This window comes from Enterobacter cloacae complex sp. 2024EL-00214 (assembly GCF_043945575.1).
Classification (GTDB): Bacteria; Pseudomonadota; Gammaproteobacteria; order Enterobacterales; family Enterobacteriaceae; genus Enterobacter; species Enterobacter cloacae_P.
On record NZ_JBIMRC010000006.1, the window covers coordinates 1 to 230,686 of the forward strand.

The window sequence follows — 230,686 nt, forward strand, 5'->3', positions numbered from 1 at the left end:
GGTCTGACGGCGCTTAGTGCTGAATTCACTATCGGCGAAGGTGAGTTGATGGCTCATGATGTCCCTCTGGGATGCGCTCCGGATGAATATGATGATCTCATATCAGGAACTTGTTCGCACCTTCCTTCGGAGACGCTGAGTTTTATAAATCATCTTGGCTCACGAACTGGAGCAGCGGTTGATATGCCATTGTCAAATCGCGAGGTCACCGTCCTGCGTTATCTGGCCAATGGATTATCAAATAAGGAGATTGCGGAGCAACTATTATTGAGCAACAAAACAATCAGCGCACATAAATCGAATATCTATTCCAAGCTCGGGGTACAGAGCATTGTTGAATTAATTGATTATGCCAAAGCGCACGAATTGCTGTAATCTGAATTCACTCCCTGCAACTTATATGAGTTGCAGGGAGTGCGGTCAGTTCTAATTATAATTAATCATAAAAGTAGCATCCGCATCGGCTCTACCTGGCTGCGGGTTATCTGCCGTGGCAATATAATTAGCATAAAATGACAACTCTGCATTTCCCCCGGCATCAACGGCAACCGCCTGACTGGCCTGCTGCAATGCCAGGCGAGTTTTATCTCTGTCGCGGATCTCCACGGCAACATTGCGGGCTGCACTGGCATCATTCAGCGCCAGCAGACTATTATCGCTTCCTTCAGCTTTACCCGAAAAGGTGATGGATGCTGAACCCGGCGGGCATCCGGTCAGTTTCAGCGTAAACGGAACGGGCTGCGTCCGGCTTCCCGCCGTACTGAGTTGTTTTGTCGGCCAGGTACCCAGCGTGACGGTTTTATCGCTGTCACTGCCTTCTGCCACGCAGGTGAAATCGACGATGTTGCCATACAACTCGATATTGATTTCCCCCAGCGCGGTGACAGCCTGCGCGTGTGTGTTAAGCACTAACAGCACCAGCGCCGCAAGGGATCGACTCCAGATGTTCATCTCGCCTCCTTAATCGTAATCCACGCGCAGATAACCGCGAGAGGAGAAACGTCCTTCCTTAGGCTTGTTACCCGTGATGCTGACCGGCCAGGCGCGGATCGCCACCTGTGCCTGGGCGCTATCATCCAGACGGAACGGTATTTTGCTGGTCAGGTTGTTGGGGATGAGCGGTGTACCACTTTCGTTAGCAACCACAAACCCCAGATCGGCGTTATCCGATACCAGCGCATTACCAGAGACTTTTTCGGCTTCGATTCGCATCGTCAGGTAAGCATTAGCCTCTACGTTGGTGCATTTGATGGCGATGGTTTTAGTTTGTGGCGAAACCTTCTGAGGGCGGTTTCCAGCTCCGGCCTGGCTGAACAGTGAGGCTCCAATGTCGCCAAAATCAAACTCGACGACCCTGCCGGCATTAACCTCACAGCTTTGCGGAACCTGAATCGTCCCGCTGTAGCTGATGGTATACACCGGCGTGTTAAGCGGATCGGACGACGTGGTGGTGACATACACCCGGAACATGGTCTGCTGTGGGATCACCACCATGTTGATAAACCGCCGCGTCACCCTCAGGCGAAAGACCAGCTTTGAATCTGTGACCGGAAATGCCTTGTTGTTCGGCACGTTGGGGTGCTGCCCCATCTGGATATAACTTGCTGGCGGGTAGAACGTGCCTGCGAAGTCATCGTGGATCTGCATTGCACCGTCAAGGTAGTCGTTGAGCTGCACATACTTATAGCTGTCGATCTCCGTCGTAACAGGTAGATCGGTGACATAACTACGCATAGTCGATTTTCCGGTGGTTCCCTTCGGGCAAATCGCGCTGACCCCCACCATCCCGGATTTTTGCGCCAGGGTGATAATTTGGCCCGGTTTGTTGTTGGAGCTGTTAAAAACGTTTGAGAGGTCATACGAGATGTCCTTCGCGACGCCATTCGAATTCTGGCACACCGTCGCCCACGCGGGCAGCGCGCCACACAGCAGGGCAACACCGGCTACGTTGCGGAAAATGTTCATCATTGGGTTCCTGTTAGCGATCACAGCTTGCCCCCGCCAGGGTAATGGCCTGGCTCTGGCTTTCAGGCGGTAAGCGATAGTGCGCACGACACTGGGACTGCATCCCGTTGCCCCACTGGATCAACAGTTCACCTTCCAGCGGTAGTCCGCTTAAATAAATTTGTCCGTCATCTCCCACCATGCTGGTCACGCCGCTTTGGGTTTCGCGCACTACGGCACCAAACGGTACCGGCTGGTTACCGCGCTTCACCGTCAGCAAAGCGCGCACGCCAATGCGGGTATCGAAGCTGGCACGCACCAGCGCGCCTTTGGTCGGTACCACGCTGCTCACGTTGTTTTCGATGTCGGTGTTGTTACTCATGGTGTTGGTATCCAGCGCTACGCGGTTGTAACGGTAGACCGTGGCATACGGCATCACCGCATAACCCCGCCAGTCCGTTTTCACCCCGGTCTGGTTTTCCACGCTGACGCCTGTTGCCCCCGGAGCTTTGATCAACACGTTGGTATCACCCAGTGGCTGGCTGAAGGTTATGCCATCGGCATGGCCCACCACGCCACCAGAAAGCTGCCAGTTGAGATCGTGCTGATCGCGCGAGTAGTTATACCCCGCGCCCAGCGTACCGTAGGTCGCCTGCCAGTTGGCACTGGCACTGCCGCTTGCACCGTTATTACTGGTGTGCCCCTGCGTGACGCTGTAGTTCAGGTTACGATCGTCAAGCAGCGTCCCGCTGACCCCGGTCTGCCAGCTGGTGTCACCGTCACTATTACGGCTTGCCGACGCCGTGGCGTAGGCTCTGTCGATCGCGTTATCGCGGCGATAACCGTGGCGGGTAAACAGACTGAACGGCACAGAGACGTTAAACGACGCGATCCTGTCCGTACCGTCGATCCCCACGGACTTGTTCCACGACCAGGACACGGAGTAGTTGATCCCCTGCACGCCGCCCGCGTAACCCAGCTGATACCAGACGTTCGACTCGCTGGTTCCCCAGTAGCTCTGCTGGCTGCCAGAGAGATACACCGAACCGTAATCCCCCAGCGACTGGGAAATATTGAGCTGGAAACGCCCTTTCTTATTCCACGTCAGGTTGTGATAACTCTGTACATCCGGCACGCCGTCATCATCCTGGATATCGCCATACTGATAACCTTCCATTGAGCGCCAGGCCACATCGTCCAGGGTATAGAACCCTTTCGTGGAGTAGCGATAACCCAGCAGCTGGAAGTTGGTTCCGAATCCGTTAAGTGACTTCGCGTAGAGGAAACGCAGCGACTGGCCTTCATGGCGGCTGTCGTCCGCGAGCTGGCTGCGGGCGTGGGTGAGATCGAGGGAAACCGCGCCCCAGTCACCGAGGTTTTTCCCGGCACCGATGGCCAGCGCGGTATAGCGCGACGCCAGCTGTGTACCACCGTAAAGCGTGTAGCCATCGGCTATGCCGGCAATCAACGTGCCCTGAGTGAAGAACGGCGTATCCTGCTCGCTATTACCGCTGCGGTAGTCCCCCGCCACCAGGTCATATTTCCAGCGTCCCTCACGTTGTAGCAATGGCACGGTGGAGTACGGCACGGTATAGCGTTGCTGGCTACCATCCTTCTCTTCGACCGTCACCTCCAGGTCACCGCTTGAGGAGGTCGGGTTCAGATCGGTAATAGCAAACGCACCGGGCTGAACATAGCTCTGATAAATGACATAACCGTTCTGACGAACGACCACTTTTGCTGGCGTGCGGGCGATACCGCGCACGGTTGGCGCGTAGCCTTGCAGACTGTCCGGGTACATATTGTCGGAGGAGTAGAGTCGCCCGCCGCGAAAACCAACGCTGTCGAAAACATCATTCCCGGTATTGCTGTCGCCCAGTACCAGCTCGCTTTTGAGTGGGATCACGGTGCGCTGCGCCCAGGTACCAATATTCTGCCAGCTGCTGTTCCGCTGTCCGTTGTTTTGCGTGTAACGCCATGCGCCATTATTGCGTAACCGCCAGGCACCATAGTTCAGCCCGCTTTGCAGGTTCAGGTAATAGCTGTCGTCCTCGCTCCCCCGGTTGCCGGTGAAGCTGTAATTCAACAGTGCGGCAGGGATGCCTTCATCCCACTGTTCGGGGGGAATGTAACCGCGGGCGCTGTTCTGCATTGCCACCTGCGGCAGGCTGATATTAAGGCGCTGCGAGGCAAAATTGAACGCCACCACGCTGCCGGGAATAGCCGTCTTCAGTGGGATACAGGTGTCGCCCCTGGTGTTTGCCAGCTCAGGAAACGCCGCAATATTGACGCCAAAGCGGTCCAGCATCGCGCGCGTGATGCACGGCGTTAGCCCACCCGCAACCGGTGACGTATCATCAGTCGCCTGCTCAAAGCGCACATCCTGAGTGGCAATAAACTCATCATTACGCCAGAGATCCACGCGATAGATGCCTGGAGCCTGCTGGTGCCCTTGTTCAAAACGCGATAAATCCGCCACGTTAGCGGTGTCGTCGGAGAGAAATGCGGGGTTGAAGTAGCTTTCGCTCCAGCCAGTTTGCGGCCAGAGCGCTGCCATCAGCGCCAGTGCTACCGGGCAGTAACGCCCGTGGTGATTGTTCATCGCCCTGTCTCTGATCACAGATTGACGCTGCGCGCCGGCGTAATCGCGCCGTAGTCATTCACGCTCTGCCAGGAAAGAGTGCCGCTTGCCGCATCCGGCAGCACCTGCTGCGCCGAGTTTTTAGGTGCAATCATCAGGTTGTCCAGAGCCTTACCGCCCAGCTTCAGGTTGACCAGCGTGATGTAATATGGCGAGGCATTACTCACCTTAAGGTGGTTGCCGACACGCTCAAAGCGCAGTTGAGACAGCGCTTCTTCCGGCTGCATCGCCAGTTTATTCGGGCGTACGAACAGCTTGATGCGCGACAAAATCGCCAGCTGCAGGACGTTGTTGTCCTCCATTTTCGTTTTACTCACTGACGGGATCGCCTTCACGTTCATAAAGAAGAGCGATTCACGGTCAGTGGGCAACGCCGGACCGGCATAAATAATGCGCAATGTGTTCTCGCTGTCCGGCTCGCTGACAAACAAGGGTGGCGTGACGGCAAAGGTTTTTTCCTTTTGCCCATTGGCATTCTCAATCCACGCATTAATTAAATAGCGCTCTTGCTTATTGCTGTTGGTGATCGCCAGCGAAGTTTGTTTCGCGTCTGCCGGATAAATCACGCGCGTGGCCCCCAGTGCAATACCACCGGAGGCACTGGCGGAAGCAGAAACCATCAGCAAAATAAAAGATAAAATCAGTCCTGGCTTAATTAGGGAGTTCATCACAACAATACCTTTAATAATATGTTCGCAGGCGTAGAAGGCGTTATGGATAAATCAACGTGAACCAGACATCTGACTGAATATTGCCTGGCACGAGGTGTTCGGAAATAGCCCGATAGCGGGCGCTAAAATGAAACGCGAGCTCCTGGGTATTGATGGGCAACCAGCTGACCGCCGTCGCGTTCGGGATAATCTGGCGTTGCTGTTCGTCAAAAAGTGCCAACCCAACACCGCTGCTCACGGGCGTTTCACCAGGCCGTGATGTCGCCAGAAAAACCTGTGGATCTTCCGCCGGCGTGACGCCCTGGAACTGGATCCCTACGGTGCGCGAGACATCCACGCTGCAGTCCAGCAGTCGTACGGTAAAAGGCACGTTGACCGTTGAAAAGCTGCCCACGCCGGAAAAGGAATTGGTCCGGTACTGCCCCATATCGATACGCATACTCTGGCTGTCAGGAGCCACGGCGCACCCACCGTTGACCAGCTCACCTCTGATGTGAACCTTGCCGCCGTCGATCACTACGGTATGTGCAAATACTGGTTGAGCCATCGTAAGGGCTAGCAGCAGTTTCCCGATCCTTGTCATCCTTCGTTCCTGGCATTAGCGTATGACGGGCCTCATCCCTGAGGCCTAAACATCCCTGTGCAGAGGAATTATTCGTATTTCATTACGAAAGTGGCGTCCGCGTTCGCCTGGCCTGGCTCGGCAGTTGCCGCCGTGGATTTATAACGCGCGGTGAAGTTCAGGGTGTTGGTGCCTTCAATCAGGTTCTGTGCGGCAGAGAAGGTCGCGCCATCCGGTGTCAGCGTGCTGGATTTGCTGTCGAGGATCTCGATACCCACGCCTTTCGCGGCGTTGTCGTTGCTGCCAGAAGATACCGCCAGCAGGGTTTTATCGGTCGCATCAATCTGACCGGTGAAAGCAACAGCGGCAGTTTTTGCTACCAGTGGATCACAATCATTCAGTTCGATAGTGAATGGAATATTGGAGGTCGTGTCGCCCACTTTGGTGAATTTCGCGGTACGGTACTGACCCAGATTAACCGTCTGTTCAGAAGATGCCGTATTAACAGAGCACGCGGCATTCACTAATTCACCTTTAAAATGCACGGTACCGCCATTAACGGAAACGGGCGTAGTAGTATCTTCTGCATGAGCGGCACCCGCGACCAGGGCCAGAGCGGCAACAACGGTAGATGCAATATTGCTGAATTTCATGTCTATTCCTTTAAAATGTAAATAACCCTTCCCGCGAAAAACCGGGAATAAGAAATACGTTCAATCGATTAATTGAAAGCTTATTTCGGAGGAGACAAAGTAGCTCAGGAACGAATATTAAAATATGTCAAAACGCTGCCATTTCACCAGGCCACATCCTAATCCCGCCTAGGAAATTGACCATGTCAAAACCAGGGGTTTTGCAGCCAGTTGTGGAAATCTCGCAAAGGGTGACTGACAGCGGCGCTCGCTTCTGACAAAATATAGGCAATCCCCCTTTCAAACGTTACAGACGGAATCTTCTCTCTGATGGCAGCAAAGATTATTGACGGTAAAACGATTGCGCAGCAGGTGCGCTCTGAGGTTGCGGAAAAAGTGAAGGCGCGCAGAGCGGCCGGAAAACGAGCCCCAGGGTTGGCTGTTGTGCTGGTTGGTAGCAACCCGGCATCGCAGATTTATGTCGGCAGCAAGCGCAAAGCGTGTGAAGAAGTGGGCTTTGTCTCCCGCTCCTACGATCTGCCCGAAACCACCAGCGAAGCAGAACTGCTTGAGCTGATTGACACCCTGAATGCCGATAAAGCAATCGACGGTATTCTGGTTCAGTTGCCGCTGCCTGCGGGCATCGACAACGTGAAGGTGCTGGAGCGTATTGCACCAGACAAAGATGTCGACGGTTTCCACCCGTATAACGTGGGTCGCCTGTGCCAGCGTGCACCGCGCCTGCGTCCGTGCACCCCTCGCGGGATCGTCACGTTGCTGGAGCGCTACAACATCGACACCTACGGCCTGAACGCCGTTGTCATTGGTGCATCCAACATCGTTGGCCGCCCGATGAGCATGGAGTTGCTGCTGGCTGGTTGCACCACCACCGTGACCCACCGCTTCACCAAAAACCTGCGTCACCACGTAGAAAACGCCGATCTGCTGATCGTCGCAGTGGGTAAACCAGGCTTTATTCCAGGTGAGTGGATTAAAGAGGGTGCGATTGTCGTGGACGTCGGAATTAACCGTCTGGAAAGCGGCAAGGTTGTCGGCGACGTGGTTTACGAAGATGCCGCAGCGCGTGCGTCTTACATCACCCCAGTACCGGGCGGTGTTGGCCCGATGACCGTAGCAACATTGATTCAGAATACCTTGCAGGCGTGCGAGGAGTATCACGACGTAGAGGACGCGTAAAAATGGCCAATTTTTCTTTAGGTAAACACCCGCACGTTGAGCTGTGCGATCTGCTCAAGCTGGAAGGCTGGAGCGAAAGTGGCGCGCAGGCGAAAATCGCGATCGCGGATGGGCTGGTCAAAGTCGACGGCGCGGTGGAAACCCGCAAGCGCTGTAAGATTGTCGCAGGTCAGACCGTGAGCTTTGAAGGTCAGAGCGTTACGGTTACAGCATAATTCCCACCCCCAACCCGGTAGTCCTCGCACTATCGGGTTACCCCCTCTCCCCCTGCTCTCTCTTATGTATTCCACTACTAAATATAATCTTCACCATCAATAATACATAACTATCATTTCACAAAAATTGATCGACAAAATCTATTAATTGCATTCCGTGTGACATCCATCACGAAACAGGGTTGCTCAACGTTTATTATTTACTGCATAGCACATGCATATAGCTTTTTACGAAAAAGTAATCTCATCATGCGGTAAAATTTTTTACTTAAAAAATCTATGGAGGTAATTGTTTTGCCATGGAAAGACCCATCATCAAATGCATTTTTTAGCTGGATCTACATAATATTATTCGGCGCATGGGGAGGTCTTGTTAGATATCTCCTTGACGTTAAGTCTGGTCAGTCGGGAAGAAATTTATTCGCGGCATTGGCACAAATTATCGTGTCAGGATTTACCGGCGTACTTGCTGGATTGATGTCACAAAGTCTCGGAACAGTATTTCATACTTCGCTTGCGGTTAGTGGTATATCAGGTGCAATGGGCGTTGTCGCCCTTAATTATTACTGGAAGAAAATCTCTGGAGAGAATAATGATAAATCATGAATTCAGTAAGACTACTGAAAGGAATCTTAAAGGTGTACATAAGGATCTTTCTGATGTAATGAGAAAAGCATTGAAATTATCACCGATTGATTTCGGTATTTCAGAAGGGTTAAGAACCCAAAAACGGCAACTTGAGCTACTGGCATCAGGAAAATCATTAACGTCGAAAAGCAGACATTTAACGGGGCATGCCGTTGATATATTCGCAGTTATCAATGGTACGGCGTCATGGGAGTTTAAACATTACCAGACAATTGCAACAGCTGTGTTTCAGGCGGCCCGTGAGTTGAATGTTGATGTTGAGTGGGGAGGTAACTGGACGGAAATAAAGGATGGCGTTCATTTTCAACTCTCACGAAAAATGTATCCTTAAGAGTATCTAAAAAACGATTACACCTATCGCTGTTTACGCAGCCAGTATAGAAAAAGGAGAATTATAAAACCAGATTATATTCATCTTATTTTTCAACAAACAACCAAAGGCAATCTATTATCTTCACGGTAAGGTTATTGCACACTGTCAAAACAGCCCGCTATTTTTTATTGGCGACATCGTGCTGCCCTGACAAAAATATTTTACGAACCAAAAAGGAATTCAATCATGACAATTACTTATGTTAAAACTGAACTTGCACCGGCCGACAATCAGCTCGCTGCATATATTTATTTTACTTCAGATACACCAGTAAGTTATTCTTACACTGTATCAAAAAGGACAACCAGCCCAACCAGCGTAGATTTTACCTATACATCGGATCTGATTTATGCCGTTTCTCAAACCATAAAAATCCCTGTTATTGGCCTTTACGCGCAATATGCCAACAACGTCCAGGTTGTGTTTAAGGACGAAACTGGAACTGAGGTTTACAACCAACCATTCTCTGTTAGCACGGTGGATCAGGTCTATGATCCATCCGTTATCTTCCACCTCGATATTGAACAAACAGATCCTACGTTATTTACATCTGTCTGGGGAAATAGTTGGTTAATGCAATCAACTGGCCGAGGTTACGATGAAAACGGTGACCTGCGTTTTAATTTTTTATCGGTTTATCATCTCCAGCCGTTGAGAATTCACAATGGCTACATTTATACCGGTAGCGATGAAGATTTTTCATGGTACGGTCGACGCTTTTTCAAAATTGACATTCTCGGTAATGTCATTTTTGAATTCGACATGCGTGATTCTAATGGCAATCACTATTCAAACACTCACGATTTAGTCTGGGACTCAGCAGGCGATATCTATATGTTTGGTAGCGATAGTCCTAATCGAATAAGCAATACGATGGCACAAGACTCCTGTATCCTGAAGTTCAACGATCAGACAGGTAAAATGATTTGGGCAAAAAACTATACCAGTGAATATAGCGGCTCTCAGATATTAAATAACAACACACCTAATGATGTTCATTTGAATTCACTCACATGGATCCAAAGCAGTCCAAACAATGAGGAAGCAATTATTACGCACTCTCGCACCACGAGTACAACTTTTGGCGTATCTATCGTTGATGGTAGTATCTTGTGGGCGATCGACACGGGTAATTTCAACCCTCAATTCCCGGCAGTTCAAGCGACTACTCATATCGATAATACCGGAATTACTAACTATGAAAATGGTGCTCACACTGTGTGCATCACTAATAACAGTGCATTTGCAGGAAATATCGACCCTACTGTAGGTAAATTTGTTTTATCTGTCTTTGATAATAGATCCTGTGTTGGTGCAGATGGAAGCCCTGTCATTCGCCCTATAAATGATGATCCAACCACCGATACCTATTCAACACCTCCGGCTCGCATTCTATTCTATGCTGTAGACTTAGCAGCAAAAACTGCAGTGGAAATTCATGCACCGATTGAACTGCCAACAACCCCCATCATCCAGTGGACCGATTTTATGGGGGGAGTGTTTGACCATGATGATTACTTCGTTATTTTTACTAACCACGCCCGTTCATTCTTTATCTCTGATGTGAACGGTAATATGATTGCCACCATCTATGATGTTATTTCTCTACCTGATGGCGCGCCTCAATTCCCTGCGGAGGGCTATCGTGCAAGATTATTTAACGAAACCGAGCTATCTGACTTAATCACTACAGCATCAATTACGGTAAATTCATAAAAAAGTAATTGTAAAAAACAGAAGCAATTGATCATCCGTTTTTATTAACTCATCGATTAAACTGCATTTGTTATCAGGGTTCATGCATTTGCATGAACCCTTGACCATATATAACACGTCACCAGGGGCCTGGCGTTATCACTCACACCGCTGTACCACTGTAACCAGGCGCAGCGCCGGGAAAAAACCCGCCTCTCCCCGAAGCGTACCCCGCAGAAAGGGGATAAAATCCCCCACATCTATCGAGGTTAATTATCGATCAACTTCAAATAATCACTATTTCATCTGTTGAAATGTGAAAATTAAGTTGCGCGGTTTTCATACTTTCCTCACGATAAGTAGAACGTTCTACTAAAACGTTCTACTTACAATAACAGCGCATAAAAAGCGCTACTCGGGGGGAAATCAGCATGAGTCTGATATCAGGGTTTGTTAAATCGCTGTCTAAGTTATCGATGATTGGTCGCGCCTTAATGCTGCCAATTTCACTGCTTCCCGCTGCGGGCCTGCTGCTGGCCTTTGGCGATAAGTTCCACCTGCCGCTGATGATGAACGCGGGCGGGGTTATTTTTGATAACCTGCCGATGCTCTTCGCGATTGGCTCCGCTGTCGGTCTGGCGTCAGAATCGGGCATTGCGGCGCTCTCTGCGGCCGTTTCAGTGTTTGTCACCAACATCACCATCAATACCGTGCTCAGCATCACGCCGGAGATGGCCTCTCAGGGCGGGAAATATGCGATGGTCGTCGGCATCCCGACGCTGCAGATGGGCGTCTTTGGCGGTCTTATCTGCGGTATTCTCGCTGCATGGTGTTACAACCGTTTTCACACCATGCAGTTGCCGGAGTTCCTCGGTTTCTTCTCCGGTAAACGCTTTGTGGCGATTGCAACGGCGTTTCTGTCGTTCCTGCTCGGCCTGCTGTTGCCGTATATCTGGCAACATATTCAGTCCGGTATCGATGCACTTTCTGTTGTCGCTAACGGGGATAATCAGGCGGCATCGACCTTTATCTTCGGTCTGGTGGAACGCGCATTGATCCCGCTTGGTCTGCACCACATCTGGTATCCCTCTTTCTGGTATTCGTTTGGGGACTACACCACCCAGGCAGGCCAGGTGATCCACGGTGACCAGACCATCTGGTTCAAAATGCTGGAAGAAGGGGCGAAGTCTTTCAGCAGCGATACGTACCAAAATGCCGGTAAGTTCATGCAGGGTGAATTCCCGCTGATGCTGTTTGCACTGCCTGCGGCCTGCCTGGCGATGTATCACGAAGCGCACACGAAGAATAAGAAAATTGCTGCCGGTATTCTGTTCTCTGCGGCACTTACCTGCTTCCTGACGGGGATCACCGAACCGGTTGAGTTCACCTTTATCTTTGTGGCTCCAGTTCTGTACGTCTTCAACGCCATTATGGCGGGTCTGGCCTACATGACCATGTACCTGCTGCATGCCCATATTGCCAAATCTTTCTCTGCAGGCTTTATTGATTATCTGTCGTTCGGGATCCTGCCATCATTTAACGGTTACCAGACCAACTTCCTGAACGCCATTATCATCGGCATTCCAATGGGGATGATTTACTACTTCACGTTCCGCTTCGTTATCCGTCGTTTCGACGTGAAAACGCCGGGCCGCACCGAAGTCACCGCCAGTGCAGACGATAAAACCGACACTGAAATCGCAACTGAGATCATCGGTCTGCTGGGCGGGGCACATAACATCGATTCCGTCGGATCCTGTATCACCCGTCTGCGCCTGGAAGTGGCGAAAAGCGATGCGGTGGATAAAGACGGCCTCAACGGCCTGGGCGCACGCGGCGTGGTCTTCGTCGGAGACAACGGCATCCAGGTGATTTTCGGTGCCAGAGCACAGTTTATCGCCCAGACCATGTCCACCATAATCGGCAAATAATAAGATGCCTGAACGACACGTCTCCTGTACGCTGGGAGACGTTGTCTTAACTGGCTGATAATGGGTAAATTTCAGGGAGCAGTTTTGAAGAAAGTCAGCATTATTGATGTGGCAAAGCACGCGGGGGTTTCGGTCTCTACCGTTTCGCTGGTCCTACGCCAGAAAGGGAAAATCTCAGAGGCAACGATCGGGAAGGTCAATGCTGCCATCAATACGCTGGGCTATGTGCATAACGTTGCCGCAGCCAACCTTCGCGCCAACACCTCCAACCTGATTGGCCTGATCCTGCGCGATTTCAGCGACAGCTTTTCCATCAAGGTGATGGCGAGCATTGTTCAGGAGCTGGAAAAACAGGGGTATATGGTTTTTCTCGGCCAGCCGCTGAACGACCACGACCATCTTGAGCGCTGTCTGCTGTCGTTTAAACAGCAAGGCGTGGCTGGCGTGATTTACCTTGCCTCTGACACTCGCACTGCCGCCCTGCCGGAACACATCCGCCAGTGTCCCTTACCGCTGGTAGCGGTCTCCCAGTCGTTGCTGGACGAAAAATGCAACCTGGTGATGCGCGATAACCGCCAGGCGGCAAACCTTGCGGCGCGTTACCTTATTGAGCGTGGACACCGCAATATTGCCTACATTGGCGGGCGTGAAGGTTGTCTTATCCGCGAGCAGCGCCTGCTCGGCTTTCGCAGCGCAATGACGCAAAACGGGCTGCTCTGGCGTGACGAGTATTCTCCTGCCTGTAGCGATGATACGCTGGCGGCAGGTTTTGCCACTCGCCAGCTACTGGAAAAGAACAACACCATCACCGCCCTGCTCTGCCACTCACCGGATGCGATGATCGGCTCTATTTCCGGCATTCATCAGGTGGGACGTACCGTGGGGAAAGATGTGTTTTTAACCCAACAGGTCGCGCTGGTCGGTTTTGAAGATATGCTGCACGTGAACCTCACCTCGCCGTCGTTTACTTACGTTTCATCCGCCAGCGAAGAAACGGGACGCCAGGCCGCCGGGTTGATGATACGCAATCTGAAAGAGCCTGGGCTGCAAACGCAACGGATCACCCTTTCCGGGCAGCTTATCACCAGAGAATCGGCATAAAAAAAGCCGGGTGGCGGCTACGCCTGACCCGGCCTACACTCATGCTCCTGTGGGCCCGGTAAGCATAAGCGCCACCGGGCATAACAGGCTTACTTACGACGCCACGTCGTGCCCTGCGGGCCATCTTCCAGGATGATACCCATTTCGGTCAGACGATTACGTGCTGCATCTGCCGCCGCCCAGTCTTTCGCCTGACGCGCTTCCAGACGTGCCTTGATCAGTGCTTCAATCTCTGCCACTTCGCCATCGTCCGCCTGCGCCCCGCTCTGCAGGAACACGTCTGGCTCCTGCTCCAGCAGGCCGAGCACGGAAGAGAGTTTGCGCAGATGTGACGCCAGCGCATTAGCGGCAGCCATATCTTCAGATTTCAGACGGTTCACTTCACGCGCCATATCGAACAGTACGGAATAGGCTTCTGGTGTGTTGAAGTCATCGTTCATCACCTCAACAAAGCGTGCTTCGAACGCTTCACCGCCTGCTGCCGCGACGGACTTGTCGGTACCACGCAGTGCGGTGTACAGACGTTCCAGCGCAGAGCGCGCCTGCTTCAGGTTCTCTTCGCTGTAATTCAGCTGGCTGCGATAGTGGCCGGACATCAGGAAGTAACGCACGGTTTCCGCGTCGTAATACTTCAGCACGTCACGCACGGTGAAGAAGTTGCCCAGTGATTTCGACATCTTCTCGCGGTCAACCATCACCATCCCGGAGTGCATCCAGTAATTAACATACTCGCCGCCGTGGGCACAGGTAGACTGCGCAATTTCGTTTTCGTGGTGCGGGAACATCAGATCCGAACCGCCACCGTGAATGTCGAAATGGTTACCCAGTTGCTTGCAGTTCATTGCCGAGCACTCAATGTGCCAGCCAGGACGCCCTTCTCCCCACGGAGACGGCCAGCTTGGCTCGCCCTCTTTGGACATCTTCCACAGCACGAAGTCCATCGGGTTACGCTTCACGTCGACCACGTCAACGCGGGCACCGGCCTGCAGCTGATCCAGATCCTGACGGGAAAGCTGGCCGTAAGTTGGATCAGTCGGTACCGAGAACATCACGTCACCATTATCCGCTACGTAAGCGTGACCGCGTTCGATCAGTTTTTCGGTGATGTCGATAATTTCGTGAATATGGTGGGTTGCACGCGGCTCGCTGTCCGGACGCTGAATATTTAACGCATCAAAATCGTTATGCATTTCCACGATCATGCGATCGACCAGCGCGACGAAGTTTTCGCCATTTTCATTAGCGCGTTTAATGATTTTGTCGTCAATGTCGGTGATGTTGCGCACGTACTTGAGGTTGTAGCCCAGGAAACGCAGGTAACGTGAAACTACGTCAAAGGCAACAAACGTACGGCCGTGGCCGATATGACAGAGATCGTAAACCGTAATACCACACACGTACATGCCGACTTCCCCGGCATGGATAGGTTTAAATTCCTCTTTTTGGCGCGTCATTGTATTAAAGATTTTTAACATCGAAGATTCCATGTAAACACGTGTGTGGACGAAAACCGGGTATTCTACCCGTAATTCAAACCCGAAGCAGCACACAATGCAAGGTGATCGCATCCTGTGGTTATGCTATAACAAGCCCCTATATGTGACCCGAACACGGGTTGACGCACCACAATAACGGAACAGGATGCAAAAATGGTTACTTTCCACACTAATCATGGCGATATCGTAATCAAGACTTTTGATGACAAAGCGCCTGAAACAGTTAAAAACTTCCTGGACTACTGCCGCGAAGGTTTCTACAACAACACCATTTTCCACCGCGTAATCAACGGTTTTATGATCCAGGGCGGCGGCTTCGAACCTGGCATGAACCAGAAAGCGACGAAAGAAGCGATTAAAAACGAAGCGAACAACGGTCTGAAAAACACCCGTGGCACGCTGGCAATGGCGCGTACTCAGGCTCCTCACTCTGCTACCGCACAGTTCTTCATTAACGTGGCTGACAACGACTTCCTGAACTTCTCTGGCGAAAGCCTGCAGGGTTGGGGCTACTGCGTATTTGCCGAAGTCGTTGAAGGCATGGACGTCGTTGACAAGATCAAAGCCGTTTCTACTGGCCGCAGCGGTATGCATCAGGACGTTCCAAAAGAAGACGTTGTGATCACAAGCGTGACCGTCAGCGAGTAATTCGTGGCGACACTCTTTATTGCAGATTTGCATCTGCAAACAGAAGAACCGGCGATCACCGCCGGTTTTCTGCGTTTTTTACGCGGTGAAGCGAAAAGCGCCGATGCGCTTTACATCCTCGGCGACCTGTTTGAAGCCTGGATTGGCGACGATGATCCCAACCCGCTCCATCACGAAATGGCGGCAGCCATTAAAGCGCTGGTTGATTCCGGCGTCCCCTGCTACTTCATTCACGGCAACCGTGATTTCCTGCTCGGTAAGCGCTACGCCCGTGAAAGCGGTATGACGTTGTTGCCTGAAGAACAGGCGCTCAACCTCTATGGTCGTAACGTTTTGATCATGCACGGCGACACGCTCTGCACCGACGATACCGGCTACCAGGCGTTTCGCGCCAAAGTCCACACCCCGTGGATCCAAAAAGTTTTCCTGGCTCTGCCGCTGTTTATCCGTAACCGCATCGCCGCCAGAATGCGCGCGGGCAGTAAGGCCGCCAACAGCAGCAAATCCATGACCATCATGGACGTTAACCCCCAGGCAGTTGTCAGCGTGATGGAAAAGCACCACGTCCAGTGGTTGATCCACGGCCATACCCATCGCCCGGACGTACACACACTGACGGCCAACGACGAACCCGCCCACCGCGTGGTACTGGGTGCCTGGCACAGTGAAGGGTCGATGGTGAAAGTCACGCCTGAAGGCGTCGAGCTGATCGCATTTCCTTTCTGAATTCCCCCCACACTGCACGTTTAATATCATTCATTTTTTTTGAATAACATTCGCAAATTGTTTCGGTTTTAACCAATCCGTGGTCGCTCTATTATTTATCACATCAGGGCAACACGTCCTATCCAAGACAAAATACTTAAGGAATACGACCATGAAATCCATCAAAACTTTCGTTTCAGTTGCTGCTCTCTCTATGATCTCTTTCGGTTCTTTCGCTCAGAGCGTCAGCGCTACCGCCTCTACCCTTGACCGCGCAGAAGCCAAAATTGCCGCTCAGGCTGCTGAACAGGGTGCGTCTTACAAAATCACCAGCGCACGGTTCAACAACCGCGTTCACATGACTGCAGAACTGACGAAATAAGACCCCTGATTGCCGTGCCGCCAGTAAACAGACAAGCGACAGCGACAATACGATGAGCAAGGAACAGAGAATGAAAACAATCAGCATCGTGAGCGCCCTGCTGCTGGCCGCTGTCCTGTCCACTGGCGCGATGGCGGCGGAGAATCGCTTCTCCATCCCAGAAGCAGGTTCGAATATCGACACCAGCATGGAAAATCATATTGATGTCGGCCATGCATTCGATAAAGAAAACCTGACAGCAGGCAATCTCCTGTAAAAATCGCCAGAGACTTTCGCTAAACAGACCGCCAAATGCGGTCTGTTTTGTTATGCGCGGAGGTCCACAACGGCTCAAGTTTTAGCCGCGCAACCGTTTTCCTTGCCCGTATTACATGCTATTCTCTGTGCCCTCGAAAGCAGTGTGTTTCGCACCACAGGAGTTTTAAGACGCATGTCTTCCCGCAATAATCCGGCGCGTGTCGCCATCGTGATGGGGTCCAAAAGCGACTGGGCTACCATGCAGTTCGCCGCCGAAATCTTCGAAATCCTGAATGTTCCGCACCACGTTGAAGTGGTTTCCGCACACCGCACACCCGACAAACTGTTCAGCTTCGCCGAAAGCGCTGAAGAGAACGGCTACGAGGTGATCATTGCCGGTGCGGGCGGCGCAGCACATCTGCCCGGCATGATTGCCGCCAAAACGCTGGTGCCGGTACTGGGCGTTCCAGTGCAAAGCGCGGCGTTAAGCGGCGTCGACAGCCTCTATTCCATCGTTCAGATGCCGCGCGGCATTCCTGTCGGTACGCTGGCGATTGGCAAAGCGGGGGCAGCAAACGCTGCTCTGCTGGCCGCGCAAATTCTGGCGACCCACGATAAAGCATTACATCAGCGTCTGGCGGAGTGGCGTAAAGCCCAGACCGACGAGGTGCTGGACAACCCGGATCCGCGGGGTGCGGCATGAAGCAGGTTTGCGTCCTCGGCAATGGTCAGTTGGGCCGCATGCTGCGTCAGGCCGGAGAGCCGCTGGGCATTAGCGTCTGGCCTGTCGGCCTGGATGACGAACCGGAAGCCGTTCCGTTTCACCAGAGCGTGATTACCGCAGAGATCGAACGCTGGCCGGAAACCGCGCTGACGCGTGAACTGGCGCGTCATAACGCCTTTGTGAACCGCGATGTGTTCCCGATTATTGCTGACCGTCTGACACAAAAGCAGCTGTTCGATAAACTCGGGCTTGCAACCGCGCCGTGGCAGTTGCTGTCTGACAAAAGCGAATGGGCTGACGTCTTCGACATGCTGGGCGAACTGGCTATTGTGAAGCGTCGCGTGGGCGGTTATGACGGCCGTGGACAGTGGCGTCTGCGTGCACACGAAACCGCTGAACTGCCGGATGACTGCTACGGTGAGTGCATCGTTGAGCAGGGCATCAACTTTAGCGGCGAAGTGTCGCTGGTGGGCGCTCGTTCGCATGACGGCCACACCGTGTTTTATCCGCTGACGCATAACCTGCATCAGGAAGGTATTCTGCGCACCAGCGTGGCGTTCCCGCAGGCTCTTGCCGCACAACAGGCGCAGGCAGAAGACATGCTCTCCGCCATCATGCACGAGCTGGGTTATGTCGGCGTAATGGCGATGGAGTGCTTCGTCACGCCGTCCGGTTTGCTGATCAACGAACTGGCTCCACGCGTACACAACAGCGGCCACTGGACGCAAAACGGCGCGTCCATCAGCCAGTTTGAACTGCACCTGCGCGCCATTACTGATTTACCCTTGCCGCAACCGGTAGTGAACAGCCCGTCAGTGATGATCAACCTGATCGGTACCGATTTGAACTACGATTGGCTGAAGCTGCCGCTGGTGCATCTGCACTGGTACGACAAAGAGGTGCGTCCGGGTCGTAAAGTGGGTCACCTGAACCTGAACGATTCCGACACGGGCCGCCTGAGCGCCACCCTGGAAGCGATGATCCCACTGTTACCGCCAGAATACGCGAGCGGTATTGTCTGGGCGCAATCGAAGCTTAAATAAGCGATAAGTGCCGGGGAGTTGATCTTCCCCTTCCCCGGCTTCATCTCACGCGCGTAAAATCGTCGTCCATTGCTGTTTTGATTTCTGGAATAACCATGAACGATGGAACGGATTATCGCGCGATCCTCGCGTCCGATACCCCTTTAATCGACGTTCGCGCGCCGATCGAATTTGCACAGGGTGCGATGCCTGCGGCACTCAACCTGCCTTTGATGAACGATGACGAACGCGCCGCCGTCGGTACCTGCTATAAACGCCAGGGGCCGGAAGCCGCCCTTGCACTCGGTCATAGCCTGGTTTCCGGTAAAACCCGTGACGACCGCATCAACGCCTGGCGCGAAGCAAGCCTGGCACATCCTCACGGCTATCTCTGCTGCGCGCGCGGCGGCCAGCGCTCGCATATTACTCAGGCATGGCTAAAAGAGGCCGGCGTTGATTACCCGCTGATCAGAGGTGGCTATAAAATGCTGCGCCAGGCGGCGATTCAGGCCACCGCAGAGCAGGTGCAAAAACCGATGGTGCTGATTGGCGGCTGTACCGGAAGCGGTAAAACGCTGCTGGTGAAACAGCATGTGCAAGGTATCGATCTGGAAGGACTGGCGCACCATCGCGGCTCGTCGTTTGGTCGCACGCTCACACCGCAACTCTCGCAGGCGAGTTTTGAAAACCAGCTGGCCGTTGAGCTGTTAAAAAAAGATGCCGCACGCTGGGTGCTCGAAGATGAAGGCCGGATGATTGGCTCTAACCACCTGCCGGAGTGTCTGCGTGACCGCATGGTGCAAGCCGCCATCGTCGTGGTAGAAGACCCGTTTGAAATCCGTCTTGAGCGTCTGCGTGAAGAGTATTTCGACCATATGTGGGCGGATTTTTCTGCCGCATTCGGTGAAGAGTTGGGCTGGAAAGAGTACAGCGACTATCTGCACCACGGCCTGTTCGCCATTCGCCGCCGTCTGGGGCTGCAGCGCTTTGCTGAATTCACAGCGCTGTTGGATGCCGCGCTCCTGGAACAGCAACGTTCAGGTGGAACCGGAGCACACGTTAGCTGGCTTGCGCCGCTGCTGAATGACTATTACGACCCGATGTACCGCTATCAGCTTGAAAAGAAAGCGGACAAGATTGTCTATCGCGGAACGTTCGAAGAGGTTGCCGGGTGGCTTGCACGCTGAAAAAAGCCGGGTGACGGCTACGCCTTACCCGGCCTGCATGTTTCCCCTCTCCCTTTCCGGGAGAGGGTCAGAACTTAGAAGTCGTAACGCAGACGGACCAGGTTCATATCGCCCAGATCGTCGGTGCTGGAGGTGAACACGTGTTCGTAATCAACACGGAAACCGTAATCCAGCTGGAAGCTGATACCCACACCGTTGTCGATGCGCTGGTAGTTACGGCCATTCACGTATTCAATACGGTCACCCATGAAGTAAGGCTGGATGGATTTAACCGCATACTGATTGATTGGGAATTTGTAGCCTGCGAAGTACTCAATACCCCATGCATCACCCGCAAAGTAGTCGTCAGTGGATACTTTTTTGGTGGTCAGGAAGTTCTGATACCAGCCGCCGCCAGCAGAGAAGGTCCAGTTGTCAGGTTTCCAGCTCAGCGCAGTCCCCAGGATGTTCTGGTTGTACGTTTCGCTATCGCCATTTTCCGGGTTACGCATATCCGCACGGGTGTAGTTCCACGCCGTACCCCAGGTCAGATCTTTGGTCAGGTGATAATCCAGACCCAGTGAACCGCCGCCTTTACGTTTGTAACGCAGGCCGTTGCCTGGCAGGTATTCGTTGTCTTCGAACAGGTAGGATGCATAGATATCAGCATCGCCCACAGTTTTCTTGTATTTCAGCATCTTACGTGAACGGTAAGAACCGTCGTAGTCGCCGTTGATACCGTTACCTGGTGCCTGACCAATCATGTCGTAGTCCCAGATATCGGTTTTCGCACCAACCACATCATAGTAAACGCTGTTCTGTTGACCGAAGGTCAGCGTACCCCAGGTGTCGCTCTTCAGACCGGTATACAGCATACGGCGAGAGGTGTCGTTAGCCCCCTCTTTGTAGTGATTATCCCAGTTGAACAGCGCAGGAATGTTGACACCCAGCTCGTAGTAGCTTACCCAGCTGATGTCATCAAACAGGTAGTAGTCCGCTGCGAAACGGAAACGGGTACCGCCGTCGAAGCCGTTACGCTTGTAGGAGCCTTTGTCGCCATCGCCCGTCATCATGTTGAACTGAGGACGGATACTGCCGCCAACGGTGAAGTTCAGACGGCTCAGCGGGTTACCCGCCTGTGGATCTTGTTTAAGAACGGTGATTTCCGCCTGAGATGCAAAAGACGTCAATGCCACTGCCGCGCCGATCGTTGCCGCCAGCGCTGATTTTTTTATAGTCATTATTTTTCCTTGATAGACACGCCACTAAATATTTAGCTGGTGAATATTAACTGGAAATACTATGACTGTGTGTGCGGTTTTTTAATGATTTGTGCTACTAAAATGACACCTGTTACCAATCTGTGCTACTAAGTGATTACGTACCAGCATATAAACCGGTACGTAATCATCACGGAGGTAAACTAACTAACAAATTGCCGGAACAGCGCTTTACCTTTGAGCAATCGCGTGCCGAGCCAGCCGCCACAGAGTGATAACAGTAGCGCGCCGCAGATCGGTAGCGTGAGCCACAGCCGCCAGTCAGGTTCCCACGGGAAGTCGAAGACTTTCGTCTGCAGCATCGCCAGTGCCGTCTCCGCACCAATGGCCGCCACCAGGCCTGCCACCAGCCCCAGCAGGGCGAACTCACTCCAGAGCGTTGCACGCAGCAGCCGCTTACTCGCCCCCAGTGTGCGGTAAACCACCAGTTCCTGATAGCGCTGACGCATCCCAACCTGCACCTGTGCCAGCAGCAACAGAACACCGCAGAGGGTAACCAGTACGACCATCACCTCGAGGGCACGGCTCACCTGCTCCAGTACTTGTCCTACTTGCTTCAGGATCGCACCAATATCCAGCAGGCTCACGGTCGGGAATTCGCGATTAAGCTGGGTCAGCATCCCGTTGCCGTTTTCCCAGCGGAAGCTGGTGAGCCAGCTCTGCGGCTGCCCGTCCAGCGCGCCTGCCGGGAAGATAAAGAAGAAGTTTGGTCGCAGACTTTCCCAGTCCACTTTGCGCAGGCTGGTCACTTTCGCACTGAAATCCTGGGTGTCACCGGTAAAGGTCACTGAATCCCCCAGCCTGATATTCAGGCGTGTGGCCAGCCCCTCTTCCATTGAAACTTCACCCACTTTTGGCGGCCAGGTTCCGGCGATAAGCGGATTGTGATCGGGACGCTTCTCCTGCCAGGTCAGGTTCAGCTCGCGGTTAAGCGCCTCGTCCTTGTTGCTCTCCGTTGGCTGGCCGTTGATCTGCGTCAGACGCGCGCGAACAACCGGATAGAACGATTCCGGCACAATCTGGTGTTGCGAGAGAAATGCCTTCAGCGGGGCGACCTGTTCAGGCGCAATGTTGATCAGAAAATAGTTCGGGCTTTCCGGCGGAAGCTGCTGTTGCCAGCGATCCAGCAGATCGCCACGCAGCACCAGCAGAAGAGCCAGCAGCATAAACGACAGCGAAAACGCTGAAAGCTGGCTCAGCGTTGACCACGGTTGATGCAGCAAACGGTTAACCGCCAGCCGTACGGGAAGCGATTTTACCGTGCCCCCCTTCAGGAGCCTGAGCAATACCCAGCCCAGCACGCCGCACAACAGCGCCAGTACGACCGCACCAGCCAGCACGGCCCACAGTAGCGTACTGCCCCCCATCAACCAGGCCAGCAGCCCAACCACCACTGCGGTAATTGCGGGAAGGTAAAATTTCAGTGGCCAGATGTTTGCCACCACATCACGGCGTAACACACGCAGCGGCAGCGTCGCAATCAGCAGCCGGTACGGGCGCAATCCCACCAGCAGTGAAATCACCGTCATTGCCCCCATCGCCCACAGCCACGGCCAGAGGCTGGCTGGTGGTAATGCAGCTGGCAGTACCGGTTTCAGCAGCACCATCAGCAGTTTTTCAAACACTAATCCCATCACCCCGCCAGTCACCGCTGACAGCATCAGTACCATCAGCCACTGGCCGATAATCAACTTACGCAGTTGCGCCCGCCCGGCCCCCAGGGTTTTCAGGATCGCCACCAGATCGTAACGGCTGCGGCAGTAGTGCCCCATCGCAACGGCGATTGCCGCTACCGCCAACAGCAGGGTTAATAGCGCCGAAAGCAGCAGAAATTGCTGAGAACGTTCAAGAGATTTGCCAAGTACCCCTTCGTCCTGCTCCAGCCCATACCAGCGGTGCTCTGGCTTTAACTGCGGCAGAAGCCATTTTTCATACTCCCCAAGCTGTACGGGCGTACCGCCAAATTTATAGCGCCAGGTCACGCGGCTTCCCGGTTGCACGGCATGGGTTTTCGCCACGTCAGCGGTGTTCATAAGTAACCGTGGCGCGAGCTGGAACGGGTTAAAACCGGAGTCAGGTTCCTGAACCACTTCTCCGGTAATCTTCAGCGTGGCGTCACCGACATCAATGCTGTCACCCGCTTTCAGGTTAAGCAGCGCCATCAGACGCGGTGCCAGCAACACCGTACCAGGTTTGGGTTTTAACCCTGACGGGCTGGTCTGCAGCTCACCGTACATCGGGTAGATGTCATCAACCGCTTTGACGCTCGCCAGCTGCGGTGTGTCACCCGCGAAGGTCATGGTCTGGAAGCTAATCTGCTCCCCAACCTTCAGCCCCCGCTTGCGCGCTTCGTCAATCCAGCCCGGCGGGACGGCACGCGAGCTTTGCAGCGTTCTGTCGCCCGCCATAAATTCCCGGCTTTGCTGGCTTAACCCTTTCTCCATGCGGTCGCTGATGCTGCCGAGTGCCAGCACGCAGGCCACCGCCAGGCTCAACGCCAGCCAGACAATCAGCAGCGAAGGTGAGCGCCATTCGCGCCAGAACCAGCGGGCAATCATGCTTCCTCCTGAAGAATACCGTTGACCAGCCGCAGGCGACGGTCACAGCGGGCGGCCAGCTGTGGATCGTGGGTGACCAGAATCAGCGTGGTGCCATGTTCACGGTTGAGCGAAAACAGCAGGTCGGCAATCTTGTCTCCGGTTTTACGGTCAAGGTTCCCGGTGGGTTCATCAGCAAACAGGACCTCCGGGCGACCATTAAAGGCGCGAGCCAGTGCAACGCGCTGTTGCTCCCCCCCGGAAAGCTGCGCCGGAAGGTGATCGAGGCGGTTACCCAATCCCAGCTGTTCCAGCAATGTTCTGGCATGTTCGCGGCTCTGGCGGATATTCTCCCCGCGCAGTAATCCCGGTAATTCAACGTTTTCCAGAGCATTCAGGGTAGGAATGAGCATAAAGGACTGAAAGACAAAGCCAATATGCCGGGCGCGCAGTGCAGCACGTGCCTCTTCATCAAGTGCGTGCAACGGCTGGCCGACCAGGTTGACCTCGCCACTGCTGCCGTCATCCAGCCCGGCTAAAATTGCCAGCAACGTGGATTTGCCAGAACCTGATTCGCCAATCAGCGCGATGGTTTCGGCACGTTTGACAACGAGTTCAACTCCGGTGAGGATGGACAGCTCGTGCTCCCCCTGACCGACGGACTTCTTAAGACGATGAACTTCAACAATGTTTTCCGCTGGCATTTGCCCTTCCTGTTTTTGATTCTGATGACCTTCCGCGCAGCCGCAGCGGACACGTTACTGGTTCTGGGTGACAGCCTGAGCGCAGGCTATCGCATGGCGGCCAGCGCAGCCTGGCCTGCTCTGCTCAATGACAAATGGCGGAACACGACGCCGGTGATTAATGCCAGCATCAGCGGCGATACCTCGCAGCAAGGCTTGTCGCGCCTGCCGGCTTTACTCAAACAACATCAACCGCGCTGGGTGCTGGTCGAACTCGGCGGTAATGATGGTTTACGCGGCTTCCAGCCCCAGCAAACAGAACAAGCGCTGCGCACCATTTTGCAGGACATTAAGGCGGCTAACGCCCAGCCGCTGCTGATGCAAATTCGCCTGCCCGCAAACTATGGTCGTCGGTATAATGAGTCCTTTAGCGCGATCTACCCTAAGCTTGCCAAAGAGTTTGATATTCCGCTGCTGCCATTTTTCATGGAAGAGGTCTATCTGAAACCCCAATGGATGCAAGACGATGGTATTCACCCCAATCGCGATGCTCAGCCGTTTATTGCCGACTGGATGGCAACGCGGCTGGCTCCTTTAGTTAAACATGACTTCTCAAACAGCTGAGATCCTGACAGGTAAAGTTATGCAAAAATCGGTCTTAATAACAGGATGTTCCAGCGGAATTGGCCTCGAGAGTGCCCTCGAATTGAAACGTCAGGGTTTTTGGGTTCTGGCTGCCTGCCGTAAACCCAACGATGTCGAACGCATGAACGGGATGGGCTTTACTGGCATATTGCTGGATCTGGATTCACCAGAGAGCGTTGAACGCGCCGCCGACGAGGTCATTACCCTGACGAACAACCGTTTGTTCGGTCTGTTCAATAATGCCGGTTACGGTGTTTACGGCCCGCTGGAGACCATCTCGCGGGAACAGCTGGAGCACCAGTTTTCCACTAACTTCTTCGGCGTACATCAGCTGACCATGCGCCTGCTCCCCGCCATGCTACCGCATGATGAAGGGCGCATCGTGATGACCTCCTCGGTCATGGGGCTGATCTCTACCCCAGGCCGTGGAGCCTATGCCGCCAGCAAATATGCGCTGGAGGCATGGTCTGATGCCCTGCGCATGGAACTGCGCCACAGCGGTATTAAGGTGAGCCTGATTGAACCCGGCCCTATCCGCACCCGTTTTACCGACAACGTCAACCAGACGCAGTCGGACAAACCGGTCGAAAACCCCGGCATCGCCGCACGTTTTACGCTGGGGCCAGAAGCCGTTGTCGCCAAAGTGCGCCATGCTTTTGAGAGTGATAACCCCAAAATGCGCTACCCGGTGACGCTGGTGACCCATGCCGTAGGCTGGTTAAAACGCCTGCTGCCAGGCCGGGTGATGGACAAAATTTTACACGGCTGAGTTGAAGCGTCGTCGCTGACCCCCATGTAAAGAACAAACCGATAAAAGAGAATGCCTCATGTCCGTACAGAATATCGTCAACATTACTGAAGCTAACCTGCAACAGGTCCTCGAACAATCGATGGCTAAGCCGGTGCTGTTCTACTTCTGGTCTGAACGCAGCCAACACTGTCTGCAGCTGACGCCGGTACTGGAAAGCCTTGCCGCGCAATACAATAGTCAGTTCATTCTCGCAAAACTTGACTGCGATGCTGAGCCAATGGTGGCATCTCAGTTTGGCCTGCGTGCGATCCCAACAGTGTATCTGTTCCAGAATGGTCAGCCTGTCGATGGCTTCCAGGGGCCGCAGCCTGAAGAAGCAATTCGCGCCCTGCTGGATAAAGTTCTGCCACGCGAAGAAGAGCTGAAAGCGCAGGAAGCCGTCGCGCTGATGCAGGAAGGCAAATATGACGAGGCGCTGCCGCTGCTGAAAGATGCGTGGCAGCTGTCGAATCAGAATAGCCAGATTGGCCTGCTGCTGGCTGAGACGCAGATTGCCCTGCACCGTTCAGAAGATGCAGAAGCTGTCCTGAAAACGATCCCTATGCAGGATCAGGATACCCGTTATCAGGGGCTGGTGGCGCAAATTGAACTGCTGAAACAGGCGGCGGATACTCCCGAGATCCAGCTGCTACAACAGCAGGTCGCGGACAACCCGGCCGATGCTGCACTGGCAAGCCAGCTGGCACTGCAACTGCACCAGGTAGGGCGTAACGAAGAGGCACTGGAATTGCTGTTCAGCCATCTGCAAAAAGATCTGGCTGCCGCCGACGGCCAGGCGCGTAAAATGTTCCAGGAAATTCTGGCCGCACTGGGTACCGGTGACGCGCTGGCATCGAAGTATCGTCGTCAGCTGTACGCGCTGTTGTACTGATGCAAAATGCCCCTCACCCTCTCTTCTGAGGGGTGAGGGGCAATTCACCGCACGTTTTTCAACTGCGCAACCACCAGTTGATGGCGCGCATTGTAAAACTTCCGGTAGGTTAAGTAGCAGGCAATAATGGTCGACAGGCTTGCCGTCGAAAGCAACATAAATGTCACCATAATCTGATACTTAATGGCTTTTACCGGGTCAATCCCGGCAAAAATCAGTCCCGACATCATTCCCGGTAAGCTCACCAGCCCAACCGTTTTAGCCGAGTCTACCGTCGGGATCAGCGACGAGCGAATACTCTCGCGAATCAGTCGTGCCGACGCGATTTTCGGCGTCGCCCCGAGGCTTAATTTCTCCTGCAGCTGCTGTTGTTCACTGCTAAAGCGTTGTCCCAGATTGTTGTAGCACAGCCCTACCGCCACCATCGCATTACCCGCAATCATCCCGGATATGGGGATAACCTGCATCGGCGTAAAGGCAATAGAGCCTGAGAACACCAGCACTGCCAGCGTTAGTGCCGTTCCGGTGGTAATGGCGATAAACGAAGAGACAAACGCCTTATCAATGTATTTACTGCGTTTTTGCGCGTTCCACGCCGCGTTGAAGCAGATAAACAGCACCATCAGTAGCGTCAGCACCGCATTATCGACATTGAAGATGTACTTGAGCACATAGCCCACGAGCACCAGCTGAACCACTGCACGGCAGATGCTCCAGATAATGTCCTTTTCCAGCCCCAGCTTCTCCCGATAGCTAACGATAATCGCCACCAGTACCAGCACCATCGAAAACGCCAGCGATTCGTTGGTAATGTTGTGTTCACCCACGATGTGTCTCCCGCTTTTGACTACCCTGCGGCTGCAGTCTCATCACTTCATCCGCGTGTTCTATTTCACTCACGTCGTGCGTCACCCACAGCACGGCAATGTTCTGCTCCTTCGCATAGCGGTGGATAATGTCATTCACATTGCGCTTGTTGACGTCATCCAGCGCACTGGTAATTTCATCCAGCAGCAGGACCTTTGGTAAAAACTGCAGGTTACGGATCAATGAGACGCGCTGTTTTTCACCGCCGGAAAGTTCGGAAACGGATTTTGTGAGCGTTTCCTGCGACAAACCAAAACGTTCCAGATCGGCAATTAACCGTGCGGTATCAGGCGTCTGATGACGGATTTGCCAGGGGAAAATCAGGTTGTCATAAACCGTTTCACCAAACAGGGCAGGCGTTTGTACCGAGTAAGAAACCTGCTGGCGATAATGCTCTGGCGAGAGCGTGGCAATGTCCTTTCCGTCGAAAAAAATCCTTCCCGAGGTTGGGCTTAGCAGCGACGCGATGATTTTCAGTAAGGTGCTTTTTCCGCAGCCCGACGGGCCGGTAATTAAACGAAACTCCCCAGGTGAGACGGTAAAACTGACGTTTTCCAGAATTGTGGTGTCGCCCACCCGGTAACCAACATCAGCAATCGTCAGGATCGCGCTGTTATCCTTCATTTTATTCTCTGTCTTCATCCCAATAATTAGCAGTAGTCTACTGGCTTTAGTGATTGCAAGGCGACTTTCCTCTTATACTTAGGGTCAATAAACTCGCAATTATTTCCCACGCAGGCATGCAAAACAGGAGGTTTTTATGCTCATTGTTGTTCCGGTTCTTATCTTCGTCGCGCTGGTTATCGTCGGCGCAGGGGTAAAAATTGTCCCGCAGGGCTTCCAGTGGACTGTTGAACGCTTTGGCCGTTATACCAATACGCTCCAGCCGGGCTTAAGCCTGATTGTCCCTTTCATGGACAGGATTGGTCGCAAGATCAACATGATGGAACAGGTGCTGGATATTCCCTCCCAGGAAATTATCTCTAAAGATAACGCCAACGTCACCATTGATGCCGTCTGTTTTATCCAGGTGATTGACGCCCCGAAAGCGGCATATGAAGTGAGCAACCTGGAGCTGGCTATCGTTAACCTGACGATGACCAATATCCGTACCGTGCTCGGTTCTATGGAGCTGGACGAAATGCTCTCTCAGCGCGACAGCATCAACACCCGTCTGCTGCATATTGTCGACGAAGCGACGAATCCGTGGGGGATTAAAGTCACCCGTATTGAGATCCGCGACGTTCGCCCACCGGCGGAGCTTATCGCCTCCATGAATGCCCAGATGAAAGCCGAACGAACCAAGCGTGCCTATATTCTTGAAGCCGAAGGGGTGCGTCAGGCCGAGATCCTGAAAGCCGAAGGGGAAAAGCAGTCGCAGATCCTGAAAGCCGAGGGCGATCGCCAGTCGGCATTTTTACAGGCCGAAGCGCGTGAACGTTCAGCCGAAGCGGAAGCCCGCGCGACCCAGATGGTCTCCGAGGCGATTGCTGCGGGTGACATCCAGGCCGTGAACTATTTCGTGGCACAAAAATATACCGACGCGCTGAAAGAGATTGGCTCTGCGAATAACAGTAAAGTGGTGATGATGCCACTGGATGCCAGCAGCCTGATGGGTTCGATTGCCGGTATCGCCGAGCTCATCAAAGACAGCGGAAACGAGCGCAGAAAATGATTGAGCTTATCGTCGCACATCCCCACGCCTTCTGGCTAAGCCTGGGTGGCTTATTGCTGGCCGCAGAGATGCTTGGCGGCAACGGATATCTGCTCTGGAGCGGTGTCGCTGCGGTCACGACCGGGCTTACTGTCTGGCTACTGCCCATCAGTTGGGAGTGGCAGGGCGCGCTGTTTGCCGTGCTTACGCTGGTGGCGGCGTGGCTGTGGTGGCGCTGGCTGAACCGGCAGGTAAAAGAGCAGGATCCCGTGGACGCCCATCTCAATCAGCGCGGACAGCAAATTGTCGGCCAGCGTTTTACGCTCGACACGGCGCTGGTGAACGGGCGCGGACACATGCGCGTGGGCGATAGCTCGTGGCCTGTGGTCGCTGACGATGACCTCAGCGCCGGTACGCGGGTTGAGGTCGTGGCCGTGGAAGGGATAACCCTGCGGGTCAAAGCCTGTTAAGCATTTGCCTTACGATGACAGCAGCCGGCAAGATTTTCGATAATCGGGCACTCGGCGCTGTCATCCCCCGGACAGGATTCCGCCAGTGCCAGAAGCTGCTTGCGCATCGCCTGTAACCCGGTGATGTGGCGTTCAATTTCAGCCACTTTTTCCAGCGTACGCTTTTTCACGTCTGCGCTGTGGCGTTTCGGATCGTTGAACAGGTTGACCAGCTCACCACACTCTTCAAGGTTAAAACCTACCTGTCTTGCCTGACGCAGTAATGTCAGTTCATCGAGATGCAGCTGCGTGTAACTACGGTAGCCATTTTCGCTACGCAGCGGCGGCGTCACCAGCCCTTTCTCTTCATAAAAACGAATCGCTTTGCTGGTCAATCCGGTTTTTTTGGCAACATCACTGATATTCACATTTCCCCCTTGACCTTCCCCTTGATGGAAGGTTTAACCTTCATAACAGTTAGCGAAAAGCGTCTTACAGGTCAACAACTGACCAGATCATTATACGGGAGTTTTGTTATGTCTCACACTATAGACCTGACACTGGACGGCCTCTCCTGCGGCCACTGTGTCAAACGCGTTAAAGAAAGCCTGGAACAGCGTCCTGATGTTGAGAGCGCTGAAGTGACTATCGATCATGCCGCCGTCACTGGCAGTGCCAGCGCAGATGCGCTGATTGATACCATCAAACAAGCGGGCTACGGGGCGGAGTTGAGCCACCCAAAGGCTAAACCGCTGGCAGAGTCATCACTCCCGTCGGAAGCACTGACAGCGGCCACTCCTGAGCTTCCGGTAGCTGATGATATTGATGACAGCCAACAGCTGCTGATCAACGGCATGAGCTGCGCCAGCTGTGTCTCCCGGGTACAAAATGCATTACAGGCCGTACCGGGCGTCGCACAAGCACGGGTCAACCTTGCGGAGCGTACTGCGCTGGTGATGGGCAGTGCCTCCGCCGCAGATTTAGTGCAGGCGGTAGAGAAAGCAGGCTACGGCGCAGAAGCCATCGAAGATGATGCTGAACGCCGCGAACGCCAGCAGGAAACGGCCATCGCCACCATGAAACGCTTCCGCTGGCAGGCGATTGTTGCACTGCTGGTCGGTATTCCGGTGATGGTGTGGGGCATGATGGGTGACAACATGATGGTCACCGATGATAACCGCACTCTGTGGCTGGTGATTGGGGTGATGACACTCGCCGTGATGGTTTTTGCGGGCGGCCATTTCTATTCCAGCGCCTGGAAGAGCCTGAAAAACCGCACCGCGACGATGGATACGCTGGTGGCACTGGGTACCGGAGCGGCATGGCTTTACTCGATGAGCGTTAACGTCTGGCCGCAGTGGTTCCCGATGGAAGCGCGTCATCTCTATTATGAAGCGAGTGCGATGATTATCGGTCTGATTAATTTAGGCCATATGCTCGAAGCTCGTGCCCGTCAGCGCTCCTCAAAAGCGCTGGAAAGATTGCTCGATTTGACTCCGCCGACAGCGCGCGTGGTGACAGACGACGGTGAGAAAAACGTCCCGCTGGCCGACGTTCAACCCGGCATGACGCTGCGCCTGACCACCGGCGACCGCGTTCCCGTTGACGGTGAAATTACCCAGGGTGAAGCCTGGTTTGACGAAGCAATGCTGACCGGGGAACCCATCCCGCAGCAAAAATCATCGGGCGATGCTGTCCATGCGGGAACGGTGGTACAGGACGGTAGCGTGCTGTTCCGCGCCAGTGCAGTCGGCAGCCACACCACGCTGTCACGTATTATTCGCATGGTGCGCCAGGCGCAGAGCAGTAAACCGGAAATTGGCCAGCTTGCCGATAAAATTTCCGCCATTTTTGTCCCGGTGGTGGTCTGTATTGCGCTGCTGAGCGCGGCTATCTGGTATTTCTTCGGCCCGGCCCCTCAGATTGTCTACACCCTGGTCATTGCCACCACGGTACTGATTATTGCCTGTCCGTGTGCGCTCGGCCTCGCGACACCGATGTCGATTATCTCAGGCGTTGGCCGCGCCGCCGAGTTTGGCGTGCTGGTACGCGATGCCGACGCCCTGCAGCGCGCCAGTACGCTCGACACGCTGGTCTTTGATAAAACCGGCACGCTGACAGAAGGTAAACCGCAGGTTGTGGCGGTGAATACCGTGGGCATTTCTGACGCTGAAGCACTGCGCCTGGCCGCTGCGCTGGAGCAAGGTTCCAGCCACCCACTGGCGCGCGCCATTATAGAAAAAGCGGAAAACGCCAGCCTGCCGCAGGTGAGCAACTTCCGCACCCTGCGCGGACTGGGCGTGAGCGGTGAAGCCGAAGGCCATACGCTGCTGCTCGGTAACCGGGCGTTACTGAATGAAAACGGCATTGATACGTCAGCCCTGGAGAGTGAACTGCACGTTCAGGCATCACAGGGAGCAACGCCGGTTCTGCTCGCCATAGACGGCAAAGCCGCCGCGCTATTGGCCGTTCGCGATCCGTTGCGACAGGACAGCGTGGACGCCCTTAAACGTCTGCACCGCGCAGGCTATCGTCTGGTGATGCTGACCGGAGATAACCCAACAACCGCCAACGCCATTGCCAAAGAGGCAGGTATTGATGAGGTGATTGCGGGCGTACTGCCGGATGGCAAAGCCGATGCAATCAAGAAACTGCAGAGCCAGGGCCGCCAGGTCGCGATGGTGGGCGACGGGATCAACGACGCCCCGGCGCTGGCGCAGGCAGAAGTGGGTATTGCGATGGGCGGTGGGAGCGATGTCGCCATTGAAACCGCGGCGATTACGCTGATGCGCCACAGCCTGATGGGCGTTGCGGATGCGCTGGCCATTTCAAAAGCGACCCTGCGCAATATGAAGCAGAACCTGTTGGGCGCGTTTATCTACAACTCGCTCGGCATCCCGATTGCCGCCGGAATTTTGTGGCCGCTGACCGGCACGCTGCTGAACCCGGTGGTGGCAGGTGCCGCAATGGCACTCTCCTCCATTACCGTGGTGAGTAACGCAAACCGGTTGTTGAGGTTTAAACCGAAAGAGTGATGCAAAACAGCCGGGTGGCGCGCTCGCGTCCCCGGCCTACGAAAATGCCCACCGGTTCAGCAGTTGCACCGCCCATCCCCACGCGCTAGCATGAGTCTTTCTATTCAGGGAGCGCGTATGAGTCTGTTTAGCCGTATAAAAGCATCGTTTCGCGCCCTCTTCCCCCGTCGCTATGCCTGGCCCGGTATGGATATCTCACTTCCCGGTGGGCAGCATCTGCATCTTGTGGGCAGCATCCATATGGGGACACAGGATATGTCTCCCCTGCCACCCGGTCTGTTAAAGCTGCTAAAACAGGCCGATGCGCTGATTGTCGAGGCCGATATTTCAGGCCACGAGTCGCCGTTTGTCGGGCTTGAGAGCGATATTCCACTGGCTGAGCGTCTTAGCGAAACACAGCTGCGCGAACTGGAACGGGTGGCAGATGAAACGGGCGTTTCGCTGACCATGCTGGAAAATCTGCCGCTATGGCAAATCGCGATGATATTGCAGGCCACCCAGGCTCAGCGTCTTGGCCTGCGTGGAGATTATGGCATCGACTATCAGTTGCTGAACGTTGCGCGGGCACGCCATCTTCCGATTATTGAGCTGGAAGGGGCCGACAGCCAGATTGCCCTGCTTCGTCAGTTACCGGATGATGGACAGATACTGCTGGATGATACCCTGACCCACTGGCACACCAATGCCCGCTTGCTGCAAACGATGATCGGCTGGTGGCTGGATGCGCCGCCAACGGACAGTAAGCTTACGCTGCCGTCCACGTTCAGTGAATCGTTGTATGATGTGCTCATGAACACGCGCAATGAAGCATGGCGAGAAACGCTGAATGCCCTGCCTGCCGGGCATTACGTTGTTGCGGTGGGTGCATTGCATTTGTACGGAGAAGGGAATTTGCCGTCACTGTTAAAATAAAAAAGTGGCCAATATTTCTATTGGCCCGTCAAAGAGGAATTTCATCGTTTTTATTATGCCGAAGGAGACCTTCGGTTGAGCCGATTGTCGCTCAAAGTGACCATCACTGCCAACACTATTGCGCAAGATGGTGCTATTTTTTAGACAAACGTCAGGCGTATACTCCAGGCATAAATTGTTTGTCGTAAGAAGGATAGCTATGACTCCCGCCGTTAAATTACTCGAAAAAAACAAAATCTCCTTCCGGATCCACACTTACGATCACGATCCGAACGAAACCAACTTTGGTGATGAAGTGGTGCGCAAACTGGGGCTGAATGCCGACCAGGTGTACAAAACGCTGCTGGTGGCGGTGAATGGCGATATGAAGCACCTCGCCGTCGCGGTGACACCTGTCGCCGGGCAGCTGGATCTGAAGAAAGTCGCCAAAGCACTGGGGGCGAAAAAGGTCGATATGGCAGACCCGATGGTTGCTCAACGCACCACTGGCTATCTGGTGGGGGGGATCAGCCCACTGGGACAGAAAAAACGGCTACCAACGCTGATTGATGCCCCTTCTCAGGAATTCGGGACTATCTATATTTCTGGCGGCAAGCGCGGGCTGGATATCGAACTGGCGGCAGGCGATCTGGCGAAAATACTGGATGCGACGTTTGCGGATATTGCGCGCAGGGATTGATTCTTTTCGCGGACAGCGCGCAGGAACCGAAACGTACACGGCGTACGTGAGGATCCCGGGCACTGCCCGCGTTCAAAATGGCGAACAAAATAGCGCTGTTACTGCCAGCTCACCTCACCTTTCGGTTCATACGCATTCACGTCAATCGGTGAATTTTGCTCGATGAACTGCTTCAGCACTTCCGCATCAATAAAACCGGTATTGACGTAACCCGGTTTGTTATCAATATGCGGATAACCATCACCGCCCGTGGCGTTAAAGCTTAAGGTCGCCATACGGTACGTTTTGGCAGGATCGACCGGCTCGCCTTTGATTTTGAGGTCATTAAGTTTGCCGTCTTTCGCCACAAAGCTGACGTTGGCAAACTGCGGATACGCACCGGAATCGGGCTTCATCTGCGCTACCGCAGTCAGGTACTCAATGACCTCTTTTCCGCTCATATCGGCATAGACCACGATGTTGCCGAACGGCTGCACCTTCAGCACATCTTTATAGGTAATATTTCCGCCCTCAATGGAATCACGAATACCGCCGCCGCTCATCACGCCAAAGTCAGCGCCGGTGCGTGCCATCTGTGCTGCCAGCACGAGGTGACCCATGTTGGTCTGCACAAAGCGTACTTTGCTGCGATCCCCTTCCAGGCGACCATTGAGCGTGCCAATCTTCACATCGAGCTGCGCCTTACCTTTATTCTGGAACGGTGTCAGCAGAGAGAGCATCTGCTGATTCTCAGCAATCTCCGGGGTGTAAAGTACGCGCTCACTTTTCCCGTCAGGGTAAGTCACTTTCTTCTTCAGGTTGACCGGGATGAGCTGGTAATGCACCAGTTTCATCTCGCCGTTACGGAATTCAAAATCCGCACGGCCTACGTATTTACCCCACTCGTGAGCCTGCACGATCCAGATACCGTTCTGGCGGTCTGGCGCGCACGGCGTACCCGGCACGTAATCCACCTGCTTTTTATTCTCTGACGCCATGCACACCGGATCTTGTGAGTGACCGCCCACAATCATCGCCAGCGAGCCCGCTGGCAGGCTGCGCGCCATCTCTACATCGCCCGGTGCATTAGAACCGTGCTCACCGTTATCGTAGTGACCCATATGGGTCGCAGCGATGATTACGTCCGGTTTTTCATTCTGCTGTAATTCCTGGATCACCAGCTTTGCTTCGTCTGCCGGTTTACGGAATTCGATATCGGTAAAGAACTCGGGGTTACCAATTTTCGCCGTATCGTCGGTGGTTAAACCAATCACTGCGATCTTCAAATCCTGACGCTTAAACAGCGCCCACGGTTTGAACAGGCGTTCACCGGTGCTTTTCTGATAAATGTTGGCGGAGAGGAGCGGGAATTTAGCCCACTTTTCCTGCTGGCGCAGAACGGTCAGCGGGTTATCAAACTCATGGTTACCGACGGCCATTGCGTCATAACCTATTAAATTCATACCGCGAAAATCTGGCTCAGCATCCTGTAAATCTGACTCCGGCACGCCGGTATTGATATCCCCACCGGACAGCAGCAGTACGCTCCCTCCCTGGGCAGCAACCTCTTTACGAATGCCATCCACCAGCGTTTTTTGCGCCGACAGACCATATTCGCCGTATTCACTGCGCCAGAAATGACCGTGGTGATCGTTGGTATGCAGAATAGTAATTTTATAGGTTTTGTCTTTTTCATACGCCTGCGCAGGTAGGCTTGCCAGTCCCCAGACGGCGATTAGCGCCAACGCGACGCCACGCTTCATTAACTTCATCTTCTCTCTCCCTGACCAATAGGCAACGCAAAAATTACAATGAGTAACAAGAATAGACAAATAAGTTTTAAAAATTGCGACTTTCTTCAAATGCCACAGACAGGTATGTTAGTTGGATAATAATTACACCCTGCATTTCTGATAACAGATGACGTGGTATTTATGGCAATCAGTGAATCAACCCAGCCTGTTTCAGGCTCTCCGGCGTCACCGCCGAAATCGCGCACTTCCTTTAAAGTTTTAGGCGCAATCAGTCTTTCTCATCTGCTCAACGACATGATCCAGTCGCTGATCCTGGCAATCTACCCGCTGCTACAGTCCGAGTTTTCGTTAACTTTTGTGCAGATCGGGATGATCACCCTGACCTTCCAGCTCACCTCCTCGCTGCTGCAGCCCGTCGTAGGTTACTGGACGGACAAATACCCGATGCCGTGGTCACTGCCGGTTGGTATGTGCTTCACCTTAAGCGGGCTGGTTCTGCTGGCGATGGCCGGTAGCTTTGAAGCGGTACTGATCGCCGCCGCGCTGGTGGGGACCGGTTCATCGGTCTTCCACCCGGAATCGTCCCGCGTGGCACGTATGGCCTCCGGCGGTCGTCACGGGCTGGCGCAGTCTCTGTTCCAGGTAGGGGGTAACTTTGGTAGCTCCCTCGGCCCCCTGCTGGCGGCAGTGATTATTGCCCCTTACGGCAAAGGCAACGTGGCGTGGTTTGTTCTGGCCGCACTGCTGGCCATTATCGTGCTTGCGCAGATCAGCCGCTGGTATGCCGCTCAGCATCGCGTGAATAAAGGTAAACCTAAAGCGAAGGTCATCAACCCTCTTCCCCGGAATAAGATTATCCTGGCGATATCGGTGCTGTTGATCCTGATTTTCTCGAAATACTTCTACATGGCAAGCATCAGCAGCTATTACACCTTTTATCTGATGCAAAAGTTCGGCTTATCTGTCCAGAATGCCCAGATCCACCTGTTTGCTTTCCTGTTTGCCGTCGCTGCAGGAACGGTGATTGGCGGGCCTGTTGGCGATAAGATTGGCCGTAAATATGTCATTTGGGGCTCTATCCTGGGTGTTACCCCATTTACCCTCGTTTTACCGTACGCCAGCCTTGAATGGACAGGGATTTTGACCGTCATCATTGGTTTTATTCTGGCCTCGGCTTTTTCGGCCATTCTGGTCTATGCACAAGAGCTTTTACCCGGGCGAATCGGCATGGTTTCCGGTCTGTTCTTCGGTTTCGCCTTCGGTATGGGCGGCCTGGGCGCAGCGGTATTAGGGATGGTTGCCGATCACACCAGTATCTTCCTGGTTTATAAAATCTGCGCTTTCCTGCCACTTTTGGGGATGTTGACCGTATTCCTGCCTGACAACCGTCATAAAGCATGATTTGATGGTCGCTAAAGTTTAACTTTAGCGACCTGATCCCCTTATCCCATAAGGGTTTCCTCTTCATCCCTCTCTTAATTTGTCACAACCTTCCTTTTTTTCACGCATGTTGCTGTTTTATTCAAACTTCAACAATTATTCATAAACATAAGCGTAAAAATTGTCATAAACTATTACCCGGTATTTGGATTTTTTTGCCCAAAATGGAACACCCACTACGAAAAGGAGACGGAATGCATCACGCCACACCGCTTATCACCACCATTGTTGGTGGACTTGTGCTCGCTTTTATCCTCGGCATGATTGCCAATAAACTGCGCATTTCTCCTCTCGTGGGCTATCTGTTAGCGGGTGTGCTGGCAGGGCCATTTACGCCAGGTTTTGTGGCGGATACAAAACTGGCTCCCGAGCTGGCGGAATTGGGCGTGATCCTGCTGATGTTCGGCGTTGGTCTGCATTTTTCACTGAAGGATTTGATGGCGGTAAAGTCTATCGCCATACCGGGAGCGATCGCCCAGATCGGGGTGGCGACGCTGCTGGGAATGGCGCTTTCGGCAGTGCTGGGCTGGTCACTGATGACCGGGATCGTTTTTGGGCTGTGTCTTTCAACCGCCAGTACCGTGGTGTTGCTGCGTGCGCTTGAAGAGAGGCAGCTGATAGACAGCCAGCGCGGACAAATCGCAATAGGCTGGCTGATTGTCGAAGACCTGGTGATGGTGCTGACGCTGGTTTTACTGCCAGCTGTCGCCGGGATGATGGAAAAAGATAACGTCGGCTTCGCTTCACTGGCGCTGGATATGAGCATCACCATCGGTAAGGTTGTTGCCTTTATCGCCATTATGATGCTGGTGGGGCGTCGCCTTGTACCGTGGATCATGTCCCGCAGCGCAGCGACCGGCTCCCGCGAACTGTTTACCCTTTCCGTGCTCGCCCTGGCGCTGGGTATCGCCTTTGGTGCCGTCGAGCTGTTTGATGTCTCCTTTGCGCTTGGCGCGTTCTTCGCCGGGATGGTGCTGAACGAATCCGAGCTGAGCCATCGTGCCGCGCACGACACCCTGCCGCTGCGTGATGCTTTCGCTGTACTGTTCTTTGTCTCCGTCGGGATGCTGTTCGACCCACTGATCCTGATTCAACAACCGCTGGCCGTGCTGGGTACGCTGGCGATCATCATCTTTGGCAAGTCGGTTGCGGCTTTCTTCCTGGTGCGCCTGTTTGGTCACTCGCCGCGTACGGCGCTGACCATCGCCGCCAGCCTGGCGCAGATTGGTGAATTCGCCTTTATTCTGGCCGGTCTGGGTATGGCGCTGAACCTGCTGCCGCAGGCGGGGCAAAATCTGGTGCTGGCGGGGGCAATCCTCTCCATTATGCTGAACCCGGTGCTGTTCGCGCTGCTGGAAAAATACCTCGATAAAACCGAAACCCTTGAAGAGCAGACGCTGGAAGAGGCGATAGAAGAAGAGAAACAGATCCCGGTGGATATCTGCAATCATGCGCTGCTGGTCGGCTTTGGCCGCGTGGGTAGTCTGCTGGGTGAGAAACTGATGGCACAGGGTATTCCGCTGGTGGTGATTGAAACCTCACGCACCCGTGTAGATGAACTGCGCGAACGCAACATCCAGGCAGTGCTGGGCAATGCCGCCAATGAAGAAACCATGCATCTGGCGCACCTGGAGTGCGCACGCTGGCTGCTGCTGACCATTCCGAACGGCTACGAAGCCGGTGAGATTGTGGCCTCAGCGCGCGCAAAGTGCCCTCATATCGAGATTATCGCCCGGGCGCATTATGACGACGAAGTGGAGTACATTACAGAGCGCGGAGCTAACCAGGTAGTGATGGGCGAGCGGGAAATTGCGAATACGATGCTGACGCTGCTGGAGAAGCCGCCAGTTGAAGAGGCGGTGATGCGGTAAGATTTCTGCGGCCTGCTGCCCTCACCCTGGCCCTCTCCCACAGGGAGAGGGAACAAATACTAAAAACGGCAACAGTGTTGCCGTTTTGCTTTTACCTACCTGTCCCAGTACGCCTCTTCCAGACTGTCTTCCCTTTCCGGCAGGCCACGCGTTAAGCGCGGAGAATGCTGGTTCAGCACCTGGTAACTCACGCGGTTAGCGTACTTACACACCTGTGCCAGTGACGAATAGGTCAGCCAGCTGAATTTGTGCTTGCTGGAATTCGGCACGTTGGTTTTGTGGTAGGCATTGGCGGTAATGTCGTGCAACAACGCCGCCAGCGCACCGTCGCCTGCACCATTGGTGTTCATGATTTTCTCTGGCCCACCCATATACGGCGCAATGTGAGAGTAAATACGCAGCGGGTTCGTACAGTCTTTGTGGCGCATGGCACGGCTAAATTCGTACTGGTTGAACTCGGCGATCGCACCAGGCAACAACGGATGCTGAGTTTTGCGTTTGCTCTCTTCTTCGGTGAAGCCCGCCATATACAGCCCAACTGGCCCGGCGGTGCAGAGCACCAGATCCACCCAGTCCAGCGCTTTATCGGACGCCAGCAGCGGATCGCTTTCACCAGTTAACGCCTCAGCCTCTTCTTCGTTCATCGCCAGAATCGAGACGTGTTCTTTCAGGAATGCTTGCCACCACTCAGGGTTATCGGCAATCACAAATTTGGTACCCAGCGTCAGTACTACCGGTACGTTGTATTTCTTCGCGTATGCCACTGCCTTCATGGTCGCTTCCGGCATCGGTTCACCCGGCTTACAGCGTACCAGGTAGGACGTCAGCACCAGTGCCGACGCACCCGCGATCACCTCTTCCGGGATGCTCTCGGCACGCAGTTTGTTCATGTGACCAGGGCTGATGGCAAAGGTACGTTCACCGGAATCGCTGATCAGCGTAAAGCAGCGGCCGATTGGCCCGTCGACGCCTTGTAAATAGTTCAGGTCGGTACGGCTGGAGGTGTTGCAGAGGTAACGGTAGGCGTAGCCACCGATTTCGATATTACGGCACATCACGCCAAGCAGGACGGAACGGTCATCTGCCAGCACGGAGTAGTTGTGCATGGTGTTGCCGATGGTACCCCCGGCAAACTGATGCGTGATCAGGTTTTCACGCACCAGCTCCTGGTACAACGCTTCAGCAACGTCATCCTCAATGACCAGAGAATGCCCGGCGCTCAGACCGTAACGCGCGACAAACGCATCATCCACTTTTGCTTCAATGTCCACCAGCGTTTGATCTATACCGACCACCCATGCGGCACTGGTTTCATTTTCCGGCTGAATTTGCTGCAGCAGCGGATCGCGGGCATTAACAGGAAAGTAGTGTTTGGATTTACGTTTGCCGGGAAATTTCATGGTCTGAACTATGCAATGATTATGGGCCGGGAATGGTAGCACAAACCCGGCCTTTAGCGCGATCAGCGGCTTTTCATCACCAGCGACACCATCATGTCGATATGCTCAGGCGAGTCGTTAAGTGCAGGAATGTATTCATACTTCGCTCCACCAGCCTCAAGGAAAATTTCCCGATTCTGCACAGCAATCTCCTCCAGCGTTTCCAGACAATCCGCCGAGAAGCCCGGGGACATCACCTGAATATGCTTCACACCCTTCTCACCCAGCATTTTGAGGGTTTCATCGGTATACGGCGTAAGCCACGGCTCGCGGCCAAAGCGCGACTGGAAGGTCATCATCACCTTCTCTGGCGGTAGCCCAAGCGCAGAAACCAGTTCGCGGGTGGTATCACGGCAACGCTGCGGGTAATCATCCCCTTCATCGGCGAAGCGCTGCGGGATACCGTGATACGAAAGTAACAGGAGATCCGGCTCGCCATGTTTTTCAAACGATGCGCGCGCGCTGCTGGCGAGCGCTTTGATATACAGCTCGTTATCGGCGTAATCGCGAATAAAGGTGACGCCTGGAATACGACGGCGGGTCGCCAGAATGCGCGCCAGTTCGTCCCAGACGGCAGCCACCGTAGAGCAGGAATACTGCGGATAAAGCGACAGTACCACCAGGTGGTCAACGCCCTGAGCGAGCAGTGAGTCTACTGCGCTTTCCAGCGAAGGGTTACCGTAGCTCATACCGAGCACCACAGGCATATCCGTCAGACGGGCGGCCAGCGCTTTTTCCTGGCGACGGCTGTAGACCATCAGCGGCGATCCCTCTTCCATCCAGACGGACTGGTAGAGCTTTGCCACACGCGGAGAACGAATTGGCAGAATGACGCCACGCAGCAACGGCCACCACAACAAACGCGGGGTATCCACGACGCGCGTGTCGCTTAAAAACTGTCGCAGGTAACGTTTTACTGCCGTTGGAGTGGGTGCCTCTGGAGTCCCCAGATTGACAAGCAGGATGCCGGTTTTCGCCTGACTCATTCACGCCTCTTAACCATTTGAATGGTTGTCAATTGTAGCGGAAATGCGTCTAAACGGAACCCATTGCTGTAATAGGTGAGATGAGAATTTTTCTCACCCGTTCCCGGGTGAGAAAGATGCAATTAGCCGAGGATTTTTTCCAGCTCTGCACGAACGTCAGCAACGGCCTGGGTACCGTCTACTTTCGCGTATTTTGTGTTGCCCACTTCAGCTTCTTTAGAGTAGTAGCCGATCAGTGGTGCCGTCATCTGATGGTATTCCACCAGACGTTTACGCACGGTCTCTTCCTGGTCATCTTTACGGGTGGTCAGCTCTTCGCCAGTCACGTCGTCTTTGCCTTCAACCTTAGGTGGGTTGAATTTGATGTGGTAAACGCGGCCAGAGGCAGCGTGTACACGGCGGCCTACGATACGGTCAACGATCAGCTCGTCTGGCACATCGAACTCCAGTACGTAGTCAACGTTGATGCCCGCTTCTTTCATGGCATCAGCCTGTGGGATAGTGCGCGGGAAGCCGTCCAACAGGAAACCGTTACGGCAATCTTCCTGAGCAATGCGCTCTTTAACCAGAGCAATAACCAGCTCGTCGGTTACCAGTTTGCCTGCGTCCATGATGTCTTTTGCTTGTTTACCCAGCTCGGAGCCAGATTTAACAGCGGCGCGCAGCATGTCACCGGTGGAGATTTGCGGAATACCGTATTTCTCCATGATGAACTGAGCCTGAGTTCCTTTACCCGCGCCCGGAGCGCCAAGCAGAATAATACGCATTGCGAAAATCCCCTCAAAAGTTGGTTCAATTTTTCAAAAAGCGCTAAACAATACCACCAGAATGGGTATCGCTCAAGGAAGGCGGGACGGCTGAAACGGTTAATGGGGGAGATAATTTGGGAGAGTACGGTCTGGTGCCCTCACCCCGGCCCTCTCCCACAGAGAAAGGGAGAAGACCAGGGGAGGTGTGGTCAGTTACGCCAACAGCAGCGCATTCACGCGCTTAATGAACTGGTTAGGATCTTCCAGCGTGCCACGCTCGGCCAGCAGGGACTGATCCAGCAGCAGCTCAACCCACTCGGCGAAGTGAGCTTCGTCCTGGGTATCTGCCGCACGCTTCACCAGCGGATGATCCGGGTTCAGCTCGAAGATGTATTTCACTTCTGGCATTGCCTGGCCCGCAGCCGCGAACAGTTTAGCCATTTGAGTGCCCATTTCGTCGGCATCAGTGGTCACAATCGCCGGGGTGTCGGTCAGACGGTGGGTGAAACGCACCTCTTTCACGCGGTCGCCCAGCAGGGTTTTCACGCGCTCAACGAACGGCTCCAGCGCCTTCTCGGCCTCTTTCGCGGTTTCATCCACGTCATCCGCCAGCTTGTCGATGGACTCGTCAGCTTTAGCAACGGACTGGAAGGTTTTACCGTCGAACTCGGTCAGGTAGTTCATCATCCACTCGTCGATGCGGTCAGAAAGCAGCAGCACTTCAATGCCTTTCTTACGCAGTAGCTCCAGGTGCGGGCTGCTCTTCGCCGCAGCGTAGCTGTCAGCGGTGATGTAGTAGATTTTCTCCTGCCCTTCTTTCATGCGGGAGATGTACGCTTCCAGCGACACATTTTGCTCGGAAGAGTCAGTGTGCGTGGAGGCAAAGCGCAGCAGCTTAGCGATAGCTTCAACGTTAGCCGAGTCTTCCGCCGGGCCTTCTTTCAGCACCAGGCCGAACTGTTTCCAGAAGGTCTGGTATTTTTCCGCGTCGTCTTTCGCCAGTTTTTCCAGCATCTGCAGCGTACGTTTGGTCAGCGCGTTACGCAGGTTGCGGGTAACGGTGCTGTCCTGCAGGATTTCACGGGAGACGTTCAGCGGCAGATCGTTAGAGTCGATGAGGCCACGGGTGAAACGCAGATAGTTCGGCATGAACTGCTCAGCGTCGTCCATAATGAACACGCGTTGCACGTACAGCTTCAGACCGTGCTTGTGATCGCGGTTCCACATATCCCACGGTGCCTGTGCCGGGATGTACAGCAGGCTGGTGTACTCTTGCTTACCTTCCACACGGTTGTGGCTCCAGGTCAGCGGGTCGGTAAAGTCGTGGGCGATGTGCTTGTAGAATTCGTTGTATTCGTCGTCTTTGATTTCAGACTTGTTGCGCGTCCACAGCGCCTGTGCCTTGTTGATCTTCTCCCAGGAGACAACCGTTTCACCGTCGTTCTCTTCCTGTTTTTCAATCTCAACCGGCAGCGCAATGTGATCGGAGTATTTGCTGATGATTGAGCGTACACGCCAGTCATTCAGGAAATCATCTTCGCCTTCGCGCAGATGGAGGGTGATTTCAGTACCGCGATCCGCTTTGGTGATGTCCGCAACGGTGTAGTCACCTTCGCCCTGAGATTCCCAGAATACGCCGTTTTCCGCACTTTCACCTGCCGCACGGGTGCGCACAGTGACTTTGTCTGCCACGATGAACGCCGAGTAGAAGCCCACGCCGAACTGACCAATCAGCTGGCTGTCTTTCGCCTGGTCAGAACCCATAGATTCGAGGAACGCTTTGGTGCCGGATTTGGCGATAGTCCCGAGGTGGTCGATCACCTCGTCGCGGTTCATACCAATGCCGTTATCGGCGATGGTCAGCGTACGGTTCTCTTTATTAAAAGAGACGCGCACGCGCAGTTCGCCGTCGCCTTCGTACAGATCCGGATTGGACAGCGCGCGGAAGCGCAGCTTGTCCGCCGCATCCGAGGCGTTGGAAATCAGCTCACGCAGGAAGATTTCTTTATTGGAATACAGGGAATGGATCATCAGGTGCAGAAGCTGTTTTACTTCTGACTGGAAACCACGGGTTTCTTGTCCTTTCATCTAAGTCGACCTCAACAATGCCATTTAATGGGGTTTTAAAACGTTGAGTGAGAGATGGGGATAAAGGAGTGAATTTTCAAGCGGAGGTCACCGGGGCAACCTCCGTTTGGTCAGAAAGTAATCTTGTGGCGTCCGGCCAGAGAGTGCGACAGCGTGGTACCGTCCACCATCTCCAGCTCACCCCCTACCGGCACGCCGTGGGCGATACGGCTGGCGTCAACGCCTGACTCCGCGCACAGCTCAGCAATGTAGTTGGCGGTTGCCTCCCCTTCCACCGTCGGGTTGGTGGCGAGGATCACCTCGTTGATCGTTTCCGATCCCAGACGCTGTTCAAGGCGGTCAAGACCAATATCGTCCGGACCGATACCGTCCAGCGGGGAGAGATGCCCCATCAGCACGAAATAGCGGCCAGAAAACTGCCCGGTCTGTTCAATGGCGTAGATGTCCGCCGGACTCTCCACCACACAAATCTGACCATTTTCCTGACGACGCGGATTCGAGCAGATGTCACACACGTCCTGCTCGGTAAAAGTACGGCAATCCGCACAGTGACCAATTTCTGACATGGCGCGGGTCAAAGCCTGCGCCAGGCGCATCCCGCCGCTGCGGTCGCGCTGCAAGAGCGTAAACGCCATGCGCTGCGCCGACTTTGGGCCAACGCCCGGCAGGCAGCGCAGTGCTTCCATTAACTGCGTGAGCAGCGGACTGGTTTGCATCAGAATGGCATCTTGAAGCCCGGCGGCAGTTGCATACCACTGGAAACAGAAGCCATTTTCTCTTTCTGGGTTTCGTCGATACGGCGCGCAGCATCGTTAAACGCGGCAGCAACCAGATCTTCCAGCATCTCTTTGTCGTCTTCGAGCAGGCTTGGGTCGATCTCAACGCGGCGGCAGTTGTGCGCACCGTTGATGGTCACTTTGACCAGACCGGCACCGGATTCACCCGTGACTTCCAGCTGAGCAATCTCTTCCTGCATCTTCTGCATTTTTTCCTGCATCTGCTGAGCCTGCTTCATCAGGCCACCCAGACCGCCTTTTCCACCAAACATAGGCTTCTCTCTTTTTTCACGTTTAATGATTACAACCGTAAGTCAGACTCACGATCAAATGGGGCGAATACTCTCTTCATCCAGATCGGCATCGAAGAACCGACGCAGAGTCTGAATGTTGTTATCCGCAATAATCGACTCACGCGCGAGCGCGAGTTTTTCTTCATAAATGGCCTGCCGCCACTCCAGTGGCGTGCGCACCGCCGGATTATCATCTTCAATGATAGTCAATTCAACCGGCGCACCCTGTAATGTGGCGAGTGCCTCAGCCAGCGCTTTTTGCGCGCCCGGGGAATTCAGATGCCGCTGGCCCGGACGCAGGTGCAGGCAAATCGTGTTGCCCTCCTGCTCTTTCCAGGCGTTCAGCGCAACCTGCTCCACCAGCTTCGGCAGATGCAATTGGCTAACCTCAGCGGCCCAGGCGTCACGCTCAATGGACTCTTCAGCGAGCTTCGCTGCAAGCTCCGGCGTTTTTTCATGCTCCAGCGCCTTTTTCAGCGCTTTCGGCGTGGCGACCTCTTCTTTCACCTCTTCGATGATGGTGGTCGCCTTCCAGCGGTAAGCCTCTTCTTTCACCGGGGCTTTTTGCTCAAGCGCGGACGGTGCCGGGCGCGACTGTACACGCTCCGTTACCGAGGCCAGTCGTTCAAGCGCGGCGTTGTTTACCGGCCGCGCTCTTCCTGGCGCTGCCGGTTCACTCTTTTTTGGTTTGGTTGCTCCCTGCGCACGTTGTAACTGGCTTCGCGCGGCAAGCACCGAACTGGTGGCATCCGACAGCGGCACATTTTGTGGCGGTGGTGGCGTCGGCTGCGGTAGCACCTGTTGAGGCGACATCACCGTAGCGGGTGCTGCAGGGGCAAAAGAGTGCCGTGGTACTTCCGGTTCGGGCAGCGGCATCCGCGGATGGAACGCCAGCGCGCGCAGCAGGGTCATTTCGACGCCCATGCGGCGGTCTGGCGCGAACGGTAACTCTTTGCGGCCAATCAGCAGCGTCTGATAGTAAAGCTGAACGTCAGCAGGCGGCACGGTGCGGGCAAGTTCACGCATCCGCTGTTCGATGGCCGCCATATCTGCGCCGATGGCTGACGGAGAAAGCTGCAGCATTGCCACGCGGTGCAGCAGGCTGAGCATCTCGACCAGCAGCGCTTCCCATTCGACACCACGGGCAGCTGCCGCGTTAACCAGCGACATCACACGCTCACCGTTGGCGGCAATCATCGCTTCGATGAGGGACAGCGCCTGATCGTCGTCCAGCGTGCCAAGCATAGCGCTGACTGCATCGGTCGAGAGTTTGCCGTCACCGCTGGCTATCGCCTGATCGGTAAGGCTTAACGCATCACGCAGGCTGCCGTCTGCCGCACGTGCCAGCAGTTGCAGAGCGCGCGGTTCGTGGGCAATTTTCTCTTCGTCGAGAATATGTTCAAGCTGAGCACGGATCTGTTCAACGTCCAGCGCCTTAAGATGGAACTGCAGGCAGCGCGACAGAATGGTGACCGGTAGCTTTTGCGGATCGGTAGTCGCCAGCAGGAATTTCACATGTGCAGGCGGCTCTTCCAGCGTTTTGAGCAGGGCGTTGAAGCTGTGGCGCGACAGCATGTGTACTTCATCGATCAGGTAGACCTTGAAGCGGCCACGCGCCGGGGCATACTGCACGTTGTCCAGCAGATCGCGGGTATCTTCAACTTTGGTGCGTGAGGCGGCGTCGATTTCGATCAGGTCGACAAAGCGGCCCTGCTCAATTTCACGGCAGTTATCACACACGCCACACGGCGTCGCGGTGATCCCGGTTTCGCAGTTCAGACCTTTTGCCAGTAAACGGGCAATAGAGGTTTTACCGACGCCGCGAGTGCCGGAGAAAAGATAGGCGTGATGAATGCGACCTAGCGACAAGCCATTCGCCAGGGCCGTCAGCACATGTTCCTGACCGACAACGTCAGCAAAGGTTTGTGGTCGCCATTTACGGGCTAACACCTGATAACTCATGGGCAGGCTCTGCAACGCTGGAAGGTGAATTTATGGAGGGGAATGCTATCACAACCTCACCCGTTGAGCGAGGTTGTGAAAACCGGGATCAATGACCCGGGAAAGGCACCAGGCTGTAGCTGGTAACACCGTGTTTCGCCAGGCGCTGTTCGCCACCCAGATCGAACAGGTTGATGATGAAGGCCGCATCGCTGACTTCACCACCCAGACGACGGATCAGCTTCACGGTCGCTTCGATGGTGCCACCGGTCGCCAGCAGATCGTCAACCACCAGCACTTTATCGCCCGGTTTGATGGCATCTACGTGGATTTCCAGCTGATCGGTACCGTATTCCAGCTCGTAAACTTCAGCGATGGTTTCACGCGGCAGCTTACGCGGTTTACGTACCGGCACAAAGCCTACGCCCAGTGCCAGCGCAACCGGTGCGCCAAACAGGAAGCCGCGGGCTTCGGTACCTACTACTTTGGTGATCCCGGCGTTTTTATAACGCGCTACCAGCAGTTCAATGCTGAGCGAGTACGCTTTCGGGTCTTCCAGCAAGCTGGTGACATCACGGAAAAGAATGCCAGGTTTTGGGTAGTCCTGGATGCTTTGGATGCTGTTTTTCAGATATTCAAGCTGCTGTGCAGTTGCGGTCATCGGTTTGTGCCTAAATAAAACAGTGTGACTCACAGTGCGCAAAAAGTCGGCCAAGGTAACAATTGTATAACCTTTAACCAGGCGCACCTGTGCTCGAAAACGGTCGAATTTACTGTCTGTGCGCAATAATTGCAACAGCCATTATAAGGCATCAGTGCTTTTGTTGCTTTTCATCAACCACGGGGATCCGCCACATGAAAATCAGCAGGCAGGCCAGGATCGCCAACAGCAGGATGCGCACCCACATCATTTTCACCAGCCATAATGAAATGGCAAAGGTGATAAGAATAACGGCAATCGCACGCGGTTTGGCTCCAGGCGGCATTGCCCGGTGTTTTTGCCAGTGGCGCAGATAACCGCCAAACCACGAACGGTACAGCAGCCAGTGGTGAAAGCGCGGCGACGAGCGGGCAAAGCACCAGGCCGCCAGCAGGATAAACGGCGTGGTCGGCAGTAAGGGCAAAACGACACCCAGCGTGCCAAGCACTACCGCGAACCAGCCAATGATGATTAAAATAGTACGCTGCATAATGCGAATCGTTATCAAACTGAACGGCTACTTTACCACTGGAGAGCGCATTGAAAACAGCCTTGCTTCTTGAGACGCTGCAAAACCAGCTGACTGCTCTGCGGGCGCAGGCTACACCGCTGATGGGGCACGCCACGCTGAAACCGCGCTTTGATCGACAGCTTTTCCGCACCCGCAGTACGTTAATCCAGGATTATCTTGCTGAAGCGCAGACCCATCTCGACGAGCTTCGCCACGCGGTAGAGAGCGAAAATCAGGAACAGGTGGCCTGGCTTGCGGAACATCTCACCGGACAGATCTCCGCCCTGCACCGCGAAATTGCCACCTGGCCGCTGCGTGCCTGGGACAGTGCATCACCGGGGCTCGGCAAATGGCAGCGCAAGCGGCTGGAGCACCAGGAGTTCGAACGTCGTCTGTTTGAGATGAAGCGTGAGCGAGAAACGCGCCTGAACACCAGCGAAACGCTGGAAGAACAGCAGTTATTAATGCGGGAAATTAGCGCACTGGAAGGTCGAATCAATCGCTGTCGGCAGGCGCTGGATGAAATCGAACGCGTGATTGAACGCCTGACCCGTTAAAAGGAGCCACACAGATGTCACTGGAAAATGCACCCGACGAGGTCAAACTGGCCGTCGATTTAATCATGCTGCTGGAGAATCATGACATCCCGGCGGAGACGGTGCTGAAGGCGCTGGAGATAGTGAAGCGGGATTTTGAGGGGAAATTGCCCTCACCCCGCCCCTCTCCCTGAGGGAGAGGGAGAAAACCATTCCCTCGCCCCCTCAGAGCAGAGGGAATATGGATTATGCAGGAGTAGGATCATCACCCTTAATCTCGCGCTTCACTTCCGTATGCTCATCACCTTTTTCATTACGCAGGTGAACCTCAAGCTGGTTGAAAGCGATATTAATGTCGTTTTCACGGCACAGACGATCGATAGCGCGGTTCAGCTCATCAACGGCAAAGCTGCGGTCGCGCAGCTCACGCACGTATAAGCGCAGCTCGTGATCCAGCGTGCTTGGGCCAAAGGTGGTGAAGAAGACCGATGGGGCCGGATCGTGCATCACCTTCGGATGTTCAGCCGCGGCCTGTAGCAGTACCTCTTTTACCTTATCCAGATCCGAACCGTAGGCTACGCCCAGGCGGATCACTACGCGGGTGACCGTATCAGAGAGTGACCAGTTGATCAGACGTTCGGTCACGAAGGCTTTGTTCGGGATGATCACCTCTTTGCGATCGAAGTCGGTGATCGTGGTGGCGCGAATACGGATCTTGCTGACGGTACCGGAGAAGGTGCCGATGGTCACGGTATCGCCAATACGTACCGGACGCTCAAACAGAATGATCAAGCCAGAAACGAAGTTACCGAAGATCTCCTGCAAACCAAAACCAAGACCAACAGAGAGCGCAGCGGCCAGCCACTGCAGTTTATCCCACGAGACGCCAAGCGAGCCGAAGACCGTCATCGCACCGACAATAATGATGACGTAGTTCAGGATGGTGGTGATGGCATACGATGCCCCCTGACGCAGGTTCAGGCGTGACAGCACCAGCACCTCCAGCAACCCAGGCAGGTTGCGGATCAGCGCCCAGGCGACCATCGACGAAACCAGCGCGAAGAGCAGACTGCCCATCGTCACGCTTTTCATCACCGTGGCACCCGCTTCCGTTCCGCTGTACTGCCAGAGCGTGACGCTGTCGAGATAAGCAAACACGGTAATTAAATCAGACCAGATAGCCCAGAACATCACCCCAAACAGCGCGACCATGACCAGCATGGTAATGCGCAACGTCTGCTGGTTAACCTGCTCCAGCGCGATGGTAGGTTCTTCCTGTGGCTCCGCGCCTTCAGCGCCCTCTTTAACCTGATGCTGACGGCGGGCAATGGCACGACGATAAGCGATACGGCGAGCCGCCACGCTCAGGCCACGCAGTACCGTCTGGTAAAGCAGGTTCCAGACGATCACCAGATAGACGGTTTCAATCCAGCGCCCGGACAGGCGCAGCGTCGTATAGAAGTAACCCGTTGCCGTAAGCACCATCAGCGCCAGCGGAATTATCGCCAGCACCGTTACGGTGGCCAGACGAATATTGTGGGACTCTTTATCACGCCAGCTATCGCGGCACATTGGCCACATCAGTATGGCGATCAGCAGCAGGTTCAGCAGAATGACCAGTTGCCCCAGCACGTCGTCCATCAGGTGCAGCGGAGAAAGCTCAGACACAACAGACCAGAAATGCAGCGGCAGGAGCGCCAGGCTGATACGCACAATCTGACGACGCCAGTGGCTGGTCAGTTTCTCTGGCATGTTGAAATGACGTACCGCAACGCCGTCTTTTTCCAGCACTTTCCAGCACAGGCCAAACACCAGCCAGAACAGCGCCAGTTTTTTACTGAAGGCCCACAGCAAATCGCTGACGTTGAGCTGCATCGTGAGCAGAATAAGACCAACGGCCAGGATGAGCAGACACACCGGCAGCGCACGGATCAGGTCAATCAGGATCGCTTTTGGCGTGTGGAGCTGGCTATCGTTTCGCAACTGCCCCACTTCAGCCGCCAGCTTCGCCTGGTATTTTTTCATCCAGGCCAGACGCCAACGAATGAGACCTGCAATCAGCAACAGCGGTAACCCCGCCAGGAAGGCAATCATCACCGCAGGCCAGGCTTTCTCCCAGTTCACGGTAATTTTCATGCTCTTGATCTGGGTTTTCAGCGTCTCAGGGAAGGATTTCACCCAGTCCCAGTCCATCGGTTTGTTGCTGTTCACCCAGAAAATTTGCTGAGTCAAAATCTCCTGCAGGCTTTTAGAGACGCTCACTAACTGTTGCTGGTTAATTTGCAGGTTAATCGCCATCATCAGCTGGTTGCCTAGCTGTTTGTTGAACTGGTCGAGCAGCTCGCGGCGCATATCCACCACCTGCAACAGCGCGTCGTGAACTTCAGGGTTCACTTCACTGGAATGGCCCTCTTCCACTTTGGCGACAAAAGCATCGCTCTGGAAAAGCGCGTCGCGCTGCTGGTTCACATCAAATTGTTCCAGACGTAAATCAGCAATGCGGTTGGTCATATCCTCCAGCTCGTCAGCAGAGGGCAGCGTCTGCTGTTGCTGGTAGAGAATACGTGACAGCAGAAGACTGCCTTTCAGGACGGCAATCTGCTCTTTAATATTGCGCTCAGCCTGGAGCGCGCGATCCAGCCAGTTTTTCACTTTGATATTTTGCTGAACCAGCGAGTTACCGTTTTCTGTCGCCTGAATCAGGCGCTGGCTCAGCTGGTGGTTAATATCCAGCTCCTGTTTCACCAGCGGATTAGCCTGAATACGGGCGGTTTCGTCCGGCGATACGGCTTCCTGCGCGGTTTTTTCCGTCAGCGTAAGACGCTTGCTGTTCACCGCCTCCTGCAACAACTGAAGCTGATGTTCCAGACGATTAATATTCGCGGTGACATAATCACGCTGTTTTTGCAGCGTATCCTGCAGCACCGTATTCCCTTCCAGGCTTTTACGCTGCTGTTCAATCTGCGCATTGATTAAGGACTGCTGAACCAGCAGTAATGTTTGCTGCGTCGGGCGTAAAGCACCTTCGCCAACCGTTGTTCCGTTCAGGCGATTGCGAATTTGCTGCAGTTGCTGAGATGCGACATACATCGAGTTCTGCACGCGTTCTGGCTGAGTTTGCAGTGAGACCAGCTGGCTATTATACGTTGCGAGATCGGCCTGTGCCGTTTGCAGGTCGTCGAGTAATTGCGCAACCCGCGACTCCAGCTGACGCAATGAAAGCGTCGCAAGCGTTTTGCGGGTTTCATCATCGTTATCGACGTCACTCAGGGCACTCAGGGCATCTGTTGCCTTACGCATGGCATCGGGGGCCTGCGCGACCTTCTGACGCAGTTGCGCGGTTTCCGCTTTGACACGCTCAGTTTTATCAATCGATTCCAGCGTTTCCATCAGATCCTGCTGGATGAGTTTTTCCTGAGGAGAGAGATCTTTTTGTTTGCTCAGGGTATCGAGTTGCGACTGAACATCAGCACGCGAAGGGATATCCGTGCTGTTATCAGCGCGGGCCCAGGAAAGCGGTGCTGTTGCGAAGAAAAACAGCGTCGCAAAAAGAAAGGCAAGAACAGGGTGTTGCGAGCGATTGATGTGCAGCATAGTCGTGAATAATGTCAGAAGATGACCAAAAATAGTCCGGCGTGCAGGATATCACGCCCGCCTGAAGCAGAATAGCGCGAACATAGACCTCTGGGATAATTCTTAAAAACAGTTCAGGTAGTTAGCTGTGTCGCGTCACCACGAAGCGTCGGGCAAAATTGGCACATTTCCAGCAGAATCGCGACATAGCTACGCGCTTCCTCTTTGAGATCGAATGTCTGCGGGGCAAAAAGCCAGTTTTCCATCAAACCAGAAATATAGCTGCGCATCAAAATAGCCGCCCGGCGAGTCAACAGGTTGGTCGGTAACATCTTTGCTTTTATACACTGGTTCAGCGTCTGTTCGATACGGTCGTAACTCTCCAGGCACAGGCTGCGTTGTGCCTGCTGGACCACCGCCATTTCCCCCACGAACTCACATTTATGAAAGATGATTTCCATCATTAACCTGCGACGTTCTTCAACTACCGTTGCTTCAAGGATATATACTAATATTTCTCTTAATACTGAGAGTGGATCGTCGGGGAATTTTGCCCGATACTCAATCTCTAGATCGCTAATACTGGCTTCTGAAAGTTGCCAGATTTCACTAAACAGGTCTGACTTGTCTTTAAAATGCCAATAAATTGCTCCCCGCGTCACACCGGCGGCCTGAGCAATCTGAGCCAGCGAGGTTGACGATACCCCTTGCTGAGAAAACAAACGCATTGCAACGTCCAGGATGTGCTGACGTGTCTCAATGCTTGTTGTTTAGTTTTTCGTGCCATATGCCAGTGAATTTACAGGAGTCAGATTTACATACATTTGTGAATGTATGTACCATAGCATGACGATAATATAAACGCAGCAATGGGTTTTGGGACCCAGGACCATTGATCAATTTGAAATCGGACACTCGAGGTTTACATATGAACAAAAACAGAGGGTTAACGCCTCTGGCGGTCGTTCTGATGCTCTCAGGCAGCTTAGCGCTTACAGGATGTGACGACAAAAAGGCTCAACAAGGAGCTCAGCAGATGCCAGAAGTTGGCGTCGTGACGCTCAAATCCGAACCTCTCCAGATCACAACAGAATTACCTGGCCGCACAAACGCTTATCGTGTTGCAGAAGTTCGTCCTCAGGTAAGTGGCATTATCCTGAAACGTAACTTCACCGAAGGGGGAGATATTGAAGGGGGTGTCTCTCTGTATCAGATTGATCCTGCTACCTACCAGGCCGCATACGAAAGTGCAAAAGGCGATCTGGCGAAAGCAGAAGCTGCAGCCAAAATCTCCCAACTGACGCTGAACCGCTATAAAAAACTGCTCGGCACGCAATACATCAGTCAACAGGATTACGATACTGCTCTGGCCGATGCCCAGCAAGCCAACGCGGCCGTCGTGGCAGCAAAAGCGGCTGTCGAAACTGCGCGTATCAACCTGGCCTATACCAAAGTGACCTCCCCTATTAGCGGACGCATTGGTAAATCTTCCGTGACGGAAGGCGCTCTGGTGCAGAACGGGCAAAGCACTGCGCTGGCCACCGTGCAGCAGCTTGATCCGATCTACGTTGACGTCACCCAATCCAGCAACGATTTCCTGCGTCTGAAACAAGAGCTGGCAAACGGCACTCTGGAACAGGAAAACGGCAAAGCGAAAGTGGAGCTGGTTACCAATGACGGTGTCAAATACCCGCAGTCAGGTACGCTGGAATTCTCTGATGTGACGGTCGACCAGACCACCGGTTCTATCACCTTACGTGCAATCTTCCCGAACCCTGACCACACGCTGTTGCCAGGTATGTTTGTTCGCGCTCGTCTGGAAGAAGGGACTAACCCAACCGCACTGCTGGTTCCACAGCAGGGTGTAACCCGTACGCCGCGTGGCGATGCGAGTGCACTGGTGGTAGGTGCTGATGACAAAGTCGAAACGCGTCAAATCACTGCCACGCAGGCGATTGGCGACAAATGGCTGGTCACTAAAGGTCTGAAAGATGGCGATCGCGTAATTGTTACCGGTTTGCAAAAAGTACGTCCTGGCGCGCAGGTCAAAGCGCAGGAAGTCAAATCTGACGAGAAACAACAAGCCGCAGCCGGTGGTCAGTCAGAACAAACCAAGTCTTAACTTAAACAGGAGCCGTTAAGACATGCCTAATTTCTTTATCGATCGCCCCATATTCGCGTGGGTGATCGCCATCATTATCATGCTAGCCGGGGGACTTGCGATCCTGAAGCTGCCTGTCGCGCAATATCCGACCATTGCGCCACCGGCTATCGCGATCACTGCCACCTACCCCGGCGCAGATGCAGAAACGGTACAAAACACCGTGACGCAGGTTATCGAACAGAACATGAACGGTATCGATCACCTGATGTATATGTCGTCTAACGGTGACTCCACCGGTACGGCGACAATCACGCTGACCTTTGAATCCGGTACGGATCCTGACATCGCCCAGGTTCAGGTGCAGAACAAACTGCAGCTGGCTATGCCGCTGCTGCCACAGGAAGTACAGCAACAGGGTGTGAGCGTTGAGAAAGCATCCAGTAGTTTCCTGATGGTTGTTGGCGTTATCAACACCGACGGGACCATGACGCAGGAGGATATTTCCGACTACGTAGGTGCCAACATGAAGGACACCATCAGCCGTACTTCCGGTGTGGGTGATGTTCAGCTGTTCGGTTCCCAGTACGCGATGCGTATCTGGATGGATCCAAACAAACTGAACAACTTCCAGCTGACGCCGGTTGACGTGATCAGCGCCATCAAAGCACAGAACGCCCAGGTTGCAGCCGGTCAGTTAGGTGGTACACCACCGGTGAAAGGCCAGCAACTTAACGCGTCGATCATTGCGCAAACCCGTCTGACCTCCGCCGATGAGTTCAGCAAAATTCTGCTGAAAGTGAATCAGGATGGTTCCCAGGTTCGTCTGCGTGACGTAGCAAAAGTAGAACTGGGTGGCGAAAACTACGACGTTATTGCGAAGTTTAACGGCAAACCAGCGTCTGGTCTGGGTATCAAACTGGCGACAGGGGCTAACGCCCTGGACACCGCGACGGCTATCCGCGCAGAACTGAAGAAGATGGAGCCGTACTTCCCGTCAGGTCTGAAGATCGTTTATCCGTATGACACCACGCCGTTCGTAAAAATTTCGATTCACGAAGTGGTTAAAACGCTGGCAGAAGCGATCATCCTGGTATTCCTGGTCATGTATCTGTTCCTGCAAAACTTCCGTGCAACGCTGATTCCAACCATCGCGGTGCCGGTTGTACTGTTGGGGACGTTTGCTATCCTCGCGGCCTTTGGGTTCTCGATAAACACCCTGACGATGTTCGGGATGGTACTGGCCATCGGCTTGCTGGTGGATGATGCCATCGTCGTTGTCGAGAACGTTGAACGTGTGATGGCCGAAGAAGGGCTACCGCCGAAAGAAGCAACCCGTAAATCAATGGGCCAGATCCAGGGCGCACTGGTCGGTATCGCGATGGTACTGTCAGCGGTATTTATCCCGATGGCCTTCTTCGGTGGTTCAACCGGGGCAATTTACCGTCAGTTCTCTATCACCATCGTGTCGGCAATGGCTCTTTCCGTGCTCGTGGCGTTGATCCTGACGCCAGCGCTGTGTGCCACCATGTTGAAGCCAATTGCAAAAGGCGATCATGGGGAGCACAAAAAAGGGTTCTTCGGCTGGTTTAACCGCGTATTTGATAAGAGCACGCACCACTACACCGACAGCGTAGGGAATATCCTGCGCAGCACCGGTCGTTACCTGCTGCTCTATATCATCATCGTGGTCGGCATGGCCTATTTGTTTGTTCGTCTGCCAAGTTCGTTCCTGCCAGATGAAGACCAGGGCGTGTTCCTGACGATGGCGCAGCTTCCGGCCGGTGCATCACAAGAACGTACCCAGAAAGTGCTGGATGAAGTGACGGACTACTACCTCACCAAAGAGAAAGCGAACGTTGAATCCGTGTTTGCGGTTAACGGCTTTGGCTTTGCGGGTCGTGGTCAGAACACCGGTATTGCCTTCGTCTCCCTGAAAGACTGGTCAGAACGTCCAGGCTCAGAGAACAAAGTTGAGGCGATTACCGGCCGTGCAATGGGCACCTTCTCGAAGATTAAAGATGCGATGGTGTTCGCCTTTAACCTGCCAGCGATTGTTGAACTGGGTACCGCAACCGGCTTTGACTTCCAGCTGATTGACCAGGCCGGTCTGGGACATGAAAAACTGACTCAGGCACGTAACCAGTTGTTCGGTGAAGTGGCGAAACATCCTGACCTGCTGGTCGGCGTTCGTCCTAACGGTCTGGAAGATACGCCACAGTTCAAGGTTGATATCGATCAGGAAAAAGCACAGGCATTGGGCGTTTCCATCAGTGACATCAATACCACACTGGGTGCCGCCTGGGGCGGTAGCTACGTGAACGACTTCATCGACCGTGGTCGTGTGAAGAAAGTGTATCTGATGTCAGAAGCGAAATACCGTATGTTGCCAGGTGATATCAATAACTGGTACGTACGTGGCAGTAATGGCCAGATGGTTCCGTTTGCCGCCTTCTCGACCTCGCGTTGGGAATATGGTTCTCCACGTCTGGAACGCTACAACGGTCTACCGTCGATGGAAATTCTCGGCCAGGCTGCGCCGGGTAAAAGTACTGGTGAAGCGATGCTGATGATGGAGCAACTGGCCAGCAAGCTGCCTTCAGGTATCGGCTATGACTGGACCGGTATGTCCTATCAGGAACGTCTGTCCGGTAACCAGGCCCCTGCCCTGTATGCGATCTCGCTAATCGTGGTCTTCCTGTGTCTGGCAGCGTTGTACGAGAGCTGGTCAATTCCGTTCTCCGTTATGCTGGTGGTACCGCTCGGGGTTATCGGTGCGCTGCTTGCCGCAACGTTCCGTGGTTTGACCAACGACGTGTACTTCCAGGTAGGTCTGCTGACAACCATTGGCTTGTCGGCGAAGAACGCGATACTTATCGTTGAATTCGCCAAAGACCTGATGGAGAAAGAAGGTAAAGGCCTGATTGAGGCGACGCTTGAAGCGGTACGTATGCGTCTTCGTCCAATCCTGATGACCTCTCTGGCGTTTATCCTCGGTGTTATGCCGCTGGTTATCAGTTCAGGTGCGGGCTCCGGTGCGCAGAACGCCGTAGGTACAGGTGTAATGGGGGGTATGGTCACCGCGACCGTTCTCGCTATCTTCTTCGTACCGGTGTTCTTTGTGGTGGTTCGCCGCCGCTTTAGCCGCAAGAGTGACGATATCGAGCATAATCACTCGGTAGAACATCACTGATACCGGTTTCATCCTATAAAAAGGCCGCATTAGCGGCCTTTTTCATTTTGGTGTAAAAATCATAAATTACGCTTATTGCTGATCTATTTATTTTCTGTCATCGTAATAAGACATATCATAATTAACCGATAACTGACCCGACGAGTTTGTGATTTTTTTAATTTCATTTCGTCGCATAGCTTATTAGGAATAATCCTAATCCATGTGTCTGGATAGCGAATGTCTGAATCAGGACTTCATTTGGTGACAAATGTTAACTCAATGAAACATAAGGAAGCCGTAAAAAAGTCACTCCTGTTTTAGATTACGCAACCAGCCCCAGGGCAAACAATTGCGTACAAGTTCGCAGCGTTGCGTTTTAATTGTAATTTTTCGTAATAGCGCGATGAAATCTTGAAAGGAGTGGCTTATAGTTAGAGTTATCAGGAACACAGCACCCGTGCGGCTAAGTATGTTGTATCCATCCCGACGTTGATGTTCGGTGAGTAAGAAATCACTCAAAAGGGGATGCGCTATGGACGAGTACTCGCCAAAAAGGCATGATATCGCGCAGTTGAAATTTCTCTGCGAATCCTTGTACCATGACTGCCTTGCCAATCTTGATGAAAGTAACCACGGCTGGGTGAACGATCCTACGTCTGCTATCAATTTACAGCTGAATGAGCTGATAGAGCATATCGCAACCTTCGCACTTAATTATAAAATTAAGTACAATGAAGATAATAAGCTGATTGAGCAAATTGACGAATACCTGGACGACACCTTTATGTTGTTCAGCAGCTACGGCATTAACGCACAGGATTTGCAAAAATGGCGTAAATCTGGGAATCGTCTATTTCGCTGTTTCGTCAACGTGAGCAGAGCTAACCCTGTTAGCCTTTCCTGTTAAAATTATTACAACTACTAAGGTAAATTTATGTCTGATAAACCATTAACCAAGATCGATTATTTGATGCGCTTACGACGTTGTCAGTCAATAGACACGCTGGAACGTGTAATTGAAAAGAATAAATACGAGCTTTCTGATAATGAACTGGCTGTATTTTATTCAGCGGCTGACCATCGTCTTGCTGAGCTAACAATGAATAAACTGTATGACAAAATCCCCTCTTCTGTGTGGAAATTTGTCCGTTAATCTTTGACGTGTATCTGCAGAGGTTTTGCCATTTTCTAAACTGAAGTCACCTTTCGAATTACACTCCCTGAGTGAAAACCAGGTTCCCGAGTAAAAAGTGTTCAGCAGCAACTATGTTGTGACTGTGGTCACAACGATTTTTTGGGAACGTTCCCTTTCTGGTTAATCCTCTTTACCCTGAGGTAATTCACGATCCCAGAGAGGTTTCCCATGAGCACAGAAAAACAGAAGATGATCGCAGGTGAACATTACCTCCCCGGTGATGAGACGTTACGGGCCGATCGACTGCATGCCCGTCATCTTGTTCACCGCTATAACCACACGACTCCTGATGCAAAACCAGAACGCCAGCAGATACTCGCAGAACTCCTGGGGAAAAGTGAAGGCGCTTATATTGAGCCAGGCTTCCGCTGCGATTACGGCTATAACATTTATCTGGGTAACGCGTTTTACGCTAACTTCGATTGTGTGATGCTTGATGTCTGCCCTATTCATATTGGCGACAACTGCATGCTCGCTCCGGGTGTTCATATCTATACGGCGACACACCCGCTGGATGCTGACGAACGTAACAGCGGTGTCGAGTTTGGCAAACCTGTCAGCATTGGCAATAATGTCTGGATTGGTGGACGAGCCGTTATTAACCCTGGCGTCACCATTGGTGATAATGTGGTGGTTGCTTCCGGTGCCGTTGTCACCAAAGATGTTCCGGCCAACGTCGTCGTCGGCGGAAATCCAGCTAAAATAATAAAAACGCTGTAATCCGGTGGGGAGCAAACTGTTATGGTCTTTCTGTACATAACTGTTACTTTTTTCAACCAAATGGCTCCCCTAAAATAGGCAGATCCCCTGTATTTTCATAATTCATGAAGGCAAAAAATGACCGAGATACAGCGCCTGCTTACCGCCACCATCGACGATCTTAACATCCGTGAAAAGCGCGACAATCGCCCGCGCTTTAGCATTAGTTTTATCCGCAAACATCCAGGGCTGTTTGTCGCCATGTATGCTGCCTGGCTGGCGACGCTTATTGTAATGCTGAAGTCCGACACGCTGGTGGATTCCGTCTGGCTGCTGGTTGTACTGTTTGTGGTGTTTAACGCCTTTTTCTTTTTCGACGTGCATCCTCGTTATCGCTACGAAGATATCGACGTGCTCGATTTCCGGGTCTGCTATAACGGCGAGTGGTATAACACACGCTTTGTCCCGTCAGAACTGATCGACAGCATTTTGCATTCCCCAGCGGTAGAGACCGTGCAAAAAGAGAAGCTGCAGAAAATGGTATCAACCAAAGGCCAGCTCTCCTTCTATGATGTCTTTACGCTTTCCCGCCCCGCTGCTGCGTAACGAGAATCTGTGTGCGTCAGCCTCCCAACGCATACAACAACCTGAACACACCCTCCTGCAAGGTGGGTGTGTTTGAAAACACGCTTGCCACCGACCCGATGGCAAGCAGAGAAGATCCCTGGAAAGTTGGCGTGCTACGTGCGCTTAACGTCTTTTTTTACGTCCCTGAACAGCCTTAAAACGCGGGTTAGATTTGCAAATAACGTACAGTCGTCCTTTGCGTTTGACTATCTGGCAATCCGGATGGCGCTGTTTCGCACTGCGCAGAGAATTAAGTACCTGCATGATTAACCCCGCTTCGCATTAAGAAAACCGCCAAAACGCTGACGGAAGCGTGCCGTACTGCCTTCTGCCGAAAACGTTTTTTGCTTACCGGTGTAGAACGGATGTGACTTCGAAGAAACCTCAATAGAAACGTATGGATACGTTCTACCGTCGAGTTCAATTTCGCGATCGGTTCTGATGGTTGAGCCGACTTTAAAGTACTCATTGGCACTGGTGTCGTGAAACACGACGGTGCGATAGGCTGGGTGGATATCAGATTTCATCATAGACTCCATATGTTTTGTTATAACATAACAAAACAGTATCTGAGTCACCGTACAAAAGCAAGCCCCGATCATGCACCGTATCCCCGGAATTATTTTCTGATTTGCCTGGGAACGAAGTGAAATCAATAAATGGCACGTGCTATAACTATATCATTTCGCGATAAAATCTTTTTCCTCTGGCGAGCACACTCAGTGTCCCGGGATTGGGCATATGAGGAAGGAAACAGCTGCATGAAAACCCGACATCTGGTCAGCCTGGTGACAGGCATACTGATCGTTTCTGTGCTGGTGCCGATTTGCCTCAGTATCTGGCTGGCCCATCGCCAGGCGGAAGAGCAGTTTGTCAATGTACTGGATAACTATGCTTCACGCGTATTGATGCGTACAGACGGGGTTGTCGCTCAGGCGAAAGATGCACTCACCCAACTGCAAAATTATGAAGCCCCTCCCTGCAGTCGTCAGCATCTGAGAGAGATGCGCCTGGTCGCTTTCTCCCGGCGGTATGTGCAAGAGGTGATTTATGTTGATAACCTGAAACCCGTCTGTTCATCTCTCGAACAAATCAGCAACGCACCTGCCTATCCCCCTCCGATGCGCATTACCCGGGACGGCTACAGCACATGGCTGTCACCACAAAACGATCTTGGGTTTAACCACTATATGGCCATTGTCGGTCGGGGACATTACCTGGTGATGATCGACCCCGACTCTCTGGTGGATGTGCTCCCGTTCAGTACGACCCACATTGATGCTGCTTTGATTGGCGACGCGCGCAATCTGATTTTTGCCAGCAGTAATACGCTTGATCACCATATTCACGCGCTTCTGGGTAACCAGAAAATAACGCGCCTGCAGTACAACGGTTCGATGTATATCACTAAACCCGTTCCGGAACTGGGCTTTACGGTGGTGGCGTGGGCAGCGCTGAAACCGCTGGATGAAAACTGGCATCAACAGTTGCTCATCTGGCTTCCTGCAGGGATATTGATCAGCCTGCTTGCCGCGTTCTTTATGCTGCGACTTCTGCGCCACATACAGTCTCCGCGTAACCGCCTGCAGGATGCCATTAACAGCCGTGATTTTGTGGTCCACTATCAGCCCATTGTGGCGTTAGGCAGTGGAAAGATGGTCGGCGCGGAGGCGCTGGCACGCTGGCCGCAGCCTGACGGGAGCCACCTGTCACCCGATATTTTTGTGTCGCTCGCGGAACAAACGGGCCTTATTTCGCAGCTGACTCAATTAATCATCGAAAAAGTATTCGAAGATATGGGGCACTGGTTACACCTTCATCCGGATCAGCATATTTCCATTAACCTTGCGCCCGACGATCTGACCTCCGGTAAGCTACCGCCCCTGCTTCATCATCTGCTGAACAAATGGCAAGTCCACCCCGGACAAATAGCCCTTGAACTCACCGAGCGCGGTTTTGCCGATCCAAAGGTCAGCGCCCCGGCCATTGCTGCATTCCGCCGTTCAGGCCACGCTATTTATATTGATGATTTTGGAACCGGCTATTCCAGTCTCAGTTACCTGCAGGATCTGGACGTCGATACGCTAAAAATTGATAAATCTTTCGTGAATGCGCTGGAGTACAAAAATGTGACGCCACACATTATTGAAATGGCGAAATCGCTGAAGCTGGCGATGGTTGCGGAGGGTATTGAAACGGCAGGGCAGCTCGCCTGGCTGCACCGCCACGGGGTACAGTACGGACAAGGGTGGTACTACAGCAAAGCAATGCCAAAAGTGGAATTTATTCTGTGGGCTGAATACAACCTCGAAAATCATCCTGCTTAAGCAGGATTAAAAGTACGGCCACCGTATGTGGCCGTATCTGTCAGGTCAGCTAATGTTCTGATGCCAGCTAAAGGTATAGCGTAGCTGGCGTTTTTGCAGGATAAACTCTGGTGAAACGCTGGGGCTCCAGGAGTCATCGCCGCCCACGCCCATATGGAACGCGTCAAGATTAAGCCAACACCCCGGTTCCTCGCGTAGCAGATGATGATGGGTTGTCTCGCGCAGCTGTTGCTGGCTATAGCGGCTCACGGAGAAATGGAACTGTCCCTGCAGCTGGTGTGCCCCTAACACCAGTTCACGGGTATCACAGCGCAGGCCATTTTCTGTCGGGAAGATATACGGCGTGTGCATTGCTTCCAGCGGCAATGTCCAGCGCCCCTGCTGTGCCGCCAGTTTTCTGTCAGGATAGTTCTCATGCGGCCCCAATCCCAGCCAGCACGCGCTCTGCGGTACCTGTGCGAGCTGACAGCTCAGGCCGACACGTGCCGGTTCAGGGATGTCAGAGGCGACCTGTATCTGCACATCTGCATGCAGCACACCACGACTGTCAACCCGCCAGACCTTACGGCTCAGGAACAGTGCTTTGCCGCCATATTCCCAGACATGCAGTGTTGTCACCACCGCCTCGCCTGAGTGTTGCTCTCCTTCACACGCCAACACCCGGGGATGTAAATCGTACATCCCCGCCGCTTTCCAGCGCTCAACCCACGCATTCGGGTCAATTTGCGTGGCCTCGCTCACGCCGATATCATTATCCAGCGGTGCGCGGGTAAAGTTATCCGTCAACGGCGAAAGCAGCGTTTCAACGCCATTACGCCACCATTGCGTCAGATTTCCTGAGACACGATCGAACTGCCAGCGTTGTTGCTGATGTGTCAGCTCCAGCACGTCATCTTTTTGTGTTAAGACCGGAGGCTCACCCGCCTTCACCGGCGGTGCAATATACAGCGGAGCCGGAAGCGGCCATTGCTCCCACGCACAGCGATGGTTTGCCGGTGACCACGGCGTTGCCCGAGGCTGCAACACGGCCAGATTAAGCCAGACCTCACCCGGCTCAGCCGTGAACTGCGGCAGAGAGATTTCGAGGCGCTGCACACCCTGTGGTGCAACAGAAAGCGTGATATCCCCAGCGGCCAGTACCTTCCCGTCGCGAAGCACCGACCATTCCAGCAACTCGTTATCCGTATGGCGGAACAGGTAATCGCTCTGCACCTCAACCACCAGCGGAGACGTACTCACCAGCGTGAAGATGAAGAACTGCTGGGCGCGCTGCGCCTCATACAGTGCCGGATGCGGCGTGCGGTCAGGGAACACCAGTCCGTTCAGGCAGAACTGACGATCGTTCGGTTTATCGCCGAAGTCCCCGCCGTAGGCCCAGAAAGGATTACCATTTTCGTCTTTCCTGGTCAGAGCCTGATCGACCCAGTCCCAGACAAACCCGCCCTGCAGACGCGGGTGGCGACGAAATGCCTGCCAGTATTTAGCAAACCCACCAAAGCTGTTCCCCATTGCATGGGCGTACTCACAGAGGATCAGCGGGCGCGTCTCATCCGGCATGCCGATCCACTTTTTGATTGACCACTTTGGTACTGCCGGGAAAGGTTGATCCTGATCGACACGGGCATACATCGGGCAAACAATATCGGTTGCCGCCGTATTCGCCCCGCCGCCTTCGTACTGCACAGGGCGCGTCGGATCGGTGGCTTTTAGCCAGCCATATAAGGCATCGTGGTTTGCGCCGTGACCAGACTCATTTCCCAGCGACCAGATAATCACCGAGGGATGGTTGCGATCGCGCTGTACCATGCGGGTCACACGCTCGCTCATGGCTGGCAGCCAGCGGGGATCGTCAGCAAGGCGGCTCATGGGCACCATGCCGTGCGTTTCGATATTGGCTTCGTCAACAACGTACAATCCATAACGATCGCAAAGCGTGTACCACAGCGGATGGTCAGGATAGTGCGAGCAGCGAACCGCGTTAAAGTTGTGTTGTTTCATGAGTTCGATGTCGCGCCGCATCGTCGCGTCGTCCATCACCTGCCCGTTTTCCGGGTGATGCTCATGACGGTTTACCCCGCGGATCAGCAGCGGTTTTCCGTTGAGTTTCAGCAGGCCATTGCTGATTTCAACGCGGCGGAAACCGACATCGCAGGCTTCCGTCTCCAGCATGTTGCCTTGCGCATCCAAAAGCGCAATCGTCAGGCGATAGAGTTCCGGCGTTTCAGCACTCCATAACGCGGGTCTCTCTACCGGGATCGCCACCGTTAGCCGCTCGGCCCAATTCCCCCGCTCATCCACAATGACAGAGCCAGGGTGTTGAGTGGTGCTGGCGCATTTTTCGCCGTTGCGCCACAGGGTACATGCCACTTCACACTCTGCATAGCGGGAGCCAGCCAGCGCAACGTCAACCTTCAGCACCGCCCGGTCAAACTCCGCATTCAGATCCGTAACGACGTGATAATCCGCAATCTGCGTCCCGGGCTTATGCAGCAGGGAGACATCGCGGAAAATCCCGCTCATGCGCCACATGTCCTGATCTTCCAGATAACTGCCGTCGCACCAGCGCAGGACCATCACCGCCAGCCGGTTCTGGCCGGGGCGCAGTACCGCTGAAAGATCAAATTCGGCGGGTAGCCGACTGTCCTGCGAATAGCCTATCCACTGACCGTTACACCACAGATGGAATGCCGAGTTCACACCATCGAAGACAATTCGGGTTTGTCCGCCTTGCAGCCAGCCGTCATCCATCTCAAATGTGAGCGAGTAACAACCAGTAGGGTTTTCTGCCGGTACAAAGGGAGGGTTAACGGCAATCGGATAGGTGACGTTCGTGTAGACAGGCGTATCGAAACCCTGCATCTGCCAGTTCGAAGGTACCGGCATTACGACTGCATCGATACAATCTTCTTCCACCCATGCTTGCGGAACCTGCTCTGGTGCGGGATAAAAGCTAAAACGCCACTCCCCGTTGAGAGAGCGTATGCTGGCGGATCTCACGTCATCCCTGGCAGATTGTTCATGACGCCAGCTATGAAACGGCGCATGCGCCGCCAGACGGTTCCACTGCGTCACCCCGGGGTTTTCCCAGTCCCGACGAGCCAGAAGTGCGCTGAGGGTCAGCGATGAAGTATTGGGCATAATAACCTCGTTGCGAAGCGCTCACAATTTTAGTCAACATGCCCTGGTAAATGACACCGGTAAAGTGTCCGTACGCGATGAAGCGAGTCAGATCACAAAAGTCTTATTCACGGGCGAGTTGTTCCGCCAGCAGCGCCAGGTTTCTCAGCTGTTGCGCCAGATCCTCACGATCGGCCTGCCGTGACGTACGACGAGCGCTGGAATGGCGGGTAATTAGCGTAACAGGGAGCTGAATTTGTCGGAATTTTTCAGCACTGCCGGGGGCCAGCAGCCATTCCACACTTCGCTCGCCAGCCTCGCGAAACGCCTGCCGAATGGTAGTGAGCGGAGGGGAAAACCAGGCGCTATCTGCCGTATCATCAAACCCAACAATCGATATCTGACCAGGGACCGCAATCCCCTTTTCTGCGCAGGCACGCATCACACCCAGCGCCATTTGATCGTTCGCGACCAGAATGGCATCCGGTAACACTGCACCGGACAACAGCACATGCCCCTTCTCATATCCGCACACTGCACTCCAGTCGCCATGTGCTACTGCGGTCGCCTCAAGCCCGGCCTGCGCCAGTGCGGTTTTCCACCCCGCCAGACGCGCACGCGCAGCGACCGAACTTTCCGGCCCGCTCAGAAGTGCAATATGCTGATGCCCCAATGAGAGCAAATGCTCAACCCCCAGGTGGGCTCCCAGCGCGGCATTAAACACCAGGCTGTTCACCTGTGCCGAAGGTGCAACATCCAGAAACAGAACCGGAACAGGTGATGCCAGCGCCTGAAGCTGCTCTGCGTGAGCATCATCCAGTGGAACGTTCACCAGCAAAGCTTCCACACGCTGGGCCAGCAGTTCCTGAAGGGCAGGCAAGCACTGCTGCGGGTGTTCCACCATTGAGATCAACACGCTTGCCCCCTGAGCTGCGGCACGGGATTTTACCGCCGAGGCAATTTGTGAAGGTGCGTGCAGCGCCAGATCGGTGGTGATCAACCCCAACGTGCGGGTGCGTTTACCTGCCAGCTGCTGTGCGCCACGGTTAGGAACGTAGTTCAGCTCCGCCATCGCCTGCAGCACCTTTTCCCGCGTCCGGGCGGAGACATGTTCCGCGTCGTTGATCACACGGGAAACGGTCTGATAAGAAACCCCCGCAAGGAGGGCTACGTCATAAAGAGTGATCGCTTTCATGCATTCTGACACCGCATCAATAGATGACTTCTATTCTGGCACAGCGATATCATTAAAGCATGTGAGCGCTTCGCAAAATTAAACAACCTGCTCCGGCTGAGGAATTTTATCAGCGCGTGGTTTCTGGCGGAACCAGGGCAAACAGATCTGGATAAGCGGGCCAATGGTCAGGGCATAAAGTACCGTTCCCACACCGAATGAACCGCCAAGCAGACAACCAATCAGCAGAACGGACACTTCAATCGAGGTACGCACGCTACGGATTGACCACCCCATTCTGGCATGAATGCCAGTCATCAGACCATCACGCGGGCCTGCGCCAAAACCGGCTCCAATATACATACCCGTTGCTATCGCGTTCATCACAATAGCCGAAACCAGCAGAGCAATTCGGATGGGCAGCGAGGTTAGCTCGGGGATCAACGCCATCGAGGCATCCGCCGCCAGACCGATGACAATCACGTTACTGAGGGTGCCAAGCCCGGGGAGCTGGCGCAGGGGGATCCACAGCAGCAGCACCGCCGCACCGGTCAAAATGATCACCGTGCCAATGCTCATTCCCAGCTGTATCGCCACCCCCAGGTGAAAGACGTCCCACGGATCGACACCCAGATCCGAACGAATAAACATTGCGGTTGACAGGCCATAAAGCCCTAAGCCGACGTAAAGTTGCAGCAGACGACGTACCATTTTTATCTTCTCCGAAAAACCAGACTTTCATATTGTGCGAAAATGGCATTATGATTAATGTCCAGTTTTCAAATAGTGGACTGCATATGTCATCACGTCGTTTCGGTAGCCAGTCTTTGGTACGCCTGCTTGGCCACTGGCAACAAACCTCTACCCGGATCCCGCTCTGGCGTCAGCTGGCTGACGCGTTACGTCTGTTAATTCTTGATGGCAGGCTGGCGCTTAACACGCGTCTGCCGGGCGAGCGGGAGCTGGCCTCTGCGCTGGACGTTAGCCGCACCACCATCAGCAGTGCGCTGGCTCATCTGCGGGAAGAAGGGTATCTGGAAAGCCGTCACGGCAGCGGTTCACGCGTGATCCTGCCGGATACCCGTGCCGTACCTACCCTTTCAGCGGCAAGTGCGGCACTGGATCTCTCTACTGCCGCGCTCAATGCCGGGCCAGAAATCCACCAGGCTTACACCCATGCACTCACGGCGATCGCCCAGCACCTTTCGCTGACGGGTTATGACCAGCTCGGGTTACCGGCACTCCGCGACGCCATTGCCGCACGCTATACCGCACGTGGGCTTCCGACCCGGGCTGACGAAGTGATGGTGGTGAATGGCGCGCTCAGCGGTTTTGCGCTGATACTGCGGATGATGACTGGCCCCGGCGATCGCGTCGTGGTCGATCACCCCACCTACCCGCTGGCGATTGCCGCTATTCAGGGGGCGCAGTGTCGTCCTGTCGGCGTTTCGCTACCGGAATCGGGTTGGGATACGGATGGCTTCGCGGCAACGCTTGCCCAGACAGCGCCGCGTCTGGCATACCTGATGCCGGATTTCCACAATCCGACGGGGCGCTGTATGGATATCGCCACCCGTCAGGCGATAACCGACATCGCTGCTCAGACTCGTACCACGCTGGTTGTCGATGAAACGATGGTGGATTTATGGTTTAGCTCACCGCCGCCGCCGCCACTGGCAGCGTTTAACCCGCAGGCCACCGTGATCACACTGGGTTCCGCCGGAAAAAGTTTCTGGGGTGGACTTCGCCTCGGCTGGATCCGCGCCTCCTCACGAACCATCGCAACGCTTGCCCAGACGCGTGACACGCTGGATTTGGGATCGCCGCTGCTGGAACAACTGGCAACGCTGTGGCTTATCGAAAATAGCGACACTTTTCTCCCGGCTCGCCGGAAAATGCTGGCTGAGCGCCGTGACCGTTGCGGTGAACTGTTGCGCGAACACTTCCCGGAATGGACGTTCCATGAGCCAGAAGGGGGGCTTTCATACTGGATAGCACTGCCGGGCATGCTGGCAACACAGCTTGCCGCACGGGCTGAAACGCTGGGGATCAATCTGGGAGCCGGAACACGGTTCGGTTTGTCGGGTGCGTTTGATCGTTATTTACGCATCCCCTTCTCGCTCGCCCCGGCAGAACTGGAACAGGCGCTGCTCAGAATCAAGCCGCTGTGGCTCGCTCTGAATAAAAACATGCCATCCGTCAAACGGAGTTTAGTCTAATGTGAGCAAGATAGAAGCAGCCAATGAAATACGAACTGGTTACATTTCAACCCGTGATTAAAATCACATATTATTTCGTTGCGTAACAAATAATAAAAACTGCTGACTGTAACGTATGCAGTCAGCAGTTTTCACCCGTCAGGATTTAGTGCTGAGGAGGAATAGGAAAGCCCTTCAGTGAAATAACGAAATTTTCACCCTCTTTCTTTATTTTTGCGCCAGTATCACACCAGTCCGACGCAATACGAAAGAACTCATCACTACCAACATTCCAGCCAAGACGGACATGCTTCACGTAACCTGAACGCAACAGATCGCAGGCCTCTTTGTAGTCGTTGGCGGTAGACAGTTGTTGTTTCATTTTCTCTTCTTCAGAAGTTTGCGTAGTGCTTTGATTTCTTTAGGAGTAAATGGAGTTACACTCTCTTCTTCCGTATGCTGATTATCAATATCCTCTTCCGATACTCCCGCCTCTTCCACTGCTTCAAACGCCAGCAGCAGCAGTTTCTCCGTTGTTACGCTTAAATTTTCGTTATTCACTTCCGCATAATGGCGAAGTCTTTCTTTTAGCGCACCATCAATCTTAACGTTTAATACCGCAGTAACCATGATTGTCACTTCCCTTCGGAATAAGTCCTTTATTTAATACACGAAGTTAACATTGTAATCCAGATATATATTTTTTGCTTATGACAGAAAAAAGACACCCAATAATAAAATGGCAGTCTATTATTACAGGTTTATGACAGTAATATTTCAGCAAGATGAAATATATATTATATAAGATATTAAATACCTTTAATTTCTGTGGGTAACGAGCTGAAGTTGGGGGGAGAGAACGCAGGAGAGTCTACAGAGAGCAGAAATGGGTGGGGGCCCTGCCAGCTACATCCCGGCACACACGTCGTCTGCCCTGGCTGCTTCCTTCCGGACCTGACCTGGTGAACAGAGTAGCGTTGCGGGAGAACCAACAGAGCCCCCATTGAGAGCGTTGTTAACCAACGCGCTGGCGCATTATCCCTGTGCAGCCCACCAATTGCAAGCTGCTGGCATCCGGATGGTGGTTTATTGCGCAAACCGGAGCAAATAGGTCCCTCATCACCTTTGCAGTCAGTACAGATGCACAGATTGCGAACCCCTTCGCAGTAAATTTGCTCACTCATGCCACACTCTTTGAATGTGGCTGACCAGGCGCTTTATCTCTTTCCAGGATGCACCCATGATTAACACGCTCCCCAAAACATTGACCCTCGCCATGCCAGCCATTGACGGCGTGACTCTCCATCATAAAGGGCTGAACTTTCTGCGCCCCGACCTGATGCTGGATTTTGTCAGCATTAGCGAACGCCCCATGCTTTTCGTCACGCCGATCGCGGTACTTTATTCCACCATTGGCGTAGTACGTCACATCAACCTGAGAAGAATACCGGTTGCTGTATCCGGGCGCGTTATCTATCCCATCTGCTCACAGGCCTTACCCGATCTTCGGGCCAAACTCATCATCAATACCCCGGCGAGAAAGCTGAAATTTCTCGAAAGTCTGGTCGCGATGCGCGATCAACCTGCCGCCAGCGGCACAAAAGTGATCGGCCTCGCACTGGAGTTCACCGTTCAACAGGCTGACTGAGCAAGATACCCGTGCCGCTTCACAATCATTTCAGGGTCACTTATCCTGTGTTTTTTTACGTCTGGTAAGCAATATGGACTCTTACGATCCACTCCCTGAACCGTTACCTGACACCTTTCCTGTCCGGGTCTGGCAGATTGTTGCCTCTATTCCTGAAGGTTATGTCGCCACCTATGGCGACGTTGCTCGTCTTGCGGGTTCTCCCCGCGCGGCACGTCAGGTCGGTGGCGTACTGAAACGGTTACCGGAAGGAAGCACATTGCCCTGGCATCGGGTGGTGAATCGCCACGGAACTATTTCGCTCACCGGGCCAGACTTGCAGCGCCAGCGCCAGGCATTACTTTCGGAAGGGGTGCAGGTGTCGGGATCAGGACAGATAGATTTGCAGAAGTACCGCTGGGTGTACTGATACCCTCCCCCGAAGGAGAGGGCAAAAGCCATTAAGGCTGAGCTGACGGCGCAACAGGAACTTCCGTTTGCTGCACAGGTGTCAGATTGAGGTCAACTTTTGTCCCGCCGTTGTTGATCGCTTCCTGTACTGTATCGGTGATAAAGACCAACTTACCGTTGATCGTTACCGCCGCACTCAGAAGAATACGCGCATTCGGCTGCACGTCTGCTGGGTTATACGGTAGCACAAAGCTAAACGGAGCCTGTTTGCCTTCTGTACGAACGACGCGTTGCGACAGCACTTTCGACGGCGCATCAGCCAGCGAAGCGTCAGACAACGTCACCGTTAATACCGCATCTGGCGGCAAAGCAACTTTCTGACGGATCCAGATCGTACCAGAAACATTTGGCTGCTGAATGGACTGCTGTGAAAGTGTATTAATCCCATACGGATCTGCGGCTGGTACCTGGGCGCTCTTACCTGCGCAGGCAGACAATGCCACCGCAATAGCTATACCACTTAGCATGGGTACGAGTTTCATTGAAGTCTCCTTATCATCAATGCACCAGCGGGATCGATCCCACCCGATGTCGTTAGCATTCACATAACGTAAACAAGTGTGGCACAAATCACTTATTAATGCCTGATTTCGACTCATTATTCAGATTATTCCACCCATCTGACCACTTTCATTTCTGCGTTATACTCTGCGTATCTTTCGCTACGGCGTTTATTGAGGACGACTATGAGTCAGGCACTAAACAATCTGCTGACATTACTGAATCTGGAAAAAATTGAGGAAGGACTCTTTCGCGGACAGAGCGAAGATTTAGGCTTACGCCAGGTCTTCGGAGGGCAAGTCGTAGGACAGGCGCTGTACGCAGCTAAGGAGACCGTCCCTGCAGACCGTCTGGTGCACTCATTTCACAGCTACTTTTTACGCCCTGGAGATAGCACGAAACCGATTGTGTACGACGTTGAAGTGCTGAGAGACGGTAACAGTTTCAGCGCACGCCGCGTGGCGGCCATTCAGAATGGCAAGCCTATCTTTTACATGACGGCTTCATTCCAGGCTCCGGAACCGGGTTATGAGCATCAAAAAGTGATGCCTCCAGCCCCTTCTCCGGATGAGCTCAAATCAGAGACGGATATTGCCCGCGCGCTGGCGCATCTGTTGCCGACACAGATGAAAGAGAAGTTTATCTGTGACAAGCCGCTTGAGATCCGCCCTGTCGAATTCCATAACCCGATGAGAGGCCACACCGCCGAGCCAAAACGCCAGGTGTGGATCCGCGCCAACGGTATCGTGCCGGATGATTTTCACGTCCATCAATACCTGCTGGGCTATGCTTCCGACTTCAACTTCCTGCCGGTTGCGCTACAGCCGCACGGCGTTGGGTTCCTGGAGAAAGGGATGCAGGTCGCAACGATCGACCACTCCATGTGGTTCCACCGTCCGTTCGATATAAACGACTGGCTGCTCTACAGTGTGGAGAGCACTTCGGCATCCAGCGCGCGCGGATTTGTTCGCGGAGAGTTTTACACCAAAGCGGGCATTCTGGTGGCCTCGACGGTGCAGGAAGGGGTCATGCGAAACCGGGGATGATTTTGTGCGGCCTGATGTCCTCACCCTGGCCCTCTCCCACGGGGAGAGGGAATAAACACTAAAAAAGGCAACCGAGGTTGCCTTTTTGCAATTTATCAGGCGTTGTACGCATTCTCGCCGTGGCTGTTCACGTCCAGACCTTCGCGTTCCTGCTCTTCCGGTACACGCAGACCCACAGTCATATCCGCCAGTTTATAGCCGATGAAGGCCACAACGGCAGACCACACAACGGTGATGGCGATACTTTCCAGCTGCACCAGCAACTGATGAACCATTGTGACGCCTTCTGCGTAACCAACACCACCCAGTGATTTTGCGGCGAAGATACCGGTCATGATACAACCAATGATGCCGCAAACACCGTGTACGCCGAACACATCGCAAGGGTCATCAACGCGCAGAACGCGTTTCAGTGCGGTAACACCCCACAGACCTGCCAGCCCCGCCGCCAGACCGATGAGCAGCCCCCCGCCGACACCGACATAACCACACGCAGGGGTGATACCAACCAGACCGGCAATCGCACCAGAACATGCTCCCAGCAGGGAGGGTTTACCGCGAATAGCCCACTCACCAAATACCCAGGAGAGGATGGCACCCGCCGTTGCCACAACGGTGTTCACAAAGGCCAGCGCGGCGATTTCGTTAGCTGCACTTGCAGAACCTGCGTTGAAGCCGAACCAGCCAAAATAGAGAATTGCGGTACCGGTAAACACCATTGGCAGGTTATGCGGCTTGAACGCTTCTTTACCAAAGCCCACACGTTTACCAATCAGGTACGCCCCCACCAGACCCGCCACCGCGGCGTTGATGTGTACAACAGTACCGCCCGCAAAGTCCAGCGCGCCATGCGTCGCCAGCAGACCACCGCCCCAGACCATATGGGCAATTGGCACGTAGGAGAGCGTCAGCCAGACGACCACGAAGATCAGCACCGCAGAGAAACGGATACGCTCAGCCAGCGCACCCACAATCAGACCCACAGTGATACAGGCAAATGAGCCCTGGAAAGCGACGTGGATATACTGATAGAAGCTGCCCATCAGGGCGGTCAGTTCAATATTTTTCAGCATCGCCCAGTTAAAGTTGCCGAAGAAGGCGTTGCCTTCCCCGAATGCCAGCGAGTAACCGTAGACAACCCACAGTACGCACACCAGCGCGAACGTTACGGCAACCTGCGTCAGCATGGAGAGCACGTTTTTACCGCGGATCAGACCGCCGTAGAACAGCGCAATACCAGGAATAGACATGAACAGCACCAGCGCGGTACTGATCATCATAAAAGCGTTATCGGCTTTGTCTACCACCGCAGGGGCTGCAGCCATTGCCAGGCCCGGCAGCAGTGCCAGAGAACCCAGAGCCGTTTTGATTGTTGCTATCTTCATTTTCTCGATCCCTATCACTGTGTGCCAGGAGTTACTTACAATGCCGCTTCGTCGGATTCGCCGGTGCGAATGCGAATGACGCGCTGCAATTCGGCAACGAAAATTTTGCCGTCGCCAATTTTGCCGGTGTAGGCCGCTTTGCTAATGACATCAATGACTTCATCAAGCTGGTCATCGGCAATTGCGACATCAATTTTTACTTTTGGCAGGAAGTTAACGCTGTATTCCGCCCCGCGATAAAGCTCGGCATGACCTTTCTGACGACCAAAGCCTTTCACTTCGGTGACAGTCAGTCCCTGAATACCCATAGAAGACAACGCTTCACGCACGTCTTCGAGTTTGAATGGTTTGATTACAACCGTAACCAGCTTCATAAATCCCCTCCAGTCAGAATTCGGTAATGGCCGCAGCTAACACGTATGAGATATTGCAAGCGGTGTGCCAGAATTAAAAACAGAGGAGAAAAGCGGTGTAATGCGTGCGGAAAGGCATTGCCCGACTTACAGAGGAAAAAAAACGCACCATGACAGTGCATGGTGCGTTTCCGTTTTGCACCAACAGTAATGACTGTTAGCGCGTTGCCTGATTTTGGTGCATCAGGCGCTAAGCGACTCTTCTTCGCGCGCGCTGGCGGCCAGCTCTTCTCCGGCCAGTTGCAGCTGGTACATCTGCCAGTAGCGCCCTTTTGCCTCTAACAGCTCCCGGTGCGTACCGCGTTCGACGGCCTGCCCGCGATGCAGCACCAGAATGGTATCGGCTTCAACAATGGTTGACAGGCGATGTGCGATGACCACCAGCGTCGTATGGTCACGCACGGCGGCCAGCGCCTGCTGGATAGCCTGTTCGGTACCGGAGTCGATACTGGCCGTCGCTTCATCCAGAATCAGCACCTGCGGCGTTTCAATCAGTACACGCGCCAGCGCCAGAAGCTGCTTTTGCCCGACGGAGAGATTATTCCCCTGCTCACCCAGCCGGGTGTTGATACCGTCGCTAAATTCGCGTGCCAGGTCAGCCAGCTGTACTTTTTCCAGCACCTCCCAGACCTGCTCATGGGTATATGGCCGCCCCAGCGTCACGTTAGCGTAGAACGTATCCGCCATCACGACCGGATCTTGCTGCACCATCGCAACGCCTTTACGTAACACGTTGTGGCTGAGCGACACGAGCGGACGCCCGTCCAGACGAATTTCGCCCTGCGTTAAAGGGTAATACCCCATCAGCAAACTCGCCAGGGTGCTCTTGCCGCTGCCGGTATGCCCCACCAGCGCCACAAAACCACGCGACGGCACATCAAGGCTAATGCCCTGCAACACCAGCCGGTCGTCACGGTAGGCAAACGAAACATTATCAAAAGCAATCGCCCCGCTTTTCAGGGGGTGTTCATCATTGCCATAGGTCTGACGCGGCCTGTCCATCAGCTCGAAGACGCGCTCCCCTGCCACCACGGCCTGTTGCAGCATGGATTGCTGGGTAGTGAGCTCTATAAGCGGCTCGTTAAGGCGTCCGAGGTAGCTAATAAACGCGTACAGAACACCCACTTCAATCGTACCGTTTGAACTCAGCCCAAAGAGCATCAACAGGCCGCAGAGCACCAGCGCCGAGAAGAGGCTTAACAGTGGGCGCAGCAAGAAACCGTCCAGTCGCAGCGTCTGCATACGCGCCATATAGTGCGAACGGCTGGCTTCACCCATTCGCTCACCAAAGCGCGCCTGCTGGCGGAACTGCTGAATGACGCTCATCCCGTTGATCACTTCGTTGAAACCATCATTAATATCGGCCAGATAGGCTCGCACGCGACGCACAATTGGCGTGCTGTAGCGTTGATAGATGACCATCACGATTAACACTGCCGGGAAGATGGTGATCGCCACCAGTGCCATGCGCCAGTCGAGGCTGAACATGGCCACCAGCATGGCACCAATCAGCGCAGCACTGCGCAGCACGGTCGCCACGACGGTGACGTACAGATCGCGGATCACCTCGGTATCGTTGGTAACGCGTGAAATAACCTGCCCAACCGGCTGGATATCAAACTCGCTCAACGGCTGGCGCAGTGCCGCATCCATAACATCTGTACGCAGCTGCTGTACCACGCCAACGGCTGCCCGGTTAAAGAGCAGCGATTGCGCATAGTGCAGCCCGGCCGCCGTCAGCTGTAATCCAACGTAGGCCACACCTAAGCCTGCCACCAGTCCCAGCGGCAGATAGCTTTTCGCCACCATGTTGTCGATGAAATAGCTGATGAGCAGAGGGCCACTCACCTCAGCAATGGCCGCAATCCACAGCAAAAGCACGGCAAGGGACAGTGGTTTCCGCCACGGCGAACCATAGGCGAGCAGGCGTTTGAGCGTTGGCCACTGCGTTCCAGGCTTACGCATTTGCGGCCTCCTCATCCTGTTCAGGAGCATCGTCCAGCGCCGCTTCAAGCTGCTGGTAACGATACATATCACGATACCAGCCAGGCTGCCCGGCCAGTTGGTCATGCTGCCCGCGCTGGGCAATATGCCCGTGCTGCAACACCAGAATCTCGCTGGCTTCCGTCAGCGCCGACAAACGGTGCGCGCTGATGATCACCGTGCGTCCTTCTCCCCACTGGCGAAGGTTATGCAGGATCTGGTGCTCAGTACGCCCATCGACGGCGGAAAGCGCATCGTCCAGGATCAGGATTTCGGCATTCAGCAACAGCGCACGCGCAATCGAAATACGCTGCTTTTGCCCGCCGGAAAGCATGACACCGCGCTCACCAACTTCCGTTTCATAGCCCTGTGGCAGGCGTAAAATATCGTCGTGCACGCTGGCTAAACGCGCCACATGTTCAATTTCTTCCTGTGTCGCTGCGGGGTGACCGAGCGCAATATTGTTCGCCACAGTGTCAGAAAACAGGAACGGCGTCTGGCTGACTACCGCCAGACGGCTGCGCCAGTCGTCCAGCAGTAGCTGCGTCAGAGGGCGATCGTGGAAACGAATGTCGCCCTGTGTCACATCAAAGTGACGCTGGAGCAGCGACAGAACGGTACTTTTCCCGGAACCCGTCGGGCCACAGATACCCAGCATCTGGCCGGGGGATAGCGTGAAATTCACATTTTCGATCACCGGATGTTCCGCGTGTGGATAGGTAAATTCACGAATATCCGCTTTCATCACGCCACGCCCTTCCGGCACCGGTTCGCTACCATCATTGACGACTGGCGCTTCGGCCAGCATGGTGCGAATGCGGCTGTAGGCAGCGCTGCCGCGCTCAACAATGTTGAACATCCAGGCCAGCGCCAGCATCGGCCATATCATCAGCCCCAGATACATCGCAAAACTGGTCAACTGGCCGAGGGTCATCGACCCCTGTACCACCATCCAGCTCCCACCGCCAATGGCCAGCAGGTTCGCCATACCGATCGCGATATATATCGTCGGGTCAAAACGCGCATCAATGCGCGCGACACGCATGTTTTTCGCCCCCGTATCCGCCGCATCGGCCGCAAACAGCGCAGATTGTCTGTCCTCCAGACCGAACGCTTTGATCATGCGAATACTGGTCATACTCTCCTGAGTACGATCGTTAAGCGATGAAAATGCCGCCTGCGCCAGCTTGAAACGTTCATGAAGCTTTTCACCGTAGCGGTTGATCGCCAACGCCATCAACGGCATCGGCAGTAACGCCAGCAGGGTCAGCTGCCAGCTGATCTGGGTAGACATCACGATCAACACCGCGCAGCCCATCACCAGAGAATCCACCAGCGTTAACACCCCTTCCCCGGCGGCAAACACCACGCGATCCACGTCGTTGGTGGCGCGGGCAATGAGATCCCCGGTGCGATGACGCAGGTAAAACTCAGGATGCTGACGACTCAGCTGGCGATAAAAATCTTCGCGCAGCTCTACAGCCAGCTGATAGGACGCGCCAAATAAAAGCACACGCCAGACGTAGCGCAGCAGGTAAACAATTACCGCGGTCAGCACCAGCGTACCAACCCACATCAACACCCGTGCGGTGGTGTAATGCTGTTTCGTGACGCCATCCACGACAAACCCCACCACTTTCGGCGGGATCAGCTGCAAAATGGCAATGATAATAAGCAGGCATACTGCGCCGAGGTAGCGTTGCCACTCCCGACGAAAGTACCAGCTTAATTGGGCAAATAATCGCACGCGGTTTGTTCCTGAAGGTATTATTCCGGCAACGCCGGGAAGTTATTTAATTAATCAATGGGTAATGCGGTGGTGTATTTAATCTGTTCCATCGCAAAGCTTGAGGTGACGTCCGACAAGCCCGGTACGCTGTTGACCAGCCGCTTGTAAAAATCATCATAACGCTTCATATCGGCGACCTGGACGCGCATCAGATAATCGTATTCCCCTGCCATACGCCAGAAGCCGAGTACTTCCGGCATGTCAGAAACCTGGGTCACGAAGCGGCAATACCACTCGCTGCTGTGGTGCTGCGTTTTTATCAGCACAAATGCCGTCAGCCCAAGCCCCAGCTTTTCAGGGTCCAGCAACGCAACGCGCCCCAACAGAATGCCGTCATCTTCCAGCTTCTTGAGTCGCTTCCAGCAGGGTGTGGTGGTCAGATTAACGGCATCTGCCAACGCCTGCAAAGAGAGGGTGCAGTCGCTTTGCAGCAATGAAAGCAGCTTGCGGTCAATTTTATCTAGCATACCCACCTCACAGAGAAAATTTTTCTCCCTTCATTCTATTTTAAAGGCCAGATAGCAACAATTTTTTCTGTGCTTTTCGCTATGCTGGGCACAAAATGACAAACGGATAACTACGATGAATAGCACCTGGGTTAAACATGCCATCAGCGAAATCAATGCCGACTACCAGCGCTCGGCAGATACCCATTTAATCCGCCTCGCCCTGCCGGGAGTGGCTGGCATTCAGCTCTACCTGAAGGATGAAAGCACCCATCCAACCGGTAGCCTGAAGCATCGCCTGGCGCGTTCGCTATTCTTATACGGTTTATGTAACGGCTGGATCAAAGAAGGCACCACCATCATTGAATCCTCATCGGGTTCAACCGCCGTATCCGAAGCCTACTTTGCCCGTCTGCTGGGTCTGCCGTTTATCGCCGTGATGCCCTCCTGTACGGCGAAACGCAAAATAGAGCAGATCGAATTTTACGGCGGACGCTGCCACTTTGTGGAAAGCGCCTGCGAAATCTATGCCGCCTCTGAAATGCTGGCACGCGAACTGAACGGTCACTATATGGATCAGTTCACCTTCGCCGAACGCGCCACCGACTGGCGCGGCAATAACAACATTGCCGACAGTATTTTCCGTCAGATGACCCACGAGCCGCACCCTGTACCCTCGTACATTGTGATGAGCGCCGGTACCGGTGGTACATCCGCCACCATCGGGCGTTACATCCGCTGTCAGGGCTACGATACCCAACTGATGGTGGTTGACCCGCAGAACTCCGTGTTCCTCGACTACTGGCAAAACCGCAATGCAGAACTGCGCAGCCCGGTAGGCAGTAAAATTGAAGGAATTGGCCGCCCGCGCGTGGAGCCTTCGTTCATTCCTGATGTCGTGGATGAGATGCTCCGCGTGCCGGACGCCGCCAGCGTTGCAACGGCGCACTGGCTGGAAACACAGCTTGGTCGTAAAGTCGGTGCCTCAACCGGTACCAATATGTGGGGCGCGCTGCAGCTTGCCGTCCGGATGCGCGAAGAAGGCCGTACCGGTTCTGTCGTCACGTTACTGTGCGACAGCGGCGAACGTTACCTCGACACCTATTACAACGCAGAATGGGTGCAGGCCAATATTGGCGATATTGAGCCGTGGAAAACGCAGATTATGCAGTGGGTGAAATAAAAAAAAGCCAGACCGAAGTCTGGCTTGCTGGAAGGGTCTCACTATTCGGGGGAATACGGGAGGTTGTTTTTGTCCAGCCAATGCGTCAAAAAATGGGACACCGCTTCGTTACGGCAGTGTCCGATAACCGGCAGATGAGGAAGCTCTGCAATTAACTGCGGCATCGCATTCCCCATTATCAGACCGCGACCGACGCTACCCAGCATCTCGCGGTCATTCATGGCGTCGCCAAACGCCATACAATCCTGCATCGTAAAGCCCAGGTGGTTACTCAGTACCGCCAGGGCTGAGCCTTTATTACAGCCCACTGGCAGCACTTCCAGACAATCCACTGCTGAGAAGGTCAGGTGCGCCCGGTCGCCTAAAACCTCATTCAGCTGAATACGTAAACGGCAGAGATCGTCGTGATCGCCACAGAAACAGATCTTCGTCACCGCATGGGCAGGAATACGACGCAGATCGGTAAGCTGGTACTTAAAACCGCTGTAAACATGTGCATGCAGCAGCTCAGGAATTTCACTTCCGGTAAACCAGCCGTCATCGTTAAAGACATGCACGCTGGCCTGCGTATCCCAGGTGCTGTGTAGCACGATATCCGCCACTTCCGGGTTGAGATCTCGACGGTGCAACACATCGCCTTCAACGGAGTGAATGCGTGTTCCGTTACCGGTTATCAGGAACGCATCAAGGGAAAATGCCCCCAGCAGATGGCGCATCTCCAGCACATGACGGCCAGTGGCGAACGTCAGGGTGACATCACGTTCATGCAGGCGCTTCAGGGTGCTCAGGGTTTTCTCCCCTAAACGGTGATCCGGCATTAACAGAGTACCGTCCATATCAAATGCAGCGAGCCTGGCCATGATTACTCCCGAAATGTGATGCGATTAACTTGTGCATCAGTATTACGTGAGATATACGGAAGTAATAGTGAATAGATGATAATTATTGTTCCGGGTTTATCATGCGCCAGCTTAACCGTCTTAAGCAGTATCAACGTTTGTGGCAACCTTCTGAGGGTGCGCCACAGCAGGCCACCGTCACCGAACTTGCCAGCCGCTGTTTTTGCAGCGAGCGGCATGTACGTACGCTTTTACGTCAGGCGCAGGAGGCAGGCTGGCTAAGCTGGCATGCTCAGTCTGGCCGTGGCAAACGCGGTGAGCTGACATTCCACGTGACGCCGGAATCGCTGCGCAATACGATGATGGAAGAGGCGCTGAAGAGTGGGCAGCAGCATAACGCCCTTGAACTGGCGCAGCTTGCCCCCGAAGAGTTACGTGCGTTGCTGCATCCGTTTCTGGGTGGGCTTTGGCAAAACGATACCCCGACGCTGCGTATTCCCTATTACCGCTCGCTTGATCCGCTTCATCCAGGTTTTTTACCAGGTCGGGCAGAGCAACATCTGGCAGGGCAAGTCTTCTCCGGTCTGACGCGCTTTAATGGCAACAGCAGTGAACCCACAGGCGATCTGGCGCATCACTGGGAGGTATCGCCTGACGGCCTGCGCTGGCATTTTTACATCCGTTCCACGCTGCACTGGCACAACGGCGATAAAATCGAGACGCAACAGCTACAGCGAAGCCTGACGGCGCTGCTGGCGTTACCTGCCCTGCGTAAGCTGTTTCAGAGCGTATTACGCATTGAAGTGACGCATCCGCAGTGTCTGACGTTTATTCTGCATCAGCCAGATTTCTGGCTGGCCCACCGTCTGGCAACCTACTGCAGTCGCCTTGCCCACCCCGACCAGCCCATCACGGGAAGCGGTCCCTTCAGACTGAGCGTGTACGATCCCGATTTGGTTCGCCTGGAAAGCCACGAGCAGTACCATCTTAGCCACCCGTTACTGAAAGCGATTGAATACTGGATCACACCACAGCTTTTTGACTATGGGCTGGGGACAAGCTGCCGTCATCCAGTGCAAATCGCCATTGGTGAGCCTGAAGAGCTGGAGAGCCTGCGGCTGGTAAGTAGCAGCACCAGTCTGGGTTTCTGTTATCTCACCCTGAAACAGACCCCACACCTCAGCGAGATGCAGGCAAGGCGGCTCATTAATATCATCCACCTCTCCAGACTCCTGCATACACTTCCGCTGAATGAAGGGTTGATCACCCCAACCCAGGAACTGCTTCCGGGGTGGTGTATTCCCCACTGGGCGGATTTAACGCACGTTCCTCTGCCTGAAAAACTGACGCTGGTTTACCATTTGCCCGTTGAGTTACACACCATGACAAGTCAGCTAAAGCAGTATCTCGCCCGGCATGGCTGCGAACTGACGATTATCTTTCACGATGCCAAAACGTGGGACAGGTGCCAGTACCTTGCAGATGCAGACATCATGATGGGAGACCGGCTTATTGGCGAAGCGCCGGAATATACGCTTGAGCAGTGGCTCCGTTGCGATACGCTCTGGCCCCACCTGCTGAGTGCACCGCAATTTGCTCATCTTCAGGCCACGCTGGATGCAGTCCAGACCCAGGCCGATGAACAGGCCCGGCATATCGGCCTGAAAGCCATTTTTAGCCAGTTGATGGAAAACGCGGTGCTGACACCGCTGTTTAACTACCAGTATCAAATCAGCGCTCCACCGGGGGTCAATGGCATACGGCTCAACACCCGCGGCTGGTTTGATTTCACAGAAGCCTGGCTTCCGGCCTCCAAATCATGAAGAAGCTGGTCGCCACTGCAGTCAGACGGTAACATGATGTTTTTACCGTAACTGTCGAGATGATTTATGAAACGTGCCGTCGTCGTGTTCAGCGGAGGACAAGATTCCACTACCTGCCTGGTTCAGGCTCTTCATCAGTACGATGAAGTTCACTGCGTCACCTTCGATTATGGTCAGCGTCACCGCGCTGAAATCGACGTTGCCCGTGAACTGGCGCTGAAACTGGGTGCACGCGCGCACAAGGTGCTGGACGTTACGCTGCTAAATGAACTGGCCGTAAGCAGCCTCACCCGCGACAGTATCCCCGTTCCTGATTACGAACCTGATGCCAGCGGTATTCCAAATACCTTTGTACCTGGCCGCAATATCCTCTTTCTGACCCTGACGGCGATTTATGCTTACCAGGTCAAAGCCGAAGCAGTGATCACCGGCGTGTGCGAGACTGATTTTTCCGGCTACCCGGACTGCCGTGACGAATTCGTCAGAGCGCTCAACCATGCCGTCAATCTGGGTATGGCGAAGGAAACCCGCTTTGAAACGCCGCTGATGTGGCTCGATAAAGCAGAAACCTGGGCGCTGGCAGACTACTGGGGCAAGCTGGATTTGGTTCGCAACGAAACCCTGACCTGCTACAACGGCATTAAAGGTGACGGTTGTGGTCAGTGCGCCGCCTGTAATCTGCGTGCTAATGGGCTGAATCACTACCTTGCTGACAAGGCTGGCGTGATGGCGTCAATGCAGAAAAAGACCGGGCTGAAATAAGGCAACGTCGCCGTGCTGTCGAAACGTTTTACACCGACAGCACGGGTACTCCGGAACAAATCCTACACGATCATCGACTCCAGCTTTTCACGCAACTCCCCTTCCAGCGGCAGCGCTTTCTGGGTTTTAAGAGCGATACAGACAAAGGTGATCAGTGCGTCGGCAACCACCTGCCCTTCAGGATCCAGCGTCACCACCTGGCTGAGTACACCGCTCTTCCCGTTAAGCTGTTGTACCTTGCTGGTGACGGTAAGCACATCCCCCAGCACGGCGGGACGACGGTAGTTAATATTGATATTGACGACCACAAACGCGATGTTGTGCGCAGTCAGCCACTGAAAGCTTTCGCTGTTTTCCAGCCCGTCCCAGCGTGCTTCTTCAAGAAACTCGAGATAACGGGCGTTGTTCACATGCTGGTAAACATCGAGGTGATAACCGCGTACTTTGATTTTTGTCTGCATAGCGCAATAGCCTTTACTGTTATTGTAGGATTTGAGGTCACAACTGGTATGACCTCTTTATCCTGGCAAATTTTTGCCGCAGTGCAAGAAATTGCGTAATTACAACGTCAGGTGTGAGAGGTTGCGCTCAACCAGTGAACTGCCCATCCCCGGAACCTGCTTCAGATCGTCGACGGTTTTAAAGGGACCGTACTCTTCGCGGTAGCTGACGATGGCCTGCGCCTTCTTCAGCCCGACACCATTCATCACGCGAGCGAGATCTTCTGCAGATGCCGAATTGATACTGACTCGCGAACCATCGTCGTCAGTTGCTTTGCTACTCCCGGAGGTTTTGGCTGGTGCATTCGTTTGCACTGGCGTCTCGGCCTGACTTTGGGCGACCGGCGTTTTCGCAGCCGGGGATGCCGCCAGTGCGCCAGCGTTCATCCCGGTGGTGGCAATAGTCAGCGTAATTAACAGTGCTTTGATTCCACGTTTCATGCTGTTTTCTCCTTGTTTGTTGACAGCCACGCCACGATAGCCGCCCGCCACAACAGGTACAAACAGCAGATTGCAGAAATGGAAAAGGCCGCGAAAGCGGCCTTTAGTTTTTGCAGAGCGTTACGAAAATCTGCGAGCAGATACGTAATTATTGCTGCTGAGTGATTATATCGCCCAGCTTAATTTTAGCGTCTTTACGCAGGTTGCTCATCATCGCCTCGAAAGCAATCTGGGCGTTGTTCTGGGTAATGCCCTGAACCATCGCTTTCTTTTGCTCTTCTGGCATGGTGCCCGCTTTGACTTCATCAAGTGCCAGCAGAACCACGTTACCCTGCATATCGGTTGTCGTACCGAAGCTTGGCTTGTCCTTCGCCGGCAGGCTCAGGCCAAATACCACCTGGCTAACAGGATCCTGACCGGTACGGCTCAGCGTTTTCGCCTCGCCGAAGCTCAGACCCGCCGCTTTCAGTGCGTCATCGCCTTTACCTGCTTTCAGCGCGACCAGAAGCTTCTCAGCATCCAATTTTGCCTGCTGTTCAGCTTTGTTGTGCTTAACCTGTGCAACAACCTGATCTTTGACCTCTGCCAGCGGTTTTACCGCTTCAGCTTTGTGCTCGCTGACACGCAGAACGAAGGCACGGTCACCGTCAACAGTAATGATGTCTGAGTTGCTGCCCGGAGTACCGTTCTCACCGACCAGACCGCCATTGAAGATAGCATCAGAAACCGGTTTGAAGTTCAGCTCTTCCGGCAGGTTGTTACGACCAAACCAGCCCGTCTCAACCGCTTTCACACCTGCCGCCTGCTCTGCACCTGCCAGAGATTCGTTATCGTTGCTCGCCGCATCGCTCACTTTCTGCTGCAGGGCGTAGTAGGCATCCAGCGCTTTTTCCTGCTTCACTTTTGCCGCGATGTCGTCACGCACGTCAGCCAGCGCCTTGGTTTTCGCGGCTTCGATATCATCCAGACGAGCGACCAGGAAACCAACGGAAGACTTAATAACGCCAGACATCTGGCCTTTGTCTTTCAGACCCGCATTTTTCAGTTCGTCAGGCGTTGTGCCCTCTTCCAGCCAGCCCATATCACCACCATTTTTGGCAGAGATAATGTCGGTGGATTTTGCTTTCGCCACGGTTGCGAAATCTGCGCCTTTGCTCAGCTCATCCAGTACCGCTTTGGCATCTGCCTCAGTTTTGGTCTGGATCACGCTGTAACGGTTACGCTGAGGCTGAGTGAACTGATCCTGATGCTGGTCATAGTAAGACTGAATTTCCGCATCAGATGCAGTTTCCTGCAGTGCAGCCGCATCCAGCTTGATATAGCTTACGCGGAACTGCTCAGGGGCAACAAAGTTGTTCTTGTTCTGCTCGTAGTAAGCGTTAACGTCTGCGTCGCTGACCTGCTGTTTAGCCGCCAGGGCATTCACATCAATGGTTGCTTCACGCACAACACGCTGCTGAGACACCAGTGCAGCCAGCTCATCAGTTTCACCTTTGAGCATGAAATCTGTGCCAACAACGGCATTGATGAGTTGCTGAGTGGTCAGCTGATTACGCAGAGCCTGCGCGTATTGATCGGCCGTCATACCCATCTGGTTGACGATACTGTTGTAACGGGTATTGTCGAATTTGCCGTTAGACTGGAATGCTGACGTCGCGAAGATAGCCTTTTTGACCTGCTGGTCGCTGATGCCCAGCCCCAGGCTTTTCGCATACTGATCCAGCAGTGCTTCGTCAATGAGTCGGTTCAGCGTCTGCTGACGCAGGGTTTTCATATAACCTTCGTTCGCTGCCAGCTCAGAGAATTGGTCGCCCAGCTGTTGCTGCATACGGTTACGTTCACCAGCAAAAGCGTTCTCGAACTGCCCACGGCTAATTTCCTGGCCATTCACTTTTGCGGCATAGTTCGCGCTACCGCCAATAAGGTAGCTGCTCACGCCGGTCAATATGAACGACACGATAATGATACCGAAAATAATCTTGAGCACGAGACTGTTAGCAGCCGTGCGTAAGCTGTCCATCATGGTGTAACAACACTCCGCTGTAGGTGACTGGTTATCTGACGCTGACGGAAAATCCTGACCGTCGCGCGTAAAGGCGTATTGTGACAAGAAAACAGGGCGATTGTCAGCCCACAACTCGCGTAAACTCGCACAAATCAGGTCTGGACAAACAAAAAAGGCACATCAAATGATGCGCCCTTGTACTTTTCAGCTTCCCGGAAACGGGAAAGCAATCAGTTTACTGCGTCTTTCAGCGCTTTACCTGCACGGAAACCCGGCACTTTAGCGGCAGCAATGGTGATCTCTTTACCGGTTTGAGGGTTGCGGCCAGTACGGGCAGCACGCTCTTTAACAGCAAAAGTACCGAAGCCTACCAGTGCAACGTCGTCCCCAGACTGCAGAGATTCAGTAACAGAAGCAATTAATGCATCTAACGCACGTCCAGCTGCAGCTTTAGAAATATCAGCACCAGCAGCAATTTTGTCAATCAGTTGAGATTTATTCACTGTTCTCTTCCTCTCTTTATAATTTATATCGCGCCTGAATCCTTCACAGCGCGACCGCGCAGCATTTATATCAGGCCAGCCATGACCTTACAACACTCGTTGTTGATGGCTAACCCAATCAGCAATCTAAATTAGCTATACAAAAAAAGGCTGGCAAGTCCGAAATGACTTTCCAGCCTTGTTTTTCTTGGCGCTATTTGCGCAAGGTCACTATTTTGCGGTTACAACCTGCATTCCGGAAGGCTCATTCTGCAGTGCGAGAGTCAGAACTTCCTCAATGCGTTTCACCGGATGGATCTGCAGATCGGCAATAACGTTGTCCGGAATCTCTTCCAGATCACGTTTGTTTTCGTCAGGGATCAATACGATTTTGATCCCACCACGGTGTGCCGCCAGCAGTTTTTCTTTTAAGCCACCGATTGGCAGAACCTGACCACGCAGGGTGATTTCACCCGTCATCGCCACATCAGCACGCACCGGGTTCCCTGTCAGACAGGAGACCAGAGCGGTACACATGGCAATACCTGCGCTTGGGCCATCTTTCGGCGTTGCCCCTTCAGGAACGTGAACGTGGATGTCGCGTTTTTCGTAGAAATCCGGGTTGATACCCAGTTTTTCTGCACGCGCACGTACCACGGTCAGAGCAGCCTGAATGGACTCTTGCATGACTTCACCCAGAGAACCGGTATAGGTCAGTTTGCCTTTACCCGGCACACTGGCCGTTTCAATGGTCAGCAGATCGCCGCCCACTTCCGTCCATGCCAGACCGGTGACCTGGCCTACGCGGTTTTCGTTGTCCGCACGCCCATAGTCGAAGCGCTGAACGCCCAGATACGCATGCAGATTGTCGCCGTTAATCACAATGTGTTTCAGGCTCTTATCCAGCAGCAGCTGTTTAACCGCCTTACGACACAGTTTGGAGATTTCACGCTCAAGGCTACGCACGCCGGCTTCACGGGTGTAGTAGCGAATAATACCGACAATTGCACTGTCTTCTACCGTCAACTCGTTAGCTTTCAGCGCATTACGCTCAATCTGCTTCGGCAGCAGGTGCTGCTTCGCAATGTTCAGCTTCTCATCTTCGGTATAACCGGACAAACGGATCACTTCCATACGGTCCAGCAGCGGTGCCGGGATGTTCATGGAGTTGGAGGTCGCCACGAACATCACATCGCTCAGGTCGTAGTCCACTTCCAGGTAGTGATCGCTGAATGCCACGTTCTGTTCTGGATCAAGCACTTCCAGCAGAGCTGACGCCGGATCGCCACGCATGTCCGAAGACATTTTGTCGATCTCATCAAGCAGGAACAGCGGGTTTTTAACGCCCACTTTCGCCATCTTCTGGATCAGTTTACCCGGCATAGAACCGATGTAGGTACGACGGTGACCGCGGATTTCCGCTTCATCACGTACGCCACCCAGCGCCATACGGATATACTTACGTCCGGTCGCTTTGGCGATGGACTGGCCCAGAGAGGTTTTACCCACCCCTGGAGGCCCTACCAGGCACAGGATTGGCCCTTTAATTTTGTTCACACGACTTTGTACCGCGAGGTACTCAAGAATGCGATCTTTCACGCGCTCCAGGCCGTAGTGGTCGGTGTCCAGGATCTCCTGAGCCTGACGCAGGTCTTTTTTGACCTTGCTGCGGGCATTCCACGGAACCTGTACCATCCATTCAATGTAGCCGCGCACAACGGTCGCTTCAGCCGACATCGGAGACATCATTTTCAGCTTCTGCAGTTCTGCTTCCGCTTTCTCTTTTGCCTCTTTCGGCATTTTTGCCGCGTCGATCTTACGCTTCAGCGCTTCGTTTTCATCCGGTGCATCTTCCATCTCGCCGAGTTCTTTCTGAATGGCTTTCATTTGCTCGTTCAGATAGTACTCGCGCTGAGATTTTTCCATCTGCTTTTTCACGCGGTTGCGAATACGCTTCTCAACCTGGAGCAGATCGATTTCAGATTCCATCATCGCCATCAGGTATTCCAGACGTTCGTTAACGTCGGACATTTCCAGCACGGACTGTTTGTCAGCCAGCTTCAGCGGCATATGTGCAGCGATGGTATCCGCCAGACGTGCAGGGTCGTCAATGCTGTTCAGCGACGTCAGCACTTCTGGTGGGATTTTCTTGTTCAGCTTGATATAGCCTTCAAACTGGCTAATCGCAGTGCGTACCAGCACTTCCTGCTCGCGTTCATCAAGCTGAGGCGAATCAAGATACTCTGCCTTTGCAGAGAAGTGTTCGCCATTGTCAGACAGAGTGGTAATACGCGCACGCTGCAAGCCTTCTACCAGCACCTTTACGGTGCCATCAGGCAACTTCAGCATCTGCAAAATAGAGGCCACGGTCCCGACGGTGAAAAGATCGTTTACACCCGGCTCATCCGTTGATGCTTCCTTCTGCGCAACCAACATGATTTTTTTATCATGATCCATGGCAGCTTCGAGGCAACGGATAGATTTTTCCCGCCCTACAAATAAGGGTATGACCATGTGCGGATAAACCACCACATCGCGCAACGGCAATACGGGGATTTCAATGCGTTCAGAACGCTCAGGATTCATAGAGCTCTCTCTTAGTTTAGTGTCCGCCAGGTAAACTGGTTATGTGACTGTGCTTCACACAACCATTAACATGTAAGCAGTATATGGGGATGTATTCCACACATTCAACGCCATGGAGTCGGAAAAATAAAAGGGGAGATAAAATCCCCCCTTTTTGATTAACTGCTTGTATGATTTGGTGAATTATTCGCCAGATGCCTGCTGCGCTTCAGGCTTACCATAAATCAGCAGCGGCTTGCTCTGACCGCCAATAACAGACTCGTCAATCACCACTTTCTCGACATCTTCCATAGACGGCAGATCGTACATGGTATCGAGCAGTGCCGCTTCTACGATAGAACGCAGACCACGCGCGCCGGTTTTACGGACCATCGCTTTCTTCGCAATCGCATCCAGCGCTTCATCGCGGAATTCCAGCTCAACGCCTTCCAGATTGAACAGCGCCTGATACTGCTTGGTCAGGGCGTTTTTCGGTTCTTTCAGGATCTGAATCAGCGCTTCTTCACTCAGTTCGTTCAGCGTTGCCACAACCGGCAGACGGCCAATAAACTCAGGGATCAGACCGAATTTGATCAGATCTTCTGGTTCTACCTGAGAGAGCAGTTCGCCCTCGTTCGGTTTTTCAGACGTCGATTTCACCGTCGCGCCGAAACCAATGCCGGAGCCGGTTTCAACACGGTGGGAGATCACTTTATCCAGGCCCGCGAACGCACCACCGCAGATGAACAGGATCTTGGAGGTATCAACCTGCAGGAACTCCTGTTGCGGATGTTTACGGCCACCCTGAGGTGGAACCGCAGCAACGGTACCTTCAATCAGCTTCAGCAGTGCCTGCTGTACACCTTCGCCCGACACGTCACGGGTGATAGACGGGTTGTCTGATTTACGGGAAATCTTATCGATTTCATCGATATAGACGATCCCGCGCTGTGCTTTCTGTACGTCGTAATCACACTTCTGCAGCAATTTCTGGATGATGTTTTCCACGTCTTCACCCACATAACCGGCTTCGGTCAGGGTGGTGGCATCTGCCATCGTGAACGGAACATCCAGCAGACGTGCCAGCGTTTCTGCCAGCAGCGTTTTACCGGAACCGGTTGGGCCAATCAGCAGAATGTTACTTTTACCCAGCTCTACACCATTGCTGGTATCGCCGTTACGCAGACGTTTGTAGTGGTTATATACCGCCACCGCCAGCACTTTCTTAGCCTGCTCCTGACCGATGACATAGTCGTCAAGATGATGACGAATTTCATGCGGTGTTGGCAACGCGCTACGCTCACGGTGCGGGGCGACTTCTTTAATCTCTTCGCGGATGATGTCGTTACATAAGTCGACACATTCGTCGCAGATATACACGGACGGCCCGGCAATCAGTTTACGCACTTCATGCTGGCTTTTGCCGCAAAAAGAGCAGTACAGCAGTTTGCCCGAACCATCTTTGCGTTTATCTGTCATGAGTCCAAACCTCTTTTTAAGTTCTTTGTGCCGCACATGACGACGCAAATACCATTCTCAGACGCAAGCTGCTCTCAGGCAGCGTGCCGCCTTACTTTAGTATAGCGGCACACTCGCGTCGTAGGCATCAATTACGATGGGTCAAAACGGAGTCGACTAAGCCGTACTCAACTGCCTCAGGTGCAGAGAGGAAGCGATCGCGCTCGGTATCGCGCTCGATCTGCTCGAGGGATTGACCCGTATGCTGCGCCATAAGTTCATTCATGCGCGCTTTTACTTTCAGGATTTCGCGGGCGTGGATTTCAATATCCGTCGCCTGACCCTGGTAACCACCCAGCGGCTGGTGAATCATCACGCGGGAGTTTGGCAGGCAGAAACGCTTGCCCTTGGCCCCAGCGGTTAACAGGAAGGCCCCCATAGATGCAGCCTGTCCCATACAAATAGTACTCACGTCCGGCTTGATGAATTGCATGGTATCGTAAATAGACATACCCGCCGTAATCACACCGCCCGGTGAGTTAATATACAGGTAAATGTCTTTTTCCGGGTTTTCCGCTTCCAGAAACAGCATCTGCGCCACGATCAGGTTAGCCATGTGGTCTTCCACCTGGCCGGTCAGAAAGATAACGCGTTCCTTGAGCAGACGGGAATAGATATCAAAAGAACGCTCACCACGTGAGGTCTGTTCAATAACCATTGGCACCAGAGCCATATGGGGTGCAAAGTTATCTCGTTCGCCACTGTATGACATTTCCGTCTCCTGGATCAAAATTGAAAACACCTGCTGTCTGATTGTAACCTTACGGACGGATTATCAGCCAGTCTCATTCATCGTGATTACATACTTATGGGGTTCGCATCGCCCTATTTCAAGCATAACAACCTTTTGTTGTTACGCTAACACTGAAAGGGCGTTTTAGCACTCTTCCTGGGCTATTGGCGCGATAAAAAAAACCCGTCGCCGGAAGGCAACGGGTTTTCTGTTCAAACTTTAAACCGTTGGGGCGAAATTACGCCTGCTGGTTCATCAGTTCGTTGAAAGAGGTCGCTTTTTCGGACACTTTAGCTTTCGCCAGTACCGCTTCAACAGCCTGCTCTTCCAGCGCAACGTTGCGCATGTTGTCCATCAGCTCTTTGTTCTTACCGTAGAACTCGATAACTTCTGATGGATCTTCGTATGCAGAAGCCATCTCTTCGATCAGACCTTTCACACGTTCTTCGTCAGCTTTCAGCTCGTGGGTACGAATGACTTCGCCCAGCAGCAGGCCAACAACAACACGGCGTTTCGCTTGCTCTTCGAACAGCTCACGTGGCAGTTCCATCGCTTGCTGCTGGTTGCCACCGAAGCGCTGTGCAGCCTGACGGCGCAGAACGTCGATTTCGCTGTCGATCAGGGCAGCAGGAACGTCGATGTCGTTCGCTTTCACCAGACCTTCGATCGCCTGAGATTTAACACGGTTACGCACAGCACCGTTCAGCTCGCGTTCCATGTTTTTACGCACTTCGGTACGCAGACCCGCGACAGAACCATCTTCCACGCCGAAACGTTTGATGAATTCTTCGGTCAGTTCTGGCAGTTCGCGCTCTTCAACTTTCTTCAGGTTGATAACGAACTTCGCTGCTTTCCCTTTCAGGTTTTCAGCGTGGTATTCTTCCGGGAAGGTCACGTCGATGGTGAACTCTTCGCCAGCCTTGCGGCCTTTGATACCGTCTTCGAAGCCTGGGATCATACGACCCTGGCCCATTGCCAGTACGAAGTCAGACGCTTTGCCGCCTTCGAACTCTTCGCCGTCTACAGAGCCGGTGAAGTCGATGGTGACACGGTCTTCAGCGTCAACAGCGCCTTCTTTTTCTTTCCAGTTCGCCTGCTGCTTGCGCAGGGTGTCCAGCATGCCGTCAACGTCTTCGTCAGTCACGGAAACAATCGGTTTTTCAACTTCGATAGATTCCAGACCTGTCAGCTCAACTTCCGGGTACACTTCGAACTCTACAGAGTAGGTGAAGTCTTCGCCCAGTTTGTATTCGCCTGGAACGTAGTTTGGCGCGCCAGCCGGATTGATTTTTTCTTTGATGATCGCATCGATAAAGTTGCGGCTCATCAGTTCACCCAGCACATCCTGACGCACGGAAGCGCCATAACGCTGAGCAACAACATTCATTGGTACTTTGCCCTTACGGAAGCCGTCAATACGTACTTTCTTTGATACGTTGACCAGCTCGCTTTTCACAGCAGTTTCGATGCTGTCAGCAGCGATAGTAATCGTTACACGGCGGCCAAGGCCTTGAGTGGTTTCAACTGAAACTTGCATCTTGTTACCTCAAAAAAATCACAGTGCTCGGTCAACTCTGAATCTGTCTGTTTTACCGGGATGCTCTCTTAGTGCAGATTCACATTCCCTGTCGCCAGAATCATCCCGAAGACATTCATTAAGACGCGGCATTATAGCGGCATCACTTAGGTGAGTCGAGAACGGTTGGGACATGTTGCTGCGGCTTTTTTCACACTTTAAGGCTATTTTTAGCCTTAAAAACGCGCCATACGCTCAAAACTCAGACAAAACAAAACGGCCCGAAGGCCGTTTTGACGAAATCTCTATGCAACATACTGGAAAAACTCCAGCGGTTGCAAATCCGATTTTTCAGGCTATGGTGCCTGCACCACGGCAGGGAGGTGATGCGAATACCGTATCCTGCAGACCTTCCCACTCCTTAATGGTATAGGTATGCAACGCCAGCGCATGTACGGTCGTGGAGAGTTCTTCCGTCAGGGTGCTGTAGATCAGGCGATGTCGGTTCAGGAAACGTTCTCCCGTGAAGCGATCGCTGACCAGAACCACTTTGAAGTGGCTTTCAGAACCTGCCGGAACGTTATGACGATAGCTTTCGTCGACGACTTCGAGGAACACAGGGTTGAACGCTGCCCTTAATTTTTCTTCTATCTGCTCACGTATCATCATGAAATTACTCCTCCGACAACGCCAGGATGTCACCCATCCCTTTAAATGTTAGCCGCTTTTACCGTTTCCATTACAACAAGACAACAAATATTTAGCTTTCGTCTTATTTTCTCATTCAAACGGATGAAGTCCACTGTGAGGCTCATACGTTTTGTCATTCATGGGTGGAGAAAAACGGTAAGCAGGTCAGTTTTCAGACAAGACGATGAATTTACATGCACTGACCACTTCCCCTCGCCGTTAGCGATGTTATGATGGCGGCAATTTTTCTCTCTAACTGCTTACGATTCGTTGAGAACCTGAAATGTTAAAAAAACTCTTCTTTCCGTTGGTAGCACTTTTTATGCTGGCTGGTTGCGCTACCCCGCCAACAACAATTGATGTTTCACCAAAAATTACCCTACCTCAGCAGGATCCAAGCCTGATGGGCGTGACCGTAAGTATTAACGGTGCCGACCAGCGTCAGGACCAGGCTCTGGCAAAAGTCACCCGCGATAACCAGCAAGTGACGCTGACCGCCTCCCGCGACCTGCGCTTCCTGCTGCAGGAAGTGCTGGAGAAACAGATGACCGCGCGCGGTTATATGGTTGGCCCAAGCGGCGCGGTTGATCTGCAGATCATCGTGAACAACCTGTACGCTGACGTTTCCCAGGGTAACGTTCGCTACAACATCTCGACCAAAGCGGATATCGCCATCATTGCCACCGCGAAGAACGGCAATAAGATGACCAAAAACTACCGCGCAAGTTACTCTGTTGAAGGTGCTTTCCAGGCATCCAACCAGAACATTGCGAACGCAGTAAACAGCGTGCTGACCGACACCATTTCCGATATGGCACAGGACACCAGCATCCACGACTTCATCAAGCAGAACGCTCGTTAATCCTGCTTTCTGACCCGGTGACTCACCGGGTCAGACTTATAAAAACATGTCCAGCAATTACTTACGCATTTTCCAGCAACCCAAATCAGCCATTCTGCTGATCCTCGGTTTCGCCTCTGGTTTACCACTCGCACTCACCTCCGGCACATTGCAGGCCTGGATGACCGTCGAGAATATCGATCTCAAAACTATTGGTTTCTTCTCACTCGTCGGTCAGGCCTACGTCTTTAAGTTTCTGTGGTCACCGGTGATGGATCGCTATACCCCACCGTTCCTGGGACGTCGTCGCGGTTGGTTAGTGATGACCCAGATCCTGCTGCTGCTGTCGATTGCCGCGATGGGTTTCCTCGAACCTTCCACGCAGCTACGCTGGATGGCGGCCCTTGCCGTGGTGATCGCCTTCTGTTCCGCCTCGCAGGATATCGTTTTTGATGCCTGGAAAACGGACGTGTTACCCGCAGAAGAGCGAGGTGCCGGGGCGGCAATCAGCGTGCTGGGCTATCGCCTCGGGATGCTTGTCTCTGGCGGGCTGGCGCTGTGGCTGGCCGACCGCTATCTCGGCTGGCAGGGTATGTACTGGCTGATGGCCGTCCTGCTGATACCCTGTATTATTGCCACCCTGCTCGCCCCCGAACCGAGCGATGTCATTCCAGTTCCACGCTCGCTGGAGCAGGCCGTCGCCGAACCGCTGCGCGATTTCTTTGGCCGCAACAATGCCTGGCTGATCCTGCTGCTGATCGTCCTTTATAAGTTGGGTGATGCGTTTGCAATGAGCCTGACCACTACCTTCCTGATCCGCGGCGTCGGGTTTGATGCCGGGGAAGTCGGTGTGGTGAACAAAACCCTCGGGTTGTTTGCGACCATCGTCGGTGCGCTGTACGGCGGTGTGTTGATGCAGCGTCTGACGCTGTTCCGGGCACTCCTGATTTTCGGCATTCTGCAGGGGGCGTCTAACGCGGGTTACTGGCTGCTTTCCATTACCGACAAAAATATGATCAGCATGGCAGCGGCGGTGTTCTTTGAAAACCTCTGTGGTGGCATGGGCACTGCGGCGTTTGTCGCCCTGCTGATGACGCTGTGCAACAAATCATTCTCTGCGACGCAGTTCGCCCTGCTTTCGGCGCTGTCCGCCGTGGGCCGCGTCTATGTCGGCCCGATTGCTGGCTGGTTTGTGGAAGCCCACGGCTGGCCAACATTCTATCTCTTCTCCGTGATTGCGGCAGTGCCTGGGCTCTTATTGTTGCTGGTCTGTCGCCAGACGCTGGAATATACCCAACAAACAGAACACTTTATGCCGCGCACCGAATATCATCGCGCCTACCGTTTTGCCTTACGTTTGTTGATGGTGGGTTGCCTGGCGCTGGTACTCTGGCTGGCGGTATTAATGATTAACGCTACAACCTCGTTATCGCTTCCTCCTGAATCCCTGCTGCTGAATGCCGGAGCCCTGCTTGTCGTCGCCGGGATCCTCACTGGCGGGACGCTCGATTTTCTGGCTTTACGTAAAACTCAGGTGCCCTGAAGCCAAAAAATTAAAGGTTATTTCCCGTTGTAATCACCATGCGAAATTATAACGGTGAAATAACCGCCAGCTGCAAAAAAAAATATTTGCTGTTTTGTGCGGGATAGCATTTGGAAATTATTGGAGCCTACTCCAGAACGCTATTTTTCATTAACCGATTCAGCTTTTGAAAGATTGAATTTTCGTTTTTTAATTGTCTTTTTATTGATAATTAATTGTTAATTTTTTGTGTATTTTTCACAATGGTTATACCAATTGCCCCTTTTAGGGTATGCTTGGGGGTCCTTTCGTTATAACGCCCACGCCATGCGGGTTTCGTCTTAAAAACCGACATAATTTGCAACACTTGTGACATGTGCGGCAGAACCCGGTAACACCTTCCTGACACAGACCTAATGATGTTTACAGTAATGTAACCTTCCCGTAAAATGCCCCCACACTTTAAACGCCACCAGACTCCCGTGGAATTGAGGTCGTTAAATGAGACTCAGGAAATACAATAAAAGTTTGGGATGGTTGTCATTATTTGCGGGCACTGTATTACTCAGTGGCTGTGATTCTGCACTACTTGACCCCAAAGGACAGATTGGACTGGAACAACGTTCATTGATTCTGACGGCTTTTGGCCTGATGATGATTGTGGTTATTCCTGCCGTTTTGATGGCTGTTGGTTTCGCCTGGAAGTATCGTGCGAGCAATAAAGATGCGAAGTATAGCCCTAACTGGTCACACTCCAATAAAGTGGAAGCTGTGGTCTGGACAGTGCCTATTCTGATCATCCTGTTCCTTGCCGTGCTGACCTGGAAAACCACTCACTCCCTCGAACCTAGCAAACCGCTGGTTCATGATGAAAAACCGATTACCATCGAAGTGGTCTCCATGGACTGGAAATGGTTCTTCATCTATCCGGAACAGGGCATTGCTACCGTGAATGAAATCGCCTTCCCGGCGAACACTCCGGTTCAGTTCAAAGTGACCTCCAACTCCGTAATGAACTCCTTCTTCATCCCGCGTCTGGGTAGCCAGATCTACGCGATGGCCGGTATGCAGACTAACCTGCACCTGATCGCGAATGAAGCAGGCACCTACGATGGTATCTCCGCCAGCTATAGCGGCCCGGGCTTCTCAGGTATGAAGTTCAAAGCTATCGCGACGCCAGACCGTGCCGCTTTCGACCAGTGGGTTGAAAAAGCGAAACAGTCTCAGAACACCATGTCTGACATGGCGGCGTTCGACAAAGTGGCTGCACCTAGCGAATACAACAAGGTGGAGTACTTCTCTAACGTGAAACCTGATTTGTTCAAAGACGTTATTGGCAAATTTATGGATCACGGCAAGAGCATGGACATGACCCAGACTGAAGGTGAGCATAGCGCACACGAAGGTATGGAAGGCATGGACATGAGCCACGCGGAAACCGCTCACTAAGGGGCCGAGGAAGAAAATGTTCGGAAAATTGACACTGGATGCAGTGCCATACCATGAACCCATTATCGTGGTTACGGTGGCTGCAATTATCATTGGTGGTGCGGCTTTACTGGCCTTAATCACTTACTTCGGTAAGTGGAGCTACCTGTGGAATGAGTGGCTGACTTCGGTTGACCACAAAAAACTCGGTATCATGTACTGCATCGTCGGTATCGTCATGTTAATTCGTGGCTTTGCGGATGCCATCATGATGCGTAGCCAGCAGGTGCTTGCCTCTGCGGGTGAAGCGGGCTTCCTGCCGCCTCACCACTACGATCAGATCTTTACCGCTCACGGCGTTATCATGATCTTCTTCGTGGCGATGCCGCTGGTTATCGGTCTGATGAACGTTGTTGTTCCGCTGCAAATCGGCGCGCGCGACGTTGCATTCCCGTTCCTGAACAACCTGAGCTTCTGGTTTACGGTTGTCGGCGTTATCCTGGTTAACCTGTCACTGGGTGTGGGCGAATTCGCGCAGACCGGCTGGCTGGCTTACCCACCGCTTTCGGGAATTGAATACAGTCCTGGCGTAGGTGTCGACTACTGGATTTGGGCGATTCAGCTCTCCGGTATCGGTACAACCCTGACCGGTATTAACTTCTTCGTGACCATTATCAAGATGCGTGCCCCTGGCATGACTATGTTCAAGATGCCGGTATTTACCTGGGCATCTCTGTGCGCCAACATCCTGATCATTGCGTCCTTCCCAATTCTGACTGTCACCGTCGCGCTGCTGACCCTGGACCGCTACCTGGGCACCCATTTCTTTACCAACGATATGGGTGGCAACATGATGATGTACATCAACCTGATTTGGGCCTGGGGTCACCCGGAAGTGTACATCCTGGTTCTGCCGGTCTTCGGGGTGTTCTCCGAAATCGCTGCAACCTTCTCGCGTAAGCGCCTGTTTGGTTACACCTCACTGGTGTGGGCAACCGTGTGTATTACCGTTCTGTCGTTCATCGTTTGGCTGCACCACTTCTTCACTATGGGTGCGGGCGCGAACGTAAACGCCTTCTTCGGTATCACCACCATGATTATCGCAATCCCGACCGGGGTTAAGATCTTCAACTGGTTGTTCACCATGTACCAGGGTCGTATCGTGTTCCACTCAGCCATGCTGTGGACCATCGGCTTCATCGTCACCTTCTCTGTAGGTGGGATGACCGGCGTACTGCTGGCAGTACCAGGTGCTGACTTCGTTCTGCACAACAGCCTGTTCCTGATTGCGCACTTCCATAACGTTATCATCGGTGGTGTGGTCTTCGGCTGCTTCGCTGGCGTAACCTACTGGTGGCCAAAAGCGTTCGGCTTCACGCTGAACGAAACCTGGGGTAAACGCGCGTTCTGGTTCTGGATCATCGGCTTCTTCGTGGCATTTATGCCGCTGTACGTGCTGGGCTTCATGGGTATGACCCGTCGCCTGAGCCAGCAGATCGATCCACAGTTCCACCCAATGCTGGTTGTTGCAGCATGCGGTGCGGTGCTGATTGCCTGCGGTATCGCGTGCCAGCTGATTCAGTACTACGTGTCTATTCGCGACCGCGAACAGAACCGTGACCTGACCGGTGACCCGTGGGGTGGCCGTACGCTGGAGTGGGCGACCTCTTCTCCACCTCCGTTCTATAACTTCGCCATTGTGCCGCAGATCCATGAGCGCGACGCATTCTGGGAAATGAAAGAAAAAGGTGAAGCGTATAAGCAACCTGCTCATTACGAAGAGATCCACATGCCGAAAAACAGCGGCGCGGGCATTATCATTGCCGCTTTCGCAACGGTATTTGGCTTCGCAATGATCTGGCACATCTGGTGGATGGCGATTGCGAGCTTCGCAGGCATCATCATTAGCTGGATCGTGAAGAGCTTTGACGAGGACGTGGACTACTACGTACCAGTCCGTGAAGTCGAAAAACTGGAAAACCAGCATTTCGATGAGATTTCTAAAGCGGGGCTGAAAAATGGCAACTGATACTCTGGCGCACTCTACTGCCCACGCGCATGACCATGCGCACCACGATACAGGGCCGACGAAAGTCTTCGGTTTCTGGATCTACCTGATGAGCGACTGCATTCTGTTCTGCTGTCTGTTCGCGACCTATGCCGTTCTGGTGAACGGCACTGCGGGCGGCCCGACTGGTAAGGACATTTTTGAACTGCCGTTCGTTCTGGTAGAAACCGCACTGCTGCTGTTCAGCTCCATCACCTACGGCATGGCGGCTATCGCCATGTACAAAAACAACAAGAGCCAGGTTGTCTCCTGGCTGGCGTTGACCTGGTTGTTTGGTGCTGGATTCATCGGGATGGAAATCTATGAATTCCATCACCTGATTATGGAAGGTATGGGCCCGGATCGCAGTGGCTTCCTGTCTGCGTTCTTCGCGCTGGTAGGAACTCACGGTCTGCACGTAACCTCCGGGCTTATCTGGATGGCGGTACTGATGTTCCAGGTTTCCCGTCGCGGTCTGACCAGCACTAACCGTACACGTATCATGTGCCTGAGCCTGTTCTGGCACTTCCTGGACGTTGTATGGATCTGTGTGTTCTCTGTAGTCTATCTGATGGGGGCGATGTAATGAGTCATTCAAACGATCATGGCGCTTCCCACGGTAGCGTAAAAACCTACATTACAGGTTTTATCCTGTCGATCATCCTGACGGTGATCCCGTTCTGGATGGTGATGAACGGTTCTGCATCTCACGCGGCGATTCTGGGCACAGTCCTGGCCACCGCGGTAGTTCAGATTCTGGTGCATCTGGTTTGCTTCCTGCACATGAACACCAAGTCCGATGAAGGCTGGAACATGACGGCCTTTATCTTTACCGTGATTATCATCGCTATCCTGGTAGTCGGTTCCATCTGGATTATGTGGAACCTTAACTACAACATGATGGTTCACTAAGAGCGGCGAGTATGTTTAAGCAATACCTGCAAGTAACGAAACCAGGCATCATCTTTGGCAACCTGATCTCCGTGATCGGAGGGTTCTTGCTGGCCTCTAAGGGCAGCATTGATTACACCCTCTTTATCTACACGCTGATTGGTGTGTCACTGGTTGTTGCGTCCGGTTGTGTATTTAACAACTACATCGACATGGATATCGACAAGAAGATGGAAAGGACCAAAAATCGGGTGCTGGTTAAAGGCCTGATCGCCCCTTCCGTCTCGCTGGTGTACGCCACCTTGCTGGGTATTGCTGGCTTTATGCTGCTGTGGTTTGGTGCTAACCCGCTGGCCTGCTGGCTGGGGGTGATGGGGTTCGTGGTCTATGTGGGCGTTTACAGCCTGTATATGAAGCGTCACTCCGTCTACGGTACGCTGATTGGTTCTCTCTCCGGCGCTGCGCCGCCGGTGATTGGCTACTGTGCCGTCACAAATGAGTTCGACAGTGGTGCGTTGATCCTGCTGGCTATCTTTAGCCTGTGGCAGATGCCGCACTCCTATGCCATTGCGATTTTCCGCTTCAAGGATTATCAGGCAGCGAACATCCCGGTTCTGCCGGTTGTGAAAGGCATCTCCGTTGCCAAGAACCACATCACGCTGTACATCATCGCCTTTGCCGTGGCAACGCTGATGCTCTCTCTGGGCGGTTACGCCGGATATAAATATCTGGTGGTGGCGGCTGCGGTGAGCGTCTGGTGGCTCGGCATGGCCCTGCGCGGCTACAAAGTGGAAGATGACAAAGTCTGGGCACGTAAGCTGTTCGTGTTCTCGATTGTGGCCATCACCTCTCTGTCCGTGATGATGTCCGTGGATTTCATGGTACCCGAATCGCATAACCTGCTGACTTACGTCTGGTAAGCCATGGCAAGTGAATAAAGGGGTGCTTCGGCACCCTTTTTTTATTCACTGAATCTATTAATAATGCATGTAATATTTGTTAAATAACCCTGTATTTACCCCGCCCCTTCCCCGCACTACACTATGGCCTGCTCTTGAACTGAGGTGGTAATGAACGATTATAAAATGACGCCAGGCGAGCTACGCGCGACCTGGGGCTTAGGGACTGTTTTCTCGCTACGGATGCTTGGCATGTTTATGGTCCTGCCTGTTCTGACCACGTACGGTATGGCGCTACAGGGAGCCAGTGAAGCGCTGATTGGCCTGGCCATAGGTATCTACGGTTTAGCCCAGGCGGTATTCCAGATCCCTTTCGGCCTGCTCTCCGATCGCGTTGGCCGCAAACCGCTGATTGTCGGCGGGCTACTCGTCTTTGTGCTCGGCAGCATCATTGCCGCCCTCTCCCACTCCATCTGGGGCATTATTCTTGGCCGCGCCCTGCAGGGTTCCGGCGCAATTGCAGCCGCCGTGATGGCACTGCTGTCAGATTTAACTCGTGAACAGAACCGTACCAAAGCGATGGCGTTTATCGGCGTCAGCTTTGGCGTCACCTTTGCCATTGCGATGGTGCTTGGCCCTGTCATCACCCATAAGCTGGGTCTGCATGCCCTGTTCTGGATGATTGCTGTGCTGGCGACCATCGGTATTGCGCTCACGCTGTGGGTAGTGCCAGACAGCAAAAACCACGTCCTCAACCGTGAGTCCGGGATGGTGAAAGGCTGCTTTAGCAAAGTGCTCGTTGAGCCGCGCTTGCTGAAGCTGAACTTTGGCATCATGTGCCTGCATATCCTGCTGATGTCGACCTTTGTCGCCCTGCCCGGCCAGCTGGCGTCTGCAGGTTTCCCTGCCGCTGAGCACTGGAAAATTTATCTGGTGACGATGCTGATTTCGTTCGTCTCGGTGGTGCCGTTTATTATTTACGCCGAAGTGAAGCGCAAGATGAAACGCGTCTTCGTTGGCTGCGTGGCGGTGTTACTGATTGCCGAGATCGTGCTGTGGGGTTCCGGCCCGCATTTCTGGGAGCTGGTCGCGGGGGTGCAACTCTTCTTCCTGGCATTTAACCTGATGGAAGCCCTGCTACCGTCGCTGATCAGCAAAGAATCGCCTGCCGGTTACAAAGGCACCGCGATGGGCATCTACTCCACCAGCCAGTTTATCGGCGTGGCCATCGGTGGTGCGTTCGGCGGCTGGGTGGATGGCCTGTTTGATTCGCAAACCGTATTCCTGGCGGGTGCCCTGCTGGCGATGGTCTGGCTGCTGGTCGCCAGCACCATGAAAGAACCACGCTACGTGAGCAGCCTGCGCGTAGAAATTCCAGGGGACATCGACATCAACGATGCGCTGAAACAGCGTCTTGAGGCCACTGAGGGCGTGAGTGAAGTGCTGATCGCCCCGGAAGAACGCAGTGCCTATATCAAAATAGACAGCAAAGTGACCAACCGCTTCGAAGTGGAGCAGGTGCTGAAAGCCTGAAAAAAAGCCCGGTTAAACCGGGCTTTTTCGTCTTAATCGCGGAAGTTTTTGAACTGGAACGGCTGCCCCAGATCGCCGCCACGGATCAGCGCCATTACGCCCTGCAGGTCATCACGAGATTTACCGGTGACACGGATCTCTTCGCCCTGGATCTGCGCCTGAACTTTCAGCTTGCTGTCTTTGATGAGCTTAACGATTTTCTTCTGCACCGCGCTCTCAATGCCCTGCTTCAGTTTAGCTTCAACAAACCAGGTTTTACCGCTGTGCACGAACTCTTCCGGCACATCCAGTGAGGTACCTTCAATGCCGCGCTTCAGCAGCTTGGCGCGCAAAATATCCAGCAGCTGGTTAACCTGGAAATCAGACTCACTCAGCACCTTGATGGTCTTATTTGCCTCATTCAGGTCAAATGTTGCCTCAACGCCACGAAAATCGAAACGTGACTCAACTTCACGGCTGGCGTTTTCTACGCCGTTGCGGACTTCCTGGATATCAACTTCGGAAACAATATCGAAAGATGGCATCTTTTCTTCTCCCTTCATTTTTGTTGCGTTGCATAATACCCGCTACGAGGCATAACTCAACAGAAGCTTAGCTGACGGCGCTATACTTAGGCCGTAACACCTGGCGCAGTTGCAGGTGAGGAGGAACAATGAAAATTACAGTGCTCGGATGCGGAGCGCTTGGTCAGCTATGGCTGACTGCGCTATGCAAGCACGGACACGAGGTGCAGGGCTGGTTACGCGTCCCTCAGCCCTACTGCAGTGTAAACCTGATTGGTGAAGACGGAAGTATCTTTAACGAATCCCTCACCGCGAACGATCCTGATTTCCTGGCGCAAAGCGATCTGCTACTGGTCACGCTGAAGGCGTGGCAGGTTTCAGATGCGGTAAAAGCGCTGGCCGCCCAGCTCCCCCCCACCTCGCCCATTTTGCTACTGCATAACGGCATGGGGACGATTGATGAACTGAAAAATATCCCTCAGCCGCTGCTGATGGCCACGACAACCCATGCGGCGCGCCGGGATGGCAACATCATCGTACATGTCGCCAGCGGGATAACACATATTGGCCCGGCTCGTGAGCAGGATGGCGACTACAGCTATCTGGCAGACACACTGCAAAAGGTGCTGCCGGATGTCGCCTGGCACAACAACATTCTCCCTCAACTGTGGCGCAAATTAGCAGTCAACTGTGTGATCAATCCGTTGACGGCTTTATGGGACTGTCCGAACGGCGAACTGAAAAACCATCCGCAGGAAATTGCCACGCTGTGCGCCGAGGTCGCCTCAGTGGTGGAGCGCGAGGGCTTGCATACCTCAGCAGACGATTTACGCTATTATGTCGAGCAGGTAATTGATAGTACCGCAGAAAATATCTCTTCAATGTTGCAGGACGTTCGGGCGTTACGCCACACTGAGATCGACTACATCACCGGCTATCTGTTAAAACGCGCCCGCGCACACGGCATTGCGGTGCCGGAAAACGCCCGCCTGTATGACCTGGTTAAACGTAAGGAGAGTGAGTATGAGCGCGTCGGCACTGGTATGCCTCGCCCCTGGTAGCGAAGAAATGGAAGCCGTCACCACTATCGACCTGATGGTGCGAGGCGGTATTGCGGTGACGACGGCAAGCGTTGCCAGCGACGGTAATCTGGCGATCACCTGTTCACGCGGGGTGAAAATACTGGCGGATGCCCCGCTGGTACAGGTGGCTGACGGTGATTACGACATTATCGTTCTTCCCGGCGGCCTGAAAGGAGCCGAGTGTTTTCGCGACAGCCCACTGTTAGTGGAAACCGTCAGGCAGTTTCACCTGTCTGGCCGCATCGTCGCGACAATCTGTGCCGCAGCCGGAACGGTGCTGGTTCCACACGATATTTTCCCGATCGGCAATATGACCGGTTTCCCGGCGCTGAAAGACCGCATTCCGGAAGACCAGTGGGTCGATAAACGCGTTGTCTGGGATCCGCGCGTCAACCTGCTCACTAGCCAGGGGCCGGGAACCGCGATTGATTTTGCGCTAAAGATTATCGACCTGCTGGTCGGGCGCGAGAAGGCGTATGAAGTGGCGTCGTCGCTGGTCATGCCGGCGGGAATTTATAATTACTACGAATAAAAGTAAAACGGCAACCACACAGGTTGCCGTTTCCAGGTTTTTCTCCCTCTCCCGTGGGAGAGGGTCGGGGTAAGGGCAACATACCGCACTCCCCGGCAATGAACTACGGGCGATACACCTTCACGTTCGCAAAGCCCTGCTCACGCAGATACAGCGCCTGCAGACGGCTCATCACCCCACGCTCACACCACAGCAAATACGTTTTGCTCTGATCGAGATCGCCAAACTTCGTGCTCAGCTTGTAGAACGGCAGAGAAACCACTTCCACCCCTTCGACTTTCAGCGGTTTGTCATCCTGTTCGTCGATAGAACGGATATCCAGAATCGCATCGTTGGCACCAAAACCGCTCACGGTTTCAACTTCAACCACTTCCTGCCCGGTCTGCTGGGCAATATCGCGGATATCAATGTTGGACGCTTCCTCTACCACCTTCTCGAGGATCGCGAAATCGAAGTTCTCTTCTTCCGCTTCAATCTTCGCCTTCACCGCTTTTACGGTCGGACTTTTTGAGATCACACCGCAATACTCTGGCATGGTACGGGCAAAATCTTCGGTACCGATTTCACGCGCCAGATCGATGATATGTTCTTTATCGTGGGAGATCAGTGGGCGCAGGATCAGCGTATCAGAAACATTGTCGATAAGACGCAGGTTGGTCAGCGTCTGGCTGGAGACCTGGCCCAGCGCTTCCCCCGTCACCAGCGCCTGTACGCCGTAACGTTCAGCCACTTTGGACGCCGCGCGTACCATCATGCGCTTCAGCACGACGCCCATCTGGCCGTCGTCCACTTTCTCAAGGATTTCGCCAACCACCGGCTCGAAGTTGATCGCCACAAAACGCACGCGGTGGGAGCTGCCAAAGCGGTTCCACAGGTAATGTGCCACCTGACGCACACCGATTTCATGCGCTGCACCACCCAGATTGAAGAAGCAGTAGTGTACGCGGCAACCGCGACGCATCAGCATGTAGCTGGAAACGCCAGAATCGAACCCGCCGGAGATCAGCGACAGCACGTCTTCCTGAGTGCCGATCGGGAAACCGCCAATACCTTCGTAACGGCCTTTGACCAGCAGCAGGCGATCGTTTTCGATCTCCAGATTCACGGTCACGTCCGGGTTAGTCAGACGTACGCGCGCAGTTTCCACGTGTTGGTTAAGACCGCCGCCAACGTAACGTTCCACTTCAATCGAGCTGAACTCGTGCTTGCCACGACGTTTCACGCGCACGCAGAAGGTTTTACCTTCGATCTGGTTGCGGTACTGTACCAGCGCTTTCTCGAAGATGTCGTGCATATCGCTGAACGGAACATCTTCCACTTCCAGAATATGATGAATACCCGGAATACGGGTCAGCGCGTCGCGAATATCCTGACGTTTGTTTTCGTCTTTCGCGCGAACTTCAACGTGATCCCAGTGACGCACCACGGCAAGCGTTTCGTCGTAGTGCTTTAATACGTTACGAATGTTCCCGGTGAGAATTTTAATAAAGCGCAAACGCACAGATTGGCTTTTGATGGTGATTTCAGGGAACAATTTAATGATAAACTTCATGGCGGCAATGTTTCTTAGGCAAGCTTGTTAAGGCTTGTAATGGAAAATAATATTACAGCCCACACCCGTGGCTGCATCCAGGCGCGCGAGTATATCACCATTGAGCGTTATTTGCTTCTCCGCCTGAGTCCGTTACCATGACAGGGCTAAAAATAGAAAGAGTCAAATTCACTATGCCGAAGAAGAACGACGCACCGGCCAGTTTCGAAACTGCGCTGAGTGAACTGGAGCAGATCGTCACCCGCCTTGAGAGCGGTGATTTACCGCTGGAAGAGGCGCTCAACGAATTCGAGCGTGGCGTGCAGCTGGCACGTCAGGGGCAGGTCAAACTGCAGCAGGCCGAGCAGCGCGTGCAAATCCTGCTGTCCGACAGCGAAGATGCTAAAACAACGCCTTTCACACCGGACGCCGAGTAAATGGATTTCGCCAACGAGCTTCAGGCGTGTGTGAATCGCGCCAACGACGCCCTGCGCCGTTTTATCGAGCCACAGCCTTTTCAGAACACTCCTCTGGTTGAGGCCATGCACTATGGCGCACTCTTGGGCGGAAAGCGCCTGCGTCCGTTCCTGGTCTATGCCACAGGCAAGATATTTGGTATCAGCGATACTACGCTGGACGCCCCGGCAGCTGCCGTTGAGTGCATCCACGCTTACTCGCTGATCCACGATGATTTACCGGCGATGGATGACGATGACCTGCGTCGTGGTCAACCTACCTGCCATATCCGGTTTGGCGAAGCCAATGCCATTCTGGCGGGGGATGCCCTGCAAACGCTGGCGTTCTCGATTTTAAGCGATGCGCCGATGGTTGAAGTGAGTGACCGCGACCGTCTGGCGATGGTGTCCGAACTGGCGATGGCCAGTGGCGTCGCAGGAATGTGCGGTGGACAGGCACTGGATCTTGATGCAGAAGGGCGTCAGGTTAATCTGGAACAGCTGGAACGTATTCACCGCCATAAAACGGGGGCACTCATTCGTGCAGCCGTTCGCCTGGGCGCGCTGAGCGCAGGTGAACAAGGGCGAAAAGCCCTGCCGGTTCTGGACAGATACGCAGAAAGTATAGGCCTGGCATTCCAGGTTCAGGATGACATTCTGGATGTGGTGGGCGATACTGCAACATTGGGAAAACGTCAGGGTGCAGACCAGCAGCTTGGCAAAAGTACCTACCCCGCCCTTCTGGGCCTTGAGCAAGCCCAACGTAAAGCCCGGGACCTGATAGCGGATGCCCGCCAGTCGCTGAATCAGCTGGCTGCGCAATCCCTGGATACCTCGGCACTGGAAGCGCTAGCGGACTATATAATCCAGCGTGATAAATAAACTAAATATCTCGATGAGCCTTTGATGAGTTTTGATATTGCCAAATACCCGACACTGGCGTTAGTAGACTCCACCCAGGAGTTACGCCTGTTGCCGAAAGAGAGCCTGCCGAAACTGTGCGACGAGCTGCGTCGCTACCTGCTCGACAGCGTCAGCCGCTCCAGCGGTCATTTCGCCTCCGGGCTTGGCACGGTTGAGCTGACAGTGGCGCTGCATTACGTCTATAACACGCCGTTCGATCAGCTGATCTGGGACGTAGGTCACCAGGCATATCCGCACAAAATTCTGACCGGACGTCGCGATAAAATCGGCACCATTCGCCAGAAAGGTGGCCTGCACCCGTTCCCGTGGCGCGGTGAGAGCGAGTATGACGTGTTAAGCGTCGGCCACTCCTCCACGTCAATTTCTGCCGGTATCGGTATTGCCGTTGCCGCCGAAAAAGAGAACAAGCAGCGTCGCACCGTCTGCGTGATTGGTGACGGCGCAATCACCGCTGGTATGGCTTTTGAGGCCATGAACCATGCGGGAGATATCAAGCCGGACATGCTGGTTATCCTTAACGATAACGAGATGTCGATTTCCGAAAACGTCGGCGCACTGAATAACCATCTGGCGCAGTTGCTCTCCGGAAAACTTTACTCCTCGCTGCGTGAAGGCGGCAAAAAAGTCTTCTCCGGCGTACCGCCAATTAAAGAGCTGCTCAAACGTACCGAAGAACATATCAAAGGTATGGTTGTGCCGGGTACGCTGTTTGAAGAGCTGGGCTTTAACTACATTGGCCCGGTCGACGGCCACGACGTGCTGGGTCTGATCACGACGCTCAAAAACATGCGCGACCTGAAAGGCCCGCAGTTCCTGCACATCATGACCAAAAAAGGGCGTGGTTACGAACCGGCGGAAAAAGACCCGATCACCTTCCACGCGGTACCGAAATTTGACCATACCAGCGGCTGCCTGCCGAAAAGCAGCGGCGGTATGCCGAGCTATTCGAAAATCTTTGGCGACTGGCTGTGTGAAACGGCGGCGAAAGACAACAAGCTGATGGCGGTAACGCCTGCCATGCGTGAAGGCTCCGGTATGGTGGAGTTTTCCAAAAAATTCCCTGACCAGTATTTTGACGTGGCGATTGCCGAGCAGCATGCAGTGACATTCGCGGCAGGCCTGGCAATTGGCGGCTACAAGCCGGTTGTGGCTATCTACTCCACCTTCCTGCAACGCGCCTACGACCAGGTTATCCATGACGTTGCCATTCAGAAGCTGCCGGTACTGTTTGCTATCGACCGTGCGGGTATCGTGGGGGCTGACGGTCAAACGCATCAGGGCGCATTTGATCTGTCGTTCCTGCGTTGCATACCGGACATGGTCATCATGACGCCGAGCGATGAGAACGAATGCCGTCAGATGCTATTTACCGGCTACCACTATCAGGACGGCCCAAGCGCAGTTCGTTACCCACGCGGCAATGCCGTAGGCGTTGAGCTGCAACCGCTGGAGAAACTGGCAATGGGTAAAGGCCTGGTCAAACGTCGCGGTCAGACAGTGGCGATCCTGAACTTCGGTACGCTGATGCCGGAAGCGGCAAAAGTCGCTGAAACGCTGAATGCCACCCTGGTGGATATGCGTTTTGTGAAACCGCTCGATGAATCTCTGATCCTGAGCATGGCAGAAAGCCATGACGTGCTGGTGACGCTGGAAGAAAACGCCATTATTGGCGGCGCGGGCAGCGGCGTGAACGAGGTACTGATGGCGAACCGTAAAGCTGTTCCGGTACTGAACCTCGGCCTGCCTGATCACTTCATCCCACAAGGTACGCAGGACGAGGCCCGTGCGGCCATCGGCCTGGATGCCGCAGGTATCGAAGCCAAAATCCGTACCTGGCTGGCATAACACCTTCCCCACTGCTCCTGTTAGACTTATTTTGTTAGCGGGAGCAGAGCGGAATTAATCAAGCCGTTGAACACATCGCCAAAGTAGCATTCAGTACCGCTCTTTAGTTATCGAGCCATCTTTTTTATCCATAACGTACATATTATCACCAACAAAAAATCTGATCTTATTACTTTCAGGAAATCTGAAAGAAACTTCAAGAAGAATATTTTTCTCAATACAGTTCTTCTCAGATGTCATATCAGGAAAACAGAAATAATCCTCTCTCGGTGAGTCCCGCAGGTATCCGTCCCCCACATCCCAGACCGTCAAAACAAATCTCTGCCCGGCGGGAATATTGTATTTTTTCTTAAGCATTTCCCGCTGAGATAACCACCAGTTAATTCGCCCCCGGTCCGTTAACGGGAAATGGTCAACGATAATATCGTCATAGCCCATCCTGTCAGTACTGCGATGGACATCTATGATTTTCACTGGATAAATAGAATCCCACAGACTAAAAACAATCACAGCCAAGGCAATCGCCATATAAATAAACCAGGATTTTTTCATATCATTATCGCTCCGATAATTTGATACAGCCCAATCGCGGCTTTTAATACCGTGCCTTAGTCATCGAGCCATCTTTTTTATCCATGATGTACTTATTATCACCAATAATAAAATTAACTTTGTTTTCATCAGAAAATCTGGTATCGACTGCAAGGAGTTCGTTTTTTTCAATACAGTTCTTCTCTGATGTCATATCAGGAAAACAAAAATAATCTTCTCGCGGAGAGTCCCGCAGATACCCCTCCCCCACGTCCCAGACCGTCAAAACAAATTCTTGCCCGGAGGGAATGTTATATTTATTCTTAAGCATATCCCGCTGAGATAGCCACCAGTTAATTCTCCCCCGATCCGTTAACGGGAAATGGTCAACGATAATATCATCATAGCCAGGGCGATCAGTACTGCGATGGACATCAATGATTTTCACAGGATAAATATCCTCCCAAAGACTAAAAGAAATCACAACTACTGCAATTGCCATATAAATAAACCAGGATTTTTTCATATCATTATCGCTCCGATAATTTGATACAGCCCAATCGCGGCTTTTAATACCGTGCCTTAGTCATCGAGCCATCTTTTTTATCCATAATGTATTTATTATCACCGATAATAAAATTAACTTTATTTTTATCAGAATACCTGGCATCAACCTTAAGAAGTTTATTTTTCTCAATACAGTTCTTCTCTGATGTCATATCAGGAAAACAAAAATAATCTTCTCGCGGAGAGTCCCGCAGATACCCCTCCCCCACGTCCCAGACCGTCAAAACAAATTCCTGCCCGGAGGGGATGTTATATTTTTTCTTAAGCATATCCCGCTGAGATAGCCACCAGTTAATTCTCCCCCGATCCGTTAACGGGAAATGGTCAACGATAATATCATCATAGCCAGGGCGATCAGTACTGCGATGGACATCAATGATTTTCACAGGATAAATATGATCCCAGAAACTAAAAGCAATCACAACCAAAACAATCGCCATATAAACAAACCAGGATTTTTTCATATCATTATCGCTCCGATAATTTGATACAGCCCAATCGCGGCTTTTAATACCGCGCCTTAGTTATCGAGCCATCTTTTTTATCCATGATGTACTTATTACCACCGATAATAAAATTAACTTTATTTTTATCAGAAAATCTGGCATCAACCTTAAGAAGGTTATTTTTTTCAATACAATTCTTCTCTGATGCCATATCAGGAAAACAAAAATAATCCTCTCGCGGAGAGTCCCGCAAATACCCGTCCCCCACATCCCAGACCATCAAAACAAATTCCTGCCCGGAGGGGATGTTGTATTTTTTCTTAAGCATATCCCGCTGAGATAACCACCAGTCAATTCGTCCCCGATCCGTTAACGGGAAATGGTCAACGATAATATCATCATAATCAAATTTATCAGTACTGCGATGGACATCAATAATTTTTACAGGGTAAATATCATCCCAAAGACTAAAAGCAATCACAACTACTGCAATTGCCAGATAAATAAACCAGGATTTTTTCATATCATGATCGCCCCGTCAGTTTTACAGAAGCCTTGAAGTTCGTCACAAAAGGTTTAAATGAAAAGCAGTTGTATCGCTGAAGAACAAACCATATCCGAAAAAACCTGAAGCTTTGGTATAGTTTTTTAGTAATATCTTCTCGCCCCAGACCAAAATGATCCTGAGCTTCAAATAATATGTCCGCCTCCCACCCTATCTGGTATCTTCTAAAATTAAGCATAACAATTCTCTGGAAATAGATATCATGGATGGTGATCCCCATTCCGTTGAATCGGTCTTCGAAATCATTAAACTTAGGCAATGTCGCATTTAATATTCCTGTTCGTACATCCCAAATAAAATTCTGACTACCAACTTGTTTACGCCTGTCACTGACATATTTATTAATTGCATCCCTGATAACACTGGGCGTAGTATTTCCATATTGCTTTGCCCTGAGAAGATCAGAAAATGCTCTGTTGAGTAACGCGTTATAGCCAAAAGGTCTGCCATCTCCATGTTGAAAATGGTTAATCATCTCTCCAATTAAATTTTTATATTGCCCGGAAGCAAACAACCCTGATAACTCCCTCATTTCATCAAAAAGTATACTGGCGCATTCATCAGGGGTAATGCGTTGATCGTCTTTAGGGGAATGCCCGGTAATAAATGGATAGCTAATTTTATCTTTGAAGGTCATCCTATAGGGATCGACTATAGTCGAAACATCGTTTAACCCTAATGATTGTAATTCTAAAGCAGACAGATCACTATGCCGCATATCATCTGTACTTGCATCATTAAATCTATTTTTTGTCTGAAATAGTATTTCGCAAGGAAAATTCATGTGGTACATACTCATCCCTCATAGTATACGAACCAACAATCCTATAACTCACATCCTCATTCCAGGAACATCATACGCCAGACAGCAAGATAAAAAAAATAATAAATAAATTAAATGGCAAAAATTATATAAATAACATTCACGCAATAAATAACCTCTCTCCAATATATCCATTAACCTAATTAAATTTGCGTTACGTTTTTTAAAGGAGATACGTAAATAGCCAGAAAATGCACATCATTATTCTGGACGGTAGGGTTATCACCGTTCGCAGTCAATAAAAGACTGAGCAGAAGTGGAGAATACCGAACTTCATTACCTTCCACCTTACGACCCTAACCTGAATCGGATAGAGCGAATGCGGAAGTTAATGAATGAGCATGCCCGGAACAATCGTTATTTCAGTTATCCGCGAGAATTCAGAGATGAAACCTGAATCTTGAGGTTACATGGGGATGTATTAAACAGGACCGGCTCTAATTTAGGCAAAATGATCGTACCCTTTCCAGTCAAGTATCACTGGCGCGCCGTTACGAACAAACTGCAGCCCTTCGCTCTCAGGCATAATCTGCCCGATGCAGGTAAATTTCGCGCCAAGGTGGGCTAACGCCACATCCAGCGTCCCGCGGTTAAGCTCAGGGACGGTAAAGCACAGCTCGTAATCTTCCCCACCGGACAGCGCCCAGCGCAGGGCCTGCTCAGCGTCAACGTGACGGAGAAGTTGCTCTGATAGCGGGAACAGATCCAGGTCAACACGCGCCCCCACACCACTAGCCTTGAGAATATGGCCGAGGTCGGAGATAAGCCCGTCAGAGAGATCGATAGCCGAACTGGCGCGTTCACGCAGCGCCTGCCCCTGTAAAATACGTGGCGTTGGTCGCAGATGGCGTTTCAACAGATACGCCGCGTCGTCAGCATCTGCAACCGTTAAGCGATCCTGAAGAATCGCCAGCCCCGCCGCACTGTCGCCCGGCGTGCCGGTCACGTAGATCCAGTCACCCGGTTTTGCACCCGAGCGCTTCAGCGCGCGTCCAACCGGCACATAGCCGTGGATCGCCAGCGTCATCGACAGCGGCCCGCCAGTTGTATCACCACCAATCAGCTGCATATCATAGTAGTTAAGCTGCTCAAACAGCGCATCGCTGAAAGCTTCAAGCCAGGTTTCATCGACATCTGGCAGGGTTAAAGCCAGCGTTAACCACGCGGGATCGGCCCCCATCGCGGCCAGATCGCTCACGTTAACCGCCAGCGCTTTATACGCCAGATCGGCAGGGTCGATATCAGGTAAGAAATGACGACCGCACACTAAGGTGTCGGTGCTGATTGCCAGCGTCTGTTTTTCAGGAATATTGAGAAGTGCGCAGTCATCGCCAATGCCGGTTTCAACATCAAGACGAGAGGTTCTGACACGGTCAAAATAACGGGCAATCAGGGAGAATTCGCCGCAAGCCATACGTTATGCCTCAGCAAAGAAAAGAAAAAACCGGAGCCGCACTGCCGCCAGGGCAATGCGAGACTCCGGTTTGCGGATCACTTTTTGTGGGGACGGATCGCAGGTGCGGCTTTATCCAGCACGCCGTTAACAAACTTGTGGCTGTCTTCAGCACCGAAGGTTTTTGCCAGTTCGATCGCTTCGTTGATGGCCACTTTGTACGGCACATCATCACGTTTAGACAGCTCAAACAGCGCAATACGCAGCACTGCTTTTTCCACCTGGCCCAGCTCTTCGAGCAGACGGGACAGGTATGGTTTCATCAAACCATCGAGATACGCGCTATTAGTCGCCACTCCCGACAGCAGTTCACGGAAGTACAGAACGTCAACGTCTTTCACGTCCTGTTCTGACAGGAACTGGTATTCAACATCAGCGATGTCGTTCTGGGACAACTGCCAGGAGTAAAGTGCCTGGACGGCACATTCACGGGCGCGGCGACGAGCAGCAGGTTTCACGGAATTCCCCTTACAAAAAAATCAGGCCTTGATGGCTTTCAATACATTGATCATTTCAAGCGCGGTCAGTGCAGCTTCTGCACCTTTGTTACCGGCTTTGGTGCCAGCACGTTCGATGGCTTGTTCAATACTTTCGGTGGTCAGCACGCCAAACGCGACAGGAATTTCAGCGTCCTGTGCAACGTGTGCCAGACCATTGCTTGCACCGCCCGCAACGTATTCGAAGTGCGCAGTGCCGCCGCGAATAACGGTACCCAGCGCAATCACCGCGTCGTACTTACCGGTTTTTGCCAGCGCACCCGCTGCCAGAGGCAGTTCATAAGCACCTGGAACCCAAACAACAGTAATGTTGTCATCTTTAACCTGGCCGATACGTTTCAGGGCGTCAATCGCACCTTCCAGCAGGCTGTCGTTGATGAAGTTGTTGAAACGCGCAATGGTGATGGCGACGCGAGCGTCCGGGGTAGCTACAGCAGCTTCAATAATGTTCATACTCTTCCTTTACGGGTTCATTTAGCCCCGCAGGGGGGCGGATTTTATCATAATACTTTGCGCACTGCTTCCCTATTTCAGGAGCAATTACGCTGTTGTTAAATGGAGGCAAACATCCGGGCCAACAGGACGTATCTCGCTAAATTTGAGTTGTGGGGCATCAGCCAGTTTTTCAAGGCCAGGCAGCACAAACAGGCCGCGAGCATCGCTACCTAACAGTTTAGGCGCAACATAGACAACCAGTTCATCCACCAGCCCCGCCTGTAACATCGCGCCAGCCAGCGTCGGGCCCGCTTCTACCCAGATGCTGTTTACCTGTTGTTTGCCAAGTAACATCATCAGCACCACTAAATCGAGGTGCCCGTTGTGCTCCGGCACCATAATGCTGCGCACACCGTCTGGCCATGCCCGCGGATCCTCCTGCGTGCGGGCAAACCAGGTTTCACCCGGTTGCTGGACGATGCGGTGCTCAGGCGTCACACGGTTCTGGCTATCAATGACAATACGCAGCGGCTGGCGCAGGTTCTCCTGCGGATAAAGCGCCTGGGTATCGGCATTTAGCTCATTCCAGCGTACGGTCATAGCCGGATCGTCAGCCAGAACCGTTTCACTGCTGGTGAGAATAGCATGGCTTTGCGCGCGCAGACGTTGCACATCGCGCCTTGCCTGCGGGGAGGTGATCCACTGGCTTTCACCGTTCGCCATCGCCGTGCGACCATCCAGCGAGGCTCCCAGCTTAAGTTGAATATACGGGAATCCGGTGCGCATACGCTTCAGGAAGCCTTTGTTAATGGCTTCCGCGTCGCCCATCATCAGACCGTGACTGACGTCGATCCCTTCCTGCTGCAGACGGTACAGCCCGCGTCCGGCGACCTGTGGATTGGGATCCTGCATCGCCGCAACCACACGCGAGACACCCGCCGCAATCAGCGCTTCGCAGCACGGCGGCGTCCGCCCATGATGGCTGCATGGCTCAAGCGTCACGTAGGCTGTTGCACCGCGCGCTTTTTCGCCCGCCATACGCAAGGCATGCACTTCGGCATGCGGTTCGCCCGCGCGATAGTGGAACCCTTCGCCCACAATCTCGCCATCTTTCACGATAACGCAGCCGACGTTCGGGTTGGGATGAGTGGTAAAACGTCCACGTTGCGCCAGCTTCATGGCTCGCGCCATGTAAATCTCATCCTGCATGAGTTTAATCCTGTAAGCGGGCGATCTCTTCGCCGAACTCTTTGATGTCTTCGAAACTGCGGTATACGGAGGCAAAGCGGATATAGGCAACTTTATCGAGCTTTTTCAGCTGTTCCATCACCAGATTGCCAATCATTTTGCTTGGCACTTCGCGTTCGCCGGTTCCACGCAGGTGAGATTTAATATGGTTTAGCGCCATTTCAACGTCGTCAGCACTGACGGGACGTTTTTCCAGCGCCTTGAGCATCCCGCTACGCAGTTTCTCTTCGTTGAATGGCTCACGCACATCGTTACTTTTTACCACCCGTGGCATTACCAGCTCTGCGACCTCAAAGGTCGTGAAGCGCTCGTTGCACACCAGACATTGCCTACGGCGACGTACAGAAGACCCTTCGCCCACAAGACGAGAATCGATGACTTTGGTATCCACAGCGGAGCAGAATGGGCAATGCATACGGTATCCCTGTTATCCGGTTAACTGACTTTCATTTTACCCTGAACTGGCCTGACAACAAAGGAAGAGCTTTTTGAGACAAAGGATCTATGTCTGACGGGATCCAACTGGCTACCATTACGGAGATCCGTTATTTCAAGGAAATAAACGCAATGACAAGACGTTATCTAAGAATTCTCCTGGTGGGAAGCCTCTTCACCCTTAGCGCCTGCGCACAGCAAACTGAAGTCCGCCAGATGAAACAAAGCGTGAATACGCTTAATACGGCAATGGACAAACTGAACAAAGAGACGGTGAAGATCACCCAACAAAACGCACTGAATGCAAAATCCAGCCAGGGCGTTTACCTGCTGCCCGGAGCCAATACGCCCGCGCGTCTCAATAGCCAGGTTGGCACGCTGAAAATGTCGCTGGTCAACGTTGCGGCGAATGCCGATGGTACTCGCGCAACATTGCGCATTCAGGGCGAATCAAACGATCCGCTCCCGGCATTTAGCGGTACCGTAGAGTGGGGGCAGATCCAGGGCACTACAGAGAGCTATCAGGAAATTAACGTGAAAAACCAGCTATTCACTGCCCCGGCCAGCATACTGGCTCCGAGCGATGTTGATATTCCACTCCAGTTGAACGGCCTCACACCGGAACAATTAGGTTTTATTCGCATCCACGATATCCAGCCCGTCACGCAGTAACCCCCCTTTTTTAGCGGAGTGCAATGTCACTCCGCTAACATTTACATCCCGCAAATATTGGCAACATAAATGTTTGCCGTTACAATCCCGCCGTCTAAAGTACGCAAACGTGAACGCAATCGATTACGTGCGTGAGAGAACTGTGAAACAACACATATTTTTGTGAGCAGGGATTCCTATAATAGGCTCCGCAGAAACACGAAATATTTAGAAACGCAAATCGCGCATTTTTCACTCCCGGAAGGGAATTTCAATCAGTGGCATGATTATGAAAAAAACATTACTTGCAGCCGGCGCAGTGCTGGCACTTTCCTCCTCTTTCACTGTTAACGCAGCGGAAAACGACAAACCACAGTACCTCTCCGACTGGTGGCACCAGAGCGTTAACGTAGTCGGCAGCTACGACACCCGTTTCGGACCACAGATCCGCAACGATACCTACCTCGAGTACGAAGCATTTGCCAAGAAAGACTGGTTTGATTTCTATGGCTATGTGGATCTGCCGGTCTTCTTCGGTGGTAACACCGATGCGAAAGGTATCTGGAACAACGGTTCCCCACTGTTCATGGAGATCGAACCGCGCTTCTCCATCGACAAACTGACCGGTACCGATCTGAGCTTCGGTCCGTTCAAAGAGTGGTATTTCGCGAACAACTACATCTACGACATGGGTCGTAACGATTCTCAGGAACAGAGCACCTGGTACATGGGTCTGGGTACGGACATCGACACTGGTCTGCCGATGAGCCTGTCCATGAACATTTACGCGAAATACCAGTGGCAGAACTATGGTGCATCCAACGAAAACGAGTGGGATGGCTACCGCTTCAAAGTGAAATACTTTGTGCCAATTACCAAACTGTGGGGTGGAAACCTGAGCTACATCGGCTTCACCAACTTCGACTGGGGCTCCGATCTGGGTAGCGACAACTTCTACGATAATAACGGCAAGCACGCGCGCACCGGCAACTCTATCGCTTCCAGCCACATTCTGGCACTGAACTACGATCACTGGCATTACTCTGTTGTGGCGCGTTACTGGCACAACGGTGGTCAGTGGAACGACGACGCAAGCCTGAACTTCGGCAACGGCAACTTCAACGTCCGTTCTACCGGTTGGGGTGGTTACCTGGTCGTAGGTTACAACTTCTAATCAGCCCGCACAGCCCCTCTCCCACAGGGAGAGGGAACAAACACGACAAACGGCAACACACGTTGCCGTTTTGCTTTTACCTTGCCACCCGGTTTTTTACTGCTTCACCTTGCGCAAAAAATCCGCCAGCGAACGATCCGCGCTCTCGCTAAACCGTCTCTCCGTCTGCACAATATTGAGACATCTGTCGAGCCGGAAACAGCGGTAATCGTCGCGCCGCTCACACCACGCCGCCAGCAACCAGCGCTCTCCCCAGAAGAACAGCCCCAGCGGCTGAACGTCGCGCTGTGAGAGCTGCCCGGCATCATCCCGATAATGCAGCGCAAGCACCCGCTGGGCTGAAATCGCCTGATGAATCATGTCAAAACCGCTGCGGGAGTGGTTTTGCACGCAAAAATCCGGTGCATAAATACGCGTCTGCTCCGCCTTTCGACGGCTCTCTTCCGGCAGGATCGCCAGTACCTTTTCCTGCGCGGACTCCAGCTCACGCGAAAGTGACTCCCCGCCCCAGGTTTTAAGCAGGCGGATCGCCACCATCAACGCCTCAGACTCCTTGCTTGTCAGCATCAGCGGTGGAAGATCAAAACCCGACATCAACCGGTATCCGCTCCCCGCCTCACCTTCCACCGGCACACCAGAAAGCGACAGGTCACGGATATCGCGGTAAACCGTACGCTCAGAAATCCCCAGCCTGTCCGCCAGATGCGCTGCCGTTGTCAGCCGCCGGCCCCGCAGGATCTGCACAATCTGAAACAAACGGTCAGCGCGTCGGGTCATATTTTTTTCAGCTCTCAGGCGGGTTGATGAAGGCCGACACGATTACCTTCGCTGTCGGTAAACAGGGCAATGGTGCCAATACCGTGTGGCAACACCAGCGGGCCAAACACGCACTCACCACCTGCAGAAGCAATACGATCGAGCGTAGCCGCCAGATTGTCAGTATGCAGGTAAATAATAGCGCCCTGTTGAGACGGTGTAATGCCGTCAAATTTTGCCAGTGCGCCGCCGGTAACCGGATCTTCATGCGGGAAAACCGCCAGCTCAGCACAATCCATTTTTTCACGACGAAGAGTAACCTGCATTACCGGCTCATAAAATTTGATGGCGCGATCCATATCAGCGACCGGAATTTCAAACCAGTTAATAACGCTTTTCATACATCCTCCTGCCTGTTGTTTGGGTTCAGAAGGAGTCTACGACAGGGCTCCTGACAGCATACTGTCAGGAGTGTTTGTCAGGAGCAGACAAAAAAAATCCCGGCCAACAGACCGGGATTTTGATAACGCGAAAGACGTTGCCTTACGGCAGAATTGACGGCTGATCCGCCCCTTCTTTTTCGACTTTCTGCTGCAGCAGATGCTCACGCTTCATGCCGAGTTTCAGCGCCAGCGCAGATGCCACATAGATAGACGAAGCCGTACCGATAGACACACCAATCAACATGGTCAGCGAGAAACCTTCCAGCACCGGGCCACCGAAGAGATACAGCATCAGGATAACCATCAGAGTGGTACCGGATGTGATAAGCGTTCGGTGCAGCGTCTGGGTCAACGACACGTTAAAGATTTCGTACGGCGTACCGCGACGGATCTTACGGAAGTTTTCACGAATACGGTCAGATACGACGATACTGTCGTTCAGTGAGTAACCGATAACGGACATCAGGGATGCCACAATCGTCAGGTCAATCTCAATGTGGAACAGAGACAGTACGCCCATCGTGATCACCACGTCGTGCGCCAGGGCGATAACCACCCCCGCCGCCAGTCGCCACTCGAAGCGGAAACCAACGTACACAAGGATGGAGATCAGCGCCACCAGCAGCGCCATCGCACCGGTCTGCGCCAGGTCAGCACCCACGCTCGGGCCAACAAACTCAATACGCTTAACCGTCGCATTCTGGCTGGTCGTTTCGTTAATCACGCTAACGACCTTGCTGCCCAGCTCCTGGCTGCCGTTGGCATCGTGCACCGGTGGCATACGCACCATGATGTCGCGACTGCTACCAAAGTTCTGCAACAGTGGCTCTTCAAAGCCCGCTTTCTGCAGAGACTGGCGCATCTGGTCCATATCGACCGGTTTTTCCAGGGTGATTTCAATCACCGTACCACCGGTGAAATCAAGACCCCAGTTAAAGCCTTTCACGCCCATAATGACGATGGACAGAATCAGCAGTAAACCTGAAATGCCGAAGGCCCAGTAGTCCCAGCGCATAAAGTCCCAGACTTTACGGCCGTGGTTCAATTGTTCAACAGTATATTCCTGTGCCACAACGCACTCCTCAGATAGACAGCTTTTTGACGCGCTTGCCGCCGTACAGCAGGTTCACGATGGCACGGGTGCCGACAATAGCGGTAAACATAGACGTTGCAACACCGATACCGGTAGTAATTGCAAAGCCTTTGATCGCGCCAGTACCCACTGCATACAGGATAAGAACCTTAATCAGTGTTGTTACGTTCGCATCGAAGATGGAGCTGAACGCGCCTTTGTAGCCTTCGTCGATCGCCTGCTGGATAGAGCGACCGTTGCTCAGTTCTTCTTTGATACGTTCGTTTATCAGTACGTTGGCGTCGACCGCCACCGCAAGGGTGAGGACGATACCTGCGATACCAGGCATGGTTAGCGTCGCCCCCGGCAGCAGGGACATAATACCGATGATCATCACCAGGTTCGCCACCAGCGCAGAAGTCGCAATCAGGCCAAACTTCTTATAGAAGAAGATCATGAAGAGGATAGACACCACCAGACCGGCCAGACACGCTTCCAGACCCTGCTGGATGTTCTGCATACCCAGGGTTGGCCCAATGGTACGTTCTTCAACAATCTGAATTGGCGCAATCAACGCACCAGCACGCAGCAGCAGAGAGAGCTGACGCGCTTCGTTCGGGTTGTTGATACCCGTGATACGGAAGCTGTTACCCAGACGAGACTGGATGTTGGCGATGTTAATCACCTCTTCCTCTTTCACCAGCACTGCACGACCGTTGGCATCTTTCTTACCGCTGTCTTTGTACTCCACAAACAAGGTCGCCATCGGTTTGCCGATGTTGTCCTTGGTGAAGTTAGACATGATGTTACCACCCGCGCTATCCAGCGAGATGTTAACCTGCGGCTGGTTGTACTCATCCTGGCTGGAGGTGGAGTCGGTGATGTGATCACCGGTCAGGATCACGCGTTTGTACAGCACAACTGGCTGACCTTCACGCGTCTGCTTCACTTCAGAGTCACCCGGAATACGGCCTGCGGCAGCCGCTGACTGATCAACGTTAGAGTTAACCAGACGGAATTCCAGCGTCGCGGTTGCGCCCAGAATCTCTTTCGCACGCGCAGTATCCTGAATACCTGGCAGTTCAACCACAATACGGTCAGCACCCTGACGCTGTACCAGCGGTTCAGCCACGCCCAGTTGGTTTACACGGTTACGCAGAATGTTGATGTTCTGCTGAACAGCATATTCGCGCGCTTCTTTCATACGCGCGTCGGTCATTACCGCGCGCAGCTGGTTGCTGCCCTGAGAGGTAATCACCAGATCGCGGTGGCGTTGAGTCAGGTAATCTACAGCCTGATCGCGTGCCGCACTGTCGCGGAACGTGATGCTCATACCGTAGTTATCTTCTTTACGCACGGTGGTATACGCAATGCCTTTTTCACGCAGATCGCTGCGCAGGCTATCGATATTCTGTTCCTGCAGTTTGCCAAGCGCAGTGTCCATATCCACTTCCATCAGGAAGTGAACACCGCCACGCAGGTCAAGACCGAGTTTCATTGGTTCTGCATTCAAAGCAGCCAGCCAACGCGGAGTTGCAGGAGCAAGGTTCAGCGCCACGACATATTTATCACCCAGCACGCCCATCAGCGCTTCACGAGCGCGGAGCTGCGTGTCGGTGGTGTCGAAGCGAGCAAGAATCGCGCCCCCTTCCAGTGCCACAGACTTAGCGGTAATTTTTTCTTCTTGTAACGTTTTCTGGACCTGGATCAGCGTTTGCTCACTGGCGGCGACACCGCGCGCGCCAGTGATTTGAACAGCCGGATCCTCACCATACAGGTTGGGAAGCGCGTACAGCAGGCCGACGAGAATCACGACGACCAGCATGATGTACTTCCACAAAGGATAACGGTTTAACACGGCAGTTCCCTTTGGGAAAAGTTGGGATTACAGCGCCTTCATGGTGCCTTTCGGCAGAACGGCAGCTACGAAGTCACGTTTGATAACCACTTCAGTGGTGTCGTTCAGAGCGATAGCAATGTAGCCGTTGTCAGCTACTTTGGTCACGCGGCCCACCAGGCCACCATTGGTCAGCACTTCATCGCCTTTCGCAATGGAGCTCATCAGGTTTTTGTGCTCTTTGGTACGCTTCTGCTGTGGGCGCAGGATCATGAAGTAGAAGATCAGACCGAACACAACCAGCATCAGAATCAGAGACATCGGGCTGCCCTGCGCCGGAGCACCTGTTGCCGCTACCGCATCAGAAATAAAAAAGCTCATTCAAATTCCCTCATTATTAAAATTAATCAACGTTCAAAGGTGGAACATCCCGCCCCTGACGTTGGTAGAAATCGGTCACGAAGCTCTCTAATTTACCCTCTTCGATAGCCTTACGTAAACCAGCCATTAAGCGCTGATAATAACGAAGATTATGAATGGTATTGAGACGCGCGCCTAAAATCTCATTGCAACGATCGAGATGATGCAGGTACGCACGAGAATAATTGCGACAGGTATAGCAATCGCACCCGGAATCAAGCGGGCTGGTGTCACTCTTATGCTTCGCGTTACGGATTTTCACCACGCCATCGGTAACGAACAGATGACCATTCCGCGCGTTACGGGTCGGCATTACGCAGTCGAACATATCAATGCCGCGACGTACGCCTTCCACCAGATCTTCTGGTTTACCCACGCCCATCAGGTATCGTGGTTTATCCGCTGGGATTTGCGGGCAGACATGCTCCAGAATGCGATGCATATCTTCCTTCGGCTCACCCACAGCCAAACCGCCGACAGCGTAGCCATCAAAACCTATCTCTACCAGACCTTTAACGGAGATATCACGTAAATCTTCGTAAACACTGCCCTGAATAATGCCAAACAGCGCATTTTTGTTCTGCAGGGAGTCGAAACGGTCACGGCTGCGCTTCGCCCAACGCAGAGACATTTCCATAGAGCGTTTGGCGTAGTCCCAGTCCGCCGGGTATGGCGTACATTCATCGAAGATCATGACGATGTCGGAGCCGAGATCGTACTGAATCTCCATCGATTTTTCAGGATCGAGGAAAATCGGATCGCCGTTGATCGGGTTACGGAAGTGCACACCTTTTTCGGTGATCTTGCGAATATCGCCCAGGCTGAAGACCTGGAAACCGCCGGAGTCGGTCAGAATGGGGCCTTTCCACTGCATGAAGTCATGCAGATCGCCGTGCAGCTTCATGATCTCCTGACCAGGACGCAGCCACAGATGGAAGGTATTACCGAGGATAATCTGTGCGCCGGTGGCTTCAACTTCTTCCGGTGTCATCCCTTTTACGGTGCCGTAAGTGCCCACAGGCATAAACGCGGGGGTTTCCACCACGCCGCGATCAAACACCAGGCGACCGCGACGCGCGCGACCGTCGGTGGTATCGAGTTCAAATTTCATTTCTCTTCCTTTGTGCCAGAAAAACAGTCCGACACATTATTCAGTGTCGCGGACTTATTCCCCGACACGCTCATTCAAAGCCTGCGGATTGTACGTGATAAACATCGCGTCCCCGTAGCTAAAAAAGCGATATTTTTGTTCTACCGCAGACTTGTAGGCAGCCATCGTGTGCTGATAACCCGCAAATGCGGAAACCAGCATAATCAGTGTCGATTCAGGCAGATGGAAGTTGGTCACCAGTGCATCAATCACGTTGTACTGGTAGCCCGGGTAGATGAAGATCTGCGTATCGCCGAAAAACGGCTCGATAAGCTCGTTTTTGGCGGCCTGCGCGGCACTCTCAAGTGAACGGACTGACGTGGTACCGACAGCGATAACGCGGCTACCGCGAGCTTTCGCGGCCAGAACAGCGTCCACCACGTTCTGAGGTACTTCGGCATACTCAGAGTGCATGATGTGATCTTCAATGCTGTCCACGCGCACTGGCTGGAAGGTTCCTGCGCCCACGTGCAGCGTCACGAAAGCCATCTCCACACCTTTTGCACGCAGTTTTTCCAGCAGCGGCTCATCAAAATGCAGGCCTGCGGTTGGGGCTGCCACCGCGCCAGGCTTCTGGCTGTAGACGGTTTGATACAGCTCCCGGTCGGCCTCTTCGTCCGGACGCTCAATGTATGGCGGCAACGGCATGTGGCCGATGGTGTTCAGGATATCGAGCACCGTACGCTCATCATCGAACGCCACTTCAAACAGCGCATCATGGCGCGCGGTCATGGTCGCTTTGATGCTCTCATCATCGCCCAACAGCAGCTCAGCACCCGGTTTCGGAGCCTTAGACGCGCGAATATGTGCCAGAATACGTTTATCATCGAGCATACGTTCGACCAGCACTTCAATCTTACCGCCGCTGGCTTTACGGCCAAACAGACGCGCCGGGATCACGCGGGTATTGTTAAAAACCAGCAGATCGCCAGGGTTGAGCTTGTCGAGCAAATCGGTGAAAGTACCGTGCGTCAGCGCGCCCGTAGGCCCATCCAGTGACAGCAAGCGGCAGCTACTGCGCTCAGGCATTGGATAGTGAGCAATCAGGGATTCAGGTAATTCAAAGGAGAAATCGGCGACGCGCATGACGTATACTCGTGACTTAAAAACAGGCGGCATAGTCTAGTGCTCACACTCTTTTGCTGCAACAACTAGCCGCCCCCGGACAGATAAAACGCATGAATTTTCTCGCTCACCTGCATCTTGCTCACCTTGCTAACAGCTCCCTTTCCGGTAATTTGCTGGCCGATTTCGTGCGCGGTAACCCCGCAGAGTCGTATTCCCCTGAGATTGTTGACGGGATCTTTATGCACCGCCGCATTGACGTGTTAACCGATAATCTGCCGGAAGTGACGGAAGCCAAAGCGTGGTTTCGCCCCGAAACGCGCCGCGTAGCACCGATCACGCTCGACGTGATGTGGGATCATTTCCTGTCACGCCACTGGGCGCAGCTTTCGCCGGAAATGCCGCTACCCGAGTTCGTACACTATGCCCACGCGCAGGTGTCGATCATTTTGCCGGACTCGCCACCGCGATTTGTGAATCTGAACAACTATCTGTGGTCAGAGCGCTGGCTGGAACGTTATCGTGAGATGGATTTTATCCAGAACGTGTTGAACGGAATGGCGAGCCGCCGTCCGCGTCTTGATGCGCTACGTGATTCATGGCATGACCTGGATGAACACTACGACGCGCTGGAAACGCGCTTCTGGCAGTTCTACCCGCGCATGATGACGCAGGCGAAAAACAAACAGCTCTGAATACACGTCATCCTTTAAGCCGCCTCTACGTTGGCTACGCCTGCTCACCCCGGGAGCTTACTTAAGTAAGCTCCCGGGAATTCCCGCTTTGATGCAACTTGAATGATTTTGTGTATAGAAAGAGCATTGATAGGCGAAAGCTTGCTGAACGATTGTCAGTGCCTCTTTGTCTTATTGATGGACACTCTCTATACTGGCCGCGTTGCGTTCCAAATAACCTTAGTATCTACAGGAGAATCATATGGTTCTGGTAACTCGTCCGGCTCCGGATTTTACAGCTGCAGCAGTTCTGGGCAACGGTGAAATCGTTGAAAACTTCAACTTCAAACAGCACACCAACGGTAAAGCGACCGTTCTGTTCTTCTGGCCAATGGACTTCACCTTCGTTTGCCCGTCTGAACTGATCGCGTTCGACAAACGTTACGAAGAATTCCAGAAACGTGGCGTAGAAGTGGTTGGCGTCTCCTTTGACTCTGAATTTGTACACAACGCATGGCGTAACACCCCTGTCGACAAAGGCGGCATCGGTGCGGTGAAATACGCAATGGTTGCGGACATCAAACGCGAAATCCAGCAGGCTTACGGTATCGAACATCCGGACGCTGGCGTTGCGCTGCGTGGTTCATTCCTGATCGACGCGAACGGTATCGTTCGTCACCAGGTTGTGAACGATCTGCCGCTGGGTCGTAACATTGACGAAATGCTGCGCATGGTTGACGCGCTGCAGTTCCACGAAGAGCACGGCGAAGTGTGCCCGGCTCAGTGGGAAAAAGGTAAAGAAGGTATGGCTGCATCTCCGGAAGGCGTTGCTAAATACCTGACCGAGAATGTATCCAGCCTGTAATCGGCACGGTGTACGAAGAAGGCCCGCAAATGCGGGCCTTTTTGTTTAGAACGCGAAGCAAGAACAGCCTAACACGCCCCAGAACGCCTGCTCATCCGATACAGGAATATCCGACTGACGGGCAATCCCATGCGCGTGACCGTGCACCCCACAACTGCCAATGCACTGGTGCATCTGTACCACCGCACCCACTTTACTCGCCACTGGCGGTGCAGAGCGGTAATGTCCAGGCACTTTCACCACCGGTGACCACTCCGGTACAACCGGGATTGGCGGCGGTGACAGCGGGCTGAAATGTCCTGCGGCATATACCACTTTACCGTCGACCACCGTCAGCACCGATTCAATGCCCTTAATGTCCTCTTCCGGCACGCTGAAATAGTCTTTCGACAACACCACCAGATCCGCCAGCTGTCCTTCGACCAGACGGCCTTTTTTGCCCTGCTCGCTGGAGAACCAGGCGCTGCCTGCAGTCCACAGCTCCAGCGCAACATCGCGCGGCAGACGGTTATTGTCGTCGTACATCGCCAGCCCGCCCACGGTACGGCCAGACACCAGCCAGTAGAGCGCCGTCCACGGGTTATAGCTCGCCACGCGTGTGGCGTCCGTACCTAACCCTACCGGCACATCCAGCTCCAGCATTTTCGCCACCGGCGGGGTATGCTTCACCGCCTCTTTGCCGTAGCGGTCAACAAAATACTCGCCCTGGAAGGCCATACGGTGCTGCACCGCAATCCCACCGCCAAGGGCTTTAACTCGTTCGATATTGCGCTCGGTAATGGTTTCCGCGTGGTCGAAGAACCAGTGCAGGCCGTTGAACGGAATATCACGGTTCACCTTCTCAAACACATCCAGCATGCGGCTGATCGATTCGTCGTAGGTAGCATGCAGACGGAACGGCCAGCGGTTTTCCACCAGATGGCGTACCACGCGTTCCAGCTCGTCTTCCATACCTTCCGGTAAATCCGGGCGCGGCTGGAGGAAATCTTCAAAATCTGCCGCCGAGAAGACCAGCATCTCACCCGCGCCGTTGGCCCGGTAGAAGTCGGTCCCCTGACCCGGCTTAAGCATATCGGTCCAGCGTTCAAAATCTTCCAGCTCCTGCTTCGGCCGCTGGGTAAAGAGGTTATAGGCGATACGCACCGTCATCTGCTCTTTGGCGTGCAGTTCAGCGATCACTTCATAATCTTCCGGGTAGTTCTGGAAACCACCACCGGCATCAATGGCGCTGGTCAGCCCCAGACGGTTCAGCTCACGCATAAACTGACGCGTCGAGTTTACCTGCTGCTCAATGGGCAGTTTCGGCCCTTTCGCCAGCGTAGCGTAGAGGATCATCGCATTCGGTTTGGCGATCAGCATCCCGGTTGGGTTACCGTTGTTATCGCGTACAATCTCCCCACCCGGCGGGTTGGGCGTCTCTTTGGTGTAGCCGACTGCTTTCAGTGCCGCGCGGTTGAGCAGTGCACGGTCGTAAAGATGGAGTACAAACACCGGCGTGTCAGGTGCGGCCTCGTTGAGTTCTTCGATAGTCGGCATCCGGCGCTCGGCGAACTGGAACTCGCTCCAGCCGCCAACCACCCGTACCCATTGCGGTGACGGTGTACGATCGGCCTGATCTTTCAACATGCGCAGTGCATCCACCAGTGATGGCACACCTTCCCAGCGCAGCTCCAGGTTGTAATTCAACCCACCGCGGATCAAGTGCAGGTGCGAGTCGTTCAGTCCAGGGATCACCGTGCTTCCCTTTAAATCGACGACCTGCGTTCCCTGCGTCGCATAGCTCATGATGCGATCGTGGTTGCCCGTGGCAAGGATCTTGCCGTTGGCGATCGCCACCGCTTCCGTAAGCGGATTTTCGCGATCGAGTGTGTGGATCTTACCTTTGGTTAAGATCAGTGTGGCAGTGTGAGACATAACGTACTCCTTTGAGCCGAATCAGGCTTTTTTTAGCCATCCGGCAAACAGACGGGTCACGATGGGCATCCAGAGCCAGACCACCAGCGCGACCACACAGGCATCGTTAATCAAATGCAGCAGAAGTGAGCCTTTCAGGCCAGGAAGCAGCGCACCGGTCACCAGCGGCACGATGCTGGTACTGGGAAAGATGACCAGCAGCGTGATAAGAAACTGTTTCCACTGCTTTGGCTTACGCACATGCGGCTCAGGCGGTGTAAACCAGAACGCCGCTTCGGTACGTACTTCGGTTTTATCGCCTTCAGCCAGCAGCGGTTCAATCTCTTTAACCAGCGCGTTGCGGGTCTCGGACTGCGTCCACGCGTAGAGATGTTCAATGGTGTCGAAGCGGATAATCACCGTCCACAGGTTTTGCCCTTCAGACGGACGGATTACGTTCGCACCAAGATGGCCGGAAAATTCCGCCGCGACAGGCATAATCTTGCCCAGCCACTGTTCATATCGCTCAGCTTGTCCCGGAAGTAACATATGGGTGATCACCAGCGTCACATGTGATGTTTGCGCCATAAAAGTTCCCTGGTCATTGATGGGCGGGAGAACCCCGCCCTGAAAGGTTTACGCTTTGCGCTCTGGCGCACCGTGAACGAGGGTATAGGCATAATCGACGCCCATGCCGTAAGCGCCGCTGTGCTCACGTACCAGGTCCATTACCGCGTCGTAGGTCCCTTTGCGTGACCAGTCGCGCTGATACTCCAGTAGCACCTGCTGCCAGGTCACTGGCACAGCGCCCGCCTGCACCATACGGTCAATGGCACGCTCGTGGGCATCAACGGAGGTACCGCCAGAGGTATCCGTCACCACATAGACTTCGTAACCTTCATCCAGCGCCATCAGTGCCGGGAAGGTCAGGCACACTTCCGTCCACAGGGCTGAAATGATGAGTTTTTTACGGCCCGTCGCTTTGACTGCCGCAACAAACGCATCATCTTCCCAGGAGTTCATGGAGGTACGTTCAATCGGTTTTACATCCGGGTGAACCGCCAGTAATTCTGGCCAGATATAGCCACTAAAGCTTTTCGTTTCTACCGATGTGTAGATAACCGGAACATCAAAAATTTTGCCTGCTTTTGCCAGCGCAACCGTATTATTCTTCAATAATTGACGGTCAATATTGGCCACACCAAAGGACATTTGCGGTTGGTGATCGATAAAAATCAATGCGGAGTTGGATGGATCAATCAGTTCACGAATAGACATAAAAGTACCTTTTAATCAATTAGTTAAAAGCCAACGGTTTGTGTGCTATATGAGAAAGGGCCCTGACTGATAAAGCAAATTGAGTATAGCGAGATTTGATTGAGAGAATATTAAAGATATTTGTCCCCTCTGTTGAATTTAACCGAACAACTTAGGGGAAATATTCTGCAACCGGCATAAGTACCGGTTGCAGATGAGGATTAATGACCGAACCAGACTGACGCGGAAATAGCAGGCAGAGAGAGTATCCCCTCCTGAATAGCACCTTTGCCCTCTTTCAACTGCCACACCTTCACGTTCAGCAGCGGAGAGCTATCCAGCACCACTTCGCAGGCTTCACCCCGGTTAATGGCTACCAGCACACGCTGCTGGTTATAGACGCGGGCAAACACCACCACGTTATCGTGGGCGTATACCACCTGACAGCCGCCGTAGCGCAGAGCCTGGTTCTGTTTACGCAGTTTCGCCATGCGCTGATACAGACGGAGCAGCGCTTTGTCCTGTTTTGCAGGCTCCCACGGGAAGGTTTTACGGCAGAACGGGTCGTTATTGCCGTCCAGGCCTACTTCATCCCCATAGTAAATGCATGGCACACCTGGCCAGGTAAAGAGCCAGGTGACGGCCAGCGGCAGACGTGCCACATCCTTGCCGAGCAACGATTTAAAGCGTGCAGTATCGTGGCTATCCAGCTGGTTGAACATACGTAGCTGTTGCTGATGTGACAGGCTGGCACGGTAGTTATCCATCCACACCATGCAGGTTTCCGCGTCGATATGCTGCGGATCGTAGGAGATGTCAGTATTCGCAAGGAAGCCCCACAGCGGGAAGGTAAAGCCGCGATAGTTCATCGCCGCATCTTCCGCATCGGCCTGCAGCCACTGACGCGCATCACCAAAATGCTCGCCAAAGACAAACGCCTCCGGCTGTGCAACTTTCGCGGAACGGGTGATCCCGGCGACATGCTGAAGGTTGTTACGCGCCCCACCGCCTTCCCCCAGCATATGCACCACATCCAGCCGCCAGCCGTCCATGTTCCACGGCGCGTTCAGCCAGTGGCGCACGATACTGTGTTCACCGCCGTAGATTTCGTTGACCAGAGAAGGCGACTGGAAATCCAGTTTCGGCAGGCTCGGGTAACCCAACCAGTCGAGCGCACGGCCATCTTCGTTAAAGCTGTACCAGTCGCGCTGAGGTGAATCCGGGTTGTGGCATGCCCCTCCCATCAACGGGTTATGGCGGTCAAACCAGGCATGAGAATCACCGCTGTGGTTGAACACACCGTCCAGAATCAGGCGCATGCCTTCATTTTTTGTGTTCTCTCTCAGGCGCAACAGCGCCTCATCGCCGCCAAACTGCTCGTCGACGTGGCGATAATCTTCGGTATCGTATTTATGCACGCTTGGGGCTTTAAACACCGGGTTCAGGTACAGCGCCGTGATGCCGAGTTTTTTCAGGTACGGGAGTTTTTCGCTGATACCGTCGAGATCGCCGCCGTAAAACGTCGACCCTCCTGCCCGATCGGTCAGCGGTTCATCCCAGTCTTTCAGGACAATGTCGTGGCCTGCCGCGTGGTGGTAATAGATCTTATCCTGCTGTGCAGTACGCGTTGTGCTGCGCGCGAAACGATCCGGGAAGATCTGGTAAAAGACCTGATCGTTGACCCATTGCGGGCCATTATCCGGGCAATCAACGGCAAACTGCTCCAGCCGTGCGGGCGGAAAACGGCTAAACCCCTGCGGGGCAAACCACAGCTGACGGTTGTTCCACAGCAGTTTGAAACTGTAGCGACGGCGCGGCTGTCCGCTACTTAAGTCGATCCTGGCCTGCCACGCCGTCACTCCAGGCTGCGGCTGACTGCGCTGCTTGTGCATCGTCAGCGACGTTTCTTCATTATCCACTTCGGCGCGCAGCGTCACGCGTTCAGGCTGATTTTCTCCCGCCAGCCAGAGCGTAATCACAAGGTTGTCTTTGCTTTGCTTAACAAATGGGGCAACCGGAAGGTGCCAGGCGTTTAACATCACGAATCCCCTTTGATGAAATTGACGTCACCTTGCCACAGGGTGATTAAGGTTAGCTCATCATGATGTGGTTTATTGGGGGAGGAGGACGGGGGAGGAGGTAAAATAACCCTCTCCCACAGGGAGAGGGAAAAGGGAATTACTGTGCTTCAGCCAGCTGACGGTCGCGGCGACATTTAAACATCCAGCCCACCAGCAGCAGGGCAATCCACGCGAAACCGACGTACAGGGAAATACGGGTATCCGGGTGATAGCCAATCAGGGCAATGATAAAGACCAGGAAGATAAGCCCAGCTACCGTCGTTGGCACGCCGCCCGGCACTTTAAACTTCAGCGCTTTCACATCGGACGGCGACAGACGGCGACGGAACGCAATCTGCGACAGCAGGATCATGATCCACACCCACACCGTTGCGAAGGTCGCCAGCGACGCAATCACCAGGAAGACGTTCTCCGGCATGATGTAGTTCAGATACACCGAGAACAGCAGCGCAACGGTCATCACCACCACGGTCACCCACGGCGTACCACGACGTGACGTTTTGGCAAACACCTTCGGTGCACTGCCCTGCTCCGCCATCCCGTGCAGCATACGGCCCACGCCGAAAACATCACTGTTGATCGCCGAAAGCGACGCGGTCAGCACCACAAAGTTCAGAATGCTGGCAGCAAACGCGATCCCCATGTGCTGGAAGGTCAGCACAAACGGGCTGCCGTTGGTGCCCACCTGGTTCCACGGGTAGATAGACATGATGACGAACAGCGTACCCACATAGAACACCAGAATACGCATTGGCACCGAGTTGATGGCACGCGGAATGGATTTCTCCGGATCTTTCGCTTCGCCAGCGGTAATCCCGATAATCTCAATACCACCGTAGGCAAACATCACCATCTGTAGCGACATTACCATTCCGAGCCAGCCGTTACTGAAGAAGCCACCGTTGCTCCAGAGGTTATGGATACCGGTCGGTTGACCACCGTTACCGATCCCCCAGATGATGATACCGAAACCGGCGATAATCATGATGATGATGGTGGCAACCTTGAAGAAGGAGAACCAGAACTCCAGCTCACCAAACACTTTCACGCTCATCAGGTTGACGGCGCAGATGATCAGCACCACGCTCAGCACCCAAATCCAGTGCGGTACCGCCGGGAACCAGACGCCCATGTAAATGCCAAACGCCGTCACGTCGGCAATGGCCACAATCAGGATTTCAAAACAGTATGTCCAGCCGGTGATAAACCCGGCCAGCGGACCTAAGTTTTCCTGCGCATAACGCGAGAACGAGCTGGCGGAAGGGTTGTGAACCGACATCTCCCCCAGCGCGCGCATGATGATATAGGCCGCTACGCCGCCAATGATGTAGGCCAGCAGAACGCTTGGGCCAGCCATTTTAATGGCATCTGCGGAGCCATAAAAAAGGCCGGTACCAATTGCAGAGCCCAGCGCCATAAAGCGAATGTGGCGAGTGCTTAGCCCGCGTTTGAGTTTGTTAGTGCTTTCCATTTAAATCTTGCCATTCAACACGAAAAAAACAAAAAACCACGGGGCCTTAAGCCCCGTGGTTAAACAGTTTGTTGCCGTTGATTAATGAGCGTTCGATGCGACCTGACGCCCTGCAGCACGATCCCAGATAATGGCCAGAACCAGTGCAACAACGGTTGGCATCAGCCAGGCCAGCCCCTGTTCGGACAGCGGCAGACGCTGTGTCCAGGCAGGCAATATTGCACTGAATGCTGATGCTTTAATTCCGTCAAGGATACCAAAAATCAGGCTAATAAACATGGCTGGCGCAATAATTCGCGAAGCATTATTCCACCACGGGCGGGTGAAGCTCAGCACCACCAGCACGATACACGGCGGATAGATAGCCGTCAGAACCGGGATAGAGACCTGAATCAGGTGGCTCAGCCCCAGGTTTGACACCGCCATAGAGAAGATACCCAGGATAAACACCAGCGTACGGTAAGAGAGTGGCAGATACTGCGCGAAGAACTCCGCACACGCACAGGTCAAACCAACCGCCGTCACCAGGCACGCCAGGAAAATCAGTACCGCCAGCAGCAGGCTACCCGCTCCACCGAAGGTGTGCTGTACGTAAGCATGCAGGATTGCCGCACCGTTCGCGTTCTGATCCACCAGCATCGCGCTATCGGAGCCCAGACGGAACAGCGCCAGATACAGCAGCGTCAGGCCAACACCGGCCATCAGGCCCGCCCAGATAGTGTAGCGGGTCAGCAGACGTGCTTCGGTCACACCACGGGAACGCGCGGCGTTAACGATAACGATACCAAACACCATCGCGCCCAGCGTATCCATCGTCAGGTAGCCGTTCACAAAACCGTTAGAGAAGGCTGCGTTTTTGTACGCGTCCATCGCCTCGCTGATAGGGCCAACCGGCCAGATGATGGCGGCAACAGCCAGCACAATCAGCGCCACAATTTTCATTGGTGCAAGAAAGTTACCCACGGTATCCAGCAGTTTGCCCGGATAGAGGGAAACCAGAATCACGATAGCAAAGTAGATCAGGCTATAGATAAACAGCGGCATCGCGCCATCACCGGTCAGCGGGGCAATCCCCACTTCGAAGGAAACGGTCGCGGTACGTGGCGTCGCAAACAGCGGGCCAACAGCCAGGTAGCAGACGGTTGCCAGCAGGACACCCGCCACTTTGCCAATTGGCGTGCTGAGGCTGTCGACACCGCCGCCAACTTTCGCCAGCGCGATAACGGTCAGCACCGGCAGACCCACGGCAGTAATCAGGAAACCAAACGCAGCTGTCCAGACGTGTTCACCAGCCTGTAAGCCAACCATTGGAGGGAAAATGATGTTGCCTGCGCCAACGAACAGCGCAAATGTCATAAAGCCCAGCGCGATGATGTCACGCGATTTTAAGTGATGGGTCATAAAACCTTACTGCCTGTGGATGTGGTGTTGAAAACATTGAGATTTTCGCTCTCCCCTGGCGGGACAATACAGCGGAAAATTTGCTCAATTTCAGCGGGAAATGCTCCCGTCCTGGCGTGGAGAAGAATAGTTTTTCGATTTACCACGCAAATACAGTCGCTATGACAGTATCTGGGGGGCAATTTAAACGCTTATAACGTTTAAAGGCAAGGTGGGATCGCAAAACCAGAACAAAATGCCAGCATGAAAAAACCAACCAGAATAATACGCTAATTATAAGAAAAACCCACGGCTAATCATGCGAACAAAAAAGCATCAGGCGTATAAAATTCATTCGTGTTTCACCTGACTGCAAAGCAAACGGGCCAGCAATAGCTGACCCGTGGAAAGGTAAGATGACACACCTGCTGTCAGGCGATCTTTTTGGCAATTAATCGTTCCGGGATAACGAAACTGAAGCGGGTTCCCTTCCCAATCGTGCTTTGAATATCAAGACGGCTTTCATGATGATTAACCGCATGTTTCACAATCGCCAGCCCCAGACCACTTCCCCCGGTCTGCCGCGAGCGCGCCTTATCCACACGGTAGAAGCGCTCCGTCAGGCGCGGAAGATGTTCAGGTGCGATCCCCGGCCCATTGTCCTCGACGCTAAACTCAGCGCCCGTCGGAAGATGCTGCCAGCGCACCACAATATGTGTCCCCTCCGGGGTATGATTCACTGCGTTATACACCAGGTTAGAAATGGCACTACGCAGTTCATCTTCACTGCCGAGCACTTTCAGGTTGTTATCGACCTCAAACGTCAGCTGATGTTTTTTATGGCTCAGGGTCTGTGCTTCACGCTCCACCACCCGCAGCATCATCGGTACATCAATGGTGTCATTCAGCGCGAGCGTGGGTGCGGCTTCAATTTTCGATAACGTCAGAAGCTGTTTGACCAGCCCTTCCATCCGGTGCGTTTGCTCACGCATCGTGTGCAGCGCTTTCTCGCGCGGTGCGCCTTCGAGAATTTGCTCCTGCATCACTTCCAGGTAACCCTGCAGCACCGTCAGCGGCGTGCGTAACTCGTGGCTCACGTTGGCAAAAAAGTTGCGCCGAGCTCCTTCCAGCTGGTGCATCTGGGTAACGTCACGCGCCACCATCAGCCACTGTCGTTCGCTGTACGGCATCACGCGGATCTCCAGATGGCGACCGCTGTTGAGCCTCAGGTTATGCGGACGCGTAAAATCACGCTTTTTCAGATACAGCGTGAACTCCGGGTAGCGCAAAAGGTTGAGGATGTTCTGACCGTTATCATCCGGCCAGCGCAGGCCTAGCAGCTGTTGCGCCAGGCCATTACACCAGAAGATCGTCCCCTCTTCGGTGGTCAGAATGACCGCATCCGGCAGTGACTCCGCGCCACTGCGAAAACGTTTGATCAGGCTGCCCAGCTCACGGCGGCGCTTTTTATTACGCATCTGCATCTGGTGCAGACCGTAAAGCAGCGGTTCCCAGCTTCCGTGCCCCGGCGGAGGTGTCATACTTCTGTCCACCCACAGCCACCAGGAGAGGCGCAGTAAGTTCCAGAAATGCCAGACAAGCAACCCGGTGACAGATACCAGCAGAAACCACGGTAAATATCCAACGAAGGCCCCCAGAATGAAGGCCGGTATACAACATAAGATCAGTTCAAAGACGAGCCTTTTCCATGACAGACGTTCCAGCACGCGTCACACTCCTGTCATTGTTCAGAAACGGGTAGAAAAACGATAACCCGTACCACGGACCGTCTGTACCATGCGATCGTGGCCGCTCAGTTCCAGCGCTTTACGCAGGCGGCGGATATGTACGTCAACCGTCCGGTCTTCGACATACACGTTAGTTCCCCAGACGTTATTCAGCAACTGCTCGCGGCTGTAAACGCGTTCAGGGTGAGTCATAAAGAAGTGCAGGAGTTTAAATTCGGTAGGCCCCATATCGAGGGGATTTTCGCCGGTCATGACGCGGTGTGAGGTTGGGTCAAGGCTCAGGCCCTGCATCTCAATCACCTCTTCCACCGCCATCGGTGAAATTCGGCGCATCACGGCCTTGATGCGGGCGACCAGCTCTTTCGGCGAAAATGGTTTGGTAATGTAATCGTCCGCGCCGGTTTCCAGACCGCGCACGCGATCTTCTTCTTCACCGCGCGCCGTCAGCATGACCACCGGAATGTCACGGGTCATCGCTTCACGTTTAATGTGCTTGATAAACTGCAACCCGGACCCACCGGGCAACATCCAGTCAAGCAGAATCAAGTCGGGCCAGGGCTCATTCAGCTGGTTCACCGCGCTGTCATAATCTTCCGCTTCAACCGGCTGAAAGCCATTTTGTTCGAGCACGAAGCACACCATTTCACGGATCGGAGCTTCATCTTCTACGACCAGAATACGTCTCGCCATACTTTGCCCTGTCTTATCTTATTTAAGTTACAAGTTTGTAATGCGGCGTCATTATGCGTCAGATTTATGACAGATTTATGAAAAACATTACCACCAGAAATGGCAAACTGTTGTTTTATTACAGCGGTTATTTTCCGTTCCCTGAAAGTTTATAATCCTGCTTTCCATTTTTTGCCACGGATCTCTTATGCGCATACTTCACACCTCGGACTGGCATCTGGGTCAAAATTTTTACAGTAAAAGCCGCGCCGCTGAACATGAAGCATTCCTGAACTGGTTGCTGGACACAGCCCGGTCGCACGAGGTGGATGCGATTATTGTGGCAGGCGATATCTTTGATACCGGATCACCACCCAGCTATGCGCGAGAACTGTATAACCGTTTCGTGGTTAACCTGCAGCAGACGGGCTGCCATCTGGTGATTGTCGCCGGTAACCACGACTCCGTCGCGACACTGAATGAATCTCGTGACATTCTGGCCTTCCTCAATACTACCGTGGTCGCCAGCGCCGGACACGCCCCGCATATCCTGAAAAAACGCGACGGTACACCGGGGGCAGTGCTGTGCCCGGTTCCCTTCCTGCGCCCGCGCGATATCGTGCAAAGCCAGGCGGGGCTTTCCGGTGGTGAAAAACAGCAGCACCTGTTGCAGAGCATCACCGACTATTACCACCAGCAATATGCCGATGCCTGCACCCTGCGCGGTGAGCAACCGATCCCGGTGATTGTCACCGGGCATCTGACGACCGTCGGAGCCAGCAAAAGTGACGCGGTTCGTGACATTTATATTGGCACGCTGGATGCCTTCCCGGCGCAAAACTTTCCACCGGCCGATTACATTGCGCTCGGACATATTCACCGCGCGCAGGTCATCGGCGGTTGCGAGCACATTCGCTACTGCGGCTCGCCCATTTCGCTCAGCTTTGATGAAACAGGTAAAGCGAAATCTGTGCATCTGGTGAGCTTTACCGACGGCAAACTCAGCGCCGTTGAGGCGCTTGAGGTGCCCGTCACCCAGCCGCTGGCCGTGCTAAAAGGCGATCTGGCCGCCATCACCGCCCAGCTTGAACAGTGGCGCGGCATCGAACAGAATCCCCCTGTCTGGCTGGATATCGAAATCACCACTGACGACTATCTGCATGATATGCAGCGTAAAATTCAGGCGCTGACGGAAGATCTCCCCGTCGAGGTTTTACTGGTGCGCCGCAGCCGCGAACAGCGCGAGAAAATTCTGCTCGGAGCTCAGCGTGAAACACTCAGCGAACTCAGGGCTGAAGAGGTGTTTGCACGTCGGTTGTCCCAGGAAGAGATGGACGACGCAAAGCGTGCCCGACTCAACGAGTTGTTTACCCATACGCTGCATGCCCTTAATGATGAGGAAGAAAACGCATGAAAATTCTGAGCCTGCGTCTGAAGAACCTCAACTCCCTCAAGGGTGAGTGGAAAATCGACTTTACCGCTGAACCGTTTGCCAGCAACGGGTTGTTTGCCATTACGGGTGCCACGGGTGCCGGGAAAACCACGCTGCTCGACGCCATTTGCCTGGCGCTCTACCACGAGACGCCGCGCCTGCAAAAAGTGTCTCAGGCTCAGAACGACCTGATGACGCGTGATACTGCCGAGTGTCTGGCAGAGGTTGAGTTTGAAGTGAAAGGTATTGCCTACCGCGCGTTCTGGAGCCAGAACCGCGCCCGCAATCAGCCGGAGGGGAACTTACAGGCTCCGCGCGTGGAACTGGCGCGCTGCGAGGACGGCAAAATTCTGGCCGATAAAGTCACCGATAAACTGGAGCAAACCGCAGCACTCACCGGGCTGGATTACGGACGCTTTACCCGCTCGATGCTGCTTTCACAGGGGCAGTTTGCGGCATTCCTCAACGCCAAACCGAGCGATCGCGCTGAGCTGCTGGAAGAGCTGACCGGGACGGAGATCTATGGCCAGATTTCAGCGAGAGTGTTTGAGGAACACAAAGCCGCCCGCAACGCGCTTGAGATGTGTGAAGCCCAGGCGGCAGGCGTCGTGCTGTTGAGCGAAGAGCAGCAACATCAGTTGCAGCAAAGTTTGCAGGCACTTACTGACGAAGAGAAAACCCTGCTGGTGCAACAGCAAAGCCAACAGAGTGATTTTCAGTGGCTTACGCGTAATGATGAACTCATGCGTGAACAGCAGCGCTCATCAGCCGCACAGCAGCAGGCGCAACAGGCACTTACAGATGCGGCACCGGAACTGGCCAAACTCCAGCTGGCCCAGCCCGCCGCCCAGTTGCGACCGCTGTGGGAACGTCAACAGGAGCAGACCACGCGTCTTACCCAGACCAAACAGCGGATGAGTGAAGTAAATACTCGCTTACTTACAAAAACCTCGCTGCGTTCGCGTATCCGCAACAGCGCTCTGCGCACCCATGAGCAGCTTCAGACCGAACAGACAGCCCTGGCACAGTGGCTGGCTGAGCACGAGCGACTCCGTCAGTGGGGTCAGGAGATTGCTGGCTGGCGCGCGCACTTTTCCCAGCTGGATCGCGACAGAAATCAACTGGCTACACAGTCAGCACGTATTATTGAATTGCGCAAGAAGCTGGAGGCTATGCCAGAAAATGGCCTGACGCTCACGGCGGATGACGTCGCGATAGCAATAGAGCAGCAGACACAGGCGCGGACTTTCCGCCAGCGCCTGACCGCACTTCATGCCCGCTATCAGCCACTGCAAAAGCGGCTGCACCAGAACGCTGAATGCGTGCAAAAAGCCCAGGCGGAGCAGGCAAAACTTAACGAAACGCTAACGCTGCGTCGACAGCAGTATAAAGAGAAAAACCAGCATTATTCAGACCTGAAGGCGCTGTGTGAGCGTGAAGCAACGATTAAGGATCTGGAAAACTATCGTTCACAGCTTGAAGCAGGTAAACCCTGCCCATTGTGTGGTTCCAGCGAACACCCCGCCATCGAGAAATATCAATCCATTGAGCTAACGGACAATCAGCGCCGCCGGGATGCTCTGGAAAAAGAGGTCGCCTCGCTGAAAGATGAAGGTCTGTTGGTTCTGGGGCAGGTCAATGCCCTGACTCAACAGATCCAGCGTGAAACAGACGAAACACAGACGCTTTCTCAGGAAGAGCAAACACTCACTAAAGAGTGGCTGGATGTTTGCACATCCTTGAACATTTCTCTGAATATTCAGGAAGATATTGCCACCTGGATGAACGCACAGGAACACTATGAACGCCAGCTTTATCAACTCAGTCAGCGTCTGACACTGCAAAACCAATTGCGCGAACAGGAAGAGCAGGAGCATCAGTATCAACAACAGCTGACGTCTACGCGTCAGACACTGGAAAACACCCTTCTCACTCTGTCGCTTAGCGTACCCGACGAAGGTACAGAAGCAACCTGGCTGAATATCCGTGAAACGGAGTTCGCACAGTGGCAGGAGAAACAGACTCAGCATGGCATTATTCAGGAACGCATTAACGCCCTGATCCCACTACTCGACACGCTTCCGGTAGCGGATGCCACAGAGGCCGAACCGGTTATTCCTGAAAACTGGCGTGAGATCCACGACGAATGTGTATCGTTGCAAAGCCAGCTTGCCACGCTGCAGCAGCAGGAAAATCTGGAAAGTGAGCGTTTGCAGCACTCCACAACACAATTTTCCACGGCGCTGGCGGAAAGCTGCTTCGCCGATCGGGAGGCATTTCTGGCCGCTCTGCTTGATGAGGAGACGATCCACCGTCTTGAGCAACAAAAGCAGACGCTGGAAAACCTGCTCCAGCAGGCGACGGCACTGTCCGGACAAGCACACCAGCAGCTGCAGGCACATCATGCGCTGCGCCCGGAAGGACTGGACACCGATGCACAAACCCTGCAGACGCAATTACAACAGCTGGCACAACGGCTTCGCGAGAACACCACTCATCAGGGGGAGATCCGCCAGCAGCTCAAACAGGATAGCGATAACCGCCTTCACCAGCAGGTGCTCATGCAGCAAATTGAAGAGGCGGCTCGTCTGGCAGATGACTGGGGCTATCTGAATTCACTGATTGGCTCCAGTACCGGTGACCGGTTCCGTAAGTTTGCGCAGGGGCTGACGCTGGATAATCTGGTCTGGCTCGCGAACCAGCAGCTCAACCGTCTGCACGGTCGCTATCTGTTGCAACGTAAAGTCAGCGACGCGCTGGAGCTGGAAGTGGTCGATACCTGGCAGGCTGATGCGGTACGCGATACCCGCACCCTGTCCGGCGGCGAAAGTTTCCTGGTCAGCCTGGCGCTGGCGCTAGCGCTTTCCGACCTGGTGAGCCACAAAACGCGGATTGATTCGCTGTTCCTGGATGAAGGTTTTGGCACGCTCGATAGTGAAACGCTGGATACTGCACTGGATGCACTCGACGCACTGAATGCCACCGGGAAAACCATTGGCGTGATCAGTCACGTCGAGGCGATGAAAGAACGTATTCCGGTGCAGATCAAAGTGAAGAAGATCAACGGGCTGGGGTATAGCAAGCTGGATAAGGTGTTTGCGGTGGAGTGAGTGTTGGATCTGTGCGGTCTGATGCCCTCACCCTGGCCCTCTCCCACAGGGAGAGGGAACAAACACTAAAAACAGTTTTGCTTTTACCTTGCCTTACCCTGGCCCTCTCCCACAAGGAGAGGGAACAAACACTAAAAACAGTTTTGCTTTTATTCCGGCCACAGCCACGCTGCGCCGCGCACACCGCTGGAATCCCCGTGTACCGCTTTGCGGATCGGGGTTTCGCACTCGCCGCCGAATACCCACTGCTTCACCAGGTTCGGCACCGTGGTGTACAGCCGGTCAATGTTGCTCATCCCGCCTCCCAGTACAATCACGTCGGGATCGAGAATATTCACCACATGTGCCAGTGATTTCGCCAGGCGCATTTCGTAGCGGCTGAGCGCCAGCTCCGCAACCGGATCCTGCTCTTCAACCAGACGCATAATCTCATTGCCCCTGAGGGGCTGACCACTCAGACGGTGGTAATCGGTGGCAAAACCGGTGCCGGAAATAAACGTCTCAATACACCCCTGTTTACCGCAATAACACGGCACTTCGGCACGGTATTTGAGTTCATCTTCATCCATCCACGGCAGTGGATTGTGCCCCCACTCGCCCGCCGTACCGTTACCGCCGATATGGGCGCGCCCGCCGAAGGCCACACCGGCACCACACCCGGTGCCGATGATGACCGCAAAGACGGTCTGTGCGCCTGCGGCTGCACCGTCAATGGCTTCTGATACCGCCAGACAGTTAGCATCATTCGCCAGGCGCACCTCACGATTCAGGCGCGCGCTCAAATCTTTATCAAAAGGCTGACCATTGAGCCAGGTGGAGTTGGCGTTTTTAACTACGCCGGTATAAGGCGAAATCGACCCCGGAATGCCCATCCCAACGGTGCCCACCTGCCCAGTAGCCTGCTCTGCCATGTCGACAAGCCGGGCAATCGTCTCGATAGTCTGGTGATAATCATCACGCGGCGTGGGCAGGCGGTGGCGAAACAGTTGTTCCCCCTGCTCGCTCAGTGCAATGACTTCTGTTTTGGTGCCGCCCAAATCAATCCCAATACGCACAAGACTCTCCTCATTATTCTGATTATCAACAGAGTAGAAGCACGCTTCCCGATTAGCAATGCAAGCGATGCGACAATTCGTTATCATGCCCGCTGATTTAACGACAAGGCCGTGGAAATTATCATGCTGTGGTTCAAAAATTTGATGGTTTACCGTCTCAGCCGCGACGTTTCGCTGCGTGCAGAAGAGATGGAAAAACAGTTAGCCGCTTATACCTTTTCCCCTTGCGGTAGCCAGGATATGGCAAAAACCGGTTGGGTTCCTCCAATGGGTTCACAAAGCGATGCACTGACCCATGCCAGCAGCACCGGTCAAATCATCGTTTGTGCCCGTAAGGAAGAGAAAATCCTGCCGACACCGGTGGTGAAGCAAGCTCTCGAAGCGAAAATTTTCAAGCTGGAAGCCGAACAGGGCCGCAAGCTGAAAAAGACCGAAAAAGATTCACTGAAAGATGAAGTGCTGCACTCTCTGCTGCCACGCGCATTTAGCCGCTTTAGCCAGACCATGATGTGGATCGATACCGTCAACGGGCTGATCATGGTGGACTGCGCCAGCGCTAAGAAAGCGGAAGATACGCTGGCCCTGCTGCGTAAGAGCCTCGGCTCTTTACCGGTGGTTCCACTGGCAATGGAAACGCCTATCGAGCTGACGCTGACCGAGTGGGTGCGCAGCGGTACTGCCGCACAGGGCTTCCAGTTGCTGGATGAAGCCGAGCTAAAAGCCCTGCTGGAAGATGGCGGTGTGATCCGCGCGAAGAAACAGGAGCTGGTGAGCGACGAAATCGCCGTGCACATTGAAGCGGGCAAAGTGGTAACCAAACTGGCTCTCGACTGGCAGCAACGTATTCAGTTTGTGATGTGCGACGACGGCTCCGTGAAGCGCCTGAAGTTCTGCGATGAACTGCGCGATCAGAACGAAGATATCGACAGGGAAGATTACGCCCAGCGCTTTGACGCCGATTTTATCCTGATGACCGGGGAACTGGCGGCGTTGATTCAGAGTCTGGTGGAAGGCCTCGGCGGAGAAGCGCAGAGGTAATCCCCTCACTCTGACCCTCTCCCCAAAAGGGAGAGGGTATTAAACCGTTTATTTCAGGTAACGGCACAGATAAGAGGTAGGTTCAGCAACCTGCAGATGGAACTCGCTGTGGCCAGGGACGTTGAAAACGTCTCCGGCAGCGTAAACTTTCCATTCAGTTTCGCCTGGCAGTAAAACGTTCAGCGCACCGCTGACAATCGTCATTTCTTCAGCTTCGGCTGTACCAAAGGTGTATTCCCCTTCAGCCATCACACCAACGCTGGCGCGGCCAGTGCTGCTGCTGGTAAAACCAATGGATTTCACTTTGCCGGAAAAGTATTCGTTACTTTGAAGCATGAACTGGCCCTTATATTCTTAGATAAAAATCCACTATAGGGGCCATGCTCATGACCTGTCACGTAAAATCATTATGCCAGTAATTCTGACGCCAGCCGGGCCATCAGAACATTGGATAACAACACCGGTACATCAAGCGCCTTTTGCAGTAAATCACGATGATGTTGATGGAACCCGAGGCAGTCCAGGATAAGCACATCAGCCCCTCTTTCCAGCAACGTCTCCCCTGCCGCAATGAGCACGGCCTCACTATCCCAGACGGGATTCGCCAGCGCATACAGCGGCGTTTTTTCCAGCACTTGCCATTTTGCCGCCTGGTTATCCAGAAGCGCCTCAAGAGGGACAATTACCCCCACCTGATGCCCGTCAACAATGGAGGCCACCAGCGGAGGAATAATCCGTAGCGGCTCCAGTAAAATGGCATTACGCGCAATGAATCCCTTAATCGGCGCGGTACTCATCAGTAAAATGACGTCATAACCTTGGTTATCAAGCACTTCAATTACCCCCTGAAGAGAGCGCTCGATTTTCGGACGTGACACATTCGCCAGTTTACCGTCACTTAATAACGTCGGCAGGGGATCCTCCCCCTCTTCTACAGCATAGTCTTCCATGACCTCTTCCCGACTCATCTTACCCAACAGGCTAAGATGCGTGATCTGTTGTTCAGAGACATGCTCTGTTAAGAGCGGTAACACTTCGCTTACAGGGACCACACCAATGGTGAGGATCGCCAACGTCGCCTTCATTTTGATCGCCTTCCATTACCACCACAGCCATCACACAGGTACAGGCTCACCACGCTGCACAGTTCGTTTTTTCACCAAAACAGCCCCAAGCGTAGCAGCTGATCCCTACCGCGAAATGTAAAGATCAGCTGGCCTTTCCGAATCCACCTGTAATAACTAAATATTAACTCTTGCTTAACATTTCCAGTGAATGAAAAGTGTGACTCATGCACGGTAATGTGCACATTGAGATTGTGTTCAGGACTTTTCGGGATCTTCATAACGCTGTTTGGCATCCAGCGCTTCCTGTTCCGTCTCGTGTTCGCTAATTAACGAGTCCGGATGGGGATAATCGGCACGCAGCTGATACCAGGTCAAAGTATGCCCGGGATGGCCTTTTTCGACGGTAACAACGCGTGCACTGCGAGGGTAAGGAGGTCTGTTTGGCATAGTTCATCCAGCGAGTCGGGGGGTGAACTATAAGTATAGATGCCCGTTAACTGGCCCGGGCTAAACGTAGCGCGGTGACAACAGAATCAACAACCTGCTCCGGGGAGACAGAGGCATCCACAACATGATGTGCTGCCTCACGGTATAACGCATCGCGTTCAGCCAACACGTCGCTGACCTCTTCGCTTATCGGTTTTCCGGTCAACGTCGGGCGCTGCCCCTCTTCCGGAAACGCTTCCAGCCTTCCCACCAGGGTAGACACCGGCGCACAGAGGTAAATCACAATCCCTTTTTCGCGCAGAAACTGGCGATTGTACTCCGCCAGAATAATACCGCCCCCCGTTGCAATCACGGTTGCCGGTGCCGTTACTGCTTCCAGCGCAGCGGTTTCACGTGCGCGAAAGCTTTCCCAGCCCTCTTTTTCGACAATCTCTGCGATGGTTTGACCAGCATGCTCCTGCAGCCAGTGGTCGGTATCAATAAACTGGCTTTGACACGCGCGTGCCAGTGCAAGACCAACGGTGGTTTTCCCACAGCCGCGGGGGCCAACTAAAAAGATGGGTTGGTTCATAACCAGGTGTTCCCCTTGATGCCGGAAGGCTGAAGACTGTAAAGAAATGATTGCAGAAGATGTTGCGTTAACTTTACTGCAAAGCGGTACGGGATGACAACCCTGTGGAGGCCACACTGTACCACAATTTGACAATGGTTATCATTACGCGGTGCGGCGCTTCACTTCCAGTAGCCATTTATCCAGCTCAGCGGCAAACTGCTGACGGTCACGCTGGGATAAGCTGTCCGGTCCACCGGTCTGCACGCCGCTGGCACGCAGCGTATCCATAAAATCTCGCATAGTGAGTTTTTCCCGGATGGTCGCGGGTGAATAACGCTCACCACGAGGGTTTAGCGCCGCCGCGCCTTTCTCCAGCACTTCCGCTGCCAGCGGGATATCCGCGGTGATCACCAGATCTTCAGCGCTGCACAGACGCACAATTTCATTATCTGCCACATCAAACCCGGCGGGCACCCGCAGCGAGCGAATAAATTTCGACGGCGGCACGCGGATATTCTGGTTCGCCACCAGCGTAAGCGGCATCTGCACGCGCTCGGCAGCGCGGAACAAAATCTCTTTAATCACATTCGGACAGGCGTCCGCATCAACCCAAATCGCCATGTTGTCTCCCCGGTATCACAATGATGGCTATTGTCGCCTGCTTTTCATTGTTAAGCTATAAAGCTATCAATCAGAGACAACAACGCATAATAACGGAGAGACGTGATGGAGAAAAAAATCGGGTTTATCGGCTGCGGTAATATGGGTAAAGCCATCCTGGGTGGCCTGATTGCCAGCGGCCAGGTGCTGCCGGGGCAGATTTGGGTCTATACCCCATCACCGGATAAAGTCGCCGCACTGCACGATGAATACGGAATTAACGCTGCCGAAAGCGCGCAGGAAGTGGCTCAGGTGGCGGATATCGTCTTTGGAGCCGTTAAACCCAACATCATGATCAAAGTGCTGAGCGAAATCACCTCCAGCCTGAACAAAGAGACGCTGGTCGTTTCAATTGCGGCGGGCGTTACCCTCGATCAACTGGCGCGTGCGCTGGGCCATGACCGTAAAATCGTCCGTGCGATGCCCAATACCCCATCACTGGTCAACGCCGGTATGACGTCCATCACGCCGAACGCGCTGGTCACCACGGAAGATGTGGCAGATGTCCTGAACATTTTCCGCTGCTTCGGTGAAGCGGAAGTGATTGCCGAGTCAATGATCCACCCGGTTGTGGGCGTAAGCGGCTCGGCTCCCGCGTATGTCTTTATGTTTATTGAAGCCATGGCTGACGCGGCTGTGCTGGGCGGTATGCCGCGCGCGCAGGCTTATAAATTTGCCGCGCAGGCCGTCATGGGCTCGGCAAAAATGGTACTGGAAACCGGCAAACACCCGGGTGAACTGAAAGATATGGTCTGCTCCCCGGGAGGAACCACCATTGAAGCAGTGCGTGTGCTGGAAGAACGCGGGTTCCGCGCGGCCGTCATTGAGGCAATGGTCAAATGCATGGAAAAATCAGAAAAGCTGAGTAAATCCTGATCCCCCTGCCGGGCGTCAGGCGGCCACCTCGGTACGACCCCGTCCGGCGTTTTTGGCTTTATACAGCGCAATGTCTGCCGCTTTTAACCACTCGCGGTAGTGACCAAACTGTGTACTCCAGGGAGCCACACCTACGCTAATGCGCAGCCGCTCTGAGGGTGCGCCGGGTAACGACAGTTTTTTCAGCCGCTCGTGAACACGTGACATTGCGGCGATCGCATTTTCGGCAGGCGTTCCGGACATAATTATCGCGAACTCATCCCCACCGAAACGGCCAATAAAATCCCCTGAACGTAGCGTCATCTGTAGCTGGCGAGTGATGGCGATAATCGCTTCGTCACCCACATCGTGCCCCCAGGTGTCGTTAATCCCCTTAAAGTGATCGATATCGATGAGCAAAATTGTCGTCTGCCGGTGGTTGTGACGGCACTGTTCATATTCGTTACGCAGGAGCGTCTCCCAGTGGCGGCGGTTGAAGACACCTGTCATGCCATCGTGGGTGCTCATCAGTTCCAGTCGGTGTCTATTTTCTGCCAGCCGGACCGCGGTCTGGTGGCTCACCCAGGCAAAGAGCATGGGATACAGCATAAAAACGGGCAGAGTCAGCCACCACTCCAGCGGCTCGGGAGAGAACGTCACGATTCTGCCGGTCAATGATAACGTCACCACGGCCGACAGCAGGGTCATAGTCACGCCAGCAAGGAATAAGCGACAGCCACCCGATCCCATCATATTCATACCTATCATCATGACCAGTGCGGTCGTGGGCAGGGCATTTCCTCCCATCAGGCCAATCCATACCCCGGCGATGACGGCATCGACCTTCAGGTTTACGATTTCGCGGCGAAAAGGATCGGGAGCACGACAGGTAATCTGCCAGGCAAGATGAGGCCAGACAAACGCCCAGCCAACCAGCAACAACCACCAGCCGCCAGCCAGAAACTGGGTTACCAGTACTCCGGCAATGGGGAAGAACATCGCTGCCAGCCCGACCATTCGTGCCAGCCGAACCCGCCGGGCAAAGCGAATGCCCGTACGATGCGAGTCATCCTGAGAAAGGTTTTGATGCCACTCTTCCCGAATACTCTCTTTATTGTAAAAATTTTCATCATTCATCATTTTTTGGGAATATTCTGAAATATTTCCCAAATTATAGAGAGGGGGTTTTCGGGGAAAGTATGAAATTTTGGGTGAGCCAGGACAACGACTCACCCGTTAGAACTATGATTTTTTCTTCAGGCAACCGCTCATAAACTTCTTACGATCGTCACCTTTCAGTGATTGTTCAGTGGCCTGAGCGTTACATTCCCGCATTTTTTGTTGCTGTGGCGTCAGGCTTTTCTCATCCGGTTTGGATGCACCATTTTTGAGACAATCGCTCATATAGGTCTTGCGGGCATCGCCTTTCAGAGTCTTCGCTGTTGCCTGTTGGTTACAGGTAGTCATGCGCTGTTGTTGAGGGGTTAATGTTTTTTCTTCCGCGTTCGCCGAAGCCATCAGGAACATACCTGAGAGCAAGGTAACCAGTATTGTTGCTTTCATTACACCATCCTTTTGTGAACATACACGCTAAGTCTGGCTCTGTGACAGGAAAAAAACCACCCGGCAGCCATAATTTCTACCGGGTGTCTCTCTTATTTCAGCCCAAGAGCGGATTTCATGGTGTAGAACAGATCGGTCTGATCGGTCAGCCCTACCACGTTGGCCGCATGCGGGCCGTACGCCGCAATACGCAGCTGCGTGCCGGTATGTTCCATAGACTCTTCCTCAGAGTTGCCATAGCTCAACACCATTACCGCACCATCTTTGGTGTTCAGCGCCTGAGTCAGGCCTGGTGCTTTGGTATCTGACGGAATGATCTGACTGGCGTGCGCATGGTCAGCGGTGACCACCACCAGGGTGTTACCGTCTTTCTTCGCGAATTCCAGCGCCTTCTGCACCGCTTCGTCCAGGTCTACCGTTTCGCCAATCTGACCACATGGATTAGCCGCATGGTCTTGTTTATCAATTGACGCGCCTTCTACCTGCAGGAAGAAGCCTTTTTCGTTCTTGCTCAGCAGAGAGATGGCTTTATCCGTCATCGCGGCCAGCGTCGGTACGCTAGCATCGCGTTTCGGGTTTGGTGTACAGGTCACTGCAGGTTTATCAATGTTGCCGTGGTAAGAAGCTTTTGGCCCTTCCCAACGCACGGGCATATTGCCGTCAGAGAAAAGCCCCAGCAGAGGTTTGTTCTGGTTAGCTTCGGTAACTGCGGCCAGAGACGCGGCATCGTTCACCATCTGATAACCCCGCACCTGAGCCTGCTCACGCAGCGTTTTGCCCTGCCATTCACCCGCAGTGGCGGTTTCTGCAAAGGTTTTCGCCCCACCGCCCAGCGTCACGTCAGCACGCGCATTCAGCAGTTGCTCGGCAATAGAACCTTTACCGCCCTTTTCCAGCGCATTCGTTGGGCATTTTTCGCTGGTGACCGACGGGCCATAGCACTTACGCGATGTCACATGTGACACCTGGGCCGCCGGGGTAGCATCCTGAATTTCAGCGGTAGAGACGTTGCCGGTTGCCAGCCCCGCCGCCTTTGCTATCTCAAGGAGGGTTTGATGATCTTTTTCGTGGATGTCCACACCCAGCGCGCCGTTATAGGTTTTCACGCCGGTGGACCAGGCCGTTGCAGATGCAGCGGAATCCGTTACGTAATCCGGTTTGCCGGTTTTTTTATCCAGCGAGTAATGGGTATATTGTCCGGTAAGGGGTAATGCATCAATGCCTTTAAAAAAGCCACCGGCACCTTCGGCATAATTTCGCGCTGCGGTAATTTCGGAATCACCCATACCATCGCCAATCAGCAGAATGATGTTTTTCGCCGGTTTGTCATCCAGCGAAGCGCGAATAGCTGCGGTCTGATCTTCTGACAGTCGACGTGCGCCGCCAGGTTGGGTGATATCACCTTTTGCCGCACGATTATCCAGCACGTGGTTTTTCGTCGTGTCCGCATGAATAGCAGGGGTAATTAACAGGGGAAGTAATGCGATGAAAAGTGCGCTCTGTTTCAATTTATTTTCTCCATGTACAAATACATAAAAATAAAAACAGAGCGACTATAGGCATCCTGCATGACAATTCTATGACACGTCGTCATGTTCTGTGACGGTTTAGCGACGAGGGTACTTTAATAGCTTTTTCACGTACTGATGGCGCATTTGCGCCCCCTCAAGCGGCACCTGCGAATCGGGTATCAGTGCGCCTTCGATGCTATCAATCAACGCCTGTTGGTCGTTTTTAGCCATTTGCCGTAACAATGCAGTGACGACAATTTCCAGCGCGTCGACCTGGGCGGCCAGTTCTTTTGCCTCTTCTTCCTTTTGTGCAAGCCTGACCAGCAACATAGCCGTGAGATTTTTCACCGTGCTATTTCCTTATGCAATTTGTTCTGAACTTAGCACTCCAAATCAATAATGCAAAGAGGTGAAAAGTATTATCTTATGAAAAAATCGCTTTACCGCGTAAATATATCTTTTCATTTATCAGCGAAACGTTTTTCTATTATATAACCTCATCACCCGGCACGTTAGCGCTCCGTTTTGCCTCTTCTGCTTGTCTGCGACGACGCAAGGCAATAGCCAGTTGAATAATATTAAGCAAGACCACAACCGCCGTGGCAGCAAATACCCAGCGGAAACCTGCCATTGCTGAAACAGAAGCACCAATAAGCGGGCCCGCAACATTGCCCAAATACATAAATGACTGGTTATAACCAAAAATACGTCCGGTCACCTGGTCACGGGAATATTTCACCAGTAAGGTTTGCACCGCTGGCAACATTGCGCCATCGGCAAAGCCGAGCAGGAAACGTAGCACGCCAAGCTGAAGCGGAGAGGTAACAAACGACATCGCGAAAAAGAGCACCACTGCAAAAATCAGCGTGGCCATCAGGATGCGCGCCGTGCCAATCCTGTCACCCAGTTTTCCCAGACGTGGTGCAGAGATGAGTGCCGATACGCCAGGTATGGCTGCAATCATCCCACTGAGAAAGGCAATATTATGGCTTTCCGGCTCCATCGACTTAATAAACAGCGCCAGGATCGGGCCAACTGAGCCGTTACAGAGCTGGATCACCATCGTGGTGACAAAGAGGCTGATCATCAGGCCGGGATAAGGCAGCGAGGCGAAAACCTCTTTGCCGCTCAGGCGTTCAGATTTGCTGACAACAGGACGTCCCCCCTCTTTAATCAGAAAGAACGTGACCAGAAAACTGACCACGAGCAGTATGGCGGTAATGAAAAACACCGCACGCAAGCCCACATGGTCAGCCAGAAAGCCTCCCATTAACGGGCCGCCAATGACCCCGCTTATCTGCGCCGTGGACAGCGTGCTCAATGCCCAGCCACTGCGTTCACGCGGAACCTGAGAAGCGACCAGCGCCATTGCATTGGGAATATACCCGGAGGTCAGCCCCATTATCGCCCGCAGGAAAAAGAGCTGCCAGACGTTGGAGGCATAGGCCTGCAGCAGAATAGCAATCGCCATCCCCAGCGACGCACGCAACAGCATCAGCTTACGTCCTTTACGATCCGCCAGGCTGCCCCACATCGGCGATACAATGGCGGAGACCAGGAACGTGACGCTGAACGTCAGCCCTGACCACATGGAGAGTGCTTCATGCGACGAAACGCCCAGCTGCGCAACGTACAACGGCAGGAAGGGTAAAATCTGGCTGATGGCGAGTCCGGTAAAAAAGCAGCCAAACCAGACCGATATAAGGTTAACTTTCCAGGATTCCATAAACGACGCAATCTTCATTTTTAGGCGAATTCGCCTACAGATTAGCAAGTTACGTGCATTCACGTAGCACCAGAGATGCGACAGGGAAGACTTTGGTGTTTTATCTTCCCTGTCATCATATTTGTGAAACATGTCACAAAATATCCTCTGAGAGTCGGTGATTTATGCTTTAAAAACCGCGCAAAAACATTATGGCAGAAGGCCGCGAAACCCGCAGGCCATCGTGGTATGTTATAGGCTTTTCGTCATACTGGAAGAGAGTGAGATGGCAAAGCAGCGCGTAGGTATTGTCTTTGGGGGAAAATCAGCGGAGCACGAGGTTTCATTGCAATCGGCTAAAAATATTGTCGATGCCATTGATAAAAGCCGCTTCGAGGTTGTACTGCTGGGCATTGATAAACAGGGGCAGTGGCATGTTAACGATGCCAGCCAGTATCTGTTACATGCTGACGATCCGGCACATATCGCGCTTAATCCCTCTGAAATCAGCGTCGCCACCGTACCTGGCGTAGTTCAGGGGCAGCTTATCAACGCCGGCAATGCGCAGACCCTGGCACAAATCGACGTCGTCTTCCCAATCGTACACGGCACGCTGGGTGAAGACGGTTCTTTGCAGGGGATGTTACGTATGGCCAACCTGCCGTTTGTTGGCTCTGATGTACTGGGCTCCGCCGCCTGCATGGATAAAGACGTCACCAAACGTCTGCTGCGCGATGCCGGGCTGAATATTGCCCCGTTTGTCACGCTCACCCGCGCTAACCGCAACAACCATAGCTTCGGGACGATTGCCAGCCAGTTAGGGTTGCCATTGTTTGTGAAACCTGCAAACCAGGGCTCTTCCGTAGGCGTCAGCAAAGTCACAAGCGAAGCACAGTTCACGGATGCCGTCCGTCTGGCGTTTGAATTTGACCATAAAGTGGTGGTTGAACAGGGTATCAAAGGCCGTGAAATTGAGTGCGCCGTACTGGGCAACGATTTCCCACAGGCGAGCACCTGTGGTGAAGTGGTATTAAACAGCGATTTCTACTCTTACGACACCAAGTACATTGATGATAAAGGCGCGCAGGTTGTAGTGCCTGCGGATATTGATCCGGCCATTAACGATAAGATCCGGGCGATCGCCATTAATGCTTATCAGGCGCTCGGCTGCAGCGGTATGGCGCGTGTCGATGTATTCCTGACGCCAGAAAACGAAGTGGTGATCAACGAAATCAACACGTTGCCTGGCTTTACCAACATCAGCATGTACCCGAAACTGTGGCAGGCCAGCGGGCTGAGCTATCCGGCACTGATCACCCGCCTGATCGAACTGGCGCAGGAGCGTCATGCCGCCGACAGCGCTCTTAAAAGCTCCGTAAACGGTTAATCGGTTTTCTTTGCGATTTCCGTCTCATCCGCTGTCGTCTCTTCAGGACGACGGCGGATAATCAACCCCGCCAGCCAGAAGCTAATAACCCAGGTCACCAGCCCAACGGCATACGTTTGCCAGCCTTTTGCTTCAAACCCCAACAGCCCCACGACACCGTTAAGAATAAAAATCAGCCCAATAGCAAAGGCGTAGTAATGCCAGTCACGGCGTAGTTTGGAAGTGAGCTTCATGACGACTCCGGCAGAGAAAAAGACATCCTCTCACAGTTTGACGGCCAGGTCTGTGGCGGATGCGGAAATTCTGAAACGCGACGCAGTTTCACTTAAGTCATAAAATTGTGATGTGCTGCAGAAATCGACAATCCAGGAAAATTCCTTAGCGCAAATTACCACGATTCTGATATTGACAAAACCAATGACCTGTCAAACTCACTCTACGGCGAATTTCTGAACTGAGTAATATTGGGAGGTCTTTATGGCTGATTTTACCTTGTCGAAACCGATTTTTGGCGGCAAACAACCAAAAACCTCCACGGCAGGCAATATCGCCTATGCCCTGTTTGTACTGTTCTGCTTCTGGGCAGGCTCGCAGCTTCTCAACATACTGGTTCATGCACCAGGCGTTTATGAACACCTGATGCAGGTTCAGGATACCGGACGGCCGCGGGTTGAGTTCGGCTTTGGCGTCAGCACCCTGTTTGGCCTGGTTCCCTTCCTTACGGGATGTATGATCCTGGGCGTTGTCGCGTTAATTCTGCGCTGGCGTCGTCATTAAAGTGCCATACAGCGAGCCCGACGTTCATCCACGCGTTTTGCAAACCATGCAGTCGTCAGGTTACGCGTGATCTTCGGGCTTTCCAGCTGAATGCCCGGCAGTATTGCCCGCGGTAACGCTTTCCCGCTCTTCTGCTCCGCAAGCGTAAACACCTTCTGATACAAGTCCGTTTTCTCAAACGCCAGGCTGTCGCCCTTCTCCAGCTGACGGCGAATGTCACTATTGTTCATACCGAGCTTTGCCGATAATTTCCGCACCGCCAGTTCAGTGGTGCCCGCCTCGCTGCTACCGTAGACAATAAGATCGCCGTCCAGTGCCAGTTTTACACCGCTTGCACGACTCAGCGCACTCTGGAACGCCGCGTTACGGCTGGCATACCAGCCCGCATTAAAGTCTGCAAAGCGATACAGCGGTTCACTGTAGCTTACCGGGTAGTTAAGAAGATGATATGTGCCAAACCAGAGCCCGCCGCGCAGGGAGAAGACCTCCTGACGAACGGTACCGTCGATTTTCCACGGGTAGCCATCGGTATGCTTTTCCGCAAACGCAATACTGACCTGCATCGGCCCGCCGGTATGCACCGGGTTAAGCGAACCAAACAGTTTCTGTCCCATCGGAACCATGTTGATGAAATCATCAAAAATGGCGCTCAGCTGTTTCTCGGTTTTCACCGTATCCAGCCGTTCGCTGTAAGTTTTGCCATTGGGTGAGCTGATTTTAAGCGCGGTATGCACCAGAAAAACCGGGATATGCATCGATTCCGCACGGCGGTCGATCTCTTTCCAGGCAATGTTGTTCAGACCCGGTACCGCCGGGTCTGACTGGTACATCGACTCCTGCTGTGCCACCGCCAGCACCGAGCAAATATTCTCCTCGGTGGGGGCTATTTTCTGGCTTTCAAAGGTTTTTGCTAATGCCTCAGCCCATGCATTGCGATCCTTCACGGTAGAGGGCATTTTTTGCCGCACGACGCTTGCCACATCGACAGGTTTCTCGCCTTTCTTGAGCGGGGCGGCTCCTTTTTCAGCACACCCCACCAGTATGAAGGCGGCCAGTAAAGACAGCGGTAACGCGTGCGGTACGGCAAATGACATAGCAACTCCCTGTATTAGCTAAATGTATTGGTTACTTCCTGAAGGTCCCGATCGTCCAGTTCACGCTCAAAACTGCGTAAACGTTTATAGATAGACATCAGCTCCACCAGCGTCGTCCAGGAGTTGATGAGATACTGGAACGAGCTTCTCACCTGATCGAAAACATTGGTGATTTGAGTCATTAAACCCAGGGTAATTGTTCCTGCAACAATTGACGGGAACAACAGGACTATTCCAAAAACGGTATCGGCCTGAAGGTATAAAATTCGGGCGATGTTGAAATACATGTAGTGGAAGTAGAGTCTGAAATAGTTAATACGTACGTTTTTAAACAGTTCTTTGACCGTTGGCGGCACTGCCCGCGCGGGATCATCCTCACCATAAACAAGCTCTTTACGATAAGCCGCTTCAACGCGTTGATTTTTAAATTGCAGACCTGGCAACTTGATCCCCACCACCGCAAGAAGCCCGGTACCCATCAGTGACCAGACCAGCGCCGCAATGACCAGACCATAGGGTAAGTGACCAACAATTGGCAGTTCAGGCACATGAGGTGATAAGGCTATCAGGATCGGTAAGAACGCAATTAGCTTCATAATAGCATTCAGCAAACTGACCCCCATGTCCTCCAGCGTTGATGCAAAACGCATGGTGTCTTCCTGAACACGCTGTGCAGCACCTTCGATATGCCGTAACCGCTGCCAGTTAGCCATGTAGTATTCGTTCATTGCGGTACGCCAACGAAAAACATAATGGCTGACAAAGAAGTTATTCAGCACAGCCACCGTAACAGCGATCATTGCAATGCCCGTAAAGCTTAAGAGGCCTGCGTAGAGTTCACCAATTGGAACCTTATTCGGCGCACTCAGCGCTTTTTGGATAAGGTCATAAAAGGGGGCATACCAGGCGTTAATCGCAACACTCACTTCCACCATGAACCAGGTGACAAAAATGATCAGTGCAGACCCCAAAATAGACCAGTATTGCCAACGGTGCGGCGAAAACTTAAACCAGAACAACGCAAACAGCCCCACGCACACCATGTAGTAGGCGTAAAACAGCAGGTAGCTCAGCGACCAGAAACGGGTCGCGCTAATGGGCACCTCGCCCGTCGCGCCCATGATACGCGTCAGCCACGCGCCACCACCGGCCTGCCAGAAAATGACCGCGATCAGTGCCCAAATAAATGCCGACAGGAAAAATGGCCCCGGCTTTGGGAAAAAAGACTTAAACATAATACTTCCTTCTTGTAGTTATGGCTGTTGCTGCGTTCAACAAATCACCACACGAAAATCTTGCCTGAGCCAGCCTCCCGACTCAGGCAAAAAGGTCAGACCCGACGCGCTATTATTAGTTCGCTTTCCAGTTTTCGAGAATTGTTTCGGTGCGTTTCACCGCCGGGGGATTGGCGGGTGCAATGAAGTTACGCCAGACATCGTTATAGTGGTTAATCAGGATATGTGCATCAGCTGCAGTGCGATTCGCCGTCGTGTGGGCATCTTCTGCAACGGTAATGTGGTAACCCCGGCTGACACCGTTTTTAAAAGTGGCATCGACACAGTAATCGGTGGCGCAACCGCAGATCACAAACTCACGAACCCCGTGTTCGCGCAGCAGAGTCTCAAGCGGAGTGTTATAAAACGCATCGCAGGCGGTCTTGGTAACATAGAGCGCGCCTGCCGGCTGGTGTAAGTCAGGCAGCAGCGCAAACCCTTCGCTTCCCTCTTCCAGCCCTCCTGCCTCGGTATGTTGAATAAAAATAACCCGATCGGCTGCCTGCGTGAGCTGGTTGATAAGAGAGACACATTTTTCGCGCTGATGACGGGGTGTTTCAAACACCCCTTGCTGCATATCAACAACCATAACCACACGCTTCTCAGACATACCGTTCTCCGCAAAATTGAATGACACCGGTGTCTATCATAAGCCCGATGTCACAAATTGGGAGGTAGGTCGTAAGTAAATTGTTCTTATTTACTCACGGTTACGTTTTTCCGGCTATCGTTATGCAATTCGGGGCATTGCTCTGTCCCGTTTAGTAGTATAAATACCTATTACTTTCCCGATTCACTTCATGGATGCTTTTCGTTGAAACGTTGTCTGCTTTCTTTCACCGCGTTGTGTGCGGTGAGCCTGTCTACTGCCCAGGCAGCCCAACCGCTGACGGCCCCCGCGTTGGCTTCAGATATTGCCGATCGTTATGCAAACCTTATTTACTACGGCAGCGGCGCGACGGGGATGGCGATGGTGGTCATCGACGGCAACCAGCGCGTGTTCCGGAGTTTTGGTGAAACACGTCCCGGCAATAACGTTCGTCCACAGCTGGACTCTGTTATCCGCATTGCGTCATTAACCAAGCTGATGACCAGTGAAATGCTGGTGAAACTGCTCGATCAGGGGGTGGTGAAACTTAACGATCCACTCAGCAAATACGCCCCTCCTGGTGCGCGCGTTCCGACATATCAGGGTTCGCCGATTACGCTGGTAAACCTTGCAACACATACCAGTGCCCTGCCGCGTGAGCAACCTGGTGGTACAGCGCACCGGGACGTCTTCGTCTGGCCGACGCGTGAGCAGCGCTGGAACTACCTGAGCACCGCTACGCTGAAGTCTGCACCGGGTTCACAGGCATCCTATTCAAACCTGGCATTTGACCTGCTGGCCGATGCATTATCCACGGCATCCGGGAAGCCCTATCCTCAGCTGTTTGAAGAGCAGATCACGCGCCCTTTGGGCATGAAGGACACTACTTTTACCCCATCTCCGGACCAGTGTGGCCGCCTGATGGTAGCCGAGAAAGGGGCCAGCCCGTGCAATAACACCCTGGCGGCCATCGGCAGCGGCGGGGTCTATTCCACACCTGGCGATATGATGCGCTGGATGCAGCAGTTCCTGTCTTCCGATTTCTATTCACGCAGCAACCAGGCCGACCGGATGCAGACCCTGATTTATCAGCGTAGCCAGTTTCACCGCGTCATCGGCATGGATGTACCGGGTAAAGCCGATGCACTCGGCATGGGCTGGGTTTATATGGCACCCAAAAATGGTCGCCCGGGTATTATTCAGAAAACCGGTGGTGGCGGTGGATTCATTACCTATATGGCGATGATCCCGCAGTCCAATGTAGGGGCTTTTGTGGTGGTCACTCGCTCCCCGCACACGCGTTTCGTCAATATGAGTGATGGCCTCAATAACTTAGTTGCTGAACTGAGTACCAATAAAGCGCAGGTACTTACAGCATCTAACTAGACTTAATATTCCGTGGGCAAACGGTTGATACTGACCAGTTTGCCCCGGCTCATATTGATATAATTACCCTGCCGCAATGCGGCCAGAACCTCCGCAACAACGGAGCGTGAAATACGTGTGCTTCGTTGAATATGATTCATTACGCCAATTTTCGAACGCAGCGTGTCGTCCCATTCGGACATATTTATCAGCATGGATCGAATCTGACTGTAGGAACTATTCCCTACCAACTGTTTATCCCGCACGCCAAGCAGGTGGTTAATCCATGATAACCAACAAAATGCCTCCCACCAAAGAGATGTCCGCTGAATAAGTTGACGTGTCGTAACAGCAGGCAAATAAAAACCGGTACACGGTGTTTGTGCAACCATCATATATTCACGACAATTGTTGCTCATTCCTGCGGTCAGGCCAAAAATAAAAGGAGCCGTTGCAATACCAATAAGTAGCCCATTTGACTGGCGGTAGATCTCAACAATACCAGTTTGTATCATATAGGTTTGAGGCTCATCATCATTACAACCGTTTGAAATGATCTTTTGCGAAGCTGCTTTAAAGGGCGTACTGGCGTCTTTCAGACACTGTTCTAGCCGGCCTAATTCAGAAAGTGGTTTCGCATTAACGTTCATGCAGACCTCAAATCACCTGTATCTGTCAGTTCTGTATTATTTATTGCCATATAAAAAAGCGGGGGAAAATATCCCCCGCGTTGCGTTTTACCAGCTGTATTTCACACCCAGATTTGCACCCCAGTTCTGGTCAACATCACCGCCGCCGAGATAAGTGGCATCGGTGTAAGCACTGAAGTTTTTGGTGAAGCTAAACTGCGTGCCCAGACCTACACGAACGGCAGAACCTTCAACGCCGTTGTCAATGCTGTCGCCATTCACGTCCGCATTATTACCAGCATCGTCATACACATATGCCAGCTTGAAGTAAGGCGTCAGCGCCTGATCGCCACCGTAGTTGAAGGTGTAACCCGCATCCACACCGAGTTCATAACGCATGCTGTCGTAAGACTGGCCATCAATACGCATGTCGTTGCTCAGCTGGTAATCATCACCAGACTGGAACAGACCCGACACGGCCGCATAAGGCGTTACGTAGCCAGACAGGTTTGGCTTCCAGTCATAACCCAGTTTCATACCGAAACCTACGGCATCAGTGGTGGTGTTACCGTCCACATACTGACCATTGCTCATGTTTGCAGAGAGATCGCTATCAAAGCGCGTGTAGCTCAGGGAGCTGTCGATGAAGAGATCATTCGCAAACTTCGCAGATGCGTAAATCATCGCAGTCTGGCTATCCTGATCAACCTGACCGGTACGATCGCTGATATCGCCTTTCGCAAAGCCTGCTGCACCACCGACGATCCACTTAGCATTGTTGCCGTCAATCAGCGTATCCAGACCGACCATAATGCCACTCACGTCCTGATCGTAGCTGACGGTACCATTATCAGCGTCGAAGTTGCCACCGAAGTAGCTTACCCACGCTCCGCCGTTATCTGCCAGGCCATGACGGCTGTTGGTCATACGCGTCCCAACGGTATCCTGCTGCAGGTTCCAGATGTTGGTATTGGCAGAAGGAATGCTCAGCGCCATGTTGGCGTAATCCGTCAGCTCTTTCTGCTGCAGAACAACGGAATCTCCCTGCTGCTGTGCCTGATATGTGTAAGCCCCTAAATCGGCTTTGTTCGCGGCGGTAAAGCGAGCACTGGTGTCTTCGTTATTGTCATAGACACGAATGATCTCTTTGTTTTTGTAGTCGGCAACGGAACCTGCACCGGTCGCATTATCAATACGAACGCTGTAGTTACCCGCTACGTCACCATTTACCGCCAGATGACCATCGGAGTTAATGGCAACAACACCGTAGTCGTAGTCTGCCTTGCTCTTATCGTTGGTGATATAACGCGCGTTGTTCAGATCGCTGTTCAGCACGTAATCACGGCTGGCTACGTTCAGCACACCGCCATCGGTCAGCACCATGTTGTGCGTATCAACCTGACCCAGTCCCAGCGCGAGCTCGGCACCGTTATCCACGGTAATGGTGTTGGCATACAGCGATGCAGTCTCTTCGCTCAGTGCCGCACGGCTGTAGCTATCCAGATACAGACTGTCAGTTGCCACCCCACCGGTGTCGCCGATATTCAGGGATGAAGCATTGGTCAGCGTGATGGAATCAGCCAGTAAACCGGAATTTTCGACATTGACCTGCGACTGGTTATTAACCGTCAGCGTATCAATGTTAGACAGCTTACGAGTATCCCACTCAGACCCCTGATCCAGCGTCACGTTGAACAGGCCGCTCTGATAGACCTCTTCACCCGCAACGTGACTGTTAGTGTCGAAAGTGGAATCAGGCCAGATGCTGTTAGGAGACAGCGTACTCCAGTCTACGTTGCTGTAGCCCAGACCGTACATCTGCGAAGTGCCAATGGCTTCAACGCTGGATTGCGCTGCACCAACCCACTTGCTGCCATTCGTCAACGTGACATCCAGCTTATCAGTACCATCCCAGCCGTTGGTGGTTGGGTTATACACACCGTCATCGGTGGTATCGGTTGCAGGATCGCCATTCGTGTAGAAATTGTTATCGAAGGTGCTGGAGAAGAGAATGTCACCGGTGATGGTAGAATGATCAAACGTCGCCGTGGTCTGCATAGCGTTGTCAGACGCACCTGCGGCAACAATCAGCGCCGCGTCATCTGCCGCAGTGGCGTTAGCTTCGCCATAATCGCTCGGCTTCGCGGTTTGACCATAGAAACCGCTGGTCCCGAGATCGCTGTATGCACCGGACGTCAACACAGAGTCTTTCACGACCAGCGTGTCAGTGAAGACGTTAGCGCTGTTAGCAACACCTTCAATACCGTCATACGGGGTATTATCCAGCTCCTGATAACCCTGTGTCAGGGTGATACCCGCTACGTGGGAGTTATTCTGAATAACAATATCTGACTCAACGTCCAGCGTAATGGCATTACCCAGATCGTAGGTGTCCAGATAATGGGTTTCTGAAGTATCGCCATTCACAACGTCATAAGCGTAATGCTCATACGTATCATTGATGGTGCTGTTATCTACGGTCAGACTAAAACGGTCATACTGAGTATGTGTGGTGCCATCTGTATCCACACCATCGGCACACGACGTCGTCATACATTCAGACGTAATCATGCCATTAATAGTACTGTTGGAAATACTCAGTGCATTAGCGTGACCATTGATACCGTCATCCAGATAATACGTTGAAATAACACCATTTACCGTTGACTTATTCATCACCGGATAAATATCACCATCGTGAGTGGTATCTGAGTAACCCCAGTCGGCATAGCCATAATACCAGGGGGTAGATGCTGTATTATCATATCCGAAGGTATTATATGTTGTACCCGAAATATCTTTCGCATTTGCCTGAGAAGCGATAGCCAGGGTGCAGGCTAATGCAAGTTGAGATACAACCAGTTTCTTTTTCCATGTTTGCATTGGGTCATCCCTCCTCAGGGACGTAAGCAAGTTTGTCCATCAAATCATTCAGCAATATTTTATTGCGAAGGGAATTATGCAGTTTCAATCTGAAAAGGTTCAATGAATGATTCGATTAAGTCCGTATCCAGACAAATAACATGAAAAAACCATGCAGACATGACGTATTCAATATAAATATTATAAAAACATAAAGTTAAGACCATCCACGCAAACAATAAAAAACATTGCAATCAAAAATAAATAATCCTTATTTATATAAGGACACAAATATAGAAATCATACCAATATCTACCACACATAAAACACATATTAGCCACAGTATATATTTTTTCGAATACAGCGTACCTGAAAGTATTGAACAAAAAAAACCACTTTAGCAAAACACCCTTCCCCCGTTTCAGGTACACTAACCCTCTTTGTTCCACAAACGTCAGGCATACCATGACCGATTTAATTGCTCGTCCCCGTCGCCTGCGCAAGTCACCTGCACTGCGCGCTATGTTTGAAGAGACAACACTGACCTTAAACGATCTGGTGTTGCCGATTTTTGTTGAAGAAGAGATTGATGACTACAAGGCCATTGATGCCATGCCGGGTGTGATGCGCATTCCGGAAAAACATCTGGCTCGTGAGATCGAACGTATCGCTAATGCGGGTATCCGCTCGGTGATGACTTTCGGGATCTCCCACCATACCGATGCCACCGGCAGTGATGCCTGGAAAGAAGATGGCCTTGTCGCCCGTATGTCCCGTATCTGCAAAGAGACGGTGCCGGAAATGATCGTCATGTCCGATACCTGTTTCTGCGAATACACGTCTCACGGCCACTGCGGTGTGCTGTGCGATCACGGTGTGGATAACGATGCGACCCTGCTGAACCTCGGCAAACAGGCCGTTGTTGCTGCCGCTGCCGGTGCTGATTTCATCGCACCATCCGCAGCAATGGACGGACAAGTTCAGGCGATCCGTCAGGCGCTGGATGCTGCCGGTTTCACTGACACCGCCATCATGTCCTACTCCACCAAGTTTGCCTCCTCCTTCTACGGCCCGTTCCGTGAAGCAGCGGGCACGGCGCTGAAAGGCGATCGCAAAACGTATCAGATGAACCCACTGAACCGCCGTGAAGCCATCCGTGAATCCCTGCTGGATGAAGCCCAGGGTGCAGACTGCCTGATGGTTAAACCGGCTGGGGCGTATCTGGACATCCTGCGCGATATCCGCGAACGTACCGGGCTGCCGCTGGGTGCCTACCAGGTGAGCGGAGAGTACGCCATGATCAAATTCGCTGCACTGGCGGGTGCGATCGACGAAGAGAAAGTGATTCTGGAAAGCCTGGGTGCGATCAAACGCGCAGGTGCGGATCTGATCTTCAGCTACTTTGCGCTTGATCTGGCCGAGAAGAAAATTCTGCGTTAATCCTCTGTTGTGCCGGGTGGCGGCTTCGCCTTACCCGGCATCCTACTAATCTTCACCAAACTGCAATACAACAGACATCTCGTCCTTCTACTGTCTTCGCAAGACGGCAGGAGGAGTTACCATGTTTAGTCTCGACAATGTTCTCGATGACCTTTGGCCTCAGGCGAGGCCCGCACCCTGGCAAAAAAGTCTGTTAAAAAGACTGTTCTACGAAGAAGAATTCCAGCAGTTTGCCGCAAACCACCGCCACCTGAAGGGGCTGGATATGGTGGAGCAAGTTCTGGAGCACCTCGATATTCTCTGCACCGTTTCCGCCCGCGATCTCGAACAAATCCCCGAACATGGCCCGCTGGTCATTATTGCCAACCACCCGACCGGTACCCTGGATGGACTGGCGCTGCTGTATGCCGTTTCGCGCGTGCGTCGCGATGTTAAAGTCGTTACCAACCGAATGCTGACCCACCTGGAGCCGCTCAGCTCACTGTTTATCCCGGTGGATAATATGGGCGGTAAGACCGCAAAAACCTCACTGGTGCAGATGGAGCAACATCTGCAAAACGCCGGCGTACTGATCTTCTTCCCGGCAGGGGAAGTCTCGCGCCTGACGCGCAAAGGCATTCGCGATAAAAAATGGCACTCTGGCTTTATCAAACTTGCCGGCAAACTGCGCGCCCCCCTGCTACCGGTACATATTCAGGCGCATAACAGCCTGCTCTTCTACGCCAGCACCCTGGTGTCACCGACGCTCTCCATGCTGCTGCTGATGCAGCAGATGTTCCGTCGTCGCCACAGCCAGTTGCCGATTAAAATTGGCCAGCAAATTGCCTGGGACAACTGGTTTAGCCTCCCCCTTTCGTCACGTGAGATGGCCGAGCAGTGCCGTCAGCACGTGATGCGTCTTGGCAAGGGATTGCCTGGCGTCTTTAAAACCCAGTGTGCCATTGCGCGCCCGGAAGACCGGGCCACGCTGAAACGCGAACTGGCGCAGGCTGAGTGCCTGGGCAAAACCGGTGATGGCAAAACAATCTACCTGTGGCAGCGTAACGGCCAGGAAGAGGCTCCCCTCTTGCGTGAGCTGGGTCGCCTGCGTGAGATTGCGTTTCGCGCCGTGGGGGAAGGAAGCGGGAAGCGCAGGGACACCGACAGCTATGATGATGATTATCTGCACCTGATCCTGTGGGATGAAGAGGATCTGGAGATTGTCGGCGCGTATCGCTTTATGCCGACGGCAATGCAGGTTGAAAAACGTGGCACAGAGGGGCTGTACAGCTACAGCCTGTTCCACTACGACGACAAAATGCAGGATGTGCTGGAACACGGTATTGAGCTGGGACGCAGCTTTATTCAGCCACGCTACTGGGGACGTCGCGGCCTGGACTACCTGTGGTCGGGTATTGGCGCATATCTGGCACGTTATCCGCACTACCGCTATCTGTTTGGCCCGGTCTCTATTTCTGGGGGACTACCGCCTGCCGCACGGGATCTGTTGGTGGCGTTTTATCGCCTCTGGTTCCCGGCAAGCCACCCGTTAGCGGCCTCACGCCAGCCTTATCCGGCGTCGTTACCGGACGTACTGGCGCAGTTTGGTGGGGTGGATTACGTTGACGACCTGACGAAGCTAAAATCCCTGCTCGGCAATCTGGGCTGTGGTATTCCGCCGCTCTACAAACAGTATTCTGAGCTGTGTGAACCCGGCGGCGTGCAGTTTATCGATTTTGGCAGCGATCCGGCGTTCAACAACTGCGTCGACGGGCTGGTACTGGTGGATCTGTGCTACCTGAAGGCGAATCGTTATCAACGGTATATCGAGGCGCATCTGTAGCCTTCTCCTGAAAACCGCAGCGGACAGTCCCCTCGCCCCTTTGGGACGAGTGTTAGGGTGAGGGGATCAAGGCGCACGGTAAAACGGCTTATCCCCCAGAATCGTCGCCCGCTGCATAATCCTTCGCTGCGGCAGATAGTCCGCATTGGCATAGTGCTGCGTCACGCAGTTATCCCAGATCGCCAGATCGCTCTCCTGCCAGTGCCAGCGCACCTGAAACTCCGGTTTGGTGATATGGGCGAACAGAAAACCTAATAGTGCCTCGCTCTCTTTTTCCGTCACATCCACAATGCGTGTTGTGAATCCTTCATTCACGAACAGTGCCTGCTTGCCCGTTACCGGATGGGTTCTCACCACCGGATGCAGCAGCGGAGGATGCTTCGCAACCGCCTCCAGCCAGCGCTGGTGTTCCGCTTCCGTTTTACGGTACTTATATTCCTGGAACGATTTCTTAAAGTCGTGCTCCGCCCGCAGCCCGCTCAGCAACGTCTGGAATGGCGCAGACAGCGCCTCAAACGCCGCGATCCCGCTCGCCCACAGCGTATCGCCGCCGGTCTCCGGGAGCAGTTTCGCCGCGAGGATCGCTCCGGCGGGCGGCGTCTCAATAAAAGTCACGTCGGTGTGCCAGTTGTCGTTATCCGGCGGGTTATCGTTGTGGGTATCCAGAACAATAATCTCCTCCACGCCTTCCGCCTGCGGGTAAACCGGGTGGATATGCAGGTCGCCAAAACGCAGGGCCAGCGCGCGCTGCTGCTGGGGGGTGATCGCCTGCTCGCGCAGGAACACCACCTGATGGCGCAGCACCGCGTGATAGAGCTGCTCGAACTGGTTATCGCTCAGCGGACGGGTCACATCCAGGCCCGAAACCTGTGCGCCAATGTACGGCCCCAGCGGGGTAATGGTCAGACGTTCACTCATTGTATTTCTCCATGCCAGGGCGTCAGGCGACGCTGTAACGCGCGCAGCCCCAGTTCTAATCCGAAGGCGATCACGGCGATCACCGCGATCCCTGCCAGCACCACGTCAGTCGCCAGGAACTCTCCCGCGGACTGCACCATAAATCCTAATCCCCGCGTGGCGGCAATAAGCTCTGCCGCCACCAGCGTCGACCAGCCCACGCCAAGCCCGATGCGCAGTCCGGTTAAAATCTCCGGCAGTGCGCCCGGTAAAATGACGAACAGCAGCACCTGTGTACGGCTGGCACCCAACGACTGCGCTGCGCGGATCCGCACCTGCTGGGCACTTTTCACCCCCGCCAGGGCGGACATAGTCACCGGAGCAAAAATCGCCAGATAAATCAGCAGGATTTTTGACGTTTCACCGATGCCGAACCAGATCACCATCAGCGGCAGATAGGCCAGCGGCGGCACAGGGCGGTAAAGCTCAATCAGCGGATCGAGGATGCCGCGCACCGTCGGGCTTAAGCCCATCGCAATCCCCACAGGGATGCCGATAATGACGGCAGCCAGCAGCGCCACCAGAATACGTGCCAGACTGGCTCCCAGATGCTGCCAGAGCGTGGCATCCATAAAGCCCTGCGGCCCGGCAATGGTGATAAGTTTTGCCAGCACCTGTCCCGGCGGCGGCAGGAACAGCGGGCTGATCCACTGCTGCGCGGCAACCGCCCACCACACCACCAGTAACACCAGCAGCGTACCGACGCTCAATGTGATTTGACGAGAAAAAGGCCAGCGCAGCACCAGACGAGTACGGCGCATTTTTTCACTGAAGACGATGCTCATGAGAAGGCCTCCCGTTGTTCAAACACGCGGCTTAAGACGTATTCACGCTGTTCGATAAACAGCGGATCAGATTTGATGTTGCGCACTGGTTCCCCCACCACATAACGACGGGCGAATTCGAGCGGCAACCGTTCGAGCACACGGCCCGGCCCCGGTGATAACAGCACCAGTTCAGTGGCCATAAATACGGCTTCTTCGATGTCGTGGGTGATCAGTAGCACCTGCTTACCGGTTTCGTGCCACAGGCGCAGGAGCAGGGTTTGCATCTGCTCACGGGTAAAGGCATCCAGCGCCCCGAACGGCTCATCCAGCAGTAACAGCTGCGGATCCGCCGCCAGCGCGCGGGCAATCCCGACACGCTGCCGCTGGCCGCCGGAAAGCTGCCAGATAAAGCGTTTTTCCGCCCCTTCCAGACCCACTTTCTTCAGCATTTCCCGTGCCATTGCCAACCGTTTTTCGCGATTGATACCCGCAAGCTGGAGCCCAAATGCCACGTTTTCCTGCACGTTACGCCAGGGAAGCAATCCTTCGTTCTGGAAGACCACGCCGCGTTCAGCGCCGGGGTTTTCCACCTTTTTGCCTTCCAGTTGAATGGTGCCATGCTGGTACGGTACAAATCCGGCGATCAAATTCAGCAGCGTGGTTTTTCCGCAACCTGACGGGCCGAGTACGACCAGCAGCTCACCGCTGTCCAGCGTCAGGTTGATATCCTCCAGCGCAGACTTCCCGGCGTAATCAGCGTACAGATTTGTAATATTCAGCATCGCAACCTCCTTATTTCACAAAGCGATCGGTCACATACTGGCTGTAATCCGCCGCGACCGCCGGCACTTTGCCCTGCTCTTTCAGGAAGGTAGCAGTATCGACAATCGCTTTATTTACCGGCCCGGTCAGTTGCTGAACCTGCTGCGCAGGGGTCAGGTAGGTATTGCCCTTCACCAGCCCCGGTACGTCCGCTTCCGGTACACCGCTCAGGCGCGACAGTTTTTCCAGATTAGCAGGCTGCTTCAGCCATTCATCCGGGTTGCTGATGTACGGCTGCTGAGCGTCAATCGCGCTTTTGGCGAAGGCTTTTACCACCTCTGGATGTTTCCCTGCGAAGTCTTTACGCACCACCCACACGTCGAGGGTCGGCGCGCCCCACTGGCCGACTTTTTCGGAGTCGGTCAGCACGGTGCCGTCTTTTTCCAGCTCATTCACCGCAGGTGCCCAGACGTAAGCGCCATCAATGTCACCGCGCTGCCAGGCCGCGATAATCGCCGGTGGCTGCAGGTTGATAATTTGTACCTGACCCGGTTTGATGCCCCAGTGTTTGAGCGCTGCCAGCAGGCTGTAGTGGGTGGTGGAGATAAACGGCACGGCGATACGCTTGCCAATCAGATCTTCCGGTTTGGTGATGTTTTTCTTCACCACCAGCGCTTCAGAGTTACCGAGCTGGGATGCGAGCAGGAAGACTTCAATCGGCACCTGCTGGCTGGCCGCAACGGCCAGCGGGCTGGAGCCGAGATTACCAATTTGCACGTCGCCGGACGCTAACGCCCGCACGATGGCCGCGCCACTGTCGAACTTACGCCAGTCGACTTTCGCCCCGCTCTCTTTAGCAAAGGTATTATCCGCCTGCGCGACCTTCGCCGGCTCCGCAGAGGTTTGATACGCGACGGTAACCTCCACCGCCTGCGCCTGAAATGCCCACAGCGCCAGCGCGCCGAGTAGTGTAATTCGCGATGAAATTGCCATAGTGCCTGCTCCCCTTGTTGTTATGGGGGCAGTATTTCCGGTGCGAGAATTTTGATAAAGGAATAAAAACGAATCGCTAATAACGATTCGTTTTTAGATAAAAAGCGAGAAAGGATAGTGAATTTTGTGCGGTGTTTTTTCTCCCTCCCCCAGTGGGAGAGGACCGGGGTGAGGGCATCAGCCCGCACGATACCTCAGCGCAGCAGGTTCAGCTCAGCAATATCTTTTGGCGTTGTCCGACAGCATCCGCCAATCAACTTCGCACCCGCCGCCAGCCACTGCGGCAGGTATCCCGCCAGCGTTTCACACGCTTCACCGTGGTGATGCCAGGTTTTCGTCACCGCATCGTAATGTTCGCCCGAGTTCGGGTAGACCACCAGCGGTAGCGACGTCAGGCTGTGCAGATGCTTCAGCGCCGCCGTGGTGTTTTCCAGCGCAATGCAGTTAATGCCCAGCGCCACAATTTGCGGGTCGTTTTCCAGCACAGAAACAACGTCACGCAACGGCGTACCATCGCTTAAGTGCTCACTGTCACGCAGGGTAAACGAGAACCACGCCCGGGCACGGGGATACTCTGCCAGCAGTGCCGCCAGGGCTTTGATCTCCGCAAAGGACGGCAGCGTTTCGCAGGCCAGCAGATCAACCCCCGCATCCAGCAACGCCTCCACACGCGGACGGTGGAATGCCACAAATTCCTCTGCGCTACGTACATAATCGCCGCGATACTCTGAGCCATCAGCCAGATACGCGCCATACGGCCCCACAGAGCCTGCGACCAGCAGCGCACCCGCCTGCGCATTCTCCGCCAGATACGCCTCGCGCGCCTTACGCGCCAGCTCCACGCTTTTACCAATCAGCGTCCGGGATTGCGCCTCGTCAAGACCTCGCGCCGCAAAGCCCGCAGGCGTGGCCTGATAGCTGGCAGTGATCGCCACCTGTGCCCCCGCACGATAGTAGTCGAGGTGTACTTCGCGGATAAGCTCCGGGTTTTCCATCAGCACTTTGGCAGACCAGAGGCTGTCTGCCAGGTTACAGCCGCGCGCTTCCAGCTCCGTTGCCATCGCACCATCCAGCACCACAAACGGTTGTTTTTCAAGGATGGCGGTAAGCGAATTATTCAGCGACATGTTCAGGCTCCTGTGTTGCCAGGTTTCGGGTCAGGTAGTACGCACCATAACACAGGGCGACAAACGGCAATCCGCAGTAAAGCGCAATTCTCTGGCTCGGATCAAACGCCAGGCCAACACAGGCCACCACGCAGAGAATAAACCCGAGTACCGGTACCAGCGGATACCACGGCGCGCGATACTGCAGCGCGGACAGCGGCTGGCCGGACTGCAGATGACGGCGACGAAAGACAAAATGCGACGCACAAATGCTAATCCACACCGCCACCACCGCAAAACCGGAAATAGCCGACAGGGCGACAAATACCGTGTCCGGTGCCACAACGCTTGAGAACAGCGCCAGAACACCACCCAGCATGGAAACCGAAATCGCCATCAGCGGTACGCCGTTTTTATTCACGCGGGCAAAGCAGCGCGGCAACGTTTTTTCATTCGAGAGCGACCACAGCATGCGACCAGAGGCATATAGCCCCGAGTTCGCCGCCGAGAGGATCGCCGTCAGAATCACAAAGTTAAAGATGTCCGCCGCGTACGGAATGCCGACTTTTTCAAACACCAGCACAAACGGGCTTTTTTCCACACCAGCCTGCTGCATCGGGATCAGCGCCGCCAGCACAAACACGGTACCAATAAAGAAGACAATCAGACGCGCGATGGTCGTACGGATCGCCACCGGAATAACCTTATGCGGGTTTTCGGTTTCCCCCGCGGCGATGCCAATCAGCTCGGTACCGGAGAAAGCAAAGTTCACCGCCACCATCGTCATCAGGATCGGCAGCCCGCCGTGCGGGAACCAGCCTTCAGCGGTGATGTTGGCTAAGCCAGGCGCGGGAGAACCATCCTGCATCGGGATAAAGCCAAAGATCGCCGCACCACCAAGGATAATGAAGGCAATAATAGTGATGACTTTCACCAGTGAGAACCAGAATTCGCCTTCGGCAAAGAAGCGCGTCGAGATGACGTTGAGGCCAAAAATCACCACGCAGAAAACCACACACCACGCCCAGACGGGTACCTGCGGGAACCAGTACTGCATGCAGAACCCGGCGGCGGTAAAGCTTGAGCCAAGCGCCACCGTCCAGGTGAGCCAGTAAAGCCACGCCACGGTATAGCCCGTCGCCGGGCCGAGATAGCGGGTGGCATAGACGTGAAACGCCCCGGTTTCCGGCATCGCGACGGAGAGTTCGCCCAGACACTGCATCACCAGCCAGACGACTAACGCACCAATCAAATACGCCAGCAGCGTTCCCGCCGCACCAGTGGTCGAAATGATGTAACCCGTATTGAAAAATAACCCTGTGCCAATCACGCCACCCAGCGAGAGCATAATCAGGTGGCGTGTTTTCATGGTGCGCTTAAGCTGCCCATTTTCTTGTTGTGTTTGCATATTACCTTCTATACGTATGGACATCTAAACATCCAAAGAAGGTATGTTATACCGTGATTGTTAATAAAATGCTAGCCATGAACCAGATACAGCCGGGCACGCCGCGCGCTGAGTCTGGGGTGGGTTGTCAGGATCACATAGAGAATGGGTCGCCAGGCCATAAGTACCTCCACAAGCAGATACTTACAGCATGGCGCGGGAGAATGAGATCCTCGGTCAGTCGAAAGTGTTATCTGTAACCATGTGGCTCATACGCCCGCCGTGGCTCCGGCGCGATATTGCACGGGCCTCCCCCCAAAAGCCGGGTCAGGCGTAGCCGCCATCCGGGGTGACAACCGAACAAGGATTGGTAAATCCTTAAATCAGTTCTATAGTCGTCACAGTTTCTTAGTTACAGGATCAACTGATGCGCTTTAACGGACTGACCAAAGGCTTCTTTATTTTCATCCTCGCCCTTGTGACGTGGGCCTTCTTTGATGTGCTGTCGCCCTATTCCTCCGCAATTCTGTGGGCCGCCGTTCTGACCGTCATCTTTAACCCGGTGAAAAACAAACTGCGCGCCATGCTGGGGGACCGCAACGGACTGGCTTCGCTGTTGACCATCGGCATTATCTGCCTGATCGTCTTTATCCCGTTGATGGTGATCTTCTCGTCACTCGCCATTGAGCTGAACGTGGTTTACACCAAGCTACAACAAAACAATACCCCGTTCCCGGAAGCGATCGCCCGTCTTTTTGCCCACCTGCCAGGCTGGGCCAGCGTGTTCCTGGCCGACCATAATCTGGACAGCGCGACGCAAATTCAGAAAAAACTCTCCGATGTGGCCTTGCAGGGTGGGCAGTACCTGGCAGGCAGTGCGTTTCTGATTGGCAAAGGGACGTTTGGCTTCGCAATCAGTTTCGGCATTATGCTTTATCTTCTGTTCTTTCTGCTCAAAGACGGGCCGTATCTGGTACGCCAGATCCTCGATTCCCTGCCCCTGTCTGATTTTGCCAAACAACACCTGTTCGCCAAATTTGTGGGCGTCTCACGGGCCACGGTCAAAGGCACGGCGGTGGTGGCGGTGGTTCAGGGCCTCCTCGGCGGGATTGCATTTGCCATTGTGGGCATCGACGGCAGCGTACTCTGGGGCGCACTGATGGCGTTCCTCTCGCTGGTACCTGCCGTAGGCTCGGCAATCGTCTGGGTACCGGCAGCCATTTTCCTGTTCGCCACACACCAGTTATGGCAAGGGCTGTTTATTGTCGGCTTCTTTGTGATTATCGTCGGGCTGGTGGACAATATCCTGCGTCCACTTCTGGTGGGTAAAGACACCAAAATGCCGGATTACCTGATCCTGATTGCAACGCTCGGCGGAATGGAAGTGTATGGTATTAATGGCTTTGTTATTGGGCCACTCATTGCCGCACTGTTTATCGCCTGCTGGAATCTCTTTTCCGGACGCGATCACGAAGGTAACGTCGATGAGCTTGATGCAGAATTTATAGAAGAAGGGAAAAGACCTACAGATTTATAAAAACATGACGATAAATCCCCCGCAGGCGGCCTCTGGTCGCCTTTTTAGATCGCGAGAAAGTAGGTTTTTCCTATAATGCTATCAATGCTGTTTTAACCAACGCCGCTACAGGAATCGACAGGTGCGAATCGCCACAATGACTAACTGGGCATACGCTGTAACGGTATGTCTGACCATCGCCTCCGGTATCGTCATGCTGATGGCGTCCAATGCCGACAACGCTGAGCGTCATGCTGTCGAACAGCGGCAGCGCTTTGACCAGCTCACGGAAGATGTGGAAACAGATGCCTGGGCACAGTCCGATTTAGCTCGCCTGTACGTCATTAAAAAAGATCCGCAAACCCTTAATGAATACCACCAGTCAGAAGGTTACCTGAAGAATATCGAGCTGAAGCTGGAAAAACTGCGGGATAACGGCGCATCGGATGACGAACTGTTGCTGCTACGCGAAGGGGTAAAGATCATTGATGAGTTGCAGGACGAGCAACAAACAGCGCTCTCCAACATAGCGCAAGGTGAAGAGCAGCAGGCCGTTGCCCTGCTGTATGGCAAAGCCTATGAACAGGAAATGGAACGGGCGCAAAACCAGATCAACCATTTCCGGCAAATACTCGACAAGCGCATCATTGCCAACGTACAGGCCGCCACCAAAACATCAAAAGCGTTGCGTACCACGTCTGAAGTGATGGTCGGCCTGACTGCCCTGCTCTTCCTGTTCGTGATGGGCTTTATTATCAAGCGTCGCGTATTGCGCCCCGTGGTGCGCCTGAGCGACGTGGTACACCGCCTGGCATCACAGGATTACGCGGTTGAAACACCGAATTTCAACCAGATTGATGAAATCGGCGATATGGCGCAGGCCATTCGCATCTTCCGTGAAAATGGTCTGGCAAGGCAGCGACTGGAAAAAGAGCGCGATGCCGACTGGGCCATCCGTGAGCTGCTGGCGCGTATGACGCAACGCCTGCAGGGATGTGAGAGCTTCGCGGATGTCATTAACGTGGCGGAGCTGTTCGCCCCCAATATCGCGCCGGGCGTGTCCGGGCGCTTATACATTCTCGATCGCGATCCGTGGGAGATGCGCTGCTCGGCGGAATGGCTGTCACCCGAAGGTGACAAAACGGCGTTCAACCCTGATGAATGCTGGGCTATCCGCCGTGGGCAAAGCCATCCGCCGGTTAACGGCGAGCCGGACGTGACCTGTTATCACCTTCCGGGATCTTGCGCGCATCACTCACTGTGCGTGCCGCTCATCGCCCAGGGTGAGGCGATTGGTTTGCTCTCTTTCCAGAACATCACCTCCGAAACCGCGCCCTCCCGCGCTTATCTTGAATTGATGGCTGAAGCGCTGGGTCTGGCGTTGTCTAACCAGAGATTGCGTGACGCTCTGCTGGAAAAAGCGTTGTTCGATCCGCTTACCGGGCTGCGCAACCGTCATCATCTGGAAGACACGCTGCGTACCCAAATGGCACAGGCGATACGCAATAATGAGCCGGTGAGTTGTCTGATGATCGACATTGATCACTTCAAGAGCATTAACGATCGCTTCGGCCACGAGGCGGGCGATCAGGTGATTAAGAGCGTAGCGACGATTATTCAGCGCGCCGTACATGAAAGCGGGCTTGCTTTCCGCTACGGTGGCGAAGAATTTCTGGCGCTTCTTGCCGGTGCAGATGAAGAGGTAGCCCACGACTGCGCGACGGATATTTATAACGGCGTGCGTGCGCTGTCGCTGCGCTATGGGCTTTCTGAGATTGGCCCGGTGGATGTGTCGATCGGTATTGCCAGCTACCCACAGCACGCCCAGAGCGACAACCTGCTGCGCGCGGCGGATGTGGCCCTGTACCGGGCAAAAGAGCTGGGAAGAGCGAGGATTGTGAGCTTCGGGATGCTGGAGGCGGGGTAATCGTTAGCCCGCAACCGTTGGCTTCTCTTGCCAAAGGCTTTCTACTGGTGGTACCTGGGAGGATTACTGAGACACAGCGGTGGTTACTAATATCACCAGCAAATTTGATGCCCGTCAAAGGAATATGACTACATGGCTCAAGAAATTAACGGGCAAGTCGATACTCAATATGAAAATACGTCAGCATACCTTACCAGGGTGAACAGAGCCTTTTGCTAAATCAGCTGATATATCTGGCACAGATAATCGACACGGCCATTTAAGTTAAATTATTACATGGAGAGAAAATGAAAGTACGTCTTTTAGCAATGGTATCCGCATCTTTAATTCTTGCTGGCTGCGCAGGATCGGTAAAACCAGACACCGTAAAGGCGGCAAATGGTAGCTCAATTGAAATTTACAGCGTGTCCGCCATTCCAGAGCTGAATAACAATCGAGTGGCCGATAGTCACTTACGCGAAGTGACTCCGGCTCATGCAGCGGCCGGTATGGGGATCGCTGTGGTCGGCGCATTACTCGGAAGTATCAACAGTAGTGATTTTGATAAAGAGAACTATAAAGGAACAACAGTCGAAACGCTGGAGAACCCAACGAACAACTGGTTTATTCCAAAAGCCAAACAAAATATTACTCAGTGGATGAATGAAAAAGGTAACGGCCACCTCTATAAACAACCGCTGTATATTGGTAAGGCGACCTGGGCATTAATCTATAAAGATGCGAATGCTGCAACACCGCTTTACCAGCTAAAATATAAAGTTCTGTTCTATAAACGTCCGGAAAGCGGGAATATGTTCTCTGCATTTACAGTAGCAGAATGTACCCCAACACCTGTCGAGGCCCCATTGAGCGACTGGAATGCAAACAATTATAAGAAAGTTATCAGCGAAACTGAAAAATATATGAATAGCTGCTTGCTTGAACTGAATAATCAGCTTCCACGCTTGCTAAAACAGTAATACTCTCTACTGAGCCCGACTCAGTGTTCTCACTTTGTTTTTAATACGACTCGATGAGTCCTTCATCGAGTCGATTCAGAATCCATTATTACATAGCCGTCATGATGAGAAAAAGTTAACAGGTTAACGTCCCGCAAGAATGATTTTACAGAAAAGTTCCAGAGAAAACACACCAGAAGGATCATTCTCCTGACCAGGAAGAATGACAAGGTCAAGCATCCGGGTGTATCTCTGAGTCGTGGCGTTATATGTTTCTTTAGTGAGATCCATGTCCGAATGATAACCCAGTAACGTCAATATCTTTGACACATCTAACATATTACGTTCGCTGATCGAATCAAACCCCTGAAATGCGAGGTCGTGCGTAAGCGAAAAATTTGGAATAGCAGTAAAAAGCTTATCCTTTTCACTATCCGAAAACGTGTGATAGGTTCTCTGCAGTTTCTTAAAAAGACAAGCTGTTTCATTAATAAAAACAGTTTCTTCCGGAACTTCAAACTCATTCAGAAGACCGGGATACGCCACTTCCAGCGCCCATAAATGGTTTGTCGAAATAGCAGTACGTATAAGCTCTGTGTCATAGCCATTTCGTAAATCAAAATGGTCAAAAAGATCACACATCATAAAAACACTCAGTTTATGCAGACCTTCAACAATCATGTTGCTTACCTCAATAGCCCCATTACAAGCCTTTCATGCTCTTGTACGAAATAAACATTCTGTTAATAACGTCCTGGAACATTTCCAAATCACTATTATTCATGCAAGACAGTAATTCATTCAGTTTCCTGTCCCGCTCGCTCATAGCTTTGGCAAGGATAATTTCTCCCGCCGTGGTGAGCCGGACAATTTTCACTTTACGATTACCAGATTCTTTTTCACGTGTAATGAATCCGGCTAATAAGAGAAAATCCAGTGCTTCCGTGACACTTCGGGAGCTGAAGTTCAGACAATCCATGATGCTTGAAGCATAGCATTGTGGTGTATCTTGTATCACCTTCAACACACGCAATTTTGATAAGCTTAACGCCATTGGCAATAAAGCTTTATTAACTTCATTCCTCATCTCGTGATAAAGGACATTAAGTTTTTCAATCACACGAATAAGATCGTGCGATTGCTGCTTTTCGCTCATTCCGAAATACCTTTAAGTTTATATCTGAGAACCTTACCCACACCAGATTTAGGTAATGCATCAATATACTCAATATGTTTAGGCACTTTATATGATGTCACAAATTTTCGGCAGTAATCCCGAATATCACTTTCCATTGGCGTTATATCTGATGGCACGATAAATAGTTTTATCGCCTCGCCAGTAACATCATCCTGCACGCCTATTGCCACCGCCTCTTTGACTGATGGATGTTGCAGAACCACAGCTTCAATTTCAGCAGGGTAAACATTAAACCCGGAAACTATAATGATATCTTTCTTTCTGCCCTGAATAGTAATGACGCCTTGCCGATCCTGCACGGCGAGATCGCCTGTGAAATACCATCCATCTCTTAAAGCCTCATGAGTTTCTCCATCTCTTTTCCAGTACCCGGACATAACCTGAGGCCCTTTGACTGCGACTTCACCTTTTTCACCGGGTGAAACAGTATTCCCATCGGCATCAACCAGTTTTATCTGCGTCTCTGTCACGGCACAACCCACGTTACTCAGGCATTGCGTGGTTGCAAAAGACTGAACGGAAACCAGAGGAGAACACTCCGTCATGCCGTAACCCGCCAGAATCGGTTTTCCTGTCATGCCGAACCATTTCTCAGCCACCGGGCGAACCAGCTCCGTACCACCGCTAACGCAAAAATTCACTGCTGAGAAATCCAGTTCTGTAAATTTATGGTGGTTCAACAATGCGTTATAAAGCGTGTTAACCCCTGTAATGGCCGTAAATTTATACTTCATCATGGCACTGATGACGTCATCAATTTTTCTGGCATCTCTGATAAAAATATTCACTGCGCCAATCGAAAAGAAATAAAGGAAATTCACCGTTAGTGAAAAGATATGATATAAGGGCAATGCAGTTACAATTCGCTCTTTACCCTTTGTCAGATATTCACCGCAAACATGATGTAATTGATTGAGGTTTGCCGCGATATTGCCATGAGTCAACATTGCCGCCTTTGGAATTCCACTCGTGCCACCGGTATACTGAAGAAAGGCCAGGGTATTCTGTTTTACCTCGGGAGCGGTAAATGAACAAGACTGTCCCAAAAATATAATTTTTTCGAGAGTGGTGAGATTTCCCTTTTCATATGAGTCAGATAGACATTCATCCGGCGTGTCCGGAAAATCATCCATACCAGCTTCAATAATATAAAGATTATCACCTTCCGGACATTTTTCTTTCAGTTCTGGTAACGTAATGATGGCCTTAGGACAACAGTCCATCATGTATTTTTCAATTTCATAGCGTGTCGAATTTGGGTTTATGTTAACAACGACCATCCCTGACCGTAACACCCCCATGACTGATATTGCATACTGTAATGAATTTGGAAGCATGATAGCAATACAATCACCACGCGTAAAAAAAGCTTCATTTTGTAACCATGCAGCGATATTTCTGCTGAGCTCGCCCATTTTTGCATAACTGACTATCGCATCGTTGCATATAATGGCAGGATAGCACTCATAAGTTATGCAAGATGATTCAAACATTTCGGTCAAAGTATGATGTTCTTTAGTTTGGTTCTGCTTCACCGCATTGCCTCCCGGTCATTGTCTTTAACTAATCTTTAACATTAGAGATGTTTAATCAAGAGCTGGAGTGGTGTTTTTTTATAAGTGGGAGTTTCCTCACTTATTTTAATTTCACGGCGTTACTTCATGCTTCCACTATATTTCATAGTCACAACCCCATGATCAAATAACTCAAAAACACAATACCCCAACACTCCAAATAAATTTGAAAATAACTTTTTATTTTTTAACAAAATTACAAAAAAAGAACATCGCATTAAGCCCAACCAGAGGCTTAAGTACAAGACAAATTATAACGTTGAGGTGAGGTTAAAGAAGTGTCGCTGGCTCTCCTCTAACCCCTTAGCGGCATCCCTGAACGAGTCCGGCAATACGCTATCGGGAACAGGATAATAAACATCGCCATCGCTTACAGTCCTGCCATTTAACACACTGGAAATCTTGTCCATATTACCCTGAATCCCCAAAATAAATTCATTGGCGGGTTCCTGGTTTTTCAGATGTTCTTTTTCAAACGAAACGCGATCGATATAAAAAAGCACATTTTTTATGGCGTTCAAAATCGACAGAGAGTGTTGATGCAACTGATCATGCGATCCTTCAGCGCTAAACCAGGTGGGTTCAATGGCAACTCTGGCCGCGATATCTTCACATTCCACGAGACCGGTCGCGACCTTCTGACGTGTTTCATTATGGCGAGTTGCACTGTGAAGCCAGCTCCGGGCTTCATCAAATAATGCACCAAGATTCTGCAGCATTACACCGCCCTCTCGTTCCGGTCTTATCAGGGTATGGATAAGACCTGCAACGATAATCCCCAGGATAATACCGACGATCCTGTCCCTTACTTCTGTCAGCCCTGTGACCGGACCAAACGTCTCAAGCGTCGCAAGAGCGAAGGTGAACATGATTTGCACCCCTGCATAACTTACATTCTCCGGGCCAGCAGAGATCCACGACGACAATGCGATGACGGGAAGCACAATACAGAGCAAGCCAAACAGCGTATCGATCCGTGGAGTAAGATAGACAATAGTCACCAGCGCAAACACACTGCCAACTGCAGCCCCGACCAGACGAAGGATGATTTTCCGCTGCGTATTCCCCAGACCTGGCTGCGCAACAATGAGGCAACTGAGCATAATGGTATGAATACCTGACCAGTCCGTTGCGGTATAGAACAAATAACAAACTGCCGCACTCAGCAGTGTTTTAAGTGAAAAAAACACATAATGTTCGTTGCTGAAGGCATCCTTTACCAGAAAACCCGCGTGTGTAGCTGGCGATGGTACCTGGGTATTTGCCTTATTTTCCGCTGCCGCCACTTTTTTGTTATAAGAGCTGATAATGCCCGCTATCGCGATAAAGGCCGGTTCTGCGGAATGCAATACCGGAGGTTTCGTTTGCCAGTCAGGCTCCCCATTAATTAGCATTAATTCTAACGGCTTTAGTGCATTACGGAGTGTTTCTGCATCCTTTAATACATCCTCCCCTTCAAAGCTAGCGGGAAGATGGCACGACGCCGTACGCAGTTCAGAAACAATTGCGATCGCAGTAAGATAATGCCCCCCTTTTTGTGCAGCATGTTTGTCCCGCATCGTTTTGTAACGCAAAAGCCGGTACAGCGTCTGAATATCGCGTCCTGCCTGGCTTAAGGTATTTTGTCTTCGCAGTAACGTGGCATCAGCTGAAAGCAGAGAAGCCATATCCGACAGTTGTTTTCCAATGGCCCGTTTTAGCTGGATCTCCGGCTCCACTGGCATCAGGAGAGAATTGACAATTAATGTCACGGCAATGGGGTAGTTAACGGCCACCCATACCCAAAGGATCCCTCTGACCAGAGTTTCTGCATCAGGTGAAATATCCACAAGGCTTTGCGTGTATATTGCGACAATAGCGACCACAAAAAATACCACACCGATTTTTGTCGTCCGCATCAAAAACACGCTGACAAAAAAAAGCGTGAAGGAGATTAGGATCCGCAAAAACGGGGTATTCCATGTCACTTTCAGAACCATTAATGACAGAAGAATAGAGAAAGTGGACCCGACGATAAACAGTATCCCCGTCAGTCTGGTCACAACAATGTTCGTCTGGGTGACAAAAAAAACAGTAATTAATGACAAAGCCAGCAGCGGTACCTGCAGGCTTTGAGACATGATCACCACAATCGTACAGGCCACCATAGCACGTAAGACATGGTTCAGACGCCCGGGATATGGACGCATAGAAATCCACAAATCACTCATAGCAGGAGACGTGGTACCCATAGCCTGACCCCGTTAAACCTTGTTGCCGCGGTGCAACGTTACAACAGCTGAAGCACCAATACGGAAGAGTCCTTTATCGGTTTCAGACATTTTTATTTTTACCGGGAAACGCTGGGAAACATGAACCCAGTTAATGGTCTTTTCGACTAACTGCAGGCCTCCGACGGTGGCACTGTCACCCGGAGCAACGCCATAGCTCATTGACTCTACGGTGCCAGAAAAAGCTTTGCTGGTATCCGCCATGATAAATACCGTTGCCGTTGTTCCTTCAGTAATACCTTTCAGATCGGTTTCCCGGAAGTTGGCGATGACATACCACTGTCTTGTATCAATGAGCGTCATGACGGGTTGCGCCAGGGATGCATATTGACCCGCCGTGGTCTTCAGTGCCGTGACTCGTCCATCGAATGGGGCACGAACTTCACTGTATTCAAGATTCAGCTTAGCTTCGGCAATTTGTGCCCTGACTTCATCCCGCTGCGCCACAAGCGCATCCACACCGCTGACAGCGGCACTGGCCTGTCGGGCCTGAAGTCTGGTCGAGTTATAATTAGCTTCAGCACTGTTTCTCGCTGTTCTGGCCTGCTCCAGCTCTTCTTTAGACACATAGTTTTTACCCATCAGCGCCAGCTTACGGTTATATGTATCCTGCGCCTGCTGATACTGACTACGGGCACTCTCTACCTGGGCAGCGACGGCATCGGCGTTGTACTGCTGCGCACTGACGGAGCGTTCTGATAACTTGATCTGCTCATTCAGGGCGATCAGGCGGGCCTGACTGGCATCCAGTGAATTCTGGAATGGACGCGGATCAATGCGGTAAAGCAGCTCCCCTTTCTTCACGAGCTGGTTATCTTTGACTGGCAATTCAATAATTCTGCCACTCACCTCAGGAACGACGTTGATGGTGTCAGCATAGACATAAGCATCATCAGTACGCGGTGCGGCATCAATTCTGAACAAGACAAGCACCAAAACCATCAGCGTCACCAGTAATAAACTGAGCGCATAAATTTTTCTTTTTACGGTCATTTCGGCACCTTAAGACGGGAAGAAAATCAGCCATGCCAGCATAGAAATCAATGCTGTAACGCAGGGATACACAACGACTGCCGGGGATAACCAGCCCGTTTTGTGCAAGTTACTGGAAAGTAGGTGTAAGAGCGTCATTCCTGTAACACCGATGCCCGTACACAGAAGCCAGTCAGGGAAGGATGCGCCGAAAAAGACAACAGAAGGTGCGGGAGAACACCCAGTCAGGGAGCTCACGGCAATAAACAGCACCGTCAGAAGATGGAATGATGATGGCTTGCCTGGATGTTTGTACATTTTCGTATGTTCATGAAATTTAATGTGAAAGTAGCTAAATTTGAATCTTTATTCAAGTTTAGCTTATCTTATACAGCACCAAATCTCAAGATCGTGCAAAATAGACAACCAACAGGTCACCTTCTTCCGGGACGCATTATGGCAATTTCAGATACCAACCGCTTACGCCCCCCCATGCAACGAAGGGGGCACCTCAGGGTTCAAAAAATCCTGGATGCAGCCGCTGAGATTATCAGTGACATCTCCATTGAAAAGCTCACTATTCAGGAGCTTGCAAAGCGTTCAGGTACAGCGCCGGGTTCGCTTTATCATTTTTTCCCCGATATTGAGTCCGTTAAGGCATCACTGAAGCTCAGTTTTGATAACAAACTTTCCGAGATGCTGGACGCGATAAAGAACAAACATGTGGAGCAGGACTGGTGCTCTTTGCCTGCAGGCGATCTTATTAATACTATTTTTCAGCCCTATGCCAACTTCCTTATTGAGAACAAGGCCTATTTACCACTTCTTCTGAGAATAAATCCGGATTTTACACAGTCGAAGTTTCTTGCATTCCTGATCCATATATTAGAGTGCAGGATCAAGAACGTTACGAAACCAGAAATTATACGAGAAGCGAACTTCCTTCATTCCCTCGCTATAGGTACTCTGCAGCAGGCTTTCCAGCGGGATAATAAACTTCCTTACGAGTTCATTCCCAAAATACTGCATACTCTGGCACTCTACCTTGAATCAACGGAAGTACAGTTGGTTAAATCAGATTAGTAAAATGCCTTTGATATCAAAGGCATTTATTGCTGATATATGTCTGAGTACATGTCCTGAAGTGCAAGGTTGTTAACGCAACCACCCTGTCCCATGCACTACCTCTCATAGCATCAAGAGGTGGTTGAATTGCATGCTGACTCCCTCCGCGAAAGAACGTCACAGCCACTGAGTAAATGTGGTTAGCAAACCGATGTTCTTGATACTGAATTTTCTATAATTAAAAAAAAGCCTGCAATTAAGCAGGCCAAATTCAGAAGAATACTTCGCGCTTAAGTATATCAAGAAATCGTGGACAAACTATCTTAAAAAGCCAATTAAAATCAATCAACCTATTATTAGATTGAGAGCATTTATTGCCAAAATGCTTTTTAATTTCACTAATGGTGATTACATTCTTCTATTTAATTTCGCCATGAAATTTTTATATAAACTGCACACTTGCCTCTCTTTTTACCGTGTCCAAATAGGTCTTTATCCATATAACCATATCTGCATAATCTCTCCAGTATCTTATGATATTTTGCGCTAATTGCTGGTGAATCAGGATGTAAGGACACTGGTTTTAGTTCCATGCACTTTTTGAGATATCTGGTGTTTCAGCCATCAACCTATACTCTTCCGGCACCTGGTTATTCAGTGACTCATGGGGCCTCACGTGCCACAGGACAGCGGTTTCATGCATAACGTCTATCGACCCGCCGGGTTAAGTACCTCAGGCGTCACCAGCGGAGCCGGGTTACACACCGAAAGACATCTTTAACGGTACACCCGGCTTTGACGAACGTCAGAACGGCAATGCTCTGGTGTTCAGTAAAACGGGTTTTACGCGGGGCGATCTCCTCGGGGAACATAATCAATATGTCGGAAGATCTCTAAAAGTGAATGGTTCGGTTTACAGGGATGGTTACAAGAAAATCGATACAGGAATAACCTCAACTGGTGGCCGGTTTTAGTTGACCACCACAACGTGAGCTGGTACAAAAATTTTTAATTTATAAATCAGTCAGCCGTATCGTTAGGATATCATCCTGAGTATGTTGTCTCCGACGATTTACAGTTTTCAGGTAGCCTATGAATGAGCCTCTGTCTCCTACCGCCGTTATTGTGGATGACCATCCCCTGGCGCGCATGGCCATACGTGGCGTGTTGGAAAAACAGCACATTGTCATCATCAAAGAGTTTGAAAGCGGGGCTGCGGCCCTAAAGGCATTGACGAAAACAGCGGTGGATATCGTCGTTGTGGATGTCGAAATCCCCGGCATAAATGGCGTTGAGCTGGTAGAGAAACTCAGGGCGCAGCGTTTTACCGGTGTGTTAATCGTAGTATCAGCAAAAAACGACCGCTATTACAGTAAACGCTGCGCGCAGGCTGGCGCGAATGCTTTTATTAGTAAAAAGCAGGATATGGAAAATATCCTCGCAGCGATTAATGCGGCGCAAAATGGTTATAGCTACTTTCCCTTTTTCCTGGAAGAACCGTCTGCGGCACTCACGGATAACCAGCGTCTTGAATCTCTCTCCGCGCAGGAGATGAAAGTAATGAACTATATGCTGAGCGGCCTTGATAATACACAGATCGGCGAAGCGATGTATATTAGCAGTAAAACGGTAAGCACCTATAAAACGAGATTAATGGAAAAATTAGGCTGTAAATCATTAGTCGAACTCCTCTCTTTTGCCCATCAGAATAAGCTGACCTGAAGATGGATCTACGGCTTGTACTACTCCTGCTCCTCTGGGTTTTCAGCGGACGTGCTGTTTATGCTCAGGATGCCTCCCCCATTGAGCTGGAGCTGTCGGGATATAGTTACATTACGCCGGTACCGGTTTACTTGAGCGAGGATGACAAGCGCTGGCTGTTGCAGAAAAGAGCGCTACGCGTCGGGGTCTATCAACCGGAGCAGGCTCCGTTGGTGCAAACCACGCTCAGCGGGCGCTACAGGGGAATGAATGCTGACTATCTGACGCTAATCCATTACTCGCTAAATGTCCGCATCGCCGTGCTGAGCTATAAAAACCGCGCCGATGCGATCCGCGCACTACGTGCGGGTGAGATTGACACGGTGTTGACCGGTCTTGATACGTTTCCGTTCGCTGAGGAGGGTATTCAGCTCTCGGAGTCACTGGTGCATTCCTGGCCCGTGCTGGTGACCTCGCTCTCTAACGTTATGGGGCCCTTGCAAAGTCCGCAAAGTACTCGTATTGCGGTTGTTGAGGGCTATCCTGGCGCTGATTTCATTCATGAGGCGTTTCCGAATGCCGAAATAGCCAATTACGCCAGCTATCAGGAGGCGCTGAACTCCGTTATTACCGGGCAGAATAGATGGTTTATGGGAGATTCGCTGACCACCAGCACCTGGCTTTCCCAGGAGTTCAGCCTGGCATTGAGTACGGTTAAATACTGGCCTTCGCCGCAGAAAATGAGCCACTTTTTATTCTTACCGGCACAAGAGCGCTTGCTGAACATCATTAATAGCACCATCAATGCAATAGATGAAAATCAGCATGGACAAATTGCGCAGTCGATGATCGACAAAGGCAATCTCTCTTTTTTGCTCGAACCACTCAATCTGACGCCTCGTGAGAAACAGTGGCTAAAAACAAACAAAACGCTGCGGGTAATTATTAATCCGTGGTTTGCACCTTACACCATGGCCGACAATAATCAGGAAGTACGGGGTATTGTAGGGGATATTCTTAATCTGATTAGTCTGCAAACCGGCCTGCAATACGAAACAGTTGTCGTCAACTCGCATGAAGATATGCTTTCGGAGATGAAAAAAGGCAACTGGCATATTGTACAGGCCGCCACCTATGATTTGAGCCTCCAAAACGCCCTCTCCTTCACTCATCCTTTTATTACCACCCAGTTTGTCACCGTTGTCAGAAAAGAAGATGCTCAGGCGATAGCGCTAAAGGCAGGGGCGCACGTGGCGATAAGCGCAGATCACCCGCTACTGATGCAAATGAAAGCCCGTCATCCGAATATCCATTGGCAAGAAGTAGAAAACTCCAGCGTGGCATTAAATCTTGTTGCAACGGGGAAAGTAGACGCAGCGATCTCTAATCAGCTCACCGCCCGCTACCTCAGCGAACATTATTATCCCGACAGGCTGACATGGCTCCCGTTACCGGAGGTGCAACCGGCGGCAATCAGTTTTGCTGTTCCCCGCTCAGAGCCTGAATTAAGGCAGATCCTTGATAAGGCCCTGGACGATATCCCCCAGAAGGAAGTTTTACAGATTGTCGGTAAATGGGTACGTCTGCCGGACGTCCAAATAGATACCTGGGAGTTGTATAACCGCCCCTTCTACCTGGTCGCGACCCTCGCTACGCTGCTGGTGGTCAGCACCTTACTCTGGGTGCTCTACCTGGCACGGCAGGTACGTAGAAGAAAAGAGTCGCAGCGTTTATTGGTGATAGAAAAGAACAAAGCGCAGAAAGCGAATGAAGAGAAACGAAACTTCCTCTCTCATATGAGCCACGAGATCCGCACCCCAGTAAGTGCCATTGTGGGATTTCTGGAACTGCTGCAAAACTCAACGACAAACCTCAGCCCTGAAGATAAAACCTCGGTCGATCATGCCGTTACAGCTTCGCGCTCACTGTTGAAACTGATTGGTGAGATCCTCGATCTGGAGAAGATAGAGTCCGGTTTGCAGGAAGTGATGCCGAAGTGGGTGCATGTTGATGCGATTCTCAAAGAAAAAGTATTACTTTTTACCGCGCTTGCCGCGCAGAAAGGGATAGGACTGCGCTATGACTCGCATCTGGATCCAAAAGAAGCTATGCAGCTAGATCCACAGATGTTGGGACAGGTACTGATGAATCTTATCGGCAATGCGGTGAAATTTACCCGTCATGGACACGTTCAGGTCTCGGCGAAGAAGCTGAATCACACACTGGTAATTTCTGTAAACGATACAGGACCCGGTATCAGCGGCGAAGAACAAAAGTCGCTTTTTATGCCCTTCAGTCAGGGGAAAATGGGGGAATTTCATCGCGGGTCAGGGCTGGGATTGGCTATCACAAAGGCATTGATGAAGCAGATGGGGGGCACAATAGATCTGCAAAGTGAACTTAATCAGGGAACCAGCGTGACGCTGAGCCTGCCAGTACAAATTTCATATGATGCACTCACTGAAGTCGTTGAAACTGAGCCCTCACCGCCTCCGTTTATTGGCAAAGCGCTGCGGGTATTAATTACCGACGATCACCCTTCCAGTCGTCTGCTGTTAAAACGTCAGCTCGCCTCACTGGGAATTGCTGCGGATGAAGCGAAAAACGGCGAAGAGGCATTACGCTATCTTCAGCAGGACCGTTACGATTTATTGATTACCGACCTTAACATGCCCGTGATGGACGGTATTGCGCTTACCCGCGAAGTAAGAAGATTTGATAGCGATCTTCCCATCTGGGGTCTGACCGCTACAGCGCAGCAGCATGAGCGTGAACGCTGCCTTGCGGCGGGAATGACCGACTGTCTGTTTAAGCCAATTACCCTCGCGCAGATCTCTGGCCTGTTAGCCGGAGTAAGCCAGACGAATGGAGGGGCGTTCGATGAGAAGCGCCTGGCGGTGCTGGCGCAAGGCAATCGGGGGCTTATGCTCGCGGCACTGCATGATGCACAGCGGGAAAATCGACACGATTTAGAAGCAGCCCGGGTGGCCGCACGCGACGAAGACTATCCGTCAGTGAAGTATCATATTCATCGCCTCAACGGCACTGCTCAATTGCTGGGCATTAATGAAGTCATCACTATTGCCCAAATGCTGGAAGAACGATTGCCTGACGCTGTTTCTGCGGCAGAACTGTTCGACGTTTTGAACCGAATCGAAAGCTCGCTCAACAAGCTTGACCAGGCCATTGAAAAATTTCAGCAATAGCCTCTTTTCCTACATATGTAGGCGCTTGCCGACAGAATAATAAGCCCTCGCTGATGTTGCTCTACTGTTAACCGGGTAAAATTAGCCCTGTTCCGATGCAGTACCTTTTGTTAAGTGACGATAGAATATTACCTAAGAAAAATCCAAATTGATGATTATTACAAGTTCTGGCTATCAAACAACCATAGATCATTAAGTTGCACCTATGTTTCATGGTAGTTTTAAATGCCATAATTTTTATTTTTAACTGGTGTTTTTATTTGTCTTTCATTGTTTTTAATGGATTAATGTTCTTTGAATGATGAAAAGATAGTAGAAACGATCGTTTTTAACCCCCAGTCCGAAATCCATTACTTTTATACTGTTATAAACATATAATTTCTGTAAATTTCACACTGATACATGAGAGGGATTACTGACGCTAAATAATAAAGAGGATTATGCCTGGAAGGTAAGTTTATGGATTTGTCAGGTTCCATTTTTTCTGATGATTATTTTTTTATCGTCGGCATGAGTGAGTTGTTAACTCCGGAGTTGATTGATGAAAATTATTGTATTATAGACATTGAAACGATATGCATATCTGAGGTGCGAAAAAACATAATTTCCGGAAAAAAAGTTATTATTTTTATCAGCAACGTTCTTGACTACTATGCCTTAAAGCATATGCCTGACTTCGTCTTTATTGACAAGAAGTGCCGATTAAATGAAATTCTCTCCTGTTTGCTGGTTAAGAACTCACAATATAATTACAGAGTGAAATATTCACTTTCTCAGCGTGAGGAAGAAGTGCTCTCTTGCATACAAAAAGGGTTGGATGTCAAAGAGATTAGCCAGCAATTAGGAATGACAATAAAAACGTTTTATGCACATCGCCGCAGTCTGATTTTTAAACTACAGCAAGGTAACCGTGTTGCGCTGTATCAGAACATTGCGCGCAGTGAGGTCTATAAGCAGAGCTCTTATGAATATGACTGAGTAGCATGCTTTATTAAAAATGGTTTTATGAATGTAAAAGTCCACATGGATTTCTTTAATATTTAAAATTTGTTTTCTTACAATTTAATTAACTATATGGAATTTATATATGAAAAAGATTGCACTGCTTTCTGCTCTTGTGTCGCTGTCCGTTTCTCAGGCTGCAAATGCTGCTGATGGGGTAATTAATTTTACCGGTAGTATCACGGGTACGGCATGCGTGGTCGACACAACGTCTATCGCTCAACCCGTTGAGCTCGGCACCATTTCAACCACCGCTTTTACCGGCGGTAATAACACTACGGCGGCGGCGAAACGTTTTAACATTGTGCTGAAATCCTGCCCGGCCAGTATTTCCAGCGCCAGCATTCGCTTTGATGGCACGACCAACACCGCTAATCCCTCCATTCTGGCGCTGAGCAACGGGCAAACTGCAACTAACGTCGGAGTAGCTCTCTATGAGCAGGACAGTACGACGCTGATTCCGGTGGGTTCCTCCTCAGCAAGGGTAAGTCTGCTGGAAGATGTTAATAACACGCTGACTTACTTTGCTAAATATATGGCAACGGGAGTCGTTGGTGCGGGAACGGCAAACTCTTCGACATCATTTACCGTGACTTACCAGTAAAAACAGGGCCACTTGTGGCCCTTGTTATTCTCTCAGGATCTCTTCATGTTACAGAAAGTACTTAAAAAAATCGCCGTGAGTTTACTCCTTCTCTCTTCCGCGGCAATTAGTGGTGTGGAAATAGGCGGCACCCGACTTATTTATAATAGTAGCGGTAGTCAGGCGGCAATCAGCGTGAGTAACCCGGACAATACACCATATCTGATTCAGTCATGGGTGAGTAGCAATGAAAACAGTGACGATGGTGATAGTCCATTTATTACCACGCCGCCTTTATTTAAACTAAATCCGCATGCGCAGAATTCGGTTCGTGTGATGTTAATCGGTAATTCTGTACCTCAGGACCGGGAAAGCGTGTATTGGCTAAATATTAAATCAATACCGTCATCGTCGGCGGATGCGAAAAATGAGTTGCTGATTGCAGTAAAAAGCAAAATGAAGGTTTTTTATCGCCCGTCTGGCCTAAAAGGAGATCCTTCACTGGCATATCAACAATTAACTTTTTCAGTCGCTGATGGGAAACTGAATGTGCATAATCCGTCACCTTATAGCGTGTCGCTTTATCATGTGAAAGTGAATGGAAAAGAATTAGCTAAACCTCCAATGGTTTTACCATTTCAAACCTTATCGCTATCTCAGTCGGCGTTAAATGGTGGTGAAATATCATGGCGTGCGATCAATGATTTCGGAGGTATCACGGCTGAGCATAAATTTAATTTTTAGGTTAATCATCCATGTCCCAGACCAATGTGGTGTCAGGTTTTGCTAAACTAACTCAGTTATTTTTGTTTATTCTTTTTTGTTTACGCGCTACACCAGGGCTGGCGGAAGATTATTTCTCGCCAGACTTTATTGAAACACGCGGAAATACCCCAAGGGACATTGATATATCCCTTTTTAGCAAAACCGACGGGCAGGTTCCCGGTGTTTATCATGTGGAAATTTATCTTAACGGTAACTATGTGGAAACACGCGATATCTCATTCGTCGGAAATGAAAGTGCCTTATCACCGACTCTGAAACGGGAAGATTTTACGCGCTGGGGAGTAAAACCCAACGCGCAGCCCGGCTGGATGGATATGGATGAATCAGCGAAGATCGACAATATCAGCGAACTCCTGCCGGGGAGTCAGAGCCATTTTCAGTTTGATGGCATGCGGCTTGAAGTCTCGGTTCCGCAGGAATATCTGCGACGGGATCCTCAGGGTTCCGTATCGCCGGAGCAGTGGGATGACGGGTTGAATATGCTGTTTGTGAATTATAACTTTTCAGCTGCGAATAACCGTGGTGACGCCGAATCGCACAACGACAGTTATTTAAATCTGCGTAGCGGTATCAATGCAGGTCCCTGGCGACTCCGTAATTATTCAACTTATAACAACAGCAATGGAATGAGCCGCTGGAACACAATTAGCACCTCGCTTGAGCGAGATATCAAGGTATTGAAAAGTCAGTTTAGCGTTGGTGATGGTTATACCCAGGCTGGGGTCTTCGACAGCGTGAATTTCCGTGGTGTGCAGCTTTATTCAGATGACTCGATGCTGCCGGAAAGCGTACGCGGGTTTGCTCCTGTGGTTCGCGGTATTGCACAGAGCAACGCTCAGGTGACCATACGTCAGGCCGGGAATATTATCTGGCAATCATATGTTCCCCCGGGACCTTTTATGATCGACGATCTTTATCCCACCGCCGCCAGCGGCGATCTCGACGTCTCGGTTCGTGAAGCGGACGGCTCCGTGCATCAGTTTATCCAGCCGTTTTCTACGGTACCGGTTATGCAGCGCGAAGGTCAATTCAGGTATGCGCTAGCTGCGGGAAAATATCGGGCGGCAAGCGACCAGGATAAGGAACCGACATTCCTGCAAAGTACCCTGGGCTATGGCTTACCGTGGGATACAACGGTGTATGGCGGGATGATAGTTTCTGAAGATTACTGGTCAGGCGCATTGGGTATAGGTAAGGGGTTTGGGGATATTGGCTCACTCTCTTTTGACACCACGTTTGCTCGTTCGCAGTTGCCTGAAAAGACGTCAGAAGGGGTTTCGTTACGCGCACAGTACGCCAAAGATTTCGCGACGACAGGAACATCTTTGAATTTGACGGGTTATCGTTACTCTTCATCGGGCTTTCGCGATTTTCAGGAAGCAAACGGCGATGTGAATCCGTTTCGTATTGCAAGCGATGAGATGCAGCTTGATGACAATTGGCGCTATCAGCGAAATAAACGTAGTAAGGCTCAGATAACGCTGAATCAAAGACTTCGCGACTGGGGCAACCTGAATCTCTCAGCCTGGCAACAGGATTACTGGGGAGGTAATAGCGAGCGCAGCATTAACGCGGGATACAACACCAGCGTTAACAATATTAATTACGGCCTGAACTACAGCTACTCAAAGGGGCCATGGCGCAATGACAACGATCATATCGTCGCTTTTACGATGCAGATCCCGCTATCACGTTTTTTGCCAAACAGCTGGATGACCGTTTCTGCTAACGGTAACAAAAAAGGCGATAGCGTTTCACAGATGGGATTATCCGGTTCTGCGCTGGAAGATCAAAAACTGAGCTGGAACGTGCAGCAAGGCTATAACAGCAAAGGTTCCGACGCGATGGGCAGCGCTTCCGCCAATTATAAAGGCCGCCATGGGGAGTATCAGCTGGGCTACAGCTATTCCCGTGATAACCGCCAGTTTTCCGTTGGCGCGATGGGCGGACTGGTGGTTCATCCATACGGCATCGCCGCGACTCAGCCTCTTGGCGAGACCCTGGCGCTGGTGAAAGCGGATAACGCTGCCGGAGTGAAGGTGGCAAACAATAGCGGTATTTACACCGACAGCAAAGGTTTTGCGGTGGTGCCGTACGTTACGCCATATCGACAGAACAGCCTGTCGCTGGATACCGCTACGCTGAATAACAATACCGATGTGCTCAATGATACGCGAACGGTAGTACCAACAAAAGGTGCTTTGGCGCTGGCGGATTACCCCACCGTAACGGGTTACAAAGTCATGCTGCAATTGACTGGAAGTGAGATCCCGTTCGGGGCCACAGCCATCGTTAAAAATCGCGATAACGTGGCGAATGGCATTGTGGACGATCACAAACGGGTCTGGCTAAACGGCGCACCGGAAAAAGGTACCGTTGAAGTTAACTGGGCTGGCGAAAGCTGCCGTGCGGCCTATCAGATAACACAGCCCTCTGACAAAACGCACAACGTTACTGCGCAATGTCATTGAGCCGGAGAGAAAGAAAAATGAAACCTATTTTAACCACCCTGATTATTGCTGCGCTGGGGATGTTTTCTCGTACGGTTCTTGCCTGGGATTGCACCACAACAACGCCTTCAACCGCTGTCTCACCGCAGAATATTACGATATCGCGCAACCTCCCCGTAGGCGCGGTTATCGGAACACAGCTCGTGACACCGACGATCAATGCGTTTAGTTGTTTCAATTCGGATCAGGGTCTGATCTCCAGTCAGGTTTTCGGTGTGATGGCGAACGGCACATTTGATTCGATGGTGAACGGCCGGCGAGTGTATAAAACCAATGTCGACGGTATTGGTTATGCCATCTCGGGCTCCACGACAATATGTGCTGGCGGCAGCACGGCAGTCACCGGAAGTAATACTATTCGGGGCGATATCAATACCGCTAAGCTTTGTGAGAACACCAGCGGAATGGTCAGCCCGACGTTGAATGGCACCATGACAGTGACGTTTTATAAAACCGCAACGGAAACGGGATCCGGAACGATAACTGCGAGAACGGTAGGTGCGCTGGTTTTGCTGAATAACGCGCTGCTGTGGCAATCCCCCGCAGCGAATGTCAGTATCAATGCGTTCACGGTGACTACCCCGGCCTGTAATCTGGCAACGACATCAATACCTGTTGATATGAGAGATGTGGATAAAAACACATTTAGCGGCAAAGGATCTACGCCCGGAGATGCTTACACCCAATCGTTCAACCTGCCGATGACCTGCAACGCCGGAACAAAGGTCAGCGTGAAAATGGAGGGGAGTATTTTTGATGCCAACAGAGGGGTCATCAATACTACCAGTGGCAATAACGCAGCGACAGGCGTGGGGATTCAGCTGCTTTATAACAATCTGCCGATGGCGCTGGGTTCCGATATCGCCGTGGGAACCTCCTCAACAGGCGGCAGTTTCAGCGTGCCACTAAAGGCGCGCTATTATCAGACCGGGGATACGATCACTACCGGTACCGCTAACGGCGTGCTGTCATTTACCATGACGTATCAATAGCGATATTAACGCCAGAGGAAATCTGGGTGCCGCAAGCGGACCCCGCCGAAAATTCGCATAAGATAAGCAGTGGCTTATTATTACTTACGTCTTTGCCTACAGCTGTAATTGTCCTCTGATAATTACAGACAGCTGGATGTTGTTCATTATTCATTAAATAAATTTCATTTACGACTTTCACTTTGAATGAAAACATCTGGAGCCATATGCGTTACCGCAATAGCATTATTATTTGTATAACTCTTTTTTTTGTCCTCTGTGCCGCAGGTGTAAGTTTTCTTTTTCATCAATTAATAACAAATCAAAAAAAACTGACCCAGAACCATCTACAGACTATCGTTGGTGAACTGGACAGCATTATTAGCAATGCCAGCATCGCGGGTAATCGTGCGACAGACCTGCTTAATGGTCAATGTAACAATAAAGTACAGACTGAAGTACGTAAGCTGGTGGCTACGCTACCGGATGTAACAACCATCAATTTACTGCAGGGGAAACACCTTTATTGCTCTTCAATTTTTGGCGGTGTGAATTTTACATCTGACGCACATTGGCCCCCCACTAAATCACTCTTTTTAATGAGCGATAACTCCGTCAAGCCTTCTAAATCACTGTTGGTCTACCACGTGTCCCGTGGAGAAAAAAGCGTCATGGTCGGCCTGGATAATTATTATATTCAAAATGAACTTAAAAAATATCACGGGAGTTACTCTTATATTATGACGGTGAATGGTGTTTCGCTTGATGCCACTGGGAATATTTTTAAAAATCTGTTACCTGAAGGGCAGATCACGTATTCCTCCACACAATTTAAATATAGTGTCAGCGCGTTACCTTTGGTACCGCTTAGTTTGCTCACTTTCTGGCAGAGTGAACATGACAGGATTTTACTGATTTTTTTAATTTCCGGAGGACTCTCGATATTATTTTTAAAATACCTGATTCATCGTCAATCGATGTTTTTTATGTTACGAGAGGCGATCGATAATAACCAGCTAGAGCCTTTCATCCAACCGATTGTAGAGGCTCGCAGCGGCAATATTGTTGCAGGTGAGATTTTGATGAGGTGGCAGCACCCGAAATGGGGCAATGTTCCGCCGGATCGGTTTATTCCCCTGGCTGAGAAAAATGGCCTGGTAAGCCGCATCACCGAATTGGGCATCCAATCGGTAATCCGAAGCTTTGAGTCGTTGGATTTGAAATCGCTTCCATTAACGACGCTATTTTTCAACGTCTCGGCTGCGGATTTTGCAGGCCATAGCCTGTTAAACGCCTGTCAGTCATTCAGGGATAAAACGGCGAACACAGCATTACATATTGGGCTAGAGATCACCGAAAGAGTCGCCGTTGAAGACTCCGCGTTTGTCAGAGAACTTTGTCAGCAACTTGATATGCTGGGGGTGACACTCTCAGCAGATGATTTTGGTACAGGCCACTGCAATTATAAGCTGTTGATGCAACTTCGTCCGCGCTACATCAAGATCGATAAACATTTTACCCAAGAAATTGAAACGGACGAGGGCAAAGAGGCCATCGTCCGCAATATTATCGCTATTGCAAAAGACAGGGGGTGCCTGACCATTGCGGAAGGTGTGGAAAGCGCCTCGCAGCGTGAGAAGTTGGTCGCGATGGGGGTCAGTTTTTTACAAGGTTACTTCTTTTCGAGGCCCATTAAGGCAGCGGTTTTCTTCGACAAGTTGCAGCACTCCACCCTATAAAAAGAAGCCAGAACGCTTCCTTAAACCCTGGCTTGAAAATTTTAAGGGTGGGTCTTCAGAGGGATCGTTGTCGCCGCCGCGGCTGGGCCTGGCTCAACAGTTACACGCGGTGCTGCCCCCAAACGTATTTATACAGGTTATAAGGTTAAGTACTTAACCTGCCTTCGATAATTCCGGTAGCGTGTAAACACCGTTACTGGGGTGATACGATGCCAGGCATTAAGCTTCATTGGGGCGTATCTCTGAACCGAACACAGAATGTCCCAACGGTAACTTGATTCCGGTTGAGTCCAGTTGATAACAGGAGATAGGATGCGGGTTAAAAAACGCAGGAGAGAATTTTGAGAAAAATGCCAAAGCCTCTTGTGCCATCAGCGCTTATAAACTATTCCCTGGCAGAAGTCATTTCACTTGCGGTGAGTCAGGCTGGGAAGCCGTTGCTGATTTTGCTCTGGACTGGGCTCAGTCGCCGGTATCAGGGTCCCTTAAATAAAAAGAGATAATAGCAGCTCAGGAATGGCATATTTTAAACAACGTGCCATTCAAATGGCACGTTGTTCCAGCCTGAAAGACATTACCGGGCAAAAAAATAGATCGTCAGCTAGCGAAAAACGGTAATCGCATCGACCAGTTGTGTTGCCTGATGATTCATCTTTGCCGTCGCATCGGCACTTTGCTGAACGAGCGTCGCGTTTTGATGTGTAATTTCATCAAGTTTTTCAACAGAATGAGAAACTTCACCTAACGCACCGGCCTGCTCTGCCGTCGCCTCACTAATCTGCGCAATCAACAGCGTCACATTTTTTACCCGCTCCACAATTTCCTGCATGGTTTTCCCGGAGTCATCCGCTAATTGTGTACCCAAATGGACATGCTGAACGCTTTCTTCAACGAGCTGTTTAATCTCCTTCGCGGCATTCGCGCTACGCTGAGCCAGATTGCGTACTTCTGCTGCGACCACGGCAAAGCCTTTCCCTTGTTCTCCGGCCCGGGCGGCTTCCACTGCGGCATTAAGCGCCAGAATATTGGTCTGGAATGCAATGCTGTCGATGATATTGGTAATCCGCGATATATGCAGTGAACTCTCTGTTATTGCAGACATCATGGATATCATGCTGCTCATTACATCGCTGCCTTTCTCAGCGGCATCCCGGGATTCCTGTGCCAGCGTTTTGACCTGGGAGGCGCTTTCGGTATTATTTTTTACCGTAGTCACCATTTGATGCATCGTGGCTGCGGTACGTTGCACATTCGATGCGGTCTGGTCGGTTCGCTGGCTGAGATCGTTATTTCCCGTGCTCAGCGCATCGGAGGCTTTGAGTACATTAATGGCCTGACCGCTCACATCATCCACCAGCCATCGGAACATGAGCCCAAGCTGGCTAATCGAGCGCGAAATGATCCCTACTTCATCGACCCGGTCCAGGAGCGTGACTTTATACATCGCGCCGCTGGCGACCTCTTTAGCGTTTCGACATAATTGTTCAATCGGGCGGGATATTTGTGATTCAAGCCATGCGGTAACAAGCAGTAATAACATGGTCATCAGGGGGATAAAAATTACCAGTTTTTCAATATTAATGGAGGACAACCATGCAACCGGAATACTGAGCAGTAAGGTTGCTAAAAGCGGAATACGTAATCGCCATTTCAGAGGAAGTGTTTTGAGTAGTGAACGCCATCGCATCCAGCCTGTACGAATAATCAACCCTTTGTGAAACTTATGTCCTTTTGCTGTACCTTCGCGAAAATTTCGATATATCTTCTCGGCATCCCGGGTTTCATCCTCTTCAGGCTGTGTCCTTACCGACATATAGCCTTTAATTTTACCTTCTCTTATTACCGGAATAGCATTCGCACGAACCCAATAATGATCGCCATTTTTCCTGCGATTTTTTACCAGTGCTGACCAGGGCTCACCCTGACGAAGCGTTGACCACATATCTGCAAAAGCTTCTTTGGGCATATCGGGATGACGGACAAGGTTATGAGGTTGCCCCTTGATTTCATCGGCGGTAAAACCACTCACATTGATGAAAGCATCATTCGCATAAGTAATGTAACTGTTCTCATCGGTTGTCGACATCAGCGTCGCCTTGCTGTCGAAAACAAATTCTTTCTGTGTAACCGGTTGATTATCCCGCATAGTGATACATCCATATGAACACTGTTATCTGGTATCGCAATTATCGGCTCAAAAGCAAAACGCATGACAAATTGTTATCAATCTGATAACCAGATCACAACGACTGAAGATAGGTTAGCGAATAAAAACGACATGCTGACTTCTCCGTAAACCGGAGCGGGTACAGGGAGTCGGAGTATCGAATAAGCACCTTAAATCACGCTGAGGCGTATGTTAGACCTGAGGATGATTCAGTTTAAAGTCAAATATACTTTAAATTTAATTTAAATCATGGTCATTGTGTTTACCTGCACGTCAGTGTTGTTTAAGGAATGTTTTTTAAAGGACAATTTCATTTATGGTAGCGTATTTTTGTATTTTTTTTGGAAATAACTTGCTGGATAACGAAATATGTTAAGATATAAAAAATCACTCTGTGCTTATGGATGAGCAAATGCTTTGGCGTTATCTGCTGGCTTCTCTTTTCATTTTCTATTCCTGTACTTCGTTAGCGACCCGGCTTAGCCCGGCTGACAGGGAAACCCTTCAGCAACAGCAGCAGGATATTTTGCAACAAAATCAGCAGCAACGCGAGGAACTGGAACGCCTGACGCCTGCTCCGGCATTACCTTCGCCCCCTGTAGAAAATAATGGCGGGCCCTGTTTTCTGATTAATCGCATTACTCTGAATAACGCCACGCTGATTAGCCAGAAACAACAACAGCAGCTAACCACGCCTTATTCCCACCGCTGTCTGAATCTGGCAAAAATAAGTGAACTGACGCACAACGTTTCCGACTGGTACATCAGCCGGGGCTATATTACCAGCAGGGCATTTTTGACCGAACAGGATTTATCCCACGGCGAATTAACACTGGAAATTCTGGAAGGCCGGCTGGAGAAAATTGAACTCGATGGCCAGACACCGGCCATGTTGCGCACCGTATTTCCTGGTGCGGAAGGTCATATTCTTAATCTGCGTGATATCGAACAGGGAATGGAGCAGATTAACCGCCTGCGTAGCGTCCCGGTACAGATTGAAATTCTGCCCGGCACCACCCAGGGTTTATCGGTGGTCAGCCTGACTGCCACGCCGGAGTTTCCGCTCAACGCATCGCTGGGTTTTGATAACAGCGGGCAGAAGAGCACCGGCACTGGTCAGCTCACCGGATCGCTGACGGGTAATAATCTGCTTGGTCTGGCCGATAAATGGTCACTGAACGGCGGGCGCAGCAGTGATTTCGCCACCGGCCATGACGCTCAGAGTTTTCAGGCAGGCCTGAGCCTGCCGTACGGCTACGCGCTGCTCGATTACAGCTATTCCTGGAACAACTACCTCAGCACAGTCAGTAGCCGGGGCTACGACTGGCACTCCAGAGGCGATACTCAGACCCATCGTCTGACGCTCACGGACGTGCTGTACCGCAACGGTGATATGAAAACGGCCCTCAGCCTCGGCATGGCGCGTCGTAACAGCCGCAACTGGCTGAATGACGCCCCGCTGAAAAGCAGCAGCCGGGTACTCTCAAATGTCATGGTGGGTATTAATCACAGCCAGAAAGTTGCCGGTGGATCTGCGACCTTCAACCCGGCGCTGACGAAAGGTGTTCCGTGGCTGGGTGCTGAAAATGATGAGGGCAAAGCACCAGACGCTCCCAAAGCGGAATTCACTAAAGGGTCGTTAACGGCCAGCTTCTACCGCCCCCTCACCCGGCGCGTCACATTTCTGACCAGCCTGTATGGACAGGCAACCGGCGACCGGCTGTACGGCAGCGAACGCCTGACAATCGGCGGTGAAAGCTCGGTTCGGGGGTTTAAAGAGCAGTATCTGGCCGGAGACAACGGTGGCTACTGGCGTAACGAACTGAATATTAGCCTCTTCAGCCTGCCGGGGATCGGGGAGATCAGCGCTGTCGCTGCCGTTGATGGCGGCTGGTTAAAGCATGACAACGACGACGCTAACGCCTCCGGTACGCTATGGGGAAGCGCTGTCGGGCTTGCCAGTACCGGACGCTTTCTCTCCAGTCAACTGACCCTTGGCCGGCCGATTGCCTGGCCTACAGAACTCACCCCAGACCGTTTTTGTGTTTATTACCGCCTTGGACTGGCACTCTGAATAAGGATATCTCTGCAATGGCTCAGCACCCTGAACACACGGTTCGTTTGTCCCAGCGACTGCTGAGTTATTGCCTGATCAGTTTCCTTATCCTCCAGCCGGTGGCCCCGGCGCTGGCGGCCGCCATTACGCCTGTCACACCGGGAACCCAGGTGGATCAGGCGGGTAATGGGGTACCGCTTATCAATATTGCCACGCCTAATGCGGCAGGCGTTTCACATAACCAGTATCAGGACTACAACGTCGGCAAAGAGGGGGTCATCCTCAATAACGCCACCGGGCAGTTAACGGCGACACAGCTAGGCGGGCTGGTTCAGAACAACCCCAACCTGAAGGCCGGGCAGGAAGCGAAAGCCATTATTAACGAAGTGACCGGCACCAGCCGTTCTCAGCTTCAGGGCTATACCGAAGTCGCCGGTAAAGCGGCCAGCGTGATGGTCGCCAACCCCTATGGGATAACCTGTAGCGGGTGTGGCTTTATTAATACCCCGGCGGTGACGCTGACGACCGGTAAACCGCAACTCGATGCGAACGGTAATTTGCAGTCGCTGAACGTGACGGGTGGCAGCATCACCATCGACGGTAACGGTCTGGATACCAGTAAGAGTGACAGCGTGTCGATTATCTCCCGTGCGGCAGAGATCAATGCGCAGCTGTATGCCAAAGACCTGAGTATCACCACCGGTGCTAACCGGGTGGACGCCAGTGGTCATGTCAGCGCCATCAGCGGGACTGGCCCGGTTCCGGTACTTGCTGTGGATACCGGTGCGCTCGGAGGGATGTATGCCGACCGTATACGGCTGGTTTCCGGTGAAAAAGGCGTTGGGGTTAACCTGGGTAACCTCAACGCCCGCCAGGGAGACATCCGGCTTGACGCCAGTGGTAAACTGACACTCAACAACACGCTCGCCAGCGGCACGCTTACGGCTTCCGCTCCGGAGATAACGCTGACCGGAAGCCATCAGACCGGCCAGACGATGACCCTGACAAGTCAGGGTGACACGACACTCAATAACGCCACACTTGCCAGCGGTGGTGACCTGACGCTGAACAGCGCCGGTCAGCTCTCTGCCAGCCACAGTACGCTGGCGGCAGGGGTGAATGCTCAGGGGAAAGTCAGCACAAATGCGGGCCTGTCCGTAACGGCGGCCCGTCAACAATGGACTGACGCCGATCTCAGCGCACAAGACGTGCAGCTCACTGCGCAGCAGAACCACACCCTTGATACCACCAGCCGGATCCGGGCAACACGCGATATCACGCTGAATGCAGGCAACCTGGCGCTGAACGGACAGCTCAATGCCGGGCGCGATACCACGCTGACGGCCACGACGCTGAATGCCGGGAGCAGCAGCCGTATCGATGCACAGCATAATGTCGCGCTGACTCTCGCCGACAACAGCAACTGGCAGGGGCAACTGGTTGCAGGTCAGGATCTCACCCTTAAGACAAACAACTTCAGCAGCAGTGGGCTTCTGTTAGCCAACGGTAATCTGTCTGCCGATATCGGGCAGTGGACCAACAGTGCCACGCTGCAAAGCCTCGGATCGCAGTGGCTGAATATGGGCAGCCTGAACAGCAGCGGACAGTTCCTCAGCGGTAATGATTTGACGCTGACGGGCCGCCAGGCCATCACGCTTGAAGGCCTGACAAGCGCGCGAAATAACCTCACCCTTACCACGCCTGGCGGGCTGAGTCTCGGGACGGGGGGGCAGTTACTGAGTGACGGTGGTCTGTGGCTGAACGGTGGCAATGTGCTTCTGGACGGGCAGGTCGCCGGTGGTAGCCAGGTGAATATTCACGGCACGGCACTGACCAGTGGCAACAGCAGTTCACTGAGCAGCAAAGGCAATCTGACACTGAGCAGCGGGGAGACGTCGCTTGGTGGGCAGCTCAGCGCACAGGGGGATGTCTCGCTGAACGCAGCCGGGCTGACCACGCGCGCAGGGTCGCAATTACAGGGCCATAACCTGACGCTGTCAATGCAGCAGGGTCAGCTTGCAGGCAACCAGGCCGCCAGCGGCGATCTGCAAGTGACTTCCGCGGGCAACCTGAGTCACAGCGGGACATTGAACGGTCAGACAGTCGGCGTAAGAGCGGATCAGCTGGACAACAGCGGCAGCTGGCAGACCGAACAGCTCATATTGCAACTTCGCGGTCTGACCCAACAGGGCAGTCTGCTGGCGCGTCAGGGAATGACGCTCAACGCCGATCGCCTGACTAACCGCGGCAGCATCGCTGCCACGGATCTGACGCTGATGCTGAACGGTGCCGCCGATAACCAAAACGGCGGGAAGATAGTTGCCCGGAACGGGCTGACCTTTAACAGCGCCAGCCTCAACAACAGCGGTACGCTGAGTGGCGACAACGTTAAACTCAACAGCGCTGTGCTGGACAACAACGGTTTGATCCAGGGTCAGCAGGCTTTAGATGTGCAGACCACAGGGCTGAATAATACCGGTAACGGTCAGTTGCTAAGCGCCGGGACGATGACGCTCAGCGGCAAGCAGGCGACCAACGGCGGGCTCTGGCAGGCACAAACTCTGAACCTCACAGCAGACAGCCTCGATAACCGGGGCGAGCTGAATGCCGGAATGCAGTTACTGCATCTTGCCAGCGCGCTCAATAACCAGACCGGGGGTCGGATTGTCGCTCAGCAAGGGCTGACGATAAGCGCCCCGACGCTGACTAACGACGGTACGCTGAGCGCCCCTGCCGTGAACCTGACGGCCGATACGTTGACTAACCGGGGTTTCCTGCAGGGTGATAACACGCTGACACTGGCGCTGCGACAGGTGGCAAACCTGAGCGCCGGGAAAGTCCTGACTGGCGGCAGCCTTGCGCTGGCCGTCCCTGTGCTGAAGAACAACGGGTTACTGCAGGTGGGTGGCGACCTGACGTTAACCGGTGACAGTCTGGACAACAGCGGGGACATTTCTGCCCGTACCCTGACGCTGCACCACAGCGGCGCACAAACCCATAACGCAGGCGCGAAATTACAGGCTCAGCTGGAAGCGGTGCTTTCGGCGGCAACGCTGACCAACAACGGCAGCGTGCTGGCGGATCGGCTGAGCCTGACGTCTGACACCCTGGTCAACGGTGGTCAGCTACAGGGAACAAAGCAGCTTGATATCACCACCACCACTGCCGGCAACAGCGGAAAACTGCTGACGGACGGCGCGCTGACGGTAAAGGCCAGCAGCTTAAACAATGGTGGCACGTTACAGGGTGAAGCAATCAACCTCACCGGGGACAGTGCAGATAACAGCGGTTCACTGACGGCCACCACGTTACTGCTGCACCTGGCACAGCAGTTCAGCAACCAGCCTACGGGCAGCCTTATTGCCCACCAGGGACTGACCCTTTCGGCCCCGCAACTGCGCAACAGCGGCACGCTCGCGGCGAAGGTGCTGAGCCTGACGGCCACCACGCTCGACAACAGTGGTCAACTGCAGGGCGACAATACGCTGTTGCTGGCTGCCACCTCACTGGCTAACCAGCGCGCCGGGCAGATTATCACCGACGGTAATCTGACACTGGCCCTTCCAACGCTGACGAATGCCGGTCTGGTGGATGTCGCGGGGGATTTCACGCTCGACGGTGAACAACTGGATAACCAGGGGAACATTGCTGCCCGCAACCTGACGCTGCGCCACAGCGGCACGGTCAGCAACCAGGCGGAGGGCACGCTGCTGGCAGATCAGACGCTGACGCTGTCTGCCGGAACCCTGAACAATGAGGGCCGGGTGGCGGCAGAGCGGCTGAATGTGACGGCAGCGCAGCTCAGTAACAGCCGGTTGTTACAGGGTGCTCAACAACTGGACATCACGGCGGCGAATGCCGCTAACCAGGGTCAGTGGCTGACGGCAGGAAACCTGAATGCCAGTATTCAGACGCTGAACAACAGCGGGCTGCTGCAGGGGCAAACGCTGATCCTGAAAGGTGACAGCGTCGATAACAGCGGGCAACTGCAGGCCACAACAGCCCTGTTCACGCTGGCAAAACAGTTTACCCTCCAGCGAACAGGGAAAATAACGGCGCAGCAGGGGTTAACGCTCAACACGCCATTGTTCACCAACCACGGGATCATGGCGGCATCCACGCTGACGTTGTCCGGCTCCCGCATTGACAACAGCGGTTTGTTGCAGGGCGACCACGGCCTGCAGCTTACTGCCACGCAGCTGGATAACCAGACGTCCGGAGAGATCCTCAGCGGAGACGGGTTAACCCTGACGGTGCCAACGCTGACCAACGCCGGGCTACTGAGTGCGGGGGGCGATTTGGCGCTCACGGGCCACCAGCTTGATAACAGCGGGGAAATCTCCGCACGTAACCTGATTGTGCAGACCGGGGATACCCTCACCAATCAGGGGGAAGGCGATCTGCTGGCGAAGCAGGCGCTGACGCTCACCAGCCATCAGGTGGTCAACGACGGCAATATCCAGGCTTCCCGGCTGACCCTGAACACTTCAGGGCTGAAAAATAAGGGGCTGTTGCAGGGGGCACAGCGGCTGGATATGACGGCGGATAACGCCAGTAACGAGGGACAGTGGCTGACGGCAGATGCCCTGAATGCCAGCATTGCCGATCTGAACAACGGCGGTCTGGTGCAGGCGGGGCAGATAACCCTGAAGGGAAACCGTCTCGACAACAGCGGGCAACTGAAGGCCACCAACGCCCTGATCGTTATGGCGGAACGCGCGACCAACCAGCAGCAGGGTAAGGTGCTCGCGCAGCATGAGATGGCGTTCAGCGCGCCGCTGCTCAGTAATCGCGGGATCCTTGCCGCCGACATGCTGAACCTGTCGGCAGGAACATCCCTTAACAACAGCGGACTCCTTCAGGGTGACAGCGGCCTCACGCTGACGACCGCGCTGCTGAACAACCTTACCGGGGGGCAAATTCTCACCACCGGCAACCTGCAGCTTGCACTGCCGACACTGGTTAACAGCGGGTTGTTGAGCACCAAAGGCGATCTCTCACTTAAGGGTAACCTACTGACCAACAGCGGGGAACTCTCCTCACGTAACCTGACGCTGGAACACGACGGCACCGTGACAAACCTGGCTGGCGGCGCATTGCTGGCGCAGCAGCAGCTAAACCTTGCAGCGGGCACGCTGACCAACAGCGGCAACGTGGCTGCCAGCCAGCTCAGCGTCACCGCCACCACGCTGAACAACAGCGGTCTGTTGCAGGGGGCGCAACAGCTGGATGTCGCGGCTGCCAGCGCCAGTAACCAGGGGCAGTGGCTGACGGCGGGAAACCTGAGCGCCACTGCCTCGACCCTTGCCAGCAGCGGTCTGTTGCAGGGTAAAACGGTGACACTCCGGGGGAACAGTTTTGATAACAGCGGCCAGTTGCTGAGCACCACTGCCCTGCTCTCCCTCGCTAAACAGTTTACTAACCGACAGAACGCGAAGATCCTGGCGCAACAGGGACTGACGCTCAGCGCGCCCTCCGTTGCTAACAGCGGTACGCTGGCGGCCACGGCATTGACGCTCTCCGGTACCGACATCGACAACAGTGGATTAATCCAGGGCGATAACGGTCTCACGCTGACCTCCACGGGCGCGCTGACCAACCAGGCATCCGGGATCCTGCTCAGCGACGGTACGATAACGCTCGATACGGCACAACTGACCAACGAGGGGCTGCAGCAGGCGAAGGTGCTGGGAGTGACTGCCGGGAAAGCGGACAATCACGGCAATCTTCTCGGGTCAGATGCTGTGACGCTGAAGGTTAACGATACCCTGACCAACAGTGGTCAGATGCTGAGCCAGCAGGCGCTGCAGCTCACGGCAAAAAATGTTACGAATGACGGACTTCTGGCCGCCAGCCAGCTGCAGCTTGATACCGGCACAACCCTGAACCAGGGGACGCTGCAGGGTAATCAGACATTGCTGCACAACGGTAACCTCACAAACCAGAGCCACGGGCAACTGCTGAGCGGCGGTACCCTGACGCTGAATGGCGCGGCGATCGATAACGCGGGACGTTTGCAGGGGCAGCAAATCGCGCTGAGTGGTACCAGCCTGACAAACAGTGGCAATGCGACTGGCAGCAATGGCGTGACAGCCACCCTGACCGGCAATCTGAGCAATACCGGGTTACTGCTCAGCCAGCAGGCAATGGACGTGCGCGCACAGGGGGTGACCAGCAGCGGTACGCTGGCGGCTGACCGTCTGAGCCTGAATGTCGACAGCCTCACCAACAGTGGCCTGTTACAGGGCAACAGCTCTCTCACGTTGCTGGCCCGGACGCTCAACAACCAGACGGCCGGACAAATGCTGACCGGTGGCCCGCTGAGCCTGACGCTCAGTACCTTAATCAATGCCGGGCTGTTGCAGGTGAAACAGGGGTTCACCCTCAAAGCCGACAGCCTGACTCACCAGGGGACACTGAAAGCCCGGAGCGTTGACCTGACGCTTGGCGATCTGACCACGACCACCGACAGCCATCTGCTGGCAGAGCAGAACCTGACCCTGAACACCGCCACCCTGACTAACGGCGGGGTGCTGGCAGCAGACACAGTCAGCCTGAACGGTGGCGATGTTACTAACAGCGGCCTGCTGCAGGGCAATCAGTGGCTGACGCTCAACAGCGGGACACTGAGCAACCAGCAGACCGGGCAGCTGCTCAGCGGCGGCGGACTGACGCTCTCCCCTACCCGCTGGCTGGATAATGCCGGGTTATTACAGGGGCAGACGCTGACCGTCAACAGCGGGAGCTGGAACAACCGGGGCAGTGCGTTGGGTAGCAACGGTGTGACATCGACCCTGAGCGGCGCTTACAACGGCAGCGGTCAACTCCTGAGCCAGGGCTCGCTGGCGCTTAGCAGCCAGACGTTTACCAACAGCGGTCAGCTTGCCGCCGACCGCCTGCAGCTTACCGGGCGCGATGGACTGACTAACAGCGGCCTGTTACAGGGCAATAGCCATCTCACCCTCACAGGCGCAGGCCTGAATAATCAGGCCGGTGGTCAGGTGCTTAGCACCGGCAACCTGCGGCTGGATGCGGCAGCGCAGACCAATGCCGGATTACTGCTGGCGGGCCAGACGCTGGATCTTATCGCCACCACCCTCAGCAACAGCGGGACGTTGCAGGCGGGCACCCTGCAACTGGCAACCAGCCAGCAGCTCACCAACCTTGCCAGCGGCACGTTACTGGCGCAAAACGGCGCAACACTGAGCGGTGCATTGCTGGATAACCGGGGACAGCTGGCAGCGAATAACCTGACGGTCAACAACGCCACCGTTACCAACAGCGGCCTGTTACAGGGAGCCAGTGCGCTCACGCTGACCAACACCACGCTGACCAACCTGGCCACCGGGCGTCTGCTCAGCGGCGGAGCCTTATCACTCGTCAATACCGGGTTTACCAACGAGGGTACCGTTCAGGGGCAGACCCTGACGCTCAACGCCGCCACCGCGACTAACCGTGGCAGCCTGCTGGGAACCGATGCGCTGACCGCCACCCTGACGGACGGCCTGCTGAACAGCGGTCAGTTACTCAGCCACGGTGCCATGCGTTTTAACAGCGGTTGGCTGACCAACGACGGGGCGTTGCTTGGTGAAGGGGATGTCACCCTGACCGGCAACCAGCTGACCAACCGGGGTAATATTCAGGGTAATACCCTGCTGCTGGGCAATGGTCAGGTGGATAACAGCGGTACCGTTATCGGCCTGCATTCCCTGACGTTACAGGCAACGGCTCCGCTGACTGGCCGTCTGCTGCGGGCCATCGCTCCCCAGAAGCTCACCAACAATGGTGGCGGGAAACTGCTGAGCCAGGGAACGCTGTCGGCGACCGGAGGTAGCGTCATCAACAACGGTAGCTGGCAGGGGCAGCGCATCCTGTTGAATGCGCAGCAACTCCAGAACAGCGGCAGCTTCCAGAGTGCCGATGCGCTGACCCTCGCCGTGACTGGCTCCCTGGATACCGCAACAGGCAGCAAACTTATCGCCAGCGGGCTGGCAAGCCTGCAGGCGGCCGCGTACAGCAACCAGGGACAATGGCTGGCGAAGAACCTGATTGTGCGCGGTGGTTCTCTGGACAACCGTGGTGATATCAGCGGCGTGGAAGGTCTGGATATCGCCCTGAGTGGCGGCATCACTGTGCAGCGCGGCACCACGCTGCTAACCGCAGGCAACCTTGCCCTGAGCGGTGTGTCAGTGACCAACCTTGGTCGGGTTCAGGGGGCGAACGTTACCCTGAACAGCGGCGCGCTGACCAACGACGGTACGATACAAGCCGATGGCGGCCTGGACGTGACGCTCAATGGCGACCTGTCGAACAGTGCCAGCGGCAACTTACTGAGCCAGAACACCCTTCGCATCAGCGGGAACAACCTCACCAGCCAGGGCGTGCTGCAAAGCGGTGGCGATATGTCGCTGACCGGCGCGCAATCCACCCGCAACGACGGGCAATTACTGAGCGGCGGTCTGCTAACGCTCATCACGCCGCAACTGACGAACAACAACTGGCTACAGGCCGGACGACTGACATTCGGCTCCGGAATGCTCGGTAATAATGGCTCGTTGCTTATCAGCCAACAGGGAATACTTGGCGGCAGCAGCCTGACCAACCAGGGCACGCTTCAGGGCGGCAACCTGACGCTGAATTATAACCGTCTTGATAACAACGGCACGCTGTACGGCGGGCAGTCACTGGCGGTGACCAGCACTCAGGTTAACAACGGAGCCGGGGCGAAACTGTACAGCGCAGGTGACCTGAGCCTGAACAGCAACGGTCTGAACTATCAGGGGCAGATAGCCGCGCTGGGTAACCTGACGCTGTCGCTCGGCTCCGATTTTACGCTCAACAGCCAGCTTGCCGCCGGACAGATGCTGTCGGTCAGCACCGCCGGCAACCTGGTTAACAACGGGACAATGCAGGGCCAGGGTTTACGCCTGAGTGCAGATGGTGCGCTCACCAATAACAGTAAGTTGACTGCAGGTTATCTCACCAGCCAGCTCAGCGGTGGACGCATTGATATGAATGCCGCAGGCAGCCTGCAGGCGGGTGGCAATGTCACGTTGCTCAGCCGTAGCGACATCAATAACAACGGTTTTACCGGCACTGCCGGTGACCTGACGCTGAACGCGCCGGGAGCCATTAACAATAACAGCGCCCTTCTTTACGCCGGGAATAACCTGCAACTGCTGGCCAATCTGATTCATAACCAGCGTGGCGATATTCTCGCCGGTAACAGCCTGTGGATGCAGCGCGATGCGGCGGGCAATGCCAACAGCGAAGTGATCAATACTTCCGGGACTATCGAGACGCAGAATGGTGATATTACGATCAAGACGGCGTATCTGCGCAATGAAGCAGAGGGGCTGGTCGTTAATCAGCGTGAGCAGCAATACCCGGATGCCATTCCGAAGCAGTCACCTTATTTACATGGTCCATATTACAGTAAGAAGAAACCCGATATTGAAATCAGTCTGGAAGAGTGGAAGCACAATGGCACTAACGTAGTGTCTGCTGAATATGAAGAGTGTCGGGCAGGAGGGGGCAATAGCAGTGGACAGTGTACCCGTGGGATTATATATCGTCTTCTCGGTGAAGATATCAGACAGTTTATCCTTAGCGAGTCAGTCGTAGAGGCTTCAGCTACAGGTGGCGCAGCTCGTATTGCAGCCGGACGTGATATCACTGTTAATGCCGGAACCCTGGATAACCGTGCGAGTAATATTCTGGCGGGGCGTAATATCTCCCTTTCTGGAGGGTCATTAAACAATTTCTCGGCCGAAGCTGGTCGACGTATTACCTATGTGCAGGCAGAGTATCATTGCGAGTGGTTTTACTCAGATTGTGCTGACCCTAAATGGACGCCGTTGATGTCATACGGTGAGGGTAAATGGTACTGGTGGGACGATGACCAGCGAAAATATCGTAGCTGGGTACCCTATAAACTTGGTGCACAAAAAACGGAATATACTGGTGACAGTAGCACTTACCGCGCCGTCATCCAGGCGGGCGGCACAGTTAACGCCAGTTTCAGCGGTGATATCAGTAATACCTCAACCACTGCCCATGTTGCAGGCTACAGCCGTACGCTGGCTACACCAGGCCTGAATACCCTCAGCACCTCGCCAGGTACAGTCGACGCAGTACAGACCCGTGGCCTTATCAACAGCAATAAAGTCGCCATCGGCTCGCCACAGTGGCAGAACCAGATCCTCGATGCCCTGCTACAGGTTAACGGCGGCACCGCGCTGGATAATACCCATGCGGCCAGCGGCAGTATGATCGCCCTCAACGGCAAACAGACTGGATTAAACAACTATTCCGCAGGTGGTGGACTGGCAAATGTCAGCGGACAGATGGTGGCGCTCAACGGGTATGGTACCTCAGGGAGCAGTAAGACCAGTCTCAACGGGCAGTCGGTGGAACTGGGTGGTTACACCGCCAGCACGGGGAACAAAACCAGCCTCAATGGGCCGGAGGTAGCACTTAACGGTGCTACGGCGCATGGGGGGCTGGCAAATGTCACATCCCAGACGGTGGCCCTCAACAATGCCAGCGTCAGCGGCGGTAATAAAACCAGCCTCAATGGGCAGACTGTGGCTCTCAGCAGTGCTGCCGCACCGGGCAGCATGACGCCGACAACCGTCCGTCCGGTAAGTCTCAGCTATTATCCACTCCCGACCAGTGATAACGGTTATTTTGTGGCAGACCCGGACCCAAAAAGTCCGTACCTCATCACCACTAACCCGAAACTGAACAACCTCGGTCAGCTCGACAACAGCCTGCTCAGCGATCTGGTGGCGATGGCTGGCAAACAACCTGCCCCGATGCCACAGGAAACGCGGGCACAGTATACCGTTGAAAAACAGTATCTGGGCTCCTCATACTTCCTGGATCGCCTGAACCTGCATCCGGATTACGACTATCGCTTCCTGGGCGATGCCGCATTTGATACCCGTTATGTCAGCAATGCCCTGCTCAATGAGACCGGTAACCGCTATCTGAATGGCTTCGGTTCCGACCTCAAACAGATGCAGTACCTGATGGACCATGCGGCGCAGGCGCAACAGTCATTAGGGCTACAGTTCGGCGTCTCCCTGACGGCGGAACAGATAGCGGGGCTGAACAGCAGTATTCTGTGGTGGGAAGCGACCACCATCAACGGCCAGACGGTGATGGTACCGAAGCTGTATCTGTCACCGAATGACGTGACGGTGAATAACGGCAGTGTGATTGCCGGTAATCAGGTGAATATTCGTGGTGGTAATGTCGCCAACAACGGCAGCACACTGATGGCGAAAAACGGTCTTTCCGTTACCAGTGAAGGGGAAATCAGCAACCTCAACGGCGGGCTTATCAGCGCCGGTAGTGCGATGCAGCTCAGTGCGCTGGGCGACATTAACAACATCGGTTCGACCATCAGCGGTAAGCAGGTGGCGCTGGAGAGCATCAACGGCAGTATCAACAACATTACGCTGGTCAATGACTGGAAGCTGCCTGCACTCAATGGCAGAAGCCGTGAGCCGTTCAGCATGACCACCGCCACAGCCGGCCCGATGGCCTCTATTACCGCGCTGGACACGCTGAGCCTGACGGCGGGTCAGAATATCAATGTCACCGGGGCAAACCTCAGTGCTGGCGGTGACCTGTTGATGAAGGCGTGGGGGGACATTGCCGTCAGCGCGAACCAGCTGACCAATGGTGAGCAGCGTAACGGTACGCACTGGCAGGACATCAGCTGGCAAGGCAGTGCCATCAGCAGCGGCGGCAACCTTGTGGCACAGGCGGGTCATGACCTGACCCTGAGCGCCAGCCAGATGATGTCCGAAGGCAGCGCCCTGCTCCGGGCGGGTAACGACCTCAGCCTGAACAGCGCTGAAACCCGTAAAGAGAGCGGGAAAAAACGCAGTGAGAGCTTCACTACCGGGCTGGCACGCAGCGACATCACCAGCGGTGGCGGTCTGACGCTGCTTGCCGGGCGCGATATCACCAGCCAGGCGGCAGAGCTGGCGGCGAAGGAGGATGTTGGCATACAGGCGGGGCGTGACGTGAACCTCGCTGCAGAAGCCACCACTCAGGGCGACAGCTATAAATCTGGCCGTAAGAAAGTAATTAACGAGTCGGTGCGTCAGCAGGGAACCGACATTGCCAGTGGCGGTGATACTAAAATTATCGCCGGACGCGATGTGACCACCGAAGCCGCGCAGGTGACGGCGAAGGGCGATATCGGCGTGGCGGCAGGCCGCGACGTCAGTCTCAATACCGCAACCGAAAGCGATTATCACTACAAAGAGCAGACCAAAACCAAAAGTGGTTTCCTGAGCAAGAAAACCACCCACACCATCGAAGAGAACAGCGCGACGCGTGAAGCCGGCTCATTACTGAGCGGCGATAACGTGCAGGTGGCAGCGGGCAATAACCTGCGGGTGTTAGGTTCCGCCGTGGCAGGCGATGGCGACGTGAAGCTTAGCGCGGGCAACAACGTCGATATCGTGGCGGCCACGAACAGCGATACCTCCTGGCGCTTTAAGGAAGAGAAAAAATCCGGCCTGATGGGTACGGGCGGGATTGGGTTCACCATCGGCAGCAGCAAAAGCACGCACGATCTCCGTGAAAAAGGCACCACCCAGAGCCAGAGCGTCAGTACGGTGGGTTCGACGGGCGGTAGCGTGGCGATTTCTGCCGGAAGCCAGGCCCACATCGGCGGTGCAGACCTTATTGCCGGGAAGGATTTAAGCCTCAGCGGCGACAGCGTCATCATCGAGCCGGGGCACGACAAGCGCACCCGCGATGAAACCTTTGAGCAGAAGAAAAGCGGGCTGACCGTAGCGCTCTCCGGTACCGTCGGCAGCGCTATTAACAATGCCGTGAGCGCAGCGCAGGAGACCAAAGAGCAAAGTGATGGACGTCTGAAAGCCCTTCAGGCCACCAAAACGGTGCTGTCCGGCGTGCAGGCCGGGCAGGCTGTGGATATGGCGGCCACCACCGGCGACCCGAACGCAATGGGTGTGAGCCTCTCCCTGACTACCCAAAAGTCGAAATCACAGCAGCATGCTGAAAGTGATGCGGTGGCAGGCAGCACACTGAACGCCGGCAACAATCTGTCCATCACCGCGAACGGCAAAAACAAAGGTGCGAACAGCGGCGACATCGTGATTGCGGGCAGCCAGTTGAAAGCCGGGGGTGACACCACGCTGGATGCACAGAACGACATTCTGCTGTCCGGCGCGGTGAATACCCAAAAAACCAGCGGCAATAACAGCAGCAGTGGTGGCGGTATAGGCGTGAGCATTGGTGCCGGTGGCAACGGCGCGGGTATCAGCGTGTTTGCCAACGTCAACGCCGCACACGGCAAGGACAAAGGCAACGGTACCGACTGGACCGAAACCACAATCGACAGCGGCAAAAACGTCACCCTTAAAAGCGGGCACGACACCGTGCTCGAGGGTGCCCAGGTTAACGGCAATAAAATCGTGGCAGATGTCGGTCACGATCTGCTGATGCGCAGTCAGCAGAACAACAATGACTATGACAGCAAGCAGACCAGCGTTGCTGCGGGTGGCAGCTTCACCTTCGGCACCATGTCCGGTTCAGGCTATATCAACGCCAGCCAGGACAAGATGAAGAGCCGCTTTGATTCCGTTGCCGAACAAACCGGGCTGTATGCCGGGGACGGCGGCTTCGATATCACCGTGGGTCATCACACCCAGCTTGACGGTGCGGTTATCGCCTCCACCGCCACACCGGACAAAAACAGCCTCGATACCGGGACGCTGGGCTTCAGCGACATCCACAACGAAGCGGACTTTAAAACCTCGCACTCCGGTATCAGCCTGAGCGGCGGCGGTAGCTTCGGGGATAAATTCAAGGGCAACCTGCCGGGCGGCATGATCTCCGCAGCTGGCAACAGCGGACATGCCGAAGGTACGACTCAGGCGGCTGTCGCGAACGGCACCCTCACCCTCCGCGACAAGGTAAATCAGAAGCAGGACGTGGCCGATTTGAGCCGCGACACCGAACATGCCAACGACAGCATCAGCCCGATCTTCGACAAGGAGAAAGAGCAGAACCGCCTGAAAGCAGTCGGGATGATCAGCGATATTGGCAGCCAGGTGGCAGATATTGCCAGGACTCAGGGTGACCTGAACGGGCTGAAAGCAGCCCAGAAAGCATCCGGTAAGACACCTCCGGCAAATGCGACAGAGAAAGAACGCCAGAACTATCTTGCGGAATTGCGTGACACGCAGGCATACAAAGAGGTGATGGTGACGTACGGAACCGGCAGCAACATGCAGCGTGGTATCCAGGCGGCCACGGCAGCGCTACAGGGACTGGCGGGCGGCAATATCGGGGGCGCGCTGGCGGGCGCTTCAGCACCGGAGCTGGCGAACATCATCGGCCACCATGCAGGCATTGATGACAACACGGCAGCAAAAGCGATTGCCCATGCCATCCTCGGTGGCGTAACCGCAGCCCTTCAGGGCAACAGTGCCGCAGCGGGCGCAGTGGGGGCGGCATCCGGCGAACTGGTAGCAACAGCGATTGCCAGACAACTCTATCCGGACACAGACCCGTCGAAGCTGACGGAAGACCAGAAGCAAACCGTGAGTACGCTGGCGACTGTTTCAGCGGGCATGGCTGGCGGGATTGCCGGGGGAAATACGGCGGGAGCTGCGGCTGGTGCCAGTGCCGGGAAGAATGCGGTTGAGAATAACTTCCTCAGCGTGACTCAGCTTGATAACTTCGCGCAGAAAGCCAGGACGTGTGAGGGTGCAGCCTGTCAGCAAGTGATTCAGGACATGGTAGATACCAACCTGAAACAGCAGAAGGAAATGCTGGAGTTCTGTAGCAGTCAACCTGATCAATGTGGGAATAAGTATGGTTATCTGGTTGATCAATGGGATGTGTTCGATAAAGCCATCAAGCAGTTGGACGCTGACGGTAAGTTACCTAACGAGTTCAAGAACTACCTTTCCGCAGTATACAGTTCCAGTATGGAAGCCGAAGGGACCGTTGCCAATTTAGGGTGGCAACAGAAGTTCGAGGCGCTTGGACTGGACAAGGATACAGCAGCAGCGATGGCGGCTACTGTGCCTGCAATGATTGCAGCCAAAGGGCCGAAAGGCAGTTCATTACCTACGCCGAATTCAACTCCTGCAGCTAATGGACTGAATTATCAGTCCAACCCTAAACATACTCCGGGACAACCAGGCTATAGTTTTAAAGCTGGAACAGAACCTAAAAACTCGATGGATCTATTTGGATCAGCAGTTGTTAGTGGGAAAAAAATGTACGCGAAAGATGCAGAAGGTAATGTTCATCAATTTACAAATACAAATGATGGAACTTGGCATTGGTCAGGTAGTACAGGGGACAAGTCTGCACCGTTAAATAAGAACACAATCCCATCGGATGTTAAAAAACAGTTAGACCTACCTAAGAAGGGGTGGTGATTATGATTTTTGGTGATCCAAATAAGTTTGCAATATTAATAGATTATGTGCCGATCTGGAGTTCAGAAGGCGGATACAAAAATGGTATATTTCACTTTGTTATTAATGGGAAATTTTTTCCTGATTATGCAAGCGTGGCTACTTTAAGCGGTGATATCAGTTGCTTGTCGGATGATAACGCTTTGATTACCGTTCCTGAAGATGAGTATTTATTTAAAGCGGAAAAATTAGATTCTTTCTCAAAAATAATGAGTGCAATGCTTCCTAATCTATTAAATCCGGATGCTGAAGTATCAGATGATTTTGAGGCGGATTATCGTTACCAAGCTTCGACATATAACTTAGAAAATGACACGTGTTATGTGTTTTCCGTTGGTTATATGGGACAGGTTAGAATATTGGCTGCTAAGGTTAGCTATTTATATGGTAATGATGCTGAAGGTTATGAGTGGAAAAACCATAATAACCTTGAGGTACATGAAATTATTTTATCTAAGGATGAAGTACATCGCATAGTTAGTGAAGTAAAAGCAAAGTATGAATTAATCTAAACAATAAATCCCGCCCTCAATGGCGGGATTTTACTTTAAGCGGTAATAGCAGCAGCTGACGCCGCTGCTATTATGTGGGTGCGGTTGCTCTTTAACAGGTTGGCGAAAATGGCGTCACGGGCGTAAAAGACACGTCGGGGAAAAAAGTTGACAGGATCAAAATGCATCAGCAAGAATAGTCTGTAACCTACTGACTGAAGAGGGAAAATATCCTTCCACTCTCGATGATCGCATCGGAGCGAGTTGTTGTTGAGAATAACTATCTGAGCCAGAAACAACAGGCTCAGAAGGATAAAGAAATCGCTGAATGCCAGAGCATGGTCTGCAAAGCGGGGGCTCAAGCCAAATGGACGGCCATTGACCTGGGGCAGGACGGTAGCTTCGCGGCGGGAATGATCGCCGGGGTTCCGGCTGGATTATATGACACCGTTGACGGGATCGTGAAAACGGCCAGCAGCCCGGTTGAAACCTACGAAGCCCTTAAATCCCTGTTTAACAGTGGTGATGTGCTGGGTAACGTATCGGATGCGGTAAAACAGTCTTATATCGACCGTATCGATCGGATGGAAGCGGAATACCAGAAAGCCGGGGCCAGTGGGTCGTTTAATGCGGGTGTTGAAGGCGGGAAGCTGGTCACCGATATAGCCGGGCTGCTGGCTGGCGGTGCCGGGGTTGTGAAAGGTGGCACGGTACTGACGGAGAAGGTTGTAGCGAAAGTAGTATCAAAAACCGAGAAAGCTATATCTGACATCCCGCCGTCAGCCTGGAAATCTGGTGAAGGTACATTTAGCCCAAAATCGGATAAAACGGTGACGAATGTTGAGCATCCAGGAGGACAATATGACGGGAATTCATTGCCTTATAAAGATAAAGTCGGCACTGTAACTGATGGTAAAGACTATACAGATATTCTTTCTCCTGAAGCGAAACAACATATATTATATGGAGATAGCCCTACTAGTGGTGGTCATATATTCCCTGGTAATCCCGGTAAAACAACATTTCCGTCGAATTGGACCGCAGAAAAAATTGTTCATGAAATAGGGGATATTGCTACTTCACCGAGTACTCAATGGTATGCTCAGACAGGTACTGGAGGGTTATATACTGGTAAGGGAGACCCAGCAAAATGGGTTGCTTATGAAGTTAGAGATGGGGTAAGACTTCGGGTTGTATATCAACCAGTTACTGGGAAGGTAATAACAGCATTTCCTGATAGTAAACCTATTCCAGTACAGTCAAAACCGATAAAAAAATAGTAAGGAATGTATAAATGTTCGGCAACAGAATTACTCAGCTAGCGAAAGGTTTTGAGGATCGCTTAGATCCAGATTTGATTGAAGGAGCTTTAGATTACATTCAATACAATGAAGAGCCACTTGCCTTTGAGATATTATGTGATCATATATGTGAATATGATGTTGCAATAACTTCAGAAGAATATGAAAGAATAGTCAATCTTACTAAAGATATGAACTTAGATATAGACGATGCCCCATTTAAATATTTAAAACAGTTAGTAATGTAAATAGACATCCCGACCTTCGTTCGCGGCTTTTTTTATGCTCCGCACACTCCGTTCGATAAATATTGAATCCCCCCGGCAGGCTATTTAACGATAGCCTGCTCCTCACTTCAAAATCTCCACGCCCCACGCAAAATTCTATTTTTTATGATATCTTTTTAAAATCAATGCATTGCATTTTTTAAAATGCAGAATAAATTGTTTTAATGTGTCAGGAAGAGTCGTCAACGACTCTATGGCGAGTTGTCAGCAAGTCGTCATAGAGTCAGTACTGACTATTGGCTGAAAAAACAAAGTATTAATGGCGATCCGACTCTTGAGTTGAATCGTATTCTTATTGATGGCCAGTTCTGGATTCGATGCATGAATCGCCTGACGACTCTTCTGAAAGTGGCTGTGGAATTAAAACATTAAGGCCGTCTGAAATACAGTCTCAGGTGTCATTTCCGGTAAAGTGCGGGACAGGGTATGTTTTGTAGCACCGCCACGTTGTGGCGTCCTCCAAAACGCCGGTCAGCAACAGGTCAGGGCACAGCCCCGCCCCCCCAGTGGAATTAGTGCAACAGAATGCAATTTAGTGCAATGGGGAGCGAGATTACGCCACATTAGTGCAACTTTTTGCAATGCAGTGCAGTGCAATTTAATGAAACTGTACATTATATTTCCCTGATTCTGGAGGCACGTTACCGACTGTATACACAGTCGCGTGCCAAAGGGTTCCCCTTTGAATCCCGCCCACTGGTCACCAGAAATACTACGGCTGTCACGATTATGCCGAAATATATATTATCCTTGATGTTATTTTATTTATCGATGCGTAATCATACGCACCTGTGCACGGGCGGGCATGATAATGCGGAACAGAGCGTGAGTGATGCGTGGGAAAAGCATGCAGGAGCGTCAGTCATGCGCAACAGTGCACTAAAACTGCGTCTGTAATGTCATGGTAGAGGAAAAATAGTTACAGTGAAAGAAATAGCGGTATTAAAAAGGTAATAAATCATGAGGTTATTGTATTGATGTACTGAGTCTTTACGGTATTACTTTTTTAATACTGTAGTAAAAATAAAAAAAGCTCCCCAAACCCTGCACTGATCGCGCAGGGTTATTTTTTATTAACTGTCCTGTGTGACGGCCTTTTTTAGCCGTCAGTCACTTCGCTCCTGAAGACCAGCGTTCTGCTTCGTACTTGATAATCATCCCCCCCAGAAGCTGATTAATCACCTGCTGTTGCTCAGGGGCCAAAGGGTCTGTTATCGACTGGCAGATGAACACCACCGGGTAGAGGCTGCGGCAGGTAGCAAACGTCTAGCACCGTAATCTTCCGGGCATCGTCGGCGTGAGCCTGATTGGTGCGCAGAACGGTATCTCACTGGAGCTGGGGGCTTATCAGCAGAAGGGTAAGGAAAACAGCCAGCTATGACAGTAAGCAGTCTTCGTCCGGCGTGTCCCTCAGTCTGTGCATACCGCCATTGTGTTATGGTGCCTCTTCCGGTAGCGTCAGTGCGTCGGGTGAGAATATCACTCATGATGGCAAGAGCGTTGCTGACCAGAGCGGGATATTCGCAGGCAGGGGTGGCTTTGCTGTCACCACGGGAAATCACACGCAGCTTGACGGTGCGGTTATCGCCTCTACCGCCACACCGGACAAAAACAGCCTCGATACCGGGACGCTGGGTTTCAGCAATATCCACAACGAGAGCCAGACCAGCGGCAACAGCTACACGGTGGCGCTTTCAGGCAGTGCGGGTGGCAGCGGAAAAGGTGAAAACCGTAACCTGACGCCTGCCATCGGTATCGGCCATGCCGACGAGAGCCGCAGCGGTACAACCTCATCAGCGGTGAGTGGCGGTAGCATTGTCATTCGCAACCCTGAGGGACAGAAACAGGATATTGCAGACCTGAGCCGTGATACGGCTGACGCCCACCACGGCGTGGACGTGAACGGTGATGTGCAGAAAGTCAGGGATAACCTGGCGGTACAGAGCGAAGGTGCTGCACTGGCCTCCTCTGCCCTGGATGCTTACGGTAAGTATGCTGAGCAGAAAGCGCGGGCATCCAATGCTGCGCTGGGCGCGAAGCTGGCGGCAGAAGGAAAACTGCAGGGCGATACCCCGCAGGAGCAGGAAGCCTTCCTGAAGACGCAACCCGGATATCAGAATACTGAGTACGGCCCGGGAAGTGACTTCTGGACGAAAGGCAGCGCAGCGGCGGGATTACTGGCAGGCGCACCTGGCGGTAACCTGAAAGCAGGCGCGGCTGCGGGGGCGGCCCCTCTTCTGGCGTCCCTGGTCAAAGAGCAGAAAGACTCAACAGCCCGTGCTGCCCTGCACGGTATTGTGGCGGCGGCGCTGACGCAGCTGAGTGGTGGCCACGGCGCTGACGGCCTGAAGGCCGGAGCCATTGGTGCCATCACGGCCTCGGCGATGGCCGGCCATCTGGTAAGTGCCCTGTATGGTGATAAAAAACCCGGTGACCTGACGGCGGATGAGAAGCGACTGGTCAGCAGCCTGGTAAGTATTGCGGGTGGTCTGGCGGGTGCTGCGGTGACGGACGGTAACCTCTCCATGGCGGCTGTGGGAGCAAATACTGCCCGTGTGGAGGTTGAGAATAACTCGCTGAGTGAACACAGTCCGTTTGAGCATGAGGAAGAAGAGCACGAAAAAGAGCTTGGCAATGGGCATATAAAAATTATCCCTATGAATCCAGGGCTGGAACCTGAACGGGATGAAGCCGGAAATCCGATCACTTATGCGCCAGGATTTGGAGTGCCTATTGGTTCTGCTGTTCGATTACCTTCTGGTTACACTCCTACAGGCCGTGGAGATGTGGTAGGTCCGAAAGGTGGCATGTATACCAATACAGGGAAAACAGACTCATCGGGTAACGCTATTTACAGTAATAATGGTAGTTATTATACTTTTGATAGCACGTCAAAAAATGGCACCCTATCTCCAAACCCAGCGAATCAGATTCGCCAGAACTATGATCAGGGAAAAGCATTCGAAGATAGCATTTATCAAAAATATTCACAGGGAATGACCGATTCAGCCAGAGAGGTTACAATCAAAACTGGAAGTGGGGTAAATGTTAGAGTGGATATTATGACGAAAGATAGTAGCGGAAATATTTTCTGTGTCGAATGTAAAAGCTCAGAGACAGCACCTTTAACGCCTAATCAAAAGATCGGCTACCCAGAAATAGAAAATAGTGGTGGTGTGATTACGGGAGTAGGCAAACCCGGATTTGATGGTGGGACAGTGATTCCACCAACAAAGATTGACGTGATAAGACCAGGCAAAGATAAAGGTTAAATATGTCAGTAGAAGACCTTAATAAAATTGATTTTATGGGGATCCCTGAAAATGAACCAGACGCTATCAGTCTGGCTATATCAGATCATCTGGCTTGGGGTGAGAACACAAATGATCATTTGTATAAGTTACAGGAAAAAATAAATTCATATATTGAGTTTATAGAAAGTGGGCAAATGGAAGAAAGTTTCCCTAAAGCTAAAGGGAAAACAAAGAAAATTATTGAGATTTACTTCAAAAATTCTCCGCCGAAAGATGTTCTGTTTTTCTTTGATAAAGTTGAAAGTGTTTTGGCTGGGATTAATGTAAAGCTACAGTTAAAGTAAGTATAGCTAATGTGATGTTTTTATTGTTTTATGAGCCTGCTTGTTCAGGCTCTATCTTTTATACCTTCTAAACACGCAGTCAGCGCGTGATTTCTGGACGAAAGGCAGCGCAGCGGCGAGATTACTGGCGGGCGCACTTGGCGGTAACCTGAAAGCAGGTGCGGCTGCGGGTGCGGCTCCTCTTCTGGCATCCCTGGTCAAAGAGCAGAAAGACTCAACAGCCCGTGCCGCCCTGCACGGTATTGTGGCGGCGGCGCTGACGCAGCTGAGTGGTGGCCACGGTGCTGACGGCCTGAAGGCCGGAACCATTGGTGCCATCACGGCCTCGGAGATGACCGGCCATCTGGTAAGTGCCCTGTACGGTGATAAAAAACCCGGTGACCTGACGGCGGATGAGAAGCGACTGGTCAGCAGCCTGGTGAGTATTGCGGGTGGTCTGGCGGGTGCTGCGGTGACGGACGGTAACCTCTCCATGGCGGCTGTGGGGGCAAATACTGCCCGTGTGGAGGTTGAGAATAACTCGCTGAGTCCTGGCCATGATGAGGAAGAGCTTGAAAAAGAGCACGGCGACCGCCTCCCAAAAGTTTATAATGTTGCCAGGCTTGGAGTGTTGTTTGACGAAGATGGCAAGCCGCTTCCTGGAACTGCTGGTCTTGGAATTGGGGCTGTTCCGATTAGGCCAGGTGGTGCTATTGAAGGTAAATCAGCCCCCAAGGTTCCACCTAAGTTACAACCGTTTACCAACCCCGCTCAAGGACCTGTCATTCCTGATGGGTGGTTAAGTAAGCCCGGTCGAACACCTGGAAGCTCAATTTACTATCCGCCAAATACAGATCCTAGTAACCCAGGAAGCACTTACATAAGGGTTATGCCATCTGGCTCAACTCCTGTACCCGGACTTGAGAACGGTTACTGGATATCTGTCAAAAATGGACAACCAATAAATCCTGCTACAGGTGGAACAGGGACTCGTGGAGAGACTCATGTACCATTACCATCAGATACTATGCCGCCAAAAAGGTAAGCTATAAATGATTACAATCGATGAACTTAGTGAATTTGAACAGTCGATATTTACTGGAGTTATTGTGGGAGTTGGATCTTTAGTTTTGCTATTTTCATCAGGTAGCAGAATTTTGATTCAATGTCCGTTCCAGTGCGGGGGAGAAAAGCATATCCAAAACGGGCATGGTGAGAACCTAACAACAAGTGTTCTTCTTTTCCCTACACTTAATCAAACGGTTTACTCGTGTTCCATGCTTGATGGCGAAGTATTAAGTCTATGTTTTAGTAATGAAGATAATATACGTATTATCCCTGAAAAGAATGGTTTTGAATCTTACGTAATTACAACTAGCCATGGGGATTATCCTGTGATCGCCCGCTAAGCAATATCTTGGCTGCCCAGCGAAAAGGCGAACCTGGGAAGCAGTTGTTGTGACGGAAACATAGCAGGCAAAGTTGGGTTTAATAAATTGAAAATAAAGATAAAAACTAATTTCATCGCAACAATCTGCGTCAGATAGAATTGTTGTGGAGAATAATTCTCTGTCCGCTAAAGATGAGAAGCAAAGGCAGGATGCGAAGTGGTCACTGCCGTACATCAAGGATGCGAACGAAAAAGCCAAGGCTGAAAAGCTGGTTGCAGACCTTGATGCGAAAGATAAAGCGTTCGATGTGGCACTGGACAACGCGTGCCAGAGGCTATCGTCATCAGCCTGCCAGGGTATGCGCCAGGAACTTGCCGCGATGGGCAAGAGCTATGATGAGCAAATGGACGGGCAGTATGTCGGCACAATGGGCAGTGTGTACAAGGAAGGGGCCGATAAAATAGCCGGGCAGTAGTGGCAGTATGCGACTGCGGATGCGAAAGCTCAGCGTGATGCCGATGTTCAGCATATAGCGTAGAACTGGGGAGTGAGCCCGGAAGCGGCTTCAGCGCTGTACGATACAATGACTTACGTACACGGCGCGGCGGCGATCGGCGGGGCTGTTTATGGGATGAAGCAAGCTGGCAATGTGCTGGATCATCCTAACATTTCAGGGAAAGTATTAGGTGAATACTCTGCGATCAAGTCAGGTCCCTTGGATCGAGATATGGCTCTAACGTTTTCAGGTGCACGATATAAGGAAGTTGTATTATCCGAAGATACATTACTTTATAGGGCTGGTATTGCAGATTCCCCGTTTGGCCAATACTTTAGTTTTGAAAAACAAAATGGTGTTGTTCAAACTCGTATTGATAAGGCACTTCTACCTGTCTGGCCGAATGGGGCTGCCTCCCCTTTAGATACTTCTTTTGGTATAAAAATACCAGCAGGAACAAAAGTATACATTGGGGATGTTGGGTATCAAAATGGGTTCTATTTGGGAGGGACTGAACAAATTGCAGTTCCTAAACCTTGGGACATTCCGGGTGTTGAAATTATATCAAAGGATCCATTGAAATGAATAATGATGAAGAAATTAAAAATGTAATAAGCAAATTGCATTTGCTTTTACACAATTGTGGAAACGAAAGTTGGGCTACTAAGCTCGCATATATACATGGAATGATAAATGATGATCCTGATCAAGCAAGATACTTAATTATGACTTCATTCGGCGGTATGGGTTCACTGAATGATATTGTTCTTTCTCTAAATGATCAAATGCTTGTGGAAGAAAATAGAGAACTTGACAGTTTGAGAAAACGATTATTTGAGTTGGCTCAGCGATTGTAAATTTTTTGTTGAGAATAACTTCTTGGGTGCGACATCTTCAAACAAACGTGACAAAGCCGTTGAGAAAATTAAGAACGGTGATAGATCGCTGAAAACAGCCAATGAGCTTATTAGCATTGAAAATGCTGATAAGCGTAGTGATGTTCTTATGGATAAATTCCGTCGTGATCCGTCCTCGCTATCGGCATCTGAACAAACCGAACTGAATACATATGTCAGAGTTTATGCGGCTGAAATGCAGTCTGTTTACGGTGTAGAACAAGGCCAGGAAATAGTCAGGAGTCTTTTTGCTAATCCTGGCTATGAGCGTAATCCTGACACTGAGGCATTGAATCAGGCTCAGAGCACAGTAAATAACTGGGGCTACCATGAATCTAATGCCAGCATAGGGAATTTAGAGAATTGTTCCCTGAGCAAGTAACAAACACAAGGTGATTAGATGTTAACAGAAAATGATATGCAGGATATATCAAGGCTTATAGAGCTGTTAAAGAAGGTCATCGAATATGTCGTTGAAAACGAAGGTAGTGACTCTCTTTGTAAGGGGCTCCTTAAATCTTTAAGAATACTTGAGGGTAATCAGCGTAATGGATTTAAAAATTTATATAATCATATCATGAGTGATTTTAGAATGATGGTTGATCGAGGGTTATATGGTGATCAGTGTATAGATGAAATAACAAACGAAGTGTGTAAAATAATAAAGTCAAATAGTTTGTTTTATAAATAGTCAACAATGTGATCCCGGCCCTTTACAGGCTGGGACGAGCCTGTAAATAATTCTGTGTAACTGCCATCGTATTAAAGGTGATCGCTCAGGCGATCACCGAACTCGGTAATAAAACGGCTCATCGCCAGCAGCCAGTTTTGGATTGGCATATTCCATTTTTTCGATGCGGCTTGTATCGCCAGATATATCACCTTCCGTACTGAGTCATCTGTCGGGAACACTTTGCGCTTTTTGATAGCTGCACGGATCACGCTGTTTAGCGACTCGATGGCATTTACCGTGTAGATGGCTTTGCGGATGTCAGGCGGATAACCGAAGAACGTATTCAGATTTTCCCAGTACGCGCGCCAGTTTTTGCTTTCCAGCTGTAATACGAGGCTTCATAGATACCGGCTTCACGGCAGACATCCTTGACGGTACGTCCGGTTTCGACGGACTTCAGAACGGCAATGATCTGGTGTTCGGTGAATCGGACTTTACGCATGGAGATCTCCTCAGGGGACATAATCAGTATGTCGGAAGATCTCTAAAAGTGAATGGGTCGTTTTACCGGGATGCTTACACTTCCATTAGGTTCTATAAGCAATGACAAGCCTTGCCCATCCCCAAGCGTATAGGGTTTATCTTCAGGCTTAGCGCGGCGAATCTGCATATCGTTTAAAGGCATGTGTATAGGAATCCAGGACCGAACAGGAACATATACACAATCCTATACACATTCTGTACGGATTCTACCGGATGGTTACGGACAACGATGGACTAAAAAGAAATAAAACCGTTATAAATCAGGGTATTTATGGATGAATACGGATGTTTGGGGAAGTTGAAATGGTGCCGATAATAGGAGTCGAACCTACGACCTTCGCATTACGAATGCGCTGCTCTACCAACTGAGCTATATCGGCCCTGAGAGGCCGGTTACGAATGTAACCACGGGGCAGAAGGTTAGATCTAACCGAGTGATGCGTCAATGCCCTTTTGAATCAAACGGCTATTTTTGCATCACCCGTGTTTATTTACGCACGAATCGTATCATCGCCGAAGCCGATCCACTTGTAGGTGGTCAGCGCTTCAAGACCCATCGGGCCACGCGCGTGCAGCTTCTGAGTGCTGACAGCCACTTCCGCGCCCAGGCCGAACTGGCCGCCGTCGGTGAAGCGCGTTGAAGCATTCACATACACGGCTGAAGAATCCACCTCGTTCACAAAGCGATCGGCGTTGCGCAGGGTACGCGTCAGGATCGCATCGGAATGCTGCGTGCCATGCTCACGAATATGAGCGATGGCATCATCGAGATCCACCACAATCTTCACGTTCAGATCCAGAGACAGGAACTCGTCGTCATACTGTTCTGCTTTTACTGGTACCACGGCAGCTGGGCCATCTTTCAACAGCGCCAGGGCGTTAGCCTCAGCATGCAGCGTAACGCCGCTTTTCGCCATCTGTTTGCTCAGCGCAGGCAGGAAAGTGTTCGCGATACCCTGATGTACAAGCAGCGTTTCCACTGTGTTACAGGTGCTTGGACGCTGGGTTTTGGCATTAACGATGATCTTCAGCGCCGGTTCAATCTCGGCGCTGTCATCGACAACAATATGACACACGCCAATACCGCCGGTGATCACCGGGATAGTCGACTGCTCACGACACAGCTTGTGCAGACCCGCGCCACCGCGTGGGATCAGCATGTCGATGTATTTATCCATGCGCAGCATCTCGTTCACCAGCGCGCGATCGGGGCTTTCAATCGCCTGCACGGCACCCGCCGGTAAGCCGCACTCTTCCAGCGCCTGCTGGATGACTTTTACCGTTGCACCGTTGGTGCGCCAGGTCTCTTTTCCGCCGCGCAGAATAGCCGCGTTGCCGGTTTTCAGGCACAGAGACGCGACATCGACCGTCACGTTAGGACGGGCTTCATAAATCACGCCGATCACACCGAGCGGTACGCGGCGACGCTCAAGACGTAAACCGCTGTCGAGCAGTCCACCGTCAATCACCTGCCCGACAGGATCAGCCAGATTACACACCTGGCGAACATCGTCGGCGATACCTTTCAGACGTGCTGGCGTCAGCGCCAGGCGGTCGAGCATTGCTTCGCTCAGGCCGTTTTCACGCGCTTCAGCTAAGTCTTGTTCATTGGCACGCAAAATCTCAGCGGATTGCGATTCCAGATAATCAGCGATTTTTTCCAGCACGCGGTTTTTCTCGCGGCTGGAAAGGAGCGCCAGTTTGTAAGAGGCGGCCTTTGCGGCTGCACCCATTTGTTCCAGCATTTTCTGGCTCCTTAACGAATAATCATATCATCGCGATGCACGGCGACCGGGCCATATTCATAGCCCAGGATGGCGTCGATCTGCTGCGAGTGGTGACCCGCAATCCGGCGCAGAGCATCACTGTTATAACGGCTCACGCCGTGGGCGATGTCGCGACCTGCGAGGTTACGGATACGAATCACTTCACCACGAGAGAAGTTGCCTGTCACGCTTTTAATTCCTTTTGGAAGTAATGAACTCCCTCTTTCCAGAATAGCGGCAGTCGCCCCTTCATCGACGGTAATTTCACCTGCAGGCGGCGCACCGAAAATCCAGCGTTTGCGGTTTTCCAGTGGGGATTCCTGCGCATGGAAACGCGTGCCCACAGAGAGACCTTCCATGACATCGCCAATCACGCCAGGGCGGCTACCCGCAGCAATGATGGTGTCGATACCGGCACGGCACGCCACGTCCGCTGCCTGTAGCTTGGTACCCATTCCGCCCGTTCCCAGGCCAGAAACGCTATCACCCGCGATGGCGCGCAGCGCATCATCAATGCCGTAAACATCTTTAATCAGTTCAGCGTCCGGGTTGGAACGCGGATCGGCGGTGAACAGCCCCGGCTGATCGGTCAGGAGCAGTAATTTATCAGCACCGGCCAGAATCGCGGCCAGCGCAGAGAGGTTATCGTTATCGCCCACTTTGATTTCAGCGGTCGCCACGGCGTCGTTTTCGTTAATGACGGGGACGATATTGTTGTCCAGCAGCGCACGCAGCGTATCACGCGCATTCAGGAAACGTTCTCTGTCTTCCATATCCGCACGCGTCAGCAGCATCTGCCCGACATGAATGCCATAGATAGAAAACAGCTGTTCCCAGAGTTGAATCAGTCGGCTTTGTCCCACGGCGGCCAGCAACTGTTTAGAGGCTATCGTCGCGGGGAGTTCGGGGTAACCCAGGTGTTCACGCCCGGCGGCAATCGCCCCGGAAGTCACAATAACGATACGATGCCCTGCGGCATGCAGCTGAGCGCACTGACGTACAAGCTCAACAATGTGGGCGCGATTTAGGCGGCGCGATCCGCCTGTTAACACACTGGTACCGAGTTTTACCACCAGCGTCTGGCTATCACTCATGATTCTCTGCCGTTCAACGATAAGGGGAAATGATGTCAAACGAACGTTTTAGCAGGACTCAGCCCCGTTGCCAACTGCCTTAGCACATCACTAAACACTTTGTTGCGCCGGATCAGGGAGCGTAGTGGCAAATTTTGACAATTTTATTACAAAAATAATAAATCACAGTTTTTTAAAATTATTCTTATTTTGTCATAAAAGTTTAATTCCAGAACGTTAAAACCCTTCCTGTTTTTTCACGGGACTTAGGCATGAGCTTATCGTCCAGCGAATTTTAGCGCGTTTATAAAATCAGGATCGAAAATGAAAAAGAGCACACTGGCATTAGTGGTTATGGGCGTAGTTGCTTCTGCATCTGTACACGCGGCCGAAGTCTATAATAAAGATGGCAATAAACTGGACGTGTACGGCAAAGTAAAAGCAATGCACTACATCAGTGATGATGCCTCTAAAGACGGTGACCAGACCTACGTACGTTTCGGTTTTAAAGGTGAAACACAGATTAACGATCAGCTGACGGGCTATGGCCGTTGGGAATCCGAATTTGCCGGTAACAAAGCAGAGAGCGACTCCTCTCAGAAAACTCGTCTGGCATTCGCTGGCCTGAAACTGAAAAACATTGGTTCTCTGGATTACGGTCGTAACCTGGGTGCCCTGTATGACGTCGAAGCATGGACCGATATGTTCCCTGAGTTCGGCGGCGACTCTTCCGCGCAGACTGATAACTTCATGACCAAGCGTGCTACCGGTCTTGCCACCTACCGTAACACCGACTTCTTCGGCATGGTTGACGGCCTGGACATGACGCTGCAATACCAGGGTAAAAACGAAAACCGCGACGCCAAGAAACAGAACGGCGACGGTTTTGGTACTTCTCTGGCTTATGACTTCGGCGGCAGCCCTTTCGCTGTTAGCGGCGCATACACCAGCTCTGACCGTACCAATGCTCAGAACCAGTTGGCTCGCGGCCAGGGCGACAAAGCTGAAGCATGGGCAACCGGTCTGAAATATGACGCGAACAATATCTATCTGGCAACGATGTATTCTGAAACACGCAATATGACCCCAATTTCTGGTGGTTTTGCGAATAAAGCACAGAACTTTGAAGTCGTGGCGCAATATCAGTTCGATTTCGGTCTGCGTCCGTCCCTGGGCTATGTACAGTCTAAAGGCAAGGATATCGAAGGTATCGGTGATGCTGATATCGTGAAATACATTGATGTGGGCGCGACCTATTATTTCAACAAAAATATGTCCACGTTTGTTGATTATAAAATCAACCAGATTGATGACAAAAACAAACTGGGTGTCAGCAGCGATGACATCGTTGCACTGGGTATGACTTACCAGTTCTGATCACGCTGTTATAAAAAATCCCGGCCTGTGTGCCGGGATTTTTTTGTCGGGGATTCATGCGGTCTGATGCCCTCACCCCGGGCCCTCGCCCACAGGGAGAGAGAGAAACCATCAGGCCGTCAGCTTGACCGCTTCGCTGGAAAAGTCATCCGCAGGCTCCAGCTTCAGATCCAGAGTCGCCAGCAAAGCACGCGCCTTGTCGTGGAACTCTTTCAGCGTATATTCCAGACGGTCGATCACTTCCTGATCTTTAATAGCCGCCACCTGCCAGTTTCCGTCTTTATTAAACAGGCCAAACTGGTAGCTGTAAGTAAAACGCTTTTCTTGTGCTTCCATTTCCATCCACCAGCCCCAGAACTCACGTTTTTCGGGTGCAGGCTTCACGTTGACGCAAACAGCCAGGCAGTCGAAAAAAAAGCGATTATCTTCACACTGCTCCTCTCGAATATACGGGCCGAGAGCCATGAACTTCTTAATCAGTCTACTTTTCGGGTGTCCACTCGGTAACGTCATTGCGATCTCCTTTTGTGAAGTCACTGTTTTACCAAACCATCAAAATTTAGCAATCTATTAACACAATCTCTGATAGATCCAACCCGTAATCTCTTTTAACGCTTTGTCGAAGTTCTGATAGACCGGGCTGAACGGTACTTCAAGTAGTTTGCCATCTGCAGATGACGACGTGATTAAGCGAGATTCTTCCTCCGGGCTGAAAGGATCATTTTTCCAGAAACCTGACAGCATCGGCGTTGGGCACCGGCGTCCCAGCAAACCTTGCGTTTTTAACGAATAGCGATTGAGTTCAACACGCAGTGCTTCGTCTGATGCATCATGCATGCCAAGACGGCTGGCCAGTACATCAAGGTACATCTCCGGTACGCTGCTCTGCCGGGCAGGCTCGCTGAGCAACGCGTGAACCACCGGGC

Annotated in this window: 202 protein-coding genes, 1 tRNA gene, 1 other RNA gene, 9 pseudogenes and 1 other annotated feature (1 of these 214 cut by a window edge); of the genes and pseudogenes, 97 read left to right on the forward strand and 116 right to left on the reverse strand. The window is 52.8% G+C overall.

What is annotated here, in order from left to right:
* Positions 1–375, forward strand: a 375-nt coding sequence (locus tag ACHHZ6_RS08550; protein WP_395122089.1) for a LuxR C-terminal-related transcriptional regulator, incomplete at its 5' end; no start/stop codon positions are given.
* Positions 376–426: 51 nt separating this feature from the next.
* On the opposite strand, the gene sfmF is transcribed toward ACHHZ6_RS08550, so the two are convergent.
* From sfmF to fimA, 6 genes are all read right to left on the reverse strand, one after another.
* Positions 427–951, reverse strand: coding sequence for a fimbria assembly protein (sfmF, locus tag ACHHZ6_RS08555; protein WP_182919537.1), 525 nt, complete (start codon positions 949–951; stop codon positions 427–429).
* 9 nt (positions 952–960) lie between these two features.
* A complete protein-coding gene (gene fimH / locus ACHHZ6_RS08560) occupies positions 961–1,965 on the reverse strand; it encodes a type 1 fimbria D-mannose specific adhesin FimH (RefSeq protein ID WP_182274632.1) in 1,005 nt (334 codons plus the stop codon).
* 13 nt (positions 1,966–1,978) lie between these two features.
* Positions 1,979–4,546, reverse strand: coding sequence for a fimbrial biogenesis usher protein (locus tag ACHHZ6_RS08565; protein ID WP_395122090.1), 2,568 nt, complete (start codon positions 4,544–4,546; stop codon positions 1,979–1,981).
* 14 nt (positions 4,547–4,560) lie between these two features.
* Positions 4,561–5,253: a type 1 fimbria chaperone FimC gene (gene fimC / locus ACHHZ6_RS08570; protein WP_182274021.1), complete on the reverse strand. Its 693-nt coding sequence runs from the start codon at positions 5,251–5,253 to the stop codon at positions 4,561–4,563.
* A gap of 43 nt (positions 5,254–5,296) precedes the next feature.
* The gene (gene fimI, locus ACHHZ6_RS08575) at positions 5,297–5,839 is read right to left on the reverse strand and encodes a type 1 fimbrial protein subunit FimI (protein ID WP_182274020.1); all 543 of its coding nucleotides are present in this window, start codon (positions 5,837–5,839) and stop codon (positions 5,297–5,299) included.
* 68 nt (positions 5,840–5,907) lie between these two features.
* Positions 5,908–6,471 carry a type 1 fimbrial major subunit FimA gene (fimA, locus tag ACHHZ6_RS08580; protein ID WP_182274019.1) on the reverse strand — a complete coding sequence of 188 codons (564 nt, stop codon included), beginning with the start codon at positions 6,469–6,471 and terminating at the stop codon, positions 5,908–5,910.
* Positions 6,472–6,780: 309 nt separating this feature from the next.
* Here fimA and folD point away from each other — a divergent pair, with 309 nt between their 5' ends.
* The 7 genes from folD to malI all read left to right on the forward strand — a co-directional run bounded on the left by folD (position 6,781) and on the right by malI (position 13,610).
* Positions 6,781–7,647 (forward strand): bifunctional methylenetetrahydrofolate dehydrogenase/methenyltetrahydrofolate cyclohydrolase FolD, encoded by an 867-nt coding sequence (gene folD / locus ACHHZ6_RS08585; RefSeq protein WP_182274018.1) that lies wholly within the window; start codon positions 6,781–6,783, stop codon positions 7,645–7,647.
* A gap of 2 nt (positions 7,648–7,649) precedes the next feature.
* On the forward strand, positions 7,650–7,862 hold the full coding sequence (gene ybcJ, locus ACHHZ6_RS08590) for a ribosome-associated protein YbcJ (RefSeq protein ID WP_004858878.1): 213 nt from the start codon (positions 7,650–7,652) through the stop codon (positions 7,860–7,862).
* Positions 7,863–8,141: 279 nt separating this feature from the next.
* Entirely contained in the window at positions 8,142–8,468 is a 327-nt protein-coding gene (locus ACHHZ6_RS08595) for a phage holin family protein (protein WP_395122091.1), read from the forward strand.
* Positions 8,455–8,841, forward strand: a complete 387-nt coding sequence (locus ACHHZ6_RS08600) for a M15 family metallopeptidase (RefSeq protein WP_182274016.1) — start codon at positions 8,455–8,457, stop codon at positions 8,839–8,841. The genes ACHHZ6_RS08595 and ACHHZ6_RS08600 overlap by 14 nt, the downstream gene beginning before the upstream one ends.
* Before the next feature lie 228 nt (positions 8,842–9,069).
* Entirely contained in the window at positions 9,070–10,599 is a 1,530-nt protein-coding gene (locus ACHHZ6_RS08605; protein WP_395122092.1) for an aryl-sulfate sulfotransferase, read from the forward strand.
* 410 nt (positions 10,600–11,009) lie between these two features.
* The gene (locus tag ACHHZ6_RS08610; protein WP_395122093.1) at positions 11,010–12,509 is read left to right on the forward strand and encodes a PTS transporter subunit EIIC; all 1,500 of its coding nucleotides are present in this window, start codon (positions 11,010–11,012) and stop codon (positions 12,507–12,509) included.
* Positions 12,510–12,593: 84 nt separating this feature from the next.
* Positions 12,594–13,610, forward strand: coding sequence for a Mal regulon transcriptional regulator MalI (gene malI, locus ACHHZ6_RS08615; protein WP_196390942.1), 1,017 nt, complete (start codon positions 12,594–12,596; stop codon positions 13,608–13,610).
* Positions 13,611–13,699: 89 nt separating this feature from the next.
* Here the strand turns inward: malI and cysS are convergent, their stop codons facing one another.
* On the reverse strand, positions 13,700–15,085 hold the full coding sequence (gene cysS / locus ACHHZ6_RS08620) for a cysteine--tRNA ligase (RefSeq protein WP_182274012.1): 1,386 nt from the start codon (positions 15,083–15,085) through the stop codon (positions 13,700–13,702).
* A gap of 174 nt (positions 15,086–15,259) precedes the next feature.
* Here cysS and ppiB point away from each other — a divergent pair, with 174 nt between their 5' ends.
* The 7 genes from ppiB to mnmH all read left to right on the forward strand — a co-directional run bounded on the left by ppiB (position 15,260) and on the right by mnmH (position 20,011).
* Positions 15,260–15,754, forward strand: coding sequence for a peptidylprolyl isomerase B (gene ppiB, locus ACHHZ6_RS08625; protein ID WP_023334762.1), 495 nt, complete (start codon positions 15,260–15,262; stop codon positions 15,752–15,754).
* A 3-nt stretch (positions 15,755–15,757) separates the two neighbouring features.
* On the forward strand, positions 15,758–16,480 hold the full coding sequence (gene lpxH / locus ACHHZ6_RS08630; protein ID WP_395122094.1) for a UDP-2,3-diacylglucosamine diphosphatase: 723 nt from the start codon (positions 15,758–15,760) through the stop codon (positions 16,478–16,480).
* Between the two features lie 151 nt (positions 16,481–16,631).
* Positions 16,632–16,841 carry a YdgH/BhsA/McbA-like domain containing protein gene (locus ACHHZ6_RS08635; protein WP_182274010.1) on the forward strand — a complete coding sequence of 70 codons (210 nt, stop codon included), beginning with the start codon at positions 16,632–16,634 and terminating at the stop codon, positions 16,839–16,841.
* 70 nt (positions 16,842–16,911) lie between these two features.
* The gene (locus ACHHZ6_RS08640; protein ID WP_182274009.1) at positions 16,912–17,097 is read left to right on the forward strand and encodes a hypothetical protein; all 186 of its coding nucleotides are present in this window, start codon (positions 16,912–16,914) and stop codon (positions 17,095–17,097) included.
* A 174-nt stretch (positions 17,098–17,271) separates the two neighbouring features.
* Positions 17,272–17,781: a 5-(carboxyamino)imidazole ribonucleotide mutase gene (gene purE / locus ACHHZ6_RS08645; protein WP_014882834.1), complete on the forward strand. Its 510-nt coding sequence runs from the start codon at positions 17,272–17,274 to the stop codon at positions 17,779–17,781.
* Positions 17,778–18,845, forward strand: a complete 1,068-nt coding sequence (purK, locus tag ACHHZ6_RS08650; protein WP_182274007.1) for a 5-(carboxyamino)imidazole ribonucleotide synthase — start codon at positions 17,778–17,780, stop codon at positions 18,843–18,845. The genes purE and purK overlap by 4 nt, the downstream gene beginning before the upstream one ends.
* A gap of 95 nt (positions 18,846–18,940) precedes the next feature.
* Positions 18,941–20,011, forward strand: coding sequence for a tRNA 2-selenouridine(34) synthase MnmH (gene mnmH / locus ACHHZ6_RS08655; protein ID WP_196390940.1), 1,071 nt, complete (start codon positions 18,941–18,943; stop codon positions 20,009–20,011).
* 74 nt (positions 20,012–20,085) lie between these two features.
* Here mnmH and ACHHZ6_RS08660 read toward each other — a convergent pair whose 3' ends face one another.
* The 3 genes from ACHHZ6_RS08660 to ybbA form a co-directional block, all read right to left on the reverse strand.
* Positions 20,086–21,231: a porin gene (locus tag ACHHZ6_RS08660; RefSeq protein ID WP_182919524.1), complete on the reverse strand. Its 1,146-nt coding sequence runs from the start codon at positions 21,229–21,231 to the stop codon at positions 20,086–20,088.
* Between the two features lie 182 nt (positions 21,232–21,413).
* Positions 21,414–23,828: a putative ABC transporter permease subunit YbbP gene (gene ybbP / locus ACHHZ6_RS08665; RefSeq protein WP_395122095.1), complete on the reverse strand. Its 2,415-nt coding sequence runs from the start codon at positions 23,826–23,828 to the stop codon at positions 21,414–21,416.
* Entirely contained in the window at positions 23,825–24,511 is a 687-nt protein-coding gene (gene ybbA, locus ACHHZ6_RS08670) for a putative ABC transporter ATP-binding protein YbbA (protein ID WP_182274003.1), read from the reverse strand. The genes ybbP and ybbA overlap by 4 nt, the downstream gene beginning before the upstream one ends.
* On the opposite strand from ybbA, the gene tesA reads away from it, so the two are divergent.
* From tesA to ACHHZ6_RS08685, 3 genes are read left to right on the forward strand one after another with little or no spacing between them, the layout of a single operon-like run.
* A complete protein-coding gene (gene tesA, locus ACHHZ6_RS08675; RefSeq protein WP_182274002.1) occupies positions 24,482–25,114 on the forward strand; it encodes a multifunctional acyl-CoA thioesterase I/protease I/lysophospholipase L1 in 633 nt (210 codons plus the stop codon). The genes ybbA and tesA overlap by 30 nt on opposite strands.
* Positions 25,095–25,904 carry an SDR family oxidoreductase gene (locus ACHHZ6_RS08680; RefSeq protein ID WP_182919521.1) on the forward strand — a complete coding sequence of 270 codons (810 nt, stop codon included), beginning with the start codon at positions 25,095–25,097 and terminating at the stop codon, positions 25,902–25,904. Before tesA ends, ACHHZ6_RS08680 begins: the two co-directional genes overlap by 20 nt.
* A gap of 58 nt (positions 25,905–25,962) precedes the next feature.
* Entirely contained in the window at positions 25,963–26,817 is an 855-nt protein-coding gene (locus ACHHZ6_RS08685; RefSeq protein ID WP_395122096.1) for a co-chaperone YbbN, read from the forward strand.
* A 44-nt stretch (positions 26,818–26,861) separates the two neighbouring features.
* Here ACHHZ6_RS08685 and fetB read toward each other — a convergent pair whose 3' ends face one another.
* Together fetB and fetA are read right to left on the reverse strand one after the other, a co-directional pair.
* Entirely contained in the window at positions 26,862–27,644 is a 783-nt protein-coding gene (gene fetB, locus ACHHZ6_RS08690; protein ID WP_182273999.1) for an iron efflux ABC transporter permease subunit FetB, read from the reverse strand.
* Positions 27,637–28,308 (reverse strand): iron efflux ABC transporter ATP-binding subunit FetA, encoded by a 672-nt coding sequence (gene fetA / locus ACHHZ6_RS08695; protein ID WP_395122097.1) that lies wholly within the window; start codon positions 28,306–28,308, stop codon positions 27,637–27,639. Before fetA ends, fetB begins: the two co-directional genes overlap by 8 nt.
* 136 nt (positions 28,309–28,444) lie before the next feature.
* Between fetA and ACHHZ6_RS08700 the strand changes: the two genes are divergently transcribed.
* Positions 28,445–29,359 carry an SPFH domain-containing protein gene (locus tag ACHHZ6_RS08700; protein ID WP_182273997.1) on the forward strand — a complete coding sequence of 305 codons (915 nt, stop codon included), beginning with the start codon at positions 28,445–28,447 and terminating at the stop codon, positions 29,357–29,359.
* Positions 29,356–29,808 (forward strand): NfeD family protein, encoded by a 453-nt coding sequence (locus ACHHZ6_RS08705; protein ID WP_182273996.1) that lies wholly within the window; start codon positions 29,356–29,358, stop codon positions 29,806–29,808. Before ACHHZ6_RS08700 ends, ACHHZ6_RS08705 begins: the two co-directional genes overlap by 4 nt.
* Here ACHHZ6_RS08705 and cueR read toward each other — a convergent pair.
* Positions 29,805–30,215, reverse strand: a complete 411-nt coding sequence (gene cueR, locus ACHHZ6_RS08710) for a Cu(I)-responsive transcriptional regulator (protein WP_182273995.1) — start codon at positions 30,213–30,215, stop codon at positions 29,805–29,807. The genes ACHHZ6_RS08705 and cueR overlap by 4 nt on opposite strands.
* 108 nt (positions 30,216–30,323) lie before the next feature.
* Between cueR and copA the strand changes: the two genes are divergently transcribed.
* From copA to ybaK, 3 genes are all read left to right on the forward strand, one after another.
* On the forward strand, positions 30,324–32,822 hold the full coding sequence (gene copA / locus ACHHZ6_RS08715; RefSeq protein WP_395122098.1) for a copper-exporting P-type ATPase CopA: 2,499 nt from the start codon (positions 30,324–30,326) through the stop codon (positions 32,820–32,822).
* 117 nt (positions 32,823–32,939) lie between these two features.
* The gene (locus tag ACHHZ6_RS08720; protein WP_182273993.1) at positions 32,940–33,734 is read left to right on the forward strand and encodes a TraB/GumN family protein; all 795 of its coding nucleotides are present in this window, start codon (positions 32,940–32,942) and stop codon (positions 33,732–33,734) included.
* A 199-nt stretch (positions 33,735–33,933) separates the two neighbouring features.
* Entirely contained in the window at positions 33,934–34,413 is a 480-nt protein-coding gene (gene ybaK, locus ACHHZ6_RS08725; RefSeq protein WP_182273992.1) for a Cys-tRNA(Pro)/Cys-tRNA(Cys) deacylase YbaK, read from the forward strand.
* A 98-nt stretch (positions 34,414–34,511) separates the two neighbouring features.
* Here the strand turns inward: ybaK and ushA are convergent, their stop codons facing one another.
* On the reverse strand, positions 34,512–36,164 hold the full coding sequence (gene ushA, locus ACHHZ6_RS08730) for a bifunctional UDP-sugar hydrolase/5'-nucleotidase UshA (RefSeq protein ID WP_182273991.1): 1,653 nt from the start codon (positions 36,162–36,164) through the stop codon (positions 34,512–34,514).
* A 162-nt stretch (positions 36,165–36,326) separates the two neighbouring features.
* Here ushA and ACHHZ6_RS08735 point away from each other — a divergent pair, with 162 nt between their 5' ends.
* Together ACHHZ6_RS08735 and ybaL are read left to right on the forward strand one after the other, a co-directional pair.
* A complete protein-coding gene (locus ACHHZ6_RS08735) occupies positions 36,327–37,547 on the forward strand; it encodes an MFS transporter (RefSeq protein WP_182273990.1) in 1,221 nt (406 codons plus the stop codon).
* 233 nt (positions 37,548–37,780) lie between these two features.
* Entirely contained in the window at positions 37,781–39,457 is a 1,677-nt protein-coding gene (ybaL, locus tag ACHHZ6_RS08740; RefSeq protein WP_182919515.1) for a YbaL family putative K(+) efflux transporter, read from the forward strand.
* 95 nt (positions 39,458–39,552) lie between these two features.
* Here the strand turns inward: ybaL and ACHHZ6_RS08745 are convergent, their stop codons facing one another.
* The 9 genes from ACHHZ6_RS08745 to ACHHZ6_RS08785 all read right to left on the reverse strand — a co-directional run bounded on the left by ACHHZ6_RS08745 (position 39,553) and on the right by ACHHZ6_RS08785 (position 48,919).
* Complete coding sequence (locus ACHHZ6_RS08745) at positions 39,553–40,857, reverse strand: inosine/guanosine kinase (protein ID WP_182273988.1); 1,305 nt, start codon at positions 40,855–40,857, stop codon at positions 39,553–39,555.
* Positions 40,858–40,919: 62 nt separating this feature from the next.
* The gene (gene hemH / locus ACHHZ6_RS08750) at positions 40,920–41,882 is read right to left on the reverse strand and encodes a ferrochelatase (RefSeq protein ID WP_182273987.1); all 963 of its coding nucleotides are present in this window, start codon (positions 41,880–41,882) and stop codon (positions 40,920–40,922) included.
* A gap of 122 nt (positions 41,883–42,004) precedes the next feature.
* The gene (gene adk, locus ACHHZ6_RS08755) at positions 42,005–42,649 is read right to left on the reverse strand and encodes an adenylate kinase (protein WP_182273986.1); all 645 of its coding nucleotides are present in this window, start codon (positions 42,647–42,649) and stop codon (positions 42,005–42,007) included.
* A gap of 195 nt (positions 42,650–42,844) precedes the next feature.
* Positions 42,845–44,719, reverse strand: coding sequence for a molecular chaperone HtpG (gene htpG, locus ACHHZ6_RS08760; protein ID WP_395122099.1), 1,875 nt, complete (start codon positions 44,717–44,719; stop codon positions 42,845–42,847).
* Between the two features lie 110 nt (positions 44,720–44,829).
* Positions 44,830–45,435: a recombination mediator RecR gene (gene recR / locus ACHHZ6_RS08765; protein WP_182273984.1), complete on the reverse strand. Its 606-nt coding sequence runs from the start codon at positions 45,433–45,435 to the stop codon at positions 44,830–44,832.
* The gene (locus tag ACHHZ6_RS08770) at positions 45,435–45,767 is read right to left on the reverse strand and encodes a YbaB/EbfC family nucleoid-associated protein (protein WP_003858972.1); all 333 of its coding nucleotides are present in this window, start codon (positions 45,765–45,767) and stop codon (positions 45,435–45,437) included. Before ACHHZ6_RS08770 ends, recR begins: the two co-directional genes overlap by 1 nt.
* A gap of 54 nt (positions 45,768–45,821) precedes the next feature.
* Positions 45,822–47,750 (reverse strand): DNA polymerase III subunit gamma/tau, encoded by a 1,929-nt coding sequence (gene dnaX / locus ACHHZ6_RS08775; RefSeq protein ID WP_395122100.1) that lies wholly within the window; start codon positions 47,748–47,750, stop codon positions 45,822–45,824.
* Positions 46,428–46,492, reverse strand: a sequence feature (DnaX frameshifting element). It overlaps the preceding gene by 65 nt.
* Positions 47,751–47,838: 88 nt before the next feature.
* Positions 47,839–48,390 (reverse strand): adenine phosphoribosyltransferase, encoded by a 552-nt coding sequence (gene apt, locus ACHHZ6_RS08780; protein ID WP_182919512.1) that lies wholly within the window; start codon positions 48,388–48,390, stop codon positions 47,839–47,841.
* A 151-nt stretch (positions 48,391–48,541) separates the two neighbouring features.
* Entirely contained in the window at positions 48,542–48,919 is a 378-nt protein-coding gene (locus ACHHZ6_RS08785) for a DUF454 family protein (RefSeq protein ID WP_395122101.1), read from the reverse strand.
* Between the two features lie 50 nt (positions 48,920–48,969).
* Between ACHHZ6_RS08785 and priC the strand changes: the two genes are divergently transcribed.
* Complete coding sequence (priC, locus tag ACHHZ6_RS08790) at positions 48,970–49,497, forward strand: primosomal replication protein N'' (RefSeq protein ID WP_182919510.1); 528 nt, start codon at positions 48,970–48,972, stop codon at positions 49,495–49,497.
* A 14-nt stretch (positions 49,498–49,511) separates the two neighbouring features.
* Positions 49,512–49,680 (forward strand): annotated as a pseudogene (gene rsmS, locus ACHHZ6_RS08795) (pleiotropic regulatory protein RsmS); the annotation flags it as partial.
* Between the two features lie 42 nt (positions 49,681–49,722).
* Here rsmS and mscK read toward each other — a convergent pair.
* Positions 49,723–53,070, reverse strand: coding sequence for a mechanosensitive channel MscK (mscK, locus tag ACHHZ6_RS08800; RefSeq protein WP_395122102.1), 3,348 nt, complete (start codon positions 53,068–53,070; stop codon positions 49,723–49,725).
* A 113-nt stretch (positions 53,071–53,183) separates the two neighbouring features.
* A pseudogene (gene acrR, locus ACHHZ6_RS08805) lies at positions 53,184–53,836 on the reverse strand (multidrug efflux transporter transcriptional repressor AcrR).
* A 141-nt stretch (positions 53,837–53,977) separates the two neighbouring features.
* On the opposite strand from acrR, the gene acrA reads away from it, so the two are divergent.
* The 7 genes from acrA to ACHHZ6_RS08840 all read left to right on the forward strand — a co-directional run bounded on the left by acrA (position 53,978) and on the right by ACHHZ6_RS08840 (position 61,004).
* Complete coding sequence (gene acrA, locus ACHHZ6_RS08810) at positions 53,978–55,171, forward strand: multidrug efflux RND transporter periplasmic adaptor subunit AcrA (protein ID WP_395122103.1); 1,194 nt, start codon at positions 53,978–53,980, stop codon at positions 55,169–55,171.
* A 22-nt stretch (positions 55,172–55,193) separates the two neighbouring features.
* Positions 55,194–58,343 (forward strand): multidrug efflux RND transporter permease subunit AcrB, encoded by a 3,150-nt coding sequence (acrB, locus tag ACHHZ6_RS08815; RefSeq protein WP_395122104.1) that lies wholly within the window; start codon positions 55,194–55,196, stop codon positions 58,341–58,343.
* Between the two features lie 514 nt (positions 58,344–58,857).
* Positions 58,858–59,232 carry an Hha toxicity modulator TomB gene (gene tomB / locus ACHHZ6_RS08820; protein WP_008499288.1) on the forward strand — a complete coding sequence of 125 codons (375 nt, stop codon included), beginning with the start codon at positions 58,858–58,860 and terminating at the stop codon, positions 59,230–59,232.
* 27 nt (positions 59,233–59,259) lie between these two features.
* Positions 59,260–59,478, forward strand: a complete 219-nt coding sequence (locus tag ACHHZ6_RS08825) for an HHA domain-containing protein (RefSeq protein ID WP_181622491.1) — start codon at positions 59,260–59,262, stop codon at positions 59,476–59,478.
* A 210-nt stretch (positions 59,479–59,688) separates the two neighbouring features.
* The gene (maa, locus tag ACHHZ6_RS08830) at positions 59,689–60,240 is read left to right on the forward strand and encodes a maltose O-acetyltransferase (RefSeq protein WP_182273974.1); all 552 of its coding nucleotides are present in this window, start codon (positions 59,689–59,691) and stop codon (positions 60,238–60,240) included.
* Positions 60,241–60,357: 117 nt separating this feature from the next.
* Complete coding sequence (locus ACHHZ6_RS08835) at positions 60,358–60,825, forward strand: YlaC family protein (RefSeq protein ID WP_182273973.1); 468 nt, start codon at positions 60,358–60,360, stop codon at positions 60,823–60,825.
* Between the two features lie 11 nt (positions 60,826–60,836).
* Positions 60,837–61,004 carry a hypothetical protein gene (locus ACHHZ6_RS08840; RefSeq protein ID WP_395122163.1) on the forward strand — a complete coding sequence of 56 codons (168 nt, stop codon included), beginning with the start codon at positions 60,837–60,839 and terminating at the stop codon, positions 61,002–61,004.
* On the opposite strand, the gene ykgO is transcribed toward ACHHZ6_RS08840, so the two are convergent.
* Together ykgO and ACHHZ6_RS08850 are read right to left on the reverse strand one after the other, a co-directional pair.
* Positions 60,970–61,110 carry a type B 50S ribosomal protein L36 gene (gene ykgO / locus ACHHZ6_RS08845; RefSeq protein ID WP_003859006.1) on the reverse strand — a complete coding sequence of 47 codons (141 nt, stop codon included), beginning with the start codon at positions 61,108–61,110 and terminating at the stop codon, positions 60,970–60,972. The two genes, ACHHZ6_RS08840 and ykgO, sit on opposite strands and share 35 nt — an antisense overlap.
* A gap of 2 nt (positions 61,111–61,112) precedes the next feature.
* The gene (locus ACHHZ6_RS08850) at positions 61,113–61,373 is read right to left on the reverse strand and encodes a type B 50S ribosomal protein L31 (RefSeq protein ID WP_182274631.1); all 261 of its coding nucleotides are present in this window, start codon (positions 61,371–61,373) and stop codon (positions 61,113–61,115) included.
* Positions 61,374–61,607: 234 nt separating this feature from the next.
* Here ACHHZ6_RS08850 and ACHHZ6_RS08855 point away from each other — a divergent pair, with 234 nt between their 5' ends.
* Entirely contained in the window at positions 61,608–63,173 is a 1,566-nt protein-coding gene (locus ACHHZ6_RS08855) for an EAL domain-containing protein (protein WP_395122105.1), read from the forward strand.
* Between the two features lie 45 nt (positions 63,174–63,218).
* Here ACHHZ6_RS08855 and ACHHZ6_RS08860 read toward each other — a convergent pair whose 3' ends face one another.
* From ACHHZ6_RS08860 to ACHHZ6_RS08870, 3 genes are all read right to left on the reverse strand, one after another.
* Positions 63,219–66,311, reverse strand: a complete 3,093-nt coding sequence (locus ACHHZ6_RS08860) for a beta-galactosidase (RefSeq protein WP_395122106.1) — start codon at positions 66,309–66,311, stop codon at positions 63,219–63,221.
* Positions 66,312–66,414: 103 nt separating this feature from the next.
* Positions 66,415–67,485: a LacI family DNA-binding transcriptional regulator gene (locus ACHHZ6_RS08865; protein WP_395122107.1), complete on the reverse strand. Its 1,071-nt coding sequence runs from the start codon at positions 67,483–67,485 to the stop codon at positions 66,415–66,417.
* Positions 67,486–67,563: 78 nt separating this feature from the next.
* Complete coding sequence (locus ACHHZ6_RS08870) at positions 67,564–68,175, reverse strand: YitT family protein (protein WP_182919502.1); 612 nt, start codon at positions 68,173–68,175, stop codon at positions 67,564–67,566.
* Between the two features lie 86 nt (positions 68,176–68,261).
* Here ACHHZ6_RS08870 and ACHHZ6_RS08875 point away from each other — a divergent pair, with 86 nt between their 5' ends.
* Entirely contained in the window at positions 68,262–69,683 is a 1,422-nt protein-coding gene (locus tag ACHHZ6_RS08875; RefSeq protein WP_182273968.1) for a PLP-dependent aminotransferase family protein, read from the forward strand.
* Positions 69,684–69,828: 145 nt separating this feature from the next.
* Here the strand turns inward: ACHHZ6_RS08875 and ACHHZ6_RS08880 are convergent, their stop codons facing one another.
* The 3 genes from ACHHZ6_RS08880 to ffs form a co-directional block, all read right to left on the reverse strand.
* Positions 69,829–70,044, reverse strand: coding sequence for a hypothetical protein (locus ACHHZ6_RS08880; RefSeq protein ID WP_014069144.1), 216 nt, complete (start codon positions 70,042–70,044; stop codon positions 69,829–69,831).
* Positions 70,041–70,292 (reverse strand): hypothetical protein, encoded by a 252-nt coding sequence (locus tag ACHHZ6_RS08885; protein WP_182273967.1) that lies wholly within the window; start codon positions 70,290–70,292, stop codon positions 70,041–70,043. The genes ACHHZ6_RS08880 and ACHHZ6_RS08885 overlap by 4 nt, the downstream gene beginning before the upstream one ends.
* Before the next feature lie 267 nt (positions 70,293–70,559).
* Positions 70,560–70,656: signal recognition particle sRNA small type (gene ffs, locus ACHHZ6_RS08890), an RNA gene on the reverse strand.
* 246 nt (positions 70,657–70,902) lie between these two features.
* On the opposite strand from ffs, the gene ACHHZ6_RS08895 reads away from it, so the two are divergent.
* Both ACHHZ6_RS08895 and ACHHZ6_RS08900 read left to right on the forward strand, forming a co-directional pair.
* Positions 70,903–71,310, forward strand: coding sequence for a dTDP-glucose pyrophosphorylase (locus ACHHZ6_RS08895; RefSeq protein ID WP_182273966.1), 408 nt, complete (start codon positions 70,903–70,905; stop codon positions 71,308–71,310).
* Between the two features lie 73 nt (positions 71,311–71,383).
* Positions 71,384–71,719: an MGMT family protein gene (locus tag ACHHZ6_RS08900; RefSeq protein ID WP_395122108.1), complete on the forward strand. Its 336-nt coding sequence runs from the start codon at positions 71,384–71,386 to the stop codon at positions 71,717–71,719.
* A 31-nt stretch (positions 71,720–71,750) separates the two neighbouring features.
* On the opposite strand, the gene ACHHZ6_RS08905 is transcribed toward ACHHZ6_RS08900, so the two are convergent.
* Positions 71,751–72,242, reverse strand: a complete 492-nt coding sequence (locus ACHHZ6_RS08905; protein WP_182273964.1) for a YbaY family lipoprotein — start codon at positions 72,240–72,242, stop codon at positions 71,751–71,753.
* Positions 72,243–72,446: 204 nt separating this feature from the next.
* Between ACHHZ6_RS08905 and tesB the strand changes: the two genes are divergently transcribed.
* Positions 72,447–73,307, forward strand: coding sequence for an acyl-CoA thioesterase II (gene tesB, locus ACHHZ6_RS08910; RefSeq protein WP_182273963.1), 861 nt, complete (start codon positions 72,447–72,449; stop codon positions 73,305–73,307).
* 95 nt (positions 73,308–73,402) lie between these two features.
* On the opposite strand, the gene amtB is transcribed toward tesB, so the two are convergent.
* The 5 genes from amtB to ACHHZ6_RS08935 all read right to left on the reverse strand — a co-directional run bounded on the left by amtB (position 73,403) and on the right by ACHHZ6_RS08935 (position 79,344).
* Entirely contained in the window at positions 73,403–74,692 is a 1,290-nt protein-coding gene (amtB, locus tag ACHHZ6_RS08915; protein ID WP_182273962.1) for an ammonium transporter AmtB, read from the reverse strand.
* A 35-nt stretch (positions 74,693–74,727) separates the two neighbouring features.
* Positions 74,728–75,066 carry a P-II family nitrogen regulator gene (gene glnK / locus ACHHZ6_RS08920; protein WP_008503304.1) on the reverse strand — a complete coding sequence of 113 codons (339 nt, stop codon included), beginning with the start codon at positions 75,064–75,066 and terminating at the stop codon, positions 74,728–74,730.
* 222 nt (positions 75,067–75,288) lie between these two features.
* Positions 75,289–77,070, reverse strand: coding sequence for a SmdB family multidrug efflux ABC transporter permease/ATP-binding protein (locus ACHHZ6_RS08925; protein WP_182919500.1), 1,782 nt, complete (start codon positions 77,068–77,070; stop codon positions 75,289–75,291).
* Positions 77,063–78,835, reverse strand: a complete 1,773-nt coding sequence (locus tag ACHHZ6_RS08930; RefSeq protein WP_395122109.1) for a SmdA family multidrug ABC transporter permease/ATP-binding protein — start codon at positions 78,833–78,835, stop codon at positions 77,063–77,065. The genes ACHHZ6_RS08925 and ACHHZ6_RS08930 overlap by 8 nt, the downstream gene beginning before the upstream one ends.
* A gap of 50 nt (positions 78,836–78,885) precedes the next feature.
* Positions 78,886–79,344, reverse strand: coding sequence for an Lrp/AsnC family transcriptional regulator (locus ACHHZ6_RS08935; protein ID WP_182273959.1), 459 nt, complete (start codon positions 79,342–79,344; stop codon positions 78,886–78,888).
* Positions 79,345–79,459: 115 nt separating this feature from the next.
* Between ACHHZ6_RS08935 and ACHHZ6_RS08940 the strand changes: the two genes are divergently transcribed.
* Entirely contained in the window at positions 79,460–80,506 is a 1,047-nt protein-coding gene (locus ACHHZ6_RS08940) for a PLP-dependent cysteine synthase family protein (RefSeq protein ID WP_395122110.1), read from the forward strand.
* 41 nt (positions 80,507–80,547) lie between these two features.
* On the opposite strand, the gene cof is transcribed toward ACHHZ6_RS08940, so the two are convergent.
* Positions 80,548–81,366: an HMP-PP phosphatase gene (cof, locus tag ACHHZ6_RS08945; RefSeq protein ID WP_182273957.1), complete on the reverse strand. Its 819-nt coding sequence runs from the start codon at positions 81,364–81,366 to the stop codon at positions 80,548–80,550.
* 101 nt (positions 81,367–81,467) lie between these two features.
* On the opposite strand from cof, the gene ACHHZ6_RS08950 reads away from it, so the two are divergent.
* The gene (locus ACHHZ6_RS08950) at positions 81,468–83,168 is read left to right on the forward strand and encodes an SgrR family transcriptional regulator (protein WP_395122111.1); all 1,701 of its coding nucleotides are present in this window, start codon (positions 81,468–81,470) and stop codon (positions 83,166–83,168) included.
* Between the two features lie 66 nt (positions 83,169–83,234).
* Entirely contained in the window at positions 83,235–83,930 is a 696-nt protein-coding gene (queC, locus tag ACHHZ6_RS08955) for a 7-cyano-7-deazaguanine synthase QueC (RefSeq protein WP_182273955.1), read from the forward strand.
* 62 nt (positions 83,931–83,992) lie between these two features.
* Here queC and ACHHZ6_RS08960 read toward each other — a convergent pair whose 3' ends face one another.
* The 9 genes from ACHHZ6_RS08960 to bolA form a co-directional block, all read right to left on the reverse strand.
* Entirely contained in the window at positions 83,993–84,391 is a 399-nt protein-coding gene (locus tag ACHHZ6_RS08960) for a YbgC/FadM family acyl-CoA thioesterase (protein ID WP_395122112.1), read from the reverse strand.
* 99 nt (positions 84,392–84,490) lie between these two features.
* Complete coding sequence (locus ACHHZ6_RS08965) at positions 84,491–84,871, reverse strand: helix-hairpin-helix domain-containing protein (protein WP_182919497.1); 381 nt, start codon at positions 84,869–84,871, stop codon at positions 84,491–84,493.
* 148 nt (positions 84,872–85,019) lie between these two features.
* Positions 85,020–86,894: a peptidylprolyl isomerase gene (gene ppiD / locus ACHHZ6_RS08970; protein ID WP_182919496.1), complete on the reverse strand. Its 1,875-nt coding sequence runs from the start codon at positions 86,892–86,894 to the stop codon at positions 85,020–85,022.
* A 212-nt stretch (positions 86,895–87,106) separates the two neighbouring features.
* Positions 87,107–87,379 (reverse strand): nucleoid-associated protein HU-beta, encoded by a 273-nt coding sequence (gene hupB / locus ACHHZ6_RS08975; protein ID WP_010428111.1) that lies wholly within the window; start codon positions 87,377–87,379, stop codon positions 87,107–87,109.
* A 210-nt stretch (positions 87,380–87,589) separates the two neighbouring features.
* On the reverse strand, positions 87,590–89,944 hold the full coding sequence (gene lon / locus ACHHZ6_RS08980) for an endopeptidase La (protein WP_182273951.1): 2,355 nt from the start codon (positions 89,942–89,944) through the stop codon (positions 87,590–87,592).
* Positions 89,945–90,127: 183 nt separating this feature from the next.
* Positions 90,128–91,402: an ATP-dependent protease ATP-binding subunit ClpX gene (gene clpX, locus ACHHZ6_RS08985; protein ID WP_182273950.1), complete on the reverse strand. Its 1,275-nt coding sequence runs from the start codon at positions 91,400–91,402 to the stop codon at positions 90,128–90,130.
* Between the two features lie 127 nt (positions 91,403–91,529).
* Entirely contained in the window at positions 91,530–92,153 is a 624-nt protein-coding gene (gene clpP / locus ACHHZ6_RS08990; RefSeq protein WP_014069126.1) for an ATP-dependent Clp endopeptidase proteolytic subunit ClpP, read from the reverse strand.
* A 259-nt stretch (positions 92,154–92,412) separates the two neighbouring features.
* On the reverse strand, positions 92,413–93,711 hold the full coding sequence (gene tig, locus ACHHZ6_RS08995; protein ID WP_182273949.1) for a trigger factor: 1,299 nt from the start codon (positions 93,709–93,711) through the stop codon (positions 92,413–92,415).
* A 330-nt stretch (positions 93,712–94,041) separates the two neighbouring features.
* Positions 94,042–94,359 carry a transcriptional regulator BolA gene (gene bolA, locus ACHHZ6_RS09000; RefSeq protein ID WP_003859051.1) on the reverse strand — a complete coding sequence of 106 codons (318 nt, stop codon included), beginning with the start codon at positions 94,357–94,359 and terminating at the stop codon, positions 94,042–94,044.
* A 304-nt stretch (positions 94,360–94,663) separates the two neighbouring features.
* Between bolA and ACHHZ6_RS09005 the strand changes: the two genes are divergently transcribed.
* The 8 genes from ACHHZ6_RS09005 to ACHHZ6_RS09040 all read left to right on the forward strand — a co-directional run bounded on the left by ACHHZ6_RS09005 (position 94,664) and on the right by ACHHZ6_RS09040 (position 103,541).
* Positions 94,664–95,242, forward strand: a complete 579-nt coding sequence (locus ACHHZ6_RS09005; protein WP_182273948.1) for a lipoprotein — start codon at positions 94,664–94,666, stop codon at positions 95,240–95,242.
* Between the two features lie 46 nt (positions 95,243–95,288).
* Positions 95,289–96,764: a muropeptide MFS transporter AmpG gene (gene ampG / locus ACHHZ6_RS09010; protein WP_182273947.1), complete on the forward strand. Its 1,476-nt coding sequence runs from the start codon at positions 95,289–95,291 to the stop codon at positions 96,762–96,764.
* Between the two features lie 480 nt (positions 96,765–97,244).
* The gene (gene cyoA, locus ACHHZ6_RS09015; RefSeq protein ID WP_182273946.1) at positions 97,245–98,192 is read left to right on the forward strand and encodes a cytochrome o ubiquinol oxidase subunit II; all 948 of its coding nucleotides are present in this window, start codon (positions 97,245–97,247) and stop codon (positions 98,190–98,192) included.
* Between the two features lie 16 nt (positions 98,193–98,208).
* Positions 98,209–100,200 carry a cytochrome o ubiquinol oxidase subunit I gene (gene cyoB, locus ACHHZ6_RS09020; protein ID WP_395122113.1) on the forward strand — a complete coding sequence of 664 codons (1,992 nt, stop codon included), beginning with the start codon at positions 98,209–98,211 and terminating at the stop codon, positions 100,198–100,200.
* Positions 100,190–100,804 (forward strand): cytochrome o ubiquinol oxidase subunit III, encoded by a 615-nt coding sequence (locus ACHHZ6_RS09025; RefSeq protein ID WP_182273944.1) that lies wholly within the window; start codon positions 100,190–100,192, stop codon positions 100,802–100,804. Before cyoB ends, ACHHZ6_RS09025 begins: the two co-directional genes overlap by 11 nt.
* Positions 100,804–101,130, forward strand: coding sequence for a cytochrome o ubiquinol oxidase subunit IV (locus ACHHZ6_RS09030; RefSeq protein WP_395122114.1), 327 nt, complete (start codon positions 100,804–100,806; stop codon positions 101,128–101,130). Before ACHHZ6_RS09025 ends, ACHHZ6_RS09030 begins: the two co-directional genes overlap by 1 nt.
* 11 nt (positions 101,131–101,141) lie before the next feature.
* A complete protein-coding gene (cyoE, locus tag ACHHZ6_RS09035; RefSeq protein WP_196390919.1) occupies positions 101,142–102,029 on the forward strand; it encodes a heme o synthase in 888 nt (295 codons plus the stop codon).
* 150 nt (positions 102,030–102,179) lie between these two features.
* Positions 102,180–103,541, forward strand: coding sequence for an MFS transporter (locus ACHHZ6_RS09040; protein ID WP_395122115.1), 1,362 nt, complete (start codon positions 102,180–102,182; stop codon positions 103,539–103,541).
* 32 nt (positions 103,542–103,573) lie between these two features.
* On the opposite strand, the gene ACHHZ6_RS09045 is transcribed toward ACHHZ6_RS09040, so the two are convergent.
* Entirely contained in the window at positions 103,574–104,065 is a 492-nt protein-coding gene (locus ACHHZ6_RS09045; protein ID WP_182273940.1) for a YajQ family cyclic di-GMP-binding protein, read from the reverse strand.
* Positions 104,066–104,193: 128 nt separating this feature from the next.
* Here ACHHZ6_RS09045 and panE point away from each other — a divergent pair, with 128 nt between their 5' ends.
* Positions 104,194–105,105 carry a 2-dehydropantoate 2-reductase gene (panE, locus tag ACHHZ6_RS09050; protein ID WP_182273939.1) on the forward strand — a complete coding sequence of 304 codons (912 nt, stop codon included), beginning with the start codon at positions 104,194–104,196 and terminating at the stop codon, positions 105,103–105,105.
* Positions 105,068–105,658, forward strand: a complete 591-nt coding sequence (yajL, locus tag ACHHZ6_RS09055) for a protein deglycase YajL (RefSeq protein ID WP_182273938.1) — start codon at positions 105,068–105,070, stop codon at positions 105,656–105,658. Before panE ends, yajL begins: the two co-directional genes overlap by 38 nt.
* Before the next feature lie 103 nt (positions 105,659–105,761).
* On the opposite strand, the gene thiI is transcribed toward yajL, so the two are convergent.
* Positions 105,762–107,210 carry a tRNA uracil 4-sulfurtransferase ThiI gene (gene thiI, locus ACHHZ6_RS09060; protein ID WP_182273937.1) on the reverse strand — a complete coding sequence of 483 codons (1,449 nt, stop codon included), beginning with the start codon at positions 107,208–107,210 and terminating at the stop codon, positions 105,762–105,764.
* A 173-nt stretch (positions 107,211–107,383) separates the two neighbouring features.
* Here thiI and xseB point away from each other — a divergent pair, with 173 nt between their 5' ends.
* Genes xseB through dxs form a run of 3 tightly spaced genes read left to right on the forward strand, consistent with a single transcriptional unit; the run spans position 107,384 to position 110,413 of the window.
* Entirely contained in the window at positions 107,384–107,626 is a 243-nt protein-coding gene (gene xseB / locus ACHHZ6_RS09065) for an exodeoxyribonuclease VII small subunit (protein WP_008503331.1), read from the forward strand.
* Entirely contained in the window at positions 107,627–108,526 is a 900-nt protein-coding gene (gene ispA, locus ACHHZ6_RS09070; protein ID WP_395122116.1) for a (2E,6E)-farnesyl diphosphate synthase, read from the forward strand. It abuts the gene before it with no gap.
* 24 nt (positions 108,527–108,550) lie between these two features.
* Positions 108,551–110,413 carry a 1-deoxy-D-xylulose-5-phosphate synthase gene (gene dxs, locus ACHHZ6_RS09075; RefSeq protein ID WP_395122117.1) on the forward strand — a complete coding sequence of 621 codons (1,863 nt, stop codon included), beginning with the start codon at positions 108,551–108,553 and terminating at the stop codon, positions 110,411–110,413.
* A 90-nt stretch (positions 110,414–110,503) separates the two neighbouring features.
* Here the strand turns inward: dxs and ACHHZ6_RS09080 are convergent, their stop codons facing one another.
* The 5 genes from ACHHZ6_RS09080 to ACHHZ6_RS09100 are packed head-to-tail and all read right to left on the reverse strand — an operon-like array spanning position 110,504 to position 113,315.
* Entirely contained in the window at positions 110,504–110,965 is a 462-nt protein-coding gene (locus ACHHZ6_RS09080; protein ID WP_395122118.1) for a DUF943 family protein, read from the reverse strand.
* A 43-nt stretch (positions 110,966–111,008) separates the two neighbouring features.
* Entirely contained in the window at positions 111,009–111,470 is a 462-nt protein-coding gene (locus ACHHZ6_RS09085) for a DUF943 family protein (protein ID WP_395122119.1), read from the reverse strand.
* A gap of 43 nt (positions 111,471–111,513) precedes the next feature.
* Positions 111,514–111,975: a DUF943 family protein gene (locus ACHHZ6_RS09090; RefSeq protein WP_395122120.1), complete on the reverse strand. Its 462-nt coding sequence runs from the start codon at positions 111,973–111,975 to the stop codon at positions 111,514–111,516.
* Positions 111,976–112,018: 43 nt separating this feature from the next.
* A complete protein-coding gene (locus tag ACHHZ6_RS09095; protein WP_395122121.1) occupies positions 112,019–112,480 on the reverse strand; it encodes a DUF943 family protein in 462 nt (153 codons plus the stop codon).
* Between the two features lies 1 nt (position 112,481).
* Entirely contained in the window at positions 112,482–113,315 is an 834-nt protein-coding gene (locus tag ACHHZ6_RS09100) for a DUF3289 family protein (protein ID WP_395122122.1), read from the reverse strand.
* Between the two features lie 212 nt (positions 113,316–113,527).
* Between ACHHZ6_RS09100 and ACHHZ6_RS09105 the strand changes: the two are divergent.
* A pseudogene (locus tag ACHHZ6_RS09105) lies at positions 113,528–113,730 on the forward strand (transposase); the annotation flags it as partial.
* A 57-nt stretch (positions 113,731–113,787) separates the two neighbouring features.
* Here ACHHZ6_RS09105 and thiL read toward each other — a convergent pair.
* The 5 genes from thiL to nrdR all read right to left on the reverse strand — a co-directional run bounded on the left by thiL (position 113,788) and on the right by nrdR (position 117,393).
* Positions 113,788–114,759: a thiamine-phosphate kinase gene (thiL, locus tag ACHHZ6_RS09110; protein WP_182273928.1), complete on the reverse strand. Its 972-nt coding sequence runs from the start codon at positions 114,757–114,759 to the stop codon at positions 113,788–113,790.
* 77 nt (positions 114,760–114,836) lie between these two features.
* Positions 114,837–115,256 carry a transcription antitermination factor NusB gene (nusB, locus tag ACHHZ6_RS09115; protein WP_006809908.1) on the reverse strand — a complete coding sequence of 140 codons (420 nt, stop codon included), beginning with the start codon at positions 115,254–115,256 and terminating at the stop codon, positions 114,837–114,839.
* A gap of 21 nt (positions 115,257–115,277) precedes the next feature.
* Positions 115,278–115,748 carry a 6,7-dimethyl-8-ribityllumazine synthase gene (gene ribE / locus ACHHZ6_RS09120; RefSeq protein ID WP_006176874.1) on the reverse strand — a complete coding sequence of 157 codons (471 nt, stop codon included), beginning with the start codon at positions 115,746–115,748 and terminating at the stop codon, positions 115,278–115,280.
* Between the two features lie 87 nt (positions 115,749–115,835).
* The gene (ribD, locus tag ACHHZ6_RS09125; RefSeq protein WP_182273927.1) at positions 115,836–116,939 is read right to left on the reverse strand and encodes a bifunctional diaminohydroxyphosphoribosylaminopyrimidine deaminase/5-amino-6-(5-phosphoribosylamino)uracil reductase RibD; all 1,104 of its coding nucleotides are present in this window, start codon (positions 116,937–116,939) and stop codon (positions 115,836–115,838) included.
* Positions 116,940–116,943: 4 nt separating this feature from the next.
* The gene (gene nrdR, locus ACHHZ6_RS09130; protein ID WP_182273926.1) at positions 116,944–117,393 is read right to left on the reverse strand and encodes a transcriptional regulator NrdR; all 450 of its coding nucleotides are present in this window, start codon (positions 117,391–117,393) and stop codon (positions 116,944–116,946) included.
* A gap of 152 nt (positions 117,394–117,545) precedes the next feature.
* Here nrdR and ACHHZ6_RS09135 point away from each other — a divergent pair, with 152 nt between their 5' ends.
* On the forward strand, positions 117,546–118,085 hold the full coding sequence (locus ACHHZ6_RS09135) for a DUF3251 domain-containing protein (protein ID WP_182273925.1): 540 nt from the start codon (positions 117,546–117,548) through the stop codon (positions 118,083–118,085).
* Positions 118,086–118,353: 268 nt separating this feature from the next.
* The gene (locus ACHHZ6_RS09140; protein WP_395122123.1) at positions 118,354–119,238 is read left to right on the forward strand and encodes a nucleoside-specific channel-forming protein Tsx; all 885 of its coding nucleotides are present in this window, start codon (positions 118,354–118,356) and stop codon (positions 119,236–119,238) included.
* Between the two features lie 96 nt (positions 119,239–119,334).
* On the opposite strand, the gene ACHHZ6_RS09145 is transcribed toward ACHHZ6_RS09140, so the two are convergent.
* From ACHHZ6_RS09145 to queA, 7 genes are all read right to left on the reverse strand, one after another.
* Positions 119,335–120,015 carry a helix-turn-helix transcriptional regulator gene (locus ACHHZ6_RS09145; RefSeq protein ID WP_395122124.1) on the reverse strand — a complete coding sequence of 227 codons (681 nt, stop codon included), beginning with the start codon at positions 120,013–120,015 and terminating at the stop codon, positions 119,335–119,337.
* Between the two features lie 14 nt (positions 120,016–120,029).
* Positions 120,030–120,395: a VOC family protein gene (locus ACHHZ6_RS09150; RefSeq protein ID WP_182273922.1), complete on the reverse strand. Its 366-nt coding sequence runs from the start codon at positions 120,393–120,395 to the stop codon at positions 120,030–120,032.
* 142 nt (positions 120,396–120,537) lie between these two features.
* Positions 120,538–121,509, reverse strand: a complete 972-nt coding sequence (gene secF / locus ACHHZ6_RS09155) for a protein translocase subunit SecF (RefSeq protein ID WP_163281376.1) — start codon at positions 121,507–121,509, stop codon at positions 120,538–120,540.
* Between the two features lie 10 nt (positions 121,510–121,519).
* On the reverse strand, positions 121,520–123,367 hold the full coding sequence (secD, locus tag ACHHZ6_RS09160; RefSeq protein ID WP_182273921.1) for a protein translocase subunit SecD: 1,848 nt from the start codon (positions 123,365–123,367) through the stop codon (positions 121,520–121,522).
* A 27-nt stretch (positions 123,368–123,394) separates the two neighbouring features.
* Positions 123,395–123,727: a preprotein translocase subunit YajC gene (gene yajC, locus ACHHZ6_RS09165; protein WP_182273920.1), complete on the reverse strand. Its 333-nt coding sequence runs from the start codon at positions 123,725–123,727 to the stop codon at positions 123,395–123,397.
* A 22-nt stretch (positions 123,728–123,749) separates the two neighbouring features.
* Entirely contained in the window at positions 123,750–124,877 is a 1,128-nt protein-coding gene (gene tgt / locus ACHHZ6_RS09170) for a tRNA guanosine(34) transglycosylase Tgt (RefSeq protein ID WP_182273919.1), read from the reverse strand.
* A 54-nt stretch (positions 124,878–124,931) separates the two neighbouring features.
* Complete coding sequence (gene queA / locus ACHHZ6_RS09175) at positions 124,932–126,002, reverse strand: tRNA preQ1(34) S-adenosylmethionine ribosyltransferase-isomerase QueA (protein WP_182273918.1); 1,071 nt, start codon at positions 126,000–126,002, stop codon at positions 124,932–124,934.
* 92 nt (positions 126,003–126,094) lie between these two features.
* Here queA and acpH point away from each other — a divergent pair, with 92 nt between their 5' ends.
* Positions 126,095–126,676, forward strand: coding sequence for an ACP phosphodiesterase (acpH, locus tag ACHHZ6_RS09180; RefSeq protein WP_182273917.1), 582 nt, complete (start codon positions 126,095–126,097; stop codon positions 126,674–126,676).
* A gap of 241 nt (positions 126,677–126,917) precedes the next feature.
* Positions 126,918–127,520 carry a peroxiredoxin gene (locus tag ACHHZ6_RS09185; RefSeq protein WP_182273916.1) on the forward strand — a complete coding sequence of 201 codons (603 nt, stop codon included), beginning with the start codon at positions 126,918–126,920 and terminating at the stop codon, positions 127,518–127,520.
* A gap of 45 nt (positions 127,521–127,565) precedes the next feature.
* On the opposite strand, the gene ACHHZ6_RS09190 is transcribed toward ACHHZ6_RS09185, so the two are convergent.
* From ACHHZ6_RS09190 to phoB, 8 genes are all read right to left on the reverse strand, one after another.
* The gene (locus ACHHZ6_RS09190; RefSeq protein WP_182273915.1) at positions 127,566–129,434 is read right to left on the reverse strand and encodes an amidohydrolase; all 1,869 of its coding nucleotides are present in this window, start codon (positions 129,432–129,434) and stop codon (positions 127,566–127,568) included.
* A 21-nt stretch (positions 129,435–129,455) separates the two neighbouring features.
* Positions 129,456–130,001: an antibiotic biosynthesis monooxygenase gene (locus ACHHZ6_RS09195; RefSeq protein WP_395122125.1), complete on the reverse strand. Its 546-nt coding sequence runs from the start codon at positions 129,999–130,001 to the stop codon at positions 129,456–129,458.
* A gap of 48 nt (positions 130,002–130,049) precedes the next feature.
* Positions 130,050–130,691, reverse strand: coding sequence for a hydrolase (locus ACHHZ6_RS09200; protein ID WP_182273913.1), 642 nt, complete (start codon positions 130,689–130,691; stop codon positions 130,050–130,052).
* A gap of 200 nt (positions 130,692–130,891) precedes the next feature.
* Complete coding sequence (gene malZ, locus ACHHZ6_RS09205) at positions 130,892–132,709, reverse strand: maltodextrin glucosidase (RefSeq protein ID WP_395122126.1); 1,818 nt, start codon at positions 132,707–132,709, stop codon at positions 130,892–130,894.
* A gap of 139 nt (positions 132,710–132,848) precedes the next feature.
* The gene (proY, locus tag ACHHZ6_RS09210; protein ID WP_182273911.1) at positions 132,849–134,222 is read right to left on the reverse strand and encodes a proline-specific permease ProY; all 1,374 of its coding nucleotides are present in this window, start codon (positions 134,220–134,222) and stop codon (positions 132,849–132,851) included.
* Positions 134,223–134,303: 81 nt separating this feature from the next.
* Positions 134,304–135,623: a branched-chain amino acid transporter carrier protein BrnQ gene (brnQ, locus tag ACHHZ6_RS09215; RefSeq protein WP_182273910.1), complete on the reverse strand. Its 1,320-nt coding sequence runs from the start codon at positions 135,621–135,623 to the stop codon at positions 134,304–134,306.
* Positions 135,624–136,033: 410 nt separating this feature from the next.
* Entirely contained in the window at positions 136,034–137,329 is a 1,296-nt protein-coding gene (gene phoR / locus ACHHZ6_RS09220) for a phosphate regulon sensor histidine kinase PhoR (RefSeq protein ID WP_395122127.1), read from the reverse strand.
* 21 nt (positions 137,330–137,350) lie between these two features.
* Positions 137,351–138,040: a phosphate response regulator transcription factor PhoB gene (phoB, locus tag ACHHZ6_RS09225; RefSeq protein ID WP_003859122.1), complete on the reverse strand. Its 690-nt coding sequence runs from the start codon at positions 138,038–138,040 to the stop codon at positions 137,351–137,353.
* A 187-nt stretch (positions 138,041–138,227) separates the two neighbouring features.
* Between phoB and sbcD the strand changes: the two genes are divergently transcribed.
* Both sbcD and sbcC read left to right on the forward strand, forming a co-directional pair.
* Positions 138,228–139,433, forward strand: a complete 1,206-nt coding sequence (gene sbcD, locus ACHHZ6_RS09230) for an exonuclease subunit SbcD (RefSeq protein ID WP_395122128.1) — start codon at positions 138,228–138,230, stop codon at positions 139,431–139,433.
* The gene (gene sbcC / locus ACHHZ6_RS09235; protein WP_395122129.1) at positions 139,430–142,561 is read left to right on the forward strand and encodes an exonuclease subunit SbcC; all 3,132 of its coding nucleotides are present in this window, start codon (positions 139,430–139,432) and stop codon (positions 142,559–142,561) included. The genes sbcD and sbcC overlap by 4 nt, the downstream gene beginning before the upstream one ends.
* A 149-nt stretch (positions 142,562–142,710) precedes the next feature.
* Here the strand turns inward: sbcC and mak are convergent, their stop codons facing one another.
* Positions 142,711–143,616 (reverse strand): fructokinase, encoded by a 906-nt coding sequence (gene mak / locus ACHHZ6_RS09240; RefSeq protein WP_196390905.1) that lies wholly within the window; start codon positions 143,614–143,616, stop codon positions 142,711–142,713.
* A gap of 123 nt (positions 143,617–143,739) precedes the next feature.
* Between mak and rdgC the strand changes: the two genes are divergently transcribed.
* On the forward strand, positions 143,740–144,654 hold the full coding sequence (rdgC, locus tag ACHHZ6_RS09245) for a recombination-associated protein RdgC (RefSeq protein ID WP_182273905.1): 915 nt from the start codon (positions 143,740–143,742) through the stop codon (positions 144,652–144,654).
* A gap of 48 nt (positions 144,655–144,702) precedes the next feature.
* Here the strand turns inward: rdgC and ppnP are convergent, their stop codons facing one another.
* From ppnP to ACHHZ6_RS09270, 5 genes are all read right to left on the reverse strand, one after another.
* On the reverse strand, positions 144,703–144,990 hold the full coding sequence (gene ppnP, locus ACHHZ6_RS09250; RefSeq protein WP_182273904.1) for a pyrimidine/purine nucleoside phosphorylase: 288 nt from the start codon (positions 144,988–144,990) through the stop codon (positions 144,703–144,705).
* Positions 144,991–145,061: 71 nt separating this feature from the next.
* The gene (locus tag ACHHZ6_RS09255; protein ID WP_395122130.1) at positions 145,062–145,739 is read right to left on the reverse strand and encodes an AroM family protein; all 678 of its coding nucleotides are present in this window, start codon (positions 145,737–145,739) and stop codon (positions 145,062–145,064) included.
* Between the two features lie 237 nt (positions 145,740–145,976).
* Positions 145,977–146,168, reverse strand: coding sequence for a YaiA family protein (locus ACHHZ6_RS09260; RefSeq protein ID WP_182273902.1), 192 nt, complete (start codon positions 146,166–146,168; stop codon positions 145,977–145,979).
* A gap of 46 nt (positions 146,169–146,214) precedes the next feature.
* Positions 146,215–146,739: a shikimate kinase AroL gene (aroL, locus tag ACHHZ6_RS09265; protein ID WP_182273901.1), complete on the reverse strand. Its 525-nt coding sequence runs from the start codon at positions 146,737–146,739 to the stop codon at positions 146,215–146,217.
* A gap of 144 nt (positions 146,740–146,883) precedes the next feature.
* Positions 146,884–147,342, reverse strand: coding sequence for a YaiI/YqxD family protein (locus tag ACHHZ6_RS09270; protein ID WP_182273900.1), 459 nt, complete (start codon positions 147,340–147,342; stop codon positions 146,884–146,886).
* A gap of 105 nt (positions 147,343–147,447) precedes the next feature.
* On the opposite strand from ACHHZ6_RS09270, the gene proC reads away from it, so the two are divergent.
* Positions 147,448–148,257 (forward strand): pyrroline-5-carboxylate reductase, encoded by an 810-nt coding sequence (gene proC / locus ACHHZ6_RS09275; protein WP_182274630.1) that lies wholly within the window; start codon positions 147,448–147,450, stop codon positions 148,255–148,257.
* Between the two features lie 15 nt (positions 148,258–148,272).
* Here the strand turns inward: proC and adrA are convergent, their stop codons facing one another.
* The 5 genes from adrA to ACHHZ6_RS09300 all read right to left on the reverse strand — a co-directional run bounded on the left by adrA (position 148,273) and on the right by ACHHZ6_RS09300 (position 153,036).
* Positions 148,273–149,376 (reverse strand): diguanylate cyclase AdrA, encoded by a 1,104-nt coding sequence (adrA, locus tag ACHHZ6_RS09280; protein WP_182273899.1) that lies wholly within the window; start codon positions 149,374–149,376, stop codon positions 148,273–148,275.
* Positions 149,377–149,478: 102 nt separating this feature from the next.
* Positions 149,479–149,799 carry a phosphate starvation-inducible protein PsiF gene (gene psiF / locus ACHHZ6_RS09285; protein WP_182273898.1) on the reverse strand — a complete coding sequence of 107 codons (321 nt, stop codon included), beginning with the start codon at positions 149,797–149,799 and terminating at the stop codon, positions 149,479–149,481.
* A gap of 92 nt (positions 149,800–149,891) precedes the next feature.
* Positions 149,892–151,307, reverse strand: coding sequence for an alkaline phosphatase (gene phoA, locus ACHHZ6_RS09290; RefSeq protein WP_395122131.1), 1,416 nt, complete (start codon positions 151,305–151,307; stop codon positions 149,892–149,894).
* Positions 151,308–151,406: 99 nt separating this feature from the next.
* The gene (iraP, locus tag ACHHZ6_RS09295; RefSeq protein ID WP_182273896.1) at positions 151,407–151,658 is read right to left on the reverse strand and encodes an anti-adapter protein IraP; all 252 of its coding nucleotides are present in this window, start codon (positions 151,656–151,658) and stop codon (positions 151,407–151,409) included.
* 139 nt (positions 151,659–151,797) lie between these two features.
* Positions 151,798–153,036 carry a multidrug efflux MFS transporter gene (locus ACHHZ6_RS09300; RefSeq protein WP_395122132.1) on the reverse strand — a complete coding sequence of 413 codons (1,239 nt, stop codon included), beginning with the start codon at positions 153,034–153,036 and terminating at the stop codon, positions 151,798–151,800.
* Between the two features lie 265 nt (positions 153,037–153,301).
* Between ACHHZ6_RS09300 and ddlA the strand changes: the two genes are divergently transcribed.
* Complete coding sequence (ddlA, locus tag ACHHZ6_RS09305) at positions 153,302–154,402, forward strand: D-alanine--D-alanine ligase (protein ID WP_182919477.1); 1,101 nt, start codon at positions 153,302–153,304, stop codon at positions 154,400–154,402.
* Here ddlA and ACHHZ6_RS09310 read toward each other — a convergent pair.
* Complete coding sequence (locus tag ACHHZ6_RS09310; protein WP_182273894.1) at positions 154,399–154,635, reverse strand: DUF2754 domain-containing protein; 237 nt, start codon at positions 154,633–154,635, stop codon at positions 154,399–154,401. The two genes, ddlA and ACHHZ6_RS09310, sit on opposite strands and share 4 nt — an antisense overlap.
* A 244-nt stretch (positions 154,636–154,879) precedes the next feature.
* On the opposite strand from ACHHZ6_RS09310, the gene ACHHZ6_RS09315 reads away from it, so the two are divergent.
* Complete coding sequence (locus ACHHZ6_RS09315) at positions 154,880–155,179, forward strand: DUF2755 family protein (protein WP_182273893.1); 300 nt, start codon at positions 154,880–154,882, stop codon at positions 155,177–155,179.
* On the opposite strand, the gene ACHHZ6_RS09320 is transcribed toward ACHHZ6_RS09315, so the two are convergent.
* From ACHHZ6_RS09320 to ACHHZ6_RS09330, 3 genes are all read right to left on the reverse strand, one after another.
* The gene (locus ACHHZ6_RS09320) at positions 155,176–156,273 is read right to left on the reverse strand and encodes a DUF1615 domain-containing protein (protein WP_395122133.1); all 1,098 of its coding nucleotides are present in this window, start codon (positions 156,271–156,273) and stop codon (positions 155,176–155,178) included. The genes ACHHZ6_RS09315 and ACHHZ6_RS09320 overlap by 4 nt on opposite strands.
* 14 nt (positions 156,274–156,287) lie before the next feature.
* The gene (sbmA, locus tag ACHHZ6_RS09325; protein ID WP_182273891.1) at positions 156,288–157,508 is read right to left on the reverse strand and encodes a peptide antibiotic transporter SbmA; all 1,221 of its coding nucleotides are present in this window, start codon (positions 157,506–157,508) and stop codon (positions 156,288–156,290) included.
* A 115-nt stretch (positions 157,509–157,623) separates the two neighbouring features.
* Complete coding sequence (locus ACHHZ6_RS09330; protein ID WP_182273890.1) at positions 157,624–158,157, reverse strand: isochorismatase family protein; 534 nt, start codon at positions 158,155–158,157, stop codon at positions 157,624–157,626.
* 204 nt (positions 158,158–158,361) lie between these two features.
* Between ACHHZ6_RS09330 and ampH the strand changes: the two genes are divergently transcribed.
* Positions 158,362–159,522 (forward strand): D-alanyl-D-alanine-carboxypeptidase/endopeptidase AmpH, encoded by a 1,161-nt coding sequence (gene ampH, locus ACHHZ6_RS09335; RefSeq protein ID WP_182273889.1) that lies wholly within the window; start codon positions 158,362–158,364, stop codon positions 159,520–159,522.
* A gap of 2 nt (positions 159,523–159,524) precedes the next feature.
* On the opposite strand, the gene ACHHZ6_RS09340 is transcribed toward ampH, so the two are convergent.
* Together ACHHZ6_RS09340 and ACHHZ6_RS09345 are read right to left on the reverse strand one after the other, a co-directional pair.
* Complete coding sequence (locus ACHHZ6_RS09340) at positions 159,525–160,151, reverse strand: helix-turn-helix domain-containing protein (protein WP_182273888.1); 627 nt, start codon at positions 160,149–160,151, stop codon at positions 159,525–159,527.
* A gap of 87 nt (positions 160,152–160,238) precedes the next feature.
* Positions 160,239–163,013, reverse strand: a complete 2,775-nt coding sequence (locus tag ACHHZ6_RS09345) for an autotransporter outer membrane beta-barrel domain-containing protein (protein WP_182273887.1) — start codon at positions 163,011–163,013, stop codon at positions 160,239–160,241.
* Positions 163,014–163,457: 444 nt separating this feature from the next.
* Between ACHHZ6_RS09345 and hemB the strand changes: the two genes are divergently transcribed.
* Complete coding sequence (gene hemB, locus ACHHZ6_RS09350) at positions 163,458–164,432, forward strand: porphobilinogen synthase (protein WP_182273886.1); 975 nt, start codon at positions 163,458–163,460, stop codon at positions 164,430–164,432.
* 121 nt (positions 164,433–164,553) lie between these two features.
* On the forward strand, positions 164,554–166,254 hold the full coding sequence (locus ACHHZ6_RS09355) for a lysophospholipid acyltransferase family protein (RefSeq protein WP_395122134.1): 1,701 nt from the start codon (positions 164,554–164,556) through the stop codon (positions 166,252–166,254).
* 66 nt (positions 166,255–166,320) lie between these two features.
* Here the strand turns inward: ACHHZ6_RS09355 and tauD are convergent, their stop codons facing one another.
* The 6 genes from tauD to mmuP all read right to left on the reverse strand — a co-directional run bounded on the left by tauD (position 166,321) and on the right by mmuP (position 172,247).
* Complete coding sequence (gene tauD, locus ACHHZ6_RS09360; protein ID WP_395122135.1) at positions 166,321–167,172, reverse strand: taurine dioxygenase; 852 nt, start codon at positions 167,170–167,172, stop codon at positions 166,321–166,323.
* Complete coding sequence (tauC, locus tag ACHHZ6_RS09365) at positions 167,169–167,996, reverse strand: taurine ABC transporter permease TauC (RefSeq protein ID WP_182273883.1); 828 nt, start codon at positions 167,994–167,996, stop codon at positions 167,169–167,171. Before tauC ends, tauD begins: the two co-directional genes overlap by 4 nt.
* Positions 167,993–168,760, reverse strand: a complete 768-nt coding sequence (gene tauB, locus ACHHZ6_RS09370) for a taurine ABC transporter ATP-binding subunit (RefSeq protein WP_395122136.1) — start codon at positions 168,758–168,760, stop codon at positions 167,993–167,995. Before tauB ends, tauC begins: the two co-directional genes overlap by 4 nt.
* A 10-nt stretch (positions 168,761–168,770) precedes the next feature.
* Positions 168,771–169,733 carry a taurine ABC transporter substrate-binding protein gene (gene tauA / locus ACHHZ6_RS09375; RefSeq protein ID WP_182273881.1) on the reverse strand — a complete coding sequence of 321 codons (963 nt, stop codon included), beginning with the start codon at positions 169,731–169,733 and terminating at the stop codon, positions 168,771–168,773.
* A 194-nt stretch (positions 169,734–169,927) separates the two neighbouring features.
* Complete coding sequence (mmuM, locus tag ACHHZ6_RS09380; protein WP_182273880.1) at positions 169,928–170,860, reverse strand: homocysteine S-methyltransferase; 933 nt, start codon at positions 170,858–170,860, stop codon at positions 169,928–169,930.
* On the reverse strand, positions 170,847–172,247 hold the full coding sequence (gene mmuP / locus ACHHZ6_RS09385) for an S-methylmethionine permease (RefSeq protein ID WP_182273879.1): 1,401 nt from the start codon (positions 172,245–172,247) through the stop codon (positions 170,847–170,849). The genes mmuM and mmuP overlap by 14 nt, the downstream gene beginning before the upstream one ends.
* A 406-nt stretch (positions 172,248–172,653) precedes the next feature.
* Here mmuP and ACHHZ6_RS09390 point away from each other — a divergent pair, with 406 nt between their 5' ends.
* The 3 genes from ACHHZ6_RS09390 to ACHHZ6_RS09400 all read left to right on the forward strand — a co-directional run bounded on the left by ACHHZ6_RS09390 (position 172,654) and on the right by ACHHZ6_RS09400 (position 176,628).
* Positions 172,654–173,763 carry an AI-2E family transporter gene (locus ACHHZ6_RS09390; RefSeq protein ID WP_182273878.1) on the forward strand — a complete coding sequence of 370 codons (1,110 nt, stop codon included), beginning with the start codon at positions 172,654–172,656 and terminating at the stop codon, positions 173,761–173,763.
* Positions 173,764–173,884: 121 nt separating this feature from the next.
* Entirely contained in the window at positions 173,885–175,669 is a 1,785-nt protein-coding gene (locus ACHHZ6_RS09395; RefSeq protein WP_182273877.1) for a diguanylate cyclase, read from the forward strand.
* Positions 175,670–175,956: 287 nt separating this feature from the next.
* Entirely contained in the window at positions 175,957–176,628 is a 672-nt protein-coding gene (locus ACHHZ6_RS09400) for a hypothetical protein (protein ID WP_182273876.1), read from the forward strand.
* 123 nt (positions 176,629–176,751) lie between these two features.
* Here ACHHZ6_RS09400 and ACHHZ6_RS09405 read toward each other — a convergent pair whose 3' ends face one another.
* From ACHHZ6_RS09405 to ACHHZ6_RS09430, 6 genes are all read right to left on the reverse strand, one after another.
* On the reverse strand, positions 176,752–177,288 hold the full coding sequence (locus tag ACHHZ6_RS09405) for a hypothetical protein (RefSeq protein ID WP_196390893.1): 537 nt from the start codon (positions 177,286–177,288) through the stop codon (positions 176,752–176,754).
* A gap of 22 nt (positions 177,289–177,310) precedes the next feature.
* Positions 177,311–177,763 (reverse strand): MarR family winged helix-turn-helix transcriptional regulator, encoded by a 453-nt coding sequence (locus ACHHZ6_RS09410; RefSeq protein ID WP_196390892.1) that lies wholly within the window; start codon positions 177,761–177,763, stop codon positions 177,311–177,313.
* Positions 177,760–179,340 carry an AMP-binding protein gene (locus ACHHZ6_RS09415; protein WP_196390891.1) on the reverse strand — a complete coding sequence of 527 codons (1,581 nt, stop codon included), beginning with the start codon at positions 179,338–179,340 and terminating at the stop codon, positions 177,760–177,762. Before ACHHZ6_RS09415 ends, ACHHZ6_RS09410 begins: the two co-directional genes overlap by 4 nt.
* 290 nt (positions 179,341–179,630) lie before the next feature.
* Positions 179,631–181,610, reverse strand: coding sequence for an FUSC family protein (locus ACHHZ6_RS09420; protein WP_182919469.1), 1,980 nt, complete (start codon positions 181,608–181,610; stop codon positions 179,631–179,633).
* 12 nt (positions 181,611–181,622) lie between these two features.
* A complete protein-coding gene (gene mdtN, locus ACHHZ6_RS09425) occupies positions 181,623–182,642 on the reverse strand; it encodes a multidrug transporter subunit MdtN (protein WP_395122137.1) in 1,020 nt (339 codons plus the stop codon).
* Positions 182,643–182,651: 9 nt separating this feature from the next.
* Positions 182,652–182,939: a YtcA family lipoprotein gene (locus ACHHZ6_RS09430; RefSeq protein ID WP_182920005.1), complete on the reverse strand. Its 288-nt coding sequence runs from the start codon at positions 182,937–182,939 to the stop codon at positions 182,652–182,654.
* 24 nt (positions 182,940–182,963) lie between these two features.
* Here ACHHZ6_RS09430 and ACHHZ6_RS09435 point away from each other — a divergent pair, with 24 nt between their 5' ends.
* Positions 182,964–183,704 (forward strand): TetR/AcrR family transcriptional regulator, encoded by a 741-nt coding sequence (locus ACHHZ6_RS09435; RefSeq protein ID WP_182919468.1) that lies wholly within the window; start codon positions 182,964–182,966, stop codon positions 183,702–183,704.
* A 565-nt stretch (positions 183,705–184,269) separates the two neighbouring features.
* Here the strand turns inward: ACHHZ6_RS09435 and ACHHZ6_RS09440 are convergent.
* Positions 184,270–184,359, reverse strand: a pseudogene (locus ACHHZ6_RS09440) (integrase); the annotation flags it as partial.
* A 419-nt stretch (positions 184,360–184,778) separates the two neighbouring features.
* Between ACHHZ6_RS09440 and evgA the strand changes: the two are divergent.
* The 8 genes from evgA to ACHHZ6_RS09480 all read left to right on the forward strand — a co-directional run bounded on the left by evgA (position 184,779) and on the right by ACHHZ6_RS09480 (position 196,184).
* Positions 184,779–185,408, forward strand: a complete 630-nt coding sequence (evgA, locus tag ACHHZ6_RS09445; RefSeq protein WP_182919467.1) for an acid-sensing system DNA-binding response regulator EvgA — start codon at positions 184,779–184,781, stop codon at positions 185,406–185,408.
* A gap of 2 nt (positions 185,409–185,410) precedes the next feature.
* Positions 185,411–188,593, forward strand: a complete 3,183-nt coding sequence (locus ACHHZ6_RS09450; RefSeq protein ID WP_395122138.1) for a response regulator — start codon at positions 185,411–185,413, stop codon at positions 188,591–188,593.
* 459 nt (positions 188,594–189,052) lie between these two features.
* On the forward strand, positions 189,053–189,571 hold the full coding sequence (locus tag ACHHZ6_RS09455; RefSeq protein ID WP_395122139.1) for a LuxR C-terminal-related transcriptional regulator: 519 nt from the start codon (positions 189,053–189,055) through the stop codon (positions 189,569–189,571).
* A gap of 109 nt (positions 189,572–189,680) precedes the next feature.
* Positions 189,681–190,199 (forward strand): fimbrial protein, encoded by a 519-nt coding sequence (locus ACHHZ6_RS09460; RefSeq protein ID WP_196390888.1) that lies wholly within the window; start codon positions 189,681–189,683, stop codon positions 190,197–190,199.
* Between the two features lie 45 nt (positions 190,200–190,244).
* Entirely contained in the window at positions 190,245–190,922 is a 678-nt protein-coding gene (locus ACHHZ6_RS09465; RefSeq protein ID WP_395122140.1) for a molecular chaperone, read from the forward strand.
* A gap of 11 nt (positions 190,923–190,933) precedes the next feature.
* A complete protein-coding gene (locus ACHHZ6_RS09470; RefSeq protein WP_395122141.1) occupies positions 190,934–193,435 on the forward strand; it encodes a fimbria/pilus outer membrane usher protein in 2,502 nt (833 codons plus the stop codon).
* A 17-nt stretch (positions 193,436–193,452) separates the two neighbouring features.
* On the forward strand, positions 193,453–194,466 hold the full coding sequence (locus ACHHZ6_RS09475; RefSeq protein WP_182919462.1) for a fimbrial protein: 1,014 nt from the start codon (positions 193,453–193,455) through the stop codon (positions 194,464–194,466).
* Between the two features lie 206 nt (positions 194,467–194,672).
* Entirely contained in the window at positions 194,673–196,184 is a 1,512-nt protein-coding gene (locus ACHHZ6_RS09480) for an EAL domain-containing protein (protein ID WP_182919461.1), read from the forward strand.
* Between the two features lie 601 nt (positions 196,185–196,785).
* Here ACHHZ6_RS09480 and ACHHZ6_RS09485 read toward each other — a convergent pair.
* Entirely contained in the window at positions 196,786–198,330 is a 1,545-nt protein-coding gene (locus tag ACHHZ6_RS09485; protein ID WP_196390885.1) for a PAS domain-containing methyl-accepting chemotaxis protein, read from the reverse strand.
* A gap of 421 nt (positions 198,331–198,751) precedes the next feature.
* Here ACHHZ6_RS09485 and ACHHZ6_RS09490 point away from each other — a divergent pair, with 421 nt between their 5' ends.
* From ACHHZ6_RS09490 to ACHHZ6_RS09515, 6 genes and pseudogenes are all read left to right on the forward strand, one after another.
* Complete coding sequence (locus ACHHZ6_RS09490) at positions 198,752–200,425, forward strand: ShlB/FhaC/HecB family hemolysin secretion/activation protein (protein ID WP_395122142.1); 1,674 nt, start codon at positions 198,752–198,754, stop codon at positions 200,423–200,425.
* A gap of 17 nt (positions 200,426–200,442) precedes the next feature.
* Positions 200,443–215,850: a hemagglutinin repeat-containing protein gene (locus ACHHZ6_RS09495; protein ID WP_395122143.1), complete on the forward strand. Its 15,408-nt coding sequence runs from the start codon at positions 200,443–200,445 to the stop codon at positions 215,848–215,850.
* 2 nt (positions 215,851–215,852) lie between these two features.
* Positions 215,853–216,401: an immunity 42 family protein gene (locus tag ACHHZ6_RS09500; protein WP_395122144.1), complete on the forward strand. Its 549-nt coding sequence runs from the start codon at positions 215,853–215,855 to the stop codon at positions 216,399–216,401.
* 233 nt (positions 216,402–216,634) lie between these two features.
* A pseudogene (locus ACHHZ6_RS09505) lies at positions 216,635–217,177 on the forward strand (filamentous hemagglutinin); the annotation flags it as partial.
* A 33-nt stretch (positions 217,178–217,210) separates the two neighbouring features.
* Positions 217,211–217,660: an EndoU domain-containing protein gene (locus tag ACHHZ6_RS09510; protein WP_395122162.1), complete on the forward strand. Its 450-nt coding sequence runs from the start codon at positions 217,211–217,213 to the stop codon at positions 217,658–217,660.
* 14 nt (positions 217,661–217,674) lie between these two features.
* Positions 217,675–217,929: a MafI family immunity protein gene (locus ACHHZ6_RS09515; RefSeq protein WP_196390881.1), complete on the forward strand. Its 255-nt coding sequence runs from the start codon at positions 217,675–217,677 to the stop codon at positions 217,927–217,929.
* Between the two features lie 1,149 nt (positions 217,930–219,078).
* On the opposite strand, the pseudogene ACHHZ6_RS09520 reads toward ACHHZ6_RS09515, so the two are convergent.
* Positions 219,079–219,171 (reverse strand): annotated as a pseudogene (locus ACHHZ6_RS09520) (RstR family transcriptional regulator); the annotation flags it as partial.
* Positions 219,172–219,278: 107 nt separating this feature from the next.
* Between ACHHZ6_RS09520 and ACHHZ6_RS09525 the strand changes: the two are divergent.
* The 9 genes from ACHHZ6_RS09525 to ACHHZ6_RS09565 all read left to right on the forward strand — a co-directional run bounded on the left by ACHHZ6_RS09525 (position 219,279) and on the right by ACHHZ6_RS09565 (position 225,019).
* Positions 219,279–221,240: a VENN motif pre-toxin domain-containing protein gene (locus ACHHZ6_RS09525; protein ID WP_395122145.1), complete on the forward strand. Its 1,962-nt coding sequence runs from the start codon at positions 219,279–219,281 to the stop codon at positions 221,238–221,240.
* Between the two features lie 2 nt (positions 221,241–221,242).
* Positions 221,243–221,566, forward strand: coding sequence for a DUF6572 domain-containing protein (locus ACHHZ6_RS09530; RefSeq protein WP_395122146.1), 324 nt, complete (start codon positions 221,243–221,245; stop codon positions 221,564–221,566).
* A 40-nt stretch (positions 221,567–221,606) separates the two neighbouring features.
* Positions 221,607–222,590, forward strand: coding sequence for a VENN motif pre-toxin domain-containing protein (locus tag ACHHZ6_RS09535; RefSeq protein WP_395122147.1), 984 nt, complete (start codon positions 221,607–221,609; stop codon positions 222,588–222,590).
* A gap of 7 nt (positions 222,591–222,597) precedes the next feature.
* A complete protein-coding gene (locus ACHHZ6_RS09540) occupies positions 222,598–222,954 on the forward strand; it encodes a hypothetical protein (protein ID WP_395122148.1) in 357 nt (118 codons plus the stop codon).
* 145 nt (positions 222,955–223,099) lie between these two features.
* Complete coding sequence (locus ACHHZ6_RS09545) at positions 223,100–223,411, forward strand: DUF6862 domain-containing protein (protein WP_395122149.1); 312 nt, start codon at positions 223,100–223,102, stop codon at positions 223,409–223,411.
* Positions 223,412–223,483: 72 nt separating this feature from the next.
* Positions 223,484–224,017: a hypothetical protein gene (locus tag ACHHZ6_RS09550; RefSeq protein ID WP_395122150.1), complete on the forward strand. Its 534-nt coding sequence runs from the start codon at positions 223,484–223,486 to the stop codon at positions 224,015–224,017.
* The gene (locus tag ACHHZ6_RS09555) at positions 224,014–224,289 is read left to right on the forward strand and encodes a DUF6966 domain-containing protein (protein WP_395122151.1); all 276 of its coding nucleotides are present in this window, start codon (positions 224,014–224,016) and stop codon (positions 224,287–224,289) included. Before ACHHZ6_RS09550 ends, ACHHZ6_RS09555 begins: the two co-directional genes overlap by 4 nt.
* On the forward strand, positions 224,267–224,710 hold the full coding sequence (locus ACHHZ6_RS09560) for a hypothetical protein (protein WP_395122152.1): 444 nt from the start codon (positions 224,267–224,269) through the stop codon (positions 224,708–224,710). Before ACHHZ6_RS09555 ends, ACHHZ6_RS09560 begins: the two co-directional genes overlap by 23 nt.
* An 18-nt stretch (positions 224,711–224,728) precedes the next feature.
* On the forward strand, positions 224,729–225,019 hold the full coding sequence (locus ACHHZ6_RS09565) for a hypothetical protein (RefSeq protein ID WP_395122153.1): 291 nt from the start codon (positions 224,729–224,731) through the stop codon (positions 225,017–225,019).
* 71 nt (positions 225,020–225,090) lie between these two features.
* Here ACHHZ6_RS09565 and ACHHZ6_RS09570 read toward each other — a convergent pair.
* From ACHHZ6_RS09570 to proB, 6 genes and pseudogenes are all read right to left on the reverse strand, one after another.
* Positions 225,091–225,360 (reverse strand): annotated as a pseudogene (locus tag ACHHZ6_RS09570) (transposase); the annotation flags it as partial.
* A gap of 5 nt (positions 225,361–225,365) precedes the next feature.
* A pseudogene (locus ACHHZ6_RS09575) lies at positions 225,366–225,503 on the reverse strand (transposase); the annotation flags it as partial.
* A 72-nt stretch (positions 225,504–225,575) separates the two neighbouring features.
* Positions 225,576–225,686 (reverse strand): annotated as a pseudogene (locus ACHHZ6_RS09580) (DUF4102 domain-containing protein); the annotation flags it as partial.
* A gap of 162 nt (positions 225,687–225,848) precedes the next feature.
* Positions 225,849–225,924 (reverse strand) — tRNA-Thr (locus ACHHZ6_RS09585).
* 111 nt (positions 225,925–226,035) lie between these two features.
* Positions 226,036–227,289: a glutamate-5-semialdehyde dehydrogenase gene (gene proA / locus ACHHZ6_RS09590; RefSeq protein ID WP_182273868.1), complete on the reverse strand. Its 1,254-nt coding sequence runs from the start codon at positions 227,287–227,289 to the stop codon at positions 226,036–226,038.
* A gap of 11 nt (positions 227,290–227,300) precedes the next feature.
* Positions 227,301–228,404: a glutamate 5-kinase gene (proB, locus tag ACHHZ6_RS09595; RefSeq protein ID WP_182273867.1), complete on the reverse strand. Its 1,104-nt coding sequence runs from the start codon at positions 228,402–228,404 to the stop codon at positions 227,301–227,303.
* Positions 228,405–228,707: 303 nt separating this feature from the next.
* Between proB and phoE the strand changes: the two genes are divergently transcribed.
* Positions 228,708–229,760 (forward strand): phosphoporin PhoE, encoded by a 1,053-nt coding sequence (gene phoE, locus ACHHZ6_RS09600; protein WP_395122154.1) that lies wholly within the window; start codon positions 228,708–228,710, stop codon positions 229,758–229,760.
* Between the two features lie 111 nt (positions 229,761–229,871).
* On the opposite strand, the gene crl is transcribed toward phoE, so the two are convergent.
* On the reverse strand, positions 229,872–230,273 hold the full coding sequence (gene crl / locus ACHHZ6_RS09605) for a sigma factor-binding protein Crl (RefSeq protein WP_182273865.1): 402 nt from the start codon (positions 230,271–230,273) through the stop codon (positions 229,872–229,874).
* A gap of 57 nt (positions 230,274–230,330) precedes the next feature.
* Positions 230,331–230,686, reverse strand: partial view of an esterase FrsA gene (gene frsA, locus ACHHZ6_RS09610; RefSeq protein WP_182273864.1) — the 3' portion only. It continues 889 nt past the right edge of the window; 356 of the gene's 1,245 nt are visible here — the last part of the coding sequence; the start codon falls outside the window, past its right edge; it ends in the stop codon at positions 230,331–230,333.

Bases quoted from the DNA above. Each gene is read 5' to 3' on its own strand.
- ACHHZ6_RS08885 (WP_182273967.1), bottom strand. From the start codon at position 70,292: ATGGTTACTGCGGTATTAAACGTTAAGATTGATGGTGCGCTAAAAGAA.
- ACHHZ6_RS09340 (WP_182273888.1), bottom strand. From the start codon at position 160,151: ATGAACGTTAATGCGAAACCACTTTCTGAATTAGGCCGGCTAGAACAG.
- clpX (WP_182273950.1), bottom strand. From the start codon at position 91,402: ATGACAGATAAACGCAAAGATGGTTCGGGCAAACTGCTGTACTGCTCT.
- ACHHZ6_RS09045 (WP_182273940.1), bottom strand. From the start codon at position 104,065: ATGCCATCTTTCGATATTGTTTCCGAAGTTGATATCCAGGAAGTCCGC.
- glnK (WP_008503304.1), bottom strand. From the start codon at position 75,066: ATGAAGCTGGTTACGGTTGTAATCAAACCATTCAAACTCGAAGACGTG.
- ppiB (WP_023334762.1), top strand. From the start codon at position 15,260: ATGGTTACTTTCCACACTAATCATGGCGATATCGTAATCAAGACTTTT.
- ribE (WP_006176874.1), bottom strand. From the start codon at position 115,748: ATGAACATTATTGAAGCTGCTGTAGCTACCCCGGACGCTCGCGTCGCC.
- cof (WP_182273957.1), bottom strand. From the start codon at position 81,366: ATGGCCAGGCTCGCTGCATTTGATATGGACGGTACTCTGTTAATGCCG.
- ACHHZ6_RS09140 (WP_395122123.1), top strand. From the start codon at position 118,354: ATGAAAAAAACATTACTTGCAGCCGGCGCAGTGCTGGCACTTTCCTCC.
- tauB (WP_395122136.1), bottom strand. From the start codon at position 168,760: ATGCTGAATATTACAAATCTGTACGCTGATTACGCCGGGAAGTCTGCG.
- ACHHZ6_RS09320 (WP_395122133.1), bottom strand. From the start codon at position 156,273: ATGTCATTTGCCGTACCGCACGCGTTACCGCTGTCTTTACTGGCCGCC.
- ACHHZ6_RS08850 (WP_182274631.1), bottom strand. From the start codon at position 61,373: ATGAAATCTGATATCCACCCAGCCTATCGCACCGTCGTGTTTCACGAC.
- proC (WP_182274630.1), top strand. From the start codon at position 147,448: ATGGAGAAAAAAATCGGGTTTATCGGCTGCGGTAATATGGGTAAAGCC.
- ACHHZ6_RS09255 (WP_395122130.1), bottom strand. From the start codon at position 145,739: ATGAAGGCGACGTTGGCGATCCTCACCATTGGTGTGGTCCCTGTAAGC.
- ACHHZ6_RS08705 (WP_182273996.1), top strand. From the start codon at position 29,356: ATGATTGAGCTTATCGTCGCACATCCCCACGCCTTCTGGCTAAGCCTG.
- cyoA (WP_182273946.1), top strand. From the start codon at position 97,245: ATGAGACTCAGGAAATACAATAAAAGTTTGGGATGGTTGTCATTATTT.
- ACHHZ6_RS09355 (WP_395122134.1), top strand. From the start codon at position 164,554: ATGTTTAGTCTCGACAATGTTCTCGATGACCTTTGGCCTCAGGCGAGG.
- ACHHZ6_RS09100 (WP_395122122.1), bottom strand. From the start codon at position 113,315: ATGTACCACATGAATTTTCCTTGCGAAATACTATTTCAGACAAAAAAT.
- malZ (WP_395122126.1), bottom strand. From the start codon at position 132,709: ATGTTAAACGCCTGGCACCTTCCGGTTGCCCCATTTGTTAAGCAAAGC.
- panE (WP_182273939.1), top strand. From the start codon at position 104,194: ATGAAAATTACAGTGCTCGGATGCGGAGCGCTTGGTCAGCTATGGCTG.
- ACHHZ6_RS09030 (WP_395122114.1), top strand. From the start codon at position 100,804: ATGAGTCATTCAAACGATCATGGCGCTTCCCACGGTAGCGTAAAAACC.
- dnaX (WP_395122100.1), bottom strand. From the start codon at position 47,750: ATGAGTTATCAGGTGTTAGCCCGTAAATGGCGACCACAAACCTTTGCT.
- ACHHZ6_RS09485 (WP_196390885.1), bottom strand. From the start codon at position 198,330: ATGCGGGATAATCAACCGGTTACACAGAAAGAATTTGTTTTCGACAGC.
- copA (WP_395122098.1), top strand. From the start codon at position 30,324: ATGTCTCACACTATAGACCTGACACTGGACGGCCTCTCCTGCGGCCAC.
- purE (WP_014882834.1), top strand. From the start codon at position 17,272: ATGTCTTCCCGCAATAATCCGGCGCGTGTCGCCATCGTGATGGGGTCC.
- amtB (WP_182273962.1), bottom strand. From the start codon at position 74,692: ATGAAGATAGCAACAATCAAAACGGCTCTGGGTTCTCTGGCACTGCTG.
- ACHHZ6_RS09095 (WP_395122121.1), bottom strand. From the start codon at position 112,480: ATGAAAAAATCCTGGTTTATTTATCTGGCAATTGCAGTAGTTGTGATT.
- ybbA (WP_182274003.1), bottom strand. From the start codon at position 24,511: ATGCCAGCGGAAAACATTGTTGAAGTTCATCGTCTTAAGAAGTCCGTC.
- acrB (WP_395122104.1), top strand. From the start codon at position 55,194: ATGCCTAATTTCTTTATCGATCGCCCCATATTCGCGTGGGTGATCGCC.
- hemB (WP_182273886.1), top strand. From the start codon at position 163,458: ATGACCGATTTAATTGCTCGTCCCCGTCGCCTGCGCAAGTCACCTGCA.
- ACHHZ6_RS08610 (WP_395122093.1), top strand. From the start codon at position 11,010: ATGAGTCTGATATCAGGGTTTGTTAAATCGCTGTCTAAGTTATCGATG.
- ACHHZ6_RS09495 (WP_395122143.1), top strand. From the start codon at position 200,443: ATGGCTCAGCACCCTGAACACACGGTTCGTTTGTCCCAGCGACTGCTG.
- cysS (WP_182274012.1), bottom strand. From the start codon at position 15,085: ATGTTAAAAATCTTTAATACAATGACGCGCCAAAAAGAGGAATTTAAA.
- ACHHZ6_RS09405 (WP_196390893.1), bottom strand. From the start codon at position 177,288: ATGATTGTTGAAGGTCTGCATAAACTGAGTGTTTTTATGATGTGTGAT.
- rdgC (WP_182273905.1), top strand. From the start codon at position 143,740: ATGCTGTGGTTCAAAAATTTGATGGTTTACCGTCTCAGCCGCGACGTT.
- ispA (WP_395122116.1), top strand. From the start codon at position 107,627: ATGGATTTCGCCAACGAGCTTCAGGCGTGTGTGAATCGCGCCAACGAC.
- ACHHZ6_RS09005 (WP_182273948.1), top strand. From the start codon at position 94,664: ATGTTAAAAAAACTCTTCTTTCCGTTGGTAGCACTTTTTATGCTGGCT.
- dxs (WP_395122117.1), top strand. From the start codon at position 108,551: ATGAGTTTTGATATTGCCAAATACCCGACACTGGCGTTAGTAGACTCC.
- tesA (WP_182274002.1), top strand. From the start codon at position 24,482: ATGAACTTCAACAATGTTTTCCGCTGGCATTTGCCCTTCCTGTTTTTG.
- ACHHZ6_RS09540 (WP_395122148.1), top strand. From the start codon at position 222,598: ATGATTACAATCGATGAACTTAGTGAATTTGAACAGTCGATATTTACT.
- xseB (WP_008503331.1), top strand. From the start codon at position 107,384: ATGCCGAAGAAGAACGACGCACCGGCCAGTTTCGAAACTGCGCTGAGT.
- tesB (WP_182273963.1), top strand. From the start codon at position 72,447: ATGAGTCAGGCACTAAACAATCTGCTGACATTACTGAATCTGGAAAAA.
- ACHHZ6_RS09565 (WP_395122153.1), top strand. From the start codon at position 224,729: ATGTTAACAGAAAATGATATGCAGGATATATCAAGGCTTATAGAGCTG.
- ACHHZ6_RS09085 (WP_395122119.1), bottom strand. From the start codon at position 111,470: ATGAAAAAATCCTGGTTTATTTATATGGCAATTGCAGTAGTTGTGATT.
- ACHHZ6_RS08855 (WP_395122105.1), top strand. From the start codon at position 61,608: ATGAAAACCCGACATCTGGTCAGCCTGGTGACAGGCATACTGATCGTT.
- proB (WP_182273867.1), bottom strand. From the start codon at position 228,404: ATGAGTGATAGCCAGACGCTGGTGGTAAAACTCGGTACCAGTGTGTTA.
- tgt (WP_182273919.1), bottom strand. From the start codon at position 124,877: ATGAAATTTGAACTCGATACCACCGACGGTCGCGCGCGTCGCGGTCGC.
- ppiD (WP_182919496.1), bottom strand. From the start codon at position 86,894: ATGATGGACAGCTTACGCACGGCTGCTAACAGTCTCGTGCTCAAGATT.
- queC (WP_182273955.1), top strand. From the start codon at position 83,235: ATGAAACGTGCCGTCGTCGTGTTCAGCGGAGGACAAGATTCCACTACC.
- mmuP (WP_182273879.1), bottom strand. From the start codon at position 172,247: ATGCAAACACAACAAGAAAATGGGCAGCTTAAGCGCACCATGAAAACA.
- ACHHZ6_RS08700 (WP_182273997.1), top strand. From the start codon at position 28,445: ATGCTCATTGTTGTTCCGGTTCTTATCTTCGTCGCGCTGGTTATCGTC.
- proA (WP_182273868.1), bottom strand. From the start codon at position 227,289: ATGCTGGAACAAATGGGTGCAGCCGCAAAGGCCGCCTCTTACAAACTG.
- ACHHZ6_RS09260 (WP_182273902.1), bottom strand. From the start codon at position 146,168: ATGCCAAACAGACCTCCTTACCCTCGCAGTGCACGCGTTGTTACCGTC.
- fetA (WP_395122097.1), bottom strand. From the start codon at position 28,308: ATGAAGGATAACAGCGCGATCCTGACGATTGCTGATGTTGGTTACCGG.
- cyoB (WP_395122113.1), top strand. From the start codon at position 98,209: ATGTTCGGAAAATTGACACTGGATGCAGTGCCATACCATGAACCCATT.
- ACHHZ6_RS08745 (WP_182273988.1), bottom strand. From the start codon at position 40,857: ATGAAATTTCCCGGCAAACGTAAATCCAAACACTACTTTCCTGTTAAT.
- ACHHZ6_RS08785 (WP_395122101.1), bottom strand. From the start codon at position 48,919: ATGCAGCGTACTATTTTAATCATCATTGGCTGGTTCGCGGTAGTGCTT.
- ACHHZ6_RS08935 (WP_182273959.1), bottom strand. From the start codon at position 79,344: ATGCTAGATAAAATTGACCGCAAGCTGCTTTCATTGCTGCAAAGCGAC.
- recR (WP_182273984.1), bottom strand. From the start codon at position 45,435: ATGCAAACCAGTCCGCTGCTCACGCAGTTAATGGAAGCACTGCGCTGC.
- ACHHZ6_RS09185 (WP_182273916.1), top strand. From the start codon at position 126,918: ATGGTTCTGGTAACTCGTCCGGCTCCGGATTTTACAGCTGCAGCAGTT.
- ACHHZ6_RS09390 (WP_182273878.1), top strand. From the start codon at position 172,654: ATGCGCTTTAACGGACTGACCAAAGGCTTCTTTATTTTCATCCTCGCC.
- tauA (WP_182273881.1), bottom strand. From the start codon at position 169,733: ATGGCAATTTCATCGCGAATTACACTACTCGGCGCGCTGGCGCTGTGG.
- ampG (WP_182273947.1), top strand. From the start codon at position 95,289: ATGTCCAGCAATTACTTACGCATTTTCCAGCAACCCAAATCAGCCATT.
- maa (WP_182273974.1), top strand. From the start codon at position 59,689: ATGAGCACAGAAAAACAGAAGATGATCGCAGGTGAACATTACCTCCCC.
- ACHHZ6_RS09470 (WP_395122141.1), top strand. From the start codon at position 190,934: ATGTCCCAGACCAATGTGGTGTCAGGTTTTGCTAAACTAACTCAGTTA.
- fimA (WP_182274019.1), bottom strand. From the start codon at position 6,471: ATGAAATTCAGCAATATTGCATCTACCGTTGTTGCCGCTCTGGCCCTG.
- ACHHZ6_RS08565 (WP_395122090.1), bottom strand. From the start codon at position 4,546: ATGAACAATCACCACGGGCGTTACTGCCCGGTAGCACTGGCGCTGATG.
- yajL (WP_182273938.1), top strand. From the start codon at position 105,068: ATGAGCGCGTCGGCACTGGTATGCCTCGCCCCTGGTAGCGAAGAAATG.
- fimI (WP_182274020.1), bottom strand. From the start codon at position 5,839: ATGACAAGGATCGGGAAACTGCTGCTAGCCCTTACGATGGCTCAACCA.
- ACHHZ6_RS09345 (WP_182273887.1), bottom strand. From the start codon at position 163,013: ATGCAAACATGGAAAAAGAAACTGGTTGTATCTCAACTTGCATTAGCC.
- ACHHZ6_RS09475 (WP_182919462.1), top strand. From the start codon at position 193,453: ATGAAACCTATTTTAACCACCCTGATTATTGCTGCGCTGGGGATGTTT.
- psiF (WP_182273898.1), bottom strand. From the start codon at position 149,799: ATGAAAGCAACAATACTGGTTACCTTGCTCTCAGGTATGTTCCTGATG.
- ACHHZ6_RS09530 (WP_395122146.1), top strand. From the start codon at position 221,243: ATGTCAGTAGAAGACCTTAATAAAATTGATTTTATGGGGATCCCTGAA.
- ACHHZ6_RS09315 (WP_182273893.1), top strand. From the start codon at position 154,880: ATGGCTGATTTTACCTTGTCGAAACCGATTTTTGGCGGCAAACAACCA.
- ACHHZ6_RS08770 (WP_003858972.1), bottom strand. From the start codon at position 45,767: ATGTTTGGTGGAAAAGGCGGTCTGGGTGGCCTGATGAAGCAGGCTCAG.
- fimH (WP_182274632.1), bottom strand. From the start codon at position 1,965: ATGAACATTTTCCGCAACGTAGCCGGTGTTGCCCTGCTGTGTGGCGCG.
- tomB (WP_008499288.1), top strand. From the start codon at position 58,858: ATGGACGAGTACTCGCCAAAAAGGCATGATATCGCGCAGTTGAAATTT.
- folD (WP_182274018.1), top strand. From the start codon at position 6,781: ATGGCAGCAAAGATTATTGACGGTAAAACGATTGCGCAGCAGGTGCGC.
- ACHHZ6_RS08925 (WP_182919500.1), bottom strand. From the start codon at position 77,070: ATGCGTAAGCCTGGAACGCAGTGGCCAACGCTCAAACGCCTGCTCGCC.
- ACHHZ6_RS09515 (WP_196390881.1), top strand. From the start codon at position 217,675: ATGTTCGGCAACAGAATTACTCAGCTAGCGAAAGGTTTTGAGGATCGC.
- ACHHZ6_RS08640 (WP_182274009.1), top strand. From the start codon at position 16,912: ATGAAAACAATCAGCATCGTGAGCGCCCTGCTGCTGGCCGCTGTCCTG.
- ybaK (WP_182273992.1), top strand. From the start codon at position 33,934: ATGACTCCCGCCGTTAAATTACTCGAAAAAAACAAAATCTCCTTCCGG.
- ACHHZ6_RS09480 (WP_182919461.1), top strand. From the start codon at position 194,673: ATGCGTTACCGCAATAGCATTATTATTTGTATAACTCTTTTTTTTGTC.
- ACHHZ6_RS08960 (WP_395122112.1), bottom strand. From the start codon at position 84,391: ATGCAGACAAAAATCAAAGTACGCGGTTATCACCTCGATGTTTACCAG.
- adk (WP_182273986.1), bottom strand. From the start codon at position 42,649: ATGCGTATTATTCTGCTTGGCGCTCCGGGCGCGGGTAAAGGAACTCAG.
- ACHHZ6_RS09450 (WP_395122138.1), top strand. From the start codon at position 185,411: ATGGATCTACGGCTTGTACTACTCCTGCTCCTCTGGGTTTTCAGCGGA.
- ACHHZ6_RS08835 (WP_182273973.1), top strand. From the start codon at position 60,358: ATGACCGAGATACAGCGCCTGCTTACCGCCACCATCGACGATCTTAAC.
- ddlA (WP_182919477.1), top strand. From the start codon at position 153,302: ATGGCAAAGCAGCGCGTAGGTATTGTCTTTGGGGGAAAATCAGCGGAG.
- ACHHZ6_RS09300 (WP_395122132.1), bottom strand. From the start codon at position 153,036: ATGGAATCCTGGAAAGTTAACCTTATATCGGTCTGGTTTGGCTGCTTT.
- phoB (WP_003859122.1), bottom strand. From the start codon at position 138,040: ATGGCGAGACGTATTCTGGTCGTAGAAGATGAAGCTCCGATCCGTGAA.
- ACHHZ6_RS08895 (WP_182273966.1), top strand. From the start codon at position 70,903: ATGATTAACACGCTCCCCAAAACATTGACCCTCGCCATGCCAGCCATT.
- yajC (WP_182273920.1), bottom strand. From the start codon at position 123,727: ATGAGCTTTTTTATTTCTGATGCGGTAGCGGCAACAGGTGCTCCGGCG.
- ACHHZ6_RS09090 (WP_395122120.1), bottom strand. From the start codon at position 111,975: ATGAAAAAATCCTGGTTTGTTTATATGGCGATTGTTTTGGTTGTGATT.
- bolA (WP_003859051.1), bottom strand. From the start codon at position 94,359: ATGATGATACGTGAGCAGATAGAAGAAAAATTAAGGGCAGCGTTCAAC.
- hemH (WP_182273987.1), bottom strand. From the start codon at position 41,882: ATGAGTCAGGCGAAAACCGGCATCCTGCTTGTCAATCTGGGGACTCCA.
- mnmH (WP_196390940.1), top strand. From the start codon at position 18,941: ATGAACGATGGAACGGATTATCGCGCGATCCTCGCGTCCGATACCCCT.
- ACHHZ6_RS09025 (WP_182273944.1), top strand. From the start codon at position 100,190: ATGGCAACTGATACTCTGGCGCACTCTACTGCCCACGCGCATGACCAT.
- ACHHZ6_RS08900 (WP_395122108.1), top strand. From the start codon at position 71,384: ATGGACTCTTACGATCCACTCCCTGAACCGTTACCTGACACCTTTCCT.
- ushA (WP_182273991.1), bottom strand. From the start codon at position 36,164: ATGAAGTTAATGAAGCGTGGCGTCGCGTTGGCGCTAATCGCCGTCTGG.
- ACHHZ6_RS09410 (WP_196390892.1), bottom strand. From the start codon at position 177,763: ATGAGCGAAAAGCAGCAATCGCACGATCTTATTCGTGTGATTGAAAAA.
- sbmA (WP_182273891.1), bottom strand. From the start codon at position 157,508: ATGTTTAAGTCTTTTTTCCCAAAGCCGGGGCCATTTTTCCTGTCGGCA.
- acrA (WP_395122103.1), top strand. From the start codon at position 53,978: ATGAACAAAAACAGAGGGTTAACGCCTCTGGCGGTCGTTCTGATGCTC.
- ACHHZ6_RS08880 (WP_014069144.1), bottom strand. From the start codon at position 70,044: ATGAAACAACAACTGTCTACCGCCAACGACTACAAAGAGGCCTGCGAT.
- lon (WP_182273951.1), bottom strand. From the start codon at position 89,944: ATGAATCCTGAGCGTTCTGAACGCATTGAAATCCCCGTATTGCCGTTG.
- ACHHZ6_RS08865 (WP_395122107.1), bottom strand. From the start codon at position 67,485: ATGAAAGCGATCACTCTTTATGACGTAGCCCTCCTTGCGGGGGTTTCT.
- aroL (WP_182273901.1), bottom strand. From the start codon at position 146,739: ATGAACCAACCCATCTTTTTAGTTGGCCCCCGCGGCTGTGGGAAAACC.
- ACHHZ6_RS08860 (WP_395122106.1), bottom strand. From the start codon at position 66,311: ATGCCCAATACTTCATCGCTGACCCTCAGCGCACTTCTGGCTCGTCGG.
- crl (WP_182273865.1), bottom strand. From the start codon at position 230,273: ATGACGTTACCGAGTGGACACCCGAAAAGTAGACTGATTAAGAAGTTC.
- ppnP (WP_182273904.1), bottom strand. From the start codon at position 144,990: ATGCTTCAAAGTAACGAATACTTTTCCGGCAAAGTGAAATCCATTGGT.
- clpP (WP_014069126.1), bottom strand. From the start codon at position 92,153: ATGTCATACAGTGGCGAACGAGATAACTTTGCACCCCATATGGCTCTG.
- proY (WP_182273911.1), bottom strand. From the start codon at position 134,222: ATGGAAAGCACTAACAAACTCAAACGCGGGCTAAGCACTCGCCACATT.
- ACHHZ6_RS09190 (WP_182273915.1), bottom strand. From the start codon at position 129,434: ATGTCTCACACTGCCACACTGATCTTAACCAAAGGTAAGATCCACACA.
- ACHHZ6_RS08735 (WP_182273990.1), top strand. From the start codon at position 36,327: ATGGCAATCAGTGAATCAACCCAGCCTGTTTCAGGCTCTCCGGCGTCA.
- ACHHZ6_RS08605 (WP_395122092.1), top strand. From the start codon at position 9,070: ATGACAATTACTTATGTTAAAACTGAACTTGCACCGGCCGACAATCAG.
- ybbP (WP_395122095.1), bottom strand. From the start codon at position 23,828: ATGATTGCCCGCTGGTTCTGGCGCGAATGGCGCTCACCTTCGCTGCTG.
- mscK (WP_395122102.1), bottom strand. From the start codon at position 53,070: ATGCTGCACATCAATCGCTCGCAACACCCTGTTCTTGCCTTTCTTTTT.
- tig (WP_182273949.1), bottom strand. From the start codon at position 93,711: ATGCAAGTTTCAGTTGAAACCACTCAAGGCCTTGGCCGCCGTGTAACG.
- ACHHZ6_RS09330 (WP_182273890.1), bottom strand. From the start codon at position 158,157: ATGTCTGAGAAGCGTGTGGTTATGGTTGTTGATATGCAGCAAGGGGTG.
- acpH (WP_182273917.1), top strand. From the start codon at position 126,095: ATGAATTTTCTCGCTCACCTGCATCTTGCTCACCTTGCTAACAGCTCC.
- ACHHZ6_RS09145 (WP_395122124.1), bottom strand. From the start codon at position 120,015: ATGACCCGACGCGCTGACCGTTTGTTTCAGATTGTGCAGATCCTGCGG.
- ACHHZ6_RS09040 (WP_395122115.1), top strand. From the start codon at position 102,180: ATGAACGATTATAAAATGACGCCAGGCGAGCTACGCGCGACCTGGGGC.
- adrA (WP_182273899.1), bottom strand. From the start codon at position 149,376: ATGATGAATGATGAAAATTTTTACAATAAAGAGAGTATTCGGGAAGAG.
- ACHHZ6_RS08595 (WP_395122091.1), top strand. From the start codon at position 8,142: ATGGAGGTAATTGTTTTGCCATGGAAAGACCCATCATCAAATGCATTT.
- phoE (WP_395122154.1), top strand. From the start codon at position 228,708: ATGAAAAAGAGCACACTGGCATTAGTGGTTATGGGCGTAGTTGCTTCT.
- ACHHZ6_RS09555 (WP_395122151.1), top strand. From the start codon at position 224,014: ATGAATAATGATGAAGAAATTAAAAATGTAATAAGCAAATTGCATTTG.
- ACHHZ6_RS08870 (WP_182919502.1), bottom strand. From the start codon at position 68,175: ATGGTACGTCGTCTGCTGCAACTTTACGTCGGCTTAGGGCTTTATGGC.
- ACHHZ6_RS09080 (WP_395122118.1), bottom strand. From the start codon at position 110,965: ATGAAAAAATCCTGGTTTATTTATATGGCGATTGCCTTGGCTGTGATT.
- ybaL (WP_182919515.1), top strand. From the start codon at position 37,781: ATGCATCACGCCACACCGCTTATCACCACCATTGTTGGTGGACTTGTG.
- ribD (WP_182273927.1), bottom strand. From the start codon at position 116,939: ATGCAGGATGAGATTTACATGGCGCGAGCCATGAAGCTGGCGCAACGT.
- ACHHZ6_RS09400 (WP_182273876.1), top strand. From the start codon at position 175,957: ATGAAAGTACGTCTTTTAGCAATGGTATCCGCATCTTTAATTCTTGCT.
- fimC (WP_182274021.1), bottom strand. From the start codon at position 5,253: ATGAACTCCCTAATTAAGCCAGGACTGATTTTATCTTTTATTTTGCTG.
- ACHHZ6_RS08685 (WP_395122096.1), top strand. From the start codon at position 25,963: ATGTCCGTACAGAATATCGTCAACATTACTGAAGCTAACCTGCAACAG.
- nrdR (WP_182273926.1), bottom strand. From the start codon at position 117,393: ATGCATTGCCCATTCTGCTCCGCTGTGGATACCAAAGTCATCGATTCT.
- ACHHZ6_RS08600 (WP_182274016.1), top strand. From the start codon at position 8,455: ATGATAAATCATGAATTCAGTAAGACTACTGAAAGGAATCTTAAAGGT.
- purK (WP_182274007.1), top strand. From the start codon at position 17,778: ATGAAGCAGGTTTGCGTCCTCGGCAATGGTCAGTTGGGCCGCATGCTG.
- ACHHZ6_RS08950 (WP_395122111.1), top strand. From the start codon at position 81,468: ATGCGCCAGCTTAACCGTCTTAAGCAGTATCAACGTTTGTGGCAACCT.
- ACHHZ6_RS09135 (WP_182273925.1), top strand. From the start codon at position 117,546: ATGACAAGACGTTATCTAAGAATTCTCCTGGTGGGAAGCCTCTTCACC.
- ACHHZ6_RS09420 (WP_182919469.1), bottom strand. From the start codon at position 181,610: ATGGGTACCACGTCTCCTGCTATGAGTGATTTGTGGATTTCTATGCGT.
- ykgO (WP_003859006.1), bottom strand. From the start codon at position 61,110: ATGCAGGTACTTAATTCTCTGCGCAGTGCGAAACAGCGCCATCCGGAT.
- ACHHZ6_RS09500 (WP_395122144.1), top strand. From the start codon at position 215,853: ATGATTTTTGGTGATCCAAATAAGTTTGCAATATTAATAGATTATGTG.
- sbcD (WP_395122128.1), top strand. From the start codon at position 138,228: ATGCGCATACTTCACACCTCGGACTGGCATCTGGGTCAAAATTTTTAC.
- ACHHZ6_RS08940 (WP_395122110.1), top strand. From the start codon at position 79,460: ATGAATAGCACCTGGGTTAAACATGCCATCAGCGAAATCAATGCCGAC.
- evgA (WP_182919467.1), top strand. From the start codon at position 184,779: ATGAATGAGCCTCTGTCTCCTACCGCCGTTATTGTGGATGACCATCCC.
- thiI (WP_182273937.1), bottom strand. From the start codon at position 107,210: ATGAAGTTTATCATTAAATTGTTCCCTGAAATCACCATCAAAAGCCAA.
- ACHHZ6_RS08905 (WP_182273964.1), bottom strand. From the start codon at position 72,242: ATGAAACTCGTACCCATGCTAAGTGGTATAGCTATTGCGGTGGCATTG.
- thiL (WP_182273928.1), bottom strand. From the start codon at position 114,759: ATGGCTTGCGGCGAATTCTCCCTGATTGCCCGTTATTTTGACCGTGTC.
- tauC (WP_182273883.1), bottom strand. From the start codon at position 167,996: ATGAGCATCGTCTTCAGTGAAAAAATGCGCCGTACTCGTCTGGTGCTG.
- ACHHZ6_RS08660 (WP_182919524.1), bottom strand. From the start codon at position 21,231: ATGACTATAAAAAAATCAGCGCTGGCGGCAACGATCGGCGCGGCAGTG.
- sfmF (WP_182919537.1), bottom strand. From the start codon at position 951: ATGAACATCTGGAGTCGATCCCTTGCGGCGCTGGTGCTGTTAGTGCTT.
- ACHHZ6_RS09310 (WP_182273894.1), bottom strand. From the start codon at position 154,635: ATGAAGCTCACTTCCAAACTACGCCGTGACTGGCATTACTACGCCTTT.
- queA (WP_182273918.1), bottom strand. From the start codon at position 126,002: ATGCGCGTCGCCGATTTCTCCTTTGAATTACCTGAATCCCTGATTGCT.
- ACHHZ6_RS08720 (WP_182273993.1), top strand. From the start codon at position 32,940: ATGAGTCTGTTTAGCCGTATAAAAGCATCGTTTCGCGCCCTCTTCCCC.
- ACHHZ6_RS09195 (WP_395122125.1), bottom strand. From the start codon at position 130,001: ATGGCGCAAACATCACATGTGACGCTGGTGATCACCCATATGTTACTT.
- mmuM (WP_182273880.1), bottom strand. From the start codon at position 170,860: ATGTCGCTGAATAATTCGCTTACCGCCATCCTTGAAAAACAACCGTTT.
- ACHHZ6_RS08825 (WP_181622491.1), top strand. From the start codon at position 59,260: ATGTCTGATAAACCATTAACCAAGATCGATTATTTGATGCGCTTACGA.
- apt (WP_182919512.1), bottom strand. From the start codon at position 48,390: ATGACCGCAACTGCACAGCAGCTTGAATATCTGAAAAACAGCATCCAA.
- tauD (WP_395122135.1), bottom strand. From the start codon at position 167,172: ATGAGTGAACGTCTGACCATTACCCCGCTGGGGCCGTACATTGGCGCA.
- ACHHZ6_RS09150 (WP_182273922.1), bottom strand. From the start codon at position 120,395: ATGAAAAGCGTTATTAACTGGTTTGAAATTCCGGTCGCTGATATGGAT.
- ACHHZ6_RS08875 (WP_182273968.1), top strand. From the start codon at position 68,262: ATGTCATCACGTCGTTTCGGTAGCCAGTCTTTGGTACGCCTGCTTGGC.
- ybcJ (WP_004858878.1), top strand. From the start codon at position 7,650: ATGGCCAATTTTTCTTTAGGTAAACACCCGCACGTTGAGCTGTGCGAT.
- ACHHZ6_RS09430 (WP_182920005.1), bottom strand. From the start codon at position 182,939: ATGTACAAACATCCAGGCAAGCCATCATCATTCCATCTTCTGACGGTG.
- ACHHZ6_RS08635 (WP_182274010.1), top strand. From the start codon at position 16,632: ATGAAATCCATCAAAACTTTCGTTTCAGTTGCTGCTCTCTCTATGATC.
- ACHHZ6_RS09465 (WP_395122140.1), top strand. From the start codon at position 190,245: ATGTTACAGAAAGTACTTAAAAAAATCGCCGTGAGTTTACTCCTTCTC.
- ACHHZ6_RS08965 (WP_182919497.1), bottom strand. From the start codon at position 84,871: ATGAAACGTGGAATCAAAGCACTGTTAATTACGCTGACTATTGCCACC.
- ACHHZ6_RS09455 (WP_395122139.1), top strand. From the start codon at position 189,053: ATGGATTTGTCAGGTTCCATTTTTTCTGATGATTATTTTTTTATCGTC.
- brnQ (WP_182273910.1), bottom strand. From the start codon at position 135,623: ATGACCCATCACTTAAAATCGCGTGACATCATCGCGCTGGGCTTTATG.
- ACHHZ6_RS09490 (WP_395122142.1), top strand. From the start codon at position 198,752: ATGGATGAGCAAATGCTTTGGCGTTATCTGCTGGCTTCTCTTTTCATT.
- ACHHZ6_RS09460 (WP_196390888.1), top strand. From the start codon at position 189,681: ATGAAAAAGATTGCACTGCTTTCTGCTCTTGTGTCGCTGTCCGTTTCT.
- cyoE (WP_196390919.1), top strand. From the start codon at position 101,142: ATGTTTAAGCAATACCTGCAAGTAACGAAACCAGGCATCATCTTTGGC.
- ACHHZ6_RS09270 (WP_182273900.1), bottom strand. From the start codon at position 147,342: ATGGCGATTTGGGTTGATGCGGACGCCTGTCCGAATGTGATTAAAGAG.
- htpG (WP_395122099.1), bottom strand. From the start codon at position 44,719: ATGAAAGGACAAGAAACCCGTGGTTTCCAGTCAGAAGTAAAACAGCTT.
- mdtN (WP_395122137.1), bottom strand. From the start codon at position 182,642: ATGACCGTAAAAAGAAAAATTTATGCGCTCAGTTTATTACTGGTGACG.
- sbcC (WP_395122129.1), top strand. From the start codon at position 139,430: ATGAAAATTCTGAGCCTGCGTCTGAAGAACCTCAACTCCCTCAAGGGT.
- ACHHZ6_RS09200 (WP_182273913.1), bottom strand. From the start codon at position 130,691: ATGTCTATTCGTGAACTGATTGATCCATCCAACTCCGCATTGATTTTT.
- ACHHZ6_RS08680 (WP_182919521.1), top strand. From the start codon at position 25,095: ATGACTTCTCAAACAGCTGAGATCCTGACAGGTAAAGTTATGCAAAAA.